Source organism: Staphylococcus sp. FSL K6-0223, assembly GCF_038008285.1.
This window is the reverse complement of the sequence record NZ_JBBOYX010000003.1, coordinates 459,885-690,570: the sequence shown is the minus strand read 5'-3', so window position 1 is coordinate 690,570 and position 230,686 is coordinate 459,885. Positions and strand designations below refer to the sequence as shown.

Below are 230,686 nucleotides of genomic sequence, written 5' to 3'. Positions count from 1 at the left end.
TGCGGTATTCACTAAAGATATTGGTAAAGCACAACGTGTAGCTAACAAATTAAAATTAGGTACCGTTTGGATTAATGATTTCCATCCTTATTTCGCTCAAGCGCCATGGGGTGGTTACAAACAATCAGGTATCGGTAGAGAACTTGGTAAAGAAGGACTTGAAGAATACTTGATTACTAAACACATCTTAACAAACACGAATCCAGAACCAGTGAATTGGTTTAGTAAATAATTCTTGCATTTGAAAAAGTATGCTGATTTAATTTTCGAAATTAAAAAATATTCATTGCGAGTGAGCGCTTAGAAAAACTTAATGGCGCTCACTTCAATATGTAAAACCTTTTAAGAAAGAGATGTTGAAAAACAAAGAAAACTATCAATTTTGGAGGTCGAATTTGATGAGTAGAAAACATGATTCATATGATTACATCATTATTGGTGGCGGAAGCGCAGGTTCAGTACTAGGTGCCCGTCTATCTGAAGATAAAGATAAAAATGTATTAGTATTGGAAGCTGGACGTAGTGACTATTTCTGGGATTTATTTATTCAAATGCCCGCAGCATTAATGTTCCCATCTGGTAACCCATTCTATGACTGGAGATATCAAACTGAAGAAGAACCTCATATGGGACGTAAAGTTGACCATGCTAGAGGTAAAGTGCTTGGTGGATCAAGCTCAATTAACGGTATGATTTATCAAAGAGGTAACCCAATGGACTATGAAGGCTGGGCAGAGCCAGAAGGTATGGATACATGGGACTTCGCTCACTGCTTACCATATTTTAAAAAGTTAGAAACAACTTATGGTGCATCACCTTATGATAAAGTACGTGGACATAACGGACCGGTTAAATTAAAACGTGGACCTGCTACAAATCCACTATTTAAATCATTCTTTAATGCAGGTGTTGAAGCGGGATATCATAAAACACCAGATGTAAATGGCTTTAGACAAGAAGGATTTGGTCCATTCGATAGTCAAGTTCATCATGGTCGTCGTATGTCAGCATCTAGAGCGTATTTACGCCCAGCAATGAGACGTAGAAATCTAGACGTAGAGACACGTGCTTTCGTTACGAAACTTAATTTCGATGATAACAATAGTAAAAAGGTAACAGGCGTCACTTATAAGAAAAATGGTAAAGAACAAACGGTTAAAGCTAACGAAGTCATCTTATCAGGCGGTGCGTTCAACACACCTCAATTATTACAATTATCTGGTATAGGTGATTCAGAGTTCTTAAAATCTAAAGGCATAGAGCCACGTATGCACTTACCAGGTGTGGGTGAAAACTTTGAGGATCACTTAGAAGTATACATTCAACATAAATGTAAACAACCTGTATCATTACAACCAAGTCTTGATGTAAAACGTATGCCGTTTATCGGTTTACAATGGATCTTTGCGCGTAAAGGTGCCGCAGCATCTAACCACTTCGAAGGTGGCGCATTTGTAAGATCAAATGATGAAGTGGATTATCCTAACTTAATGTTCCACTTCTTACCTATAGCTGTACGTTATGATGGTCAAAAAGCACCTGTTGCGCATGGTTATCAAGTTCACGTAGGTCCAATGTATTCAAATTCAAGAGGTAGCTTGAAAATTAAATCTAAAGATCCATTTGAAAAACCAAGTATCGTGTTTAACTACTTATCAACTAAAGAAGATGAACGCGAGTGGGTAGAAGCAATTCGTGTTGCACGTAATATTCTTAAACAAAAAGCTATGGATCCATTTAATGGTGGAGAAATATCACCAGGACCAGAAGTACAAACTGATGAAGAAATTCTAGATTGGGTACGTAAGGATGGCGAAACAGCATTACACCCATCTTGTAGTGCTAAAATGGGCCCTTCTTCAGACCCTATGGCTGTTGTAGATCCATTAACTATGAAAGTTCATGGCATGGAAAACTTACGTGTCGTAGATGCATCAGCAATGCCACGTACAACAAATGGTAATATTCATGCTCCAGTTTTAATGTTAGCTGAAAAAGCAGCAGACATTATTCGTGGTAGACAACCATTAGAACCTCAATATGTAGATTACTATAAACATGGTGTTCATGATGAGAAAGCTGGCGCAATGGAAGACGATCCATTTTATCAATATTAATCGAAATAAGTTCGTCAATTAAATGAACAAAAGCTATTCTATAATTAGCGAAGCCTTTAAGTGAATTGAATTCAAATTCATTTAAAGGCTTTTTATTTATGTTTTGGCAATTCATTTTTCTTCTAATTTTCAAAAAGTGCAATATTGTAGTTGTTAATATCATAAATAAAAAATATAGTAAAAAGACACTGTGCAACATTCCTTGACGATTAAGTTCTATAATTGAATTGAGGAGAGGATATAAATGAATCAAGAATTAATTAAACGTTTACGTGAGAAAGAAAGTAAAATGATTGAAATCAGACGATATCTTCACGAACATCCTGAACTTTCTTTTCATGAAACTGAAACGCCTCAATACATTGCCAATTTTTATAAAGAGAAAGATTGTGACGTTGAAACGAATGTAGGACCCAATGGTGTTAAAGTAACAATTGATAGTGGGAAACCAGGTAAGACGATTGCGATTCGTGCAGATTTTGACGCATTACCTATTGAAGAACAAACTGGACTGTCATTTGCTTCAAAAAATAAAGGCGTTATGCATGCGTGTGGCCATGATGCGCATACAGCATATATGCTTATTCTCGGAGAAACATTGATAGAAATGAAAGAACAATTCAAAGGTAAAGTCGTTATCATTCATCAACCTGCAGAAGAAATGCCGCCAGGTGGGGCCCAAGGAATGATTAAAGATGGTGTGCTTGATGGTGTGGATCATGTATTAGGTGCGCATGTTATGAGTACGATGGAAGCAGGTAAAGTCTTTTACAAAGAAGGCTATGTTCAAACAGGTCGTGCTTATTTTAAATTAGTTGTACAAGGTAAAGGTGGTCATGGTTCATCACCTCACATGGCTAATGATGCAATTGTGGCTGGTTCCAACTTTGTCACTACTGCTCAAACAGTAGTATCAAGACGTCTGAACCCATTTGAAACGGGTGTAGTCACTATAGGTTCGTTTGATGGTAAAGGTCAATTCAATGTGATTAAAGATCAAATTGAAATAGAAGGAGACGTTCGTGCTCTAACTGACCAGACTAGAGATACAATTCAACAAGAATTAACTAGAATTGTTAAAGGTATAGAGGAAACATTTGGAGTAACATGTGAATTCGAGTTCAAAAAGGATTATCCTGCGTTATATAATGATCCAGAATTCACTTCATATGTCGCAGAAACAATCAAAAATGCACAAATTGATGATATTAAAGGTGTTGAGATATGTGAACCTCAGCCACCATCAGAAGATTTTGCATTTTATGCTACTGAATTACCAAGTACATTTATTTATTCAGGTGCTGCACCTGAAGATGGTGATATTTACCCTCACCACCATCCAAAATTTAATATTAATGAATCATCAATGCTTGTTGCTGCTGAAGCAGTGGGCACAGTTGTTTTAGATTATTTAACTTAAAAGGAGATTTTAACATCAATGAATCAGCAACATGAATACATAGGGACTCGTAAACTTTTAATAGGAATCGTATTAGCAGTCATCACATTTTGGTTATTTGCTAATTCTTTAATCAACGTAATTCCCAATTTACAAACGTCATTTGGAAGTTATTTAAGTACAATAAGCATTGCGGTAAGTCTAACAGCTCTATTTTGTGGCATGTTTGTAGTTGGAGCGGGCAGTTTGGCAGATTATTTTGGACGTGTACGTTTAACGATAATTGGACTATGGTTAAATATTTTTGGCTCATTACTTATTATCGTTTCTGACTACATTCCGTTATTATTGATGGGACGTGCAATTCAAGGTCTTTCTGCTGCATTGATTATGCCTGCGACACTATCATTAATTAAAGCATACTATCACGGTGACAAACGTCAGCGTGCGCTCAGTTTCTGGTCTATAGGATCCTGGGGAGGTTCTGGTTTTGCATCTTTATTTGGAGGGATGATAGCTACATTTTTAAGCTGGAGATGGATATTTGTTTTTTCAATTATCGTCTCCCTCATTGCAGTACTTTTAATTAAAGGTACACCAGAATCTAAGAATCGACATGCATCATCAAGACGGTTTGATATTGTAGGTCTTATTTTACTAGTTGTTATGATGCTCAGTCTTAATATTATGATTACACAAGCTGCACATTTAGGTTTATTTTCCGTAGCGATTGTGTCATTATTTGTCGCATTTGTGTTATCTACAATATTATTTATCATCCTTGAAAATAGAAAACGCTATCCACTTATCGATTTTGCTTTATTTCGTAATCGATTCTATACGAGTGCGACATTTGCTAATTTTTTAATTAATACAGTTGCTGGTACGCTTCTCATAACGAATACGTTTGTCCAACAAGGTATAGGTTTAAGTTCATTTGAAACAGGTTTGTTGTCACTCACGTATTTGATTGCAGTATTAACAATGATTCGAGTAGGAGAGAAAATCTTACAAGAGTTTGGTCCTAGAAAACCTATGCTAATTGGTACGATGTCGACAACGGTGGGAATATTCTTAATGTCGATTACGTTTTTACCTATTCCAGTGTATATCACTTTATGCGTGATAGGATTTTTATTATTTGGATTAGGTTTAGGTTTATTTGCAACGCCTTCGACTGATACAGCCATTTCTCATTCTCCAGAGGAAAAGGTAGGCGTCGCCTCAGGTATTTATAAAATGGCTTCTTCAATAGGTGGCGCTTTTGGTGTGGCCATTTCAGGTTCAATTTATAGCATATTTTCAACATTATTTGATCCAAAATTAGGAGCAATGATGGGGCTATGGTTTAATACAATGATTGCTTTCACTGCATACTTTATTGTATGGCTCACACTTCCTAATACTAAAAAGAACTCATAAGAATTGTCTATTTTCTTTAAATTAAACAAACGTTTTAAAGAGTTTTCTTTTTGAAAATGCAAATAAATTTCACTGAATATTCTTTGATATGATGTTTTATGAGTCATTTCGTGATAGTATAAATTTATATTACGAAAAAAGGGGTGTTAGCGTGAGTTTCTATGAATTTATTCAGAACTTTGTGGGAGATCAAACGCCATTGGGAGAGTTAGCGGCGTGGATTAACCAAGATGCTCATTTTCCAATTGAAGAGACTGTAGCTGACAATATACTCAATTATTTCAATGAACTTAAAGATTTCGATCATGAACTCATAGAAATTGTTAAACGCTCATTATCCCTTTATGAACAAAGTAGGATGTAATACTTATAAATTGAAGTGAAATGAAGGAATTATATATGTTAATCAATGATGCATACAAGGCATATATTATAGAAGAAACTGGTCATTCTTTTATGATAGAGAAAAATAATGATAAACAATATTACGAAGTGCTAGAAGCTATAAATACACTATCAAACGACGCATTTTGCGTGTTAAATCATCTTTTTGTTAATGAAGGAAACGAAGAAGCTTTTGAACAAAAGTTTTTACAAAGAAACAAACATTTAGAAAATGTACCAGGATTTAAAGCATTGAGATTTTTAAGACCTAAAACTGTCGGTCGACATTATATTATCGTAACTTTATGGGAAAATCGACAAGCATTTTATGATTGGCAGAATTCTGCTGAGTACGCAGAAACACATAAGAAACGTGGGACATCAAAAGGTGTGGATCATCGCATTGTTAATCGCGATTTATCATATAATGTTAGAATTGAACTTGAAAAACTTCATCATCATATAGATTTTGAAAGCGTCATATAGGTAAATAGGTGGAGAGAAGGGCAGAAATATAATTCTATTGTCCCGCATCCAACTTACATAGCTTGTTGAAATTTTTAAAATAAATTTTTGATTTGGGAGTCCACCAACAAAAATGTCTAAAATTGTAGAAAATTGATGTAAGCACGGTTTTAAAATAGTCATTCATTGCTAATATGTTAATTAAGGCTAAGACAATCATTTGTGTCTTAGCCTTCTTATTTATAGGCATTAGTTTTCAAATTGTATTTACAAGTTTAAATTGTTAAACGTGCCCCTCACTCATAATTAGAATAGAAGGTTTTGAGGTCACTGTATCATTTTGACAATATGACATTTCTCAACTTTAATAGTTTTAAAGTCGATTAACGATTTCCAAATGCGATTAAATATTGAAAAATAGACAAATTTAAATAGTTAGGAGAGCACGAATCTAAAATGAATTTTTTCAAACTCATTACGATAATTTGTTCCTTAATTCCAATAGAGTTTATCGGCCTGAATGTTGATTATCATACGGGATCACTAATAGGTTATATTCCATATGTGATTGTCGCGCTCTTAGTGAGTTTATCTATTTTTAAAACTGGTATAAAAAATAACATAGGCATTGTAATAAGTAGAATCATTGGGATATTTCTCTCTTGGGTATGTGTTCATTTATTTATGAATGTTTATAATTCATCAGGTTATTTCACCCCATTTTCGACAGATGGTTTTGCAATATTTCTAGGAGCCATTCATGTCATAGTCATTATAATTATCTATTTAGTTATCTATAGTTTCTCTTCTCTAAATAAGTGATTGTATCAATATCGAAAAAAAGGTTACTTTAATGCCTAATCGCGTAAGGATTATTTTTAAAAGTGACTTATAAGTAACTGTTTCTGATTCTGATCATCATATTCCTTACGCATATACAGTGCTCTAATAAGTAATACAAGAACAATTATCAATATAATCCAAATAATACTAAAAATTCAGAAAATTACTATAATATAAGTTTAATCCATTTGAATGGACTTTAAGTTCTGATAGTATGAGTATGAATGTGAATTGAAAGGAAGTACAGTTATGAACAAATCAGATTTACTTGCTCCAGAGAAATATAATATTATTTCAGAAATTGAAAAATACGCTTCAGATTCATCTAAAAAAGCGATTATTTATAAAGATAACGAACATGATAATATTTCAGTAAGTTATGAAGAGCTATTGCAAAATGCAAATAAAGTAGGGAATGTCTTTTTAAAACATGGTCTTAAAAAAGGTGACAAAGTATTAATCATGATGCCACGCGCTATCGCCACATATGAATTATATATCGCTGCGTTAAAATTGGGTATCGCGATTATACCAAGCTCAGAAATGTTACGTACTAAAGATTTACAATATCGAATTACACATGGTGAAATTGATGCAGTGATTGCATTTCACACATTAACTAAAGAATTTGAAGGCGTTAAAGAATACGAGGAACTAACTAAATTCATTATTGCTGGTCATCAAGATGGTTGGATTTCTATCGAAGATGAAAAAGCTAACGAAAGTAATGAACTTGAAAGTGCTGAAACGACACGTGATGATTTAGCAATTCTTTCATATACATCGGGAACTACTGGTAATCCTAAAGCTGTTACACATTCTCACGGTTGGGGATATGCGCATTTACAAATGGCACCGAAACATTGGCTATGCATCAAAGAAGATGATCTTGTGTGGGCAACGGCTGCTCCAGGTTGGCAAAAGTGGGTATGGAGTCCGTTCTTATCAATACTAGGTACTGGCGCAACAGCCTTTGTATATAATGGACGTTTCCAACCAGAAACGTATCTTGAATTATTACAAGATTATCAAATTAATGTATTATGTTGTACGCCGACTGAATATCGTATGATGGCAAAACTAAGTAATCTAAATGACTATCATTTAGAACATCTACACAGTGCGGTTTCAGCAGGCGAGCCACTTAATCGTGAAGTTGTAGAGCAATTTAAGAACAACTTTAATCTTACAGTAAGAGATGGTTATGGTCAGACTGAAAGTACATTGCTTATCGGTTTTCTTAAAGATACAGAACCACGTCCGGGGTCTATGGGTAAAGGCATTCCAGGTAGTTTTGTCACAATTATTGATGATGATGGTAATGAAGTTCCACCTCAAACTAAAGGTAATATCGCTGTGCCATTAGATTTGCCTGCATTATTTAAAGGATATTATAAAGATGAGGAACGTACGAAAGCGGCTTCAGCAGGTGATTATTATGTCACAGGAGATTTAGCGCATAAAGATGAAGATGGCTATTTCTGGTTTGAAGGACGTCGTGATGATATTATTATAAGCTCTGGCTATACAATCGGTCCATTTGAAGTAGAGGACGCATTGACGAATCATCCTGCTGTTAAGGAATGTGCAGTGGTTGCCAGCCCTCACGAGATTCGTGGTAATATTGTTAAAGCCTTTATCATTTTACAAAATAACTATGAAGGCAATGATGAACTTGTTAAAGAACTTCAGACATTCTGTAAAAATGAAGTGGCACCTTACAAATATCCTAGAGCAATAGAATTTGTCGATGATTTACCAAAAACAAATTCTGGTAAAATTCGCCGTGTCGAACTGCGTGATGCGGAAATTGCAAAATACAATAACCGAGATTAATCTAATTCGAACTATAAAGTTATTATGATGTATCAAACTGTCGATTCAGTATTAAACTGAGTCGACAGTTTTTTGTGTATAACATATTTATATTTTCGCTAATGTTGTTTTAAAGGCTTTTATTCACGTAATCGTAATATTTATGAAATCCTTTTCATAAAAATAGTTGTAATTATTCTTTTAATATGACATACTCAAAAATGATTAGTATGACATATTAAAAGAAGAGGTGGTCTATGATGACACAATATATTTATGCATTTGATGAAGGACGCATTTCAATGAAAGATTTATTAGGTGGGAAAGGTGCTAACCTGTCTGAGATGAAACGTTTAGGTTTACCGGTACCTGATGGATTTACAATTACAACCGAGGCATGTATTGATTACTTAAAACAAAATGAACAATTGCCAACAGAAGTTAAAACACAATTGATCCATCACTTAACGTCCTTTTCAGAAAGAACAGGAAAATCATTCTCCTCTGACGAAGATTTATTATTAGTTTCAGTGCGTAGTGGCGCAAAAATTTCTATGCCTGGAATGATGGATACTATCCTTAATTTAGGTTTGAATGATGACAACGTGAAGAAACTTGCTGATAAGACAAATGATGCACGTTTCGCCTATGACTGTTATCGACGTTTATTACAAATGTTTGGTGAAGTTGTGTATGGTATTCCTATGCTTGCATTTGATACATATTTCGATGATTTCAAAAATAAACACAATTACAAGAACGATGCGGATATACCTGCTGACGGCTTGCAAACGATATGTGAAAGGTTTAAAGAGATTTACCGAGAAGAGGTATATAAGCCATTTCCTCAAGAACCATTAAAGCAATTAGAGGAAGCGATTGAAGCGGTATTCAAATCTTGGGATAACGATCGAGCGCGTGTATATAGAGAATTAAATGATATTCCGCATGATATTGGAACTGCAGTCAATGTGCAAGAAATGGTATTTGGTAATAGTGGAGAACAGAGTGGTACAGGTGTTGCGTTTACCAGAAACCCAGTTACTGGTGATAACCAATTATTTGGAGAGTACTTACTTAATGCGCAAGGTGAAGACGTTGTAGCAGGAATTAGAACACCACAAGATATTGATACATTAAAGGCGCAAATGCCAGAGGTTCATCAAGAATTTGTTGAAGTGACAAAGCAACTTGAAACACACTATAAAGACATGCAAGATATCGAATTTACGATTGAAAACGGCAAGCTTTATTTACTTCAAACACGTAATGGGAAACGTACGGCAAGAGCTGCCATTGAAATTGCTGTGGATATGGTTAATGAAGGTTTAATCACTCGCAAAGAGGCAGTAGCAAATGTGGATGTAAAATCAATCGATCAATTATTGCATCCTAATTTTAAGGAAGAAGCCTTAGAGCAAGCAACTGTTATTTCGAAATTAGGGTTACCTGCAAGTCCAGGTGCAGCAACAGGCCAAGTCGTCTTCTCAGCTGAAGATGCGAAAGAACAAGCTGAAAAAGGTCATCGTGTAGTTCTGATGCGTCCGGAAACGTCCCCAGAAGATATTGAAGGTATGATTGCTAGTGAAGCTATCGTTACAACTCATGGAGGTATGACATCTCATGCAGCAGTTGTGGCAAGAGGGATGGGTAAATGTTGTGTTACAGGTTGTTCAGATGTTGAAATCGATACTCTAAATAAAACGGTTTATTATTCAGATGGCGAATTGCATGAAGGTGATGTGGTTTCGGTAGATGGTTCCACAGGAGATTTATATGTAGGTGAGATTGAAACGGTCAATGCAGAACACAGTGAAGCATTTGAACAATTTATGGAATGGTCTGAAGAAACTGCGCGCTTACAAGTCAGAATGAATGCCGAAACACCTCAAGATATTAAAGCAGGATATAATTTTAGTGCTAAAGGGATTGGACTTGTAAGAACAGAGCATATGTTCTTTGGAGCTGAGCGTTTAATAGAGATGCGCCGATTTATTTTAGCTTCAGACCATGAAGCACGTATTGGTGCATTAGAGAAGATTAAAACGTATCAAGTAGAGGATTTTGAAGCTATATTTAGACTTTCTCAAGACCGACCTACAATTGTGCGCTTATTAGATCCCCCATTACATGAATTTTTGCCAAGCTCAGATGAAGACATCGCAAGCGTTGCCGAACAACTTGATATTCCTAAAGATGTATTAAGTAAGCGTATCGCTGAACTCAACGAAGTTAATCCTATGTTAGGTCATCGTGGTTGTCGCTTAGCTATAACTTATCCTGAGTTATACGAAATGCAAGTAGAGGCGATTATTGAAAGTGTATTGAAACTTAAGAAAGAGGGCATAGAGTGTCATCCTGAAATTATGATTCCACTTGTTTCTACTGTTGAAGAGTTTATTACTCTAAAAGACCGTTTAGCAGAAACAATTACTCAATTGGAAAATGACGCAAAAACAAATGTGAATTATCTTATTGGTACAATGATCGAAACACCGAGAGCATGTTTAATTGCGCAACAACTTGCACAACATTGTGATTTCTTTAGTTTCGGTACAAATGATTTAACACAATTAACTTATGGTTTTTCAAGAGATGATGCAGGGAAATTTATAAACGTGTATACTGAAAGTAACATTTTACAGATTGATCCATTCCAAACATTAGATAAAGATGGTGTGGGACAATTGATTCAATACGCGGTTGAACAAGCTAAGCAAATAAAACCAGAGATCAAGATAGGCGTATGTGGTGAACTTGGTGGTGATGCTAAATCAATTCATCAATTTAATCAATGGTCTATTGACTATGTATCATGTTCACCATTCAGGGTATCTGGTGCGATATTAGCTACTGCTCAAAGTCAGGCGGAGGAAAGCGAGCGATAAGGTGGAAGAGAAGAACGATCAAGTTTTAAAGTTATTTATTGTTTCGGATTCAATTGGGGAAACGGCACAACGTATGATTCATGCTACATTAACTCAATTTCCAGATTTGACCCAAGTTGAGATTAAGAAATTTCCGTACATTAAAGATGAACAAGAATTTCTTAATGTGCTTCAACTTGCTCGAGAACAAAATGCAATTGTAGCGACAACATTAGTGAGCGAATCATTTAATGCTTTAGGTCATCAATTTGCGAAAGAACATGATATTCCATACGTCGATTATATGTCAGAGTTAATTCGAATAATTGAAACGCATACAGATGCCAAACCTTTAATGGAAAGTGGCGCATTACGTAAACTTAATGATGAATATTTCAAACGTATTGAAGCTATTGAGTACTCAGTCAAATATGATGATGGTAAACATTTTACAGATATTGGTGAAGCGGATGCGTTAATTGTAGGAGTTTCACGTACGTCTAAAACACCATTAAGCATGTATTTAGCCAACAAAGGTTATAAAATAGCAAACATTCCTTTAGTACCGGAAGTTGCCATTCCAGACAATGTATTTCAACAAAAGGGGCTAAAAGTGTTTGGCTTAACTGCAAGTCCGAACTATATTGCAAACATTCGTCGCAATCGTGCTGAAACGTTAGGGTTATCTGCTGAGTCTACATATAATAGTTTGGAACGTATTAAGAAAGAACTCTCTTATGCAGAAGAAGTTTTCAAAAAATTGAATGCTACAGTCATCAATACTGAGTATAAATCTATTGAAGAATCTGCATTTTATATAGAAAAGTTTTTAATGCAACGTTAAATTGCTTATTTTAACAGTACGAGGTTGAAGTAGAAAACTTTAACTTTGTGCTGTTATTTCATGTTGATGTGGGTGTGCATTAAGAGCAATATTGTAGCCGGATTAAAAGAGAAAAATATTTTGTAATTAATATTTTTTAGTATAAAAAAATTATTATTAAACAATTGAATAATCTTAGTTAGAATAATTTACATTTCCTTATTGTTGCTTTAACATAGAAGTGTAGTAACTAGTAAAGAGTTTAAGATGCTCTTTAATTTTTGGAGTTGTGAATTGGGATTTAATAAAAGAACAACTCTAATGTACTGGTGTAATATATTTTAAATTATTTGAGAGGTGAACAACATGGCAAAGTCTGAGAAAAAAGACGTTGTATTAATTGGTGCCGGTGTACTTAGTACAACATTCGGTTCAATGTTAAAAAGCATCGAACCTGAATGGGATATCCATTTATATGAACGTCTAGATCGTCCCGGTATTGAAAGTTCAAATGAACGAAACAATGCGGGTACAGGACACGCTGCGTTATGTGAATTGAACTATACAGTTCAACAACCAGATGGTTCAATTGATATCGAAAAAGCAAAAGAAATCAACGAACAATTTGAGATTTCTAAACAATTCTGGGGTCACTTAGTAAAAAGTGGTCAAATTGAAAATCCTAGAGAGTTTATTCATCCATTACCACACATTAGTTTCGTACGTGGTAAAAATAACGTGAAATTCTTAAAAGATCGTTATGAAGCAATGAAAAACTTCCCTATGTTCGATAATATCGAATATACAGAAGACTTTGAAGAAATGAAAAAATGGATTCCGTTAATGATGGAAGGTCGCGAAAATAACGGTGGCGTTATGGCGGCTAGTAAAATTGATGAAGGTACAGACGTTAACTACGGTGCTCTTACTCGTAAAATGGCTAAAAACCTTCATGACTCTTCAAACGTTGAAGTACAATACAATCATGAAGTTGTAGACTTTGAACGTTTATCTAATGGTAAATGGTTAGTTAAAATTAAAAACCGTAATACTGGTGATGTATTTGAACATCAAACAGATTATGTATTTATTGGTGCCGGCGGTGGAGCGATTCCACTTCTACAAAAAACTGGCATCCCAGAAAGTAAACACTTAGGTGGATTCCCAATTAGTGGTCAGTTCATTGCTTGTACTAACCCTCAAGTTATTGAACAACACGATGCCAAAGTATACGGTAAAGAACCACCTGGCACACCACCTATGACAGTTCCTCACTTAGATACGCGTTATATCGATGGTGAAAGAACATTATTATTTGGACCATTCGCGAATATTGGACCAAAATTCCTTAAATTTGGTTCTAACCTTGATTTATTCAGATCTGTTAAGCCATATAACATCTCAACATTATTAGCTGCAGCAATTAAGAATGTGCCATTAATTAAATATTCAATTGATCAAGTGATTATGACTAAAGAAGGTTGCATGAATCACTTACGTACATTCTATCCTGAAGCACGTGATGAAGATTGGCAATTATACACAGCAGGTAAGCGTGTACAAGTTATTAAAGATACTGAAGAGAATGGTAAAGGCTTCATTCAATTCGGTACTGAAGTTGTGAACTCTGAAGATCATTCAGTTATCGCTTTATTAGGTGAATCACCAGGAGCTTCTACTTCAGTTTCAGTTGCATTAGAAGTATTAGAACGTAATTTCCCTGAATATACTTCTGATTGGAAACCGAAAATTAAAGAAATGATTCCTTCTTATGGAGAATCATTAATTAATGATGAACAATTAATGAGAAAAATCCGTAAACAAACTTCAAAAGACCTAGAACTAGGTTATTATGATAAAGCTAAAAAATAGAATAGATATTTTTAACGTGTGAGATGTAAAGATGTCTCACACGTCTTTTTTATATACAAATATTTCACCTCATGCCTAGAATATTAATTATTTTTAATAAATAAAGGTAAGAGATACAATGGAGTCAAAGTTAGAGTCGAAGGAGTTTGATGATATGACAAATGAAAATATCTTTGATCAACAGTTTTGGAAAGAGGCTTGGGACAATGATCCTAATACACAAGATAAAAGAATGAAACGTGCAGGTTTAGGTCAACCTGATGCTCCAGGCTTTGAAAAATGGGCTGAAAATTTTAATAAAAATTCTTTTACTGAAGAGAGTCAAAAAAGAGTAAATCGAATTATGTCATGGATTCAGAATCAAACAGGAGGATTTGAAAACCTAAGTATACTGGATGTTGGTGCTGCTTCAGGAGTGTTTAGTATACCGTTCTCAAAAGAAAGCGCTAAAGTTACTAGTCTTGAACCCTCATCCATATTGCACGATATGTTAAAAGATAATGCGCAACATTATGGTGTAGAGATTGAAACAATTAATGAATCATTTGAAAATATTGAAACGACAGATATTAAAAAATTCGATTTAGTCTTTGCATCAATGTGTCCTGCAGTAACAACATGGGAAGCCGTGGAAAAAGCTATAGATATAGCTCATCAATATGTTTATGTCAGCTTAATAGCAGGACCTAAAGAAAACTCAATCGTGGATGAGGTCGTTGCTTTTCTTGAATTAGAACCTTCGCCAATGACTGCTGATTTATATTATTTATTGCAGCTACTTTATTGCAATAACTATACGTATGAAACCTTAATTGAACGTCATACACAACATGCTGAAAAAAGTGTAGATGAAGTCATGCGTCAATTACCTTCTTGGTTAAAAGAAGTAGAAATTGAAATGAATGCGCAACAAAAAGAAAGTATTGAACAATATTTACGAGATAAATATGGCAATCATGTACCCGTAGTTACCGGTGGTAAGTTTGGGAAAGTACTTATCACATTACAAGACTAAATGTATTGAAGATACGACTTCTAAATGCCGTTTTAACAGTATTTGTTAAAATGGTATTTATTTTTTGAAAAATTATTACGATATATCGCTTAGGATATTGATATATCGAAATAACAAATAAAGAAAGGTGATTTAAATGTTCAGAAGAAGACCTGAAATGATAAGACAAAGAATGGAGCGATTTGAAGGATTTGATTTTGGCAGAGGATTTGGTGGTCCGAGAGGCGGCGGTCGTGACCGCTTTTTCAAGAAAGGCAATTTACAATTTGTCATTCTTAAAATGTTGAAGGAAGAATCACGTCATGGATATCAAATTATTAAAGATTTAGAAGAACGTTTTAAAGGCTTCTATTCACCTAGTCCTGGATCTGTTTATCCTATCTTACAAATGTTAGAAGATAGAGAATTTGTATCAATCTCTAAAGATGGTAAAAAGAAAGTGTACTCAATCACTGAAGAAGGTGAGAAGTTCTTAGAGGAGAATATTAATAATGATGAATTTACACAACGAATGGAACAATTTCAAAATATAGACTTTGAGCAATTAAAAGCATCAAGAGAACAATTACATGAGGTGTTCCAAGGATTTATGAAAGCGAGTCAGCAAGCACTACAAGATGAAGAATTGAAAAAAGAGTTTGACCAATTTGTAGAAGAAACAAAAGCACGTTTGGAACAATTTTCTAAATAAAAATAGATAGTGGGGGAGTTCAAATGAATATAAAAGATGTTAAAAGCGTAGGTATTATTGGAGGAGGACCTGGTGGATTAATGCTAGGACTTCTTTTGCAACAACAAGGATTTGAAGTGTCAATTTTTGAGAAAGCTGGGTTAGATGTAAATCGAGACCGTGGAGGTTCCTTAGATATTCATGAGGAGAGTGGCCAGTTACCATTAAAAGAAACAGGTATTATTAATCGATTTAGAGAGTTAGCTCGTTTTGAGGGTGAAGATACTCGCGTTTTAGATAAAAATGGTAAGGTTTATTATGAAGAAACAGCCGATCCTGAAGTTGAGGGAGGACGTCCAGAAATTGATCGTGGTGAACTATGTGATATCATCAGTGAACAATTAAGTGAAGGCACAGTAATATATGGTAAAGCGTTCGAATCACTTCGTCGCTTAGACAATGGACAAGTTGAAGTCTCATTTGTTGAGGGAGATACAGCTGAGTTTGACTTTGTAGTTGGGGCTGATGGAGCATTTTCAAAAGTGAGACCTTATTTAGCAAATGTGGACGTAGAATATAATGGTATTTCAATGGTTGAACTAAATGTAGAAGATGCATACAAACAATATCCTGATTTAGCAGCGTTTAATAAAAATGGTAAAATGATGGCATTTGGTGACCATAAAGCAATTCTTGGTCAAGTGAATGGCGATGGAAGAATTAAAGTATATATGTCTTATCAAATGGATTATGAGGAATTTGAAAAATTTAAAGGAATGAGTAAGTCAGAAATTAAAGAACAGTTGTTACAAGATTTCTCGGACTGGGACAAAGATTTAAAAAAATATATTGAATATGCTGGTGATGATGTACTCTTACGTCGAATTTACAAATTGCCTATAGGGTTTAAGTGGGAGAATCAATCTAATCTCACTTTAATCGGAGATGCGGCGCATTTAATGAGTCCATTTGCAGGCGAGGGTGTTAATATGGCATTCTACGATGCATATTTATTAGCGAAAGCACTTAAAGAGAATAATAATTTACAAGATGCGTTGAAAGAATATGAAGCATCTATGTATGAAGCTTCAGAACAGAGTGCAAGTGAGTCTCAAGCTAATTTAGAAGAAATGTTTGGTGATGACGCTGCTCAAAAATTTGGCGATTTCTTTAATCACATTGGTGAATTGTTTGAAGAGCATCAAGCACAAAAATTAGATAATAAATAATAAAAAGTATAAAGAAATGCCGTGTGGTCAAATAGATTACCACACGGCATTTTATATTAGGTTAAGCAAGATAATGTTGCATAACCGGAATGATAGACGGGCTTCAGTGAGCAGGTCAATCGACAATAATACGCTAATCGCTAAAATCATAGATCGATTTTTGCTCATAGCTAGTTATTGCTCATGACCTAAGCGCTCACTTCCGCACCTTTTTTGCACCTTAATTTTTATTTACTGATGCGTCATAGATTGAATCTACTGCGTCGCCTAACGCTTTATCGAATTCTTCTTGAGATTGGCTAGCGCGTAAGTCGCTTGCTAATGCACGTGAGAAGCTTGCGATTAATTCATCGTTGTCTTTTAATAATTTGTTAGCTTCGTCTCTGCTATAACCGCCAGATAATACAACGACACGTACAACGTTAGGATGGTCAGCTAATTCTTTGTATAAGTTAGCTTCAGTAGGAATAGTTAATTTTAACATTACTAATTGATCATCATTTAATGCGTCTAAGCCTTTTTTGATTTCAGCTTTTAATACTTTTTCAATTTCAGCTTTGTCTTTAGCATTAATGTTTACTTCTGGTTCAATGATTGGTACTAAACCTTTAGCAATGATTTTTTTAGCAAATTCGAATTGTTGTTCAACAACGTCTTTGATACCTTGTTCATTTAATTCTAAGATATTAGAACGCATTTTAGTACCAAAGATATGACGTTCATTTGCACGGTCTAATGTTTCGTCTAAGTCATTGATAGGTTTCATTAATTGAACACCATTTTGTTGTTCAGCTAAACCTTTATCGACTTTTAAGAAAGGTACAATACCTTTGTCAGCTAAGTAATCACCAGTATATTTACCTTCTACTTCACGATCCATAGTTTGTTCAAATAGAATTGCACCTAAGATTTTATCAGGTGAAAATGATGGTGAAGTTACTACGCGAGTACGCATATCATGTACAAGTTGGAACATCTCATCTTCATTGCTATATTGGTCTTCATTAATGCCATATTCTTTAAGCGCTTTAGGAGTACTACCGCCACTTTGGTCTAATGCTGCGATAAATCCTTTGCCATTAGTCATTTTTTCTAATTGTTCTTTATTCATACTTTCCACTCCTTAACTTAACTTTCATTTATAGTATGATAAAAAATATTTTTTATCTCAAGCTTTTCAACTCGAAAAATGTGTAAAAGTATTCTGAATATTGTATTAAGTCATAAATTTGACGTAAATTAGAATTATATTGCTAACAATGTAAAAGTATAAGTCTTATTTCTTATCAAGTTGAAGTGAAAATTTCATAGGGGACATAAGGTCTTCATATAGCTCAAATGTTTTTAAGAATATTCCTTACATCACTCTGAAACTTTAAGAAACCTATACTATAAATATAAAAAACTCAGTGCAAAAGTTTTGTGTACTTTTCACACTGAGTATTGATATATGCAACCTAAATCAGTTTAGAATAGCATTTTGTCACTACCGAACGTATCACCGAGCGCTTGTTGAGCAAGCACGTTGAGGTAATTCCATGGGCGATCGTAGTCAGGTTGGAAGAAGAAATCTTGTACGGCTAATTGTTCTAGTGTATATCCTGCTGATATCGCCATAGAAATTGTATTGATAGAAGCTGTAACATCTTCTGTAGACATGACTTGTCCACCTAAAATTTGATGACTATCTTCATCGTAAATGATTTTCATGTGAATTGTAGTTTCGTCTTGCATGAATTTTGGATGAATCAGTTCTTCAACATATTTTTGACCTAAATTACCATCATAACTATCAGCTTCTGTACCGTGTACACCAGTTTGTCCAAATTTATAATCAAATAATTGCAATCCAGATGTTCCGGAGACTCTTGGCATAGTCATATTTTTACCAGTCATATTTTTTGCTGCTACGACACCTTGGCGGCGAGAGTTTGTTGCTAAAGCAATGTAACGATCTTCTTCAACTGGAGCGAATGGTACAAGTGTTGCGTCGCCACCAGCATATACATCTTTAGCAGAAGTTTGTTGTTGATGGTCAATATTGATAATACCTTTTTCGCCTAATTCAATTTTGCCATCTAACCATTCAGTTGCAGGTGTAACACCGACTGCGAATAAAACAGTATCTGCTTCATATTCATTTTTATCGGTTACAACTTTTGTTACGTTTCCATTGTCATCACCAGATAACGATTGAACGGTTTCACCGCCTTTGAAGTAAAGACCATGTTTTTCTGAATTTTGTTGTAAAATGTCAGTGAATTCTTGATCTAAATACGTATTTAAAATTCTATCTGCAATGTCAACTATCGTTGTTTCAATACCTGCTTTAGCGAATGCTTCGGCAGCTTCGATACCAATATAGCCACCACCTACGACAACCGCTTTTTTAGCTTGAGGCATGCGTTGTTTAATTTGATCTGCCCATTCACGACCACGCATAAATAGTACGTTATTATACTGATCAATGCCGTCAATTGGAGGAGTAACTGGTTTACCGCCAGGACTTAAGAACAATTTGTCATACGTTACTTCATTAGATTGTCCATTTTGTTCTACAGTTATCACTTTTTTATCTGTATTTAAGTCAGTAACAGTACTGTTTACATGGATGTTAACGCCTTGTTCTTTATAAGAAGCTTCAGAAGCATAGTGTAATGAATCTAATGACGGTGAAACATCTTCTAAATAGCTTTGAATACCACAAGATAAGAATGAAGGTTTATCTCCACTTTCAAATACATGAATTTCAGCATTTGAATCTTCTTTTAAAAGTGTTTCAATCACTTCATAACCAGCATGTGATGTACCAACGACTACATATTTCATGATTAAATACCTCCTTAAGACTTTGTTTATCTATAGTAAAATGCGTAAGCATTATTAGAATTAATGTTTACATTATTATTATATCCGTTCTAATTATCGATTATTCAATTTATCATTACTATAAGGCTGAATTTCAAAAAATCGTCAAAAAAAGGGCCATACCATAGTGATGAAACACTATCATATGCCCCTCTATCAATAAAATTTAAATTTATTAGATTATGAAGTTTTTTCTCTACGTTTGCGTCCGCCAATTAATAATCCGCCTGCTAGAAGTGACGTACCAGCGATTAAATCCATCCCTACATGTGTGTCATTATGACCTGTTTCAGGAAGTGAAGATTTAGAATGCTTTGGTAAATCAGAAGATTTTACGTCTCCTACATAGAATGAATTAAGTTCTCTAGTAGAATCAACGGCTACTTCTTTTTTGGCCACGTGTTTAGGTTCTTTATAAGGTTTTGTTGTGATATCTTGGCCAGTATAACAATCTTCGCTATTCAAAGTGCTATAATTACCAAAGTTTCCACTTTTATATTGAACCTCACCATCTTTATAAACTTTATAAGTGCCCACACCTGCACCAGATTTATTATTAATACCGATTTCGTAGTAGTCCCCTTTATCTTTTACGGCATTGAAATTCTGTAAGTTGGGATTGCCACCGCTGTTTTTCATAGCTTGTTGTGCTACGTCTTTTGCATTATTTGCAGTTACTTCATCCGCTTTTGCTTCAGAAACATTTGCAGTCGTAAATAATACTGCCCCAGTTATTACAGTTGTTGCAATAAGAGAAATCTTGTTCACAATGATAACCCCATTTCGAATTTGAGAATTTAGAATTTGGAATAATGTTTTCTACGCTTTTAGTGTACCACCTGAATAAAATAATCATACCGGTTTAAAAGAAACATTATTGAAACTTTAAGATAAGTTAAAGAAGTTAATATATCCTCACGATTTGTTCATATTTACTTATTAATTTATTCATAAAAAAAGACTTCGATAGAGTGCACTCAACATTTGATATGTAATTTTAAAATAACTATACACTTTAGTTTACATACATTATATAATTAATTTATATAGTAGTTTGTATGTATTAAGCATCAAGCTATTCATTTTCAAAAAAAGGGGATTAATGATTATGAAAAAAATGGTGAGTGCATGTCTAGTGACATCTTTATTATTAGCAGGTTGTAGTACGGGGCAAAGTAATGACAATAAAGGAAGTTCAAATCTTTCAGACGATAAATCTCAGTCATCTAAAAGTAATAAAAATTCTAAAAATAATAATTCAAATCATGCATTAAGTCAAAGTTCTAATGACAAGAGTCAAGAAGACGCTAATCAAGAGAATACGCATTCAAATACTTATTATGCGAAAGTATGGTTAACGGCATTAGAAAGTTATAGGGGAAACAGTGATATAAAATTTGACGATTTAGATATTAAACATGGGGATGTTTCAGGTAAATTAATTGATCCTTATTTACCTGATGTTTCTGCAAAATTTCCAGAAGGAACTGAAATGTTGACTGCAAGCGTTCATGCTGCTGGGTCAGTCTATTATAAAAATAATGGTGACGGTACGATAACGATTTATCCCGTGCCATCACAATTTAACGGTCCGATTTACGGTGATGAATATGGCAAGAAAGAATCACAACGTGTACTAGACAAAGCTTCAACTGTAAAATTATATAACGCAAGTGATAGTGAAATTAATAAAATAAGTGCTTTAATGTCATCTGAACCTACAAGTTATGGGGATCCAATCGATACTCAATCAAATTCAGATTCAGATGATGATAATAGTTCAGATAGTACTACAGTGACACGAAGTAATGTAATCGATTTGGTTGAAGATTATGAAGGACACAAATTAGATACTGACACATATACTTACAAAGAACCCGAAGAAGACAGTGATGGCAATTGGGGATTCTCATTTACAGATAAAGATGGGGAACTCGCAGGCTCTTACATTATAGATCAAGATGGCATTGTTACTAAGTATGATAAACATGGTGATGAGGAATAATAAATAATAAGAAAGGTCCAGAACAAATAGCTTCTGGGCCTTTTAATTATAAGTGTTTCTTAGCAATCGTAGGTATACTGATAGCCATGAGAATCATGAATAAGATATTAGCTTCCATCCACAATGCATATGCATTCCAACTGAATTTAAACAATGAACGCTGGGCAATCGCAATTAAAAATGGGTACATGACTATAAAAATAATCGTTAAAGGAACAAATGCTAAGTAATATAGGGGCTTGGAGTAATGATAAATAATTAAAAAAACGATATAGATTACGATACCTATACTTAAATGAATCAACCCTTCAACAATCGTAGGCACTTTCTTCGGGTCAATTAAGAAATCAATATTAAGTAATAGCTGGGTTAAATGCGTCTTTTGAAATAGAACGTCCATCACAATAGTAGTGATTAATAATATAGCGCTGATGACAATTGCACTTAATAAATGATAACCATATCTAAGCCACATAAATTTATCCTCCATGATAATTTTACTTTTTATTATTCCCATAATTAAACAATTTAGACATTTCTATTTGAGTGGTTGAATTCATTTTTAAATTAATAAACCCAAACAATATTTTAATAATTCAGAAAATATTTACAAATCAGAAAATTACTAGTATATTGAGTACTATCATATTACTGGGAATTCATTTTAAGACTGATAAAAAGTGACTCAAAAGCGTTTTGTGAGGGAATAATACAGTATAAGAAATGGATGATAAAGCCTAGGGAAGGTGAATTTATCATGAGTAAAGCAAAAAATTTAATTAATGAAGATGAGGAGTATTTCGCTAAGTCAGGACGTATTAAATATTATCCTTTAGCTATTGATTATGGCTATGGTGCGACGCTAGTAGATGTAGATGGAAAGGAATATATAGATTTATTATCAAGTGCAAGTTCGCAAAATGTGGGGCATGCGCCTAAGAAAGTCACAGATGCTATTAAAAAACAAGCAGATAAATTTGTTCATTATACGCCAGCATATATGTATCATGAACCACTTGTACGTTTATCAAAGAAGATTTGTGAAATAGCTCCTGGAGATTTTGAAAAAAGAGTAACGTTTGGTTTAACTGGATCTGATGCTAATGACGGTATTATTAAGTTTGCTCGTGCCTATACCGGACGTCCCTATATGATTAGTTTCACAAACGCATACCACGGTTCAACGTTTGGCGCTTTATCGATGTCAGCTATTAGCTTAAATATGCGAAAACACTATGGACCATTACTTAATGGTTTTTATCATATTCCATTTCCAGACAAATATAGAGGGATGTTTGAACAATCAACATCTAATACAGTGGAAGAATATCTTGCGCCTCTCAAAGAAATGTTTGCGAAATACGTTCCAGCAGAAGAGGTCGCATGCATTGTAGTAGAGACAATACAAGGTGATGGAGGCTTACTTGAACCTGTATCAGGTTATTTTGAAGCCCTACAAGATTTATGTCACCAGCATGGTATTTTAATTGCAGTTGACGATATTCAACAAGGATTAGGACGTACAGGTAGATGGAGTTCTGTGGATCATTTTAACTTTACTCCTGATTTAATTACTTTTGGAAAGTCTCTAGCTGGAGGTTTACCAATGTCAGCTTTGGTAGGTCGTAAAGAAATTATGGAAAGCCTTGAAGCGCCAGCCCATTTATTTACTACAGGTGCCAACCCTGTTAGTTGTGAAGCGGCATTAGCTACATTAGAAATGATAGAAGAGGAAGATTTATTAACCGCTGCCACTGAAAAGGGGAACTACGTACGTCAGCGAATGAATCAATGGATGACACAGTTTGAGAGTGTAGGAGATGTACGAGGTGTTGGATTATCAATAGGTATAGATATTGTGTCTGATAAGGAAATTAAGACACGAGATTCAGAAGCAGCATTGAAAATTTGTAATTATTGCTTTGAGCATGGAGTTGTAATCATTGCAGTCGCAGGAAATGTATTGAGATTTCAACCACCACTAGTAATTACTTATGAACAACTTGATACAGCACTCGATACCATTGAGAATGCACTTAAAGCATTGGAAAAAGGTAACTTAGATCAGTATGAAATTACCGGTCAAGGATGGTAATGAATCAAAAAGATTCTCATTTTATTAAAACTAAATGAGGATCTTTTTTTTTATAAAAAAGGCACAAGTGCTGTAAAAACAACACTTGTGCCACTTAGTATTTATTATTTCGGTGCGTGATATTCTTCTTCATCATTTTTCTTAGAGTGTTTCAGTCCATAAAGTAAGTAAATAACAATACCTACAACGAACCATATTAAAGTATATAATTTAGCTTCAAAGCTTAGTCCCCAGAATACAAGTAATACGAGTACAAATGTTATAGCTGGTAATACTGGATATAATGGTAATTTGAAATCTGGTTTTGGTAAATCCTTACCTTCACGTTTTCTTAAGCGATACATTGCCAGTGATACAAACATAAATGCTACGAGTGTACCTGCAGAAATTAATTGTGCTAAAAAGTTGAATGGGAACATTGAACCTATTACCACACCAATAATTGTTAAAATAAGTAAAGCTCTGTTTGGTAAGTGCTTATGATTTAATTGACTTAACCATGAAGGTAGTAATCCGTCGCGACCAAATGAATACAATAATCGTGATCCGGCTAACATCATACCGATTAAAGCAGTGAACATACCGATAACTGAAATCGCTTGAACCACTGCCGCTATAATTCCATGGCCACTTTTACGTAGAGCCCAACCTACTGGTTCAGCATTGTCTGCATATTGTGAGTAATGGAACATACCAACTAAGACTAATGCCACGGCTACAAATAGTACAATGGCTACTGCAAGAGAACCTAAAATCCCTCTAGGCATTGTTTTTTGAGGGTTAATAGCTTCTGCAGAGTTTGCAGCAATTGAATCAAATCCAATATATGCTAAGAAAATCATTGATACACCAGCATATATACCTTGCCATCCACCAAAATCACCTGATTTTGTAACTTTGTGCTCAGGCACAAATGGTACGAAGTTACTAAAGTTGATTGCTGTTAAACCAACAATGACAAATAAGATAATTGCCAAAACTTTAAGTATAACTAGGATATTTTCCATGCGAGCAGCTTCAGTCACACCGCGAGAAAGTAATAACGCAGTTAATATAATTACGACAGCAGCGATGATGTCTATTACACCGCCTTTATTGCCGAAAGTATTCGACAACGCGTTAGGTAATGTGATACCAATCGGGGCGATAAGACCTCTTAAGTTAGCTGAAAATCCGGAAGCAACAAAGGCTACCGCAATAAAGTACTCAGCAAGTAATGCCCATCCAGCAACCCATCCGAAGAATTCTCCAAATAATACATTAATCCATGAATATGCTGATCCTGCGAAAGGCATGGTCGATGCCATTTCAGCATATGTAAAAGCTACAAGACCAGCCACTATAGCTGCTAATAGGAACGATAAAGCTACTGCTGGACCGGCGTGCTCTGCAGCAACAACTCCTGGTAGAGTGAAAATGGATGTAGAAACAATTGTACCGACACCTAACGCAAGAAAGTCACGAACACGTAATGTGCGTTTAAGGTGTCCATCTTTATTTTGATAAATTGTTGGATTCTCTTTACGAGTAATCCGGTTAAAAAAACTAGACATAATAAACCTCCACTTACTAATAAGACATCTATTTCGAGCAGTCATGGTGTTTATAGAGATTGTTATAGTCCTTATATAAACAACACGAGTGACCAGCTATTTCTAATAATTTATATCATAGCATAGAATTTTCTTATTTTGTCTAAAAATTCTGAAAAATTAAAGCTTTTCTATCTCTTTTTTGATGAATAAATCAAATGTAAGCATTTCACGAAATGATAAACTTGATTATATCAGATATACAAAAAATAAAAATAGAATTTTTAACGAAATTTTTACCAATATTTTACAAATTACATTTAAGGGTTATAAAACGGATAAATTAACATTCTATAGTGGCAAGGTGTAAAATATGATTGAAAAAATAGAAATGAGGTGGTAGCTATTTCATTAGACAAATATCTCACACAAAATATTTATCAATTTAAAGAGATGGCTATTGCATTGACATTTGTTGGTGGATATATAGATGCTTATACCTTTTTAGAACGTGGAGGCACTTTAGCAGCGGGTCAAACTGGTAACCTCATCTTTCTAGCTTCTGAAGTCTCTCATCATAACCTTGATGGTGGATTGTTAAAGATTATTTCAGTTATCTCATTTATGATAGGTGTCATGTTTGTTTCATTAATACATGCGAAAATAGCTACAAGATATTGGCGTCTTATCGCTTTACTACCAATCACAATGAGTAGCATCACAGTGGGTTTTATACCTGCATCAATACCGAACATCTATATTATTCCACCTTTAGCATTTAGTATGGCCATGCTTACTACTGCGTTTGGTAAAATAGAAGGTGAAGGATATGCTAACACATTTTCAACAGGTAATTTAAAAAAAGCTGTGATTGCGCTAAGTGAATTTATTATAAATAAAGACAAAGTACAATTGAGTAAATCATTGCTTTACATTAGAATAGTAATAAGTTTTGTTGTGGGGGCTATTATATCTGCGTTACTTCAAAAATATATGGGAATCTATACAATTTTAATAGCTGCGTTCATTTTAATTAGCGTTTTAATATTTTATAGCTTTCTGATTTATCGCAGAGAACGTAATATTCAGTAATATTAATTTGCATAAGGATGAGTAAAGAAATGGAAATTAAACAGATAAAATATTTCGTAGAAGTCGTTCGCCAAGGGGGGATGACACAAGCGTCAGAACATTTATATATTGCTCAATCAACGATTAGTAAAGCTATAAAAAATATCGAGAATGAATATGATATTACTTTATTCGATCGTTCTCAGAAACAAATTAAATTGACAGATATTGGCCAAACATTTTATGACAATAGTCTAGAATTTTTGGCTCTATTTGAGAAACTATCATTAGAAATGAACGATGTAGTCAATGTTCAAAAGGGCCATATTAAGATAGGACTTTCACCCATGATGAATGTTCAAATGTTTACAAATGCGCTTAATCAATTTCACAAGTTATACCCTAATGTGACATACGAAGTCATTGAAGGTGGAGGGAAAATAGTAGAGAACTTAACTGCTAATGACGATGTAGATATAGGTATAACAACGTTGCCTGTGGACCATTCATTATTCCATTCTGTTTCCTTATACAATGAAGAGTTATTACTAGTAGTCAGTAACGATCATCATCTCTCAGATATGGAAAAGGTAGACCTAGCAGAATTAAAAAATGAAGAATTTGTATTGTTCCACGATGATTATTATCTTAAAGATCAAATTATAGAAAACTGTAAACGTATAGGTTTCTATCCTAAGACAGTCGCTAATATCTCACAAATTAGCTTTATTGCTAACATGATTCAACAAGGTATAGGTATTAGTATTGTACCTGAAAGTTTAGTACGTTTAATGGGAGATAATGTAACGTCCATTCAATTAGAAAATGTAGAACTCTCATGGCATTTAGGTGCCATATGGAGAAAAGATGCTTATTTAAATTATGTAACACGCCAGTGGATAGACTTTATTTCAACACTCCAACCAGTTAAATAAATTTTAAACGCGACTTCTAATTAATTTGTTAGAGGTCGTTTTAGTTTATAAGAGAATATAAAATTAAAGAAAAATGTTTCCATAACGCGTATATTATTTACCACGATTTACGATTAAAAGATCTCATAGCTATTGATATATTATATTTTTCTATATATAAACCATTCCTTTTAAGAATACTTATAATCGTTATTATGTATTTTATTAATACATGTTTTCGTACTATAATTAATTATGTAATAAAGTTAGTCACTAAATAAAACATTTTGAACAAATTGTAACAATTTCGTCACTGAAATAATGATTTTATAACTAAGAACAATTAAAATTCTAGTTATTTTAATGAAAATATTATAAAAATAAAACTAAGCACATTAATTGTGTCACTTTATTGCGAAGGAGTCGTTAAAATGAAAAAATTTAGTAAAAAAGTTGTATTAATTGGTGATGGATCAGTAGGTTCTAGCTATGCATTTGCTATGGTTACTCAAGGGATTGCAGATGAATTTGTCATCATTGACATTGCTAAAGATAAAGTAGAAGCAGACGTGAAAGATTTAAATCACGGCGCACTCTACAGTGCATCACCAGTCGTAGTAAAAGCTGGGGAATATAGCGATTGTAAAGATGCAGACTTAGTTGTCATTACAGCAGGTGCACCACAAAAACCAGGAGAAACACGCTTACAACTTGTTGAGAAAAACACTAAAATTATGAAAAGTATTGTATCAAGTGTAATGGATAGTGGTTTCGATGGTTTCTTCCTAATCGCAGCTAACCCTGTTGATATTTTAACTCGCTATGTTAAAGAAGTCACAGGCTTACCATCTGAACGCGTTATTGGTTCAGGTACTGTTCTAGATAGTGCGAGATTTAGATATTTAATTAGCCAAGAGCTAAATGTTGTGCCATCAAGTGTACATGCAAGCATTATCGGTGAACATGGTGACTCTGAACTTGCAGTTTGGTCTCAAGCAAATGTTGCAGGTATCTCAGTATTTGATACTTTAAAAGAACAAACAGGCAGTGAAGCTAAAGCTGAAGAAATATATGTGAACACTAGAGATGCTGCTTACGATATCATCCAAGCTAAAGGTTCTACTTATTATGGTATAGCTTTAGCGCTTTTACGAATTACTAAAGCATTATTAAATAACGAAAATAGTGTTTTAACTGTATCAAGTCAACTTAATGGGGAATATGGACATAAAGAAGTTTACTTAGGTGTCCCAACATTAATTAACCAAAATGGTGCAGTTAAAATATATGAAACACCTTTAAGCGATAAAGAGAAACAATTATTTAAGCAATCAGTTCAAACACTTGAAGAAACTTACGACTCAATTAAACATTTAGTATAACGCATGCTTAAAATTCAAAAGAAATAAAGAAATTAAATTTTTGAAAGGATATGAAATGAATGGCTGACAAACAATATTCAGCAGCAGATATGGTAATTGACACTTTAAAAAATAATGGAATTGAATATGTATTTGGTATTCCGGGAGCAAAAATTGACTACTTATTCAATGCATTAGAAGATGATGGTCCAGAATTAATTGTTACACGTCATGAGCAAAATGCTGCAATGATGGCACAAGGAATCGGACGCTTAACTGGTAAACCAGGCGTTGCACTTGTAACGAGTGGTCCAGGAGTTAGTAATTTAACAACTGGATTACTTACTGCTACATCTGAAGGTGATCCAGTATTAGCAATCGGTGGTCAAGTTAAACGCAATGACTTATTACGTTTAACACATCAAAGTATTGATAACGCAGCACTATTAAAATCATCTACAAAATATAGTGCTGAAGTACAAGACCCAGAATCTTTATCAGAAGTGATGACTAATGCCATGCGTACAGCAACGTCAGGTAAAAATGGTGCAAGTTTTATTAGTATTCCACAAGACGTTATCTCTTCACCAGTTGAAGCTAAAGCAATTTCACTTTGTCAACAACCTCAACTTGGTGTACCAGCTGAAAAAGATGTTCAAGCAGTCATTGATGCTATTAAAAATGCAAAATTCCCAGTTTTATTAGCTGGTATGAGAAGTTCAAGCCAAGCTGAAACAGAAGCAATTCGTCAGTTAGTTGAAAAAACAAATCTCCCTGTCGTTGAAACATTCCAAGGTGCAGGTGTGATTAGTCGTGAATTAGAAAATCACTTCTTCGGTCGCGTAGGTCTCTTTAGAAACCAAGTTGGTGATGAATTATTAAGAAAAAGTGATTTAGTAGTCACAATTGGTTATGATCCAATCGAATATGAAGCAAGTAACTGGAATAAAGAATTAGACACTAAAATTATTAATATCGATGAAGTTCAAGCAGAAATTACAAACTACATGCAACCAGTCAAAGAATTAATTGGTAATATCGCTGGTACAATTGAACTTATTTCAGAACATGTTGATGAACCATTTATTAATCAAGATCATTTAGATGAACTTGAAAAATTAAGAGCAGAGATTATTGATGCTACTGGTATTAAAGCGACGCATAAAGATGGTGTGATGCACCCAGTTGAAATCATTGAATCTATGCAAAAAGTTTTAACAGATGATACTACAGTAACTGTAGATGTTGGAAGTCACTATATTTGGATGGCACGTAAATTTAGAAGCTATAATCCAAGACATTTATTATTTAGTAACGGTATGCAAACACTTGGAGTGGCACTTCCTTGGGCAATTTCAGCTGCACTTGTCCGTCCTAACACACAAGTTGTCTCTGTAGCTGGTGATGGTGGTTTCCTATTCTCAGCTCAAGATTTAGAAACAGCTGTACGTAAAAACTTAAACATTATTCAATTGATTTGGAATGATGGACGCTATAATATGGTTGAATTCCAAGAAGAAATGAAATATCAACGTTCTTCAGGTGTAGACTTTGGTGCCGTTGATTTTGTTAAATATGCAGAATCTTTTGGAGCAAAAGGTTTACGTGTATCTAACCAAGAAGAGTTAGAAGCAGCTATAAAAGAAGGTTATGAAACAGATGGTCCTGTATTAATCGATATCCCAGTTAACTACGAAGATAATGTTAAATTATCTACAAACATGTTACCGAATGCTTTAAATTAATTTGAAAGCGTATGTGTTTGTTAAATCATTTTCCAGGATATAAAAAAGAACGCATTCTAGAGAGATAGGTCATCTTTAGTTTGCGTTTCTTAAAGTAATAAGAAATGAATATTAATAGGAGTGAAAAGTAATATGACTAATGTATTGTACCAACACGGAACGCTAGGAACTTTGATGGCAGGTTTATTAGAAGGAACTGCTTCAGTTAATGAGTTACTAGAACATGGGGATTTAGGTATTGGGACACTTACAGGTTCAAATGGTGAGGTCATTTTTATAGATGGTAAAGCTTACCATGCAAATGAACATAAAGAATTTATTGAATTAACTGGCGATGAAATGACACCATATGCTACAGTCACTCAGTTTAAGGCAGACAAAAATTTCAGTATTTCAGATAAAAATCAAGACGATGTTTTTGATGAAGTTAAAAAAGAGATGACAAGCGAAAATATGTTTTCTGCTGTGAAAATTTCAGGTACATTTAAAAAAATGCATGTACGTATGATGCCTGGTCAAGAACCACCTTATACACGTCTTATTGATTCAGCACGTAGACAACCTGAAGAAACACGTGAAAATATCAAAGGTTCTATTGTTGGATTCTTCACACCAGAATTGTTCCATGGGGTGGGTTCAGCAGGATTCCACATTCACTTTGCTAATGATGACCGCGACTTTGGTGGTCACATATTAGATTTTGAAGTAGATAATGTTAATGTAGAGATTCAAAACTTTGAAACGTTTGAACAACACTTCCCAGTAGATGCGAAATCATTTACTGACGCTGAAATTGACTATCAAGATATTGAAGATGAAATTAGAGAAGCTGAATAACAAAAGTGAATCCCAAAGGCGATAGATAAATGTCGCTTTTGGGATTTTTTATGAATTAATATTGAATTATAAATCTTTGGTTTCTGTAAATTTAAGATGATAAGCCTTTAAGAAAGTATAAACTGTATCTAGATAAGGCGTGTTAAGTTTATGAAATCTAGCCTTTTGATAGATATACCCCTGAATAGCTTCAACCTCTAAAGGTTGCTGATTTAAAACATCATAATACATACTTGTTCCCATTTCATCAGGATAACCTTGATAAATCTTCATAATGTCATCGATTGTCAGATCTGGAAAATGAATCCCCTCTGATTGAGCAACTTGTAACCCATCGTTAAGAATAGAACGACATATTTCTTTCATGTGTGCTGATTGTAATATTTTAGCGGGTTGATGCCCTATAGCAGTAATTGAATTAATTCCCAAGTTAACAAGAAGTTTATACCAAATTTTATTTTGGATATCACTTTCTAAAATAAGTTCAATCTTAGAAGAAGAAAGCTGCTGTTTTAACTCACGAGTATCTGATGAGTCTTGTAGATGTAAGCGATAATCACGAAAATGAGTGATTTTATCGTTTCTTTTTTGACCACTAATATAGACAACAGCTTGATAAACATGTTGGTAAGGAATATGTTGTGATTGACCATAACCATTTTGGGCTAAGATTATAAGTGAATCTTTATGGGCTATAGTTGGTAATTGCTTAATGACGTTTTGAAGTTGATGTGTTTTAACAGCGATGATTATGACATCGAATGAATGATGCGTGTGATCGTATGAAACAACATCAACGTTTTGTGCTTGAGAAGTATTTTCCGGGAAATAGGTCATTGTTTTATTATGGCGACCAATGAGTTGTGTATCAGGTAAGACAGCTTTTAATTCAGCAGCAATCGTTGTTCCAACAGCCCCTGGACCAATAACGGCAATTGTCATAATATATTTCTTTCCTTTCTTGGTGCAATTCATTATACTATTGCTAATAATAAAGGAAATTGAGGTTGAAATGAATTGAAAACATTAAGTCAATTGATAAAGATGAAAGACGAGCAAACTAAAATTTCTATGGTAACAGCTTATGATTTTCCGAGTGCAAAGCAAGCAGAACAAGCTAGGATTGACATAATCTTAGTTGGAGATTCACTTGGAATGACCGTATTAGGATACGAAAGTACAGTTCAAGTGACCGTTGAAGATATGATTCATCATGGAAAGGCTGTGAGAAGGGGCGCACCTAACACATTTGTAGTTGTTGATATGCCTATAGGGACTGTAGGTGTATGTGATGAAGATGATTTGAAATATGCACTTAAACTTTATCAAGCAACACAGGCGAATGCTTTAAAAGTAGAAGGTGCACATCTTGTTTCATTTATTCAAAAAGCAACACGTATGGGTATTCCCATTGTTTCTCATTTAGGACTTACACCACAAAGTGTTGGTGTGATGGGATATAAATTACAAGGGGGAACGAAGGAAGCGGCAGTACAACTGATTGAAGATGCAAAAGCTATGCAAGAAGCAGGCGCAGTGATTCTAGTATTAGAAGCAATTCCAAGTGATTTAGCTCAAGTCATTAGCCAACAATTAACGATACCAGTGATTGGCATTGGCGCTGGGAAAGAGACTGACGGTCAGGTATTGGTTTACCATGATCTGTTGAATTATGGTATAGATCGACAGGCCAAATTTGTAAAACAATATGCTGACTTTTCAGTTGGTGTGGATGGTTTAAAACAATATGATAATGAAGTGAAGTCAGGTGAATTCCCTTCAGAAGCTCACACTTATAGGAAAAAGATTATGAGCGAGGTCGACATCAATGACTAAAATCGTTACAACTATTAATGATATGCAAGAGATTGTGAAGTCATACCGTTCTCAAGGGAAGACAATAGGCTTTATACCTACAATGGGAGCATTACATGATGGTCACTTGAAAATGATGCGTATGTCAGTTGAGAACAATGATGTAACAGTCATTAGTATATTTGTTAATCCTTTACAATTTGGACCGAACGAAGATTTTGATGCATATCCACGTCAAATTGACCAGGATGTTAAAGCTGTAGAAAGTATTAATGTTGATTACGTCTTTTATCCTAGTGTGGAGGAAATGTACCCTGATCAGTTAGATATTACGCTTAAGGTAGGACGTTTAGCTGAAGTGCTTGAAGGTGCACAACGACCAGGGCACTTCGAAGGAGTAGTCACAGTAGTAAATAAACTATTTAATATCGTTAGTCCTGATTATGCTTATTTTGGGAAAAAGGATGCGCAACAGTTAGCAATAATTGAAAAAATGGTTAAAGATTTTAATCATCCTATTCAAATTGTTGGTGTCGATATTGTACGTGAAGAGGATGGGTTAGCTAAGAGTTCTAGAAATGTATACTTAACTCAAGAAGAACGAAAAGAAGCTATTCATTTAAATAAAAGTTTGCAAATTGCACGTGATTTATATGAAAAAGGTGAGAGGCAAAGTTGTGTCATCATTCAAAGTATTACTTCTTATTTAAACAACAATACTAGTGGACACGTTGATGAAGTAGCTATCTACAGTTATCCAGAATTAGTTGAACAGAAATGGATGAGCGGACAAGTTTTTATTTCATTAGCAGTTAAATTTTCAAAAGCACGTTTGATAGATAATATGATTATTGGAGAGGGCAAATAATGATAAGAACGATGATGAATTCTAAGATTCATAGAGCGAGGGTCACGGAGTCAAACTTAAATTATGTAGGTAGTATTACGATAGATTCGAATATCTTAGATGCGGTGGATATTTTACCTAATGAAAAGGTCGCTAATGTGAATAATAATAATGGTGCCAGATTTGAAACATATGTTATTGCTGGAGAACGTGGAAGCGGTAAAATTTGTCTAAATGGTGCAGCTTCTCGTTTAGTAGAAGTGGGTGATATCGTCATTATAATGACTTATGCACAATTAAATGAAAAAGAAGTTAAAAATCATTCACCCAAAGTAGCAGTTATGAATGAGTACAATGAAATTATAGAAATGATACATGAGAAAGAGAACTCGATTGTGCCATAAAAAAGCAATACCTAAAACTTAAAGATATATGAAAGATTATTGCTGAGTTACTAATGAGTAGCTCGGCAATTTTTATATTAAAAACTAGGATAACACTAATATTATTATATAAATATAAAATTATATAGATAACAATATAAATATGGTATATAATCTAAAATATCTTAATAGTGGAGGTCCAAACATCTATGAATTGTCCTAAATGTGGCCAGAATATTCAACCAGAAGACGTCTTTTGCGGTAACTGTGGTACTAAGCTTCAATCTGTTACTACAGAAACTACTGGGATAACATCATCAGAAACTACAAATAAAGAGACATTAGATAAACGAACTAAAGAAACTAAGGAGCATGTACAATCAACACTTACGGATGTTAATCATCATCAAAATATTAATCAATCTGTAGTCAATCAAAATGATACACATCATCCTGTTAATCAAACATTTGAACAGGCACGTACAAATGAGAAAGATTTTCTTAATGAATTAAAAGAATTTTTTATTAATGCTTTTAAACGACCAGATCAAGTTATTAAAGATAATCAAACATTTAGTTTTAGAATACTGATTACTCTTATTGTTGCAGGACTACTGTTGATAAGTTTATTTACTACTATGCTTATTCCGAGTCAAGTAGGTTTATTTGAAATACAAAAAGAAGATATCTTACTTAGATTTGTTTTAAGTTTAGCTATTATCTTAGCAATTCATATTGGAATTACATATGCGGTGGTAAGATTAACAGTTATTCCTGAAATCAAGTTCAATAAATTATTATCAGATTATGTAATCATCAATACGTTTACAGTAGCTTTATTAATTTTCTCAGGAATAATTTTTGCATTAAATTCATATAAATTTGCGGCACTTATTTTTATTGTTATGTATCTATTTTTTACAATATCACCCGCGTATATCCTCGGGAAATATAGTTCATTGTATGAAACTAGAATTTCAGGTGTTTACGGCGTGATTATTTTGATATTTGCTTTAGCCATCATAGCTTTAATCTTTGGGGAAAACGTGATTGAAAGTGTAGTAATGCAAGACTTAAGTAGATTGTTCGGAAGAGTGATTTAATTGAGATTTTGTAAATATTGTGGAAACCCATTGAATCCCAATCATAAAGTATGTACACGTTGTGGTAAACCTACAGGTTACTCTGAACAGTCTATGTCTAGAAATGATGTACGTCTAGCTTATCCCCCAGGGCGTTATAGTGATGCTTATCAATTTAAGAAACCGAATAAACCATTAATTATTATTTCAATTTTAGTAGCAGTCATCGCCATTACTTTAATAAGTGTGTTCATATTTTTAAAGCATCAACTGTCTCCAGAACAAAGTGTGGATCAAATTTCAGATGCACTTAAGAAAGAAGACCATCGTCAACTTTCTAAATTACTCACTTCTGATGGAAAGAAGCTTAATGATAATCAAGCACATGCATATCTTCGATTTTTAAAAAATGAAGGAAAATTAAATGAACTTTCTCAAGATTTAAAAGATAGTCTGAAAAATTTGAAGACGTCTAAAGCTAAGACGCATACAATAAGTATCAATCAATTAGCAATTATTAAAATAGAGAAAAATGGTAAACGTTTTGGAGTGTTTGACCATTACACGTTTAATATTCCTAAATATTCTATAGCAATGTATTCACATGATGATGGAAAAATTAATTATGATTACAATGGTCAAACTCATACTATCAATTTAAAAAAGGATGAATCCGTTGAAGTAGGCACATTTCCACTTGGTAATTATCAACTCGATGCCAAAAAACAAGTTGGTAATCAAACATTCAAGGGTAATATAACTATTTTAATGACACCAGCACGTTCTATCGTTAAGGAGAATTTTAAAGAAAAACGCTTTATGATTAAGCCTAATCATACTTATAAAGTAAATGATATTAAGTTGTTCATTAATGATAAAGTTGATGAACGTTTCGATGAAAATAAAGTATATGGACCATACAATTCAAATGATAATATTGTGGTTCATTTAGAGGGAAAAATTGGAAAACATACAGTTAAGACAAATAGTGAACGTGTAGGATTGCCGGAAGGAACTGAAGAGTATAAGACAATCGAACTATCTTTTAATAGTGAAGAAATCAATAAATACGAAGATGAATCTAATGAGTCTGATGACTCTAGTGGCTCTGATAAAGATGACAAAGAAAAGAAAGATAGGGACGATGGCGACAAAGGTACATCTGAAGATCATAAAAGTAAAGATGATGAGGATAAAGAAGATAAAGAAGATAATACTGAGAAAAGAGTGAAGGCTGACTTAACGCAAACAGAAGCGATAAATATCATTAAGAAGTATGAAAATGATAAATTTGAAAGTAAAGATTATTCTTTTGAGCTGCAACCCTACCAAAGTAGGGATGAAAATATCGTAAAGGTAAAGAATAATAAAGGGAAACTTGTTTATACATACCGTATTAACACTCCAATTAAATTTATATATAAAACAGACTCTGACAACAACTACATTTCATCAGGAGTCTATGAAGGAATTTAATTACTAAAATAATTTTTAAAAGATGAGCTTTAGGAAGCTTGGGCATAAAATTGTCTTAACTTCCTAAAGCTTTTTTATTTAGTTTTTAGCTTTCAAATCTATTTCTTTAATATAAATTGAATTTGTTAACTAAAGATAATATGAAACCAATGTACTTTGTATGGCTACTAATTAAAAATTAAAAATAAAAGTAATCAATAAAATTTTTGAAATTACTATAGATAACAATATAAATGTAATGGTATAATTTTCAAAGATTTCAAAAATTTGAAAATTGGGAGGGAATTTTATGCATTGTCCAAATTGTGGAAATCCAATTGAAGCGGACGATTTATTCTGTGGGGAATGCGGACATAAAATCGAAAAAAAATCAAAAGCTGTTCATTCTGCAGAATCAGAAATATCCAATGCGGAATCTAAAGATTCGCAAAACGATTCAACAAGAAACTACAATGAAGTATCAAATCTTTCTAAGCAACAAGATAAAACACAAGGTAATCAAAATTCAGAAAGTGATAAACATCAATCAACTACTAATGTTGAAAAGCAGCAAGTTTCATCAACACCACATCATACTACTAATGAACAACAAAGTCCCGAGCAACATCACACACCTACACACGAACACTATTTACACAACTCCAATCAACACACTAGACAACATTCAAGCCAATTTAGTGAACAAGCAAAAGAAGTGACTCAGGAAAGCAAAGGCTTCTTCAAGAGTGCATTTGTATCGCCAGATCAAATGATTAAAAATAATCATACATTTAGTCTTAAATTAATATTTTCTCTTATTATTGCTGGTTTACTCATCATTGCACTTTTATTGGGAGCGGTGATTCCGACTGAAATTATTTATATTGGCACTTCTAAAGGGACAATCATTTTATCAAGTCTTGTCGGAATAGTATTCTTCTTAGCGATTTTGGTAGGTGCAACATATTTAATCACTCGCATTGTAGTGAGACAACCTATTTCATTTAAAAAGGTGTTATCTGACTACGTATTAATTAATAGCGTATCTGTTGCTGTTATGATGATATCAATTATTTTATATATCTTACATTCATATAGATTCGCGTCGTTTATATTGATGTTATCAATCATTTTATTGGTAGTTTCTGGAGTGTATTTAATTGCAAAATATAGTACAACTCATGATACAAGAATATCTAGCTTTTACGGAGTAGTTATATTTATTATTATCACTTTTATAATTGTAAGTATTTTTGGAGAATCATTCTTTAATCAAATATTTGGAAATTTGATTGATCGTTTAAGTGATATATTTGATGGAGGTATGGATTATTAATGAAATATTGTAGCAATTGCGGAAAGCCTCTTCGTGATGGAGTGAAAGTTTGTACGAACTGTGGAACACCGGTTTATCAACAAGGAAGTAATCAATCACATCACCAGTATCAAAATGACAATAACTATAACCACCACTCAAGAAATGATAATAAGAAAACATGGATTATTGCCTCTATTATCATTGTTGTAATCATCGCACTGATAGCGTTATTCTTAATTTTAAAAAGTCAATTTTCACCGGAAAAGCAAGCATCCCATATTTCTCATGCAATTAAAAAAGACGATGCGAAAGCTTTATCAAAAGAAGTTACTTCAGGCGCAAATAGTAGTCATTTAAGCGAAGAAGAAGCTCGTGCGTATTTAAATTTTATTAAAGAGGAAGACGATTTGACGAATGTAGCCAATAACATCGAACAAAATGCTGAAGAGGTTAAAAATAACCATTATAGAAATACAACTGTCGATGCTAATGGAAATAACATATTAAATATTTCTAAAAATGGTAAGAAATTTTTATTTTTTGATGATTATCAATTTAATGTTCCACAGCATTCAGTGAGCTTATTGGCAAGTAATAGTGGGAAGGTAACATATCAATTTGGGGGAGAGAAGCATTCGATATCAGTCGATGAAAATGAAGAAAAAGAACTAGGAACTTTCCCAATAGGTAATTATAATTTGAAAGCTACTAAGAATATTGATGGGAAAAAATTTAAAGGTGCAATCACTATTGATATGAGCGACAATACATCAACTGCTTATGAATCATTTAAGCAAAAGCGTTTTAATGTTTATGTAGATAATGGTTATGCTTTAGATCATATTAAGATATATGCAAATGACAAGGAAATAGGGGATGAATCATCTTCAGAAACATACGGACCTTATGACCCAGATGAAGAAGTTGTGGTGCATGCAGAAGGTACATATGAAGGAAAAACCTTTAAATCTAATTCTGTAAATGTTGCTAGTGCTAGCGATGAAGATGGTGGCGTCACAGATGTTGATTTAAAATTTGATGAAGATGACATAGATAAATACGTAGAAGATGATATTGAAAGTGACTCAGACATGGATTCAGATGAGGACGATTCTGGTTCAGGAGAAGTTACTCGTGATAATGTCATTGATAAAGTTGAATCTTATGAAGGACATAAGTTAGATACAAGTGAGTATACGTATAAAGAACCTGAAAAAACAGATGACGGTAATTGGGGTTTTTCATTTACTGATAAAGATGGGGATTTAGCAGGCTCATATACTGTAGATTCTGAAGATGGAGAAGTTACAGAATATGATGAAAATGGCGATGAAGTTGGATCAGGTTATTAATAGTTAATATAAAGCACTAACATAAGTAAGAAAGCTAAAGATGACGTAAGTTATCGTTTATAGCTTCGCTTGCTTAAGTTAGTGCATTTTATTTATTGAGGTATAATTGGGATAATTAATTGAGAATCATAGTTAGCACCAGTATGAATATAGTGATGTTCTTTATTAACTGTTTCATGATGTTCATAACGTGTACTTAAACCAGGAGAGCTAGTGCCTTTAATTATTTCATTTCCTTTTACAACTACAACAAGCGTTTCACCTTGTTTAAAGTAAGTACTTGAAGGTAAAATTTCTATTTCGATTGGTACAATCTCGCCTTTTTTCAATTTTAATTCTTGTTCGTGTTTATGCCATGGTTGTATAATAGTAGATTTTTCATCATCTAATTCACGGTGAGATACTCTTAACCAACCTGTAGCAACTTGTCCTTGTTCAATATGGTTGAAGTCAGGGAAATTAACTTCATTACCTTGTCTATCTAATTTTTTAATACCTGCGAATATATCCATATCATCTGCTTCGTTAGAAGAAACCCATAGTTTTAAATTGATATTTCCAGTTAACTCTGTATCTTCAGAAAATGTATATGTGAAACGTAGTGACTCATTATCTTTTTCAGAGTGATAGTGTGAAACATGAGTTTGTTTTGGTTTATCTAAATTGAGGGAATGATTCTCTCCGTCTAGATATAGAGCTGTATATTGTGTATTAGGTATAGGGAAATCAGATGCTTCACGATAATGTCCTTGATAGAACTTCTCACGGACTTCATAAGTCACAGTTGGGGTATCTTTCCAATCGTTGTCCTCTTTTTTAAGGTAATAATCAAAGAATAACTTTTGCTTCTCTAAATTTTCACGCGCATAATAGCTTTCCCACTCTTTTCGACCATGAACATATAACCATTTATTAACTGAGCTTGCTTGTTTAAAGCCTTCAAATGTACCACGATTGTGTAAACCTTGTGTAGACCAACTGGCACAAGTAAATAACGGAATTCGAATTTGAGGAAGAGGTACTTGACGTGCTTTCCAATAGCTATCAAAAAGTGTGTGATCTTTTTGAGCTTGGATTAAATCTTCAATATTTGGATTATTTGGCCATCTAGCGAAAATGCCTTGAATCCGAAAACGGTAAAATCCTGTATCAGGAATTCCGCCATGAAAAGCGACCTCTCTATACATATCATTTAATCCTTCCCAAGGAATCATAGCTTTTAAGTGAGGAGGATTGAGGGAGGCTACCCACCATTGAGTCACTGCTAAATAAGAGACTCCATTCGTTCCAACATTACCGTTGGACCATTCTTGTTGTGACGCCCATTCAATGACTTCATAATAATCTTTAGCTTCACGTTTTGACCAAGGTGATAGAACGCCATTTGAACCTGAACTACCTCTCAGTGCTACTTTGACTACTACATAATCATTTGGTACCCAAAATCCAGGATCAGGGGATTCCTCAGGTGTAAAACTAGATGTTGCTATATTACCTAAGGTAGGCCATTTTGCCCCCATGTTAGTGATTTTAGGTTTGTTATCTTTACCATATGTGTCTGCTGACATGACAACTGGAAAACGACCTTCCTTGTTAGGTCTAAAAATATTTAAATATAGAGTTTCACCGTCTTTCATGATAACTTTTACATCTTTTTCCATTATCATCTCTTGATTACCATATTGAACGCTATCTACAACGATATAATTGAGCCCTTTATGAACATCATTAACATCAGTTACATTTAATTCTGGATTACCTAATAAATGATTCATTAATGTGACCTCCTTTTATTGAGAATGGTTTTCAATACACTTTCATCTTACTAAGCGTGTTTATAATTAACAATAATCATTTTCTTAAGTTTGTCTAAAACCCAACAGAATGCTTATAATTGTGGAAAGAGATAAAAAGAAGGTGACAAGATGTCTCAAGATAGAAGAGTAAGAAAAACACAAACTGCAATTAAAGATGCCCTCATTAAATTATTAGAAAAGAAGCGTTTTGAAGAAATTACAATTCAAGAAATATCTGATTTAGCAGACGTAAATAGAAGTACATTTTATACTCACTTTATAGATAAATATGACTTATTAGATAAGATGGAAAATGAGAAAATTGATGAAATTAGAAGTTTTCTCGAGAGTAGTAAGAATGATGACGAACTGAAAATTTCAGAAAGCCAGTTAAGAGAGACAATGGATTTTGTGATTAATAGTATAGGAGAACATCTAAATTTCTATAAACTTATGTTTAACTTAGGTAAAGAGTCCAATTTACATGAAAAATTATACGAACTATTAACTGGGCACTTGAATCATGTAGTTAACGATAATGATAAAATCGGAGATATTCCATTTCCGTATTTTATGAGTTATGTCTCAGGCGCTGGTTTATCTTTAATACGTCATTGGGTTGAGGATGAAAATAGAATTTCAAAAGAGGAATTGATTCAACATTTTTATGAAATCGTTAATAATGGTCCAGCAACACTTATAAGACGAGAAAAGGGAATTTAATATAATATAGATAAAAAGTGACACATCTCTACATTGTGAAGTTTGTAAGAGATGTGCCACTTTTTTAATTTGCATGAATATGATTAATTCATTTGAGAATAATCTTGGCCGTTAAGCATCCAACGCACACCATATTTATCAGTAAAAGTTCCCATTTTACCGCCCCAGAATTGCTCTTCTAATGGCATTTCAATGTTGATAGATTCGTGATCTTTAATTTTATTGTAGAAATTCTCAACACGTTCAGTATCTGTTTTATCATTAGTATCAAAATCAATTAATAAAGAAATACCATTATTTATATTATCTACACGTCCAAAAGAATCAGAACATAAGATTTTAACACCTAAAATCTCAAATTCTGCATGCATCGTTGCTTCTTCACCTTGTTCTTTTGTTAAACCGAAATTTTCAGCTTGTTCTTCGCCTACTGCTAATCTGTTTACATTAGTTGCTCCAAAGACGTCTTCATAGTATTCAAGTGCATCTTTTGCTTTATCAAATGATAAATATGGATGTAATTGTGTCATATATTTTAACCCCTTTTTTATGAAATATCTTTCTAACGCAATCTTACTATATATTTTTAAAAATTCTAATATTATGATTATATGAAAGTGTCGTCTATATTTGACATTTCTAATGTTGTCATATATATTTGACATTAACAAAGGATATTGAGGAGTGAAACGAGATGAGTAATTTTAATGATTTGATGCTTAATTGGATCACAAGTACCTCTACAAAAAAGGATGAAAGAGAAAAGTCAGAACTTAACCAAAAACTAGCAAACATGTTTGCTATTAACTATTTGGTTACAGTTATAACAATTGTATTCTTTACAATTATTGATATGTATCATCATACAATTACAATGCATACGATAGTGTTATTTGCCGTATTCTTTATATTTAATATTATACTTATCATTAACTTTGGTAAGAATAAACATTTTGAGGAAGCCGCATATTCACCCAATGAATATAATAAACTAATAAGAAGATATAGTATCTTGAGTGTTGTATTTATGGTTTATTTTGGTGTTTGCATGACTCTCATCGGTGTGATAATAGATTATTTATGGAATGATCCCATTGATTGGAGCGGCCATTTACTGAATGGGCTTATTTCAGGAGTAATATTTGGTGGCTTAATGTTTTGCGTCTATTTAGTTAAGCTTAAAAAGGAATACTAGTTTGTTAAATAATAAATATGAACACAAGTATAGTTGATTAAAAAAGTAAATTGTTTTAGTAATTATTACTTTGATGATAGACAACCTCTCTTTATACATCATGTTATTATATAATAAAGTTAATATATAATAAAAATGTGTGTTAAAGGGAGGTTTTATTATGATTGAAGCGGATAAAATTTTGGCAAAAATGAAAAACCAGAAGATTAATTACGATAGAGTACTAAGAAAAATGATATCTCAGTGGCAACGTGATGGGGAACGCCCACGTATCTTATTACATAGTTGTTGTGCACCATGTAGCACATATACTCTAGAATTTTTAACTCAATATGCTGATATTGCAATTTACTTTGCGAACCCAAATATTCATCCCAAGAATGAATATCTAAGACGTGCTAAGGTTCAAGAACAATTTGTTAAAGATTTCAATAGTAAAACAAATAGCAATGTCGAATACATTGAAGCAGAATATAAACCACATGAATTTATGAAGATGGCTAAAGAGAAAGGGCTAACTGATGAGCCAGAGGGTGGATTGAGATGTTCAGCATGCTTTGAAATGCGATTAGAAATTGTAGCTCAAGCAGCTGTTGAATATGGTTACGACTATTTTGGAAGTGCCATAACACTCTCTCCAAAGAAAAACGCACAACTTATTAATGAACTAGGAATGGATGTTCAAAATATTTATAATGTTAAATATTTGCCTAGTGATTTTAAAAAGAATAAAGGGTACGAACGTTCAATTGAAATGTGCAAAGACTATCATATATTTAGGCAATGCTATTGTGGTTGCGTCTTTGCTGCAATGAGACAGGGTATTGATTTTAAACAAATTAATAAAGAAGCAAAGGCATTTTTACAACAATTTTAATTAATATAAAATCCCAAATGTACAGATAATATTTAAGACAATACTATCTTATTACATTTGGGATAATTTTTTTGAAACTATATCATTCTGTGTATAAATCTAAAAATCGCTAAGCCTGCTATTGCAATCATTGAGATAAGTGAGAATATCTTAAACTTTCTACTTTCCGTCTTTGTTTCTGATTCTCCTGATTCCATCATTTCACGCAGTTCACGTTCAATATCTAAATCGAGGTCTGTTTTACGGTAACCATTCAAACCTATTCTGTCATCATTAGATTGATGATTGGGCTTTTCAGAAATCGTTTGTTGGTTAGTTTGAGATGTTGTCTCTTTCTTCTCATCACTCATATTGTTGCCTCCTAAATTCTTGAAACATATACTTTTCTTTAGTATAAATCGTAAATATTATAAGTAAAGAAATTTCAGGAGTATTAACTAAACGTTCATTTTTTTGAAATATTTCAAAGTGTTATAATCATTTAAAATTTATGCGTCTAAACCAATAATATCGCTTATGTTTTGATATCCATTTTTAGATAAATATTTAGCAATGTCTCTATTCATTGACTTAGTTAAACCTGGACCTTCAATGACTAAAGAAGAATAAATTTGTAATAAAGAAGCACCATTTCTTAACATTTTAATTGCGTCTTCAGAGCTAAAGATTCCACCAGTTCCGATAATTAAGAATTTACCTTTAGTTTGTTGATACGCGTATTTAACGAGTTTTAAATTACGTTCGAATAAAGGTTTACCACTTAATCCGCCTTCTTCAGTTTTATTCTTAGAAATTAAACCGTCACGTTGACGAGTCGTGTTAGCTAGTATAACGCCATCAAAAGTCTTAGTTATGGAAGGTAAGATGTTTTTGAATCCTTCAAGTTCCATATCTGAAGTTAATTTCAAGAATATAGGTACGTTGATATCATTTTCAGATTTAAAAGTAGTGAGTGCTTCGCAAAGCATCGTGAATTCATCTTTATCATGGAAATTCTGTAAATTCTCAGTGTTAGGTGAGCTGATATTAATTGTGAAGAATGTCACGTCATTCTTAAATGTATCGATAACTTTTATATAATCTTGATAACGGTCTTCGTAAGACGTCTTCTTATTAACACCCACATTTAATCCTACTGGGATCGTATAGGCATGACGACGTAAATGACTAAGTGCTTTATTCATCCCTATATTATTGAAGCCCATACGATTAATTAACGCGTCATCTTCAATTAAGCGATACATACGTGGTTTAGGATTCCCTGGTTGCGGTTTAGGGGTAATACCACCTAATTCTATGGCTCCAAAGCCAACATGCTCTAATGCTTTAGGTACTTCACAAGATTTATCGAATCCTGCAGCGAGACCAATGGGATTATTAAATTTGATGCCATGAATGGTTTGAGAGAGTGATGGGTGATTGTAATTAAAAATTTTGTCCATGATAGGATAAATTTTCGGAACTCTTTGTACCATTTTCAATGCATCAATGGTAAGGCCATGTGCTTTTTCAGGATCTAATTTAAATAATAAAGGTTTAACTAATTTATACATGTTAACGCTCCTATTTCATTATATTTGAGGCTTACTATCCTCAATTTAATATATTTGAAATACATTCCTTTAATAGACTAGCATTTTAATAAAAATTTTCATAGCTAAATTAGTGAAAGTTGAAAATTTGACTTAATTCTAAGGTCAGTTTTATTTCATATATACCGATTACTTTTAAAAGATTAATTATAATGAGAGTTGGCAATATAATAAGGGTATAACGACAAACTTCTTAAGAAGGTGAAAGTATGAAAGCAGAATGGAAAGAGAAACTCCCCCTAGACGGAGTGAAAGACATCTCACCAGTAAGTGGTGGTGATGTTAATGAAGCATTCAAAGTTACAACTACTGAGGATGATATCTCCTTTTTACTTGTTCAGCGTAATCGTCCAGAATCATTCTATGCGGCTGAAATAGCTGGCTTAAATGAATTTGAGAACGCAGGTATCACAGCACCACGTGTGATTGCTAGTGGTGAAATTAACGGAGATGCTTATCTTATTTTGAGCTATTTAGAAGAAGGTGGAAGTGGAAGTCAAAGAGAGCTCGGTCAGCTTGTAGCTAAGTTGCATAGTCAACAACAAGAAGAGGGTAAATTTGGTTTCAGTTTACCACATGAAGGCGGAGATATTTCATTTGATAATTCATGGACTGATAGCTGGACAGAACTTTTCATAGAGAGAAGAATGGATCATTTAAGAGATGAATTGATGCGTAAAGGGTTGTGGAATGAAGAAGATAATAAAGTCTATGAAGAAGTAAGAACTGTGATGGTAAATGAACTTGATAGTCATGAAAGTAAGTCATCTTTATTACATGGTGATTTATGGGGCGGCAACTATATGTTTTTAACTGATGGCAGCCCTGCACTATTTGATCCTGCACCATTATATGGTGACAGAGAATTCGATTTAGGTATTACAACAGTTTTTGGCGGATTTACTCAAGATTTTTATGACGAATATGAAAAGCATTTTCCTTTAGCCAAAGGTGCAAATAAAAGATTAGAATTTTATCGATTATACTTATTGATGGTTCATTTAGTTAAATTCGGCAATATGTACGCAGGTAGTGTTAATCGCTCAATGGATACAATTTTAAAATAAAAAGATTCCCCACACAGGCTCTAATGATGATATATATGAGCGCTTGTGTGGGGTAATTTTATATCTTAATAAATTAAAGTTTCATTTTATCTAATAATGATTTGCCATTGTCATAAAGCATATGAATTTTTGAATCAATTGTAATTAAATCTGTAGATTCAAATTCATTCGTTAACATTGAGACTACTTGGTCCGTTGTGTAAGGTGCATCAGAACCATATACAATTTTATTTTTATCAACCATTTCTAATAGAGTAGGTAATTGATATGGTAAAACCTTACCGGCCAAATCGAAGTAAAGTTCTTTCATTACTTGTTCTAAATCATCAGGTTGCTTCTCTGATCCAAACATCTTGTTGCCCATCGCTACGCGTTGTGCGATTATAGGGAGTAAAGCACCACAATGAGGTACAATCCACTTAATATTTGGATACTTACTAAATACATTCTTTTGACTCATATAAATAATTGTACGAGTTGTATCAAAGATAAATTCCATAAGTGGCGGAGGTACTTCTTCGCTCATCGCTTTAATAGCTGGCTTAGGTTCATTAGGATGAATGGCTACAGTTGCTTGACGTTCATTTAATCTTTCAAATATCGGTGCTAAACGCTCATCACCTAAATATACGCCACGTGCATTCGTTGGTAACGTGAACCCTAACGCATGCTGTTCATCTAATGCTTTATCTATAAATTGAACACTCTGATCGACTAAGGGCAGGGGTAATGTTGCGAAGAAACCAATACGTTCGCTATGTTCCTGCACGATATTTGAAGCATAGGCATTTACTTCTTTAGCAAGTTTTAACATCTCGTCATCAGGTGCAACGCTAATGTGCGGGCTTGAAATCGATAATACGCCATATTCAATATCTTGCTTCTTCATTAATTCTAAATATGATTCTACTGAAAATGGGGGCGTCTTAACGCCGTCACCTTCACCATTAAAATAGTCATCAAGAAATTGACTATAACCAGGTGAAATGTAATGTGCATGTAAATCTATCTTCTTCATTGAGCAAACTTCCTTTATAGAAATAACTGATTTTAAATATTTTGTATAGTGTTGCGACATTTTAAAACTAGGCAACAGTTCTGTATATAAGAGTAAACGTTACTTATTTATTTTGAGTATGGTTTATAACTCTAATGTTTCTCTTCTTCATTATCTTTCTCAGTTAACCATTTATCTAATTGGCGATAGTATTTATTAACTTCATCAGGTCTATCTATACCTGGTAAGTCATGGTTAACATCATACCCTAGTTCGTTGAGCGCATATGATAAACAAGCATAACTTTCTCGGTATTCACTAAATTCTGAGTTAGGTAAATTAATAGTCGTTGGAATGACAGGAGTTAATTTATCTTTTTCATAAATACAACTTAAATTAGAAATATACCAAACGTCATCATTGTCTTTTTCAAGACAGTAGATAATTTTAGTGTCTGAATCCAATTGCATTTCTACGTTTTTAATATCTACTCGAAACTGGATTGTTGCTTGCATAATTGCTACAGCACGATGGTTATTAATCCACATTTGTGTATTATAAATTTGATGTGGCGCGTATCGATTCATTTCTTCAGAGGAGGATACAAATTCTTCTCCAGTACCATTAAACCAAGAAATGCTCACATGTGAGTCTTTAGCGAAACAAGTTCTCATGCTATCCCATAAGGCATTATCGCGACAAAAACGTTCGAATTGAATTAATTCTAAAATATTTTCTTTATCTAACAAAGTTTCTTGAGTATAAGGTTTATTTCTTTCAAATAACATTTAATAAACTCCCTTTAATACTTTAAGCTAAGATTAGTTCCAAATTTTGAGTAATACTTCTGCGAATCCTTCAGGCTTTTGTACATAACCTAAGTGACCACCAGGGATATCTACAATATTAATTCCCGTTTCATCTTTAATATAGAAGTTAACTTCTTGAGGGAAAGAACCTTTGGAATCAGTCCCATTAAGTAATGTGATGATATCTTTATGCTGATTTAAATCTTCTAAAGAGATATCAGATTCTGTATATTGGCGGATTTCATATTTAAACCAACCTAACATTTCTTCAAAACGTTTTTTACTCTCTGCATCATCTTCTGCTTGAGCAGGTTTAGACATTGATTGTGCATCAATAGAACTAATATTTAATGCTTCACCGAAAAGTTTCATAGCTTGAGGCATGCCTTCATTCACAGCAATATCAATAATTTCAGCATTTTTATCTTGCCAATATTTAGCATTAGGTAAGAATGTATTAATCGGTGGTTCATGAAATGCAATTTGCTTCACAACATCAGGATGTTCTTTTAGGACATGCATTGCAACGATAGCACCTGAACTTGAGCCTAAAACATATACGGGTTCGTCACTTAATGACTTAGCTAATTCAGCAATATCTTGTGCATCACGTTTAACGCGATAACGACTCTCTGGGTTAGATACTTCCTCAGGTAATGATTCAGTTAATTCACTTTGTCCATATCCTCGACGATCTACAGCTACAACTGTAAATTTTTCTTGTAATTGTTTAGCTAGTGGCATGTAGATATCACCAGTTCCATTCGCACCAGGGATTAAAATAAGAACTGGTCCATTGCCAACTTTATGATAACGTAATTTTGCGCCTTGCAATTCTAATGTTTCCATCATTGAAACCTCCATTTAAATATTTTTCGTATTAAAGAAAAGACACGCTTATATATTTCGTGTAAGTGTTACTCAAGACCTAATAATTTAGCTCCGTTTTTATAGCTGATTTTTTCTTTTTCCTCTTCAGTTAAATCTAATTCGTCTAAGAATGTACCCAATTTTTCAGGTTCAACATAAAGGTAATCTGCTGAATATAAAATTCTGTCGACGCCAACTTCTGCTTTTACTAGATCAAATTGTGGTTTAGTTAACATTCCACTTGGCGTAATATAGAAGTTATTTTTGAAATAATAACTAATAGGATGTTCTAGATGGTCAGCAAATAAAATATCATCCATACGTTCTAAGAAGAATGGAACAAATTCGCCCCAGTGACCGATGATCATGTTGAGGTTAGGGTGACGGTCAAATACACCTGATAGCACAAGGTGAATGGCATGAATACCTACATCTACGTGCCAACCATAACCGAAGCAAGCAAATGTAGCTGCTGTTACGTCTGAGTAGTTACCTTTGTAATAAGCTTGGTAAACATCGCTTTGAACTGGAGAAGGGTGTAAATAAATAGGAACATTTAACTCTTCAGCTACAGCAAAGATGCCATCATATTCATCTTGGTCTAGGAATCCACTCTTAGGATGTCCCATAATTAATGCGCCTTTAAAACCTAATTCTTTTACACATCGTTTAAATTCTTCTTCTGCTGCTTTAGGTTCATTAATTGGTAATGTAGCAAATCCTACAAATCGATCTGGGTGTTCATTGATATATTGTGCTAACGTATCATTTGCTTGTTTACATAATTCAATTGCGCGTTCGCCTTCAAGATTGGAAGGGGCGCCATTTCCATAAGATAATACTTGCATTTCAACGTCATGTTTATCCATGAATTGAATACGTGCATCGTGATGTTTGATTTCATCTGCATCAGTAAAACCAGATTTTTCTTCAAGGCCTTTTAACATCGTTTGCATAGGTACACCTTTAGGATCAGATGTCATATGTTTCATTGTTTCTTTTTGTATATCCTCAACAACATAATGTTCTTCAAAGTTTATACTTTTCATTGTGTATTCCCTCCCTAAGATAATAAATATCTTAATAACTAATTATATATGTGTAATTTTCATTGAAAATTTTCCCGTTAAACATGAGTCCAAACTTGTTAATGATTTACCACGGCATTGTGCCATTACCATCAATAAATGTTCCTGTAGGACCATTTTTATCAATAGTAGCAAGTTTTACGATAGGTTTTACACCTTCTGAAGCAGGTTTAGAGTTGTTACTGAAATCACCAACTAAATCAGTATTAGTAGAACCTGGATCTGCTGCATTAATTTGAATGTGTGGTAAGCCTTTAGCATACTGTACAGTCATCATTGTGACCGCTGATTTAGAAGAACAATACGCAAGTGAATTAACTTGTGATTCAGCAGTGTCTGGGTTTGTAACCATACCAAATGAACCCAATCCGCTACTCACATTTACAACTACAGGTTGCTCTGATTTCTCTAATAATGGAATAAAGGTATTCATCATGCGTACAATACCAAAAACATTTGTGTTGTATACCTTTTCGACGTCTTTAGCAGTAAAATCAGCGACTTTAGCGAATCCTCCTGAAATACCAGCATTGTTTATAAGTACATCAACACGGCCTTCTTTATTTGAAATAATTTCAAAGGCTTGTTGAACTGATTTATCATCACTTACATCTAGTTGAACATAGTCGACGCCTAATTCTTTTGAAGCTTGTTGACCACGTTCTTCATTTCTAGATCCTATATAAACCTTGTAGCCTTTCGCTTTTAATTCTTTAGCTGTCTCATAACCTAAACCTTTATTTCCACCAGTAATTAACGTAACTTTTTCCATTCATGAACACCTCAATTAATTTAAATATAGTTTTATTAAGTTATCTCTTATTTCATTATTTGAAAGTTGTCTTTTATTTTTTTGAATTTCATAAGCTTTAGTAGAAAGTGATTTTAATAACATATCAGTTTTGAATATGGCCCAAGAATCATCCTCGCCATCTTTAAATAAATCATAGTAAAAATTAAATAAATCAGAGAAAAATTGGCTTTGATGAAATTGAGACTTACTATTACTTTCCTCAATACAGTTTAATAAATCACTATTTTCATATTTAAATGTCAAAAAAACATCTAGGGAGTGTTCCATCTTCTCTTCTTTAGAATTAGATGAAGCAGCTACATCATTCATTTTTTGAATAATTTCATCGAAATCATGCTCGATAATGTGATAACACAAATCGCTTTTATCCTTAAAATGCCGATAAAGTGTTCCCATGCCGATACCAAGTTCTTTAGAAATTCTATTCATACTGATTGTCTCAACGCCGTATTGTTTAAATAGTTCGATCGCTTTATTCTCGATACGTTGACGGTTTAGAAGAGCATCTTTACGCAATGTATTCACCTACTTAATGAGCTAATGTTGACAAACGGATAATTATCCGTTTATTATAAATCTCACTTACTTAGAATTCAAATATAATGCTAATTAAAAAAATAAGATGAAAGTGGGACACTATAATATGTCACTAAATAAAGAGCAAAGACGTATCACTGCTATAGAATTACGAGAACATTTCCATAATTCAACTTTAAATATTGAAGACATAGCAAATAAAATGAGTATTTCGGTTGAAGAAGTGGAAAAGGTATTAAACATGAATGCTCCTAGCGGTTTCTTTGGTAATCAGTTACAAAGATTTATCCATCGCGTTTGGGATGTTCGTGACATTATAAATTCAAATATTAAAGAAAATGGTCAAACACCTGAAGAATATACTTATTTAAAAGGCGAAAAAGAAGATTATTGGTTCTTACAATAGGAGAGATAAACATGAGTAAAAGTATATTAGTCATTGGTTCAACTGGTAAACAAGGAAATGCTGTTGTTAAACAATTATTGGAAGATGGTTGGCATGTGCGTGCGTTTACTAGAAATAAAAATAATGAAAAATTAACATCAATTCATAATGATCAATTAGAGATTTTTGAGGGCGATTTGAGTGATAGAGAAAGCTTGACTCAAGCGATGGCTGACCAATATGGAGTATATAGCGTTCAGCCTATTATTCCAGACCATGTTGAAGAGGAATTAAAGCAAGGTGAACATATTATCGAAACTGCTGAAGAACAAGGAGTTAAGTATGTCGTTTATAGCACAGCGGGTGGTGTTAATCGTGATAGAACAGGTCCTCACTTTGAAGCATTAGCACAATTAGAAAATAAGATAAAAGCATCTCGTTTAGATTTTACAATTATTAAACCATCGTTTTTTATGGATAACTTTTTAAGAATCACTAAAGTTTCAGATGGAGAAATTAAAATCCCAGAATTTATTAATCCTGAAGTGAAATTTTCAATGATTTCTTCTATCGATATTGCTAAAATTGCGTCAGCACTTTTCAAAGATCCTAAAACATATAATCATCAAGATATAGAAATTGCTTCTGATGAGCTGACTCTAAATGAAGTAGTCAAAACTTTTGCAACCGTAACAGGTAAACCAACTGAAATTGAAGGCGAATTTACGAGTGGCACTGCTGAAAGAAGTTGGCTTGAAAATAAAGGTTATGTTATAGATTTTGTACAAATGAAACGTCTTAATCCCACGCGCTTAACACTTGATGAATGGATTACTCAAGCGGCATTTTAAACTTGAAATCGTCTAATTATAAATGAGAGGTGACATGTACGATGCATTCAATGTGGTTTAATCTAAATGTAAAAGATTTAGATCGTAGCGAACAGTTCTTTAAGTCTCTAGGATTTGAAATTAATAAAAATCCAGAAATGTTAGATAAAATGTTAGGTATTACAATTGGACAAACGATTGTGATATTGATAGAAAATAATCACTTCGAGTCTGTATCACATCAAGATGTCGATTCAAGCCCTAATGAAGTGATGGTTTCGTTAGGTGTTAAAGAAAATAAAGACGTTGATGAATTATTAGCGAAAGTAGAACCTGCTGGTGGAACAATTATTGAAAAACCAGGTGTAAGACAAGGGTATTATGGAGCAATGTTTAAAGATCCTGATGGGCATAAGTTTAATTTTCTTGTTTGTTAAATAAGCGTGAAAAATATATAAATAGGCATCGTGTATTCTCATTCAATACATGGTGCCTTTTACTATATCTTTTGGTTAGATTTTAAAAAATGAAAACTTCTCACTATTTGTGAGGAATTGACGTGATTATGAAGAAAAATATCAACTTTCATCAGATACATATTGAAGTTGTTCGATTTACCATAAAACGGTGAATATTAATGAAATTGTTCAATTTGTAATAAATGTTTATAATAAAGGAATTATTAGAGCTATTGGAATAGATAAAAAAGACAAATTATTCTAGTATTTGATTGTTTTTGATTGTTTGGGGTATTATATAACTTATAAGAATAAATGATTTGATTTTGAGAAAAATTGTTTATTAGATTAAAAAGGGGTATCTAATTTTACATATCGATTTCAGTCATAAATATACTCCATGAAATGGAGAAGGAAAGGTTATGGCAGATAAACTGCAAAGAGAATTAAGCAATAGGCATATCCAATTAATTGCAATTGGTGGTGCTATTGGTACAGGTTTATTCCTGGGCGCAGGCGCTTCTATTCATTTAGCAGGACCATCTATATTACTTACTTATATTATAGTAGGTTTTATATTATTTATGTTTATGAGAGCGATGGGAGAGTTGCTCTTATCGAACTTAGGTTTCAAGTCATTTGGTGACATTGCCCATCATCACATAGGTTCAATGGCAGGATTTATGGTTGGTTGGACTTATTGGTTAACTTGGATTATTTCAGGTATGGCGGAAGTTACCGCTGTAGCCAAATACGTCGACTTCTGGTATCCAGACATGCCTAACTGGATTACTGCAGCAGCTACAATATTAGTATTAGTAGCATTGAATTTATTTAGTGCCAAATTATTTGGTGAACTTGAATTTTGGTTATCTATTATAAAAGTTATTACAATTTTAGCTTTAATTATTGTTGGTATTGTAATGGTAATCTTTGCTATGAAGACGGATTACGGTCCAGCGACGGTAACTAATATTTGGAAAGAAGGCGGCTTCTTCCCAAATGGTGCCTCAGGATTCTTTATGTCATTCCAAATGGCAATATTCTCATTTATAGGTATTGAATTGATAGGTATTACAGCAGGGGAAACTAAAAATCCTCATGAAACAATACCTCAAGCAATTAATAACGTACCATTCCGAATTTTAATCTTTTACATAGGTTCATTAGCAGTCATTATGTCAGTAGTTCCTTGGGACAAATTAGATCCTGCAGAAAGTCCTTATGTTAAATTATTCGGATTAATAGGAATTCCTTTTGCTGCTGGCATTATTAACTTTGTTGTATTAACAGCAGCCGCTTCATCATGTAACAGTGGTATATTTGCGAATAGTCGTACAATGTTTGGCTTAGCTGGAAGAAATCAAGGTCCACCGTTTTTACATAAAACAAACAAAAATGGCGTTCCTTACAATGCAATTTTAGTTACTTGTGGATTATTAGGCATTGCAGTAATATTAAATGCCATTTTTAAAGATGCTACTAAAGTATTCGTTCAAATCACTACTTTCTCTACTGTGTTGAATATTTCAATTTGGGCAGTTATTATGGTAGCTTATATTGGATACTTAAAGCATAACCCTGAGCAACATAAAGAAAGTAATTATAGAATGCCTGGTGGTAAATACACGGCTTATGGTATTTTAGTATTCTTTGCTTTCATTTTTGTTATTTTACTTATTAATAGTAGTACGCGATTAGCAGTTCTATTTATTCCAGTTTGGGTTCTAGTATTATTCTTGATGTATCAAAAATACAAAAAAGAATCTCGTAAAGCTGAAATTCCAACAGAAGATGATGCAGAAACTACAGAAGAATAATAGTTAAAAACACTTCCTCTATTACAGAGGGAGTGTTTTTTATACAAAAAAATCCCTAAGAAAGAGTAAAAATAATATCTTTCTTAGGGAATCATTTATCTTAAATAATATTATCTTTAATTTTTCGATTGTCATTGATGATATATCTTAAGTTTTCTCTGAATTGTTTTGCTTCTGGAATATTCTGAATCGCATAGTCATGAAGCATATGACTTCCAATAAGTAAATTATGGCTAATTCCTTCAGAGTTTAATTTACGAGATAACTTAATTACGTCAGGATAAAGTAATTCATGTGTTCCTACTGAAAGAGTGATGTGACCGAGATTGTTAAAGTCTCCATTAATTGGAGATACTTTATAATTGTCTAACTCATCACTTTCAGCCCATATTTTAGCAAATGTTTTAAGTCCTTCTTTACCAATCATACTATCTACCTTTTCGTAATGAGGTATTTCTGGATTAGTAAATGTGGCATCAACCACTGGTGATATAGTGATAATATGACCTGGTTGAGGTAAATTAATTTCATTAAGATACTGCGCGTAGCTTAATGCGATATTACCGCCTGCAGAATCTCCCATAATGATAATTTGATCGGATGAAGACACAGAATCTAAAAGATTACGATAAATATGAGTCATTAAATCAAATGTTGCGCGTTTGCCACTTTGAGGCACTTTAGGGTATATAGGTGCAATAACTTCTGCGTTGTAATCAGTAGCAAGTTGATCCATCATTTGATAATGCTCTTTGAATGGACCTGCGACCCAAGAACCACCATGCATATATAAAATCTTTAACTGATGTGGATCATTTTGATGATTAACATAGTACGTATGTGTACCATAATATTCTCGTATATCTACTCTATGCTTAAATCTATATTTTGTGGCTTTGAAAGGTTTGCTATTTTCGATTTGAGCCATTTTAAGCATTTGATCAATCTTCTTCGGCTTAATAAAGTATTGTTTGCCACGTGAAACATGATTAAATTTTTCTTTTAAAAAGCTCTTATAACTACGTTTTTCAATTAATTTAGTATATAAGTAAGAGCCCACAATAGCTGCACCTGTTGTGGCACCAACAGAACATGCAATTTTTTTCCACATAACGTTACCTCCCTTGTGTCAATGATTGTAGTATATCTTCGTGTAAATATTAAATCATACGGTTTTCGCATAATTTGAAAATTTGTAAGATAATAGCAAAAATAATTATCTAAATTTTCTGAAAACGTTATATACTATTACACATAGTCTTGAGACGCGTGTATGAATATCATTAAATATCCCTCTAAGTTATTGCATCTAAGAATCATTTACTTGAATCATACTTTGCGAATCAAGACTTTGTCTTTATACATAATTATTACTCAGCACATTGGGAGGTTTAAGTCATGTCAGCTATTAGAAATATCGACGGACCAAAGGATTTTATTTTTAGAGTTTTATCAGGGGTAGCAATTGGAATTGTCGCAGGACTCGTTCCAAATGCGATTTTGGGAGAGATTTTTAAATATTTAATGCAATATCAGCCTATTTTTAAAACTTTACTAGGAGTCGTGCAAGCCATCCAATTTACTGTACCGGCCCTTATCGGTGCACTTATTGCTATGAAATTTAATTTAACACCATTGGCAATTGCCGTAGTTGCTAGTGCTTCTTATGTTGGAAGTGGTGCAGCTCAATTTAAAAATGGTGTATGGATCATCGCAGGTATAGGGGACCTTATTAATACGATGATTACAGCTGCAATTGCAGTATTATTCATATTATTAATTGAAGAACGTGTAGGAAGTATGGCCCTTATAGTCTTTCCGACAATTGTAGGCGGCCTATCAGCAACGATAGGTATTTTTACATTACCTTATGTGAGATTAATTACTACAGGTATTGGAAATATGTTGAATAGCTTTACTGAATTACAGCCTGTCCTTATGAGTATGTTGATATCTATGGTATTTAGCTTTATTATTATATCGCCATTATCAACCGTCGCAATTGCAATGGCAATTGGCCTATCAGGTATTGCAGCTGGTTCGGCATCAATAGGTATTGCTGCTACAGAAGCTGTCCTTCTTATTGGTACGAGCCAAGTGAATCGCTTAGGCATTCCTTTATCAATTTTCTTTGGTGGCGTAAAAATGATGATGCCTAATATGGTCAAGTATCCTGTGATTATGGTACCAATACTTATCACAGCAGCATTATCAGGTATCGCATCAGGTATCATTGGTATTGGTGGAACAAAGGAATCAGCGGGCTTCGGATTTATAGGTATGGTAGGACCTATTAATGCTTTTAAATTTATGCATGTTGATTCAGTATGGTTAAGTCTGTTACTGATTATAGTTGCGTTTTTTGTAGTGCCGTTTTTAATTGCTTGGATTTTAGATTTAGTATTACGGAAAGTAATTCATCTATATCGTAATGATATATTTAAATTTATGGGATAGAGTAGAGTCTCTTCGATGTGTGATACATTGAGGAGATTTTTCTGTGCTAAAATAAAAGTGTAAAATTAGATGTTTATTGTAATAAAAATATAGAGGGTGAAAACATGTCGCATCACATCGACACACTACAGTTGAAAGTGGCGCAGTTAAGTAGAAAGACCCATGAGTTAGGTATACCTGTCATGATTATTTTTGAAGGGATACCCGCGTCTGGTAAGACACGTTTATCAAATGATTTATTACTTCAATTAGACGCGAAGTATACAAACTTTATCGCTACGAAATCTCCAGAAACATACGATTTAAGATATCAATTTTTACAAAAATATTGGGATACTCTGCCACAAAAAGGTGACATCAACATTTATTTTAGAAGCTGGTATTCACATTATCTTGATTATAAGGAAAATAAAATCAAACATCATCAATATGTTAATTATGATTCATTACTTAAACAAATTAGTAATTTCGAATCAATGTTAAAGAAAGATAATTATGAAATAATTAAGTTCTTTATAGAAATAAATGAAGAGAAACGTCAAGCTCATATTCAACAAACTAAAAGTAACCCGTTGATGAGATGGAAGGTTCAAGAATATGAGGAGGTAATATCCCAAGATGTTTATTTAAATGAAATGAGACGTATTATACACAATTGTAATGATTGGCAAGTTATTGATTATACGGTTAGAGAACAAGCAATAACAAACATGTATCTACATATAATAGAAAGATTAGAATATGCGCTTGAAAAATACCAAAAACATGAAGAATATATAGATGGAGAATTTAATAGTCATTTCTCAACGTCGTTATTTAATATTGAAGAATCTAAAATTAAGAAAAAAGATTACCAACATCAAATAGTAGAATTACAAACCCGTATGAGAGAAATTCAATTTGCGTTGTACAAACGTAAAATCCCTTTAGTTTTAGTATTCGAAGGTATGGATGCTGTAGGTAAGGGTGGGAATATTAAACGTATCAGAGAAAAGTTAGATCCGACTGGTTATGAAGTTAATGGAATCAGTGCGCCTACAGATGTTGAAAAGAATCATCATTATTTATGGAGATTCGCTAAAAAAATGCCTAAATCAGGACACATCGAAATTTTTGATCGCAGTTGGTATGGAAGAATATTGGTGGAACGAGTCGAAGGATTTGCAGAGTATCATGAATGGAAACGCGCATATGATGAAATTAATCAGTTCGAGAGAATGTGGACGGATGAAGGTACCATAATTATCAAATTCTTTTTATGCTTAGATAAAGAAGAACAATTGCAACGTTTTAAAGATAGAGAACAAAATCCAAATAAGCAATGGAAAATTACAGACGAAGATTGGCGTAATAGAGAAAAATGGGATATGTATTTAGAAGCCAGTCAAGATATGATTAAGTATACGAATACGAAGTTAGCGCCATGGCATGTGATAAAAGCAGATCATAAAAAAACAAGTCGTCTCGAAGTTCTCAAAACGATTATTAAAAGATGCGAAGACGTTTTATAGATAAGAAAAAGTTGTATCAGAGGATGAATTTCAAGAATATTTCTTTGAAATTCATCTTTTTTACTTTTTTGTTGGGTCAAATTAGATTATAGAATTATTACGGTAGTGTAACAAAAATGAAATCTGTAATATTACAGACTATTTGAAAGATGGGTCAAACCAACCTAAAAAGTAATGTAAAACCACAAATACCAATGTAATTTTAAACGATTTTTAAGAAATTATATGTTACAAAGAGAAATGTTTTTGTTTCAAGATTACAAAATTAAACTCCTATTGTAATTTTTTGTAAGGAACGTGTAATATACAAACGAGATTTTTGTGGTATAGTGAATACCGTCAAAAGTTAACAAAAAACATTTTCAATGTAGCACAACGAAATCAAACACTTAGAATATAATTTACAAATTTTAATTTTAAAACATATTTGGAGGATTTTATATTATGAAAAAGACAGTTATCGCTTCATCATTAGCAGTATCTTTAGGAATTGCAGGTTATGCATTAACAGGTAACGAAGCTCACGCTTCTGAAACTACTAACGTAGATCAAGCTCACTTAGCTGATTTAGCTCAACACAACCCAGAACAATTAAACTCTAAACCAGTTCAAGCTGGTGCTTACGATATCCACTTCGTAAACAATGGTTTCCAATACAACTTCACTTCTAATGGCACTAACTGGTCATGGAACTATGCTCAAGTTGGTTCAACTACTCAATCATCAGCTGATTACACTGAATCATACAGCCAAGAAAGTTCAAACCAATCAGTAAGTTCAAACCAACAATCAAGCAATACAAGTGTTAAAGCTGTTTCAGCTCCAACTACTTCAACTCATAATTACAGCACTTCAACAACTTCATACTCAGCACCATCAAGCTCAGCTTCAACTGGTGGTTCTACTAAAGCTCAATTCTTAGCTGCTGGTGGTACTGAAGAATTATGGAACGCTATTGTAATGCCTGAATCAGGTGGTAACGTTAACGCTTCTAACGGTCAATACCATGGTTTAGGTCAAACTAACCAATCTTGGGGTTACGGTTCAGTATCTAACCAAACTAAAGGTATGATTAACTACGCTAAAGAACGTTATGGTTCAATCGGTAACGCAATTTCTTTCCGTGAAGCTAACGGTTGGTGGTAAGATATAGTTTATAACTGGAAAGACAATTCGAGTTATAATCTTTGAGGATGACAATATGTCATCCTCTTTTTTTATGCAATTTTTTAGTAGTGTAGAATAACATGGCATTTGCGTTTCGCATCTGATATGAGAGGGAATATAATCGAATAACTATTTAAGGTTTTACTTGTAAATAGAAAGCTGTGAAAGTATGAAAGCTATTAAATCTATAACTCGCATTATTATTTTGCACAGTCTATTTTGGTTTGTCGTTCAAATGTCTATTGCACATTTAGGTGCACGTATCCCTAAATCATTTTTTGAAAAGTATTCTTGTTTATTTCGATCTTTCCAATGGGAAGAAAATGGTGAACTTTGGGATCGTACTTTAAAGGTAAGTAAGTGGAAAAGATTGATACCTGAAGGTGCTCAAATTAATAAGGATATCTATGATAAAAGCAAGTTATCAGTAAATATTGAAGAGACGCGTCGCTTATTATTGGAAATGAGACGTGCAGAATTGATACATTGGATTTCCATTTTACCTGTGTGGCTATTTGTTAAAGCTCCACGGTACATCAAAATGATTAACATTGCGTACGTATTGTTTAGCCATCTTCCAGTGATTGTAGCACAACGATATAATCGTCCAAGAATCGAACGTTTAATACGTATAATTGAAAAGCGAGGTAAGTAATATGACTCAATCCATCTTAGTTATTGGTGGTGGTTTAGGAGGGATATCCGCTGCTATTCGAATGGCTCAAAGTGGGTATAAAGTAACATTATTTGAGCAAAATAATCATATTGGTGGAAAGGTGAATCGTCTAGAAAAACAGGGTTTTGGCTTTGACTTAGGTCCATCTATTTTAACCATGCCATACATATTTGAGCGTCTTTTTAACTATAGCGGGAAAAATATGGCTGATTATATCGAAATTGAAAGATTGCCGTTACAATGGCGGAGTTTCTTTCCTGATGGTGAAATCATTGATCTATATGAAAATACTGAAGCAACTTTACTTAATAATTTGCAGTTAGGTCAAGAAGATAAGAAGGAACTCGACAATTATTTAAAATATACTAAGCGTATACATCGTTTTACTGAAAAGGGATATTTCAATTTTGGCTTAGATACGTTACGTGAAATTATAAAATATCATGGACCTTTTAAAGCATTGCGAGGTTTTGATTACTTTTCAACAATGCAACAAGCAATTAACCGTTATATTTCGAATCCTAAATTAAGAGATATGCTAGGTTACTTTATTAAGTATGTAGGTTCTTCTTCCTATGATGCACCTGCAGTTCTCTCAATGTTATTTCATATGCAACAAGAACAAGGATTATGGTATGTCAAAGGTGGAATTCATAAATTGGCACTAGCGCTAAAACAATTGGCTATTGAAGAAGGCGTGGACATACAAATGGGGGTTGCTGTTGAAAATATTAAAACGTATCATCAACGCGTTACGGGCGTACGTTTAAGTAGTGGGAAGTATGTTGAAGCGGATTATATAATTTCCAATATGGAGGTCATCCCTACCTATAGAGAGTTATTGCATTTTAATCAACAAAAAATTGACCAACTCGAAAGAACATATGAACCTGCAAGCTCAGGTTATGTATTACATTTAGGGATAGACAAATCCTATTCTCAACTTGCTCATCATAATTTCTTTTTCTCAAAGGACTCTAAGAAAAACTATGATGAAGTATTCCATCAAAAGGTATTACCTCAAGATCCGACAATCTATTTAGTGAATGTTAATAAAACGGATGAACAACAAGCGCCACAAGGATATGAAAATATTAAAGTCTTACCACATATACCCTATATTCAAGATAAACCATTTAAAAAAGAGGAATATGCAGCGTTTAAAGAACGTGTGCTAACGAAATTAGAACGAATGGGACTGACTGATTTAAGAGCGCATATTATATATGAAGATATTTGGACGCCTGAGGATATCCAACATAATTATCGTTCAAATAGAGGGGCCATATATGGTGTAGTCGCAGATAAGAAGAAAAATAAAGGGTTTAAATTTCCTAAGCAAAGTGAGTACTTTGACAATCTCTTCTTTGTGGGAGGCTCTGTAAATCCAGGTGGAGGTATGCCAATGGTAACGTTAAGTGGCATGCAAGTTGCAGACAAAATTAATGCTATTGAAGCGGGAAGGAGTTAGAAAGAATTGAAACTTATACAACTCCTTTTATCATTAGCATCTGTTATTTCATTAATTTGTGGAAAATTTATATATAATAGAAGACATACATTATCTCGCTCGAAACATAGTACTATTCATAGCAATGAATTAACAGTTATTATACCAGCTAGAGATGAAGCTCAAAGGTTACCAAACTTGTTAAGATCTTTGACTAAGCAACGTGGCATCTATGAAATTATAGTTATGGACGATGCGTCTCAAGATGGGACGAGTGAGGTTGCTAAAGCTTATGGAGCAACTGTTTATGAAACTAAAGAAGATAGCCAATGGTATGGTAAATCTCATGCGTGCTATCAAGGAGCCCAACATGTTCAAACGCCATTAATGATGTTTGTTGATGCAGATGTCATCTTTAATAGTCATGCTATTGAGGCGATATTAAATTCATTTGCTCAGCAAGGGAATCAAGGACTATTAAGTATTCAACCTTACCATGAGACTTTTAAATTTTATGAGAGTCTTTCGGCTATCTTTAATTTAATGACGATTGTCGGAATGAATCGATTTTCAAGTTTAGCGGGTAAATCTAATGATTATACGGCTTTTGGGCCTGTCACAATAATGAATAAAGAGGACTACTTTAAAACAGGTGGTCATAAAAATGCGCGCAACACTATTATAGAAGGCTTTGCATTAGGAGAGGCATTTAGTCAATCTGACTTGCCAGTTACTGTATACGAAGGTAGTGAATATGTTAAGTTTCGCATGTATGAAGAAGGACTTCGCTCACTTATACAAGGATGGACAAAGCATTTTTCAGTAGGAGCCAATCAAACTGAACCTAAAGTAATGTTGGCGATTGTAATGTGGTTAATGGGCTCACTCACATCTACAATGGCTTTACTACTTGGATGGATTGCTAAACCGATATCGTTAATATTTTCCGGAATTGTTTATATTTTATATACATGGGAATTTGTAAGTTTACATAGAAGAGTGGGTGCTTTTTCGATAATATTGCTCATTCTTCATCCAATTTTGTTTGTGTTCTTTATTATTATCTTTATAAACTCATGGCGACACGCTCATTTTTCAAAAAAGGTAAAATGGAAGGGTCGTACATTTGATATAAGTTGAATTTTAAACTAGGCCATTAAATTATAGGAGGAATTCCATGACATCGAATGAAAAAAACTTTAAATACTGCCATCAAATTATGAAAGAACATTCTAAAAGTTTTTCTTATGCTTTTGATTATTTACCTGAAAATGAACGCAAAGCAGTATGGGCGATTTATGCAGTATGTCGAATTATAGATGACAGTATTGACGTATATGAAGATCCTCAAATACTTAAAAATATACACGACGATATTATAACTATCGAGAAAAATCATGACGTTGAAAACTACGAATTTAAAAGTAATCAAATGATTATGGAAGCTTTGTATACAGTTTCTCAAAATTTCACAATTGAATATCAATCTTTTTATAATCTCATTCAAACTGTATATGAAGATCAGGATTTTGAGATGTTTGAAACTGATGATGAATTATTAAACTATTGCTATGGCGTAGCAGGTACAGTGGGAGAAGTATTAACTCCTGTACTAGCAGAGCAACCAAATGAAGAAACGTATCGAATCGCGCGTAAACTAGGAGAAGCACTCCAAATAACCAATATTTTAAGAGACGTAGGTGAAGATTTTGAGAATGACAGAATTTACTTCAGTAAGTCGAGTTTGTCTCGATTTGATGTCTCTATTGAAAATGATTTTAACAATGGAGTGTCACAGCAATATGTTGATTTATGGGAGCATCATGCGAAACTAGCTCAAGAAGACTATGATATTGCACTATCAAATCTTGGTGTTTTCAATAAAGAAGCGCAACCAATTATTGAATTAGCTTCAATTATTTACCGTGGCATATTAGATGAAGTGAGAAAAGCTTCCTATACATTACATCGTCGTGTCTACGTTTCTAAATTAGATAAGGTAAAAATGTATAAAACAATAAAAAAGAAATATCATTTATAGGTGGAATGTAGTATGAATATTGCTGTAATAGGAGCGGGCGTCACTGGATTAGCAGCGGCAGCAAGACTTGCTTCGCAAGGTAATAATGTAACAATTTTTGAAAAAATGGGTATCCAGGTGGTCGAATGAGTCAATTCACAAAAGATGGCTTTACCTTTGATAAAGGTCCTTCTATCGTGATGATTCCCGAGGTATACAAGGCAGTATTTGAAGAAAGCGGTAAGAAATTTGAAGACTACGTAGATATGGAACAATTGCGCTATATTTATGATGTTTACTTTGGGAAAAATGACAAAGTAAGAGTACCTACTGATTTAGCCGAACTTCAAGAAACGCTTGAAAGTATTGAACCAGGTACGACACATGGGTTTATGTCATTTTTAACTGATGTTTACAAGCGATATGAAATTGCGCGCTATCATTTTTTAGAGAAAACATATAGAAAGGTTACGGATTTCTATAATGTAGATTCGCTTATTAAAGGTTTGAAATTAAAAACATTAAACAATGCTGATAATTTAATAGAAAATTATATTGATAATGAACGAATACAAAAATTATTAGCATTTCAAATGTTATATATAGGAATTGATCCAAAACGTGGCCCCTCTTTATACTCAATTATTCCTATGGTAGAAATGATGTTTGGTGTTCACTTTATTAAGGGGGGCATGTATGGATTAACACGTGGACTTGTTAAATTAAATAAAGATTTAGATGTGAATATTCAATTAAATTCTAATATAGAAGAAATCATCATCGACCCTAAATATAAGCGTGCTGATGGCGTAAGGGTTAATGGTCTTGTGCAACGATTCGATAAAGTATTATGTACAGCAGATTTTCCTTATGCAGCGGAAAAATTGATGCCTTCACATTCACCCGTAAAAAAATATAAACCTAGTAAAATTGAAAAATTAGATTATTCTTGTTCTGCATTTTTAATGTATATTGGTATTGATAAAGATGTGACTAGCGAGATGTTGCTACATAATGTCATTTTTTCCCAACAATTCCGACAAAACATAGATGAAATATTTAACGGTTCATTATCTGAAGATCCATCTATTTACGTTTATGTGCCTGCAGTTGGAGATCGGAGTATGGCACCTGAAGGTCAAACCGGTATCTATGTTTTAATGCCTACGCCAGAATTAAAAACAGGTCATATTGATTGGAAAGATGGAAATGTGATTAAGAAAGTTAAAGATATTATCTATCGTCAATTAGAGACAATTGACGTATTAGAGGATGTAAAATCACATGTTATATCTGAAACTGTTTATACACCAATCGATTTTGAAAATGATTATAATGCGAAGTTTGGTACAGCATTTGGTTTAATGCCGACATTAGCCCAAAGTAACTACTACAGACCTCCAAATGTTTCGAGAGATTACAAAGATTTATACTTTGCTGGAGCGAGTACACATCCTGGTGCTGGAGTACCTATTGTATTAACTAGCGCTAAAATTACTGTAAATGAAATGTTGAAAGATATAGACAATAATATTTAGTGAAAATTAGGAGTCATTCAATTTGAAAAAGAGTCCATAAATGTTTGAAAATAAATCATTCGTTTATGGATTTTTTATATATTTAGTGGGAATTTTTTGCTGATTCATAATAATTACCGTTATTCTAGAATTAGGGAAAGGGAGATAATTAACTTCACTTATCTGAAAATTGTTAATATTGACATAATTAATCTTGTTGATAAAATTGATAATAATAAGAGGATCGAGATTTAATAAAGGGGGCTTATAATGGTAATTTCAAATAGACTTGCTGCAATCCCTGATAGTTATTTCGGAAAGACAATGGGGCGTAAAGTTGAACATGGACCTCTTCCGCTTATTAATATGGCGGTAGGAATTCCCGATGGAGAAACACCTAAAGGTATTATTGACCATTTTTCTGAAGCGTTACGTATTCCTGAAAATCAAAAGTATGGTGCTTTTCACGGGAAAGAGTCTTTTAAAGAAGCCATTGTAAATTTTTATGAACGACAATATGATGTCACACTTCATAAAGACGAAGAAGTTTGCATTTTATATGGCACTAAAAATGGTTTAGTTGCATTACCAACGTGTGTAGTCAATCCTGGCGAAACGGTGCTTTTACCAGATCCAGGATATACTGATTATTTAGCTGGCGTCATGTTAGCAGATGCTAACCCTGTACCCCTAGAACTAGAGCCACCAGATTATCTACCTGATTGGAATAAAATTGATCCACAAGTATTAAAAGACACTAAATTAACTTATTTAACGTACCCTAATAATCCTACTGGTTCTACAGCTACACAATCCGTATTTGATGAAGCAGTACAACGATTTAAAGATACAGATACTAAAATTGTACATGACTTTGCATATAGTGCCTTTGGGTTTGATGATAAAAACCCAAGTATTCTTGCATCGGAACATGGTAAAGATGTCGCTATCGAAATCTTTTCCTTATCCAAAGGATATAATATGTCAGGATTTAGAGTCGGATTTGCTGTAGGAAATAAAGACATGATTCAAGCTTTGAAAAAGTATCAAACGCATACTAATGCTGGCATGTTTGGAGCATTACAAGATGCCGCCACGTATGCTTTAAATAATTATGATGATTTTTTGATACAACAAAATGAAACATTTAGACGAAGACGTGACACATTTGAAGCAAAACTTAAAGAAGCAAAATTACCATTTGTTCATTCTAAAGGTGGCATCTATTCTTGGTTGCGTACGCCACCAGGGTATAATAGTGAACAATTTGAAACGTTTTTATTGCAAGAGAAATCCATTTTAGTAGCACCAGGTATACCTTTTGGGAAAAACGGCAAGCATTATGTGCGTATTTCTCTTGCATTAGACGATAAGCAACTAGAAGAAGCTACAGAGAGATTAACAGACCTTGCCAACATGTATAATGGCTAAATGTTAATCAGAGGGGATGATTGAGAATGACTAAAATTAAAATTATGAGTGTTAGAGATGAGGATTTACCTTATATTGAAGAATGGTCTAAGCGTAATAATATAGAAGTTGATTTATCAAGAGAGCAACTAACAGAAGATAATGTCGAGACAGTTTCAGGTAGTGACGGTCTCTCATTATCTCAAACTTTACCTATCTCTGAAGAAATTTATAAGAAGTTAGAATCATTTGGGATAAAACAAATCGCTCAAAGAAGTGCTGGATTTGATGATTATGATTTAGACTTAGCGACTAAATATAATCTAATTATTTCCAATGTGCCTTCATATTCACCACGTAGTATTGCTGAATTTGCGGTTACTCAAGCTGTTAATGTCGTACGTCATTCAAATCGTATTCAAAATAAGATGCAAGAGTACGATTTTAGATGGGAACCATCGATTTTATCGCAGTCTGTGAGTGATTTGAAAGTTGCTGTAATTGGTACTGGACGTATAGGTAGTATTGTAGCTCAAATATTTGCCGAAGGATATCGTAGTGAAGTAGTAGCGTATGATCCATTTCCGAATGAAAATGTGGCTAAGTATGTAACTTACAAAGATACTTTGCAAGAAGCGATTGAAGAAGCGGATATTGTGACTGTGCATATTCCAGCTACAAAATATAATCATCATTTGTTTAATGAGGCTTTATTTAGTTACTTCAAAAAGGGCGCGGTATTCGTAAATTGTGCAAGAGGTTCTTTAGTTGATACTCAAGCACTGATATCGGCGTTAGACCAAGGGCGATTAAGGGGAGTTGCCTTAGATACTTATGAACATGAAGTAGGTGTATTTACAACAGACCGACGCGGAGAAGATTTGAACGATGAATTATTAAACTCATTAATACAAAGGGAAGATATTATTATAACACCGCATATTGCTTTCTATACTGAAGCAGCAGTGGAGAATCTTATTGTTGATGCCTTAGATGCTGCTATGGATGTCATAAATACCGGAGATACTCGTCTGAGAGTGAATTAGTTAAAATGAGCTTTTATAAGAATAACACTAACTATGATTCAACAACATATAAAGGATGGAACAACAATGCAAATCACTATACTTGGTTTTAACATATTTGCCAAAGGGGGAACTTCTAGAAGTAATATCAATTTAATTAAAGCTTTTTTGAAAAATGAACATACAGTTAACTATTTTAATTATAAAAAATTCGATCAAGCACAGAAAGATTTACTAATCCAAGAGGAAGACTTAGCGAACAATTCAGTTGATATTTTTTATTTAAACAACTTAAAGCAATTAGCAAAAACTCAATTATTAATTATTACTAGAGAAGCATTTTTTAAGTATTCGAGATTAATTAAAAAATATAACCCCAATATAAAAATTGTTGGAGAAATACATGGACCACTAAAGTATATTACTGAAGATATAGATCTTTCGTTAGATACAATTGACTGTGTGAGAGTAAGTACTAAAAGTATAAAATCGGATTTTATTAAAAGGTTTAATTATAAAAATGTTTTTAACCAATACGTGAATACTGAACACATTCCCATTGATAAAATTACCAAAAATACACATAAACATTTTTTAATTAAATCACGATTTGAGGATGAAGTTAAAGATATTTCGTACGCGATAAAATTATTTAATTACATATTAAAAAATAAAAATACGATAAATATCAGACTCAATATTATTGGTTATGGCCCATCAGAAACATTATATAAAAACTTGGTTAACTACTATAATCTGAGTAAATACGTCTACATTAATGGGTACCAACCTCAGAATTATATTTATATTTCTACATCCCCTTATGAAACGCTTGGTTATTCTATTATTGAATCGATTTTTAAAGGTAACAGAGCTTTGATATATGGTGGAGATGATGGACTTCTAAAAGAAATTTATCAATCATATCATTGTACTGAATTTTTAACTAAAGACATTGAAAAAGATAGTGAGATTTTATTAGCATTTGCACAAAAAAATTATAATGATAAAGAAAGAATAGAAGACTGTGAAATGCTACAAGAAAAATTTAATTACAAAAATTATGCCGAAACTTACTTAAAAAATATAGATATTGCTATTAATTCTAAGGAAGTTAGGTTTAATAGTAATTACAAACTCGCAGTAGCAAGAAAAAGTAAGTTGAAAAAGGATAAAAATGAAGTTACTTTAAAAGAAAGAGCTAGACAATGTTATCAATGTATAAGAAAAGTATTTCATGTTATACATAGACCATTTTATCTTAGAAAATTAAATAAAATTAAACCTAGTAAAAAATATGTATTTATAGAATGTTTTCATGGTAAATCATTTAGTGGTGATCCGAAATATATTGCACATGCAATTCGTCGTCTGTATCCTGAAAAAGAGATTTTCGTAAGTTCTGTCAATGCATTAGTCGACATGGAAATAAGAGAGAATGGGTTTATCCCAACAAGAATCTCAAGTGACGATTATGTTAATAAATTTCGTAGAAGTAAATATATATTTATAAATGGTAATGCGATTGATAAAGTGTATAAACATCGAAATCAGGTTTTTGTAGAAACTTGGCACGGTCTACCTATGAAGAAAATGGTTAATGATCTTAATAACAAGAAAGAACGTATGATTCAGTTGAAAAATTTTCTTCCTAGAATGAAAAAGTGGGACTATTTATTAGTTTCTTCAGATTTAAATAAGAAATTATTTGAGTCTGCTTTCCAAACCTCTAAAAATCCTAAGTTAAACATCCTTAATTATGGTGCGCCTAGAAATACGTATTTATTAAAAAATAATACACTTGAAGAACAAAATAGAATTAAACTTAAATACCTATTTAAGTTATCTGATAAAAAGAAATATATCTTATACTGTCCAACATGGAGAAGAAACGAAAGGGAAACAATTACTAATATAGATATCGAGAAATTAATAGATTATTTGCCTACAGAGTATGATATTATTATTAAACTTCACCCAAATGAAGGGGCTCTACGTAAATGCTACAGTCATATCAATGAACGCGTGCATTGTTTCTTTAATGAATTAGTTGATATCCAAGAGTTATATTTAATCAGTGAATGTATTATAACCGATTATTCGTCAACCATTTTTGATTATGCGCATTTAAATAAACCAATTATATTATTGCAAGAAGATGAAGAGCTATACCAAAAAGAAACTGGCTACTACTTTAATATATTCGATTATGGTAGTTTTACTATAGGCAGTAAGAACGAAGAGATGTTAGCTCAACAAATCGTGGAACATGAAAGTGTTGACTATTCCAGATTGATTAACTTATTAATGACTAACGATTCAACGGATAGTTGCGAAAAGATATTAAAAGAGATTTTTGAAATATAATAAAAAATATAAATGCCTCAGTAAGATTTTATCTATCTTTCTGAGGCATTTATATTAGTAACTATTTTGCATCATAGCCTTGATCTTCAATAGCATCTTTCATTTGTGTGATGTTCACTTTTGAATCATCAAATTCTACACGAACGTTATTTTCTTCTAAATTAACTTCGGCAGATTGTACACCGTTTAAGTTTGCTAATGCTGATTCAACTGAATCTTTGCAATGTTGGCAGCTCATACCTTCTACTTGAATTATTTCTTGAGTCATAAGACTTCACTCCTTTATCGATATCTTCATCTATATTATAATCTTAAAACGCTATTCCGATTAATGAAAGTAATGGTAATCGGGAATTTATAATTTTATCTTTTTAAGACGCAGTGCGTTTGTCACTACGCTAACTGAACTCAATGCCATGGCTGCTCCGGCTATCCAAGGCGCAAGTAAACCTAAAGCGGCTATAGGAATACCTGCAACATTGTATCCAAATGCCCAAAATAAGTTTTGACGTATATTGCGAATTGTTGCTTTACTAGCTTTTATAGCTTTAGGGAGTAGTAGTAAATCACCACCAAGAATTGTAATATCTGCAGCCTCAATAGCTACTTCAGTACCTGTACCTATTGCAATTCCAATGTCAGCTTTAACTAAAGCAGGTGCATCATTGACACCGTCGCCAACCATAGCAACATTTCGTCCTTCTTTTTGTAATAGAGCTATTTGTTCAGCTTTTTCTTCAGGTAACACATCAGAGATAACACGGTCTATACCTACTTCTTTAGCAATTGCTTGTGCCGTTTGTTTGTTGTCTCCAGTGAGCATGACTACTTCAATATTCATATTTTGTAAATGATTAATGGCTTGTTTTGCAGTATCTTTAACAGTATCTGCAACAGCAATAATACCTTTCAGTTCACGTTCAATTGCAATTACCATTGCAGTTTGACCATGTTGTTCATATTGAATTAATTTGTTATTGAGTTCTTGAGTTATATTGATGTCATAGTCATGCATTAACTTTCTGTTTCCAACTAAAATACGATGACCATTTATTGTCGCTTCAATACCCAGGCCAGGTACAGCTTTGAAAGTTTCGTTGCCTAAAAGTGTTAAGTTTTGATCTTTAGCATAATTGACGATGGCTTCAGCTAAAGGATGTTCAGATGCATTTTCAGCACTAGCTAACAGCTGAAGTGTATCTTGATCGCCAACATAATCTGTAACTTTTGGTTTACCATTAGTGATGGTACCTGTTTTATCTAATACTATAGTGTCTATATGGTGAGCTCGTTCTACAAATTCGCCGCCTTTGAATAAAATACCATTTTCAGCTGCGCGACCAGTACCTACCATAATAGATGTAGGCGTTGCTAAACCAAGTGCACAAGGACATGCAATGACTAGTACTGATATCGCAGCAAGCAACGCAGGTTCAAATTGACCAAAATGAATGAAAATAATCCAAATAATAAATGTAATCAATGAAATACCAACAACCACAGGTACGAAATAACCTGAAATGATGTCCGCTAATCTTTGAATTGGTGCTTTAGAACTTTGTGCTTCCTCAACGACTTTAATAATATTTGCTAATGCAGTGTCACTGCCCACTTTAGTAGCTTTTATGATCAAAGAACCATTTTTATTTAGTGTAGAGCCAATTACTGCATCTCCGATTGTCTTTTCAACTGGAATAGATTCACCAGTTAACATGGATTCATCGATGGAGGTGCTTCCTTTGATAATCTCACCGTCTACAGGAACCTTTTCACCAGGTTTAATTACTAAAGTATCTCCCACTATAACTTCATTAAGAGGAACCATCATCTCTTGATTATCTTTTAATACTCGAGCTTCTTTAGCTTGTAAACTTAATAATTCGCCCAATGCATTGGTAGTTTGAGATTTAGCACGTGCCTCTAAATACTTCCCAAATAGAATGAGCGTAATCAAAATAGCACTTGTTTCAAAATATAAGTGAGGTTCATTCACTTTATTTAGTAACCATCGGATCATTTCATAAATACTGTAAAAGTATGCCGCGCTTGTGCCGAGAGACACCAAAACATCCATGTTGGCAGAACCATTGCGTAGGTTCTTATAGGCACCTACATAAAATTGCCAACCTATAATAAATTGCACAGGTGTAGCTAGAATGAGTTGTATCCATGGATTCATTATAGTTTCTAGTAAATGAACAGGAAATACATGAATGAGCATTACAAGTAAAAGTGGTGCAGATAAGATTGCTGAAATCATTAATTTAGTTCGTTTTAATTTTAATTCTTGTTCTTTTCGAGATGACTTTTCTAAATTATTATTTGTGATTGGTTTAGCATCGTAACCTAATTTATGAATTCTTTGAATAAGTTGATCCGTATTCGTTGTACTAGGGTAAAATTCAATTAATGCTTGTTCAGTTGTCAAATTGACTGTTGCATTTTGAACGCCGTCCATTTTGTTAAGAACTTTCTCTATACGATTCGAGCAGGCTGCACATGTCATCCCAGTAATATCTAATTCTTGTTTTTCAGTTGCAACATCATAACCTAATTTCTTGATTTGTTCTACAAATGCTTCTGGTTGATATTCATCGGCATTATATTCAATTGTTGCCTTTTCAGTTGTTAGATTCACTTGAGCTGTAACATCGTCTAATCGATTTAATTTCTTCTCTATTCGGTTAGAGCACGCAGCACATGTCATTCCGGTAATATCCAATGTGGTAGTTTTATTAGACAAAGGTATACCTTCTTTCTGCGTTTTGCTTAATTTCAATATACCCCTTATAGGTATTAAAGTCAATTTAATAGTTTCTAACTTTTAGTAATAAAAAACGCGCACATCATCAAATGTCGATGAGGTACGCGTATATAATCTATATTTAAGAAATTGATATACAATCGTAAATGATAGAGGGATAGTAAAAATAGTTGAATGTTTGCTATATCGTTAGTAAATGTTTATTTGATTGTTATTTCAATTTCGATTTATAAATAATCAATTCATTTCTTAGAAAAAGTCTGATGGGTTCAAGTTTTCTAGATCTAAATTTTTAAAATTATTGAAATCTAAATTTGAGATGTCTTGAACTAGCTCACCACTTTTAGCTTGTTCATAATAATAGCTGGCTTCGTTAAGGATATCGTGGTCTTGAAAAGTTTTAACTATTCCTAAGATGATAAGTACTGAGATAACTCCTTTTAGTAATGTTTTCATAATGGGTGGCTCCTTTGTTTCTTTCTTAATATATAGTATATGTGATTTTTTTCTAAAGTTCATGAGCCTATAGTATTGAAATACTATCGTACTTTAGAACTATTCTGATAAATAAAGTCTCTATGTGATAGTGTAAGTGTTTGCTTGTTGTGCGATATGGGAATGTGTTTTGTAAGTATAGAGGAGGTTGATTTTTAGTGAGTTTATTAGACTTTCATAAAGAAATAAAAGGCTACACTCAAGATAGACAGCCTGGTATAGAAGCGGACATGAATCCTAAGCCAGTAGCTGAATTAGATGAATATAAAGCAGCAGGTAAATTAAAAGGCAAAGTTGCTTTAATTACTGGTGGCGACTCTGGTATCGGTCGTTCCGTAGCAATACTATATGCTAAAGAGGGAGCAAATGTTGCTATAGGTTATTATGATGAACATCAAGATGCTGAAGACACTGTTAAACGTTTAAAAGAATTAGGCGTAGATGCAAAAGCATATGCACATGATTTAAAAGACGAGCAACAATCTAAAAAACTCATTGATGATGTTGTTAAAGATTTTGGTAGTTTAAATATTTTAGTAAATAATGGTGGTGTTCAATTCCCACGAGATAACTTTGAGGATATTACGCCTGATCAAGTCAAAGAGACGTTTATGACAAACATTTTTGGAATGATGTTCTTATCTCAAGCAGCTGTTCCACATCTTTCAAAAGGTGACGCAATTATTAACACTACTAGTGTAACGGCTTATAGAGGTTCAGGTCATCTTATTGATTACTCTGCGACAAAAGGTGCGATAGTGTCATTTACTCGCTCTCTTGCGACAACATTAATGGAAAAAAGTATTCGAGTTAACGCTGTAGCACCAGGACCTATATATACTCCATTAATCCCATCTACATTTGATGAGGAAAAGGTTGAAAATCAAGGTGGAGATACGCCAATGGGTCGCCGAGGCCAACCAGCAGAGCTAGCTCCTTCATATGTGTTCTTAGCAACTCAAGCAGATAGTTCATATATTACAGGACAAGTCATTCATGTTAATGGTGGAGATTATATTACGACATAAATATAAATATGTTTAGAGGCTGAGATATGAATGATTATCTCAGCTTTATTTAGTATATTGTTATTTGAATTGAGGGATAGTCATGACTGAAAAGGAAAAAATGTTAGCACATCAGTGGTACGATGCTAATTTTGATGATGAGTTGAAAGAGGATAGGTTACAGGCAAAAGAGTTATGCTTTGAATATAACCACACACGCCCAAGTAATGTTGAAAAACGCAACGAAATAATGGAGAAATTATTTGGCTATAAACTTGAGAATGTGGGGATTTCAATCCCGTTTGATACAGATTATGGATGGAATATTAAGTTCGGAAAAAATGTATTTATTAATACCAATTGTTATTTAATGGACGGCGGTGGCATCACGTTTGGAGATAATGTATTTATAGGTCCTAACTGTGGATTTTACACTGCTACACATCCACTTAATTTTGAGGAACGTAATAAAGGTCTAGAACTAGCAGAACCCATTGTAGTAGGAAGTAACACTTGGTTTGGGGGACATGTTTCTGTGTTGCCTGGGGTGACGATAGGTGAAGGAACCGTTATTGGTGCAGGAAGTGTAATAACCAAAGATATACCCCCTCATTGCTTAGCAGTAGGTAATCCTTGTAAAGTGATTAGAAAGATTGAGCAGTAATATTAAAAAACAACGAATAGCCCATAAATGTACTATGATTTCATTTATGGGCTATATTGCTTATTCTATTATAAACTCTAATTTTTAAATGTACGTTCTCATGATTTTAGCTTAGTCTTTTAATTTTAAAAATGAGATAAAGCTCTTCATTCTTGATCTTAATCCATAAGATTATTTTTGTAACTTTTATAAACGGCAGTGTAGTTAACTTTTCCTATACCACCTACAATATATTTTCCAAATTTAAATAAATTAAAAACGTATCCAACTGTAATAGCTAGAGATAATGTAACTATAGTATTGAATATTACATTTTTAATTGGGTTATGGCTTAATAATCCTAAATCATGCACAAAAAAATAATGAACTAAGTAGATACAATAGGAGTAATTACTTATAAATACAATAAACTTAGGTACATACTTAATATAGGAAGAAAAGAGGAAAAATAATAGAATAATCATTGTTACATAAATAGGTGTATCTATTCTTTTAGATTCTACCCATGTGCTAATACCAAGTAAATAATTTGAAAACATGAAAAGAATTGATAGAAATGCTCCAATAATTATATGAATAGAGTAATTTTTTATTCTTTCCATAAATACTTCATAGTAAGTGCCTATATAGAAACCGAGTAAAAAATAGCTTAACCAACCTATGAAAATCATCCATCCCTCTCGATCCCAAATAGCTGCTATTATAGGATTATCAGGAGGCGATACAAAGGATCTCATAGCCCAATACATTGTGGTGATAAAAATTGATATAACAATCATCCCAATTGGATTCAAACCAATTAGATATTTAGAAAATAGCCAATGTAGTATATAAAATTGAAAAATAATAACTATAAAATATGTAACAGCCCCTCCATGAAACATTGTTTCTTTAACATGGAATAAATATTCATGTAAATTATTTGGACTAAAGTAAAAATAAGAAATACTTAAATTAATAATAATGTAGGGTATGCCCAAATAAATCAATTTATTTTTGAAGAAGCCCTTTTTTAATTTTGAGCCATAATTTTTTGCTAGTAAAAATTCTGATATAAAAACGAACATTGGCGTACTAAACATTAATAATAATTGGAATAGACGAAGTGATGTACTATGAGGGACGGAATGCATTTTTGAAAAAGTGGTAGTAATAGAGTGAATGATAACTATACTTAAACACGCGATGGCGCGCATCCAAAAAATTACTGATGTATAAGTTTTCATATGTTTATACCTTTCTGAATTTATTTATTTTTTAGAATATAGGGCTCAACCATTAATTCTATACAATAATTTTCTTATTTTCAACAACTTTTTTACTAAACAAAATAATTGAAATGCATAAAATTGTAAATTTAATCATAAAAAGACACATTAACTCCAAATTATTTTTAAGACTTTTCAGATAATATAAATGTAAGCGATTGCAAAACCGGGTGTGAACATAGTAGAATAAGGTAAATGATATGAACTATCATTTGAAATGTATGTCAATGTTTTGTGATTTTAATAATCTTAATAATACATAGGGGGTTAATGATAATGGTAGTACCTTTCAAAAATGAACCTGGGATTGATTTTTCAGTACAAGAAAATGTAGACCGCTTCAACGAAGTATTAAAGAAGGTAAAAGGGGAACTTGGTCAAAATATTCCGTTATTCATCAATGGTGAAAAAATAGATAAGAGTGACAAGTTTGAATCTCTAAACCCTGCAGATACATCTCAATTAATTGCTAAAGTTTCTAAAGCTACAAAAGACGATGTAGAAAATGCGTTTCAAGCAGCGAACGAAGCTTATAAATCATGGAAGAAATGGTCTCATAAAGATCGTGCTGAATTGATGTTACGCGTTGCAGCAATTATTCGTCGTCGCAAAGAAGAAATTTCTGCTGTTATGGTATATGAAGCTGGAAAACCATGGGATGAAGCAGTAGGCGATGCTGCAGAAGGTATCGATTTTATCGAATATTATGCACGTTCAATGATGGATTTAGCAGAAGGTAAACCTGTGTTAGATCGAGAAGGTGAACATAATAGATATTTCTATAAATCCATAGGTACTGGCGTTACAATTCCACCGTGGAACTTCCCATTTGCAATTATGGCGGGTACAACACTAGCTCCAGTGGTGGCTGGTAATACAGTTCTATTAAAACCTGCAGAAGACACTGTACTTACAGCATATAAACTAATTGAAATTTTAGAGGAAGCTGGTTTACCTAAAGGTGTTGTTAACTTTGTACCTGGTGATCCTAAAGAAATTGGAGATTATTTAGTTGACCATAAAGATACACACTTCGTAACATTTACAGGTTCACGTGCAACAGGTACACGTATCTATGAACGTAGTGCTGTAGTTCAAGAAGGACAGAACTTCTTGAAACGTGTTATCGCTGAAATGGGTGGTAAAGATGCTATTGTCGTAGATGAAAACGTTGATACGGATTTAGCAGCAGAGGCAATTGTTACGTCTGCATTTGGTTTTTCAGGACAAAAATGCTCAGCATGTTCACGAGCAATTATCCATAAAGACGTGCATGATGAAATTTTAGAGAAAGCAGTCAATTTAACTAAAGATTTAACTTTAGGTAACACGGAAAACAATACGTTTATGGGACCAGTAATTAATCAGAAACAATTCGATAAAATTAAAAATTATATCGAAATTGGTAAAGAGGAAGGTAAATTAGAACAAGGTGGAGGCACGGATGACTCAACAGGTTACTTCATCGAACCAACCATCTTCTCAGGTCTTAAGTCAGCTGACCGTATTATGCAAGAAGAAATTTTTGGACCAGTTGTCGGATTTATTAAAGTCAATAGCTTTGATGAAGCAATTGATGTTGCAAATGATACTGATTATGGTTTGACTGGTGCGGTTATCACAAATAATCGTGAGCACTGGATTAAAGCTGTAAATGAATATGATGTAGGTAACCTTTACCTTAACCGTGGTTGTACTGCTGCTGTAGTTGGATATCATCCATTTGGTGGTTTCAAAATGTCAGGTACAGACGCTAAAACAGGTAGTCCGGACTACTTACTTAATTTCTTAGAACAAAAAGTTGTTTCAGAAATGTTCTAATAAAATAAATAAAGCCGTTGATAGGAAGGTAAAATGAGTGTTGACTCAAAGGCTTCTTATTGACGGCTTTTTCTAATCAATTTTAGAGTATAAGAATCTATTCTGTAATGCTAATGTTGATTGCTTTATGGAAAACTTTATCAATTTCTGAAGCGGGCCATTGAATGTTTTCTTGTTTAATCCACTCCATAAATCCATCTAATGTAGAACCATAGATATAAAATACTAAATCTTCTGGGATTGTTTTATCAACAGAGATACGATGAATATTTTCTTTAATATCTGCCTTCATAATATCTACACAAACTTCTTTAAATATTTTACCGAATGATACATCATCTTTTTGTACCTTTTCGATTTTTTCCAATTCTTCTTTATTCGTAAATGTAGCTTCAATTGTTTGGAAAGGATTATTTAACCGATCTTTTAAGTCGGTTGAAAAGTAATCTTTAGTGAGTAACTTGAATAGATAAACTAACAAATCATATTTGTCATAGAAATGTTTATAAAAAGTCGTCCGGTGAACCATTCCAGATTCGCAAATTTCATTAACAGAAAGAGATTCGAAACTTCTTTTCTCTAACAATTGATAAAGACTTGATGATAACGCCTTTTTAGTTTTCACTACTCTTAAGTCTTGTTCATTCATTAATATAACCTCGCTAATCTACACTGTATAGTTAAACTATATCGTCGCATTAACCATTACGCAATAACTTAGATTTATGTATAGATAATTATTTCTAAAAATAGACACATTTATCTTTTTGTAGATATTGTAAATCATAGGTAATAGGCATATGATTTTCTTATTGATAATGATTATTAATTAAGGTTAGAAAGCGTGAGTATGATGTTGAATTTAATGACTGGGATGAAAAATAAACAATATAAAGTTAAAAGTATCAATCTGAATAATAAAAGCATGTTATATCGTTTGGGAGCACTTGGTTTAAAGAAGGGCAGTCTAGTGAGTATTAAGCGTAAATGCTTATTTAATGGACCAAGTGTAATTGAAATCAATGGTCAATATCTTAGTATTAGACAATCAGATGCTCGTCAAATTGCATTAGAGGAGTAGATGATATGAATGAAAGTTATTGCATTTTAGGTAATCCTAATGTAGGTAAAACATCTCTATTCAATGCATTGACAGGATCTTATGAGTACGTTGGGAATTGGAGCGGTGTGACGGTCGAGAAAAAAGTAGGTAAATTAAAAGAAAATCTAGGACAATTAATAGATTTACCTGGTGTATACGATCTTTCACCAATCACTAAAGATGAAACAGTTGTTACAGAATTTCTGATGGAAACATCATTTACTGGAATGATTAATATTATTGATACTAGTCAAATTAAAAGAAATCTGCAATTAACTGTTCAATTGCTAGAACTCAATGTTCCTATAATTATTGGTTTAAACATGATGGATGTAGCTATTCAACATGGTTTAAAGATTAATTATGACACTCTAATGAGAAAGTTAAAAGTACCTATTTTTCCTATAGTAGCAAGAAAAGCTAAAGGTACAAACACTTTATTGCATGAACTTCAATTCTTGAAATCTGATCAAAGACAACACTTCAAAATTGATTATGGCAATGAGATTGAAGAAGCTATCGAACGACTTAGCTCAATTATCAAGAGAGAAACGTCGTATCCAAATGAACGAATACGTTTTATAGCAATTCAATATTTGCTTGATAATGTCAAAATTAACGAAGAATTAGGGGCTGAGTTGATTAATCTTCTAGAGCCCATAAAAAAAAAACTTAGATAAACACTCTAATATGTGCGTACGCGAACGTATAGAAGCTATAAGAGAAGCATTTATAGATAATATCTTAAAAAATGTTGTTGAATATCCGGAAGAAGAAAAACAATTTTTCACAGCTAAATTAGATAAAATTATTATGAATAAATATTTAGGAATTCCAATATTCTTAGGTATTATATGGCTAATATTTCAAACCACTTTCACATGGGTGGGCACGCCTTTATCTGATAAAATGGAAGATTTCATCGGTGGTCAATTAACCGATTGGATAAAACTACTGATGCAACAATTGCATCTATTACCGTTTCTTCAAGACTTAATTACTGATGGTATTATTGCTGGAGTAGGTTCAGTATTAGTATTTATTCCTCAAATCGTAGTTTTATTCTTCTTTATTTCATTGCTCGAAGATTCAGGTTATATGGCTAGGATTGCCGTATTGATGGATAAGACTATGGAATCCATTGGTTTAAGTGGAAAGTCGTTTATTCCTATGATTATTGGCTTTGGATGTAATGTTCCAAGTATTATGGCTGCGCGTAGTATTGAAAATGAAAAAGAGCGACTTATTACTATTTTAATCGCGCCATTTATGTCGTGTTCAGCACGGTTACCCGTCTATGCTTTGTTCGTAGGTGTATTCTTTAAAGAATACCAATCACTTATCGTACTTAGTTTATATTTAATTGGCATTCTGATTGCTCTTTTAGTGAGTACTTTTATGAATAAATTTATTTTGAAAAATGAAGACTCGGTTTTTATCGTGGAATTACCAACATATCGTGTACCTTCAATTAGAACGTTATGGCGTAGTACATGGGAAAAGGCAAAAGGCTTTGTGAAAAAAGCAGGTACATTTATTTTCGGTGGTTCAGTAGTGATTTGGGCTTTAACTTATATGGGCCCTAATGGATTTAATGTGAAAATTAATCAAAGTTTTATGCACATACTTGGAGAAGTTTTTGCTCCTATTATTGCTCCTTTAGGTTTTGGAACTTGGCAGGCAGGAGCAACATTGATACCAGGCTTTTTAGCAAAAGAGGTTATTATTAGTTCAATGGCTATACTTTATTCATCCAATGAGAATGGTTTAGTCAATGTGATTCAACACCAATTCACTCCAATTTCAGCATATGCGTTTATGATATTTATACTATTATATGTACCTTGTATCTCTACGGTCGCCACTATTAGAAAAGAAACATGCTCTTGGAAATGGACACTTATTGCTGTCATCTATCCAGTATTAACAGCCTACATTTTAACATTAATGTTTTATCAAGTTAGCCATTTATTTACGTAAGGAAGTGATTCTATGTATGTATTATTAAACATTTTAATTATCGCAGTTATTGTAAGCTATACGGTGTATACATTATTTAAGTTCTTTAAACGATCTAAAGCAGGTCAATGTGGAAGTTGTAAATCGCAATGTCATTGCAATACCTCTTCTTCTAAAAAGTCTTCGCCATCATAGAACTAAAAAAATCCTCCTCAAATAAGAACTTCTCTACTCATTTTAATAAATAAGAGTAGGGAAGTTTTTTATATTAAGTAAATATTGAGTTATTATTAATTTACTTTTCTAATGATTAAACTTTTTAAAAAGTGATATATTATATGTAACTATTTTTTTAGAATGTAAATTTTTATTAATATGGAGGATTTAATAAATGAAAGGTAGCAAGAAACTAGATAGCTTACTAGAGGATAATAAGAAGAAATTAAAAAAGTTATTTAAATATGATAAAAAAGAAGCTTTGGCTTTCACAAAAGAAGATCGTGAGAAAGTCAAAGATAAGTATGGGGTTTATGTTATTTTTGATCAAAAGAAACCAGTTTACGTAGGACAAACTGGTGGGTACTCAACGACTTATAAACCTATAAATAAAGACTTATACACTAAATTAGGACAATATAACTCTCATTCAGATAGTGGTACAACAAAGTTTAGAAAAGGGTTTGCCCAAAGTAAAAACTTAGATCAATCTGATTTAAAAAGTATCACTGCTCAAGAACATAGTTTAACTTTCCAATATATTAAAGTTAAAGATGAACCTGCCTTTATAAATATTTTAGAACTTGTCGCTTTAGAGTATGCGAAAGATAAAGGTTATGAACTATATAATTTTGAATAATTAATTTTTATGATATGTGAAAAGCTGAGGCATTTATTTATTGCCTCAGCTTTTAAAGTATTCAACTTATGTTTATTAAAATTATTACGATTCACTAGTATATTAAAACAAACTTAAGAATGCTATCACCACACAACCTTCATTCAGATTGATTTTTTAATTCATCTTTATATAGGCGTCTATAATAATTAGATAATTTGAGATCATGTATAAATGAGATAATTGGTCGTGCTGTCATTTGAAGACTACCGATAACAAAGAGGACTGTGCCGGCTATCATTGTTTTATCGCTAAAGAAGAGAAAGCTTCCAACCAGAAATATTAAACCTAACATGATATCATTAATTTGATACAGTGCTTTGTAAAAAGTAGTAATTTCATTGGCATGGTTTTGACTTTTAGGACTTAAGTTATTTTTATTAAAATGAAGATCTACATCGTTTTTATGCTGAATCATATTATTACCTCCACTATGTTTATTGAGTTAAAAATTCCCATTCAATAATAGAGTTAAACTTAGCAATCGTATTATATGATAAAGGAGTTATTGAAATGCAATATCAAACGAAATTTCAATCCCCACTAGGTGAACTGCAATTAATTAGTGATGGTTCTGCACTTACGCATCTTTTATATCCGAACCAACATATAGAAAATGTTAAAACAAAAGGGGACTTACCACTATTTCAAAAAGTGACTCAGTGGCTAGAAAAATATTTTGAAGGTAATCATCCAGTTATAGATTTTACATTAGCACCACATGGAAGCGACTTTCAGCGTGAGGTCTGGGATGAGTTAATAAAAATAGCATATGGAGACTTAGAAACATATGGAAACATTGCAAAAAGTGTTGGTCAAAAGTTAGGTAAGCCAAAAATGTCTGCTCAAGCTGTAGGAGGGGCAGTAGGTCGTAATCCGATTTCTATCATCATACCTTGTCATCGTGTGGTAGGTAAGGATGGAAGTTTAACAGGTTACGGTGGCACGATAGATAATAAAATTAAATTGCTAGAAATTGAAAATGTTGATATGTCTCAGCTTTATAGACCGAAATATAGTACAAAGCCATAAAGAAAGCTTGGGAGTCTTAGGTAAGACTTCCAAGCTTTTAATATTTGTCCATGATTTATTCTGCAATATGATATTCACGAATATCGTCATTAATGTCTTTTAAGTAGAAGAGATTATTGTCTTTATCTGATTGTTCAATGTCGTGATTGAATTCTAAATCATCAAAACGTTTAAAGAATGATTCGTATTCTTCGACGGAAACTTCTGTACGATTGTTTAACAATGCTTTGTGTCCTTCAATGTCTAGATGTTTTTCGAAACCGTCTACAAGTGTTGCACTGAAGAATTCGCCAACAGAACCTGAGCCATAACTAAATAAACCAATTGTTTGACCACCTTTAAGGTCACGTGTTTCTAGTAATGAAATTAAACTTAAGTATAATGAACCAGTATAGATGTTGCCAACATAACGGTTATAATATACTGCATCTTCATATCCTGATTTTAAGCGTTCTTGTGTAGTTTCATCAGCATTATCAATGATAGAATCTAAAGCTTTTTTACCCATTTTGGTGAAAGGTACATGGAAGCAAAGTGATTCGAAATCAGATAGTGTTTTACCTTGACGACGTGCATATTCATTCCAGCTTTCTTGGAATGATTTAATGTAAGCGTCTTTAGATAGTGCACCTGCAACGAGTGGGTATTTGTGACCTGTAGGACGCCAGAAGTCGTAAACATCTTCGGTATAAGCAACTGCATCATCGTTTAATGTTAATATGCTAGGCTCATGAGAAATCATCATTGCTACAGCACCAGCCCCTTGAGTAGGTTCTCCGCCTGAGTTAATACCATAACGTGCAGTATCACTTGCGATAACTAGAACTTTCTCGTTGGGACGTTGTGCAAGATAGTCTTTAGCAAGTTGGATTGCAGGAGTTGCAGCATAACATGCTTCTTTCATTTCAAAGCAACGTGCGAAGGGGTGAATACCTAATAAATTATGGATTTGAACTGCTGCAGCTTTGGCATTATCAATAGCAGATTCAGTTGCTACAATTACCATTCCAATATTCTTTTTATCTTCGTTTGTTATAATATCTTTAGCAGCATTAGCACCCATCGATACGATATCTTGGTTGACAGGACTTACTGCCATTTCAGTTTGTCCGATTCCTATTAAGAATTTATTTGGATCAACTTGGCGTGCTTCTGCAAGCTTTGCCATGTCTACATAATATTTTGGTACATAAAAGTTTATTTTATCGATACCTATGTTCATAAGGCGAATCATCCTTTCAGTTTTAAAGTAGCATTAGTATCATATCAAACCAATACAATGTTATACAATGAAATATAACAGAATATTTCATCAAAGTATAATAGAAATGTAAGCGTTTTACACGATGAATTGTTATCATTAAATTAATCGTCTATATGGTATGATTGGAAATTTAATTTTCCGGAAAATAAATATTTAAAAGTTTAAAATAACTTGAAAGATACATATAAAAGGAGTTTACTCATGAAAAGTTTAGAAAAAGGATTTAGACATTTATCTCGAGAGGATAAATTAAAGCAATTAGTCGAGTATGGATGGCTCAGTACTGATAATTATGATTCATTACTTAGTCATCCTCTTATTAATGAAGAAGTGGCAAATAGTTTGATTGAGAATGTAATTGGTCAAGGCACTCTACCAGTTGGACTATTACCTAAAATTATTGTTGATGATAAAGAATATGTGGTGCCAATGATGGTTGAAGAGCCTTCAGTAGTGGCTGCCGCAAGTTATGGAGCGAAACTTGTTAACCAAAGTGGTGGCTTTAAAACAATCTCAAGTCAAAGATTAATGATCGGTCAAATTGTGTTTGACGATATTGAAGATACAGAACAATTATCTAAAGATATCCAAGCACTTGAACCACAAATACATCAAATTGCTGATGAGGCTTATCCATCTATTAAAGAACGTGGGGGCGGTTACCAACGTATTGAAATAGATACGTTCCCTGAGCAACATTTACTATCATTGAAAGTATATGTTGATACTAAAGATGCGATGGGCGCTAATATGTTAAATACAATTCTTGAAGCAATCACTGCTCATCTTAAAAACGAATTCCCTGAAAAAGATGTTTTAATGAGTATTTTATCTAATCACGCGACGGCTTCAGTAGTTAAAGTGCAAGGCGAAATAGATGTTAACGATTTAAATAGAGGTGAGAGAAGTGGCGAAGAGGTAGCACACCGTATGGAACGTGCCTCAGTATTAGCTCAAGTTGATATTCATCGTGCAGCTACTCACAACAAAGGTGTAATGAATGGTATTCACGCAGTAGTTCTTGCTACAGGTAACGATACAAGAGGTGCTGAAGCGAGTGCACACGCATATGCTAGTCGTGATGGTCAATATAGAGGAATTGCGACATGGAAATATGATAAAGAACGTGGAAAATTAATCGGTACAATTGAAGTACCTATGACCTTGGCGATTGTGGGTGGTGGCACGAAGGTATTACCTATTGCAAAAGCTTCGCTCGATTTACTCAATGTAGCGTCAGCCCAAGAGTTAGGTCATGTTGTAGCTGCAGTCGGTTTAGCTCAAAACTTTTCAGCTTGTCGTGCGCTTGTATCAGAAGGTATACAGCAAGGACATATGAGCTTACAATATAAATCATTAGCAATTGTTGTTGGAGCACAAGGAGAAGAAATTGCTAAAGTTGCGGAAGCATTGAAACATGAAACACGCGCTAATACAGCTAAATCTAAAGAAATTTTAGAAGAATTACGTCAATCATAATTAAAAAGCCATCAAACGGGTAATGAATTCCATAAGTAAATGTTGATATGGTTTCATACTTGTTTGATGGCTTATTTTATATTAATAAATATAATTATAATGACGTGCTGATGATTTACTAATAATACGTGTTCCGTAACCTAAAGGAACATTATAATTATACTCTGAGATTTTAATGCTTCCACTATTGTATACTTTCTCTACAATTGCCACGTGCCCATAATAACCTGCAGTAGATTGCATAACAGCGTATTTTTTTGGTTTGTGTCCCGTTGAGTAACCTGAACGGCGTGCGTTATAGTACCAGTTCCTAGCATTTCCCCATCTATTAGAAACAGGTTTACCTAATTGAACTCGACGTTTATAGGCCCACCAAGTGCATTGATGTTTGCTGTAATAATTATATGAAGCAGCGTGTGATACGTGCGTATGTTCTATAGTTTGATATGTTAAAGTTCCAGTGAACATGATTCCAGTAGCGATAATAATACGTGATAATAATTTTTTAAGTTTCATTGCTTCTCCCCAAAAAATGTATTTATTTTTTAACCGTATATATAATAATCTTTAAAAATACGTAATACAATATAAGAAATGAATTGTACAAGCAAATGTAATGTTCTTGAAATATTGTATTTCATTTTGTAATAAAGTTAATATTGTATGCAATTTACAATGAAAAAGACGCCCCGTAGGACGTCTTGCGAGATGATTAACTCCATGCATTCATGTATAAAGAATATGTTAAACGTAATGTATTAACGGTCATTATACATTTTGGGTGAATTGGTTGAAAACAGCAAGTGCGCGTTTGATCACTGTCACAGGTATGTTTTCAGGACATGGATTATTTCGAAAATATGTCAATATTTCACTATGGCTCTTCACTTCTTTAGGAAAATTGATATCTTGATTAATCCAATCAACCAATTCACCTAACGGTGTGTCATCACCATGGAAACTTTGCATAAATTCGTAAAAGCTCAATTCCTCACCTCAAAAAATGTAATATGAGCCACAGACATTGTAACATATTTTAATTATTTAAAAATACTTGTTAATTAAGAATTTTGACTATGCAATTCTTTTAGGAAAATTATTAATCGCTAAAAAGGTCAATCATATTGTATAATTAATATATTATTTATAAAAAAGGGGGATATGCGTGGACATTAAACACATGAAATATTTCGTCGAAGTCGTAAAACAAGGTGGAATGACAAACGCATCTAAATCTTTATACATCGCTCAGCCTACAATAAGTAAAGCAATTAAAGATATCGAAGCAGAAATGGCTGTCCCCTTATTCGATAGAAGTAAAAGAAATTTAGTACTTACAGATGCTGGGAAAATTTTCTTCAATAAATGTAAAGAAATTATTTCTTTATATGATAACTTGCCTACAGAAATTAATAGTCTGTATGGGTTAGAAACAGGGCATATTAACATTAGTATGTCTGCAGTTATGAGTATGCGTAAATTTATAGGGATTTTGGGTGATTTTCATCAATTATATCCAAATATTACTTATAATCTTATCGAAAGTGGAGGGAAAACCACAGAGAACCTCATCTTAAATGATGAAGTGGATATCGGTGTAACGACTTTACCGGTCGATCATCATTTATTTGAATCTATTTCACTCAATAAAGAAGATTTAAGAGTAGTATTACATAGGGAACATCCATTAGCTTATAAAACTAAAATTAAGATGGAAGAACTCGCTGAAGAGAATTTTATACTATTTAATGAAGATTTTTATTTGAATGATAAAATTATCGAAAATGCTAAAAACGCTGGGTTCGTTCCTAATATGGCTTCTCAAATTTCACAATGGAACGTTATCGAGAATCTCATCATCAATAAGTTAGGAATTACAATATTACCCGCAACTATCTCAGAGTTATTAAATGATGATGTGAAAATGATTCAACTCGAAAATGCTAATACAGAATGGGAACTTGGGGTAGTGTGGAAAAAAGATAAGCGTTTAAGTCATGCGACAAATAAATGGATAGAGTTCTTAAAAGAAAAATTGACTGAACAAAAGTAGAGTAATATGTTCGCCTCAATTGTAATTGATTATTAAGACTACAATAGCCAGTTCATATCTTTTATTTATGAGTTGGCTATTGAGTCATCATAAATTTGTGTTTTTACGTTTCAAACCAATGCTAATAACAGTTGGTGATTAAGAACTTAAGAATTGAGTATGATATGTAAACGGTTTCATAGATTAGAGGAATAGAAAACATTCTTAAAATGTATTTTTACTATAGAAGAGTCAGTATTATAATAGTAAATAACACTGAAAAAAGTTAGTAACAATTTAGACACAATTTGATAGAAAGGGATGTTAACTATGTATAGGGCTAAATTTTTGGTTAAGTTAGTACTTCAACTTGCACTGATATTACTGATTACCTATATAGGAACAGAAGTGCAGAAATTATTACACATCCCCCTAGCAGGTAGTATAGTTGGTTTAATATTGTTCTTCTTACTTTTACAGTTTAAGATTATTCCAGAAAGTTGGATTGATGTAGGGGCTAATTTCTTACTCAAGACAATGGTATTTTTCTTTATCCCATCAGTGGTAGGTATTATGGATGTAGCTTCTGATATAACGTTAAATTATGTATTATTCTTTATCGTAATTATTATAGGTACATGTGTAGTTGCTTTATCTTCAGGCTTTATAGCTGAAAAAATGGTAGGAAAAGACAAAATAACTAAAGGGACAGATCAGTCATGAATGATTATTTACAAGCCGTTCTCATGATATTATTAACAGTCATTTTGTACTATGGTTCTAAGCGACTCCAAGATAAATATAAAAATCCATTATTAAACCCTGCGCTGATAGCATCAATTGGGATAATAATTATACTATTAGTTTTCGGAGTAAGTTACAAAGGGTATATGAAAGGTGGTACATGGATTAACCATGTATTAAATGCAACAGTCGTCTGTCTTGCTTATCCACTATATGAAAACAGACACAAAATAAAGAAATATCTGTCTATCATTTTTGCAAGCGTACTGACTGGTGTACTTCTTAATTTTGTGTTAGTATTTACAACGTTGAAAATCTTTGGTTATTCTAAAGACACGATTGTCACCCTGTTACCAAGATCAATCACTGCAGCAGTTGGTATTGAAGTTTCCCAAGAATTGGGAGGCACAGATACAATGACTGTACTCTTTATTATAACTACAGGTTTAATCGGCAGTATTTTAGGTTCAATGTTATTGCGTATGGGAGGTTTCAAATCCTCTATTGCTAGAGGATTAACTTATGGAAATGCTTCACACGCCTTCGGTACTGCAAAAGCATTGGAATTAGATATAGAATCAGGAGCATTTAGTTCTATTGGTATGATTCTCACGGCTGTCATAAGTTCAGTCTTAATACCAATACTGATTTTAGTGTTTTACTAAAGGGAAAGATGTACTCGTATACTAGAAAGGGAGGCTATTTGTAAAAATGGCAAAAATTAAAGCAAATGAAGCATTAGTTAAAGCATTACAAGCTTGGGATATTGACCACTTATATGGTATTCCAGGTGACTCAATTGACGCAGTAGTAGATAGCTTACGTACAGTAAGAGATCAATTTAAATTCTACCACGTTCGTCACGAAGAAGTAGCAAGTTTAGCTGCTGGTAGTTACACAAAAATGACAGGTAAAATTGGTGTTGCATTAAGTATCGGTGGACCTGGTTTAGTTCACTTATTAAACGGTATGTATGATGCTAAAATGGACAACGTTCCTCAATTAATTTTATCAGGTCAAACTAATAGTACTTTATTAGGTACTAAAGCATTCCAAGAAACTAATCTTTCTAAATTATGTGAAGACGTTGCTGTATACAACCACCAAATCCAAAAAGGTGACAATGTATTTGAAATCGTTAATGAAGCAATCCGTACAGCTTATGAGAAAAAAGGTGTAGCGGTAGTTATTTGTCCTAACGACTTATTAACTCAAAAAATTAAAGATACTACAAACCGTGCAGTAGATACTACTAAACCTAAACCAGTATCTCCTAAATTCAAGAGCATTAAAAAAGCTGCTAAATTAATTGATAAAGCTAAAAAACCAGTAATGATTATTGGTATGGGTACTCAACACGCTAAAGATGAATTACGCGAATTTATCGAAGCTGCTAAAATCCCAGTAATTCACACATTACCAGCTAAAACAATCTTACCTGATGATCATCCATACAGCATTGGTAACTTAGGTAAAATTGGTACTAAAACATCTTACCAAACAATCCAAGATGCTGATTTATTAATCATGGCTGGTACAAACTATCCTTACGTAGACTATCTACCTAAGAAAAACATCAAAGCTATCCAAATTGATACAAACGAAGCTAACTTAGGTCATCGTTTCAACATCAATGTTGGTATTTTAGGCGACAGTAAAGTTGCTTTCCATCAACTAACTGAAAATATTAAACACGTTGCTAAACGTCAATTCTTAGATAAAACATTAGAACGTAAAGCTGTTTGGGATAAATGGATGGAACAAGATAAAAATAATAACAAATCACCATTACGTCCAGAACGCTTAATGAAAGCAATCAATGCTAACTTAAAAGATGATGCTATTATCTCAGCAGACGTTGGTACTGCTACAGTTTGGTCAACTCGTTACCTAAACTTATCAGTTAATAACAAATTCATCATCTCAAGTTGGTTAGGTACTATGGGTTGCGGTCTTCCAGGTGCTATGGCAGCTAAAATTGCTTACCCTAACCGTCAAGCTGTTGCTATCGCTGGTGACGGTGCATTCCAAATGGTAATGCAAGACTTCGCAACTGCAGTTCAATATGATTTACCAATGACTGTATTCGTATTAAACAATAAACAATTATCATTCATTAAATATGAACAACAAGCTGCTGGTGAATTAGAATATGCGATTGATTTCTCTGATATGGATCACGCTAAATTCGCTGAAGCTGCTGGTGGTAAAGGTTATGTTGTTAGAGATGCTAGTCGTTTAGACGATATCGTTGAAGAAGCTATGGCTCAAGACGTTCCAACTATCGTAGACGTACACGTTGATCCTAACGCTGCACCATTACCAGGTAAAATCGTTAACGAAGAAGCATTAGGTTATAGTAGATGGGCTTACAGATCAATCACTGAAGATAAAAACTTAGACTTTGATCAAATCCCACCAATCTCTGTAGCAGCTAAACGTTTCTTATAATAGATGATTTACAGAACTCGACTTATTAAGTCGGGTTCTTTTTATATAAAAAATAAAAAAATTGTCTTGTAAACGCTTTATTAACTGTGTATACTTAGTGTAAATAAATATTAAATATTGCGTGTTACTGGTTATGCAGGCATGAGCAAATGAGGTTTACCATCTTTTTGAGTTATTAAAGAAAATGATGGTCTTGTTTGTTCATGTCTTTTTTTATGCCATTACATGTATCAACTATAGATGGAGAGGAATGTTTAATATGTTTAAAAAGCTATTTGGGCAGTTACAACGTATTGGTAAAGCATTAATGCTACCAGTAGCAATATTACCTGCTGCCGGAATCTTGCTTGCATTTGGTAATGCAATGCATAATGAACAACTTGTTCACCTTGCACCGTGGTTAAACCATCCTGTGTTTGTAGCAATTTCTTCAGTTATGGAAGCTTCAGGACAAGTGGTTTTTGACAATTTACCATTATTATTTGCAATCGGAACAGCACTTGGTTTAGCAGGAGGAGACGGTGTAGCAGCACTTGCAGCACTAGTAGGTTACCTTATTATGAATGCGACAATGGGTAAAGTTCTACATATCACTATTGATGATATATTCTCATACGCAAATGGTGCTAAGGAATTAAGCCAAGCAGCTAAAGATCCTGCTAATGCATTAATTCTTGGAATTCCGACACTTCAAACAGGTGTATTCGGTGGTATTATCATGGGGGCCTTAGCTGCATGGTGTTATAACAAATTTTATAACATTACATTACCAGCATTCTTAGGTTTCTTTGCAGGGAAGCGTTTTGTACCTATCGTGACATCAGTTGTCGCAATTGCGACAGGTATCATATTAAGTTTTGTTTGGCCGCCTATTCAAGATGGTTTAAATGGTCTTTCAAACTTCTTATTGAATAAGAATTTAACTTTAACTACGTTTATTTTTGGGATTATTGAGCGATCACTTATTCCATTCGGTCTGCATCACATTTTCTATGCACCATTTTGGTTTGAATTTGGCCATTATACAAATCACGCTGGAGATTTAGTACGTGGGGACCAAAGAATTTGGATGGCACAATTGAAAGATGGCGTGCCATTTACAGCTGGCGCATTTACTACAGGTAAATATCCATTCATGATGTTTGGTTTACCAGCGGCAGCATTCGCCATTTATAAAAATGCTCGCCCAGAACGTAAGAAAGTTGTTGGAGGTTTAATGTTATCAGCAGCTTTAACTTCTTTCTTAACAGGTATTACTGAACCATTAGAGTTCTCATTCTTATTTGTGGCACCCATTTTATATGTGATTCATGTGTTTTTAGCAGGTACTTCTTTCTTGGTCATGCACTTGTTAGGTGTAAAAATAGGTATGACTTTCTCAGGAGGGTTTATTGATTATATTTTATACGGTTTACTTAACTGGCATCGCACAAACGCGCTTTGGGTTATTCCAGTAGGTATTGTGTATGCGATTGTGTATTATTTCTTATTTGATTTTGCAATTAGAAAATTTAAATTAAAAACACCTGGTCGTGAAGATAAAGAACAAGAGATACGCAATTCAAGTGTTGCTAAATTACCATTTGATGTATTAGATGCTATGGGCGGTAAAGAAAATATTAAACATCTAGATGCTTGTATTACACGTCTTAGAGTTGAAGTCGCAGATAAATCGAAGGTAGACGTTCAAGGATTGAAAGCGTTAGGTGCCTCTGGAGTTCTAGAAGTAGGAAATAACATGCAAGCTATATTTGGCCCAAAATCAGATCAAATTAAGCATGACATGGCAAAGATTATGAGTGGAGAAATTACTAAACCTAGTGAGACAACAGTAACTGAAGAGATTTCTGATGAACCAGTTCATGTAGAAGACGTCATTGAAACTGAAATTTATTCACCTGGACATGGTCAAATGATTCCATTAACGGATGTTCCGGATAAAGTTTTCTCTGAAAAAATGATGGGCGATGGCGTAGGTTTCATTCCTGAAAAAGGCGAAATTGTAGCACCATTTGATGGTACAGTGAAAACCATCTTCCCAACGAAACATGCGATTGGTTTAGAATCAGATACAGGTGTAGAAGTCTTAATTCACATTGGTATCGATACAGTTAAATTGAATGGACAGGGCTTTGAAAGCTTTGTTCAAGCTGATGAAACTGTAACACAAGGTCAACCTTTAATGAAAATTGATTTAGCTTATCTAAAAGATAACGCACCAAGTATTGTTACGCCGGTAATTATCACAAATTTAGGTGATAAAACATTAACAATTGAAGATGTTAAATCTGTAGATCCAGGAAAAGTTATAATGAAAATTTAATAACACATAATTGGTAGTGCATATTTTTGAGATTTCAAAGATGTGCACTTTTTTTGTATAACATTGACAACGGTAACAATAAATAGCAATGTAGTAATGTAAGTTACATAAATGTTATCACTAAAGCTGGAGGTCAAGAGTATGTGTGATTCTAAAATAAACAAGAATTCTAGAGTTAGACATCAAGGGAACAAGATAATCAATGTTCTCATTTACGTAATAATGATAGTCGTAATACAAGTTCCTGTGGGTTTATCACTTGTTGCACTTCCATTATCTTTAAGACTGAATGATTGGTATACAATAGCGATGAGTATGTTTATTCTAGGAATTACACTTTTAATCATTTAGGGGATAAGATCCTATTATTTATATCGTACTTATGAATATCAAGATTTTAAGATGAGTATTAAAGATATCTTTATCAATATTGGTTTTTTCTTTCTCGTAATTCTCTGTAGTATTAGTGCGAATGCTTTAATGTTTATTTTTACAGGTAATTCAAACACACAAAATCAGGAAACAATAGATGACAGTTTAAGTTCACTTATGGATAAAAGCCATTTACCTCATCCCACTATTGTATTAGTAACCGTATTGTGTCTTTGTATCATAGGACCATATTTAGAAGAATTGGTATTTAGAGGAATCTTTAAGGAAACTTTATTTATGAAATGCCGCTTTTGGCTACCCTTAATTTTCTCATCATTGATATTCAGCTCTCAACACCTATCATCAAATATATTTTCTTATGCAATTTATTTTTTAATGGGAATTATTCTCTATATTGCTTATGATAGAAGGCGAAACTTGAAGGACAGTATGATGGTACATATATTTAACAATTCTTTAACAACGCTACCTTTTTTAATTATTTACTTATATTTCTATTTTAAATAATAATGAAAGTTTTGATTTAGCAAAAAGCATTTAATTCAAACTTGGTCATCTGTCACATAATGATTAAGTAAGAATTAAATGCTTATTTTTTTAGTGTATAAAAATTAGTGTATAAAAAAGGGTATATTATACTGGAGTAATATCATTCTCTATAAGTAACTTAATTGCTTTATGGTCAGTTGCATTTCTAAATAATTCGTAGGCATTTTCAATATCACTTAATTTACTATAATGTGTAACTAATTGTTCAGGCTGAATAATTTTACTTTTTAAAGCTTCTAACAATTCTTCAGTTGTATTACCAGAAACTAATCCTGTGGTTACATTGATATTTTTAATCCAAAGTTTGTCTATATCAAATTGAACAGGTAGACCATGAACGCCGACGTTCGCAATCGTACCATCGACACCAATGAGTTTTTGACATAAGTCAAATGTTTGTGGGATACCTACTGCCTCAATGGCTACATCTACACCGCGAGGATTTAATTCTTTCACTTTTTGTATAGCCTCTTCGACATTTTTAGAATTAATTAAATGCGTTGCACCAAGAGAGCGGGCTGTTTGTAATCGGTTATCGTCTAAATCAATCATGATTATTTTAGAAGGAGAGAAGAATTGTGCAGTTAACAGTGTAGCTAAACCAACTGGACCAGCACCTACTATTGCAACAGTGCTTCCTGGTTTGACCTTTCCTTTTAATACACCAATTTCATAACCTGTTGGTAAAATGTCTGATAGCATTACAAGTGCTTCATCAGGTAAAGAAGCGGGTGCATGATATAAAGAGTTATCTGCGAAAGGAACTTTAACATACTCAGCTTGAGTACCATTGATTAAGTGCCCAAGAATCCATCCGCCATCATTTTCACAATGAGCGTATATACCTTTTTTACAGTAGTAACACTTACCACATGAAGAAACAGCAGATACGATAACTTTATCACCGACTCTAAAGTTATTAACGTTGCTACCAACAGATTCTACAATACCAATACCTTCATGACCTAAAGTTGTATTTTCAGTAACTTCAGGAGTATCTCCTTTAATAATATGTAAATCAGTTCCACAAATTGTTGTTTTAACCATTCTTATAATAGCATCAGTACTTTCAGTAATTTCTGGTTTTTCTTTATCAATGAGTTCAGCCACTCCGGGTTTAACATAGTTGTATGCTTTCATTAGCAAAACCTCCTAATATTGTGAATATTTTCACAATAATTATACCATGCTTCTTGTAAGCGGTTTAAGTCATCTTTATGACAAATAGTAAATTTACTCATATTAATCTTAATCAGTTTATCTAAATGAAAATCTGTAAATAACGTTGTAAAATAAAATTGAATATAGTAAAGGAGAATGAGTTATGAATCATGAAGGTAAATTAGTAGCTGAGAAACAGATAGAAGTGAATAATTACGATATTGATGCTATGGGTATTGTTAGTAATATTGTTTATGTCAGATGGTTTGAAGACTTACGAACAGTATTTATTAATCAATATATGAATTACTCAGAGATGATTAAGAATCACATTTCACCAATCCTTATGAAAACTGAAATTGAATATAAAGTGCCTATAACGATTCACGATCGCCCAGTGGGTAGATGTTGGCTTGTTCAAGCTAGTAAATTGAAATGGGTTTTTAAATTTGAAATCGCGTCTGGTGATAAAGTGCATTGCGTAGGGTCTCAAATGGGTGGATTTTATGATTTAGATAGAGAAAAAATCACAAAAATGCCACAAGTATTTCAAGATATTCTTAAAAATTAAATAAAAACTTTGCTAAAAGAAAAGTTTTAATTAATAATAATAGAAAATAAAAGGAAGGTGATGACCATGACTCAAACATTACAAAGTATTTATGCATTTAACCAGTTTATTCAATCTAATGAACTATCAGTTATCCATGTTATGAGAGATCATTGTAGCGTTTGTCATGCTGTCCTTCCACAACTTCAAGACTTATTACAAGAATATCCTTTTGCAAAATTAGGTGTCGTCAATCAATCTCATGTAGAGGAGATTGCTGGAGAATTATCAATTTTTACAGTACCGGTAGATTTAATTTTCTTAAATGGTAAGGAAATGCATAGACAAGGACGTTTTATCGATATGCAATCGTTTGAACATCAACTTAAGTTAATGCATGATTCTCTTAAATAAAGAAATGGGACAATTTTTGTTTCATTTCTTTTTTTATTTAAACTTCATTGATTGGGTAGACTAAAACTTAGTGTTATTATTAGAGACGTGTGACTTTTTCAAGAATAAGAAAAATCAAACATATAAAAAATGAAAACACTTGGAGGAGGCTCAAATGGAGAAAAAACGTCGTCAAGAACACTTTAAAAACGTTATTTTTTGTTTACTAGGGACGTTAATTATTGCATTAGGAGTCAATTGCTTTGTTATTCCTGGTAATTTAGGTGAAGGTGGAGCAATTGGTCTATCGCTTATTTTGAACTATACATTAGGTATTTCACCGGCGCTAAGTTCATTTATTATTAACGCTATTTTAATTGTTGTAGGATGGAAATTTTTAAGCCGAACGACTGCTATATACACTGCAATAACTATTACAGCGAGTTCTATTTTCCTAGATTTAACAGAGCATTTTGGATTAGGTATTCATGAAAACTTTATCAATTCTGTTTTCGCTGGTTTACTCATCGGTATTGGCACAGGACTTGTTATTGCTGCTCAAAGTACATTAGGCGGAACATCAGTTATTGCTAGAATTATAAGTAAATATTCAGAAGTAAAAACCTCTCAAGCATTATTAATTTTAGATGCTTTAGTCGTGCTATCCTTCCTTCTTGTCTTACCGGTTTCAAATGTACTTTATACAATTGTTATGCTATTCATAGTGGAGAAAGCAATGGCTTTTGTAGTAGAAGGTTTTAATCCTAAGAAGGCTGTGACAGTGATTTCTGAATACAATAGACAAATAAGCTCTGACATATACCAAGCAACTGGCAGAGGGTCAACATTATTAAGTGGTAAAGGCGCTTATCAGCAAAACAATACAGATGTATTATACGCTGTTGTTTCACAAAGTCAGATTGGTACTGTGAAGAAGATTGTTAATTCTTATGACGAAAGTGCCTTCCTCGTTATACACGATGTGCGTGATGTCTTAGGTAATGGTTTTATTAATACTAAATAATTAATCTTCTTATTTAATTAGGGACTGTTGAAGTCATTTACTCAAAGTTTTTCTATTTTTGATTTAAAATGGTATTAAATAGAAAATGAGGAGGTCGACTTTCAGATGTTGAGAAAATTAGCAACCATTATAGGATCCACTATTGTCGGCACAATTTTATATGCAAGAGTCAAAGAAAAGAGAAGTTATAAGAGCTTTTTACTAGAAAAAATGATTCGCATGTCTGGAATGAAAAAAACGTTTGAAAATGTACAAGATGCAGAAAAAGCTCTAGAGGAAACGAAATACGAAACAGCGGGTAAATATAGTGGAACAGATTATGAATTTAGTCATGGAGTTCAAATTAAAGACTACGATGGTTCCTTAGTTTATATCGTCAATGATGAAGGACAACGCGATCAACGTACTATTTTGTATATACACGGTGGAGCATGGTTTCAGGACCCATTAGATTATCATTTTGAATACATGGATTTATTGGCTGATTCGCTAAATGCGAAGGTTGTTATGCCAATTTATCCAAAAATTCCACATAGGGATTATCGTACTACATTTGAATTACTGACAAAGCTGTATCATCATTTGCTAAATAAAATAGATGATTCAAAACAAATGATAATAATGGGGGATTCTGCTGGTGGACAAATTGCATTAGCGTTTGCTCAACAGCTTAAAAAAGATAGTGAACCACAACCAAGCCATATTGTATTAATTTCACCTGTTTTAGATGCAACATTTAGTAATCCAGAAGCTCGAAAATATGAAAAAGAAGATCCAATGTTGGGTATTGAAGGTAGTAAATATTTAGTCAATTTATGGGCTGGCGATGCACCTTTAGATCATTACAAATTATCACCAATGTATGGAGATTTAGAGGGTTTGGGGCATATTACTATAACAACGGGTACGAAAGAAACATTGTATCCAGATGCTGTTAAATTCTCAACTATGTTGAATGAAAAGGGTGTTAATCACGAATTTATACCAGGTTATAGCTTGTTCCATATTTATCCTATTTTTCCTATTCCAGAACGAGAACGCTTCTTAGAACAATTAAAGCGTATTATCCTAAAATAATTTCGATAAGTTAAAAGCTCACATGAGAAAAATCACTCATTATGGTATTTCCTCATGTGAGTTTTTTAAATTTTAGTGGCTGGTAATCATTTTAGTTGTCGATATTGGGTTGCTTTTTCAAAGAAAGAACTAAAATAAGAACGACTATGATAATAATTCCTAATATTTGAAAAGCCTTAAATGATACACCTAGAAATAAACCACTTGCTACAACTGCAACTACAGGTTCTATCGTACCAAATAACGTTGTTTCTTTAGCTGATAGATATTTCAAGCTATCAATAAATAGATAATATGCTAGAGCAGTGCCTCCAATAATTCCAAATATTAAATAAAGAAACGTGGACACATGCCATTGAGTCATACTGACGTTCCAAATAGGATGACGTAAAGTCATAATTATACCGGAAATAATCATTGCCCAACCAACGACTAAAATGGAGGCATATTTATTCAATAATTTTTCCGCATAGATAGTGTAAAATGCTAGAGCTAATCCGGCCAAGATTCCCCAAAATAAGCTTGAAGGGGCAACAATTAATTTAGAAAGTGAACCATTTGTTAAGAGCAGAAATGTACCGATAAGTGTCAAGAGTACAACAACTATATCAAATGCCCTTAGCTTTTCTTTACCTCTGAATGCAAACCATAGAATGATATATACAGGCGCAATATATTGTAATAAAGTAGCGACTGCTGCATTACCTTCATTAATTGATGCCATGTAAGCATATTGAACGATTAACATGCCAAAGAGACTATAAATTATCAAAGTAATCACGTGAGATACACGAGTAAAAATGACAAATATGGATTGTCTAGAATTCATTATTTTAAACATGACTAATAAAAATAAACCGCTAATTATTAATCTTGTAGTTACATACCAGTCTACATTGATTCCTGCATGCTTAAATAGAAAATCTGAAACAGTTCCCCCTAATCCCCATAAGCTTGCCCCTATAATAGCGAATAAGATACCTTTTAATCTCGATTGTTTATAACCTTTCAATTCGCCACCTCCATAATGATGATTAATCTCATGATATATAGTATATAATTAGAAATATATCTTTTTACTTTAAAAAAGTATCAATATATTGAGGTTGATATCCATGACAATAAATATCCGATTGAAAGAAAATTTAGAAGAAATTATTCATTACCCAGATTCCTTATGGCAACATATCATGTTACATACTCAACTTGACCAAACGATTCTAGGTTATATCCCTTTGCATTGGCACAATGATTTACAGCTGATGGTGGTCACTTGTGGGACTATTCAAATTGAAATTGCTAATCAAACCGTTGTATTAAAAAAGGATCAAGCTTTGTTTATTAATACAAATGTAGTTCATAAAATAGAAGGGCTTGAAGCGGATACTTCCTTTTACTGTTGGAATATTGGTTTACCTGATGCGACAGACTATGTAAATTATAAATATGTAAATCAAATTATTAATACGCTTGATAAGCATCCTTATATGAAAATAAATGGTGTCAATGTAGAAGAAAAGATATTAATTGAAAAAATAAAAAATGTAGGAGAATTATTTGAAGCAAAAGATAAGCATTATCAACTTAATATATTAAGTGAGTATTATATTTGTTTGAAATATCTCGTCATGCTGATTGATCAAACTCATCATTCCAAACAATATTATTACTTTGATCAAAGAATAAAAGAGTGCATAAACTTTATTCAGAGGAATTACACATATAAAATAAAAATGCATGACTTATGTAAGATATCCTGCATTAGCAGTTCAGAGACGATTAAGCTCTTTAAAAGGTATGTAGGTATGACGCCTTTTCAATATTTATTGCATTATCGATTGGAAAAGGGCGCAAAGCAACTTAAATTAACTCATAATAATGTAACGGAAGTAGCTATGGATTGCGGTTTTTCTACAACGAGTTATTTCATACAGATGTTTAAAGATAAATACAAAGTTACACCTAAACAATTTCAATTATCACATTAATAAAAATGCGAATTCTGTTATCAATATACCTGATAACTGGAATTCGCATTTTTTGGTGTTTGATGGTAATTATTTTGAGTGTTATTCGAATCTACATTTTTGTAGTTAGAAGTTGTGAAAGAATGTGAATGAGATGAATCTGAATGACTTGATGTTGAACTTACGTCCTCATCACTATTTCTAGATGTGTTGTTGATACGAGAATGATCACTATCTAAAACTGAATTACTCATATCTTTACCTTGTAAACTACCGATAAGTATAAAAGCAAGATAACAACTACAAACAACTAGTATGATTGCAAGATAGACGCCAACAGCGAGTTTTACTGGTTTATCCATCCATATCCTCCTAAGGTCGTAGTAACTTTCATATTTAAGGTAACATGTGTTTTTTAAGCTAATGTAAATTCAAAGTAAAATTCTCATTACTTTACTAAAGATATGAAATGAATTAAAAAATTCTACAATATAAAAATAAAATTTATCATTTTTTCTAAAAAATGCATAGTGTATATGCAATAACTTTACATTTATTTACATTATCTTAATGTTGGGTTAAAAGATTTAAAACTGAGTCAACACGCACATGATAGTCTACTACTAGTTAGAGAATAAAAAAATTTGTAATGAATTATGATGAATTATATAGATTATATTGACTTTTGATTAATTTTTTATTTAGACTTTACTATGATGGAAACGTTTTAAATTTTTGTAAAAATTGTGAGTTAATTAATTTAAATTAGTGTTTATCATTTTCCATTAACAATTTAATATTACATAGAAAAGCGAGGTAAGACGGATTGATTCTCATTATAGTGTGTGTCCTGTTGATTCTATGGCTAGGAATTAAAGAAAAAAGACGTCATGCGAATCGACTAAAGAAAATCCCTTTACGAATTAATATCAATGGGATTCGTGGGAAATCTACAATCACTCGAATGGCTTACAGTGTGCTTCGAGAAGACCATTACAGAGTAATCGGTAAAACGACTGGAACAGATGCAAGAATGATGTACTGGTTCACACAGAAAGAATACGATGTAATTAGAAAACCTCAAGGTGCAAATATTGGTGAACAGCGTGATATTATTCGTAAGGTTGTAAAGCAAAAAGCAAACGCACTTGTTAATGAGTGTATGGCTGTTAACCCTGACTACCAAATTACATTCCAAAAAGATTTAGTAAAGGCAAACATTGGCGTTATTGTAAACGTGATGGAAGATCACATGGATGTATTGGGTCCAACTCTTAAAGATGTAGCTCAAGCCTTTACAGCAACTATTCCATATAATGGTAAATTAGTTGTAATGAAAGATGAATATACTGATTTCTTCGCGAAAGAAGCTAAAAAGCGAAATTCGGAAATCATCGTTGTAGATAAAGACGAAATACCTGAATCATACTTAAGAAAATTTGACTACTTAGTCTTCCCGGATAATGTTGCCATTGTCTTAGGTATAGCAGAGGCTGTTGGTGTAGATTATGAAACAGCACTTCAAGGTATGTTAAATGCCCCAGCCGATCCAGGTGCGGTGCGTATTAAATATTTCCATGCAAATAACACGCAAAATGTCTTTGTTAATGCTTTTGCTGCAAATGAACCAAAATCTACAAAGGCAATTTTGAATAAAGTTGAATCATATAATTATCCATACAAAAAGAAAATTATCATTTTAAATTGTCGTTCAGATAGAATTGATAGAACACAATTATTCGTTGAAAATTTCTTAGAAGATGTTGATTATGATGTTTTAATTTGTACTGGTAAGAGTACGCAAATGGTTTCAAACCTAATGCAAAAAATGCCAGATAAGAAATATTTAAATTACGAAGGGCAAGAATTCTCTGAAATTGAAAAAGGAATTATGCATGAGTCAGAAAATGCACTTGTCTTTTGTGTAGGAAACATCCACGGCCCGGGTGGAAGAATAGCGGAATTCATAGAAGGGATAGAATAAAAAAATGATAGGTTCAGAGTTATATTTCTCCTTATTCGTAGGTGTTATTCTCAGTTTAATATTTGCTGAGAAATTCGGGATCAACCCGGCAGGACTTGTTGTTCCTGGTTACTTAGCTTTAATTTTTGATCAACCCATAATGTTATTATCAGTATTGATTATTAGTTGTTTAACTTACTTTATTGTTAATAACGGTATTAGTAAATGGGTGATTTTATATGGTAGAAGAAAATTCGCTGCTATGATTTTAACTGGTATGGTACTCAAGTTTATATTTGACTTAATTTATCCTCTCACGCCATTTGAGATGGTTGAAGTTTCAGGTATTGGTGTTGTCATTCCAGGAATCATTGCAAATACGGTTCAAAAGCAAGGTGTCGTAATTACATTATCAACTACAATGTTATTAACTTGTATTACTTATGTCATCTTGTTCTTATATAGCTTTATCAACTAATCACGAACAAGGAGCGCGTATTAATGAAAAAGAAAAAACGATTATCGCCCAGTGAGTGGTTACTTAAACAGTCTAAAAGACATAAAAGAAGAAACACGCTTTACACGGCGATTGTCCTTTTATTAGCTTTAATTCTATTAGTATTTGCGATCAGAGCAATACATGTCGATCCTGTCAAAAGTGATGCTAAAAGTGGAAATAGCCTTCGATTTACATACTTAGGCAACATTACTTTAAATAAACACATTCGCCAAAATAATTTGAATGATGTATTTGCAGGAATTCAAGACACGTTAAAGAATAGTGATTTTTCTTCGGCTTCTTTATTGGTTAATGAATTTTCAAAAAATCAAAAAGATGATCTTAATAAAAACATAGAAAATATCATGTTCTTACGTAAACAAAATATTAAAAGTGTAAATCTCATCAACAAGTCTATTGATAATATTCAAGCGACAGAGTTAATGAGAAAAGTTGAATCTCAAGCAGGTTATAACTTTTTAACAGGAAATGGTTCAAATCCTATAAATAGTAAAACTGTTCAACAAGAAATTAAAGGTAAGAAAGTCGCAAATGTATCATTTACAGATGTTGAATCAAATTATACTAAACCTTTAAAAAATACGACTTCAATCAGTTTAGATCCGAAGATTTTTTATCCACTTATTAAGAAGTTAAAAGAAAACAATGATTACGTAGTAGTTAATGTTGACTGGGGTATTCCTAATGAAAGAAATGTAACTGATAGACAAAAAGAATATGCGCACGCATTATCAGATGCAGGTGCTGACATTATTGTTGGTCATAATTCAGTTGTACAGAAAATAGAAAAATATAAAAATACACCTATTTTCTATAGTTTAGGTAATACAACTTCAGATGACTTCTTATCGAAAAATCAAAAAGGCATGGTCGTACAACAAGATTGGAACGGAAAACATAATAAATTCCATATCACACCAATTCAGTCAAAAGACGGTAAAATCTCTAAAGATGATATGAATAAATTGGATCATGTAAGATTCCATAACAATATCAAAGATAAAACAGTTAATTTAAAATCAGATAATAGTGGAGGTTATACTTTTGAATATTAAAAAACATTGGTTGCCAATCGTCGTTGTCATCTTAGTTATTGTCATTTTCTTATTAGTGACATTTGCCAAAGCAAATGAAGGTTTAGATCATTATGAACAAAATGAATTGAAAAATGGAGAACAGCAATATCTTTCAAAAGGGGCAAGCTAAATATGAATATATATAATAAAGTGACCTTGAGTGTCATTTTAGTTATAACAATTGTGATTTCGTTCCTCTTTTATTTCTTAACAACAGAGAAGAAAGTGGACAAAGACACGTTATATGAAAATAAGATAGCGAACCATAAACAATCTGGTAACCAAAAAAATTATGGTGTTGCCTCTAATAATGCAATTGCAACTAAAGTAGGTAATAAAATAATTGAGGATGGCGGTAATGCAACAGATGCAGCTGAAGGTGTTGCTTATGCTCTAGCTGTAACTGAACCTCATTCGTCTGGTTTAGGCGGTGGGGGCGCAACGCTAACGTACAATGGTAAAGATGGAGAAGTCCCTAAAATGTATGAATATAAGACAATGTCTTCATACAATTATAAACAAGGCGACAAAATCGGTGTACCTGGCTTCGTTAGAGGTATGCATGATATGCATGAAAAAGAAGGTAAAATGGATGAGAAGAAAATCTTTAACTACGTCATTCCTTTAGCAGAAGATGGCTTCGAAGTAGATTCAGAACTTGAACGTAGTTTGAAAATTTACGGCTCTAAGATTGACCGTAATTCACCTTTCTTCAAAGGAAGTAAAACAGTACGTGAAGGTGACGTTGTTAAGCAAAGTAAACTTGCTGACACGTTAAAGAAAATCCGTGATAAAGGCCCAGATTACTTCTACAAAGACGTAGGTAAAAGTATTTCTAAACAGTTAAAAAATAAATTGACTGAAAAGGACTTCACAACCTTCAAAACTGAATCAAAAGAACCAGTAAGCACAACTTATAAAAATAACAAAATTTATTCAGCTTCTAACCCATTAGGTGGTACGCTAACTTTACAAGGTTTAAAAGTTGATGAACAAGAAAACCAAAATAATGCTGACCGTACTAGCTTTATTACTGCGATGATTAAATCACGTGATTTAATGTACCAAAACCGTGATATCGTTAATGGTTCAGAAGCAAGTAACGACCAACAATTATCGGATGATTACTTACTTGGTCAATTAAATAAAGTTAATGTTGGAAGCAACACAGAAAATGGTAGTGACTTTAACCAAATAAGAACTGATAATACAAGTACAACGCACTTTGTAGTTATTGATAAAGATGGTAAATTAGCAAGCACGACTAATACACTTTCAAGTTACTTTGGATCTGGTGATTTCATGAAAGAAGGATTCTATATGAACAACTCATTAGGAGACTTCTCTAAAGAATCAACGAGTCCTAACTATGGGGAACCTCATAAAGCACCAAGATCATTCATTTCACCATCAGTAGTGGTAGGTCCTAACTTCTACATGGGTATTGGTACTCCTGGAGGTAACAAAATTCCTACTATCTTAGATGAGGTTATCGTAGATTATTTAAATGGTAACGGTACGTTGCAAGAATCTGTTGATAAACCACGTTTTTATAATGATGGTGGTACAGTTTATTATGAAAATGCTACAAGCGATGAAGATATTAACATCTTCAAAAGTTTAGGTTATGGCGTTCAAGAAAAACGTAATGACCCTAACTTCGGTAGTGTTCAAGGTGCCGTGTATGATAAAAATAAAAAATCAGTAGACGTCGGTTCAGATGTTGGTAACCGTTAAAAATTAAATACAAATAATAGTACACCTTCAAAGTTGAAATCATATCACTTTGAAGGTGTTTTTATGTATTTAGTGGAATCATGTGATTAAAATATTTAATTTTAAAATGACTGATTTATGATTGCAATATTAATTTTCCCTCACGGTAAAAAAATTTATGCATATCCGACAGTTTTATGACATTGGGTGTAAGCGTATACAGGTCAATTCATAAATAGTATGATGATTGAGTAAAAGTTTTACATATAATTTAAGACTTCGAGGTGGCTTATGGATATTATAGCTTTATTAATAGGATTAGGACCGTTATTAGGTTGGGGATTGTTCCCAACGATTGCATCTAAATTTGGTGGACGACCTGTGAACCAAATCTTTGGTGCAACAGTCGGGACATTAATCTTTGCAATTATATTAGCCGTGGTAAAAGGTATTGGAATACCCGGAGGTATGGCACTCATATTTTCAATTATTTCAGGTGCCGGATGGGCATTTGGTCAAATTATTACATTTAAAGCGTTTGGGTTAGTAGGATCATCTAGAGCTATGCCTATTACAACAGCTTTTCAATTATTAGGTGCTTCGTTATGGGGCGTATTCGCTTTAGGTAACTGGCCTGGTATAGCAAACAAAATGATTGGATTCGTAGCACTCATAGTAATTTTAGTTGGTGCACGAATGACAGTTTGGTCAGAGAAAAGTGAACAAGAGTATAGTCAAAATCTTAGAAAAGCAGTGGTTTTATTACTTATTGGTGAAATTGGATATTGGGTTTATTCAGCTGCTCCACAAGCTACAGATATAGGTGGATTAAAAGCATTTTTACCACAAGCTATTGGTATGGTAATTGTAGCAGTCATCTATGCTCTAATGAATATGAACAAAGGGAATGTCTTTAAAGAAGCAGTCAGTTGGAAACAAATTATTTCTGGTTTCTTCTTCGCCTTTGCCGCGTTAACATATTTAATTTCAGCCCAACCCAATATGAATGGACTAGCTACTGGTTTCGTTCTTTCCCAAACTTCAGTCGTTTTAGCAACTTTAACAGGTATTTTCTTTTTAAATCAGAAGAAAACGCCAAAAGAATTAATGATTACTATTGTCGGATTGGTTTTAATTCTTATAGCTGCTTCCGTAACTGTATTTATTAAATAACTTAGTGAGGGATTGATATTTATGAAAAAGACAGCAGTATTAAATAGTCATGTTTCACAAGCTATCTCAACTTTAGGACATTATGATTTAATTACCATCAACGACGCAGGAATGCCTATACCTAATGATGAAAGACGTATTGATTTAGCAGTAACAAAAGGCTTACCAAGTTTTATAGATGTACTTGAAAATGTTTTAACAGAAGTGGAGATTCAAAAAATTTACTTAGCAGAAGAGATAAAAACAAATAATTCAACTCAGCTTAAAGTAATTAAACACTTAATCGAGGAACATGTAGAGATTGAATTTATTTCTCATAGTAAAATGAAAGAGATGCTTCAATCACCACATAATAAAGGGAACATTAGAACAGGAGAGACCACACCATTCTCTAATATCGTATTAGAATCTAATGTCACTTTTTGATAGAAAGCACGATTGAAGAATTATATATCTAAAAAGGGGGCTATTTCAATGAGTAGAAACAAGGTAGTTATAGTAGGTTCAACCAATGTTGATAAATTGATTAACGTGACGCGTTTTCCTAAACCAGGAGAGACATTACACATTGATCAAGCGCAACGAGAATTTGGTGGAGGAAAGGGTGCTAATCAAGCGATTGCAGCTGGTCGTCTAGAAGCTGAAACAACTTTTGTTACTAAAGTAGGTAAAGAAGGGAATGCCGATTTTATCATCGAAGATTTCAAAGAGGCGTCTATTAATACGGAATATATTTTAACCGCTGATAATGAAGAAACAGGACAAGCTTTCATAACAGTATCAGAAGACGGTCAGAATACAATTTTAGTATATGGTGGAGCAAATATGACTTTAAGTGCTAAAGATGTCATGGCAGCAGAACAACCAATTACTGAAGCGGACTTTGTTGTAGCACAATTAGAAGTACCAATTGAAGCTATAGAACAAGCCTTTAAAATTGCTAAAGCAAATGGTGTAACAACTGTACTCAATCCTGCCCCTGCGATTGATTTACCTAAATCTTTATTAGCATTAACAGATATTATTATTCCTAATGAAACTGAAGCTGAACTACTATCAGGTATCTCTATCACTAATCAAGATAACATGCAAGAAACCGTAGAATATTTCTTCAAATTAGGAATTTCAACAGTACTTATTACGCTTGGGGAACAAGGTACGTATTATGCAACTGAGAATGAATCCAACATTGTTCCAGCTTATAAAGTAGAAGCTATTGATACTACTGCTGCAGGTGATACATTTATTGGAGCTTTTGTGAGTCAATTAAACAAAGATTTGAGTAATTTGGAACAAGCTATCCAATTCGCTAACCAAGCATCATCTATAACTGTTCAACGACAAGGAGCTCAAGCTGCTATTCCTACTAGAGATGAAGTAATCAATGTCTACAAATAATTAGTGAAAGGTATTTCATTACGTATTAATAATTAAAAAAATGCTCTAAGAAGTTGTGTTAAAACAATCATCTTAGAGCTAATATTTTTTCTAAAATACTATTAACTCTAAACTTTAAGTTTTAATATAGTATGTAAGCATATATGATATAAATATACAGAGATAACTTAATACATATTTGACATAAACGAAGGGTGATCAAAAGATGGAAGCAGTTGTTTTAGGTATTGATTTAGGAACGAGCGCAATTAAAATTATCGCAGTCAATCGCCAAGGCGAAGTATTGGAGACTGTAAGTGAACCATTGAAATTATTTCAAGAGCAACCTGGATATAGTGAACAAGACCCTAATGAATGGTTTCAAGCTACTAAGCGTGGCGTTAAGCGCATCATCTCTTCAAATGCTTTAAAGAATAAAGCTGTGAAAGGTCTTTCGTTCTCAGGACAGATGCACGGTCTAGTCGTCTTAAATAAAGAAGGACAGCCCTTACGCAATGCAATACTCTGGAATGATACTAGAAATTCGGAACAGTGTCGTCAAATTAAAGAAGTGTATGGTGAGAGACTCAACTATAATCCAATATTAGAAGGATTTACATTGCCTAAAATGTTATGGGTTCAACAACATGAGCCTGAAATTTGGGAACAAGTGAATGTATTTATGTTGCCTAAAGATTATTTACGATATTGTCTAACGAATCAAATTAATATGGAATATAGTGATGCGGCTAGCACATTATTATTAAATCCTAAAACAAATTTATGGACAAAAGATGTGGGCTCAATTTTCAATATCCCTGATATTTATCCATCATTAGTCAATTCACATGAATGTGTTGGGTACGTTAGCGAATTACTGGCAGATGAACTAGGTTTAAAGCATCAGGTTGCTGTATTTGCCGGAGGTGGGGATAATGCCTGCGGAGCTATAGGAGCTGGCGTTATTAATGATAAGGAAGCATTATGTAGTATCGGAACATCTGGCGTAGTATTAAACGTTGAACATAATCATGTTACAGAGTATGATCAGAATTTACATTTTTTCAATCACAGTATTCCTAATACGTATTATGCGATGGGAGTTACATTAGCTGCAGGTTATAGTTTGAATTGGTTGAAGACCACATTCTTTGAAAATGACTCCTTCGCCAAAATTTTAGATTCTGCTGAAAGTGCCAAACTAGGAGCAAATGGCTTATTATTTGCTCCTTACTTAGCTGGTGAACGCACGCCACATGGGGATGCTTACATTAGAGGTAGCTTTATTGGTATTAGTGGACAACACAAAAAAGCAGATTTTGCACGTGCAGTTATAGAAGGTATTACTTATTCTTTATATGATTCAATCAAAATAATGCGAGAAGCAGGACACGAAATCAATTCAATTACTTCAATTGGTGGAGGGGCTAAAAGTAAGTTCTGGCTACAACTTCAAGCAGATGTTTTTAATATGAAAGTGAAAAAATTAAAACATGAAGAAGGTCCAAGTATGGGAGCAGCTATGCTTGCAGCATACGGACTAGGTTGGTTTGAAAGTGTAGCTGATTGTGTTGAGACATTTATTAAAGTTGAAGAAGTTTTTAAACCTAATGCCGAAAACCATAAACGATACGAACAATTCCATAATGTTTATCAACGAGTTTATAAGCAAACGAAAGAACTAACAAAGGAACTGCTAGCGATTACAAAGTAAAGTACGAACTCTCGGACAATTCATGTGCGAGAGTTTTTTTATATTGATAACTCTAAATGCAAAACCTAGACTTTATATAGAAATTTATTGAAAAAAGTGAATTATTGAAAAGATGGGAAACAATAATTGATTTTTAGTTTGAGCGACAAAAAAGAAAAATTATTTTCAAGGAAATGAATATTGACATTAAACTAAATAGAACGTTTAATAAAATTATATTTTAACAATTAATATATAAGCACAATTAAAAATAAGACACCGAGAGGATGATAATATGTTAATTTTGAAACAAGAATTGTGTGAGTTTCTAGGCCGTATGTCGCCACGAACGTTTGCGTATATGAATGAACTCGACTATCCTAATTTATTACTTGAACTTGAACGTCAAGATATTACACTACCCACTACATACCAACTTCAAAGGTCAATTCAATTCCCTCAATATCAACCACCTTCGCATCAAGTAAATAATCAGTTTATCAATCTAAGAGATGAAGCTGAAAGTGATATTAATGATGAAAAGTTACGTTTTTTACAATTCTATCCTGTCAACCAGCACAGTGAAATGTTGAGTGCATACTCTAGAATGACCCAATTAAAAATCAAAACAACTGTTAAACCACTTAAATTATCATTCCCATTAGATCCAGATACATTAACTGATAAACTCAACCTTCCACCTGCTCATGAAAATCGCGACATTCCTTTACTCCTATATATGCTTCAAAAACTACTTTCAGAACTCAAAAAATGCAATTTAAAATTCTCTATTCAAGATAATATTATAGAAATCATCTATCCCAGTCATATTGTTAAAGTCTTCATTAATTTATATAAAAACAATCAAAGCATCTATCCTCTACAAATATTTGTTAGTGCTTACTGTAGGTACGCACCATTTATTGAGCAAATGGAATCAATATCTATGTCTACATCTAAAGAAGTGTTAACAAATGTAGACAAACTTTTCTTACTTATACTTGAATTACCAGAAAGACTTACAAGACAAGAATTTTCATTGAGTCAAAAGAATTATGACTTAGCTGAAAAATTATTTTTCATTAAAGGGTAACTTTTACTTATTGAAAAGATATAGAGGTAGAAGTCCGCCTAATTAATTAAACTGATATAGGTAAGAGTAGAAAATGATAAAATTCACCCGTGAATCTGAAAATAGGTTTAAGGGTAAAAATACAATTTTAAATTAAACATTCATATTTAAGGGCTGGTTGCACTAGAAATTTGCAATAAGCCCTTAAAAATTGTGAGCAATTTGTTACATTTTGAGATAATAAGCGTTAGAATATATAAGTCGCCTAAATGATATGTACTAGTTATCTTGTACATCATATGAAGACGATTTTGAGGTAAGGGTAAATTAATGTTGATGATAGCGTTTACATTTGTCAGGGTTAAGTGTAAAATGTTTCAAATAAAATCAAAATAACAAAATAATTTCTCTTTTCTACTTTTTGCAACAATAAAAATATAAATTAGTGAATTATTTCACAATATCTACTAATTTATTTGTTGTAAATTATTGAAATCGCTTTCTTAAGGGTGTACGATAGCTATGGCCTAAAAAAACAGAAAGAAGGTTATGGGGAAATGAATATAATCTTAGGAGTAGGGACACTAGTAATTGTACTTATCATCATGACGCTGTTCTTAAACTTTGCGCCATATGGTAAACAAGGTTTACAAGCTTTATCAGGGGCAGCTTGTGCCACATACTTACCACAAGCATTCTTAAGTTATGCTATCGGTGGCGTGTTCCACATTAAATTTTTTCAAGAAATTGGTGACTTAGCAGGGAGTTTAAGCGGAATTGCAGTTGGTATTTTAACATGTTTAAACTTGGGTGTATCTCCAGTTTTTGCTGTTATCGTTGGTTTAGTTTTACATGACTCAAAATTATTGCCAGCATTTATAGCAGCATATATTATTGCTTTTGGGATTAAATTGATAGAGAAAAAAGTTCCAGAAGGACTAGATTTAATTGTTGTAATTTTATTGGCTCCAGCAATTACATTTGGTTTAGCAAATTTAATTTCACCAGGGGTTATCGCTGTACTTAAACAAATTGGTTCAGCTATCTCATCTGTAGGTAATGATAATCCTTATGCTTTAGCAGTTATATTAGGACTAGTTATACCTGTAACAGGCATGACGCCTTTAAGTTCAATGGTCTTAACAAGCTTATTAGGGCTTACAGGTATTCCAATGGCAATCGGTGCATTAACATGTACTGGTGCTTCATTCGTTAACGCAGTACTATTCAGTAGACTGCATATTGGTAAGAAAACCAATGCGTTCGCAGTATTTATCGAACCATTGACACAAATAGATTTAATTGCAAAATATCCACTACAACTTTATGGTACGAATGCCATCATCGGTGTTGTAAATGCTTGTATCGTTACATTCAGTGGACTAGTAATCAATGTAAAAGGTATGGCTACACCGATCGCAGGTGCGATTGTATTATTTGGATTTAATAATGCAGTGACTTCTATCATAACTATCATCACAGTGGGTATAGTAAGTGTAGTACTAGCATTCGTTATGAGTTCAATTATCAAGAAATTTAACTTAATGAATATTAGTTTCAAATTACCAGGGAAAAAGAATCGAGTTAAGGAGAGTGTTTAATAATGGCTAAAAGCTATGATTACCAAAGTGCTTTTGACATTATTGGACCAGTTATGATGGGACCATCAAGTTCTCATACTGCTGGTGCAGTTAAAATAGGTAACTCAGCACGTGCTGTTTTAGGAGACATGCCTAAAACTTTAGAGATTCATTATTATGAATCTTTTGCTAAGACGCACCAAGGACATGGTACAGACGTAGCTGTAGTTGGTGGTGCTATGGGCTATAGCACCTTCGATAGCCGAATTAAATCAGCATTAGATATAGCTAAGGATGAAAATATCGATGTTGATATCATCGAAGAAGATGGAGAAAGTATCGGTCAACATCCTAACTGTGCTTATATTAAGGCGAACTCTGAAAGTGGACGTCACATTGAAGTCATTGGTATTTCAATTGGTGGCGGTACAATTAAACTTAAAGGCATTAACGTCAATGGCTTAGAAGTTGAAATTAACAATGGGCTTCCAATGTTAGAAATAGACGGCGAAATGGATAAAGCTCAGGTGAATCACTTAATCAACGACATGACAGATATGGAAATTGATTTTGGTGATGAAACTGTCAAGACGAGCGACAATAATGGTCTAGTTGTATTACCTTTAAATAAAGCAATCTCAGAATCAACATTAAACAAAATTAGAGAAAAATACAGTGACTTAAACGTTTCCTATATCAATTAGAGGGGGATTATAAATGTTTGATTCAATTAGAGAGACAATAGATTATTCTGTTGAACATGACATTTCCTTCGCTGATATCTTGATCAACGAAGAAATGGAAAAAGAAGGTATATCACGCGACGAAGTACGTGAACGTATGAAACAAAATCTTGAAGTGATGCGTGATGCAGTAGAAAAAGGTACTACTGGAGATGGTGTAGAAAGTGTTACAGGTTATACAGGCCATGATGCGGCAAAACTTCGTGATTACAACGAAAACAATCATGCTTTATCAGGGAAAGAAATGATTGAAGCCGTTAAAGGCGCAGTTGCAACAAACGAAGTGAATGCAGCAATGGGTATCATCTGTGCTACACCTACAGCTGGTTCCTCGGGAACTATTCCCGGAGTTCTTTTCAAATTAGAGAAAACGCATGATTTAACTGAAGATCAAATGATAGATTTCCTATTTACTTCAGCATTATTTGGACGTGTAGTTGCAAACAACGCAAGTGTTGCTGGTGCTACAGGCGGTTGCCAAGCAGAAGTTGGTTCTGCGTCAGCAATGGCTGCGGCAGCTTCTGTAGCTATCTTTAACGGTACGCCAGAGCAATCTGGTCATGCGATGGCACTTGCGATAAGTAACTTATTAGGTTTAGTTTGTGACCCTGTAGCAGGACTCGTTGAAATTCCTTGTGTAATGAGAAATGCTATTGGTTCAGGTAACGCATTAATTTCAGCAGACCTTGCATTAGCTGGCGTTGAAAGTCGTATTCCAGTTGATGAAGTTATCGGTGCGATGGACAGAGTTGGTCGTAATTTACCTGCATCTCTTCGTGAAACAGGTTTAGGTGGTCTAGCTGGTACACCAACTGGTGAAGAAATTAAACGTAAAATTTTCGGTGAAGCTGAAAATATGGTAAATAATAAATAACTTATAAATATAATGATTAAGCACTTTAGTTTTGTGTATAGCAAGACTAAAGTGCTTTTTTCTAAGGTTATAAAGATTAACTGTTTTAGTAAGTACATAGTTGAATGATTAAAAAGGAAACCAATAGACTATGGTCTATTGCATTAAGAACACCGTCGAATTAGAATTCGCATATTAGATGAACACAATAGTCAAGAAACTATTATGTAAGAAGCACTAAAGAATTATTACTATCATAAGTGCTTCTTTAATATTGCAAAATGTGGGTCCCCAATCTAAAATAGCTTAAAAGGGGTTGATGCAATGCTAAGATTATTCCTTATCTTTCTAGCATTCATCATTAACACAACGATAACTTATTTATGGACTACAGAGGGGACATGGGTCAACTTATTATTTAAATCATTATCATTAAGTATGATTCTCGTTTTTATGTTCTACTATATTCGTTTTGTTATTGAAAATAAAAGCAAAGAATGAAATTTAACCAAAGACATTCCTTAGTTAAATTTCATTCTTTTTTATTGATGTAAATCAAGCTGATAAAATGCTAAATCGAGCCATCTTTCAAATTTATATCCTACATTTTTAATTGTTCCAGCGTGAGTGAAATTAAATTTTTTATGTAGCTCAATACTTCCTACATTAGAAGCATCTATCCCCGCTACAATTGTTCGATAATTTTTGGCCTTTGCGTCTTGAATGAGTGTTTCTAATAACTTTGAAGCTATACCTTGACCACGATAGTCGGGATCAACATAAATCGAATGTTCAATAGAATAAAGATAGGCTGGCCAATTTCTAAAAGAGCCATATGTTGCATAACCTACAACATGATGGTCTTTAACATATACCCATATAGGTTCTTCGGCTATTGATTTTGTTTCAAACCACTGTAGTCGTTCTTCTAATTCCTTGGGATCATATGTATATACTGCAGTAGTATTAATTATGGCGTCATTATAAATTTCAAGAATATCTGGCAGGTCTTCTTTTCTAGCATGTCTAATCATTGGGCACCCCTCTTTTTACATTCCATTAAATACCTTTATTTCTAATAAATCAATTATTTGTTAAGTAATTTCACATGCGATATTTATAAAAAATTTTATAAGCTTCTTTTATATTAGTGTTGTCGTGTCAAAATAATGCTATACTTATCTCAAACTACGATAAATCTTTAAAAACATTTAAAGGAGTTACAGTAATGAAAAAATGGACGAGTCGATTAACGACGTTCATTGGTGTCTTATTAATATTATTAGCAATATATTTATTTGCAAAGCCACATATTGATAATTATCTTCATGAAAAAGATAACGACAATAAGATTGAGAAATATGACAACGATGAAAAAAAGGATACCTCGACGAAACAAAAGACACCTACAATTCCAAAGGATAAATCCAAAATGGCTGGTTATATTGAAGTACCAGATGCTGAAATTAAGGAGCCGGTTTATCCAGGGCCTGCGACACTAGAGCAACTTAATAGAGGTGTGAGTTTCGCTGAGGGAGATGAATCATTAGATCAACAAAATATTTCTATCGCTGGTCACACATTTACTGACCGTCCGCACTATCAATTTACTAATCTAAAAGCAGCTAAAAAAGGAAGTAAAGTATATTTTAAAGTAGGTAATCAAACACGTAAGTATAAAATGACAAAAATTCATGACGTTAATCCATCAGATGTTGAAGTTTTAGATGAACAAAAAGGTAAAAAAAATCAATTAACGTTGATTACTTGTGATGATTATAATGAGAAAACAGGTGTCTGGGAGAAACGAAAAATATTCATCGCAACACAAGTGAATTAAGAACAATCAGGTAGGAGTATATACAAGATACTTCTACCTTTTACTATAGTAATAAATCATAAAGTTTAATAGACATTTAACAAACATTCACATGAGTTAAGTATTTTTAAGTGATGAAATCAATTTCTAAATGTGAATATAGTTTCATAGACTTATCTTTAACTTCATTCCATTCACACACACAGATATAATGAGATTAAAGTTGGTCAATTAAAGGGGATATTAAAATGATACGCGCAATTGCAGTAGATATGGATGGCACTTTTTTAGATTCAAATAAACAATTTGATGAGGCACGGTTTGAAACAATTTTTAAGAAATTAAAGAAGCATAACATACAATTTATAGCTGCAAGTGGAAATCAATATGCGAAATTGAAGTCTATCTTTGGCGTTAGAGATATGTTCTTTATTTCTGAAAATGGGGCAGTCATATATAATGGGAATAAGCTGTACAACTATCGAAGTTTCAATAGACAAGATTTTCAAGACGTTGTTGATTATTTAAACATTGACCACAAGATGGATGAACTCATTATATGTGGTGTGAAAAGTGCGTATATTTTAAAAAGTACCCAAGCAACTTTTAAAGAGGACGCGCATTTTTATTATCATCAATTAGAAGAAATTGATTCACTACAACATTTACCTGAAGACGATTATGTTAAAATTGCTTTCAATATCAATCGAGATACTCATCCTCACTTGGATGATGAGTTAGAGAGAGCTTTTAAAGATACAATTAAGCTAGTCTCAAGTGGGCACGATAGTATAGATGTCATTATGCCTAATATGACAAAGGGTCAAGCATTAAGACGATTACTTACTGAATGGGGGATGTCGTCTACTGAATTAATGGCATTTGGAGATGCTAATAATGATAAAGATATGCTAGAACTCGCACAATATAGTTATGTTATGGAAAATAGTAACGACGCATCATTATTTGAATTAGCGAGTGGTGTGGCGCCATCTAATGATAAACAAGGTGTATTAACTATTATTGAAGAAGTAGTACTAAGTAACATCTGAGCATAAATAAAGGTGAGAAGAAGTGGATATACCCATTTTTCTCACCTTTTTAAATAGATTAGTTTAGACGTGTTTCACAAGTTCCAGTTTGAATTACTGATAACGCTGCATTTAAGCCGCCTTCAACTAAGTTTTGTACTGCTTCATCTGAGAAGAAAGCAATGTGAGGTGTTACTAAAATCTTTTCGTTTCTAATAAGCTCTAAAAGCGTTTGATCTTCGATCGTTTTGTTAGTCCAATCAAATGTAAAGTAGTCGGCTTCATTTTCATAAGTATCGATTGCAGCACCATATAATGTGCCATCGTTAACTGCATCAATAAGATCAGGCGTGTTAATAACAGCCCCACGAGCAGCGTTAACTAAAATAGCACCTTTCTTAACTTTCGCAAACATTTCTTTATCAAATAAGTGGAAGCTTTCTTTGTTTGCAGGTACGTGTAATGAAATGATGTCTGCATCTTTAATAGCTTCTTCAACAGAATCCTTATACTCTAAGAAGTCTAAAGAATGATTAGGATAAGCATCGTAACCAACAACCTTTGCACCAAATCCTGCGTAAATTTTAGCAGTGGCAGCTCCAATACGTCCTGTACCAATGATAGCGACTGTCATATTCTTAACTGGACGTGACATAATCGGTGCCGCCCAAGTAAAGTTGTGATCTTGTACGCGTCTTTCGATTGCAGGGAATCTTCGTACAAGTTGTAATGCGATAGAAACAGAATATTCTGCGATAGTCTCAGGTGAATAACTAGGAATGTTAGAAATAACAATACCATGTTTTTTAGCAAGATCTAAATCGTACATATCGAATCCCGCAGTACGTTGAGCGATTTGTTTGATGCCGTATGCTTCGAGTTTAGGGTAAACTTCATCTTCTAATTTACCGAATTGCATGGTAGTTACACCATCATAATCCTTAAGTTGGTCGACAGTATCTTTACTTAAAAGTTCAGTAGAAGTAGTTACTTCAATGTTATTCTTTTTACCCCAGTTTAATGCCATTTCTTTCTCATATTCGCGTGTACCGAAAAACATAATTCTTGTCATTAAAAAATAACCCCATTTCTAAAATGTAAAAAATCGTACTAAATAATAAGTTATAAGAATAAAAATAAATAAGTAAGACTAAAACTTACAAGCTCATTATATTGTGAAAGTTTTCACAAATCAAGTACGAAATGACCTTTGGAAAAGAAAAATGTGAAAAATCTCTCATTTTAAAATAAAAAATCCTCTTTTTTATGAAATTCATTTACTTTTATCGTGTACAAAAGTCATTTATACTTTTGATGTAATGAAAAAAGATATTGTTAACAATGTATTTTAGGAAGGATGAAACACTGGTATGAGTAATATGAATCAAACAATCATTGATGCGTTTAAATTTAGACACGCTACAAAACAATTTGATCCGTCTAAAAAAGTGAGTGATGAAGATTTTGAAACAATTTTAGAGGCAGGGAGATTATCTCCAAGTTCTCTAGGTTTGGAACCGTGGCATTTTGTTGTAGTCCAAAGTGAAACATTAAGAGATAAACTTAAACCATACAGTTGGGGTGCTCAGAAGCAGTTAGATACAGCGAGTCACTTTGTATTGATATTTGCACGTAAAAATGTAACTTCTCAATCTGAATACGTTCAAAACTTAATTCGTGGTGTTAAACAGTACGAAGAAAGCACAATTCCAGCAGTTAATGAAAAGTTTGATAATTTCCAAACCAATTTCCACATTAATGATAATGAACGTACATTGTATGATTGGGCTAGCAAACAAACCTATATTGCATTAGGTAATATGATGACGACTGCAGCACTCTTAGGCGTTGATTCATGCCCAATGGAAGGATTTGACTTAGATAAAGTGACTGAGATATTAGCTGAGGAAGGTATCCTAGATACTGAACATTTCGGTATTTCAGTAATGGTTGGTTTCGGTTATAGAGCTGAAGAACCTGCTCATGGTAAAGTTCGTCAAAATAAAGATGACGTCATTAGCTGGGTATAATAATTTAAAATATTCAAGAACAGATTCTATAATTTTAGATTATAGAGTCTGTTTTTTTGAAAATTTTTAAATTTTTCAGAAGTGAATAAGTCTTTATATATGCGGGTAATTCAAGACTAGGACTACTTTTTGAGTATGCTCATAAACACATTGTTTTGAATCATATAGAAAAGAAGGTAAAATAAAAGCTACAAAAGTAAACGTTTACATTTTTAAATATATTTAATTTAAGCAAGGTAGTTTCAACAATTCAAATATCACTATAAAGGATGGGTTAAAATGGCAAATATTAACGTAAGAGATTATATCGACGAAAGTTATGGCTTATTTATCAATAACGAATTCCAATCAAGTGGTAGTGGAGAAACATTAACAGTAACTAACCCAGCTAATGGCGAAGACTTAGCTAAAGTTGCAAGAGCTGGCAAAGAAGATGTCGATAAAGCAGTGCAAGCTGCACACGATGCTTTTGATAGCTGGAGTAAAATTTCAAAAGCTGAACGCGCTGATTACTTATTAGAAATTAGTCGTCGCATTCATGAAAAGGCTGAACATTTAGCTACAGTTGAATCATTACAAAATGGTAAACCATATCGTGAAACTTCTACAATTGATGTACCTCAGGCAGCAAATCAGTTTAAATATTTCGCAAGTGTTTTAACTACTGATGAAGGTACAGTCAATGAAATAGACGAAAACACTATGAGTTTAGTTGTCAATGAACCTGTAGGTGTTGTAGGTGCAGTGGTTGCATGGAACTTCCCAATTCTATTAGCTTCATGGAAATTAGGACCAGCATTAGCTGCAGGTAACACAGTGGTTATTCAACCATCTTCTTCAACACCTTTATCATTAATTGAACTTGCTAAAATTTTCCAAGAAGTTTTACCTAAAGGTGTAGTGAACGTTTTAACTGGTAAAGGTTCTGAATCAGGTGACGCTATCTTTAACCATGAAGGTGTAGATAAGTTATCATTCACTGGTTCAACAGATGTAGGTTACGGCGTAGCAAAAGCAGGAGCTGAACGCATTGTACCTACAACATTAGAACTTGGTGGTAAGAGTGCCAACATCATCTTTGATGACGCGAATTTAGAACAAGTTGTTGAAGGCGTTCAGTTAGGAATTCTATTTAACCAAGGTGAGGTTTGTAGTGCAGGTTCAAGATTGCTAGTACAATCTTCAATTTATGACGAATTATTACCTAAACTAAAAGAAGCTTTTGAAAATATCACAGTTGGCGATCCATTTGATGAAAACGTAAAAATGAGTGCGCAAACTGGTCCAGATCAATTAGAAAAAATTCAAAGTTACGTAAAAATTGCAGAAGATGATGATAAAGCTAATATCTTAACTGGTGGTCATCGTATTACAGACAATGGATTAGATAAAGGTTATTATTTCGAGCCGACTATTATTGAGTTAAAAGATAATAAACACAAATTAGCTCAAGAGGAAATCTTTGGTCCAGTTTTAGTAGTTGAAAAATTTGATGATGAACAACAAGCGATTGATATCGCGAATGACTCAGAATATGGTTTAGCTGGTGGTATTTTCACAACTAATATCAACCGTGCATTAAATGTTTCTAAAGCAATGAGAACTGGTCGTATTTGGATTAATACGTATAACCAAATTCCAGCAGGCGCACCATTCGGCGGCTATAAGAAATCTGGTATTGGTCGTGAAGTTTATAAAGACGCAATTAAAAACTATCAACAAGTTAAAAATATCTTTATTGATACAAGTAACCAACCAAATGGTATGTATTAATATAAATAAAAAATTAAAAGAGGGCGAAAGCCCTCTTTTTTTATGTGTTTAACACTAAGTTTTTATCACCATGAATCTTAATGTCAAAGCCTTCTGGTGATGTTAAATGTTTAATCTCTGCATTAGGTTGATATATATCTACATGAGTTAACCCATATGATAGTTGATTATGTGTTCTTGCTATATTTGACTGCCAAGTATTCACCGCAATGTGGTGATGATATTTTTGCGTGGACATGAAGAGTGCTTGGGGGAAATTAGAAATTTGTTCTAACCCTAGATCATCAATATAAAATGCGCGTGCTTGTCCTAGATCATGTGTTTTAAGATGTAAATGTCCAATTATCCCATCTTCTGGCCAACCTTGCCATCCTTCTTTAGAACGTTGAGCAATTAAATCATTGGCATCAACTTGTAGTGTATCCATTTTGACAAATCCATCATTCCATTGCCATCCTTCATCAGGACGGTCTTGATAGACCTCAATGCCGTTACCTTCTGGATCATTAAAATATAAAGCCTCACTTACAAGATGATCGCCACCACCAACCGCGATATTGAGTTGGCTAGCATGATAAAGGAAGTTTGCTAAGTCAACACGCGAAGGGAGAAGGTAGGCGATATGGAATAATCCAGATTCTCTCAATCCAGGTTGACGACCATCAATCAATCTATTCAAAGTTAATGTATGTCCATGTTTACCGATATAAAAAATGGTTTGTTGCTCAGTTTGTTTATTGATTGTAAAACCTAAAACATTAGAGTAAAAGTCAGTCATTGTATTTAAATCTTTGACGTTCAGAATGATATTTGTAACTTGCGTTGCTTCTGATGAGTGAAAGGTATGCAAAGTGTAGTCCTCCTCAAATGAAAAAGTCATCTTCATTTAATATTTATACTAAGTATAATAAATATACTACTAGGAGGTAAAAAGAGCAAGTTTGAATCAAAAAAATTCCAAGAAGAAAGTATCTCCTTGGAATGATTAAATATCAATGTATTAACCTAAATAAACATCTTGCGCGTGGTCATCTTTTTCTAAAACATCTTTAGCAAATGGGCAAGAAGCAATGATTTTTAAATTATTATTACGCGCATATTCTACAACGCTGTTCACTAATTTTTTCCCTAAACCTTGTCCACCTAGTTCATCAGATACACCAGTATGGTCAATATCGATTTCATTATTATCTACTTCTTTGAAAGTAATTACTGCTTGTGGATTATTCTCATCTTCCCCAACATAAAATTTATGATCGCCTTGTTTAATTTCTTCAGCCATTAACGTTCACTCCTTTAAAATGTTTATACATATATTTATCACTCATCTCAAATTTTAAAACATGATTAATGTTTTAAAGGCTTAGCTATTGCTTTTTTAGAAGGTTACCGATATAGTGATAAACGAAATAATTACGCTTTGTGGAGGGCTCATTTTGAAAAGAAAGGCAATTATCTTTATTACGTTATCATTAATTTTAATATTAAGTGGATGTAGTAAGAGTATAAATTCTAGCAAAAAAGACAATGTCAATAGTCACAACAAAATGAAAATACATACAACCGTCTTTGCATTTCAAAGTTTTACAGAACAAATTGGCGGTAAATACGTCGATGTAGAATCTATTTATCCTCCAGGTGCTGATTTACATTCTTATGAGCCTACACAAAAAGATATGATCAATATTGCGAAAAGTGATTTATTCATCTACTCTAGCGATGACTTAGATCCGGTTTCAGCTAAAATAACTCAATCAATGGAAAATAAAAATATGAAATTAGCCCTTGCAAGCGATTTAAATCAAAAAGAATTAATCCATTCCGATGATCACGATGAAGATGAAGGTCATAATCATGCTGAAACTGAAAACGACCCACATGTTTGGCTAGACCCAGTATTAGATCGCATTTTCGCTGAGAAAATCAAAGATAAGCTTATTCAAAAAGATCCTAAACATAAGTCATACTATGAAAAAAACTATAAAAAGTTAGATAAAGATATCGCAAATATCGATAAAAAGATGCAAAAAATCACTAAAAGCCCTAAACGTGAAAAAATTATTATTTCTCACGATTCTCTAGGCTATCTTACTCATCGTTATCATTTTAAACAAGAGGGCGTTAATGGAATGAATGATGAAGAACCAAGTCAAAAGAAGATATTGAGTATCGTAAAGAACATCAAAAATTCCAAGTCTCCTTATGTATTATATGAACAAAATATTACTTCTAAAATTACAGATGTGATAAAAAGAGAAACAGATACCCAACCTTTAAGTTTCCATAATTTAGCAGTACTTACTAAAAAAGAAAAAGACAATCAGTCAATCACTTATCAATCACTTATGAAAAAAGATATTGAATCGTTAGACAAAGCTTTAAATCAATAATTAAAAACCCTTTTAGAATGACATGTTCACTCTAAAAGGGTCTTTTCATATACTACTGATATCTTAAATAACTTACTGTAGTGTTATAGTATTCTTCAAAGCCGTGAATACCATCAGCGCCTCCTAAACCAGATTCGCGCCATCCTGCGTGATAACCGTTCACTACTTCTTCTGCTTCACAATTGGCGTAAACTTCACCAAATTTTAAACGTTCTGAAGCGGTCATCACTTCTTTAAAGTTTTCAGAGAAAATATATGAAGATAAACCAGCATTTGTATCATTAGCGTCATCAATCACTTGATCGAAGTCGTTATACGTTGTAACCGCTAGGACTGGTCCGAATATTTCTTCTTTAAATACACTATCTTCAGGATTTACATGATCTAATACAGTTGGTTCGTAGAAGAAACCATCACGTTCTAATTTTTGTCCGCCCAATACTAATTTGGCACCGTTTGTCACTGCAGTTTCGACTTTTTCATGAATACTATTGAGTTGAGTTTGGTTAATAATAGCTCCGTAATCTGAATTCTCATCGAGTGGGTCTCCTACAGTTAATTGACTCATTTTGTTAGAAACCTTTTCAATAAATTCGTCATGAACATCTTCGTGAACAAAGATACGTTCAGGGCATGTGCACACTTGACCAGCGTTATTAATACGAGCTGTGACAATATAGTCTACAGCTTTGTCGATATCCGCATGAGATGTAACGATAACAGGTGCGTTACCACCTAACTCAAGGTTTACCTTCTTAACTGTTTGTGCTGCATGTTCATATACTGATTTACCAGCACGCATACTACCTGTAAGTGAGATGAGTTGAATATCTTTATGCGTTGCAAGTTGTGTTCCAACCGTTTCGCCAGTGCCTGGAACAATTTGAATTAATCCAGCTGGTATTGTTGAAGCACGGAATAGTTCAGCTAATTTTAATGTTAAAAGTGTCGTTTCTTCACTTGGTTTAATAACGACTGAGCATCCCGTAACAACAGCGGGAATAACTTTTCGCATTAAAACCATAATAGGGGCATTCCAAGGAACGATGCCCGCTGTGACACCAATAGGTTTCTTCGTAATTTGGATAATTTCGTTTTCTACGCTATTTTGAAGTACTTCGCCTTTATTACTCATACTTAAACTAGTCATATAATCAATAAATGCGATAGACTTATCAATTTCACCATAAGCTTCAGCTAACGTTTTTCCTTGCTCTTTCACATATAATTGTGCTATTTCATCGCGATTTTGTTCTAATAATGGAATGAGTAATTTCACATGTTCAGCACGTGTAGGTTGAGGAACACGTTCCCATTCACGTTGAGCATGTTTAGATTTTTCAATTGCGTTATTGACTTCTTCTTTAGTCGCAAATGTAATTGTATCGAATTTTTCCCCTGTAGCAGGATTAATCACATCCATCGTTTCATTCGATTGACTCTCGATAAATTCATTATTAATAAATAGTTGATTTGTCATTTAAGACACCTCCACAATTTATATTCCCGAAATTTTTTATCCTAATTTTGAAAATGAAAAATATATGGAGAGTAATAATCTTTGAGAAATATGAAGGGGAAGTAAGATACATTTAACAAAAAAGCCAGACGAGCATTAACAGCTCGCCTGACTCATATTTAGTGTCTAAGAAAACCTTTATATATGACAGGGATAAGCAAGATAAAACCAAATAGTCCCATAATTGGGAATACCTTACCAATCAGTGAGATAAATCCAATAAATGTACAAATGAAAGTAATGATAGCCATCATAATAATTAAACTAAAATAACGTTTTGTAAAGGGTTGGCTAAAACGTGTAGCAAATGCATACATTAGACCTACAACAGTATTATATATTACTAACACCATAATCACAGACATAATTGTGCCGATAGAAGGTGAAATCTGTTTTGCTAAGAGTAGCGATGGTAATGCCACATGTTTTATTTTATCGAACTCAGTAATTAATCCTAGATTAATCATTAGCAATAGGAAAGTAATGATGAGACCACCAATTAAGCCACCATAAACAGTCGATTTCTGAAACTTCAACTTACCACCCATAACTGTTAGAAAACTGAAAGCAGCGGCAATTTGTAAACTGGCGTAGTTGATTGCATCGAACCACCAACCTGGAGAAATTGATTTATTGTTATTAGAATATTGATTCGCGGCAGTAAAATCAATGTGACCAGTAACAAAATAATACACAGCAATCATTACTACTACAGCGACTAGGAAAGGTGTAACCCCACCAAGTACAGCAATTAATCGATCAAACTGTAAAAACAACGTGAGTAATATTAGCACTACTAAGATTAAAGAACTTAACCAAAAAGGTATGCCAAAGCTCTCATTAATTGTTGATGCACCACCTGCCGTCATAATAATAGCAAGTGAAAATAAAAATATAGTCAGTATGATATCGAAAACTTTTGCAATAAAAGGATGTAAATAGAAATTGATTGATTCAGAATGATTTTGAGATTTAAGACGGAAGCCAGTGTTTAAAACAAATATTCCACCTAAAATAACGATAAGACCAGTAATGATAATTCCAGCGATACCATAGATACCATTACTTGTGAAAAATTGAAATATTTCCTGACCTGTCGCAAATCCAGCGCCAACGACCACGCCAACGAAAGCGAAGGCAACGATGATGGATTCTTTAACAGTATTCATTTAACATGCATATCCCTTCAAATTTATATATTTTAAAGATGTTGTATGTATTCATTTATTTTAAAAAATTGAAAAATCACATCTATCTATTGTAGATGATATAGACGAAAAAATAAACAGTAAAGTTCATCACATATGTACTATTGTATAAATGTGACGTACGATAATTTGACTTTAGTGTATAATTAATATGTATCATAAACTTAAGGTACTCAGTAATTGTAAGTTTAATTTTAATCAATTTAATTATTTTTATACATTTACAAAAGTTTTAAGCAAATAATAATGCATTTATACATCATTTTTGATAGTATTAGGCAATATTGAATATATTAGGCAAGTAAATATATTAAGAAGGTGTTCATATGTCATTGGACTTACCCATTATGCTGATGATAGTTCTATTTCTAGCATTAGGGATTTTTAGTCAATGGTTAGCAGATAGAATTAAATGGCCATCTATAGTAGTTATGGCGATTGTTGGTTTACTCGTTGGCCCGATATTAGGTATCACTAATCCTAAAGAAGCGTTAGGATCTGAAGTGTTTAGTCCAATCGTTTCCTTAGCTGTTGCAATTATTTTATTTGAAGGTAGCAGTAATTTAGATTTTAGGGAACTTAAAGGAATTTCTAAAGCGGTTATTCGAATCATAACAGTCGGCGCAGTTATTGCATGGATTTTAGGTGCGATAGCCTTACATACAATCCTAAACTTTCCAATCTCCGTATCCTTTGTCATGGGAGGACTCTTTTTAATTACAGGTCCAACTGTGATTCAACCATTATTGAAACAAGCGAAAGTAAAGAGGAATGTTGACTCTATATTAAGATGGGAAAGTATTATTCTCGACCCAATTGGTCCGATGCTTGCATTGACAGCATTTTATATCTTCCAAATTATTGAACAAGGTATAAGTTTCATTGTTATTCTCATATTCGTACTGAAAATATTAGCCGTTGTCGTAATCGGCTTTGGTGCGTCGTATTTATTTAATTGGTTCATACGCCAAGATATGATTCCACAAAATTTAATGCCACCTATCCAATTCGTTTTTATTCTCTTAACATTTAGTGTTTGTGATGCAATATTATCGGAATCTGGATTATTAGCGGTGACAATTTTTGGTTTAATAATGGCACGTAAAAAACGTCATGATTTAATCTTTAAAGAATCAGATCATTTCATCGATAATGCATCTTCTATATTAGTAAGTACAGTCTTTATTTTAATCACGTCATCACTTACGAAAGATGTATTACTTAATGTAGTATCATGGCAACTCTTTATTTTCTGTATTGTCATGATTGTCTTAGTTCGACCTATTTCAGTGCTTTTCTCAACATTTAAAACTGAAATTTCTAAGAAAGAACGAGCGATTGTTGCAATGATGGCGCCAAGAGGGATTGTCGTATTAACAGTGGCCCAATTCTTCTCAGGATTATTTATGGATGACAAAGTAGCTATGGCGAAGTATATCACGCCCGTGACATTCGGCTTAGTATTTATTACCGTGGTCATTTATGGCTTTAGCTTTACACCATTAAGTAAATTATTCGGTGTCGCTAGTAATGAACCGCCAGGTGTAATTATAGTAGGTGAGAGTGAGTTCTCATTCCACCTAGGCGTGAATTTACGAGATCATGGGATTCCAGTTATGATGTTCAATTTATTTGAAAATACATCTGAGAAAGCACATGAAGCGGGATTTGAAGTCTTCAAAGGTAATTTATTATCAAGTAATGATCGTATTTACTCCGACTTACTTCGATATAATAAATGTATCTTAATGACACAGTCATTTATTTTCAATAGTTTGGCATTTAATGAATTAGTACCAGAATTCGGATTAAATAATGTAGATATGATGCCTGTTTCTTTCAATGATGAACAGGCGAGAAATAATTTAAGTGGCCCGATTCGTAATCATATATTATTTGATGAAAATCACAGTCCACGCTGGTTTAATAACTACATTACACAACACAATATCGTAGAAGTGCCGGCAGAAGAGTACTATGAACTTACTGATAAAGACATGTTGATTTACTATATTAGTGAAGATAAAGAAGTCACATTCAAACGTAGTAATAGAGAATTACCAGAACATGACACAGGGGTTTATGGTATTTTAAGAGATGCCCATGCATGATAATAACTGAGGTCATTTTAATGTAAACTAATAACCCGTAGATGAAGTTGAGTCATCTACGGGTTTATTTGTGATTCATTGATATGGTTAGGGCATAATGACCCATTAATAAGTAAACAACTCATCAACTGTAACTGAGAACTGTTTAGCTAATTTAAACGCTAATACTAATGATGGGTCATATTTGTTATTTTCAATAGCATTGATAGTTTGTCTAGAAACCCCAAGATTCTTACTTAATGTTTCTTGAGATATTTTCATCTTTTTACGATAGTACAAAATATTATTTTTCACTTTATTACCTTCAAGCTGAATATTTTTTCTTAGTATGATAATAGAATATTATTAAAAATCCTGATATTAAAATTAAATAATGTAACTCTGGATAATTGCTAAAAAATCTGGTGAAAACATTTTTTTGTGAGTCAGTAAAATCACAGACTTTTAATAGTATAGCAACAATCAAACTAAATACCGTCCATAATAATGTTTTGGCGAATATTTCAACGACCATTTGAGATTGTCTTTCGTCATATTTTTTATTTTTCACATCGGTTAAAATAGTTGGCAAATATTTGTTTATGATTATATTCCATAATACTCCAAAGACTAAGAATACTACTAATAAAAGAATAATTTTCATTAATTCCACTCCGTAATGTAAAAAGTTTTTGACATTATTATGATAACGTACTGATATAAAATGTCAAAAGAATTTTACATTTTGAAATGACTAAGATATAAAAAGGTCATCCGGCTTCTGTGGGAATAGGGCGAGTTAAAAACTTGCTGAGCAAGATTGAGACCGTCCCCACGGAAAGCAAGATGACCTTTAAATAGAATTCACTTTATTTATGACAAGAAACTAAGGATTTTATGCTTAGTATTCTTATTTATTTTAAATATCTATCATGCATTAGAATTTTTAAGATATCAATTTGGTCTTGTAACTCTTTACCAACATTGGTATCTTTTATTTTTTTACGTTGCAATTCTTCATCTACAACACGCTTCACTGATAGCTCATCAGAACCATCTGATAATACTTTTTCTTTAGTATTGAACTCTTGATGAGCCACCAATTGCATACCGAATGAGTTATAAAGCAGTGTATACCCAGCAATACCCGTCGTTGATTGATAGGCTTTAGAGAAGCCGCCATCGATAACGAGCATCTTACCATCAGCTTTGATTGGATCTTCACCGTCGATTTCTTTAACAGGAGTGTGACCATTAATAATACGACCTTCATCTGGATTTAATCCAAAGTCTTTCAACATCTTGCGAATCATATCAACATCTTCACGTAAGTGATAATATGGATTCTTTTCCTCTTTATGAGAAGCTTTGTCTTCTATAAAGTAGCGTTCAAATGTTGTCATTGCACGCTTACCAAATAGAGATGAATACTTACCAGTCCATAAATACCATACTAAGTCAGTAGATATATCATCAGTGATTTCTTTATGGTCGAAAGCTTTGCGTACATGATATTCAAAGACATCTAATAACTCACGTCCACTTAACTGCTCGCCCTCGATTTCGAACGATTCCATTTCTCCATTTTCATCAACGGGGATACATCCGTGAATCAGAAGATTGCCGTTGTATGGAAGATAAAGTTTACCTTCGCGCATCAAGAATGACATATGACGACGTAATTTCTCAGATTGTTGGAATGAAAGAAGTAATTTATCTACAACTTCCTCTTCTTCAGGCAGTAATTTCGCCGGATCGTTTCGGTCTACAGTTTGGAAACAAGTATCTTTAAGGGGATAAGTTTTGCCATAAACTGTAATTTCATTGTTGTCATAATCAATTTTTTCTAATACTAAACGTTCTTCCATTTCGAAAGAAGGGCGACGCTTAATAATAGGCATTTCGAGTTTAAATTGAATCATAGCAATCGCTTGATGTATTTTAGTGATTTGGCTTTCTTCACGTTTAGTTAGACTTACATCTTTATCAGGACGTTTCTTAGGCTTGAAAGCAGGGTTCTCAGCGTCGTAATACTTTTCAGCTAAAGTAAGTAAAGGACGTAAGTTAATGCCATAAGCATCTTCAATAATATCTAAGTTATCATAGCGTGCACAGATACGAAGTAAGTTAGCTAAACATACTTTAGATCCTGCATAAGCGCCTATCCACAACACATCATGGTTACCCCATTGAATATCAACTGAATGATAGTTTATGAGTGTATCCATAATCTTGTCTGGTTTAGGTCCACGGTCATAAATATCACCAACTACGTGAAGATGATCGACTACAAGACGTTGGACGGTATATGATAAACCGATAATAAGATCGTCAGATTGCTCTAATTCAATAATTTGATTAACTAAAGTTTCATAATAGGGCTTCTTATTATGAAATTCATTACTTTTATATAGTAACTCTTCAATAATATAAACAAATTGTTCAGGCAAAGCTTTACGTAGTTTAGATCTTGTATATTTTGATGAACAATATGTAATAAGTTCTATCAGACGTTCAATAGTAGTGATATACCATACGTTGAGTTTACCTATGGAATCAAAATTATTTTTTACTAATTTTAATTTTTCTTCTGGATAATACACTAAGGCTGCTAAGTCATCAATCTCTTGTTGAGATAATTTATTTTCGAATATATCATTGATTTTTGCGCGAACGTTTCCTGAACCATTACGTAATACGTGCTGGAAAGATTCATATTCACCGTGTAAATCACTCACAAAGTGTTCTGTGCCTTTAGGTAATTCTAAGATAGATTCTAAATTAATGATCTCTGTTGCTAATTTCTCAGCACTATCAAATTTTTGAGAGAGTAAATCTAAATATTTTTGTTTCATTTCACTTTCAGTAATAGGAGTCATGCTTAGTCACCTCTGTTAAATATTTCCATCACATATGCATTATTTTAAAAAGTAATGCGCTTACATAAATTATCTTTAAAATGTAGTGTTTTTTCAATGATAGCGTACTAAAAATTTTAATTTGTATGAAAAAAGCTGAGTAAACCCTAAATAAGGCTTTCTCAGCTAAACTTATTTAACATTTTTGCGTCTTTTCATGAAGTAACGGATAACGAAGTAAATAATAGCGATAATGATGATGACATACATGATACGTGAGTACGTATGAATGCCATTCATTAGAGCACCGAAACTATCACTTAATAAGCGTCCAAGTAAAATAAGTGCGAAATTCCAAATTGTTGTTCCTAATAAGGAAAGGATAGTAAATTGAACTACATTCATACGGTTAATGCCAGCTGGTATAGTTATTAGCACACGTAATACTGGTACGAAACGGCATAAGAAGACAGCCCATGCACCATATTTTTTAAACCAATCATTGGCTCGTTTTAAATCTTTGCTTTTTAATTTCATCCATTTACCATGACGGTCCACAAATCGATATAATTTTTCCTCAGATATAAGTCTACAAATATAGTACAAAATGAGTAGACCAATAAACGAAGCTATAGTAGCAATAATTAATAGTGTCCATATAGATAAGTGGGATTTCACTGATAGTAAACCAGCAAAGGTAAGAATAATCTCTGAAGGAACTACAGGTAAGACGTTCTCTAATAAGATTAAAATAAATATTGCGGTATAGCCCCACTTACTAATAAACTCTGTAATAATCTGTTCCATTAATAACTCGTTTCTCCTTTAAATTAAGCAATGTTAATACATTGTATGTTAATTATAATAGATAATAACAATAATTGCTTAAAATTGATAATAAAGGCAAACCTAATTTGTACGAAATTATCGAATAGATTTGATTAAAGTATGATATAAACCACTAGCTTCTTCATCACTATGAACCCCGTAAGCATTCATACGTCCATCTTTAAATAGAGTAAATTCATAATTTTCATATTTGATAAGTTTAGCGAATGAAGTAGCTTTTACAATATTTCCAGGGAAATGATTTGAGTAATCAAATGCATGTTTAGGCATTCTAAATAGGTACGTATGACCACACATCTGCTCAATAGTATTTTCTTGTTTTGTTTCTAATAAGTCATATTGATGGTTTTCACACACTGGGCATTCATCATTCTTCAATATATCTACGTTCATCGCTTTATAACTAAGATCAAACGCATCGATGGTAATCATTTGCTTTGAAAATCCATTTCCACTTAAGTAGCGAATCACTTCAGCCACTTCATAACTTGCTACAATTGAGACAATAGGTGGGAGAACACCATTAATAGCACAACTTTCTCCTGTCTCAGGTATGGTTTGCATGAGACATTTTAAACAAGGACCTTGGTAATCAATGCCGTAAACAGTTCCTTTACTACCAACAGCTGCTCCATAGACCCACGGTATTTCATACTTATGACACACTTCATTTATGAGAAATCTCACTTTAAAATTATCCATTCCATCAATAATGATGTCTGGATTAATCTCACTTACGATATCCTCAATATTTGAAGAAGTGACTTCAACATCATAAGCAGTAAGAGTGACTTCTGAGTTGATTTGACTCACCTTATTTTTTACAGCTTCAACTTTAGCAACAAGATGATAGGCATCTTCTTCGTCATAAAGCGTCTGACGATGTAAATTTGATGTTTCAACGATGTCCATGTCTATAACTGTAAGATGATTAGCACCCATGCGAGCAAGCTGGTCTATGATATGGCTCCCTAAAGCTCCAGCACCAAAGACAAGTATTTGTGATGTAGAGAGTTGATGTTGTCCGTCTTCGCCAAAAGGGTGAAATCTCGTTTGTCTATCGTAGCGTGACATTATAGAAAACCTAAACCTTCAGTAGGGCTTGATGCTTGTGCAGTATATTTTACTGGTATTCGTCCAGCTTCGTATGAAAGTCTACCCGCATTAATTCCAAGCTTCATTGCTTCAGCCATTTTCACAGGATCTTTAGCTGCAGAAATCGCTGTGTTGAGTAATATACCGTCAGCGCCTAGCTCCATTGCGTGACATGCATCTTTCGGTGAACCGATACCTGCATCAACAATAACCGGTACATTTGCATTTTCAATAATATAACTTAAATTAAGCGGATTATTAATACCACGACCAGTTCCAATAGGGGACGCAAGTGGCATGACTGCATGTACACCTAGTTCTTCCAAACGTTTCGCCAAGACGAGGTCATTTGAGATGTATGGACATACGATATATCCTTTTTCTAAAAGTACTTTACAAGCTTCATATGTTTCAAATGGATCAGGAAGTAACGTTTCGTCATCGCCAATAACTTCAACCTTTATCATGTCACATACACCTGCATGGTTAGCAATTTCAGCAATTCTAATTGCTTCTTCAGCTGTTTTAGCACCTGCTGTATTTGGAAAAGTTATAAAGTCTTTTAAGTTAACGTTAGCTAAAGGATTGGGTAAATCACGATCATATAAATTCATACGACGAACAGCAAAGGTTAAAACATTGGTTTCTGAAGCTGCAATCGCTTGTGATTGAATATCTTCATTGTCAAATTTACCAGTACCTAATAATAAACGAGATTGTAATTCTAAATTTCCAATTTTAAACATTTTATCCGCCTCCAACAATTTCTAATAATTCTAATCGATCATCTTCTCTAACAGTATGTTCATGATACTTATCTTGTTTAATTAATTCTTTATTGAATTCAACGATAACGCGCTTAGGATCTAATTCTAGTGCTGTTAAAACATCATAAATTGATTGTTCTTGGTCAAAGCTGAATGAGTCTCCGTTAATAATACACTTCATAATTGTTCCTCCTTTTCACACTAAAGCTTGAGTAACGAGGTGGTTTAATGCCAGAAATTAACCAATTTGCTATATCGCGTCCAATTACGGGAGATAATAAAATCCCATTACGATAGTGTCCTGTAATAACGAACAAGCCATCATCAATTTGATCCATCATTGGCATTTCATTATTCGTGTAAGGACGAACACCTGACCATTCTTTTAGAACACGACTATTCTTAAGTTCTGGAACACGAGCGCTTGCATGATCTAAAAGCCAATTTAAACCGCCTTCTGATGTGCCTACAGAGTAATTGTTAAATTCACTTGTTGCTCCTATTAAGAAACGATTGGGTTGTTTTGGAACGATATAACATCCATTAGTCATAAATAATGTCTCTTTAAGATCTAGTTCATCATTTTCCAGTAATAGAACTTCGCCTTTAACTCCAATGACTTCTCTAGGAAGAGAGTAGTTTTTTAATAATTGAGAGGACCAAGCACCACTTGCAACGATCACTTTATGTGCTTCAATAGGTGACATTTGGTCAGTACACACAGCGTAGTAGCCATTTCTTCTATCAATCGATTGAACCTCTTGGTGATAATATCGTGTGATGTGATGTTGTTGTAACGATTTAAACAAAGCTTTCGTGTATTTATTAGCATTGATTTGACCATCATTTGGTATATGAATTGCGCCATAAGCTGGTTCAACATTCCCATTGGTAAGCTGTATAAGTTCATCATTGGATAGTAGTTTGACACTAGAATCCATTTGTCTAAGGAACTCATATTGACGTGTGAGTGATTCGAGGTCATCTTCTTGGTTAGCAATCTTAATAAGTCCTGAATCTTTGAACTGTATGTCGATTCCAGTCTCATTTAATAAAGATTCGCTTAATTTAGGAAACATCCCACGCGATTCAATGGCTAATTTATATAAATCGTTATCTTCAGTAAATTCATTTTGTGCTCCTAACATGCCTCCAGCTTTATATGAAGCATGTTTACCTGGAACATCTCGGTCGATGATCGCGATGTCATAATTTGTTGCGCTTAACTGTCTAGCAATTGACATACCTATGACACCAGAGCCAATAATAAGTACATCATGCATGTTGCAACCACTTCCTTCTTAATTCCTTAATTTCTTTTAAAGACGCATTCATAAAAAATGAAATAGCACAAATACCATCAAATCCATATTCCAACTTTAAAATCGTATGTTCAGAAATTCCTCCTATAGCATAAATAGGTATAGGTAGATTTAATGCTTCTACGATTTCATCATGTGAACGTGGCGCGTCATGCGGATGTGAGGGAGTAGGGAAAATATGACCGTAAAAAACATAATCAAGTCCTTCATCTATACATGTATAAATAGTATCTATGCTATGTGTGGACATACCCACTTGGATTTCTGGATGTGATTTTTTATATGCAAAAGCTGTTTTAACATTTTCTTTAAAATGAATACGACTAAGGTTTAATTCTTCTAATAATGCCGTGTCACTATGAATAATCATTTTATCCTTAGGAAAACCTTGGTTAATGAGTTGAATCAAAATCTTCTTTAATTCATTTTTTGGCATAGACGTTCGAAATAATAGGGCATCAATGCCTTCCTCGATATTTAAGAAGTGTTCTAAGTCTTGTGTTGTAAGTGTCTTATCGTAAGTTATTGCGATAAATATGTGCATCACCTCAAATTTATAAATAAAAAAACGCTACCTCCCTGAATGGGAAATAGCGCTTAAATCATCTATATAAGTCCTAAAACTCTCTTGTCGCCACTTCCCTACGCCAGTATGAACTGGATCAGGTTCTAGGAATTATAAAGTCACTTCTTTACTCTCAGCCCTAAACAAAGGCACTTCCAGTGGATTGATATGAAATTGTATCAAAAAAATTTCAAACGTTTTCTTTGAATTCAGTTTACTATTTTTAGGAATATTCTTCAAACTTCTTTAGCTTTTATTAATCATATTCAATTTATGCATAAAATTACATATATGCTTCATATAATGAATAAAAAATAATTACTTTAATGTTTTAAGCTACTCAATTTTATAAAAAATATGGTTTTAGACACCATTATATAAGTGAATCTAAATCACATGCTTAAAACTGGAGATTCCAGTAAAATATACGAAAAATATACATTTTTTAAAGAAATTTCGTCTAAACTATTGTAACCGTTTTCACAACGTGCTATATTATATAAAAATTGTAGTGCTACAACTTAAAAAAGTTGTTCTAAAAAGGGTAGTTTTAACAGTCATCGCAGGGAATTTCTGAAACTTAACGACATCTTATATAGAAACAACATAATTTAAATGGAAGTAGGAAACAAATATGAATGAAAAACGCAGTAATGTACGCTGGTATTTTGCAATTGGGTTCTTCCTCATCGGCGTAATTGCATATATGGATAGGTCTAATATTTCATATATTGCAGCTCCAATGATGAAAGATTTAGGTATGACAAAAACACAATTTGGTTTATTAGCCTCATTTTTCTCACTAGGTTATGCATTTATGCAAGTGCCTTCTGGAATGTTAGCTGAGAAATTTGGTCCTCGTAAAATGATTACTATAGCGCTCGTATGGTGGAGTGCATTCACAATTTTGACAGGTATGATTAAACATCACGGTTTATTATATTTTGTAAGATTTTTATTCGGAGTGGGTGAAGCCCCAATGTACCCATCGAATGCCGTATTTAACTCATTTTGGTTTGCTAAAAATGAAAAAGGAAGAGCTTCAAGTGCTCTTTTAGCTGGGTCTTATTTTGGACCAGTACTAGCACCGATTATCACAATTGCAATTGTTAATGCCTTTAACTGGCAAGCAGTATTTTATATCTTTGGTGCAGTTGGTATTGTTATGGCTATCTTATGGGCAATCATTGCTAAAGATTTACCTGAGCATCACAAAATGGTAAGTGAAGCGGAGAAGAAATATATCACTGAGCATCGTGATATTGTTGCAACTGAAAAGTCTTTACCACCCTGGAAACGTTTCTTAAGTCACTTTAGTTTCTATGCAATTGCACTACAATATTTTGTAGTACAATTTGTTATCGCATTATTCTTAATTTGGTTACCAACATATTTGGCTGAGCAATATCATGTGGATTTCAAAGATATGGCAATCAGTTCATTACCATGGTTGTTTATGTTCTTCTTAATACTCTCAGCTGGAGCAATCTCAGACAAAATTTTAAATTCTGGGCAGTCACGATTTGTAGCGCGTGGTGCGATAGCCATCGCTGGATTTGTAGTGTTCTCTGTATCAATCTTTTTAGCAGTTCATACTGATAACTTATACATGACAATTGTTTGGTTATCCTTATGTTTAGGTGGCGTAGGTATTTCAATGGGTATGAGCTGGGCAGCAGCGACTGACCTTGGTCGTAACTTCTCAGGTACAGTGTCTGGTTGGATGAACTTATGGGGGAACATCGGCGCACTAATTAGCCCATTACTTGCCGGTATAGTAGTAGATCAACTAGGTTGGTCAATGACATTACAATTATTAATTGTTCCTGCAGTTATAGCTGCTATTCTATGGTTCTTCGTTAAACCAGATCAACCACTTGTTGTAGATGAAGAACAATCAAATTAATATTTTTTATCTCGAACATACTAAGATTCCCAAACCACTCATCTTAGTATGTTTTTTTATTTTCTTCTGAATTTACAAGAGTTTAAAGCATGATGTTTCAGGTTATCTATGTATTAAACTGTTAAGAAGTTGAGGAGATGATTCAAATGATTATCATTAATGCTAAGATTAAAGTTGATGAAAATAAACGCGAAGATTACTTACAATTAATGGCTGACTTAGTGGAACATTCTAGACAAGAAAAAGGAAATTTATTCTATCATCACTATGAAGATGTAAGCGAAGCGAATACATTTGTGGTCGTTGAAAATTATAAAGATGAAAATGCTGTTGAAGAACACAATCAATCTGAACACTTCCAAACATTTAGCCAAAATATTAGTAAATTTATTACTGAGGAACCTAAGATAGATGTAAGTCGAACAGTAGAAAAATAATTCAATTCGCACGTTCAACATAAATGAATAATCAGTGTTATAATTGGTAAGTAAATGCAACACTTATGAACATCATAGATTATAAAAAATGAACGAGACAATGTTATTCAACTCATAAAATTAAATTGTCTCGTTCTTTCTTATGTTCTTATTTGGGGATGTAAATTAGAAAGGAAGATTAAAGTGAATCACGTACTTAATTCACTGACCCGTGTTGATAAATCTAAAATTGATTATTATAAAGGGTTAAGACAAGGATTATTACTTATTATACCTGCTTTAATAGGCTATTTTTTTGGATTTTTCAATTTTGGCTTATTAATATCAACAGGTACACTTGCACATGTCTATGTGTTTAAAGGCTCAACGCAATCTATGTTAAGAACAGTTATTATCTGCTCACTGTCGTTCTCACTTTGTATGATGTTAGGTACGTTAACGATTATACAGCCGATAGTATTTGGTCTTATCTTACTTGTTGTAGTTGCGGTACCGTATTATATTTTTAATGCACTCAAAGTAGCTGGACCGTCTTCTACCTTCTTCTTAGTAACATATTGTTTGCCTATTAATTTACCTCATGCGCCAGAAGAAGCATTACTACGTGGGTTAGGCATTCTTATTGGTGGTATATTAGCGACAATAACTGTAATGTTAACCATCTTATTTACCAAAGTTAAAGCAGAAGATAGAGCGATTAACGCGGATTTTGCTACAATTCATAACTTGTTACATCATTATAATGACCCTGAAGCGTTTAAAACATACGCGAGAAATGCTGTAACTGAATTTAGAACATCGGAAAAGCTCCTTATCACTTCTACATCAGGTGGTAATGGAAAGTTAAGTTCACGTTTCCAAAAGTTAATACTCCTACATACTGCAGCACAAGGTATCTATTCAGAGTTACTCGAATTAAATGAGAAAAATGTTCGTCCTATTCCACAAGATCTTATTGAAATGATGGATCATATTTATAATGGAATACAACAACCTCGAACTTCAAGACCATGGACAAAGCCTGTGGACGTACCTTCAGAATTTGAAAATTTATTGAATCATATATTGAAAATCGATGAAATGGTACATGCGAACGACAATCAAATTGAACATGAAGCTGATATTCGCAAACCACTCTATAGTAAACGTATTTATCAAAACTTAACTTTTGATTCAATCGTCTTCAGAAATGCGCTACAATATACGGTTATCATGGCTATAGCAATATTTATTGCGCTAGGATTTAATATTCAAAAGGCTTATTGGGTACCACTTTCAGCACATACTGTATTACTCTCAAATATGACGACAATCCGTTCACTTGACCGTGCATTAGCAAGAGGAATAGGTACAATTATTGGCGCCCTTATTTTGTCAGGCATATTAGCCTTAAACATTAATCCGTTAATTGCAATATTAATCATGGGTGTTTCAGCAGTGATGACTGAAGCATTTGTTGCGGCAAACTATGCATTTGCTGTTATTTTCATTACTACGCAAGTAATTATGCTGAATGGTCTAGCTTCGCATAATTTAAGTATAGAAATTGCTTATACACGTATCATCGACGTTATATTGGGTATTGTCATAACTGTTATAGGGATATTCTTAGTTGCCAGAAATACGGCCTCCTCAATGTTACCAGGAGCGATTGCAGAACTAGTTCGTAAAGAAGCCACGCTATTTCATTATTTATTTTCTAAAAATAAATACGAAACGAATGAAGTAGATAAGGGAGAACGTTTAAATTTAAACGTAAAAATCAGCAACGTCACTCAAATGTATAATTCTGCCAACGGAGAATTGTTCAGTAATAAAGAGGTTGTGCGATATTATTATCCAAGTATCTTTGCGTTAGAGGAAATTATTTTTATGTTAGAAAGAGCGATGAATAACAAACATCGTATAACTATTGATGATGAGCAAATGGGCGAGTATCTCTTAGCGTTTGAAAATATTGCCAAGCATTTCCAACTACAAGGTAGTTTAGAGGAAAGAGAGTTAAGTCATTTACCTCAATATAATTATATTCGATCAGCATTAATTAATATTCAGCGTAACAGTGTTCACGCACGTAAAGATATCACAGAAAATGAAGAAGAACATCATACTTCAAATGCCTCTCAATCAAAAGGTTAGTAAGTGTACCTTTCGTTTAATAACTCACGATAGTGGTAAATATTATTAAAAGTTTTTTTATTGGGAGGTAAACTTATGCCTTGGACAATGGACGATTACCCACAAAGTTGGAAAAATTTCGATGAACTTGAACGTAAGAAGGCAATAGACATCGGAAATGCTATGCTAAAAGATGGCTATAAAGAAGGCGACGTGATTCCTATTGCTACACAACAAGCTGAAAAATGGTATAAAGACGCGTCTAAAGAAGAATTAGATGAATTAAAGAATAAACATATCACACAACACCAGAAAGATCAGTCAGCTAATCCAAAATTAAATGATGAAAATATACATGTTTATTACGAAGACAATGAATGGAAAGTTAAAACTGAAGATGCTAAACAAGCTTCAGATACATTTGATCAAAAGCAAGACGCCGTGAAACGTGCGAACGAGATTGCTGACAATAGAGGAACTAAAGTCATCGAACATAAAAAAGATGAATAGATTAAATTGAACCGCGTAAGTGCTCATACTTATGCGGTTTTAGTTTGCTTACTTAAATGAGGCGAAAGTATGATGGGCTAACGTTTCTCTATCGATTTCAATTCCGATATAATGGAGGTGTATAGAAAACGGAGGTCGAGATATATGTACGTAGAAAGAAAGCCTTCATTATATGTCGAAGACTTAAGAAATGAATTCAAAAATAGTTTAAACAACTTTCAGGATAGCGAGGCAGCATTTGATACACTATTAGGTTTTGTTGAACTAGACCATGTGTATTCTTCCGCACTTAAAGAAATTAGTACGAAGTTAAGTATTTTAGATGAAAACTTTAATTATCAATTTAAACATAATCCCATACATCATATGGAAAGACGAGTTAAAGAAATGCACAGCTTAGTTAAGAAACTAAGTCGTAAAGGTCTTGAAGTGAGTGCACAAAGCGCCAAAGAGAATATCATGGATATTGCAGGTATTCGAGTGGTTTGTAATTATTTAGATGATATTTATGTGATTGAACAAATGCTACTCAAACAAGAAGACGTTAAATTGTTGAAACGAAAAGATTATATTGAACATCCCAAAGAAAATGGCTATCGTAGTTTGCATATTGTGGTATCCATTCCTGTCTTTTTAGCTGATGCTGTAGAAGTGACCCCAGTAGAAATTCAAATTCGTACAATTGGTATGGATATGTGGGCAAGTTTAGAACATAAGATTCGATATAAGAATGACGCAGACACTGAAAAGTATAAAGGATTACTTGAACAATGTGCGACTGATATTACAAATGTTGAAAGTAAGATGCAACAAATACATTCAGAGATATCGAGTAATTAAAGTGTATTATAGAATGAATTTTATTAACCATCTGGTCACACAGATGGTTTTAATTATGTTAAATTCAATAACCACTTTATTTTGGCTATATTTATATAAAAATTATTTATATGTTATTATTATTTTAATTGATATATTAGAAATACGAGGTTATTTATGATTAAGCAGAATTTTACAACTAAGGTTTATCCACTGAAACGATTCAAAGATGAATATAGCGAAGTCGCATACGCAGGAGATATGAATTCTAATAAAGTGATTGTCTTTATCCATGGAGCATTATTAACTTATAAAATAATGACAATGTTCGAACCCTATTTTAGAGAATATAAAATGATCTTTGTGAATTGTCCTAGTAGAGGAAAGAGTTCTGATTTAGACAGGGATACACACACGCTTGATGATTACTCTGAACGTATTTATGATGTCTTAACGCAAGTGGTTGAGGAACAACAAATTCACGAATTAAGTATCGTCGGTTATTCAATGGGAGGTATGATTGCAACGCGTCTACTTAAATACAATACTCTCCCCATTACTCACCTTATTTATTTACATAGCGCAGCTAAAATTACCCCAGATGCTAGTATGCTCGCGCGTCTATTTACAAATAATAGTAAGAGGGATATTTTGAAGGACGAAGTGAAAGCAGTTAAAAATCTTCCTCAATACATCTTGAACAAAACCATTTATGCTCATAAAGAGAATGCGTTAGATTTAATACAATTTGTCGCCCCAATAAAAACCATCATTACCGACATACTCTATACTATTAAGACAGATTACTTACCTGATATAGATGAAATAAAGCAGTTCCCTAAAATCATGTTCATGTCTGGTAAAGAAGATCAAATTATTCCATACACAGATTCGCAAGCCACACTTGAAAAGTTTAAACAACTGGGTGGTGAAACAAAAGAAATATTATATCCAGGAATAGGTCATATCGATTTTCCTAGTGTGTTGGAAACAACTTCTAAAGATCAAATAGGCGTAGTAGACCACATTAAAAATTGGATTTCGAATTAAATGAAAAAGTAAGACGGAAGGGCGTCTTAAACACATTTCTGTGTTGAAGTTTCCAAAACTTAAATAGAAAACAGATACTAACCTTGACGTAATATTACGTTAAGGTTTTTTATTTTGAGAAATAATAACAACTAAAGAAAGCGCTTGCAAAATAAAAACGTGTATATTACCATACTTGTATACAAGTTAAGATGTTCAAGTTTGGAGGGTGGAGACAATGACTTATGGCTATCCTAAAAAGTGGATGGAAGGTTTAACAACCGGAGAGTCAATTGCAGCTGAAATACGTTTAGGAATCGTAAGCGGAGAAATCTTAGCTGACACATTATTAACAGAGAATCAAATAGCCAAGCAATTTAATGTTAGTCGCTCTCCAGTTAGAGATGCTTTCAAATCGTTACAAACTGACCAATTAATACATCTTGAACGTATGGGAGCTCAAGTTTTATCTTTTGGAGATCAAAAGAAAAGAGAAATGTATGATTTACGTCTCATGCTTGAATCTTTCGCATTTTCAAGATTAAAAGATCATGACACACAAGCGATAGCTAAAGAAATGAAGAAACAATTAGAAATGATGAAAGTGGCGGTTCAGTTTGAGGATGCAGAGGCATTTACAAAACATGATTTCGAATTTCACGAAGTCATCATTTATGCTGCGAATCATCAATATCTTAAAACATTTTGGAATCACTTGAAGCCAGTAATGGAGTCGCTCATATTACTATCTATGAGACATCGAATGGCTACAGACAAACAAGATTTTGAAAGAATTCATCGCAACCACCAAGTATTTATAGAAGCAATTGAACATTATGATGCTGAGAAATTAAGAGAAGCGTTTCACTTAAACTTTGATGACGTTGGAAAAAATATAGAAAGTTTTTGGTTACGGTAAAGATTTGGAAGAGAGGGACCCTATAATGAAATATATGATTGGCGTTGATATCGGAACTACAAGTACTAAATCTGTACTTTACGATGAAAATGGTCAATTTATAATGAAACATAATATTGGTTATGACTTACATACACCCAATGTAGACGTATCAGAAGAAAATCCAGATGAATTATTTGATGCAGTGTTAATGACGGTGAAGTACATCGTTCGAGAATCTGGTATTTCGAAGAAAGATATTAAGTTAATTTCATTTAGTGCTCAAATGCACAGCTTAGTGGCAATGGACGCTCAAAATAAACGTTTAACTGAGAATATTACTTGGGCTGACAATCGCTCAAGTCGCTATGCTGATTTAATTGAAAATGAATATAATGGCTTTGAAATTTATAAGCGAACAGGTACACCGTTACATCCAATGTCACCACTATCTAAAATTTTCTGGATGAAACATGAACAGCCTGACATATATAATCAAACAGCTAAATTTGCTGATATTAAGACTTACATTTTCTATCAATTATTTGATAAGTATGTCATCGATTATTCAATGGCGTCAGCAACTGGGATGTTCAACTTAGAACAATTAGACTGGGATGAAAAAGCGCTAAAACTACTAGGTATTAGTAGAGATCAATTACCAGAGCTTGTACCAACAACTCATATATTAACTGGCATGAAGAAACGTTTTGCTGATCTCATGGATATTGATGAAAATACTCCAGTAGTTGTGGGAGCAAGTGATGGTGTACTTTCGAATTTAGGTGTTAATAGCTATAAAAAAGGTGAAGTTGCAGTGACTATCGGTACATCCGGTGCCATTAGAACAGTTATAAATAAACCACGTACAGATTATAAAGGTCGTATATTTTGTTACGTTTTAGATGATGAACACTACGTCATTGGTGGTCCAGTGAATAATGGTGGAGTTATTCTACGATGGTTACGTGATGAGATCCTTGCAAGCGAAGTAGAAACTGCTAAGCGTTTAGGTGTTGATCCCTACGATGTGTTAACGCAAATTGCTAGTCGAGTAAAACCAGGTGCAGAAGGTCTTATCTTTCATCCATATCTTGCTGGTGAACGTGCCCCACTATGGAATGCTGACGCTAGAGGTTCATTCTTTGGTTTAACGCTCTCTCATAAAAAGGAACACATGATACGTGCAGCATTAGAAGGTGTACTCTACAATTTATACACTGTATATCTTGCGTTAATTGAAGTCATGAATGAGACACCAAATACAATTAAAGCGACAGGCGGTTTCGCTAAAAGTGAGATTTGGAGACAAATGATGGCAGATATTTTTGATACTGATCTTATTGTGCCAGAAAGTTACGAAAGTTCATGCTTAGGTGCATGTGTACTAGGACTGAAAGCAATAGGGGAAATTGATGACTTCTCTATTATTGAAAAAATGGTAGGAACAACGAACGCTCATCAACCAAATGAAGATACTGTAGCAATTTATCAAGAGCTTGTTAAAATCTTTATTAATATAAGTCGTTCTATAACTGAAAGCTATAGTGAAATAGCAAACTTCCAACGTAAACATATAAGCAATTAAGCACTAAGAGGGTTAACTATAAACTTGCAACTCAGACATTTAAAAGAGAAAGAAGGGGAATGTTATGTTTGGAGAAATTTGGCCACTCATAAGTGTCGTACTAGGGATTGTTATCTTACTTACTTTAATTATATTCTTGAAATTGAATACATTTATTTCATTAATCATTACCTCAATTATTACGGCACTATTACTAGGAATGCCTTTAAATAAAATTATGGAAACGATTGAAAATGGAATGGGTAGTACCTTAGGTCATATTGCGCTCATCTTCGGATTAGGAGCAATTCTAGGTAAACTACTAGCTGATGGTGGAGGTGCTACTCGAATTGCAGATACGCTCATCGCTAAATTTGGTCAGAAACATGTTCAGTGGGCTATGCTTATCGCTGCTTTCATCGTAGGTATAGCATTATTCTTTGAAGTTGGTTTGGTACTATTAATACCACTCGTATTCACTGTAGCTAAGCGTGCAAATGTTTCAATCTTAAAATTAGGACTACCAATGGTTACAGCATTATCAGTAACTCATGGTTTCTTACCACCACATCCGGGTCCTGTCGTGATAGCAAAAGAGCTTAAAGCTAATATTGGTGAAGTATTATTATACGGTATCATCATTGCAATTCCAGTGACACTTATCGCTGGCCCATTCTTTAATCATATGGCTCAAAAAATAATTCCTAGTGCTTATAGACGCGAAGGGGATATTACTTCATTAGGTACTCAAAAAGAATTCAAAGAGGAAGAAATGCCAAGTTTTGGTATTAGCTTACTTACAGCAACATTACCGGTTATTTTAATGTTAATTTCCACAATTGTGCAATTAGTGACAGGACATGAAAATCCAACAAACTGGTTTGAACAAATCATTTACCTTATAGGAACAGCTGGTACAGCAATGTTAATTGCGGTTATCTTTGCAATTTTCTCCATGGGTGTAATGAGGCAACGTAAGATGGAGAATATTATGGAATCCGTTACAAATGCAATTTATCCTATAGGTATGATGTTACTCATCATTGGCGGTGGCGGTACATTTAAACAAGTGTTAATTGATGGAGGCGTTGGAGACACCATCGCTAAAATGTTTGAAGGTTCCAACATGTCACCTATATTGCTCGCATGGATTGTCGCAGCTGTATTACGTATCGCGCTTGGATCAGCTACAGTTGCTGCGGTCTCAACAACAGGTATCGTGATACCTTTATTACATCATTCAGATACGAACGTTGCATTAGTTGTGCTCGCAATTGGTGCAGGAAGTGTTATCCTATCCCACGTCAATGATGCAGGTTTCTGGATGTTCAGAGAATACTTTGGTCTCACGATTAAAGAAACATTCTTAACGTGGTCATTACTAGAGACAATCATCTCTGTTTCTGGAATTATTTTCATACTATTTATCAGTTTATTTGTTTAATTAAATATAACCGAATGATTATCGATATGAACAACAGTCCCTTCACTAAGTAAATTGGTGAAGGGATTAACTCTACTATGAAAGCATTTTAAATAATGATACACTTTAAAATGAATACGATAAACAATATAAATAAAGGGGTTTACATATTGAGACAAATTAAAAAAGCAATTATACCTGCAGCTGGCTTAGGTACGAGATTCTTACCGGCTACAAAAGCTATGCCTAAAGAAATGTTACCAATATTGGATAAACCAACAATACAATACATAGTAGAAGAAGCCTCACGCGCAGGCATCGAAGATATTATCATCGTTACCGGAAAACACAAACGAGCAATTGAAGATCATTTCGATAATCAAAAAGAACTTGAAATGGTGTTAGAAGATAAAGGTAAAACTGAATTATTAGAAAAAGTTCAATATTCTACTGAATTAGCTAATATTTTCTATGTACGACAAAAAGAGCAAAAAGGTTTAGGACATGCAATTTATTCTGCTCGTCAATTTATAGGTGATGAACCGTTTGCTGTGCTTTTAGGTGATGATATTGTTGAATCTGATACACCAGCTATTAAACAATTAATGGAAGTATATGAAGAAACTGGTAATTCAGTGATAGGTGTTCAAGAGGTGCCAGAGTCAGAAACGCATCGCTATGGTATTATTGATCCTTTATCTAAAAAAGAACGTCGTTACGAAGTTCAAAAGTTTGTTGAGAAACCTGAACAAGGTACAGCACCTTCTAATTTAGCAATTATGGGACGTTATGTCCTAACTCCAGAGATCTTTGATTATTTAAAAACACAGAAAAAAGGTGCAGGTAATGAAATTCAACTCACTGATGCTATCGAAAGAATGAATAGTGAACATCAAGTATTTGCATATGACTTTATCGGTAACCGCTACGATGTTGGTGAAAAGTTAGGTTTCGTAAAAACTACTATCGAATACGCACTAAAAGACGAAAGTATGAAAGATGAACTTAAGCAATTCATAAAAAAACTTAATATTGATTAATATGAAAAGGCACACAGAAATTTTATTTCTGCGTGCCTTCTTAATGTATTAATGTAATACCTCTACAAACTTAACGTTAGCAGTAATGTAATAGCCATCAACGGTTTTTAATCTTGGAGTAAAATTATTTGTATAATCGATATCGATAATATTTAATTCATCTTTAGGTTGCATCGTTTGAATTGGTTCGTTTTTGAAAGTAACGTCAGTGTAAAGTTTACACTTCTTCAATACTCTAATTCTTTTAGGAATAGTAGAAACGTAGCCATCTTTCTTTTTCAATTCAGTAGGTTTAACAAAATTTACATTAGCAGTAATGAATCGCTTATCTTTAGTAATTAATCTCATTGTTCCCTTAGATGATTGACTCATATCAGATATGGGAATTAAACTACCTTTTTTTATAGTATTAAATTCTTCTTTAAAGTCTGCATCAATATAACTTTTAATAGTTTTTTTAGTAATTATAAAATTGGGTTTTTCGCTTAAATACTTAGTATCATTTACTTTATTTGTTGGGGCATCCTCAATTTTAGATTGTTTATTTATAAATTCTAACTTAAAGTTTTGACGGTTTAGACTAACATCATCATTGAAATTAGGATAAGTAGCGAATACAAGTGCTGTTTTGTAAAGATTAAATTTAATAGCAATATTAAAATCAAATTCATCAAAGATTAAATCATCAGTTTTAATATATATGAAGTTATCTTTATGTTCATAATTCAAAGATTTAGAAAATCTTTCGTCTCGAATTTTAATTAATTCTACGTTATTGATTTCTACACTTGGTTTAGTAAATAATTCAATTACCTCATAAAATGTATCATCTATCATCTCTGTACCTTTATACACAGGCATACACGCTTCTTGTAGAGGTATTAAATGGTTATATTTATCAGGATATTTTAAATAAACACTTGTATTTTTAATAAACTTTTGTTTGTTAGAATCAAAAATTTTGTAATAAATGTATTCTTGCATAGCTTCTTTATCTGAGTGAAAAAGACTATAAACATTTTTATACTCATCTATAGTAAGTAAGTCTTCCACATTGTATCCAGTTTCTTTAATAATGGATTCTACTTTAGAAAATTGATTGAAAAAGAATTCTTTATTATCAGATTTTAAAAATGTTTTAGTCACTAAGAAGCGTTGCATGTAATCCACTTCTACTATACGACTCAAAATACTTTCCATAGCTATTTTAGGAATATCTAAATTAACAATTTGACGTAAAACTTCTAAATTGATTTTTGATTTTTCAATAACATCAGTAGATTTAACTAATGAGACATTATCTGTAAAGCGATTAACGTGATAGGTAGCTTCAGTTGTCATTGATGCACTTGAACACTTACTAATTAATTCCGCAAAGAATAATTTATCTTCACCAAATTTCATATGTTGAAATTTTATTTGATTATCTATTACTGTTGAACGCTTAAAGATTTTACCTGGTGGACCCACAGCACGAAAAATTTCATTAATTTCATATGGAATTAAACCATTGGCTTCCTTATATGAAGCGAAACGAGCCATTTTAGAAACATTTTTATCTTTATGCCTAAAGCTTTGTCCAAAGCCAATATCTGAATGATGTTCAGACATTTGAAATACTAATTTCGGAAAGCCCTTTTTATCTAACCAATCGTCAGCATCCAATAAAGCAATGTATTCACCATTTGCCACCTCGATACCTACATTACGAGGTTCAGCTGGACTTCCAGAGTTTTGTTCTAATTGAATACATTTTATAAAATCGTACTTATCATCATAGTACTGAAGAATTTCATAAGATCTATCCGAAGAAACATCATCTACAAATATAGCTTCAATTAATGAATGGTCCATTTCTAAATCCACTAAAGATTGTACACATCTCTCAATAAAAGGTTCCTTATTATAAACAGGAACAACAATTGAAATTAACTTACTAATTTTAAACTCCCCCAAAACAAAAATATTACTCACTATATTTTTGTATAATAAAATAGTTATACTACAAGAATAGCGTTTTTACAAGAAACAGAATAGATATATTACCTAATACTTTTTAAAGAACTATCACAAGGTTATTATAAATTATGTTGATTCTTAAATATTATCGAGAATTTACATAAAAAATAAGAAGTGATGATTTTGTGAAAAGTATCACAAAATGCTTTTATTTTACATGAAAAGGTGTAGTATATGAATTGTAAGGAGTAAGTAATAAATTATGGAGTGATTGACTATGAGAAATGTAATTGAGAATTTAATTAACTCTGATGTAAGTAGTTACGAAATTTATGTACACACTGGCGTAAATCAAGGTCTTATAGGTGATCTTAAAGATGGATATTTAACAATTGACTCAATCCCTTATATTGATGCCGAGAGATTATATTATTATAGTCTAGAACGTAAATCCCTTGTTACAAGTTAACCAAACCAATAACGCTATTGATAACTCCCGAAAATGATGAAATGAACTTGCTCTCAAAGAGTAATTGAGAGCAACAAACACTCTATATACCCCTAAAATCTAGAATAATGTGTTAGAAGACCACATCCTACGCCCCAGTAAGATGTGGTCTTCACTATGTTTATTCATCTTATTGATTATTTAATAAAAAATGTAAATCCTAAAATTACTCTCTATGTATTTAATATTTTTTGAAGGGTGAACGAAAAATAAGGTCATCCGACTCCTCTGGGAATAGGACGAGTTGAAAACTTGCATAGCAAGGTTGAGACTGTCTCCAAGGAAAGCGTGATGACCAAAATATATTTTTCCTCTATTGAATCATTCTTGACTAATCTATTGAGTAATTCGACCTCTTGGGTTTTCTTTTTTATCATTTTGTTTAAAGTTCTTTTTAATACCATTATATGCATAAGTGATATTGAATAACTTATTCTTTGCTGCATCTCTACTGGCAAATGGTAATCTCACGTCTTCCATTTTCTCAACTTCATGTCTAAAAGCTTTTTCTTCTTTTTGACGTTCTTTTATAGACATATTTAACCATTCTTCTTCAGTAAATAAATCTTCGAAATGAAATTCAAATGCAGTACGGTGCTTTTCTTCTCTTAATTTTAGAACGCGATCATGATAAGACATATCTCTCACTACCTCCTTCTAGTATATACTCATAATTATATATTACTACTTTATATTAATTATTAAGTACCCACACTGAAATTATAACATTTTTTAATTTTTGCAATCACTACAATTTTATAGAGTATTGAAAAACGTTAAGATAGATATAACTTATATTGAAATTCATTTTCCAAAAAGGAGACTAAAGATATGTCAGAGTTAAACAATAAAGTAGCAGTAATTACAGGAGCAGGTAGTGGGATTGGAGAAGCTATCGCTAAAGCACTAAGCCAACACGGGGTTAACATCGCCCTAGCAGGAAGAAATGAAGAAAAACTACAAACCGTGGCACAACAACTTGAAACTGAAACTAAAGTCATCCCTACCGATGTCACTCAAAAAGATAGTGTTGACCAAATGCTACAAGTCGTTAAAGGACACTATGGCAAAGTCGACATCGTTGTTAATAGTGCTGGACAAAGTTTATCCTCTAAAATCACAGATTATGACGTTGAACAATGGGACACAATGATTGATGTGAATTTAAAAGGGACGCTTTATGTATTACAAGCAGCATTACCACATTTATTAAATCAATCAAGTGGCCATATAATAAATATTGCTTCTATTTCTGGATTTGAAGTTACGAAAACAAATGCTGTATACAGCGCCACTAAAACTGCAATCCATACTATTACACAAGCCCTTGAAAAAGAACTCGCACGTACCGGGGTAAAAGTGACAAGTGTATCACCAGGCATGGTTGAAACACCAATGACTGAAGGTAATGACTTTGGCGGACGTAAAAAGTTAGATACACGCGACATCGCCGATGCAGTTGTATATGCGTTAACACAACCAAGCCATGTAAATGTTAATGAAGTGACAGTCAGACCTGTATAGAAGTATTAAAGAGCATACCTTGAAGTGACAAGCACTTATAGAATGTTAAACTTGAATTGTAAACTATTTGATACTTTTAATTTACATAAAGGAAGGGATATCAAATGAATCAACGTCAATTCGAGATTTTAAACATGCTTGTTGAATTTAACACGGAGAGTCCTCCAGGAAGAAATACAGACCCATTACAAAATGAAATTGAATTATTATTAAGAGATTTAGGTTTCTCTATTCAGCGGGAACACCTTTATGACAATGATAGTATCATTGTGGCCACTTTAAAGGGTGAAGACCCTGAAGCACCCAAGTTAATATTAAATGGCCATGTTGATGTCGCGTCTGTAGATGATGATCAATATTGGCAATATCCTCCATTCAAGTTAACAGAAGTGGACGGATGGTTATACGGCCGAGGTGTCAGTGATATGAAAGGCGGCATGTCATCCTTATTTTATGTTTTGGAAAGGTTAAAACATGAAGGACGTCGTCCTAAAGGTGACATTATCGTACAATCAGTTGTAGGTGAAGAAGTTGGAGAGGCAGGTACGAAACGTGCATGTGAGATAGGTCCTAGAGGGGATTTAGCCTTGGTATTAGATACGAGTGAAAATCAAGCTTTAGGACAAGGTGGCGTTATCACAGGTTGGATTATTGTTAAAAGTAAAAATACGATACATGATGGCGCCCGTAGCCAGATGATTCATGCGGGCGGTGGTTTATTTGGTGCAAGTGCGATTGAAAAGATGACAAAGGTCATTCAAGCATTAAATGAACTTGAATCTCATTGGGCAGTGATGAAAAAGAGTCCAGGCATGCCACCAGGTGCGAATACCATTAATCCAGCAGTGATAGAAGGCGGTCGTCATCCAGCTTTTATTGCAGATGAATGCCGATTATGGATTACCGTACATTATTTACCTAATGAGCGATATGAAGATGTTGTTGAAGAAATTGAAGATTACATAAATCGCGTGGCTGAAGCGGATATTTGGATGAGAGAGAATCCACTTGAGTTTGAGTGGGGTGGAGCATCTATGATTGAAGACAAGGGAGAAATTTTCCCAAGTTTTACAGTGCCAATAGAACATCCTGGATTTAAACAACTAGAAGATGCGCATCAACATGTACATGGCAGTGCGTTAAGACATGGCATGAGTACGACTGTAACAGATGGTGGTTGGATTGCGCATTTCGATATTCCAACTATATTATATGGTCCAGGTAGTCTAGAAGAGGCACATAGTGTTGATGAAAAGGTTGAGAAACGTGAATTAGAGCAGTATAGCGAAGTGTTATATGAGTTTCTGAAACATTGGTATGAGCACCCTGAGAAGTAATATAAAATGTGAATTAAATCCAAAATTGTAAGGGTTAAAGTGGATAAAAAACCCCTCACTATTTCGTATAGTGAGGGGTTGCTTCATATCAAGCAGAAAGACTTGTTACTATAAGTAAAGTTTAAGATTTTATCTTCTAAACGATTCTTTCAATCTACTCATCCAACTACCACCACGTTTTGAACGAACGGGTTGACCTGTTGGCTGTGCAGTTTGTTTCTTGAGCTCTTGTCCATACTTGATTGCTTTTTGCATTAAGTATACTTGAGAATTTAATGGTGACAAGTTGTTTTTAACATAGTGATATACACCATTTTCATCTTGGTAACGTCCTTTTTCATTATCTGAAAGTTGTAAGTTCATGTAATCGACTAAACGCTTACCTATGGTTTTATTTTCAACAGGGAACAGGATTTCAACACGTTTAATCATGTTACGTGTCATAACATCTGCTGAAGATAAGTAAATACGTTCGTCGCCATTATTATGGAAGTAGTAAATACGAGAGTGTTCAAGTAAACGTCCAACAATACTTACTACTTCAATATTTTCGCTAATTCCAGGAACACCAGGTTTGAGACAACAGATACCTCTTATAATAAGCTGAATTTTAACACCAGCTTGAGAGGCTTCAAAGAGCTTTTCGATAATAGCTTTATCGGTAAGAGAATTCATCTTCATCATAATCTTACCGTTTCCATATTCTAAGTGATTACTGATTTCTTTATCTATGCGATCGATAAAGACATCACGAATATCAAATGGCGCTACAATTAGTTTGTTATATTCTGGTTTGATGGAGTAACCACTTAAATAATTAAAGAAGTTAATCGCATCCTCTGCAATTTCTTGATTTGTAGTAATAATTCCCATATCTGTATAAAGTTTGGCTGTTTTGTCATTATAGTTACCAGTACCAAGGTGTACAAACGATGTTAATTCGCCACCAATACGTTTAACTACCAGTGCGATTTTACTGTGTGTCTTAAGGTGCGTCATACCATAAATCACGTGACAACCTGCATCTTCAAGCATACGTGCCCAATGAACGTTATTCTCTTCATCGAAACGAGCTTTTAGTTCCACAAGCACTGTAACTTGCTTACCATTTTCAGCGGCTTCTTTCAGACTATTGATGATTGGCGAGTCTTTACTCACACGGTAAAGCGTTTGTTTAATCGCGATGGTATTTGGATCGTCAGCTGCTTCACGAATAAAATCAACGATAGGCTCAAATGATTCATAAGGATGATGGAAGAAAATATCTCTTTCTAAAGCTAATTTATAAATATTATTGTTCCCTAATGATCTAGGTACTTGTGGCGTGTATTTCTCATAAGTAAGATATTTAAGTTTATTCGAAAGATGGTCAACTAAGCCGAATAAAAATGTTAAATCTAAGGGACCATTTAAGAAGTATACGTCATTTTCTTCTACTTCTAATTGTTCATTAAGCCATTCGATATTCTCTCTTTGAGCTGTACGTCCATCGACTTCTAAACGCACGGCTGAACCACTTTTACGTTCTTTTAAAAAGCGTTCAATTTCAATCAGTAAGTCTTCAGCACCGTCTTCATGAATCGTTAAATCGGCATTTCTGGTAATTCTAAAAGTAAATGTATTTAAAACCTCATATCCTGTAAATAGGTAGTTGATAAAGTATGTAATGACATCTTCAACCATTACAACATATTGTTTAGTACCTTCGTTAAGTGTTAAAAAGCGAGGAATTAAAGATGGAATTTGTACAATTGCAGAATTAATAGCATCTTCAGTATCGATATCTACAAAAATATTTAAACTTTTGTTATTTAATTTTGGAAATGGGTGATACGCGTCAATACCTAGTGGCGTCAGAGTAGGTAGAATACGCATTTTGAATTCTTTTTCAAGTTTCTCTAAGAGCGTTTCTGATAAACAATCAGGTTTAACCATTTCAATATCATAATTACGTAACTCTTCAATAAGTTCGTTGTAGCGTTGATATTGCATATGAACATACTCTGTATTCTTTATCTTAATCGCATCAAGTTGTTCTTGAGGCGTCATTTGAGCTTTATTTTCAGGTTTGTCATAACCCATTTTCACTTGGTCTTTTAAACCAGCGACACGAACCATGAAAAATTCATCTAAATTTGAACTGAAAATAGATACAAAATTAAGCATTTCGAGTAATGGATTATTCTTATCATAAGCTTCCTGTAAGACTCTATAGTTAAAATCTAACCAACTTAACTCCCTGTTATTATAGTACTGTGGTAAATTAATATCCTTTTCTCCCAATTGAGTTTGCATAACTCTCAATACACCTCATTATTTAGTCTTTATAGTTGTGTAGTCTAAAAATATCATATGAATTTTAAGATTTTGTAAAGACGATTGAAACTTTCCCCTTTAAAATCTTTTCGATATGTTTCTTCTGTCTATTAGCTTGATATTCTTCTGCAATAGGCTCTCCTTTGTAGTAAACATAGAGTTCATATTTATCGTCCTTTTTCTCTTTAAGTTTAACTTCTTCTACAAAGCTGGTATGTGAAATATTTAACGAATTCACAAATTTAATGATGCCACCTAAAGCCTGAATGGTATCAACTTCCTTACCGCTAAACCATTCTGTTTCTTTAACATAGAACTTAAGTAATGATTTATTTTTAAAACTTGCAAGTAATGCTAGCTTCACGCGGTCTTTATGAGAAAACCCATTAATCATAGAATTCGCAATTAAGTAATAGGTATGTGGTGAACTTGAATCTGAATCTATGAAGCTACCAAGGTAATAAATGTAAGCACCTTCGACGAATAAAGCTTTTTCTTGATCTGAAATTTTCAAATTACCGTGTTTTAATAGTTGATCCAGTAAAGATTGAGCTAATTTTAATCGACGATTCGCACTATCTTCTTCAATGTTATACTCATTCGCAAGATGTCTTAATGCATCTTGACGTACGTTATCTTTTTTAAACTCATTAGGGTGACGTTGACGTATCAAGTTCATAACATAGCCTTCACGAATACCGTTTCTTGAGAAAGTGAATTGTGTAGCATCAATTTTCTTGAAAAGTGTTTTAAACACTGAGACGGCAGGTAGGATAATATCTACGCGATCTCGACTTAAGCCATCAAGGTTAGTTAAATCATCTCGTGAGCTTTTACGGATGATATCATATACTTCATCGATGTCTTTAAGTGACATGGTATAGTTATGAACGCCACCAATAGGGTAGGAATGTTCTGATTGATGGATTCGCGCAACGTTACGTGCAGAGCCACCTACACCAACGAGTGCAATCTCTTGATCTTTTAACCAATCAAGTTGATTAAACTGTTCGGATAAAAACTTTTCCATACTTTTAATGGCTGGTTTATCGTTATGGTCTTTGTCGCCAAAGAATTGACGTTTTAATGTTACTACTCCAAATGGAAAACTATGTGCCTCTTTAAGTTTCTTGTCTTTGAAGAGCGTCACTTCTGTAGATCCGCCACCAATATCTACAGAAATACCATTTTCAATATCTGTCGTATGTGAAATGGCATAGTATCCATAGAAAGCTTCATCTTCTTCAGGCACAATTTGAATTTCAATATTCAAATCTTTTTTGATTTGCTTAATGGTGTCATCTCTATTTTTCGATTGACGTATTGCTGCTGTCGCAATAGGATGTAATTCTTGAACATCAAACTTGTCAGCAACTTTCTTGAAACTACGAAGCGCTTCTTTTAACACTTCAATACCTTCATCGTTCATTTTTGTGTCTTCTGTTAAATATTGACTAAGACGTGCAGGTGTCTTAATGTTGAGGATTTCATTTAGTCCTGTTTCTGTAGTGAAACCAAAAATAACGAGTCGAATCGTATTTGAGCCAATGTCTATTAAACCTATTCTTTCTTCCATCTCTGCCTCCTGTGATTCTTACGGGAAGTTTGAAATTACCCCTGTTTAATTTTATTTTACATGATATAGATAAATTGAAAAGATTTTTAAGAAACTTTTTGTTAAAGTTTTATAGTAATTTGGGAAAACTATAATATTTTAGGCAATATGTATTTAATTACGCAGATAAAAGGGTGTCTGTAATAAAATTTTGAATTTAAAAGTTGAAAAAGCTAGTACATCTAGAGGGAAGACATACTAGCGATTATTTTTATTGTAAGTGAGTTTAAAATGCCAGGAATGATAGACGGGTTACGAAAAGCAGGTCAATCGACAATAATACGCAATTCGCAAAAATTTGAGGAACAATTTTAGCTCATTGCTAGTTATTGCTCATGATCTAAGCGCTCACTTCCGCACCTTGATAGACGGGCTTCAGTGAGCAGATTGCTCAACAATTATACGCATCGCGCAAAAACTAAAGAACAGTTTTCGCTTGATGCTAGTAATTGCTCGCAACCTAAGCGCTCACTTCCGCACCTTGATAGACGGGCTTCAGTGAGCAGGTTTCTCGGCAGAAACTCTCAAAGTCTCGTCAAAACTACAAAAACAGTTTTGCTCGCTTTTCGGTTCTGCTCAAAACCTAACCGCTCACTTCCGCACCTTTTTTACACCTTAATTGGACCTCCGGGGCCTACTGGTATACCAAGTAGGAACCATATTAATGTAAAGGCTATCCATACAATAGTGAGGGCGATAGAGTAAGGCATCAAACTTGATAGTAGTGTACCGAGTTTCATATTTTTATCATACTTTTGTGCATATGAAAGTAATAATGGTAGATATGGCATCATCGGTGTGATAGGGTTTGTAATTGAATCGCCTACACGATAAATTGCTTGTGTGAATGCTGGATGGAATCCAACTAAGATGAGCATTGGTACAAAGATAGGTGCTAGAATACCCCATTTGGCAGAAGCGCTACCGACCAACATATTGACTAAAGCACTTAGTAAAATAATTCCTATAATTAAAACTATTCCATTTTGATGTTGTAATAATTTAGCACCTTTAACGGCTGCAATGACTCCTAAGTTACTCCATTCTAAAAAGGCAAGTAATTGTGATGCGAAGAATACGATGACAATAAATGAACCCATTGAACCTAAAGATTCCGCGATCATACTGCCTAAGTCTTTAGTATTTTTAATTTCTCCACTTAATATCCCATAAATTGTGCCTGGTACTAAGAACACAACTAAAATAATTAATCCGACACCATTAATTAACGGTGCATCGTCGAGTAGACTTCCAGTCTTCGCATTTCTTAAGAAACTATGTTCTGGTATTGCGCATATAATGAGTAAAACGATGAGTACTACAAAGCTTATGTTTGCCCAAAAGAGTGCATTATTCTCTTGTGGTGTGATATGAGAAGATGTTTCTTCTGTGTCTTCATGGGCCTGGCTTTCATCATAGCGTCCTAATCTAGGAATAATGAGTTTTGTCGTAACCAAATGGATTGTTGGTAATAAGACAACAACACTTGCTGCGATAAAGTACCAGTTCATAGCCACGTTTGTCTTAATGTCTTTAGAAACAATACGTGCTGCTGGGTCTGTGAAAGAATAGACGAGTGCATCTTGCATCCCTACTACTAAATTTGCAGCAAAACCTCCAACTGCTGAAGCGTAAGCCATGGCTAAACCAGCGATAGGATGATAGCCAATCTTAATAAATAACATTGCTGCAAGTGGTGGTAAGATAATTGTTGCCGCGTCTCCAGCAGTACTTCCTAATATGCCAATTAATATAATCGTTGGAACAATTAACTTTTTTGGTGCTTTGTTCACGACTGAAATCATTAATTTGTCGAAGTAGCCAGACTTTTCAGCAGCGCCAATCCCAATCATCACGCCTAATACTAAACCTAGTGCGGGAAATTCTGAAAAGTTCTTAATCGCGTTATTCATGATATAAGCGAAGCCGTCATGGCTTAATATACTCTTAATATGTATGACTTTCCCATCACCAGGATGTTTTACGGATACGTTGAATAATGATACAAACCAAGTAATGATTGCGAGTCCTACACACATAAAGAAGAAGAGTACCGCAGGATCTGGTAATTTATTCCCCACAAACTCGACTCCGTTTAAAAATTTACTTACGAAAGACTTTTTCTCCTTTGCATTTGCCCCCATTAGTCATTTGCCCCCTTTGATTCATTATTGAATCTATACCCATCAATACCATCTTTAGGTAAGAATTTTCTGAAATTTAAAGCTAAGCTTACATGATAAATACATATATGTAAACGCTATCTATAATATTAAAGTTCATTTTCCGGAAAATAAATATCATAAACTAAAGCGATATCATTGATATAACAGCGTTTAAGAAGAATTTAAAAGTGGAAGATATATATTGTAAATAATGAAGAAAGTTTTATGAAGGAATTAAAAAATCGGGAGAGTGACGAGCGATGAAACGTTTAGAAAACAAAATTGTAGTAGTAACCGGCGCAAGTACAGGTATAGGCCAAGGTTCTGCAAAGGTCTTAGCCAATGAAGGTGCACATGTCTTAGCATTAGACATTTCTGATAAGTTAGATGACACAGTGAAGGAAATTAATGAGACTGGTGGTCAAGCTACAGCCTATAAAGTAGATATTTCCGATGAACATCAAGTAGAACAATTTGCCGAAGAAGCTAAAGATAAATATGGTCGTATCGACGTGATATTTAATAATGCAGGTGTAGATCATGGTGCGGGTCGTATTCATGAATATCCAGTAGAGGTCTTCGATAAAATTATGGCTGTAGATATGAGAGGAACTTTCTTAGTAACTAAGTTCTTATTACCTTTAATGATGGATCATGGTGGCTCTATCATTAATACGGCATCATTCTCAGGTCAAGCAGCTGACTTGTATCGTTCTGGTTACAACGCTGCTAAAGGTGGCGTGATTAACTTTACAAAATCTATTGCCATTGAATATGGTCGTGAAAATATTCGCGCAAACGCGATAGCACCTGGTACAATCGAAACACCATTAGTTGATAATTTAGCAGGTACCTCAGAAGATGAAGCGGGTAAAACATTCCGTGAAAATCAAAAATGGGTTACACCTTTAGGTCGTTTGGGTACGACTGATGAAGTAGGTAAACTAGTGACATTCCTTGCTTCTGATGACAGTTCATTTATTACAGGTGAAACGATTCGTATCGATGGTGGTGTGATGGCATATACATGGCCTGGTGAAATGTTAAGTGACGATAGTTGGAAGAAATCAACGAAATAATGATGACCATATCATATTTGATATAATCTCAAACCCCCAGTTTCCATAAATGAGGAACTGGGGTTTTATGCGTTTAAGATTTAGGCATTTATTCTATTGTTGGGCGCAGTTTTCACATAATTTATATTGCGAATCAGCCCAATTTGCTAGATGGGTATAACCTTTTAAGTCTTTCGCTTTAACTTGTATTGTAAGATTTTCATCTTTACTGATTTCTTTGCCACAATTAGAACATTTCATTGCTCCAAAAATAGTTGTCTTTTTATCATCATTTTTAGAAAACATGATTTGCCTCCTTGTCTTTTTGTTACCACATTAATGATTGATAGCTGTCGTCATTTAACGAGCGTACGATCTCAGTAATCAGTTGAACAGAATTTTCATAATCATCTGTGTGCATGACTGAAACATTAGAATGCATATATCTTAATGCTACACCAATAGTGATTGTCGGAATTCCTTCATTGGCTACATGAATGCTACCAGCATCAGTACCGCCTCCAGGAGTTGTAGCCCATTGAACAGGAATATGATGAGCTTCTGCAACCTCTTTAATATGTTTACGGAAACCATCATGTGCAATACTTGTAGCATCCATCATGATAACAAGAGGGCCATCACCTAAGTTGCCTTGATTCTTCTCACTAGTCATACCTGGAACATCATATGCCACGCCGACATCTACTGCAATTGCAAGATCTGGTTTGATAAGATTAGCTGCGACTTTAGCACCACGTAAACCGACTTCTTCTTGAACTGTGGCACCAGCGAATAAGTTGATATCAATACTGTCATCTTTTAAACGGTTGAGGACATCAATAGCTAATGCGCAACCATACCGATTATCAAACGCCTTCGCAGTTAAATATTTATCATTTGCAAGTGTTTCAAATTCACTATAAGGTGTAATCATATTTCCAAGCTCTACTCCCGCAGCTTCAGCTTCTTCTTTATTTGCTACACCTATATCAATATACATATGCTTAATTTCAACTGGTTTCTTACGTTCTTCCTGTGAGAGTGCATGAGGAGGTTTTGAACCGATAATACCTCTAATTTCTTTACCATTTTCAGTAGTGATTGTTACTTTCTGAGATAACATCACTTGGTTCCACCAGCCCCCGATAGGTGTGAAATAAATATAGCCGTCTTTATCGATTTGAGTCACGATAAATCCGATTTCATCAAGATGACCTGAAATCATTAATGATTTTGAACCATTTTGGGCACGCTTTTTCCCGAAAATGCCTCCCAAATTATCTTCGACGATATCATCACTTACAGGGGTTAAGTAATCTTTCATTAGTGATTTAACATTTTTTTCATGTCCAGCAATGCCGTTAACGTCTGTTAATGATTTAAGTAGTTCCTTTGAGTCAGACATAGCTATCTCCTCCAATAATAAGTTTTCAATTTTAGTATAACATTTATGTGACATTCTTTATGGTGTAGCAGTAGCTTTTGAGTTCATTTTCAAGAAATAAAATCAAATAGTGGAAAGTAATATGAGTAACATATTTGTATCGATGGTGGTATAATTTATTTGAAAAAAAGACGAGAGAAGGCGACAACAATGAAAAAAGTGATTTCTCTTATAGCAGTGTTAGTTCTAAGTGTGGTTGCACTTTCTGCGTGTAGTAAGGAACAAACGAAGACATATGAGGGAGACGTTAACGGTAAGAATGTCATTACGTCATTAACATATAAGGATGACGAAGTACTTAAGCAATCTACCATTGGAACGGTTAAATATGATGATTTAGGAATTGATCAATCACAAGCTAAAGAAATGTTAAAAAAAGATGAGAAAGCTTTTAAAGGCGTTAAAGGTGTAACGTATAAAGTCGATTACAAAGGTCAAAAAGCTGTCGAGCATATAGATGTCGATTATAAAGAAGTAGACGTAGATAAATTGAAAAAGAATTTAGGTTTCGAGTCTGCTAAAGCTAAGAAAAAAGATTATGTAAGTATGAAGAAATTAGTTAAACAATTGAAACGTAACGGTTTGAAAGAGAAAAGCAAAATGAATGATGAATAATTGTTGAAGTTGATTGAACAAGTATTTTAGAAGATGAAGAGTGCGGGACGTGAATCTCGCACTCTTTTTTTAGTTATGAAATTAATTTAAGTTTATAATCTTTAATTTTTTGAGTAGCTCCATCAAGCTCTCTATAAATAATATGTTCTGATGTGATTTCAGTCGGGCTATTCACACCAACAGCTGCTGCGATATTAAATAGACCTTCATGTAAACTAGTTACATAATTTGTCACACGGTATTGTTTCTCATCAACGATGAGCGCTTTTTCTTTTTTAGGATCAGTTGTAGCGACACCAACTGGACATGTATTTAAGTGACATTGTTGACTCATGATGCAACCAACACTAATCATCATACCTCTAGCAATATTTACTAAATCAGCACCTAAACCTAACGCAATGGCAATTTTATCGGGTGTGATGAGTTTACCAGATGCAAATATTTTAATTTTATCTCTGACACCATATTTTTCTAACATACCTGAGACGATGGGTAGTGCGGTAAGTAATGGTAATCCGACGCCATCTTCAAGTTCTTGGAAAGTAGCCCCCGTGCCACCTTCACCGCCATCGACAGTGATAAAACTTGGATAAGTATCGAGTTGAACCATTGTTTTTACTAGTTTTTCGATTTCATCAACTTTACTTACTACGATTTTAAATCCTACAGGTTTTTGACCTAGATTCTTAATTTTATTAACAAATTTGAGTAAGTCTTCTGGATTTTTAATAAAGTCAAAACGGTTTGGTGAATTAATTGTTTCATGGGGTTTAACATTACGAATTTTAGCAATTTCTTCTGTAACTTTATTGCCTTCCATATGACCACCACGTGTTTTAGCGCCTTGAGCTAACTTTAATTCAAATGCGCGAATATTTTCACGATCAGCTAATTGTAAAAACATGTCTTTATTAAAGTGTCCTTCTTTATCTCTTACGCCAAAAAGTCCTGGGCCAATTTGGAAAATGATATCACCATCACCCTTAAGATGGTAATCTGATAGCCCACCTTCACCTGTATTCATCCAAGTGCCTGCTTTAGATAACCCTTTTGATAAAGCAGTTATAGCATTTCTACCGAGAGCACCATAACTCATACCTGATTGTCCTACTAAACGTTTTACTTTATATGGATGTTTAAGTTCAGGTCCTAAGACAACTGCATGTTCATCTGATAAGAAGAAAGGATCGATTTGAGATCTTTTTCTATGTTCATCACGACTAAATAATCGTTCGTTTTCAATTTGATATAAAAATGTTGAGATTAAATCTGAATTATCGACATGTAATTCTGAGGCTTGTAATGGAAACATTGTGTTTTGTATGTAAAACCCATCTTTATATTCTCTTTGAGTACCGTAACTCGTCATGCGAGAGTTATATTTACCTGCAAGAACAATATGTTTATAATCATTTCTTGAAAATGGTTTACCTTCATTATCATCAGCGAAGAAGTACTGACGAAGTTCGGGTCCTATTTTTTCAGAGATATAACGGATACGTCCTAAAACTGGAAAATTTCTAAGTACACTATGTTGATCTTGACCTTTATCTTTAAATAGCCAAATTAAACTCATGATAACAATACCTAATAGCACAATCATTATGATGATATTGACTATAAATTGCATCGTTGTCAATATAGACATAAACATTCCCCCTAAACTAGTTTCTTCATTATTATGATACATTAATGTATGCGTTTTACAATGAAAGCGTATAAAATTAATTTTAAAATTTCAATTAAATTATTACATTTACGTACTTTAGTGATAATGTTTAAGTGATAGGTAATAAGAGGTGAGCTATGAATAGAGAGACACAATCAATAGAGAGAAAACGACATATTCCTTTATGGAACACTAAAAAGGTTGTTAAAAAAGACATTCTACTTATACCAGCATACATATTTTTTCAAAGTATAATACCTATCATCGTTGTTTTTGGAACACTAGGTATTACTGCAATGATTACACAGCATGCACCACCTGACTGGTTTTACAACCTTTCATTAAGTATAAGCTTTGTTCTGGCACAAGGTTTAGTGCTCATGCTGTTTTTTGCCTTACATAAGTTTTATATTGCCAGTGTCGCAAGGAGACAGTTTAAAAACGCTAAAAAGTATGTACGTCAAATACTTATTGTAGTTATGATTACATTTGTGCTAATGTTACTTATTGAGTGGCTTGTTCAGTGGCTACCTGCCTCATTAAGATTTGGTGTAACACAATATGAACGGCGAGTGGAAGGATTATTTCTACACCCAATCGCCTTATGCTTTACGTTTATATCAATGGTTGTTTTACGCCCTATGATTGAACAACTTATCTATAGACACATCATTATTCATGAATTAGGTAAGAAATGGAACAAGAAAATAATGATTGTGATATCAATTGTTATCGAAGCTCTAGTACATACGTATGACATGGCTTCTATTTTCGAAATAATTCCGTATTTACTTATTGCGAGTGGTGCAACTTATTTATACATTAGAACAGGTCAAAATTTAGCAGTAGCCTATCTTTACCAATTAGGTGTGCAATGCTTCATATTTTTAGAGATATTGAGTAAAGTGTATATCTTTTAAAGTTATTAAATAAAGGAGTATTAAATGAGCAACGAATCACATGAAATACATCAACAAACAAATACACCAGTTATGAACGAATTTGATTCGAAGAAAATAGTGAAGAGAGACTTCTGGTTAATTCCAATTTATATATTAAACTTAACAGCGATACCTATTATATGTGGAATTATTGGTGCCTTCATTGGTTATGCAATAGTAGGTAACATGTCAAAGAAAATATTTGAAGATTATTATATGAATGCTGCAACCATTGGAAGTGTAATTGGAGCATTCATTTTACTAATTGTGTTTTATCTCATGCATAAAAACAACATTAAACCTATAGCTATATCGCGATTCAAAGCACTTAAGAAGCATATTATATTAATTATAGGATCTATCGTCATGATTTATGTATTTGAATCTTTTTATCAGATTTTAATGCAGTTTTTACCGGAAAAGTTTCAATTTAATGATACTGAAAATAATAAAGATATAGCGAAAATGTTTACACATGGATGGTTAGTGCCATTTCTTTTTCTAGATATTGTTATACTCACACCTTTTGTTGAAGAGTTAATATTTAGACATTTGATTATTCATGAATTAGGTAAAAAATTAACTTACGGGCTCATGTATATAGTCTCGATACTTATATTTGCTAGCTTACATTGTGTGGGCGCTAAATCGCCATTTGAAATAGGCCCCTATATTATCATCGCGTCCATGATCGTTTTTGTTTATCACAAAACTGGTAGAAATTTAGCAGCTACCATTACGATGCATACTATAAACAATGCTGTTTCATTTCTAATAATGGTAATGGGTTTATAATGTAAATGAGTACACATTTGTGAGTGTGTACTCATTTTTTGTTTAATGATAAATATAATATTCAGAAAATATAAATATTTATTTAATGTTAATATAAAACTTAAAATAGGGAATATAAACAACAATAGTTTCATAGAAAGGAGCGTTAGTCTTGCTATTAAAAGTTGAGAATCTTACATATGAAGCGGATAAACGTACAATATTAAACAACATCAATTTAAATATTGAAAAAGGGGATACCATAGCAGTTATAGGTCCATCTGGAAGCGGAAAGAGCACCTTATTTAAGCAACTTAATAATTTAATTAGTCCTACTGAAGGTGAGCTATATCTAGATGGCAAAAATTACAATGACTATTCGCCAGAAGAATTAAGATCACGTGTAAGTTATCTTATGCAACAAAGTGGCTTAATAGGTTCAACGATTGAACATAATATGAAATTCCCTTGTGAGGCAAGAGGGGATAAGTTTGATAGGGAAAAAGCAAAACAACTTATTAAACAAGTCGGATTAGGAGATTATGACTTAGATGCTGAAATTGAACATATGTCTGGTGGGGAACGTCAAAGAATTACGATTGCACGTCAATTAATGTATGAGCCAGAAGTGTTACTATTGGATGAATCGACAAGTGCACTAGATACTAAGAACAAAGAAAATATTGAAAATATTATCTTTGATTTTGCTAAAAAAGGCGTAGCCATTCTTTGGATTACTCATAGTGATGATCAGAGTATGAGACATTTTAAAAGAAGAATCACCATTACTGACGGTAAAATCACTAAGGACGAGGAGTTGAATAGTGATGAGTAATACAGCATTATGTTTAACAGCACTACTATTATTGATTCCAATCTTTATTTCATATAAAGAAGGTTTACATATCATTAAAGATTTAGTAGTGGCAACGATACGAGCTGCAATACAATTACTTATTTTAGGATTCTTGCTACATTACATTTTTAAAATTAATGAAAAATGGCTACTCATGCTATGTGTGCTAGTGATAATTATTAATGCATCATGGAATACTATAAGTCGTGCTTCACCAGTGATGCATCATGTATTCTGGATTTCATTCGTAGCTATATTTATCGGTACAGCATTACCATTAGCAGGCACTTTAGCTACAGGAGCGATTAAATTTACTGCGAATGAAGTTATTCCAATTGGCGGGATGTTGGCGAATAATGGCTTGATTGCTATTAACTTAGCTTATCAAAACTTAGATCGGTCATTTGTTCAAGACATTTCAGGTATTGAATCTAAATTAACGCTATCAGCAACTCCGAAGATGGCATCAAAGTCTTCTATTAGAGAGAGTATCCGTTTGGCCATTGTACCGACTATTGACTCTGTGAAAACGTATGGACTTGTATCTATTCCAGGGATGATGACTGGCTTAATTATTGGTGGGGTGCCTCCATTACAAGCCATTAAATTCCAATTATTAGTAGTCTTTATTCATACGACAGCAACGATTATGTCTGCATTAATTGCAACTTACATGAGTTATGGCCAATTCTTTAACGCTAGACATCAGTTGATAGCGCGAAACTCAGATGTAGTAGGGGACGAATAATATCTAAATCCATTCTACACAAAACATAATTTCTTATTATATAATGAAACAGTTATGAACATTACAGCGTTTGTAGCTGTTTTATTTTTGCTACAAACCTTTGCAATACAATTTAGTTTTAAAAGAAAGGAGTTTATTTATGTCTATCGTGCGTATTGCCACTTTTATATTGAGTGTGTTTATCGTGGGAATGGTGGAGATGATGGTAGCTGGTATTATGAATTTAATGAGCCATGATCTTAATGTTTCCGAAGCGGTTATAGGTCAGCTGGTTACAATGTACGCATTAACATTTGCAATTTGTGGTCCGATTTTAGTTAAATTAACGAATCGATTTGCTGTACGACCTGTTTTATTATGGACGTTATTCACCTTTATCATTGGTAACGGAATCATCGCAATTGCACCGAATTTCACTATTTTAGTTATAGGACGTATACTATCGTCAGCTGCAGCATCATTAATCATTGTTAAGGTCTTAGCCCTAACTGCAATGTTAACGAAACCGAAGAATAGAGGTAAGATGATAGGTGTTGTGTATACAGGATTTAGTGGTGCTAACGTATTTGGTGTCCCTATTGGAACAATGATAGGTGATTGGGTTGGTTGGCGCTTTACATTTCTATTTATTATGGCAGTTAGTGTTTTAGTAGGTATATTGATGATTATCTATCTTCCTAAAGAAAGCGAATTAGCACATGCCAATCGTTCTAATCATTCATCGGACAATGATTCCGAAATACCTTCACGTATCATACGTCCTATGGAAATCGTAAAATACTTGATCATCACTTTCTTAGTTTTAGTAGCAAACTCAGTCACTTTTGTGTATATTAACCCATTAATTTTATCTAAGGGACACGAGTTATCTTTTGTATCTCTAGCATTGTTAGTCAACGGTGTTGCTGGAGTAATCGGAACATCACTTGGGGGAGTTTTTGCAGATAAAATTACAAGTAAGCGTTGGTTGATGATATCAGTATCAATCTTCATTATCATGATGCTTGTGTTAAACCAATTACTTGCAGGAACTGTTATTCTACTCATTGGATTGTTTGTATGGAATATTATGCAGTGGAGTACGAACCCTGCGATTCAAAGTGGGATTATTGAACACGTTGAAGGTGATACAAGCCAAGTAATGAGTTGGAATATGTCATGTCTGAACGCCGGTATTGGTTTTGGTGGCATCGTTGGAGGATTAGTGATATCTCATATTAATGTTCAAGCCATAACCTATACAAGTGCTATAATTGGCTTACTCGGACTTATTGTTGTTTTAACTTTAAAGAATATTCATTACGCTAAAAATTAAAACCTGAATCGCTCATGTTAGTGGATGAGCGTTTCAGGTTTATTTATATATATATGAAAGTATTCAGTATCTTTATGGTATTTAGACCAAGGCATTCTATTGTATCTTACAAAGTGACCTAAATCTGCCATCATGTCATGACTTAATTGAATATCTGATTGCGTATATTTATAGTTATTTGCTGATAAAATATTTAAGTTGCCAAACCAAAATATCATATCGAGAATATGGTAAGCAGATTTAAAATGAATGCTTTTAGGTTTACACCAGTCGAAACGTGCTAACCATTTATGTTGAGAATGTGTAGATTGTAGAAAGTTCAATGCCATATTTTTAAAATAAGATCTCGTTATTACTTCTCTTTGTTGTTGTGCATTTTGAACTTCTTCTAAAATGGGAATATCGAATAAGCGCATGATTTCTTTAAAGCGCAATGGTGACAGTTTCCGTGAATCATTCTCTATATAAATATCTCCCTCAGAATTCGTGAAACCAACGAATACTGGTTTTGAAAATGCAGTTACAGATCGTGTCATTTCAGGGCTTTGGATAGGTTGATAAATCAAATCAAGACTTCTCGATGGCCCTCGTTCTACTTTATGTAATCTCATTAAATCTAAAATTTCATTACTAGTTAATGATTCAATTGATTTATCAGGATAATGCTTGTGAACTAAAGATTCAAATTGTTGCGCCTTCTTATTTGCAGTTAGAGGAGAATCACTGTGTAATGTGCCACTGAGCAACATCACTTTGTGATAATACTGGTCTAAGTCTGGTATTTGCATGAGTGCCATTATGCTCATACTTCCCGCAGATTGACCCATCAACGTTATGTTTTGAGGATTACCACCAAAGTAGGCAATATGATGGTGTACCCATTTTAAAAGGTTGATTTGATCAGACATACCATTATTGTAATCATAATGATTATTGAAATAAGACCAGTCTAAATAACCTAAAGCACCTAAACGATAATTGAAGGTAATAACAATAATATCTTCTTGTTCTACGAGATGATAGGGATTGTATAAATCTGCTGTTCCGTGCCCTTGAGTAAATCCTCCTCCATAGAAATAAATAACCACTGGTTTTAAATTTTGGGTATTACTTGCTCGCCAAATATTAAGATGAAGACAATTCTCATCTTGTTTAAAAGTTTCAAACGTCTGAAGACCATTTGAGAAGAAATCTTCAAGTGAATTATAAAGTTGGGGAGGGATAGGTTTAGCTTTCTTGGCATCAATCATTTCATAGACAATGTTGTATAACTGTGAATGTTGAAAACGTGTCTTAGAATTAAATGATTGGGCATAAGGTATACCTAGAAATGTATCGATATGACCGTCACTTGTTCCAATAACCGTTCCTTCATTGATATTTACTTTAACCATATTCCCATCTCCTTATCAATCTCTTAATTTAAACTATACCATTAAAAAAACGCTCGAGATATTTATCTCGAGCGCTATAAGTTATGCGTTAGTTATTTTGTTCTTGACGATCTCTTTCTTTCCAGTCTTTACGTCTTGCTTTTCTGCGACGTTTTCTTAATTTATCGCCCATCTTCTTGTTTAATTTATTGGCACGTTTGAAGTAAATACTTTCGAAGTAACTTGTTGTACCTAATTGATAGAAGATTAAAGCTACAATTGCGATAACTAAGAAATCCCATGGGTAATGAATCCAGTTCATACCTTTGAATTCTTTACTTCCGATGAATGATAAGAATGCGAGTACGACTAAGTAAATAATAATCCATAAACTACCGCCGATTTGTTTTTTAGTGTTTTTCCAATTCATCTTATATTCATAGAAGAAATAAATTGGTAAACCTAAAATGATAATGAAAATAACTTCTGCAGTCGTAGGCCACATAGCCCAATAAATTGCTAGTGACGCAAGTACGAATGATAATGGCGCCATAAATTTTAATATATTTGCTTTAAATGGACGTGTCATTTTTGGTGCCATTTTACGTAATGAAATAACTGTTGTTGGGCCTGTTAAATATGCTACTAATGTTGCTGTAGAAATAACCGCTGCTAATGTACCCCAGTCACGGAAAAGTGTAACCATAATCATACTGATGATTGCGTTAAATGCAATTGCTACACGTGGAATATTATATTGTTCATTCATTTTACCTAAGAATTTAGGAATATGACCATTCTTTTCCATAGCGCGTAACACACGGCCAGTAACAGCTACGAATGATACACCTGTACCGAATGGTGAAACAACAGCCTCAACATAAAGTAAAATAGCTAACCAATTGATACCTAATAAAATTGCCATATCTGCGAAAGGTGAATTGAAATTAATTCCATTCCAACCATGTTCATGAATCATTGAACTTGGCATTGATGTAATGAACGTACTTTGAAGTACAATGTATAAGATTGCACTTAATGTAAGTGAAATCGCAATACCTCGAGCGATATTTTTCTCGGGATTTTTAATCTCAGATCCCATATTAATGATAGTTTGGAATGCGTTGAATGAGAAAATGATACCTGATGTAGTCGTTGCAGCGAAGATTGGTGCACTACCATATGGCATAAATGCACTTGCTGAGTGACCATAGTTATTTGTATCAAATCCAGAAATCATTAACATAATAATAGTTAATAAAGGTACTCCTAATTTAAATACTGAAATTAAACTAGTGAAAGAAGTTAATAGTTTGACAGACCAGTAGTTTAAAAGGGAGAATATTGCGATAATAACGTAAACGGCGAATAAACCAATTGTACTGATTGAGCCGTCTTTCATTAAAGCTCCCATTGGTTTAGCCCATTCCCAAGGCCACGAACTCATATATTGTACAGCTGAAACAGCTTCAATTGGAATAATTGTTACGAGTGAAACCCAGTTAGCCCATGCCGCTATGAATCCAAGTAGTGATCCATGTGTGTATTGAGCATAATTACTCATGCCACCTGATTGTGGGAACATTGTCCCAATTTCAATATAGTTATAAGCTATCGTTCCAATAACTATGAAACCGATGATCCATGAAATAATGGCGGCTGGACCAGCGATAGAAGAGGCCTCCCATGCACCGAATAACCAACCAGAACCGATTAATGAACCAAGCCCTAGTAAGACGAGTTGCGAGAGGTTAATCTTACTACTTTTTGATTTATTTTTATTTTCCATATTTACTCCTTCTTATGTGCTGAAAGATTTTTCAACAAATTACTGGTACAATTATACGCGAGTTTAATTAATAGTCAAATTGTGTTTTTGTAAAATTTTAATTAACGTTACATAATTAGATTTTTCTGAAAATTAATTATACAATAGCTAATAATATTTAATAAAAGGATTGAAGGGGGGTAGCTAATGATGAATAAACAAAAAAATGAAAAGGTTGAACAATTTTTACAAAAAGATAGTCAATGGCAGGCGTGTTATAAATATTTGAGAAAGTTAATTTTTGAAGAAACTGAACTTGAAGAAACATATAAATGGATGCACCCATGTTACACATTAAATAATAAGAATGTAGTGCTTATTCATGGTTTTAAACATTATGTAGCACTACTATTTCATAAAGGGGCTATCTTAGAGGATAAATATCATACGTTAGTGCAACAAACTGAGAAAGTTCAAGCAGCCCGTCAATTGCGTTTTGAAAGTTTAGACGAAATTAAAGAACGAAAAGATGAGATTTTATTCTATATAAATGAAGCCATTCAAACTGAAAAAGCAGGTAAGAAAGTTGAAATGAAGAAAACCGAAGATTATGAAGTGCCTGAAGAGTTAGAGGAAAAATTCTCAGAAAATCCACAATTTAAAGAGGCGTTTGATAATCTGACTCCAGGTCGTCAGCGTCAGTATTTATATCACATTTCACAAGCGAAACGTAGTCAAACTAGAATTAATCGCATTGAGAAGTATTATGAGCATATTTTAAATGGAAAAGGCATGCAAGATAAGTGATGAAAAGAAAGAGCAGGCGCATGATTTTATTCTCTAAGCATAAATAAAAAAACTGTCGACATCGTCAGAGACCATGCCGACAGCTTTAAAGCGAACAGATTCCACCCTGTTCGCTTATTTATTTCACTCTAATTGTTGAATTATTTTTGATCACCATTTAAACGGACTAAAATTTTAGCTTGCGATTTATCATTAACAAGTTGATTGAAACCACTTTCGACTATATTTTCTAATTCAATTTCATCAGTAACTACATCTTTAACATTTAAACTGCCATTAGCGATTAAATCGATTGTTTGTTGGAAAGTTGTTGGTGTATAGGCAATTGTAGTAGTTAATTTAACCCCTCTATTCATTTGAAGAAGAGGATTAAATTCTACTGGATGACCGAAAATAGCTACGATAACTGAAGTACCACGTGGACGTGTCACTTCAATAGATTGTTGTAATGTAATACCAACACCAGCTACTTCGAATGAAACATCTACACCATTTTCAGTGTTATCATATACAGCTTTTACTGGGTCTACATTTCCAGAGTTAAAGGTATGAGTTGCTCCAACGCTTCTTGCTTTTTCTAAGCGTTCTTCAGATAGATCGAAGACAAAGATTTTACTTGCACCAGCTGCTTTAGCTGCTATAACAGTTAGTAAACCAATAGGGCCAGCTCCAAATACCGCAACTGTGTCACCGAATAATAATTCGCCTTCCTTAACAGCTTGAACAGCTACAGCTGTAGGTTCAACAAGTGCGCCTTCACGTGCTGATACATTGTCAGGTAAATGATACACGTTTGTTTCAGGTGCGTTAGTAAACTCTGCAAACCCTCCATCTGAACCTAAACCTATAAATGAATAACCATCATATAAATCAACATTTTCTTCTTTTTCACGTTTAGAAACAGTTGGGTTTACGACAACTCGGTCACCTTTTTTGAAACGTGTGACATCTTTACCAACATTTTCAACTACGCCAGAAAACTCATGACCCAATGTTACAGGTGCTTTTTGACCTAACAATGGATCAGGTTTGTCTGTTGAAATGAAAATAGGTCCTTCTAAATATTCATGTAAATCTGTACCACAAATACCTGTCCATGAGACTTTCACTTGAACTTCATCATCTTTTAATACTTTTGGATCGCGGTCCTCTACACGAACATCTTTTTGTCCATACCAGACTGCTGCTTTCATAATTTAACAACCCCTCAATTGTTTATTTGACATCGAAACTACATCTTTAGTCTTTCATTTGGTGTAATAATTCTTATCACACTTTGAGAATAATACTATTATGGTAGGTTTTCAATAGGTTAAAGCAAATTTATGTGAAAAAAATCACGAATTTTTGCGGTTTGATTTATTTTTTCATCGAAATTTAACTTTTAGATGGTAAATATTTATTTAGGCTCTATTTTATAAAAAAGTTAACATAGAAAAATATGACTTTGTAAGTTGACTGATGTTTAATAAATTAATATAGGGTATAGACTTATATAACTGCCGAAGTTCACGTGTGCACATATTAGTGTTAGTATGATATTCAGATTGCTAACATAATTATGTGAAATATTACATATTCAAAATTTTAAAAGCAAAGGCCTCTGTGCTCTTGTTTAACTTATGAACCTATTTGTTTAACAACTGCTCTTGAGGCCTTTTATTTTTTGAAATTTGAGGAAACTTCGTCACTTTAACAATTGGAAAGGGGAACAAAACTATGTTAAGTATTAAAAACTTAACCAAAATTTATTCAGGGAATAAAAAAGCAGTTGATAATATTTCCTTGGATATTGAATCTGGTGAATTTATCGCCTTTATTGGGACAAGTGGTAGTGGTAAAACGACCGCATTACGTATGATCAATCGTATGATTGAAGCGACTGACGGTCAGATTACGATGAATGGTAAGGATGTACGTAATATGAATCCAGTAGAATTACGCCGTAGCATTGGTTACGTCATTCAACAAATCGGTTTAATGCCACATATGACCATTCGAGAGAACATTGTTTTAGTACCTAAACTTTTAAAATGGTCTAAAGAGAAGAAAGATAGTAAGGCAAAAGAATTAATTAAATTAGTCGATTTACCTGAAGAATACTTAGATCGCTATCCAGCTGAATTGTCAGGTGGACAGCAACAACGTATTGGAGTAGTGCGTGCACTTGCTGCTGAACAGGATATCATTTTAATGGATGAACCATTTGGTGCACTTGATCCTATAACTCGAGATACGTTACAAGACTTAGTTAAAGAGTTACAACAAAAGCTTGGTAAAACATTTATTTTCGTTACGCATGATATGGATGAGGCGATTAAGCTGGCAGATAAAATTTGTATCATGTCTAAAGGGCAAGTTGTTCAGTATGATACACCTGATAATATATTAAGAAATCCTGCGAATGACTTCGTTAAAGACTTTATCGGTCAAAATCGTTTAATACAAGATCGTCCGAATATGAAGACGGTAGAAGGTGCGATGATTAAACCTGTAACAGTACAGGCGGATGATTCATTAAATGATGCAGTTAATATTATGAGAGAACGTCGAGTGGATACCATCTTTGTCGTGAATAATCATAATAAATTATTAGGTTTCTTAGATATTGAAGATATCAATCAAGGTTTAAGAGCAAAAAAAGAATTAATTGATACGATGCAACGTGATATTTATAAGGTACATATTGATTCAAAATTACAAGATTCAGTGCGTACGATTCTTAAACGTAATGTAAGAAACGTACCGGTAGTGGGTGATGATAATGAATTAATTGGTTTAATTACTCGTGCAAACTTAGTGGACATTGTTTACGATTCAATTTGGGGTGAGAGTGATGAGGGCTTAAGGAATGACTCATCTCATTTAAATAATCATCCTACCCACAACCGTGTTCAAGAGGAGCAAGAGGCTAACGTAGCTCAAGAGTCTGACTCACATAAAGGAGCTAATGAGCCTGATGATACTCAGAAAACGGGAGTTGATCAATAATGAGAGCATTCTTTCAAGAATACGGCGGTCAACTCATATCGAAAACAATTGAGCATTTCTATATTTCAATTATTGCTTTACTAATAGCAATTGTTGTAGCGGTGCCACTGGGTATTTTACTTTCTAAAACGACTCGCACAGCTAATGTTGTATTAACCATTGCAGGTGTACTCCAAACAATACCAACACTTGCAGTATTAGCAATTATGATTCCTATCTTTGGTGTAGGTAAGACACCGGCTATTGTAGCTTTATTTATCTATGTTTTACTACCGATTTTGAATAATACAGTATTAGGTGTAAAAAATATTGATAAAAATGTTATTCAAGCAGGTCAAAGTATGGGGATGACGAAGATGCAATTAATGAAAGATGTTGAATTACCACTTGCATTACCTCTTATCATTAGTGGTATCCGACTTTCAAGTGTGTATGTTATTAGTTGGGCAACTCTTGCAAGTTATGTCGGAGCTGGCGGATTAGGTGACTTGGTATTTAACGGTTTAAATCTTTATCAACCACCTATGATTATAAGTGCAGCTATTTTAGTAACACTTTTAGCGTTAATTGTTGACTTCTTACTTTCATTAGTTGAAAAGTGGGCAGTGCCTAAAGGTCTCAAAGTATCTAGATAATTAAAAAGGGAGGAAACGTCTTTGAAGAAACATATGAAATATACAGTCATTCTCATTGCATTGTCCCTCTTAGTATTATCTGGGTGTAGTTTGCCAGGCCTTGGTGATGGCAATGCAAAAGATGATGTAAAAATTACGACGACTGAAACAAGTGAAACAAAAATTATTGGTAATATGGAAAAATTAATGATTGAGCATGAAACAAATGGCAAAATCAAACCAACTTTAATTGGTAACTTAGGATCAAGTATTATTCAGCATAATGCGTTACAACGCGGAGATGTAAATATGTCGTCAGTTCGATACACAGGTACGGAACTAACAAGTGTACTTGATGCTAAACCGACGAAGGACCCTAAAAAGGCGATGTCAGAAACGCAACGCTTATTTAAAAAGAAATATGATCAAAAATATTATGATTCTCTAGGGTTTGCTAACACATACGCTTTTATGGTTACTAAAGAAACAGCCAAGAAATATCATTTAGAAAAAGTATCAGATCTTAAAAAGTATAAAGATAAATTGCGTTTAGGTATGGATACGCAATGGATGAATCGTGCAGGAGATGGCTATCCTGCATTCGTTAAGGATTATGGCTTTAAATTTGATAGTGCTCGTCCAATGCAAATTGGTTTAGTTTATGATGCACTTAAAAATAAAAAATTAGATGTGGCAGTAGGATATTCTACAGATGGACGTATTGCAGCCTATGATTTAAAAATCTTAAAAGATGATCGTAAATTCTTCCCACCATATGATGGCAGTCCTCTAGCTACGGAGAAATTAATTAAAGATAATCCTAAAATTGATAAAGCATTGAAAAAACTACAAGGTAAAATTAATACTAAAGAAATGCAAAAATTAAATTATGAAGCGGATGGTAAAGGCAAAGAACCTGCCGTGATTGCGGAAGAGTACTTGAAGAAACATCATTATTTTGATGATGAGAAAGGAGGGCAAAAATAATGAAAGGCAATTTATTGCATTCAATCCTAGAGTATTATTCACTCAACTGGGCCTTCCTTTTAGAACTTTTCTTTAAACACTTACTTATGTCTGTTTATGGTGTGTTATTCGCTTGTATCATTGGTATACCCATTGGGATTTTTATAGCGAAATATAAACGCTTATCATGGCCAATCATCACGATTGCTAACATTATCCAAACAGTACCTGCCATTGCGATGCTAGCGATTCTAATGTTAGCTATGGGTCTAGGACCAACTACTGTTGTTGTGACCGTGTTCTTATATTCTTTACTACCAATTATTAAAAATACGTACACAGGTATCGTAGAAGTTGATGATAACATTAAAGATGCGGGTAAAGGTATGGGCATGACGGGCAACCAAATTTTAAGAATGATTGAGCTTCCTTTATCATTATCTGTGATTATTGGAGGTATTAGAATCGCACTTGTAGTAGCAATTGGTATTGTAGCGATTGGTTCATTTATAGGTGCGCCAACACTTGGGGATATTATCATTCGTGGTACAAATTCTACAGATGGAACAACATTCATATTAGCTGGTGCCATTCCTATTGCATTAATCGCTATAATTATTGACATTGGATTACGCTTTTTAGAGAAGCGTTTAGATCCAACTCATAAAAATAAAAAAACTCAGTCACAAGAAGACCAAGTTCAAAAATTAGGATAATATTCAGTGATTTGTAATTGTTAATAATAAAGAGCTACATTTCCTATTAAAAGTATAAGGAAATGTAGCTCTATTTTTATATTATAAAGTTTAAAAATTTATAATAAGATTGGTGCGAGAATAGGTACAACAGCTACGACAATTACGCCTACAATAACAACGGCGATACTTCCCATAGATTCTTCTGTTTCACCTAAATCTTTAGCAGCAGCTACACCCAGAGTGTGGCCACTAGTACCTAAAGCTAATCCTCTCGCAATGGGGTTTGAAATTCTAAACATTTTAACTATTTTAGCACCTAGTGCAGAAATAACTACTGCATTTAAAATAACAGCCAAGGAAGTTAATTCTTTTACTCCGCCAATGCCTTCAGATACAGGTAAAGCGATTGCTGTTGTTGCTGCTTGAGGTAGCATTGATGCTGTAATCTGAGAACCAAATTGGAATAATCTAGCAACTAGGTATATTAAAATAAGTGCTACGACTGTACCTATGGCAATTCCACCAAATATTTGAATCCAGTATTTTTTTAATACATCACGTTTTTTATATAAAGGTATCGCAAAACTAATAGTAGCCGGTTCTAAGAAGAAGTTAATGATATTACCACCAATTTTGTAATCTTGATAGCTAATGCCAGTTACCTTTAAAAACACTATTCCTACAACCATACTGACAAATAATGGTGCCAATAAGAAGAAACCATTTGTTTTTTTATATAGGTATGTAGCAATTACGAAAGGAATTAATGAAAGTAATATTCCGAAGTATGGTGTGTGAATTCCTAAATGATCAAGCATTGTTTAACCTCCGATTTGACTAGTTTCTTCATTTTTTTCTTTAGATGGGAAAAGTGATTTCGTAACTAAAAGTTGTGAAGCAAAACCAGTGCTAATAAGTAATAAAATAGTTGAAATAATAATTAATAAAATAATTAAAACAGGACTCTTACTTAAGATTGGTAATGAGTTAATAACTGAAATACCAGCTGGAACGAAAAGAAAACTAATATTATTTGTTAAAGCAGTTCCTACAGATTCAACTTGTCCTAACTTGACTATGCCAGTGCATAGAGCGATGAATAATAATACTAAACCAATAACTGAAGCTGGCATAGGAATCGGGATAAATGATTCGATTATTTTAGAAATTAATAAAATAACTGCCAGTGTTAAGGCTTGTTGAAAAACATTATATGTTTTCTCTTGGGGGTTTTTATTATCTTCCTTATTTGAATTAGAGTTTGACAACTTTAATTCCTCCTTTGCTTTCTATAAAACACATTGTAATATGTATTTATTTTTTAAGGGTAATTCTATTGAAATAATACTAAAAACGTAAATAAATTGTCATGGAAATTATATTTTTTTGACTTATTTTTGTGAGTTCCAAGAATTCAATCAATAAATTAAGCCCTTACATATCTTAAACCTATAAGTTCAAACATTATAGTATGGAAATATTAAAGTAAATAGTGTAGAATAAGTTTCTATATTTACAAATTTTCTAAAAATTATAAGAAGTCATTTCTTGATAGAAGGTACTATACATAATAAGACTTAATTTAAAAATTTTACCATATTTGTTGGTATCATTTAAAAAGTAAATTTAAATGTGATAAAGTTTCTTAATGTAAAATTACGAAAAAATAATCAGGGGTATTTTCGTTAATTAAGATAAATAAATATTTTTAAAGTGAGTTAGTCTTTCAGATTTAGGGTTTCTAATTCAAGTAGGAGGAATAAATGATAGATGAATACTTCAAAAGAATTTAGGGGAGATAACCGCCTTTTACTAGGGATTATATTAGGAGTTATCACGTTTTGGTTATTTGCACAGTCACTGGTTAACTTGGTTGTCCCGTTACAATCATCATATAACAGTGATATCGGTACGATAAATATTGCTGTGAGTTTATCTGCATTATTTTCTGGCTTATTTATTGTTGGTGCCGGTGATATCGCGGATAAATTTGGACGCGTTAAACTTACATATATTGGATTAGCATTAAATATCATTGGTTCAATTCTTATCATTATTACACCATTACCGAGTCTATTAATTATTGGTCGTGCAGTTCAAGGACTTTCTGCTGCATGTATAATGCCCGCGACGTTAGCGATTATTAATGAATATTACATCGGCACAGCTAGACAACGCGCGCTCAGTTATTGGTCTATTGGCTCATGGGGTGGTAGTGGCGTCTGTACATTATTTGGTGGATTAATGGCGACAAATTTTGGCTGGCGTTCTATTTTTATTATCTCTATTATTTTGACGATATTAGCAATGTTTTTAATGAAACATACTCCCGAGACGAAAGCTGAACCTATCGGCAATAAACCTCTGGAACCTAAGAAATTTGATGTTATTGGATTAATCATTTTAGTGATTTGTATGTTAAGTATTAATGTTATTATTACTCAAACATCTAATTATGGCTTGATGTCTCCACTTATATTAGGTTTAATTGCCGTTTTCGTTATCTCACTCATCGTATTCGTTATGTATGAGAATAGAATCAAACATCCTCTTGTTGACTTTGATTTATTTAAAAATAAAGGCTATACCGGTGCAACAGTTTCAAACTTTATGTTAAATGGTGTTGCAGGTGGTACGTTAATTGTGGTTAACACTTATTATCAACAGCAATTAGATTTTAATTCTCAACAAACAGGCTATATTTCACTTACATATTTAGTAGCGGTATTAATTATGATTCGTGTAGGTGAAAAGATTTTACAAGCATTAGGACCTAAACGACCACTACTTATGGGAAGTGGTTTTACAGTTATAGGTTTAATTCTACTTTCTTTAACATTTTTACCTGACGCATGGTACATCGCAGCGAGTGTTGTAGGGTATTTATTATTTGGTACTGGTTTAGGTATCTATGCGACGCCTTCAACAGATACAGCTGTTGCTCAAGCACCAGACGAAAAAGTAGGTGTAGCTTCAGGTGTATACAAAATGGCTTCTTCTTTAGGGAATGCCTTTGGTGTCGCTATTTCAAGTACAGTTTATAGTGTGCTTGCTGCGCAATTAAATTTATCACTCGGTGGTTTTATGGGTGTGATATTTAACGCAATTGTAGCACTCCTCGCTCTAATAGCTATCTTGTTTTTAGTTCCTAAAAAACAATCAAATTTATAAATATCATGGATGGCGTATTGGCCATCCATTTTCTAAAATAAAAATTAACAGAAAATTTAGAAAAAAGAGCGAATGTGCATTGACGCTTTATCTTTTAAGTAGTAGTTTAAAAATAATATCACTTAATAAAGGGGATGTAAGGAATGAAAATAGCAATTGCGGGTTCTGGCGCACTTGGAAGTGGGTTTGGAGCCAAACTGTTTCAAAATGGTTATGACGTATCTCTTATAGATGGTTGGGAACCCCAAGTCACATCTATTCAACAGGAAGGCTTACATATTGATATTAATGGTGAGGGATATCATTTTGACATTCCTATGCATTGTCTCTCACAAATTCCGTCTAATGAACTTTACGATGTTATATTTTTATTTCCTAAATCTATGCAATTAGAGTCAGTGTTAGATGCAATCAAACCTCATATTCATAAAGAAACCATTGTGGTTTGTACGATGAATGGGTTAAAACATGAACGACTCATTCGCAATTATGTAGAAGATGCCCGTATTGTTCGTGGTGTCACTACATGGACAGCGGGTATAGACGTTCCGGGTCATACTCACCTTATGGGAAGCGGTCCCGTAGAAGTTGGTTGTCTTGTTCCAGAGGGGATCGATAACGTAAAAATTATCGTAGATATCCTCAATCAAAGTGAATTAAATGGAGTCGTAAGCGAAGTTTTACATCAATCAATTTGGAAGAAGATTTGTGTTAACGGCACAGCGAATGCATTGTGCAGTATCTTGGAGTGTAACTTAGCCACTTTAAATGAAAGTAGCTATGCCAAAAATTTAATTTATAAATTAACACAAGAAATTGTTCATGTTGCAACATCTGATCATGTTCACCTTAATGTTGATGAAGTTTTTGAATATCTAATAGACTTGAATGAAAAGGTAGGTCCGCACTATCCTTCTATGTATCAAGATTTAATCAAAGATCATCGTAAAACTGAAATTGACTATATTAATGGTGCAGTTGCACGATTAGGCAAAGAAAATCATATACCCGCTCCAGTGAATGAATTTGTGACAAATCTGATTCATTCAAAGGAAAGTCAGTTAAACGCACAATAAATAATGAAGTAGGACATTTGTTTTAACTTTTTTATAAGATGATAAAGAAGTTATTCAATGTGCTACTTCTTTTTTACAATATGCTTTAGCTTTTTTGAAAAGGGTAAACACAAAAGTGAGTATAAAAGGAGATGTTATGATGTCTAGTACATGTAAAAGAATCATGGTTACAGGCCTTGTTGGAGGCTTCATTGGAGGAGCTATTAAAATGGGATGGGAAGCGTTAGTACCGCCGAGAACTCCTGAACGTGAAGAAGAGCCGCCACCTATGACATTATTAAATCAATTAGGCTTACCTGAGAAGATTAAACATGCTACTTATAACTACAATCAAAATGAAATACCAATAGCTGTGATGGGCATTCATTATGGCTTTTCAATTGCACATGCGTTCGCATATGCGATTCTTGCTGAAAGATATTCCAAAGTAACTGTTTTAAGAGGGAGTTTATTTGGCATAGCTATAAATATTGCATTTCATGAATACTTGTTACCTCGTGTAGGTTTAACTCCTGAAATTGATGAGTTACCTAAAGAAGAACGTATTTCTGAATTACTAGGTCATATTGTTTGGATGAATGCTATTGATTACGTTAGATCAGCTTTAAAATAAAGTTAAAGTTATTGAGGAAATTCATTTTAAAAAATAGAAAGAAAAGGTGAATAAAATGACTAAAATATTTGTAACAGGAGCAACAGGTTTAATTGGCACGAAATTAGTAAAACGTCTTAAAGAAGAGGGACATGAAGTCGCAGGTTTTACTACATCAGAACATGGTAAACAGAAATTGGAAAATGCAGGTGTGCAACCTTATGTCGGTGATATTCTTAGAGCCGACACAATTGATGCAGCTATAGAAGCTTTTAAACCTGAAATCATTATCAATCAAATTACTGATTTAAAAAATGTAGATATGAGTGCGAATACTAAAGTGAGAATTGATGGTTCTAAAAATTTAATGGATGCTGCAATTAAGCATAACGTTAGAAAAGTAATCGCGCAGAGCATTGCTTTTACCTATGAAGCTGGTGAAGGATTAGCTACAGAAGAAACGCCTTTAGACTATAATTCTACCGGAGATAGAAAAGTCACAGTCGATGGCGTAGAAGGTCTTGAAAATGAAACTAAACGTCTAGGAGAATATGTTGTTTTACGTTTTGGTTGGTTATATGGACCAGGAACTTGGTATGGCAAAGATGGCATGATTTATAACCAATTTATCGACGGCGATGTTACATTAAGCGATGGTGTTACATCATTTGTGCATCTTGATGATGCTGTAGAAACGTCTATTCAAGCGATTGATTTTGACAATGGTATTTACAATGTAGCAGACGATGAACCTGTTAAAGGTTCTGATTTTGCTGAATGGTATAAGAATCAATTACAGGTTAATCCAAAAATAACAATACAACCCGCACAACCATTTGAACGAGGTGTGACGAATGACAAATTCAAAGCACAAGGTGGTAAACTCATCTATTCAACATGGAAAGATGGTATGAATCCTATAGAATAAAAGAAATGCACTATTTAGAGTGTTTAGTTCATCTTCTATATAGATGTCTTCACGCTCTAAATAGTGCTATTTATATGGTCTATTAATTCAAATTATTACTCTGTTTTATTAGCTTGGTTTAGTTCTAATTGATCTTTAAGTTTGGCTGCTTCTTTTTTAGCTTGTTTCCCATAATAAGAGTGTGCAAGATGCATTTGAACTATTAGGAATGCTGCACTGATACTCCAGTATAGACCAAGTGCTGAAGCGGAAGTTAAAGAAGCATATGTAATGAATATCGGCGAAACTACCATAATTACATAATATGTTTTTCTTTGATCTTTAGGGTAATGAATTGAATTGACTAATGGTTGAATAAAGTACATACTAGCTGCGATAATTGTCATAATTAAATTTGGTTCAGTTAAGTTAAACCACAAGAAATGAGGATACTTAGTGATTCCATCACTTGTTGGATATTTCAAACTCATGTATAACCCCATTAGTATTGGTATTTGAATAATTACCGGAAAGCATCCAATCATGTTTTTAAAAGGGTTAATTCCATATGATTTATATTTCTTCATTAATAATTGATTAGCCGCATTACGTTCTTCTTGAGTGTCAGCCTTTTTGATTTTCTCTCTAATCGCATCTAATTCTGGTTTTACCACATTCGTTTTCTCACGCATCATATGCATATTTTTCACTTGAATTACCATTAAAGGTAGTAATATAAATCGTACAATAAGAACAATAACAATAATAGCTAAACCATAATTGTCATTAAATAATCTACCTAAAAAGTGAAGTAAGCTGTCCATTGGTTTAACAAATAAATTATAGAAAAAGCCTGTTTGATTCTCTTTTTTCGAGTAATCACAGCCGGCTAAAAATATTATTAAACTTAACAATATTAAAGCAAGTCGTTTGTGCATAGTCATCTTCCTTTTTATCTCTATCTCTAACAATATAATTGAATTTTAACAAAAAATTACGTACAAAGTATTTATAGATATAAAAAATTGCACACTCTAAAAGTATCAAAATTGAAACTTTAGAATGTGCAATCATTCTTAAATGTAAAGATTCATTGCTTAAGTGTTAAAATCTGATATTTAACTTTTGGGATGACGTGTCAAAACATTAATGGCTAACCATATCATCATCATTAACAAGAAAAGGTAAACACTCGTTAACAGCCACTTCGCATGTGCAGGTAACCATGATAATACAAATGTCCAACTTACATTTCCTAATATAAACAAAGGAAGTAAATAAATAGCAATACTCAATATGACAAATAATGTGATGATCAGGAGGAATGTTATAAATGGAACTTTCCTTTTATCATAGATTACACGTTGGTGTTTTAAGTGATTAAGTCGTATTAAACTCAGAAGTAAAAACATGAATGCCCCAAGACCGGTTATAATAGTTATCGTATGATTAAAACTTTTAGACTCATCAATTTTTTGTTCAATAGTTGTATAGTGATCATTATTTAAAATTTGTGAACTTAAGTTTTCAGCTAGATTTGCTACTTGAGATGAATTCATATTTCCTAACACGACAATTCCGTAAGATTTCGTAGGATTAAGTAAAATTTCTGACGAGAAATTATTAAGAGTACCTGGATGAGAAATAATGTGGCTGCTCGAATTAATAAACCAACCTGCAGCATAACCATCATCGTCTGATTGATTTTCAGTTTCTGAAATCTTTTGATGTGATTGTTTGATTATAGAATTCATTTTAGATGAAGGTTTTAATTGTTGTTTAACCCAATTTTCTAAGTCTTTGGTGCTCGTCATCATAAAAGCTGATGGGGTATCACCAATATTAAATTCAGGTGTAGTCTTTATAGCTTCACCACTTACTAATTCATAGCCAGTAGCTTCGTTTTTACCTTTTTTACTTGTAGTTTTGAAACTAGTATGTCGCATGTGTAACGGCTCTAATATATGTTCTTTAATATATGATTGATAAGATTGATGTGAGACGTTTTGAATAATTAAACCTAGGATATCATAATTCATATTTGAATATTCGAAGCTGTCACCAGGCGCATTATTCAATTCTTTCCCTTTAGCATATTCAACGATATGTTTCAGACTATTATAATCTTCCGAATAATGATCCTCTTCAGTAATATCACTCGGTATGCCACTTGTATGTCCTAGCAATTGTTTAATAGTGATATCTTTTTTCTCATCGTTATATGTCATATAAAAGTCTGGAATGTACTTTGATACTTTATCATTTAAATTTAATTTACCTTCTTCAGCAAGTTGAAGAATCCCATATCCAGTAAAAGCTTTCGTATTTGAAGCAATTTCAAATTTTGTTTGAGGGGTCACTTTCATTTTTTGATCCACATTGGCATAACCATAACCTTTGTTTAAAAAGACTTTATTATCTTTAACAATAAGCACGGAGACACCAGGTATCTTACCATTATTCATTGCTGAGTGAACGATATGATCGATTTGTTTCTGTGAATGATGGGTAAGCATACTCTCCGTTTTACTATGAGCGGTATAATGTTTTGTTAATATACCACTTAATATAAGAATCATCATGGCTACAATAGTGATGATAAAATGTTTCTTTTTCATTGCGCTTTCCTCAATTAATCTTGGTATTTACATTCGATTGTGTACAACCCAAATGCGATAAGTGTTTATTATTATACCAGCTTTCTTGAAAAATACTTCATAAAAAGACTCGTTACATTGCTATCAATCTTTTGTATAGTTAAAAATTTTGTAAAACGCAACTAAAAATAAGTGTACTTTAACACTAATGGAGTAAATGATATATTAAAAGATGACTTGAAAACCTATACATTTTATAGAGATGGGAGTATAGTTTAGCCATTGATAAAGAGTTAAAGAGGTAAGCGTTATGTTTAATCAATTTAAAAGACTTTTAATCGGGCGTCCAAAGAAAAATAGAGACTTAAAGGATGAAAAAATTACTAAATTTAAAGGTTTAGCAATCCTGTCTTCCGATGCTTTATCATCTGTTGCCTATGGACCAGAGCAAATATTGATCACTTTATCAGTAATTGGTGCTGTTGCTTCATGGTATACTTTACCAATCGCTGGTGCAGTTCTTATCTTACTTGCAGCTTTAATCATGTCATACAGACAAGTTATATACGCATATCCTAAAGGTGGAGGTGCGTATATGGTTTCTAAAACGAACCTCGGTGAGAAATGGGGATTGCTCGCAGGTGGTTCACTATTAGTAGACTATATTCTAACCGTTGCAGTTAGTATTTCATCAGGTGCAGATGCGTTTGTCGCTGCTTTTCCAAGCTTATACCATTTTAAAGTGTTAATTGCTTGTTTATTAGTTTTGTTCATTTTAATTATGAATTTAAGAGGGCTTACAGAATCAGCCACTGTACTTTCTTATCCAGTCTATTTATTCATAATAGGATTAATTGTATTAATTATTGTAGGAACATATCGTGTTGCTATAGGAGACGTGCAACCACATATGCATTCAACTGTTGGCACTGCAGTACCGGGGGTAACATTATTCTTACTGTTAAAGGCTTTCTCTTCTGGAGCTTCTTCTTTAACAGGTGTGGAAGCTATTTCTAATGCTGTCACCAACTTTAAGGATCCTGCTCCGAAAAATGCAGTCAAAACATTAGTAACTATGGGGACTATTCTAGCAGTTTTACTTGTAGGAATCGTGGGGCTCTCTTACGTTTATGGTGTAATGCCTCAAACAGAGACTACTGTGTTATCTCAACTGGCCTCAAAAATATTTGGTAATAACGTTGCATTCTATTTCGTTCAAGCAACAACAGTAATGATATTAGTATTAGCTGCCAATACTGGATTTACTGCATTTCCAATGTTGGCTGCATCAATGTCTAAGGATAAGTATATGCCACGTATGTTCATAGTTCGTGGTGATCGTTTAGGATATTCAAATTCAATTATTGTTTTAGGTGTCTTGGCGATTATATTAATTATTGTGTTTAACGGAATGACTGAAAATCTAATTCCATTATACGCTGTAGGTGTGTTTATTCCATTTACATTAGCACAATTTGGTATGGTCTTGAAGTGGGTAAAAGAACGTCCTAAAGGTTGGGGTATTAAACTATCATTTAACTTAGTGGGTGGAACAATTACTTTTATCGTATTTATGATTCTTCTAATCACTAAATTTACTCAAGTATGGCCAATATTATTCTTCTTACCATTTGTAGTATCTGTATTTATGAGAATTAATACGCATTATAAAAATATAGCTCAACAATTACGCTCAGATATCGATGTACATGACATTCCTGTTGTAGATCGTAATTTAGCTATTGTGCCAATACCTAGTATTACGACGGCGGTTGATAAGTCAATTTATTATGCTCAAATGTTAGCTGATAACGATGTTATCGCAGTCCATGTCACTTTTGGAGATGAAGATGATAAAGCATTAATGGAGAAATGGAAACGACACTTCCCAGATGTAAGATTAGTTATTTTACATTCAGAATATAGAAGTATCATTCGTCCAATCTCAAGATTTATCGACAAAATTCGTAAAAAAGCGAATGATCAAAACTATTTAATCACAGTAGTTGTGCCTGAATTCATTCCCAAAAAACCATGGCACAATCTACTTCACAATCAAACAAGCTTCAGATTGAAAATGCATTTGATCTATCAAAAAAACGTTATATTATGTACCATTCCATTTAAATTAACTAAATAATGTGAGACAGTATGAGAGAACAAGTAACCATACTAAATAAGGCTCAGAAAGATTGATCACAATCTTCTTTCTGAGCCTTTTTATATACATAGCTATTTAAAAGTCATATTTTTGAAATGATAAGCCTTATTCTTTTGATTCCTGAGATAAAACAATTTCATTGTAATTAATATTTTCACGAATTTGTGTTGCAACATCATTCGTTATTTTATTACGTTGGATTAACTTATCCAGAATAGTTCTTTGTTTATATAAACCTTCTAATTTTAACTTTCTTAAATTTTCAGGAACAAGGTCATTTTTACTTTGTGTTTGGGATTTAGTGGATTTAAAGTCTTTGCGTGAATGACTACGTAACATACGTAATAATGAATAATATTGATTGATTACTAAACTTACCTCTAAAACATTCGAGCTATCTTGTTCCTCTCGTAATCTCAACACGATATGGTGGTTGACGATGCGCAAGATTTTTTGAACTTGTTTGTAACTATCATGGAACTGCTGTTTTCTCAATTTACGTTCTTCTTTTAATTCTTGTCTTGAATTTTTATATGCTTCACGCTGCTCACGAATTCTAGTTTTATTGTCACTTGTTGATTGATGTGATGCTCTAAGTCTCGCATGCTCTTGTTTATGAACTAAACGTTCTTCTTTTTTACGATTTTTTCTAGCTTTAAAACGCAAGTAAATCATTTTAAAGAGTCGAGTAAATTTCTCTACAAACGTTTTCTCATTATAAGCTTGAGTAGCATCCATGACATTACGATAGTCTCGAACATTTGTAGCATCAATTTTCCCATTATCGATAAGCTTTTGTAACGTATTTGTTTCCACATCTTCTGCAATATCTTCTAAACGTCGCAACTCTTTTGTATTTTTACTATCAGGTTCAATATTTAATAGAAATCCTAATTCTTGAAAGTATTGGTTCATCACTTGTCTATAATCTATGGAAGGATTGTTTTTAGATTCATTTTTAAAATGATCTATCACATTCTGAACGATAAATATTTTCGCTTCTTGGTAACTCATGCCTTTGAAATGTGATACTTCTTCAGAAGGCGTGATGAGCGGTAAAATGACTTGAGCTAATATTAAGCTGATTAATACCATCAATGATGCAATGAATAATAAATCGTTGCGATATTCAAAACGATGTCCATTACTAATTACATACGGCAAGGTCAATGCCATAGATAGTGAAATCGTTCCGTGAATTCCACACATTGTCATTATAAAAGCATAGTGTGCTCGATTGGGAGGTGTTTCTTCTTCATCTGAGTTATCCATGTAATATTGAATATTTTTCGGGAAATAAAAGTCTTTATACCATACAAATACCCAAATAAAACGAAATACATAAATAGCGAGCGCAATGAGTAGGGTAAACATTATTAAGAATTTAATATTTTCAGGTTCATCTTTAACAATTTCCATAACAACCTCAGGTACGATGAATCCAAGTACAACAAAGACAAAGCCATTCAGTGCATAACTAAACGTATTCCAAATTTGTGTAAAGTTCATTTGTAATTCTGTTTGTGCACGGATTAATCTATCACGTTCTAAACCATGAATTAAACCTGCTACTACTACAGCTATAATACCTGATGCATGCAATGTTTCAGCTATATAGTAAATAGCGAAGGGTGTCAATAATTGGATAAATGTTAATGTGTTATTATCTTTTAATCCTTTGTTCGCTGTAAGGTAGATACGTATTCTCACGACAATAATACCGAAGATGGCACCGACTAATATTCCGATGATTGTCGAAATAATAAATTGTTCGATAGCGTTAATTGCTGAAAAAGCACCAGTGACAAGCGCAGTGACCGCAATTTTAAATGAAATGATACCTGCTGCGTCATTCAGCAATGATTCCCCTTCTAGAATAGACATTGATCCTTTAGGTAAAACTTTCCCATTTGTAATGGCTGATACGGCCACAGCATCAGTAGGACATAAAATCGCAGCTATCGCGAAAGCAGCTGGCATTGGTAAATCGGTCCAAATCCAATGTATAAAGTAACCGACGCCAATAACCGTTGTAAAAACTAAGGCCATTGCCATTAAAATGACGGGTTTACGGTATTCCAATAATTTAGAACGAGACACATGCGTTCCTTCAACAAATAATAATGGGGCAATAACGGCCATCATAAATACTTCTGAATCAAATTCGAAATGCATTGGAATAGGTAGAGTAAAGATGACAACACCTAAACCAATCTGAATAAATGCAGTTGGAATTTTAGGAAACATATTATGTAAGACAGAACTTACAATGACTGCAAATATAAAAATTAAAAAAGCTTCTAATAATTCCATATGATTCTCCTCTATAAATCAATAACATATATTTTACCATTTAAAAATGTAAATCACATATACACAACTTTTAGCAGAATTTAACTTTAATTTGTATTAATTATTACCCCAAAAAAAGAAAGCGGAACAAAAAGAATTGTTTATAATTCTTTCATAGTTCCGCCACTCAAAGAGTAATAATTGAAGACATCTTATATAAGCGCAAGAATAACAAATTATATTCTTTAAGATGTTTTTAAAGAGAACATTTATATGTTTTTAGTTTGCTTTTGATTGCTTAAATGTTGTTTTTCAGCTAACGCTTTGGCATTTGATTTATATTTTTTATAGTAGAAGAATAAGAATATGAACCAGATTGGCGAAATAAAGATTGCTGCACGTGTATCAGCACTAAAGAATAATAATATAAATACAAAGAAGAAGAAAGCTAATACGACAAACGCGACGCCTTGACCACCGAATAATTTAAATTTACTATTTCTATGTGCTTCAGGGTCCTTTCTAACATAAACTATATATGACACGATAATCATTGCCCAAACTACTAAAAAGAGTACAGTTGATAAAGTCGTAACATATATAAATAGTTTAATTGCATCTGGGAAGATAAAATTTAACAACGCTGCTACAAGTAAAGTGATCGATGATACGAACATTGAAAGGTAGGGCACGCCGTTAGAATTTGTTTTAGTTAATACTTTAGGTCCCAAACCTTGTTTAGCTAAACCAAACAAGATACGACTATTTGAGTAAATACCGCTATTTGTAGCTGAAGCGGCTGCAGTTAGGACAACAAAGTTCACTATACCAGCCGCAAAAGGTATGCCAATAATACTAAATAGCTTTACGAAAGGACTACTATCTGGGTCAATGTTATCCCATGGAATGACTGACATGATGACTAATAAACCACCGATGTAGAAGAGTAAAATTCTAATAGGAACATTATTAATGGCTTTAGGGATAGTCTTTTCAGGATCTTTCGTTTCACCAGCTGTTACACCGATAAGCTCAATACCAATAAAGGAATAGACTGCTATTTGAAATGACATTAAGAATCCGAAAGGACCATGTGGGAACATGCCTCCGTGCTTAACTAAATTGGTAAATGAAGCATGACCATAATGCGTTTTAAATGATAGGAAAATTAAAACCAATCCAACAATTACCATCGCTACGATAGTTACAACTTTAATGATTGAGAACCAAAATTCAAGTTCTCCAAATAAACGAGCACCTAATAAATTAAATGAAATTAAAATCAGTACAATAAATAACACAGTTAACCAATGAGGGACCTGAGGATACCAAAATGCGAAATATTGCCCCATGGCTGTTAAATCTGACATACTCGAAACGACCCAACAAATCCAATAAGTCCAACCTATTACGAATCCTCCAAAAGGCCCTAAATATTCATTTGCGATATCTACAAATGAATTAAATTTAGAGTTACTTAATAACAATTCTCCCAAAGCACGCATAAATGCGAATAAAATAATCCCAATAATCATATAAGTAAATAATAGTGACGGTCCAGTTAAAGAAATAGTTTGCCCAGAACCTAGAAATAATCCAGTTCCAATAGCACCACCAATAGCAATTAATTGGATATGCCTATTATTTAACTCCCTATGCAATTGTCTAGCCATAGACTTCCTCCTCAGAAAAACAAATGTTTATGAAAGCGTTTTCTTTCGTCTAATATTATAGAAACAATTTTGATAAAGCAATGATTTACAGAAATATAAGTAAATACATTTATAAGAGTGTTTATGATAATAAATACTTATGATTTTTTAGAATAATCAAAAAATTAGATTGATATTATTTGTATCTATAAAAATTCAGTAAAGCTAAAAAATATACTTAATTATAATCTTATTTTTGTAAATAGCAAGTAATATTACTAAACTGATTAATTAACTTTAATTTCTGGATATGTAATAATAAAAATTATTGTAATCTAATGTAAGAAGGGTCAAATCATGAAAATAGGTACAATTTCAGATTTACATATTGATCGCCACCCAAAACTCAAACCGGAAAGCTATCTCAATATTTTGGCAGAGGTAGTTAATGAGAGGAAATTGGATATATTATTGATTGCCGGAGATATTTCTAATGATTATAAAATGAGTTATCAGTTTATTGTCCATTTAAAAGCCATGATACAAATTCCAACTTATTTTATACCTGGGAATCACGATTTGTGGTCCGATGGCTCGGATAAATCATCAACTGAGATCTTAGAATTTTATAAAACAAAAGAAGAATGTTTAATAGGACGTCCATTGATTGTTAATGATGAGTGGGCCATTGTTGGTCATACAGGTTGGTATGATTATAGTTATGCAGATAAGCGGTTTTCATTAGACAAAATTAAAAAAGGCAAACATTACGGGGCGACATGGCAAGATAAAGTAAGAATTGACTGGACTACGTCAGACCAACAGTTGTCAAAAGTGGCTGCCCAAATGGTAGATGAAGATATCAAGAACGTTGATGACCGTAATATTATTTTAATGACACATGTGGTTACACATCCACAATTTGTTGTACCTACACCACATCGAATTTTTGATTTTTTTAATGCATTTATTGGGACGCAAGATTTTGATTATATTTATGAGAAATATCCTATTAAATATAGTATTATGGGGCATGTTCATTTTCGAAAAGAACTAAGAGATAGTGATACAACTTACATGTGCCCGTGTCTAGGTTATCAAAGACAATGGAGAACGTCTGATTTAGCTAAAGAAATCAATCATGCGTTAATAGATTTCCATATTTAAAATTTAATTGTAATTAAAAAATATCTCGAGACAACAACGCTTTGTCTCGAGATTTCACTTTCTATTATGGTTGAACGAATACACACATTTGGCCTGGGGCGTTATAACTACGTTCTAATTTTTGTTTTTTAATTCTGATTATCTGTTTATGATTTGGAATGATTGAAGGTATTACAATTCCTTTAGTTAGTTGTGTCCACAAAGGATCAATATAATAGTAATAAGTATCATCATAACCTATTAATAATGTGACATGAATGTTCGATACAAGTCTAGTAGGTTTATTATCAAGACGGAACACGCGGTGAAAGGGTCTAGCACCTAAACTTGTATGATATATAATGACAGGTTGTCCTTGATCAATTACGCGTTCAAGTTGTTTTAAGCTAGAACCTGAACCATCTTTAACACGATTGTCATATTGCTTGAGGAAAGGAACGAATGCAGCAGGAAAGATGGTTTGGTGGTAACCTAACTTCACTAACAGTGGGTGGCCTACGTAACCTTTATATGGATTGTTAGGATGTTTAGGCCATTTGCTCATAATTTCCGTTGCTTTAATTGAATGATGATTAAATTGTAGTAACATTGCTGCAGATACGCCTTCACATCCCATAACCATAGGGATTGGAAATAATTGACTTATAGGTTTAACTGGTAAAATGGTTTTCTTCATAATTTCTTCCTCAACAAACTGGTATTCATTTAATATTTAATATTATATAACGTGCCATTCATTTAGTATATTAAAATGTTTGTTCTATTTGATGAGGTTATTATTTTGAAAATGGGTTATAAGATAATTGAGTAAAATTAAAATGGGGGAGATGAACATGGACTATAGAATAGAAAATATTGAGAGCACAAAAGTCATAGGCGCTTATAGACATTATAAAAGCGGAGGACACGCTCAAAGTAATATTCCGGATTTCTGGGAAGATGTGCATACTATGAAATTAGATGAACGATTATTGCAAAAAAGCGATAACCAATTGAACGGTTTGTTAGGTGTTTGTCTGCCTAAAGAAGATAGAACAATGGATTACGCTATAGGTGTGACAAGTACAGAAGATCCTCATGATGGTTTAGAGACATTCAACTTAGAAGGTGGAAAGTATTTAGTTGTCGAAGCTAAAGGACCTGTCCCTAAAAGTGTTCAGCAAACAATGAATGATATACATCATGAACTTATTCCTAGAGAAAATATTGAAATAAAACAAGCCCCATTCTTTGAGCTATACGGACCAGGTGATACACAAAGTGAATCTTACGTCACTGAGATATGGATGCCAATTCAATAATAATAATGAAACCTCACTTCCACATGTTGAAGTGAGGCTTTACTTTTTAATGAGATATAGTGTTTTTTGAATAAAGCTTAAAATAAATGAATTGTAGTAAAACTAGTAAGATAGCAGTAACACTAATTATAAGTAAGTAGGGAGTCATATCATGTTCACCATTTAAACCAACTAATGGAGAGATAATCCCTCCTAATATAAACTGGAACAAACCTAGCAAGCTAGAGGCATTACCACTACCTCCTGTTCGCTCTTCCATTGCCATTGAAAAGCCTAATGGCGCAATTGAAGTAACTGGCGAAATATTAATGAAAAATGCGATGAGTAATACATATAAAGGAAGATGTAAAGCTAACGTCGCAATAAGTAATATTACACCTACAATTTGCATAATCGTTAAATAAATTAATAATTTTTGACGACTAATTTTTTCTACTAGTAGTGCAACAATTTGGCTAACTATGATTAATCCTACACCGTTAATAGCAAGCATCACGCTGAATTGAGGTGCACTCATGTGATAAATTTTTTGAGTAATAAAAGGAGATGCTGATGAATAACTAAATAACATCACATAGGTTAAACCTTGTAGCAACATAGGAATAACGAATGTCGGTTTTTTAAGTAAATACAAGAAATCTTTAAGTATATCTTTAAATTGAAGACGTGTTTGCATTGTTTGAGTATGGGCTGGCATTTTTAAGAAAATACCAATTAAAACTATAAAAGCGATAAGCGTTAAAAATGCAAATATCATTCTCCAGTTAGATATAGATAATACAAAACCGCCTAGCAATGGTGCTAATATGGAAATAATCCCGTTAACTACCATTAATGAGGCTAAAAATTTAGCTAATTCATTACCATGATATTTATCTCCAACAGACGCTTTAGCGATGACGATAGCACCGCCACTTGTTAAACCTTGTATCAATCGTAGAATTAAAAATACCGTTAAGTGACCGGTAAATATAGATAAAAAAGTGGCTACTAAATATATCATCATCAATATCGTGGCAATTCGTTTACGACCAAAGACATCTGAAATAGGTCCAAATAAGAATTGCCCAAGTGCGAGTCCTATCATTGCAAAGGATAGTGTCAATTGGATTTCTGAAGTTGTAGTTCCAAAATCATGTTGTACTTTAGGTAAAGAAGGTGTATATGTATCGATCGTAAGTGGACCGAATGCTGTCATGACACCTAAGATAATGATTAATATCATTGAAAAGTGCTTGGCACTTGAATGAGTCATAAATAATCTCCTTTGAACAAATTACAACATCAATTATATACGTTTTACATGTGTTTGTAAGTACTAAACTTAAATACTAATTTGTGTATACATAAAAAAACTAGCAAGGTCGTTACCCTAAACGACCTTGCTAGGTTAGTGTGATTAATTACTTTGTCCATCAGAGCTTGAACCGTTTAATATACTTTCTAATTTTGATTTAATGCTATCAAATTTAGTGTTGATATCTTCAAGCATACTATTAATTTTACTTTGATTTTCATTGTTTTGTTGTGCGTTGTTAGCATTTTTTAGTTTATCAAGTTGTTTTTGATAAAATTGTGTGAATTTAGAATCAGCATTATTTTCTTCTTTTTGTTTTAATTTATCAATTTCATTTTGTAATTTGCTAATTTGAGATTCACTATTTTTATTATTTTTAATATCACTTTTCGCCGAGTCAACTTGTTTGTTGATATCATCATTTTGACTTTCAACTTGTTTTTTATAATTTTGAGACACATTAGGATCATTATTTACTTTATCATCATTGTGATTCATGATGGCACGGGTAACAAAAATGGCTACTATAATAAGTAAAATAACTATGATAGCAATAAGCCATTTTTTAGTTCGACCTGATTTTTCATTTTCCTCTTCAAGTTGTTGTTCACGACGATAATCACGACCATTATAGTAACGTTCTGGTTCATCCTCAAATTCTCGTTGATTAGAACGTTGACCGTTCATTTTATTTGGAGATTGAGCTCGATTTCGAAATTCGTCTTCTTCAGCTCGACGTCGGTGGTTTTGATATTGATTATCGTATTTGTATGAATCTCTATACTTATCTGTTCTTTTCATAATGTCACCTCATTGTAATGGTAAACTTCAATTTTATGGTTTTAATTTCAAATTCAATTTGATGAGACGGGCGATATTTGTTGCAGTTCTTTGCATGAATTGTGGTCCATTTTCAAGGGTGGTCTTTAAATCAGAAGGATACTCAGTAATGCTAAAGACAGTGTCAATGCCGTGGCGATAAACTTCTTGATACTGATCACCGAGGCTACCACAAATTGCAATAACTGGGATGTCATATGCCTTTGCAACTTTCGCAACGCCTATGGGTGTTTTACCATAAATCGTTTGCTTATCCATTTTACCTTCCCCTGTAATAACAATTTGAGCATCTTTCACTCTCTCTTGAAAACGTGTTTCATCTAGAACTACATCTATACCTGCTTGCAAATTAGCATCAAGAAAAGCTAGTAAAGCAGTACCCATGCCACCAGCTGCGCCTGCACCCGGTATATCTTTGACAGACTTTTGTAATTCTTCTTTAATTTTATCATGATAGTGACTTAATGCGGAATCCAACTTTGGTATCATCTTTTCAGTAGCGCCTTTTTGAGGTCCATATATTACAGTAGCGCCTTGGTCACCCAATAATGGGTTTGTAACGTCACAAGCTACTTTAATTTCAACGTTTTGTAGCAAAGGATTGAGATGAGAGGTGTCAATCCTATCAATTGTGTTTAACGCTGCTCCACCAGGTTTAATTTCATTATGCTCAACATCTTTAAAAGAAACTCCTAATGCTTGCAACATCCCCACGCCACCGTCATTGGTCGCGCTTCCTCCTATCCCTAAAATGATTTTCTTTACACCATGTTTAAGTGCTTCATTAATGAGTTGTCCAGTTCCATAGGAGGAAGTTTGAAGTGGATTTCTCTCCTCATGGGTTAATAAATGAAGGCCAGATGCCTCAGCCATTTCTATAATAGCTGTTTCATATTGATCACTTCTTGCATAACTTGCATCAATATTTCTAAAGAGAGGGTCTTTAACTTGAACGGTATAGGAAGTCGCCTTTAAAGCTTCTTTCAAAGCTTCAGTTGTTCCTTCGCCACCATCCGCCATAGGTATAAGGTCGTAAGTAACTTGATCATTAAACACTTCTTGAAAGCCATTTTGAATTGCAGTAGCTGCCTCTTTCGCTGTCATACTCTCTTTAAACGAATCTGGGGCAATAACTATTTTAAATTGTGACACGCAATCACTTCCTATTATTATGTTTTATTGCTATTTTTTTAAAAATAAACTTCAACTAAAGTCACATTCATCATTATCTTTTGGAAAGGGATAGTCATTTATATGTTTTTAAGTCTATAATAAAATTAAATAAATTAAGCTTACGATAAAACATCATGAACATGCAGAGAGGACATCTTATGAAACAACTTAAACAACACGAACAATTATGTTGGTATATAGGTATTATATTATTTTATTTCATTATGGCTATTCTAACACCATTATCTTTTGTTGACTGGCATTGGTATTTAAATTCACACATAAGTTCACTTGGGCAAGATTTAATGAGAACGAATGGAAGATATCTCGGGAATTTTTTAGAGATTCTCGCGATGCATAGCGCTATTTTCAAATATTTAAGTTATACTGCTTTATCGTGTTTAATGATTTACTTTTGTTCAATGATAGTAAATGTAAATAAGAAGTTTATATATATTTTGATATGTTTTACATTTTTAATAATGATTCCAAGTGGAGTTTATAGTGAAACTTATGGATGGATAGCAGGATTCTACAATTATATTCCTTCATCAATAATCTCATTATTCATCTTATATACTATCATTTATATTCTTTATGGAGATGAAGAGGCTAGTATTAATCATCTTTGGCTGTTTCTCACAGCTTGTTTGTTTGGGCAGTTATTTATTGAAAATATCACTATATATAATAGTCTTATCATTTTAATTGGTGCTAGTATATATGGCATCCAACATAAAAAGCTAAACTACTATTTAATTGTGGGCTTTATGCTAAGTTGCATTGGCGCAATCATTATGTTTTTAAATCCTATTTACTTTAAAATCATCGATGGTAAAACAATCTACCATTCTATTTCAGATAAAGTAGGCATTATACATAAAATAGGAACGACTTTATTAATGGACTTTCCTAAATATATATTTCTTAATCAATATTTAATACTCGTAGTTATTTCGGTTATCATTACAATACTTTTAATTCGTAATACAATTTTTGTAAAACAACATGTGGTTATCAAATTTGCAATTATGTATGGTTTGTACAGTTTACCGTTTTATAAATTACTCATCTATGATCAATTCCATTTTGAAATATATACAAAATCATTTTCAATAGCTTTATTAAACTTCTTGATTTGTGCAGTTTTCTTTGCGGTCTTGATATATAGTACAGTCATATTAATATCAGAAAAATATTTAAGAGCCATCGCTTTAGGATGTTTAATTTCAATCGTGTTATCGACGCTACCATTATTGGTTGTGGCTCCAATAGGAAATAGAAACTTTTATTTCATATACGTGCTGTGGTTAATATTATTACTTAGTTTTGTAAAGCAATTTGATGGAAATATCAATAAAGTAACGACTATCGTTAAGGCAATTGCATGTGTTTATAGTTTGATAATCGTTATAGGATTTAGATTGATTTATCAAAGTAGTGTCAATAGAATTGAAAATGTTGAAGAACAATTAAAAAATGGTAAGCGTCATCAAAGTATTATATTAGAGAGATTACCTTTCGAAAAATATACGCATTTAACAACACCGTCAACGAAGACGGATTTCAATGACTTTAAAGCATATTATGATTTGCCAAAAGATCTAAAGTTTAAAGTAGTACCATTTGGTTATGATGGAGAATAATTAAAGGAGATAGAGAATGAGATTAACCCAGACACATTTTGAAATTATCAAATTTGTAATAGTGGGTGGAATCAATACTTTAAATTACTATATTGTATATTTATTACTTCTAAAGTTATTAGGTGTTAATTACTTGGTCAGTCATATCACAGGATTTATTGTGAGTTTCATCATTTCTTATTACTTAAATTGTTATTTTGTTTATAGGGTAAAACCAACGCTAAAAAAGTTTTTAAGTTTTCCACTTACACAGGTGGTTAATATGGGAATGCAAACATTACTTTTATACATATTTGTGCAGTGGTTTCATTTCCCTTCAGAGATAGCCCCATTTGTAGGATTAATTATTACGATACCGGTAACATTTATTTTGTCTAAGTGGATCTTACGAGATTAATTGAGTTTAGATAAAGCAATCGACTAAGTACGTTGTACTGAGTGGGTTGCTTTTTTTAAAAAGAGATTTGAGATTGTGATTAAATTTGAATAAATATAAATTATAAATTAGGCAAATCTAAAAATTTCATTAGTTTATTTTCATAAAAAATATAGAAATAAAAAAACGTTGTAATACCTCAGTTATTGTTTCATACTAAAGTTATTAAAGCATATTAAGGTGGTAAATAAGCATGTCTCAAAGTGAAAATTTGAAGATTGCTCAACGTGGTGCCTATCTTAGTTTAGTCGTGTATATTATTCTTTCAATAGCCAAATATGTTACCGGATATATATACCAATCTGCAGCGGTTCGTGCAGATGCGTTAAATAATATGACAGATATTATCGTTTCAATTGCAGTTATTGTCGGACTAAAAATTTCTATTAAACCTGCAGATAAAAATCATCCTTACGGTCATTTAAAATCTGAGAATATTTCGACATTACTTGTATCTTTTATTATTATGTTCGTCGGGATACAGGTTGTAACGGAAAATGCACCAAGACTTATTACACAAGATAGACATGTACCTAATGTAATTACAATTATTGTCAGTGTAGTCAGTGGTGTGATTATGTTAGGTGTATTTTATGTTAATCATAGACTCGCTAAAAAAACTAATAGCAGTTCGTTACGATCTGCAGCAAAAGATAACTTATCCGATAGTTTAGTCAGTATCGGTACAGCTATAGGTCTTATATTCACGCAAATTGGATTTCCAATTGTAGATATTATTTTAGCGACACTTCTAGGTTTATTAATTATTTATACCGGGTTTGGAATTTTTAAAGAGTCAATCTTTACTTTAAGTGACGGATTTAATGAAAGAGATCTAGAAGACTATCGTAATGATATATTAGAAGTGAAAGATGTTATCGACGTGAATAATATTAAAGGGCGTTATCATGGAAGTAGTATTTTTCTTGATGTAACTATCGTCGTGAAACCGAATCTGTCATTGTATGAAGCTCATCAAATTTGTGATAGAGTAGAGCATCATTTACATGAAAAAGGTATTTCTTCAGTATATGTTCATCCCGAACCTTATAATCAAAAAGAAAATGGTAAAACGATTAAAGAGTAAAAACATAATTAGAGTGAGAAAATAATTTAAAATAAACCCCTAAATGAATTGATTTTAAAAAGTTCATTTAGGGGTTTTGGCTATATTAATACGTAGAGAGATGTTGAATTATTAAGATAATAGTTGAAATATAGCTTTAGTTAATAGTAGATCGTATCTTAAACAATCATTATATTTTTATAGGTTTAACCTAATTATAAATTACCAATACCCGTTAGCTTCGCGGAAAGAAATAGCATCATCTATAGAACCATAACGTTCTTTGGCATAATTAATCATACCTTTAGTTTGAGTAGCGACTGAACCATATCCCCATGATTGATTAGTTTGACCTAATCCATGATATTGTCCATTAGATGCATTTGGGTCTCCGCCTGATTCAGGAAGTACGATTTTTTCCCAAAGTGCTTTTGTACCTCCAGCTTTTATGAATTCTTGATATACTTCGCTTGTTGACTCACTACTTGCATTTGAGCTATGGCTAGATGATGTTTGAGTAGCTGTAGAATTATAATTTTGATTAGTATTTTCAGCAGCATGTGCATTACCGGCTTCTAAACCTGTAGCGCCTATTGAAACTGTAGCTAGAATTGCTAGTATTGATTTTTTCATAATTAATAACTCCTTTAACTAGAATCTGTCTGAAAATGCAGTTCATGATGCAGGTATCACAGATCTATTTTAATTTGTGTCTTTCTCAAGTTGTAAATACACTATATCATCGCAATTGTTTTCATAGGTTACATCAAAGTAAAAATACAAAGTCAGATATTTTATTCATAAAACAAACATTTCAATATATCAATGTCTTGTGACAATATATTACGAAAATAGCCATACAATTACTTGGGAAAATAAGTTTTAACGGTCTATAATAATAGTAGTGAGAGAGAAAAATGAGGTCAGTTATTCATGTAATCATTAAGTCATGTTAGCAATCTCATTGTTATATTTACGCTCATGTTTTGAGATTGTGTAGTGGTTGATTACGTAATTTTAAATTAGGAAGGTGTTTTTTTATGCCAAAATTAATATTATGTCGTCACGGACAAAGTGAATGGAATGCTAAAAACTTATTTACCGGTTGGGCAGATGTGAAGTTGTCTGAACAAGGAATTGAAGAAGCTAAAACTGCAGGTGAAAAAGTAGCAGATAATAAATTAGAAATTGATGTTGCCTATACATCGTTATTAACTAGAGCTTTAGAAACAACACAATATATTTTAGCAGGTTCTAATCAACAGTGGATTCCAGTGCATAAAAGTTGGCGATTAAATGAACGTCACTATGGTGGATTACAAGGTTTAAATAAAGATGATGCACGTGAAAAATGGGGAGAAGAACAAGTTCATCAATGGAGACGTTCTTATGATGTGCAACCACCAGCAGAAAGTGAAGAACAACGTGAAGAATATTTAAACAATCGTAGATATAGACATTTAGATAAAAGAATGATGCCATATTCTGAAAGTTTAAAGGATACATTAGATCGCGTTGTGCCTATTTGGACTGATCGAATTTCACAACATCTATTAGATGGTGAAACTGTACTTGTGTCTGCACATGGTAACTCCATTAGAGCATTAATTAAATACCTTGAAAATTTATCTAGTGAAGAGATTGTTGGTTATGAAATAAAAACAGGTGCGCCACTTGTTTATGAATTAACTGATGATTTGGAAGTGAAAGATAAATACTATTTATAATAGACCAGAATAGAGTAAGCCATTAAATGATAAGTTTAAATCATTTAATGGCTTTTATTATGTGAAGTTATAAGTTGAAAGAATAATAAGGAAATTGTCTGGGAAATATGTCTTACTCATTTCGGGTAAATGATTAACATATCAAATTTAGATGATTAAATATAAGTGTTAGAATTTAAAAGATTTTATTTCGCTCTTTTATGTTGTTTTATTATTTTCAGAGCACGTTTTCTTGTTTTTATATTTGGACTATTCAAATTGCGTCTAGCAGTTTGTAAATCTAATTTCATTTTATCTTCCTCCTTGTGTATCTATATTATGGAAGAAAATAATGCTTTTGTAAATAGTAATTATTACGATTTAACAGAAATACATAAGTCGTAGTATTTTTTTAGAAACAAAAATGAGCCAACTAAATGATTAACTTATTCAAAATATGTATAATAGGCAAATATCTGTTTGATGTTATAAAAGGGGGGAAGGTCATGTCTTTAAAAACAAAGTTAGTCATGATTATCACTATGTTACTTGGTGGATTTTTTGGTTTGTTAAATGAGACATTATTAACAACAGCTTTACCAAGTATAATGAAAGATTTTCACATTCAGTATTCTCAAGTTCAATGGTTAACAACAGCGTTTTTACTTACCAATGGAGTGGTTATTCCATTATCAGCATTAGTTATACAACGATTTACTACAAGACAAGTTTTCCTAACAGGAATTTTAATCTTCTTTGTAGGTACAATTGTTGGAGGTTTTAGTCCCAATTTTACTACGTTATTATTTGCAAGAATTGTTCAAGCTTTAGGTTCAGGTATTATGATGCCTTTAATGATGACATCTATTCTAGATATCTTTGAACCTCATGAACGTGGTAAATATATGGGATTCTTCGGACTTGTAATCGGCTTAGCACCTGCGATTGGTCCGACATTATCTGGTTATTTAGTTGAATATTTTAATTGGAGATCTTTATTCCATGTTGTTGCACCGATAGCAGCAATCACGTTTATTATCGCCTTATTCACTGTTAAGAATGTAGGACAAAATATTAAAGTTCCTATTGATGTAATCTCAATTATATTATCTATATTAGGATTCGGTGGTTTACTTTATGGTACGAGCTCCATTTCACATGATGGTTGGGACGATCCAATAGTCTTGTCTACGATTATCGGCGGTATTATTTTAGTGGTGTTATTCATTTGGAGACAATCACGCTTGGATACGCCTTTACTCAATTTTGGTGTCTTTAAAAATAAACAATTTGCAATTGGTTTACTTATTATGGCAGTAACAATGATTTCAATGATCGGTTCAGAAACAGTATTACCAATGTTTGTTCAAAATTTATTAAATAAGCCCGCTTTAGACTCAGGACTCATTTTATTACCTGGCGCAATCGTGATGGCTATCATGTCAATGACTTCAGGAGCAATGTATGAGAAGTTTGGTGCTAAGCCGTTAGCTATCATCGGAATGTTAATTGTAATCATAACAACTTCATATTTTGTGGTGATGGATGAACATACCTCAACAGTAATGTTAGCTACAGTTTACGCGATTCGTATGATAGGTATAGCATTAGGATTAATGCCAGTAATGACACATACCATGAACCAACTAACTCCTGAAATGAATGCGCATGGCTCGTCTATGACGAACACCGTACAACAAGTGGCAGGTTCAATTGGAACAGCTGGATTAATTACTATTTTAAGTCAAGCGAGTCAACATTTTTCACCTAAAATGAGTGATTATAAAGGTATGAATAAACAAGAAATGGTTAGTCAAATTAAAATAGATACGATGTTGCATGGCTATCATGCAGGATTTCTATTTGCAGTGATAATTACGGTGATCAGTTTCTTATGCACATTTATGCTTAAAAAACGTACTAAAAAAGAAAAAGAACAAACATCATGAACGGTATAAAAAATATATTAGAACTTTCTGAACACTTGATATAAGGGAACTTCTTATTGACTATTACACTCTAAAGGGATAAAATATTTTTATTCCGATTAGAATAATAAGATTAAGGAGTTTAACTAAATGAAGAGACTTTTATTTTGCATTATCGCTTTAGTATTTGTATTGGCAGCATGTGGTAATAACGATTCATCAAGTGATAAAGATAGCAAATCAAGTAGTAAAGATGATAATACATTACGAGTAGGTACTGAAGGTACTTACGCACCATTCACTTTCCACAATAAACAAGATAAATTAACTGGTTACGATATTGATGTTATTAAAGCTGTAGCGAAAGCAGAAAACCTCAAATTAAAATTCAATGAAACATCATGGGATTCTATGTTTGCAGGTTTAGATGCAGGGCGCTTTGATGTCATTGCAAACCAAGTTGGTATCAATAAAGATAGAGAGAAGAAATATAAATTCTCTAATCCTTACACTTATTCAAGCGCAGTATTAGTTGTACGTGATAATGAGAAAAATATTAAATCATTCAATGATGTCAAAGGTAAAAAGTTAGCACAAACATTTACTTCTAACTACGGTAAATTAGCTAAAGATAAAGGTGCCGACATCACTAAAGTTGATGGTTTCAACCAATCAATGGATTTATTACTTTCTAAACGTGTGGATGCTACGTTTAATGATAGTTTATCTTATTTAGATTATAAGAAACAAAAACCTAATGCTAAGATCAAAGCTATTAAAGGTAACGCTGAACAAAATAAATCAGCTTTCGCATTTTCTAAGAAAGTAGATGATAAAACAATTAAAAAATTCAATGATGGTCTTAAGAAAATCAGAGATAATGGTGAATTAGCTAAAATAGGTAAGAAATGGTTTGGTCAAGATGTTTCTAAGTCTAAATAATGAACAGCAACACGCTTTAGATGCGGCTAAGCAAGCATTTGGTCCAATGTTAGAGGGATTGGTGAAATATTCAATCCCTATTACTATAGTTACATTTATTCTAGGCCTTGTTATTGCTTTGTTTACTGCATTAATGCGTATTTCAACAAGTAAAATTTTAAGAGGCATTGCACGCGTATATGTATCAATTATTCGTGGAACACCGATGATTGTTCAATTATTTATTATATTTTATGGTATTCCAGAATTAGGAAGACTCATTACGAATGATGCGGATAATCAATGGACTTTAGCACCGGTTGTAGCTGCTATTATAGGTTTATCATTCAACGTGGGAGCGTATGCATCTGAAATTATTCGTGGTGGTATTATTTCAATTCCTAAAGGGCAAACTGAAGCGGCGTATTCAATCGGAATGAATTATCGCCAAACAGTTCAACGAATTATATTACCTCAAGCAATACGTGTTTCCATACCAGCATTAGGTAATACATTTTTAGGATTAATTAAAGATACTTCACTATTAGGTTTCATTCTTGTGGCTGAAATGTTCAGAAAAGCACAAGAAGTTGCGTCTACTTCATACGAATATTTAACTATTTATATTTTAGTAGCAATTATGTACTGGGTTGTATGCTTTATCATCTCAATTATTCAAGGATGGTATGAATCACGCATTGAAAGAGGGTATCGCTCATGATTGAATTAAAAAATATCCATAAGTCTTTTAATGAAACCGAAGTGATTAAAGGTATTGATTTAACTGTAGATAAAGGTGAAGTTGTAACTTTAATAGGACGTTCAGGTTCTGGTAAGACAACGTTACTTCGTATGATGAATGCTTTAGAGATCCCATCAGATGGTACAGTCTATGTTAATGGTAAAACTTATACTGAAAAGGATAAAAAATCTCAAATCGAAGTACGCAAACAGTCTGGAATGGTCTTCCAAAATTATAATTTATTCCCACATAAATCTGCTTTAGAAAATGTGATGGAAGGACTTGTTACGGTTAAGAAAATGAAAAAGTCTGAAGCTGAACATAAATCAATGGAATTATTAGAAAAAGTTGGACTTGATCACGTGAAAGACCAACGTCCTCATGCTTTATCAGGTGGACAACAACAACGTGTTGCCATTGCTCGAGCATTAGCAATGAATCCTAAGGTCATGCTATTTGATGAACCTACATCAGCACTTGATCCAGAATTAGTTAATGATGTTTTGAAGGTAATCAAAGAACTCGCTGATGAAGGTATGACGATGGTCATTGTGACGCATGAAATGCGATTTGCTAGGGAAGTCTCAAATCATACAGTTTTTATTCATGAAGGTAAAATTGCTGAGCAAGGCTCGCCAGACGAAATGTTTAATCAACCTCAAACTGAGGAATTAAAACGCTTTTTAAATGTAATTAAATAAGTTTGATACATGCTATGCTGACGGTTATTTGACGTTTGCATAGCTTTTTTATGTTAAAATAATTATAAATTAATTTTCACAAAGAAGATTTGAGGAGTGAAATAATGGAACACTCGATGAAGTTAAATGTGGAGCCATTCGAAGCCATTCGTAATCATAGGAAAACGGTAGAAATTAGACTTAATGATGAGAAAAGACAAAAAGTTAAAATTGGTGACACGATTGTCTTTACAAATATAGACGACTCGGAGAAAAAAATGAGAGTCAAAGTAACTGAAAAGCGAGTTTTTGATACATTTCAGAAGTTATTTAACTACTATGATAATGCTGAAATAGGTTATGAGACAGACGCGACCTTGGCGCGAAAAGTAGCAAGTATTTATTCCATCTATAACCAAACTGATGAATTAAATTATGGTGTAGTTGCTTTAAAAATAGAGCTTGTATAATATAAAAGGATCACATCTAAAGGGGAGTTTAGATGTGATCCTTTTTAATTTATGATTTGCGATTTTCTAAGGTTTCTTTTAGTTTGTAGAATATAGGTTTTATTGGTTTAACAAAATCACCAATATATTCATAAACGTCAGCATTGAACCCTTCTTTGAATTTTTGTACACCTGCGTCTTCAGCATCTTCACTAAAGTCTCCAGTGATACCATAGAAATTATAACGATTAATATCATGCTCTTTAGCAAATTTAATCATTTCCCACTGTAAACGGTAAGCACCCATATAAGCATTATATTTAGGGTTTGAACCACTAGAGAGATAATATACTTCATGGTCATTATAAATATATAACGCAGCGGCTAGATTAAGTACTTGTCCTTCTTCAGCAATCTTATCTTTAGTTTGATTAATTTTACGTTCATTACTATCATATTGCTGTTTTACTTGCGTGTGTTTAGTTTTATTTTTCTTAGAATTTGGATTTTCTTCTAATGTTTTTTCAACTTCTTTTAGTTGTTTTTCTAAGTTATCATGTTTTTCTTGTAATGTATTTAGGTAGTCTTGTAAGTCTATATAAGCAAGTTTCAGCATTGCATGATCTTCATACGTTTTTTGCATATCTTCGAAGTAAGGTTTTTCACGGAATTTGAAACCATGTTTTTCCTCAGCCATTTGGAACAATTCAAAGAATGTGTCTGTTTCTTCTATAGGAAGTGTTTTAACTTGAACACCCATCTCATAAGTTTTCTTAATATTACGACGTGTTTGGTAATCCATTTCTTTTAATAGTTGATCTTCAGTCTTGTCTTTAAGATCTAATACTGATAGCCAACGAATTTGGCTCATTGTATCATAGCCGACTGTATAACCTTGATGTTTATAACCTAAATCTTCCATTGTTTTGATGAATGGTCGATTGTCGAATGATTCGATAATCTCACCATCAGCGTTTCTCAAGTTTTCTAGTAGGTAAGGATCAACAAGAACGTATAAGCAGTTACGTTTTTTCAAGTAATCTGTAAGAGATTTAAAGAAGAAACGAACTAATGATTGATTATTATAATCCATTACTGGACCTCTATGTGTGTAGAAATATTTAAAGAATTTAAGCGAGCGTGCCTCTGTTAAGAGGCAACCAGCAATGACTTTGTCATCTTCATCTTTAACTCCTACAAGATGAACATCGCCTTTCATTTTATTACGGTTATCAAAATGTATACTTGATTGTGTATAATGTGAAAAATTTTCTGAAGTAAATTGATCGAATTCTTCAGAAGATAAGTTAACAAATTTCATCATTAATCTTCCCCTCTAAATCTATTTAGTTATCTAAATTGTCATGATTTATCTATTTTACCAAACCCAAGTCATCATTACACATAATAACACAAAACATTGCATCATACTTTTGTATGAGATAAATTTACCCCAACTTAAATTTAATTAATAGAAAAATCACAAAAAATAAAAACAACTAGCTTCGTCGTAACACTCATTATGTGATAATATTTATAATGAAAGAATGGAATCTAACATGGGACAATAAATGAAGAATGTATAGATTTTCAAGGTAATTTATTTTTTCTATAGATAAAATAGGTTGAAAAGGTAGGAGTGAGTAGTTTGAAGAAATTAGCAGTTGCTTTATCAGTAGTAGCACTTATATTGGCGGGATGTAGTAGTGGTAAATATACTGATAAAATTGATAAAGCTGTAAAAATGCAAGACAAAAAACAAGAAAAAATAGCTAAGCACGATACAGGAGATGAAGTAAAACACTTTGATAAGAAAGATGCGAATATTTATGTATTTAAAAAAGGGAAATACGTTATTCTTGCATATAAACCATTGAGTGATGATGCTGAAGTGCATTATTACACATATGAGTTTAAAGGCAAAAAAGCGCATTACAAAGAAAACTTTAACTCCAAAGGTTATTATGAAGAACATGAACCTGATTACAAGGAAGAAAACATGAATTAATCGTTGTATAGCTACAAAGGGAGTACTAATGAAAAAATTAATTGGAATTATAGCCATTTTAACCATCATTTTTATATATGGGTGTTCAAAACAACCAAGTTCTATTAAAGCTAAACAAGATGGCAAGCCATTAATAGTTATGTATGGAGATTTTAAATGTCCATATTGTAAAAAAGTAGAAGATAAAGTGATGCCAAAGTTGAGAAATAAATATATTGATAAAAATAAAGTTAAGTTTCAATATGTGAACCTAGCCTTTATAGGAAAGGACTCAATTATTGGTTCAAGAGCACAACAAGCAGTAAATCATTATGCACCAAAGTATTCACTCCAATTTCAAAAGTTAATGTTTGAACATCAAAAAGACGAAGATAAGAAATGGATTACACATACATTAATAGATAAACAAATTGATAAATTAAACATTAGTAATAAAACTAAAGATAAGATTAAAACAAATTATAAAACTAAAAATTCTACATCATGGAAAGCTGCTGAAAAAGATAAAAAACTAGGTAAGGAACATCATATAAAACAAACTCCTACAGTATTCATTGAAGGTAAAAAAGTTAAAGATCCATATGATTTTAGTAGTTATCACAAACTTTTAGAAGAGTAATTTTCTTTAATGAAGAGTAGGGCATAAATAATTTTAAAGAATATAATATGTCAATCTTCTTTGCAAATGTCGACAAGGCTTAAGCTTTTGTCGGCATTTTTAATTTTTAAAAGTTACTTGCAGATGATGCACTACAAAACTACCAATAGTTCTATTTTCCAAATGATTGTGAGAAATATTTTTAAAAGCCCTTGTCAATTAAGAAATAAAAGTATATACTTTTAAATCGTAATAATTACTATTTAGGAGGTTGTTTATGAAAAGATTATTGAGTTTATTAGTCATTCTCCCTTTATTTGCCCTCATTTTAACGGCGTGTGGAAATGATGATAATAAAAAAGAAGATGGTAAGATTACTATCAATACTACAGTTTATCCACTTAAATCTTTTGCAGAACAAATTGGTGGTAAACATGTAAACGTTAAATCAATTTATCCAGCAGGTACTGATTTACATAGCTATGAGCCAACACAAAAGGATATCTTAAATGCGAGTAAGGCAGATTTATTTATCTATACAGGTGATGATTTAGATCCAGTTGCTAAAAAAGTAGCAGGAACAATCAAAGATAAAGATAAGAAATTATCTTTACAAGATAAATTAAGTAAAAGTAGTTTACTTCCTGATCATCACCATCATGGAGAAGAGCATGAGGAACACGAACATCACCATCATGGTGAATATGACCCGCACATTTGGCTAGACCCAAAAATGGATCAAACATTCGCTAAAGAAATCAAAGATGCTTTAATTAAGAAAGATCCAAAACATAAGAAAGAATATGAAAAGAATTACAAAAAACTTAACAAAGAACTTGCTAATTTAGATAAAGAAATGAAGAAAGTAACTAAAGACAAGAAAGATAATGTTGTATTTATCTCTCATGAGTCAATCGGTTATCTAGCTCATAGATACGGATTTAAGCAAGAAGGTATTCAAAATATGAATGCAGAGGATCCATCGCAAAAAGAATTAACTCAAATTGTTAAAGAGATAAGAGCTAGTAAAGCGAAATATATTCTTTATGAGGATAATGTAGCAAATAAAGTTACAGATACAATTCGTAAAGAAACAGATGCTAAACCGCTTAAGTTTTACAACATGGAATCTTTAAATAAAGATCAACAAGAAGAAAAAGACTTGTCTTATCAAAAATTAATGAAAGAAAATATTAAAAACTTAGATAAGTCATTATCAAGTAATGTGAAAGAACAATAATTAATTCTTAACCACCGAAGCATGATTTTTTATTACGTTGGTTAAATTGAGAGCCTCCATTCATAAGAGTGGGGGCATTTTATTATTTATTATTTGACGAATTTTGTTACTATATAATCATTAAAATAAAAGATAAAGTGTGAGGGTTCGTTATGTCAATTAAAAAAGAAAAAAATAGAATTATTTTTTCTAGAACATTTCAAGCATCTATTGAAAAAGTATTTGATGCTTATACTAAGAAAGAATTATTTGAACAGTGGTTTCATCCTAAAGGCGCTTCAATAGAGGTATATCATTTTAACGCTGTTGAGGGTGGAGAGGCGTTTTTCGCGATTCAAGCGCCTAACATGACAAGTTATACTGTTACTGAATATCAAAAAGTAGACAAACCTAATCATATTGAATATCTAGATTACTTTGCTAATTCTAAAGGTGAGAAAGATACTTCAATGTCTGGTATGCAAATTTTCATGAATTTTGAAGAGCAAAATGGCCAAACAACAGTTACCTCAACATCAGTATTTCCAACTCAAGAAGCAGCTCAACAAGCATTAGATATGGGCGTTGAGCAAGGGATGGACTCAACTTTAGATCAATTAGATAAGTTACTTAAATCTTAGTTGTCAAAAATCTGTCAGAGTCAGTCGCTTCTTTTTCAATTATAATTGGTATAGAAATCAATTATTTGTTAAAGAGGTATTATTATGAAAAAAAGATATTTAAAAGTATTGGGATTGTACACATTTACTACAGGCATCTCGTCTATCGTAATTAACTCAAATTGTGTATCTAATAAAATGCTAAGATTTATTTTAAGAACTGCATTGGGTTATGGCATTTTCGCGTATAGTTTACATTTTTTAGCACAACGTAAACATTAACTATAACTAAAGGTGAATAGCTTTATATCGCCCTAGGTACAGGGCGATATTTTTATTAGAAATTTTATTATAGAGATACACAATACATAGATGAATTAATATAATGTATTATTATAAATGTTGAGTTTAATTAAGGAGAGGATCGCATGATACATAATAATAAAAATGTTCAAGATACACATGCAACAAAGACAATTGTTCAAAATATTGCCGGTCAAGTACAAATGAAAGAGGTTATGGCTGATAAAACTCCGAGTCGATATGCTTTAAAATCAATGATGGCCGGTTTTTTACTTTCAATTGTTACAGTGTTTATGTTAGCAATCAAAACCCAATTTGCTTCAACACATATTGACGGCTTAATCAATTTGATGGGTGCAATTTCATTTAGTTTAGGGCTAGTGCTTGTTGTATTAACTCATTCTGAATTACTTACAAGTAATTTCATGTATTTAACCGTCGGCTGGTATTATAAAGTTATAAGTATGAAGAAAGTGACGTGGATATTCATCTTTTGTTTCATAGGAAATATTGTTGGTGGATTTATACTATTCTTCTTACTTAAATTTTCTCATGTAATGACACCAGAGATGACCAATAGTTTAACGACATTGGTACATAAGAAAACAGTTGAATCTACATGGTTGAGTATATTAATTAAAGGTATATTTTGTAATTTCTTTATCAATATTGGCATCTTCATTTCTCTACAATTTAAAGAGGGCTTAGCAAAAGCGTTTTTCATCGCTTGTGGTGTGATTGTCTTTGTATTTATGGGTTATGAACACGTAGTATTTAACGCAGGTCTTTATGCAGGAATGATATTCTTTAATATCGAGGCATTGTCTTGGTTAGACGTGTTAAAGAATATTGTTTTTGCATTTATTGGTAACTATATCGGTGGCGGTATATTTGTTGGTTTAGTTTACGCGTATCTTAATGGGAAACGTGATAGTTTAACTGAATAATTGGTTAAGCAGGTTCATATAGATGGATCTGCTTATTTTTTTAAAAGATGGTTAAAATTGAAAATAACTTTAAATATAGTCTGAGCTTCTTAAGCTTAATCAATGGACGTTCGTTTGATTAAAAGTTAGCCTATTATTCAAGTAGAATGTTAGATTTGGGGAGTGAAATTATGCCAGAGACAAATATAAGAATTGCTAACTTGGGAGATGCAGAGGAGCTACATCAATTAATGTATGATGCTTTCACACCATTAAGAGAGCTAGGAATTGATTGGCCTTCAGTCAATGCAGATTTAGAAATGGTTAAAAATAATTTAGAAAACAATACTACCTTTGTTATGGTAAAGGATAATGAAATTATTTCCACAATTACTGTACGTTATCCTTGGGGCAGTGTGAGAAGTATTTCTGGATATCCTTTTATATGGTGGTTTGCGACTAAACCATCTTATGATGGTCAGGGCTATGGTAGTCAATTGCTACGTTATGTTGAAGAGGATTTTTTAAGAGATACATTAAAAGCGGCAGCTGTAACTTTAGGTACCTCTGCAAGACTCCATCCTTGGTTACTTAAAATTTATGAAAAAAGAGGCTATGAAGTATATGCTGAACATGAAAATGATGATGGTGATTTAGGAGTCATAATGCGTAAAATTTTAATCCCTGAACGTTTTGAAGAACAAATATTAGGGCAACCACCATTTTAAGACAACTATGAGTATCATCGTCTAAGTATTAAAAGTCTTTATTATTAAAATAAAAAACTCCTTATAAAGTAGACATTTCAAAGTGAATACTTTATAGGGAGTTTTTTATATAGTTATTCTTTTTTACTTACTTTGTAATCAATAAGGTAAATTGATTCAGGAGTGACATTGAAATTTTTAACTTTACTACTTACGCCATCAATTTGATCATTGTACGTAATATAACTATTTGGAATGTCTCCTTTAGACTTTTCTAAAATTTCATTGGTAACTGATGCACGTTGTTTTTCACCAAAAGAGGTGTTAAATTTTTTAATAAGTTGAGTGACTTCTTTATTATTATAATGTCCTTTATTGAGTGCACCGTTAGGCAAATATGCAGTATTGAAGAAATAGCCAGTATCTCCTCGAGGTATAGTTAAATAACTATACATAGACACATCCCAAGCTTTTGGATCTTTAAGGTAACCATCTATATCATCTACATTACGTAACTGAATATCAATATTAGCTTTTTTAGCTTCTGATTGGATCACTTGGCCAATTTTAGGTAATTCTGGACGACCATCGTATGTGACCATGTTAATTTTAAGTGGATGTGACTTACTAAATCCTTCTTGTGCTAATAATTTTTTAGCCTTTTCAATATCTTGGGGTTGAACTTTATCGTTTTCCACATTTTTTAATCGATCATTAAATGGAGTTGAGGCAGGCTTAGCATAATTTTTAGAAATGTTTTTAGCGATTTCTTTACGATTAATAACCATGTCTAATGCTTCTCGAACATTTTTATTAATCTTTTTACTTTGATGATTGTATAACAGTAGATGTGTTCGGAAACCTGACGTACTTTGGATATTAGCTTTCTTAGAATTTTTTACATCACTTATACGATCGATAGGAACATCTGTGGTTAAATCCGATTTACCAGATAATAAGTTATCAACGCGTGTATTACCATCTTCATGATAAGTGACATTTACTTTATTGAGTTTTGGTTTTCCTTGCCAATAATCTTTGAACTTTGTGAGTTCAAGCTTCTGTGCGCGTTTATAGTTATCTATTTGGTATGGACCTGTTCCGACTGGTTTGTCGGTAACTTTACTTTTGGCTTTAGTATCATAAATTGCCGCAAACGGACTAGCTAGTTCTGATTTTAATTCTGGATAAGGTTCTTCTGTAGTAATCGTCACTTTTTGACCTTTAGCAGAAATTGATTTAATAGGTAATGACCCCTTTAATAAATCACTTTTTTCATTCCCTCTTCTAAACTTGATTTCACAGCATTCCCAGTCAATTTATGACCATTTTGGAATTTAATATTATCTTTTAATGTCAATTCGAGGGTGTTATCAGATTTTTGATGTGTGCTTTTAACTAGTAATGGTTTAACTTTACCGTCTTTTGACATTTTGAAAAGTGATTCCAAAGCACCTACTTTAACAGGAATATCGGTTTCATAGGGGGCGATTGATTTTGTTTTCAAGGGAATTTCAACATTTAATGTATTTTTATCAGAGTTTGATTTCCCTCCACAACTTGCTAAAATAAAAGATACTAATATGGTAAGGATTAAAATTTTCTTCATGAAACAAGTCCTTTCTTAACATGAACATTGAATTTATTGAAGCAACTTATATCTAACATTAAAAGTAACATTTATTAAGTATTTATGTTTGAAGTGATTGCGTTATGATGTTAAACCTTATTATTTTTAATTTTAGACATATTTGTTAACTACCAATATATTGATTATATAACTTATAAAGAAAAATTTAAAATTTTCGTCAGATTTAATGACATGACATTTATTATGAGGAATTCCCCTCATGTTTGAGATAAGGGTATTCCCTACTTTTCAAAAATAATGTGAATAAAATCACAATTAATCAAAAAATTATTATACAATGCAGATGAAAGGATTGGTAATAGTGATAGGTAATATCTTAGTGGCACACGGTATGAGGAAAGGTCAACAAAATGAGGCACTTGAGGAGTTTATTACTACACTTTTAAAAGATGAAGATTATCATTATGAGCTTGCATTTTTAGAAAGTGATACGCAAAATCTTGAATTGACTATGGAAAAAATGATTAAGCAAGGTGTGACACGATTTAGAATTGTACCCTTACTTATATTCAGAGCGATGCACTATATAGGCGACATACCTGAGATTTTAAAAAGCATGAAAGAGAAATATCCTCATATTAATAGTGAAATGAGTGAGCCACTTGGTACGCATCCTTATATGAAGGATTTAGTTGAAAGAAGAATGGCAGATGTAGACTTACCAGCTAATGCGAATGTAGCAACAGTCATCATTGCACACGGTAACGGTAGTGGTCGTTTCACAAAAGCCCATGAAGAATTAAAAGAATTTGTGAAAAGTATTGATTCAAATAAACCAGTATACGCGAGAGCACTATATGGTGTAATGACTTTTAAAAATGATTTGGATGAAATATCTAAAAAATACGATGATTTAATCATCGTACCGCTATTTTTATTTGATGGCCGTTTAGTTAATAAAGTTAAGCGTTTAATATCAGAAATGGATATTCATTGTAATCTTCATATTACACCATCTATTAATTTTGACCACATTTTAAAATTAATTATTCGCGCACGTATAGAACAATTAGCTGTATAAATAATCACTAAATACTTAGCTTCCTTAGTTTAGACTCTTTTACCAATCCTTTAGTAATAAATTATAGATTAATTTTTACATTAGAGGAGCATATATATGTCTAAACAAAAATTAGTAATGATTGGTAACGGTATGGCAGGTATACGAACTATAGAAGAACTGATTAGTCGAGATGCGAATCGCTATGATATCACAGTAGTAGGTAAAGAACCTTATCCAAACTATAATCGAATTATGTTATCCAATATTTTACAAAATAAAATGACTGTCGAAGAGACGATTATGAACAGTTATGAATGGTATGAAGAAAATCATATTACACTTATCAATAATGACCCAGTTGAAAAGGTAGATCGACAATCTAAAAAAATTATTACACAAAAAGGTATAGAACTAGAATATGATATTTGTATTTTCGCAACAGGTTCTAAAGCTTTTGTGTTACCCATTGAGGGGGCTAACTTACCGAGTGTTATCGGGTGGAGAACGATACAAGATACAGAACAAATCATCGATATCGCTAGTAAAAAGAAAAAAGCTATTGTCATCGGTGGTGGGCTACTTGGATTAGAGTGCGCACGTGGTTTATTAGACCAAGGTATGGATGTCACAGTACTTCATCTTGCTGAATGGTTAATGGAGATGCAACTGGATAGAAAAGCTGGCGATATGTTGAGGGCGGATCTTGAAAAGCAAGGCATGAAATTTGAATTGCAAGCCAACTCAAAACGCATTATAGGTCATGAGGATGTTGAAGCTGTTGAATTAGCGGACGGACGTGTGATTGAGACAGATTTAGTCGTTATGGCTGTAGGAATTAGACCTTATACAGAGGTGGCTAAAGATGCTGGATTAGATGTTCAAAGAGGTATTGTAGTCAATGATTTTCTTCAAACGTCCGATTCAAATATCTATGCAATTGGAGAATGTGCTGAACACAATGGTAAAGTTTATGGTTTAGTTGCACCACTTTATGAACAGGGGAAAGTTCTTGCTGACTATTTAACTGGAAATGAAACAGAAGGTTACAAAGGTTCAACAACTTTCACTTCTTTAAAGGTTTCTGGTTGTGATTTATACAGTGCTGGTCAGATTGTTGAAAATGATGACATACACGGTATCGAGATTTTTAATAGCATCGACAATATTTATAAAAAGGTATATTTAAATCAAGGACAAGTTGTAGGAGCAGTACTTTATGGAGATACAGATGATGGATCTCGATTTTATAATATGATGAAGAAACATGAATCCCTCGAAGATTATACGCTTGTCTCATTATTACACAAAGGTGATGATACAGGTTCAGTTTCAATTGCTGATATGGCAGATGATGAAACAATTTGTGGATGTAATGGTGTCAATAAAGGTACGATAGTGAATGCTATTACTAAAGAAGGTTTTACATCTGTCAATGAAGTAACTCAATCTACTAAAGCAGGTAATTCATGTGGTAAATGTAAAAAACAAATAGGAGAAATACTTCAATATACCCTCGGGGATGACTTTGTAGCTGCAAAACCTTCAGGAATATGTAGTTGTACAGAACTTACTAGAGATCAAATTGTGACTCAAATCAGAGCTAAAGGTCTTAAAACATCCAAGGAAGTAAGACATGTGTTGAATTTTAAAGATAAAAATGGATGCCCTAAATGTCGTCCTGCAATTAATTATTATCTAAATATGGTATATCCATTTGAGCATCAAGATGAACAAGACTCTCGATTTGCAAATGAGCGTTATCATGCCAATATACAAAATGATGGTACATTTTCTGTCATACCTCAAATGAGAGGAGGCGTAACAGATCCAGACCAGCTTATTAAACTTGGAGAAGTTGCTAAGAAATACAATGTGCCACTCGTAAAAGTAACAGGATCACAACGTATTGGATTATATGGCTTAAACAAAGAAGAATTACCTAATGTATGGAAGGATTTAGGGATGCGTTCAGCTTCCGCTTATGGTAAAAAAACGCGTTCTGTAAAAAGTTGTGTCGGAAAAGAATTTTGCCGTTTTGGTACACAATACACAACTCGTCTAGGTATTCGTCTCGAAAAAACTTTCGAATATATTGATACACCTCATAAGTTTAAAATGGGCGTCTCCGGTTGTCCTAGAAGTTGTGTAGAATCTGGTGTGAAAGACTTCGGTGTCATCTCAGTTGAAAATGGATACCAAATATATATTGGTGGCAATGGAGGTACTGATGTTACAGTCGGACAATTATTAACAACAGTAGAAACTGAAGATGAAGTCATTCAATTATGCGGTGCTTTAATGCAATATTATAGAGAAACTGGTATTTATGCCGAGAGAACTGCACCGTGGATTCGTCGATTAGGTTTTGAAAATGTGAAAGAAGTTTTATTAGATAAAGAAAGACAAGAAGAATTATTTAATAGAATTATGGAAGCGAAAAAAGCTATAGAAAATGAACCATGGCAAGCCATTGTAGAAAATAAAAATGCACAAAAAATCTTTGAAGTTGAGAAGGTGTAAGAGATGAAAGCAATGGAAAAGGTGAAAGTTACAACATTAGATGCGTTAACACCACTTATAGGTAAAAAAGTCATTGTAGATAATAAAGAAATTGGAATATTTCTTACTGAAAAGGGAGATGTTTACGCTGTAAGTAATATCTGTCCGCATAAAAAAGGTCCATTGTCTGAAGGGACTGTAAGTGGAAATTATGTTTACTGTCCTTTACATGACCAAAAAATAGATTTGTTATCTGGAAAAGTACAAGAGCCAGATTCAGGTTGTGTCCAAACCTATACTGTTGAGGTTATCGATAATGAGGTTTATATATGTCTTTAAAATCAATGGGAAAGGTATATTTAATTGGGGCAGGACCTGGTAACCCTAATTTATTAACTAAAAAAGCAGAACGTATCATTAGAAATGCAGATGTCATTCTCTATGATCGTTTAGTCAATCCTCTTATTCTACAGTATTCAAGTTTTCAAACTGAACTGATTGATGTAGGGAAAAAACCTTACTGCAAACACATTCAACAAGAGGATATCAATCAAAAAATAGTTCAAATGGCTGAAAAATACCAATGTGTTGTACGCTTAAAAGGTGGAGATCCTGCTATATTTGGCAGGGTTACTGAAGAAATTAATACTTTAAAATCATATGGCATTGAACATGAAATTATACCAGGCGTGACATCAGCAAGTGCTGCAGTGGCTTCTCTCAATATAGGATTAACTATGAGAGGAATAGCGCCTAGTGTAACTTTTTCAACTGGACATTTTAAAGAGTCTACTAATAAAGATATTGATATAAGAAATTTAATGAATGGTGGAACTTTGGCCATTTACATGGGAATTAAACGACTAGGTGCAATCATCGAACAAATTAAAAATTATACTAGTGAAGATTATCCAATAGCTATCGTTTTTAATGCTACTTGCTATAATCAAAAAGTGATTACCGGGAAGTTAAGTACGATTGAACAACTATTAAGTGAAGATAATTTAGAGGGACAACCGGGAATTTGTATATTAGGTCCATTAGTGAATGAAATAGATAAAATGGTGTTGGATAGCACCATGGAAGATATCAATCATATTTTGTACGTGATTAATGGAGATAAAGAAACTGCTATGTTAAAAGCTGAAGCATTGTATGAAGAAGGGAAGAATTGTTTACTCAATTTTGATAATAGTTACCATCATACTCAACAAGTATTATACAAAAATATAATGGACCAACACGATATTAGTTATATTCAAGCATAAATAGAATTAATTTTGATACTCCTCGGAAGCGTGGGGCGACAAATTGGATTCACTCGAATTCAATATTGTCGTCCCTTTTTTTAGGGATTAAAACTATTCAATTAGGTATTTCCCTAATATTAAAACTTTGTGAAAAAATGTACAATCATTGTGAACACGAATACTACGATATAAATGCGAAATGATAAAAGCATTCAAAGTGGAAGGATGTCATTAATGGGAAAATTTGGATTAAATTTCTTTAAGCCTACTGAAAAGTTTAATGGAAATTGGTCAGTTTTAGAGCAAAAGAGTAGAGAATGGGAGAAAATGTATCGTGAAAGATGGAGCCATGATAAGGTAGTTAGAACGACTCACGGCGTCAATTGTACTGGTTCATGCTCGTGGAAAGTATTTGTTAAAAATGGAGTGATTACTTGGGAAAATCAACAAACTGACTACCCAAGTTGCGGACCTGATATGCCGGAATTTGAACCTCGTGGATGTCCAAGGGGCGCTTCATTTTCATGGTATGAGTACAGTCCTCTAAGAGTAAAATATCCATACATTAGAGGGAAATTATTAGATTTATGGACTCAAGCATTAGAGGAAAATAACGGCAATCGAATCGCAGCATGGGCCTCTATAGTAGAAGATGAAAATAAAGCTAAAGCATATAAAGAAGCTCGAGGAAAAGGTGGTCATGTTAGAGCAAACTGGAGAGACGTAACAGATATTATTGCAGCACAAATTTTATATACGATTAAAAAAGATGGTCCTGACCGAATTGCAGGATTCACTCCTATACCTGCAATGTCTATGATTAGTTATGCCTCAGGAGCAAGATTTATTAATCTATTGGGCGGAGAAATGCTTAGCTTCTATGACTGGTACGCTGACTTACCTCCTGCTTCACCTCAAATATGGGGAGAACAAACAGACGTACCTGAATCGAGTGATTGGTATAACGCTGCTTACATTATCATGTGGGGATCCAATGTACCATTAACACGAACACCAGACGCACATTTTATGACTGAAGTAAGATATAAAGGGACTAAAGTCATTTCAGTTGCACCAGATTATGCAGAAAACGTGAAATTTGCTGACAATTGGTTAGCGCCTCATCCAGGTACAGATGCTGCAGTAGCGCAAGCTATGACGCACGTTATTTTACAGGAATTTTATGAAAATGAACCTAACGATATGTTTATCAATTATGCGAAGCAATATACTGATATGCCGTTCGTGATTATGTTAGATCAAGATGAAAATGGTTATAAAGCAGGTCGATTTTTACGAGCAAGTGATTTAGGTATTGATAGTGAGAATAGTGAATGGAAGCCAGTAATTTTTGATTGTGAAAGTCAACAATTAGTAGTACCAAATGGAACGATGGGCCAGCGTTGGGAAGAAGGTAAGAAATGGAATTTAAAATTAGAGAATGAAGATGGAACAAAAATTAATCCGGCTTTATCTATGGTTGAAGAAGATTATGAATTACAAACTATCCAGTTCCCATACTTTGATAGTAAGGGTGACGGCGTGTTTAAGAGACCTATTCCATCTCGCAAGATTAGATTGTCTAATGATCAAGAAGTATATATATCAACTGTTTATGACCTTATGGCGAGTCAATATGGTATTCAACGTTTTAACCATGAACTTGAAGCTCAATCCTATGATGACGTTAAATCCAAATATACACCAGCATGGCAAGAATCTATTACTGGTATCAATAGAGGATTAGTCATTCAAGTTGCTAAAGAATTCGCTCAAAATGCAATTGATACGGATGGACGGTCTATGATTATTATGGGCGCAGGCATTAATCATTGGTTTAATTCAGATACGATTTACCGTTCGATTTTAAATTTAGTAATACTTTGTGGATGTCAAGGAGTCAATGGAGGCGGTTGGGCACATTATGTAGGTCAAGAAAAGTGTCGACCTATTGAAGGATGGAATACTGTTGCCTTTGCTAAGGATTGGCAAGGACCGCCACGTTTACAAAATGGTACAAGTTGGTTCTATTTTGCAACAGATCAATGGAAATATGAGGAGTCAAATGTTGATCAATTTAAATCACCATTAGCTGAGAATATTAAGCTTCAACATCCAGCAGATTACAATGTGACAGCTGCTCGATTAGGTTGGCTACCTTCATATCCTCAATTTAATAAAAATAGTCTGTTGTTCGGAGAAGAAGCCAAAGAGGAAGGAAACGACTCTAATGAGGCTATTCTTAAAAAAGCAATTGACTCAATAAAAAATAAAGAGACTCAATTTGCAATTGAAGATCCAGATTTAAGAAAGAACCATCCTAAAACACTATTTGTTTGGAGATCAAACTTAATATCCAGTTCCGCTAAAGGCCAAGAATATTTCATGAAACATTTATTAGGCACACGGTCAGGTTTAATGGCTGAACCTAATGAAGATGATAAACCTTCAGAAATTAAATGGAGAGAAGATACTGTTGGTAAATTAGACTTAATAGTGTCATTAGATTTTAGAATGACTGCGACGCCTTTATATTCCGATATAGTTCTACCAGCTGCAACTTGGTATGAAAAACACGATTTATCTTCAACAGATATGCATCCATTTATACATCCTTTCAATCCTGCGATAGATCCTTTATGGGAATCACGCTCAGATTGGGATATTTATAAAACTTTAAGTAAAGCAATTTCAGAAATGGCAAAGGATTATTTACCAGGAACATTCAAAGATGTTGTAACAACACCTCTAGGTCATGATTCTAAACAAGAATTAGGTTCTGAATTTGGAATTGTTAAAGATTGGTCGAAAGGTGAAATTGAAGGTATTCCAGGAAAAACAATGCCCAACTTTGCCATTGTAGAACGTGATTACACTAAAATTTACGATAAATTTGTCACGCTTGGTCCTTTACTTGAAAAAGCCAACGTAGGCGCTCATGGAGTAAGTTTCAGTGTAAAAGATGAATATGAAGAACTGAAAAGCATGCTCGGTACATGGAATGATAATGATAAAAACTCGGTAAGAAATCATCGACCTCGAATTGACACTGCACGTAAAGTCGCAGATGCAATATTAAATATTTCCTCTGCGACTAATGGGAAATTATCACAACTATCTTATGAAGATTTAGAACATCAAACTGGAATGCCATTGAAGGATATCTCTCAAGCTCGTGCTTCAGAGAAGATTTCATTTTTGAATATAACATCACAACCACGAGAAGTAATTCCAACGGCGGTATTTCCAGGTTCTAATAAAAATGGTCGAAGATACTCTCCTTTCACAACTAATATTGAGAGACTCGTACCATTTAGAACATTAACAGGTAGACAAAGCTATTATATCGATCATGAAATATTTCAACAGTTTGGAGAAAGCTTACCCGTTTATAAACCAACATTACCACCAATGGTATTTGGAACACGAGATAAGAAAGTTAAAGGTGGGCAAGATGCTTTAGTACTTAGATATTTAACCCCACATGGTAAATGGAATATTCATTCAACTTATCAGGACAATGAACGTATGCTGACGCTATTTAGAGGTGGGCCTGTAGTATGGCTATCAAACGAAGATGCAGAAGAACATGACATTAAAGACAATGATTGGTTAGAAGTGTACAACCGAAATGGTGTTGTAACCGCGAGAGCTGTAACATCACATCGTATGCCTAAAGGAACAATGTTTATGTATCATGCACAAGATAAACATATTGAAACACCTGGTTCAGAAATCACAGATACTCGTGGAGGCTCTCATAATGCACCTACTAGAATTCACCTAAAGCCTACACAATTAGTTGGAGGTTACGCTCAAATTAGTTATCACTTTAATTACTATGGTCCGATTGGAAACCAAAGAGATGTATATGTTGCGGTAAGAAAAATGAAAGAGGTGAATTGGCTTGAAGATTAAAGCGCAGATAGCAATGGTGCTGAACTTAGACAAATGTATTGGTTGTCATACATGTAGTGTGACATGCAAAAACACTTGGACTAACAGACCTGGTGCTGAATATATGTGGTTTAATAATGTAGAAACAAAGCCAGGTGTTGGCTATCCTAAGCGTTGGGAGGATCAAAGCCATTATAAAGGTGGTTGGGTGTTAAATAAGAAAGGTCAACTTGAATTAAAATCTGGAAATAGATGGTCAAAAATTGCTTTAGGTAAAATCTTTTACAATCCAGATATGCCTTTGATTAAAGATTATTATGAACCCTGGACATATAATTACGAGCATTTAACTACTGCTAAGGAGGGGAAACATTCTCCTGTTGCTAAGGCACACTCTCTCATTTCTGGTGACAAGCTTGACTTAGAGTGGGGGCCTAACTGGGAAGATGATTTAGCCGGTGGCCACGTTACAGGTCCTAAAGACCCTAACATTCAACAAATTGAAGAAGATATCAAATTTCAATTTGATGAAACATTTATGATGTATTTACCACGTTTGTGTGAACATTGTCTTAATCCAAGTTGTGTTGCTTCTTGTCCCTCAGGCGCAATGTATAAAAGAGATGAAGATGGGATTGTATTAGTTGACCAAGACGCTTGTCGAGGCTGGCGTTATTGTATGACAGGATGTCCTTATAAAAAAGTATATTTTAATTGGAAAACGAATAAAGCAGAAAAATGTACGTTTTGTTTTCCTAGAATCGAAGCGGGCATGCCAACAGTGTGTTCTGAAACATGTACAGGTAGAATGAGATACCTAGGTGTGATGTTATATGATGCAGATCGAGTGCAAGAAGCGGCTTCTGCAACTAATGAAGAGGATTTATATGAAAAACAACTAGACTTATTTTTAGACCCATTTGATGAAGAGGTGATTGCCGAAGCCGAAAGAGAAGGTATCAGTCATGAATGGATTACTGCAGCTCAAAATTCTCCAGTGTATAAATTAGCAGTGGAATATAAGATGGCTTTTCCATTACATCCAGAATTTAGAACGATGCCGATGGTATGGTACTGTCCACCGTTAAGTCCAATTATGAGCTATTTTGAAGGGCAAAATGCTGGAAATAACTCAGATATGATATTCCCAGCAATAGAAGAGATGCGATTACCTATTGAATATTTAGCTAATTTATTAACTGCTGGTGATGTAGCACCAATAAAATTAGGGTTACAAAAAATGGCGATGATGCGAAGCTATATGAGAGCGAAAGTGACTCAACAACCATTCGATGTGTCTAAGCTTGAACGATTGAATTTAACAGAAAGTCAATTAAATGACATGTATCGTTTATTAGGAATTGCCAAATATGAAGATCGTTTTGTTGTTCCAACTTCGCACAAAGAAACATATTTAGATACCTATAGAGCACAAGGTAGTCAAGGTTATGGTGGAGAATACTTTGGTGCAAATTGTGAAGGTTGTGGTGTAGCAGTTGGCTCAGGTAAATCAGGACAAGAGATATACAATGATAACTTCTATGGAGGGATTTTCCGTGATTAATCTTCAGAAATTAGCTCAATATCAAGAAAGTTTAGGTTACTTGGGCCAACAAATTAACTTTCCAGAAAAGTTAACCTTTCACCCTAATGTGTTTCAAGAAACAATTGAAGCATCTCACCCAGCATACGAAGATTTATGTGCATTTAGAGAAATAATAATGAATTATTCTTTGTCCGAAATTAAAGCAATTTATACAGACACATTTGATTTCAGTAAAAACTATCCTCTATACATGACATATAATCGATTTGATACTCAAAAAGAACGTGGGCAAATGTTAGCTAAACTTAAAGTGTTATATGAAATGTTTGGTCTTAAAATGATAGACAATGAATTATCGGATTACTTACCATTAATGCTTCAATTTTTGCAAGTAGCTCGGTGGGAAAATGATGTTCGTGCAGAAGACAATTTAAAATTAATTATCATGATTATTGAGGATGGGACTTATGAGATGGCTAATCATCTTGCTAAAAATAACAACCCTTATGCGTATGTCATCAAAGCGTTAAGACAAACTTTAAAAGCATGTATTGTTTCTAATAAAGTGGTGGGAAATCATGCTTAATCAATTTACATGGGTCATTTATCCTTATTTATGTTTAAGTATTTTTGTTATTGGACATATTGCTCGTTATAAATATGATCAATTTTCTTGGACGGCTAAATCAAGTGAATTAATTGAAAAGAAACAGTTAAAATGGGGAAGTTTAATGTTTCATCTTGGCGTGATTCCAGTATTCTTTGGTCATGTTGTAGGTTTGTTGATTCCAGCAAATTGGCTTGAATCTATAGGTGTTAATAATCACATCTATCACATAGGAGCAGTATATATTGGTAGTATTTTTGGTATAATAACATTGTTAGGAATGATACTTCTTACTTCAAGAAGATTAACTATTAAAAATGTTAGGAAACTTAGTTCAACTTCTGATATTGTCGTTAATATTTTATTAGTGATTATATTAATTATGGGTTGTTATTCAACAATTTTCACCAACGCAGTTCAACCTGATTTTGATTATCGTCAAACTATAGCGATATGGTTTAGACATCTGTTTATGTTTACACCTAATGCTGATTTTATGATTTACGTCCCTTGGTCTTTTAAATTGCACATTTTACTAGGATTTACAATATTTGCTTGTTGGCCATTTACAAGATTAGTCCACGTATGGAGTGTACCTATTTCATATATGAATAGAAGATATATTATTTATCGCAAGAATAAAGTTTGATGACGAGAGGATGGGAAAATTGAGACCAGAATCCTTATTAAACAATCAAAGTTTACAGAATAATTTAGACCGATTGAGAATAGATGGTGGTTATGATTTTGGGGGGATTGCGATGTATGAACGTTCGCTTAGATCATCGCCAATCAAATGGAAATATGTTTCAGGTAATACGAACGAACGATATAAGTTAATTATATTAAGAAAAGGAAGAGGTTTAGCTGGGACTGTAATGAAAACGGGAAAACGCATGGTAATTGCTGATGTAGATACAGCACTAACTCAAGCAGAGAAAATTGCCTTTCCAATTATTTTGAATGAATCGTTAACAGCTGTTGTAGCAGTTCCACTATGGCTTGAACATCAAATGTATGGAGTATTATTGTTAGGTCAAAGAAATCATCATCCTCTGCCACAGTCTTTAGAACAACTTGATATTCAAAGTCAAATAGGGTTTTTTACAGAAACGAATTAGGTGAATATGATGCTAAATAAATTTGAATTAAATGTAGAAGACTTGTTGCATAAATATTATGATAGTACGACTGAAAAGATTGTCTTTGTCGATCGTCTTGGCAAAATTATTGCAATGAACGGAGCTGCTAGAGATATATTATCTGAAGAAGATAATTATAAAGCAATGACGCATGCCATTTGCAATCGCTGTGAAGGATATTCTAATGAATATGATTTACAGTCATGTGAAGAATGCTTTTTAGAAGCGAATCATTTGCAGAAATCAAACTTCCAAGTATTTATGAAGACAAAGGACAATAAAATAGAACCTTATACAGCTACTTATCAAACTATTGATGATGAAAGAGGAATTAGTGCTTTTACTTTGCAAAATGTTTCTCCACAAATTGAAAGACAGGAGAAAATGTATCAACAGAAAATGCTTCACAAATCTATACAAGCCCAAGAGAATGAAAGAAAGCGCATTTCTCGTGAGTTACATGATAGCGTGATTCAAGAAATGTTAAATATTGATGTTGAACTACGACTTTTAAAATACAAGTTTCAAGATGAAACAGTTGTTGAAAGTACGCAACAAATAGAAGGTTTAGTGTCGCAACTCATCGATGACATTCGTAATCTATCAGTGGAACTACGTCCTTCGTCATTAGATGATTTAGGCATAGAAGCCGCTTTTAATTCCTACTTTAAGCAATTTGAAGAAAATTATGGTATTCAAATTAATTACCATTCCAATATTAAAGGATTACGGTTTGATAATGAAGTTGAAACTGTTGTCTATCGTGTGATTCAAGAAGCGGTTCTAAATGCGTTAAAGTACGCAGAAGTAAATGAAATAGAGGTTCATATTAGTAAAAGTGAACATCGCTTGTTAGCGGAAGTAGTAGATAGAGGTAAAGGTTTTAATTTGGATGACAAGCCCAGAGGATCAGGACTAGGCTTTTACGGTATGAGAGAGCGTGCGGAATTAGTAAATGGAAATATTAATATTGAATCACACCTCAATAAAGGAACCATAGTCACACTAGACATACCTATTTAAAATAGTGGGGGAATGAATGTGAAGATCGTTATAGCAGATGACCACGCTGTAGTAAGAACAGGATTTTCGATGATATTAAACTATCAAGAAGATATGGAAGTTGTCGCAACAGCAGCTGATGGTGTTGAAGCATATCAAAAGGTTTTAGAGTATAAACCGGATGTTTTAATTTTAGATTTGAGCATGCCACCTGGTGAATCAGGGTTAGTCGCTACAAGTAAAATTTCAGAAAGTTTTCCAGAAACTAAGATTCTTATTTTAACGATGTATGATGATGAGGAATACCTATTTCACGTTTTAAAAAGTGGAGCGAAAGGATATATTTTAAAAAATGCACCTGATGAGCAATTAATTTTAGCTGTAAGAACAGTATATAAAGGAGAAACATATGTAGATATGAAGATGACCACTTCTTTAGTAAATGAGTTTATTAATCAATCTCATCAGGAAGAAGTAAGTTATTCTTCAGATCCCTTTAAGATATTATCAAAAAGAGAACTTGAAATACTACCGCTTATTGCAAAAGGTTATGGTAATAAAGATATAGCTGAAAAGTTATTTGTTTCAGTGAAAACAGTTGAAGCACATAAAACACATATCATGAATAAACTCAACCTTAAGAGTAAACCTGAACTAGTTGAATATGCACTAAAAAAGAAATTACTCGAGTTTTAAAAACATATTGTTGATTAATCAAGTCCTAAAAGATGATAAGCTCATCATTTTTTAGGATTTTTTTGTGCTTTAAAATTAGCAGGTATCATACGATGTTAATTTTTAGAGTTACACTTTTAATTATTTTTATAGGGAAAAAGCTGAGTATATTAAGGGTAAATCCTTATGTTCATTTTTTCACAATAAAACTAAAATAAAGTTGTAATTAGTACTATGTCTATTCCCGTATGTATTATTTATAGATTTCATTATTTTGACCTCTCTTAAACATAGACATGGTACTAATCATTATTCTATCAACTTAATGAAGGTGAAAAAGAAATGAAAAAAGGAGTTTACCAGCTTACATTACAAACGTTTAGTTTGATAGTAGGTTTTATGGCGTGGAGTATTATATCTCCGTTAATGCCATTTATCACTCAAGATATTAAAATTTCTGCTAGTCAAATTTCTATTATTTTAGCTATACCTGTTATTTTAGGATCAGTTTTAAGAGTTCCTTTTGGGTACCTTACAAATATTATAGGTGCCAAATGGGTATTCTTTAGTAGTTTTATAGTGTTGCTATTCCCAATATTTTTCTTAGGACAAGCCCAAAGTACGACGATGCTTATAATTTGTGGCTTCTTTCTAGGAGTCGGTGGGGCGATATTCTCAGTAGGAGTAACTGCGCTACCTAAATATTTTACAAAAGATAAAGTTGGATTAGCTAACGGAATTTATGGAATGGGCAATATAGGAACAGCAATTTCATCTTTTTGTGCACCTGTTTTGGCAGGATTAATAGGGTGGCAAAATACCGTAAGAAGTTATTTAATCATTATCAGCTTGTTTGCAGTATTAATG

At 33.2% G+C, this 230,686-nt stretch carries 211 protein-coding genes, 5 pseudogenes and 1 riboswitch (2 of these 217 only partly in view); of the genes and pseudogenes, 147 read left to right on the top strand and 69 right to left on the bottom strand.

What is annotated here, in order from left to right; genetic code table 11:
• The 14 genes from betB to MHI13_RS20585 form a co-directional block, all read left to right on the top strand.
• On the top strand, positions 1–232 hold the end of the coding sequence (gene betB, locus MHI13_RS20650; RefSeq protein WP_002432685.1) for a betaine-aldehyde dehydrogenase. The gene continues 1,259 nt to the left of window position 1, outside the view; the window shows 232 of its 1,491 coding nt (coding positions 1,260–1,491); its start codon lies beyond the left edge, outside the window; the stop codon is at positions 230–232.
• A 166-nt stretch (positions 233–398) separates the two neighbouring features.
• The gene (betA, locus tag MHI13_RS20645; RefSeq protein ID WP_002432573.1) at positions 399–2,117 is read left to right on the top strand and encodes a choline dehydrogenase; all 1,719 of its coding nucleotides are present in this window, start codon (positions 399–401) and stop codon (positions 2,115–2,117) included.
• 244 nt (positions 2,118–2,361) lie between these two features.
• Positions 2,362–3,537, top strand: a complete 1,176-nt coding sequence (locus MHI13_RS20640; protein WP_002432669.1) for a M20 family metallopeptidase — start codon at positions 2,362–2,364, stop codon at positions 3,535–3,537.
• An 18-nt stretch (positions 3,538–3,555) separates the two neighbouring features.
• Positions 3,556–4,938, top strand: coding sequence for an MFS transporter (locus MHI13_RS20635; protein WP_002432500.1), 1,383 nt, complete (start codon positions 3,556–3,558; stop codon positions 4,936–4,938).
• A 151-nt stretch (positions 4,939–5,089) separates the two neighbouring features.
• Positions 5,090–5,302: a sterile alpha motif-like domain-containing protein gene (locus MHI13_RS20630; protein ID WP_023351057.1), complete on the top strand. Its 213-nt coding sequence runs from the start codon at positions 5,090–5,092 to the stop codon at positions 5,300–5,302.
• Positions 5,303–5,337: 35 nt separating this feature from the next.
• The gene (locus tag MHI13_RS20625) at positions 5,338–5,808 is read left to right on the top strand and encodes an antibiotic biosynthesis monooxygenase family protein (RefSeq protein ID WP_064210753.1); all 471 of its coding nucleotides are present in this window, start codon (positions 5,338–5,340) and stop codon (positions 5,806–5,808) included.
• Between the two features lie 435 nt (positions 5,809–6,243).
• Positions 6,244–6,609 (top strand): hypothetical protein, encoded by a 366-nt coding sequence (locus tag MHI13_RS20620; protein WP_037579319.1) that lies wholly within the window; start codon positions 6,244–6,246, stop codon positions 6,607–6,609.
• Positions 6,610–6,879: 270 nt separating this feature from the next.
• On the top strand, positions 6,880–8,466 hold the full coding sequence (mbcS, locus tag MHI13_RS20615) for an acyl-CoA synthetase MbcS (protein ID WP_002432480.1): 1,587 nt from the start codon (positions 6,880–6,882) through the stop codon (positions 8,464–8,466).
• A gap of 239 nt (positions 8,467–8,705) precedes the next feature.
• Positions 8,706–11,333, top strand: coding sequence for a pyruvate, phosphate dikinase (ppdK, locus tag MHI13_RS20610; protein WP_002432591.1), 2,628 nt, complete (start codon positions 8,706–8,708; stop codon positions 11,331–11,333).
• A 1-nt stretch (position 11,334) separates the two neighbouring features.
• Positions 11,335–12,156 (top strand): pyruvate, water dikinase regulatory protein, encoded by an 822-nt coding sequence (locus tag MHI13_RS20605; protein ID WP_002432738.1) that lies wholly within the window; start codon positions 11,335–11,337, stop codon positions 12,154–12,156.
• A 345-nt stretch (positions 12,157–12,501) separates the two neighbouring features.
• Positions 12,502–14,007: an L-lactate dehydrogenase (quinone) gene (gene lqo / locus MHI13_RS20600; RefSeq protein WP_002432748.1), complete on the top strand. Its 1,506-nt coding sequence runs from the start codon at positions 12,502–12,504 to the stop codon at positions 14,005–14,007.
• A gap of 154 nt (positions 14,008–14,161) precedes the next feature.
• Complete coding sequence (locus MHI13_RS20595) at positions 14,162–15,022, top strand: class I SAM-dependent methyltransferase (protein ID WP_002432203.1); 861 nt, start codon at positions 14,162–14,164, stop codon at positions 15,020–15,022.
• Positions 15,023–15,158: 136 nt separating this feature from the next.
• Positions 15,159–15,713, top strand: a complete 555-nt coding sequence (locus MHI13_RS20590) for a PadR family transcriptional regulator (RefSeq protein WP_002432898.1) — start codon at positions 15,159–15,161, stop codon at positions 15,711–15,713.
• 23 nt (positions 15,714–15,736) lie between these two features.
• The gene (locus MHI13_RS20585) at positions 15,737–16,921 is read left to right on the top strand and encodes an FAD-dependent oxidoreductase (protein WP_064210752.1); all 1,185 of its coding nucleotides are present in this window, start codon (positions 15,737–15,739) and stop codon (positions 16,919–16,921) included.
• Positions 16,922–17,141: 220 nt separating this feature from the next.
• Here MHI13_RS20585 and MHI13_RS20580 read toward each other — a convergent pair whose 3' ends face one another.
• The 3 genes from MHI13_RS20580 to MHI13_RS20570 all read right to left on the bottom strand — a co-directional run bounded on the left by MHI13_RS20580 (position 17,142) and on the right by MHI13_RS20570 (position 20,557).
• Positions 17,142–18,032: a fructose bisphosphate aldolase gene (locus MHI13_RS20580; RefSeq protein ID WP_002432552.1), complete on the bottom strand. Its 891-nt coding sequence runs from the start codon at positions 18,030–18,032 to the stop codon at positions 17,142–17,144.
• A 356-nt stretch (positions 18,033–18,388) separates the two neighbouring features.
• Positions 18,389–19,750, bottom strand: a complete 1,362-nt coding sequence (locus MHI13_RS20575) for an FAD-dependent oxidoreductase (RefSeq protein ID WP_002432726.1) — start codon at positions 19,748–19,750, stop codon at positions 18,389–18,391.
• Between the two features lie 219 nt (positions 19,751–19,969).
• Complete coding sequence (locus tag MHI13_RS20570) at positions 19,970–20,557, bottom strand: hypothetical protein (protein WP_002432755.1); 588 nt, start codon at positions 20,555–20,557, stop codon at positions 19,970–19,972.
• Between the two features lie 340 nt (positions 20,558–20,897).
• Here MHI13_RS20570 and MHI13_RS20565 point away from each other — a divergent pair, with 340 nt between their 5' ends.
• Positions 20,898–21,794 (top strand): hypothetical protein, encoded by an 897-nt coding sequence (locus tag MHI13_RS20565; RefSeq protein ID WP_002432618.1) that lies wholly within the window; start codon positions 20,898–20,900, stop codon positions 21,792–21,794.
• A 46-nt stretch (positions 21,795–21,840) separates the two neighbouring features.
• Here the strand turns inward: MHI13_RS20565 and MHI13_RS20560 are convergent, their stop codons facing one another.
• Positions 21,841–22,269 carry a hypothetical protein gene (locus MHI13_RS20560; protein ID WP_340761912.1) on the bottom strand — a complete coding sequence of 143 codons (429 nt, stop codon included), beginning with the start codon at positions 22,267–22,269 and terminating at the stop codon, positions 21,841–21,843.
• Positions 22,270–22,551: 282 nt separating this feature from the next.
• Here MHI13_RS20560 and MHI13_RS20555 point away from each other — a divergent pair, with 282 nt between their 5' ends.
• Positions 22,552–23,889, top strand: a complete 1,338-nt coding sequence (locus tag MHI13_RS20555) for an aspartate aminotransferase family protein (RefSeq protein WP_002432561.1) — start codon at positions 22,552–22,554, stop codon at positions 23,887–23,889.
• A gap of 104 nt (positions 23,890–23,993) precedes the next feature.
• Here MHI13_RS20555 and MHI13_RS20550 read toward each other — a convergent pair whose 3' ends face one another.
• Positions 23,994–25,442: an APC family permease gene (locus tag MHI13_RS20550; protein ID WP_030059074.1), complete on the bottom strand. Its 1,449-nt coding sequence runs from the start codon at positions 25,440–25,442 to the stop codon at positions 23,994–23,996.
• A gap of 375 nt (positions 25,443–25,817) precedes the next feature.
• On the opposite strand from MHI13_RS20550, the gene MHI13_RS20545 reads away from it, so the two are divergent.
• The 5 genes from MHI13_RS20545 to budA all read left to right on the top strand — a co-directional run bounded on the left by MHI13_RS20545 (position 25,818) and on the right by budA (position 31,349).
• Positions 25,818–26,513: a YoaK family protein gene (locus tag MHI13_RS20545; protein ID WP_002432493.1), complete on the top strand. Its 696-nt coding sequence runs from the start codon at positions 25,818–25,820 to the stop codon at positions 26,511–26,513.
• A gap of 29 nt (positions 26,514–26,542) precedes the next feature.
• Positions 26,543–27,427 carry a cidABC operon transcriptional activator CidR gene (gene cidR / locus MHI13_RS20540; protein WP_002432944.1) on the top strand — a complete coding sequence of 295 codons (885 nt, stop codon included), beginning with the start codon at positions 26,543–26,545 and terminating at the stop codon, positions 27,425–27,427.
• 410 nt (positions 27,428–27,837) lie between these two features.
• Positions 27,838–28,788, top strand: coding sequence for an L-lactate dehydrogenase (locus MHI13_RS20535; protein WP_064210751.1), 951 nt, complete (start codon positions 27,838–27,840; stop codon positions 28,786–28,788).
• A gap of 59 nt (positions 28,789–28,847) precedes the next feature.
• Positions 28,848–30,512: an acetolactate synthase AlsS gene (gene alsS, locus MHI13_RS20530; protein WP_002432635.1), complete on the top strand. Its 1,665-nt coding sequence runs from the start codon at positions 28,848–28,850 to the stop codon at positions 30,510–30,512.
• Between the two features lie 132 nt (positions 30,513–30,644).
• Complete coding sequence (gene budA / locus MHI13_RS20525) at positions 30,645–31,349, top strand: acetolactate decarboxylase (protein WP_002432571.1); 705 nt, start codon at positions 30,645–30,647, stop codon at positions 31,347–31,349.
• A 66-nt stretch (positions 31,350–31,415) separates the two neighbouring features.
• On the opposite strand, the gene MHI13_RS20520 is transcribed toward budA, so the two are convergent.
• On the bottom strand, positions 31,416–32,291 hold the full coding sequence (locus MHI13_RS20520) for an oxidoreductase (RefSeq protein ID WP_002469895.1): 876 nt from the start codon (positions 32,289–32,291) through the stop codon (positions 31,416–31,418).
• 75 nt (positions 32,292–32,366) lie between these two features.
• Between MHI13_RS20520 and panB the strand changes: the two genes are divergently transcribed.
• From panB to MHI13_RS20485, 7 genes are all read left to right on the top strand, one after another.
• Positions 32,367–33,185, top strand: coding sequence for a 3-methyl-2-oxobutanoate hydroxymethyltransferase (panB, locus tag MHI13_RS20515; RefSeq protein ID WP_064210750.1), 819 nt, complete (start codon positions 32,367–32,369; stop codon positions 33,183–33,185).
• Positions 33,178–34,032, top strand: a complete 855-nt coding sequence (panC, locus tag MHI13_RS20510) for a pantoate--beta-alanine ligase (RefSeq protein ID WP_002432476.1) — start codon at positions 33,178–33,180, stop codon at positions 34,030–34,032. The genes panB and panC overlap by 8 nt, the downstream gene beginning before the upstream one ends.
• Complete coding sequence (gene panD, locus MHI13_RS20505) at positions 34,032–34,415, top strand: aspartate 1-decarboxylase (RefSeq protein ID WP_002432724.1); 384 nt, start codon at positions 34,032–34,034, stop codon at positions 34,413–34,415. Before panC ends, panD begins: the two co-directional genes overlap by 1 nt.
• A gap of 188 nt (positions 34,416–34,603) precedes the next feature.
• Positions 34,604–35,497 (top strand): zinc ribbon domain-containing protein, encoded by an 894-nt coding sequence (locus tag MHI13_RS20500; RefSeq protein ID WP_002432610.1) that lies wholly within the window; start codon positions 34,604–34,606, stop codon positions 35,495–35,497.
• Positions 35,498–36,952 carry a TcaA second domain-containing protein gene (locus tag MHI13_RS20495; protein WP_064210749.1) on the top strand — a complete coding sequence of 485 codons (1,455 nt, stop codon included), beginning with the start codon at positions 35,498–35,500 and terminating at the stop codon, positions 36,950–36,952.
• 289 nt (positions 36,953–37,241) lie between these two features.
• The gene (locus tag MHI13_RS20490; RefSeq protein WP_064210146.1) at positions 37,242–38,267 is read left to right on the top strand and encodes a zinc-ribbon domain-containing protein; all 1,026 of its coding nucleotides are present in this window, start codon (positions 37,242–37,244) and stop codon (positions 38,265–38,267) included.
• Complete coding sequence (locus MHI13_RS20485) at positions 38,267–39,601, top strand: zinc ribbon domain-containing protein (RefSeq protein WP_002432671.1); 1,335 nt, start codon at positions 38,267–38,269, stop codon at positions 39,599–39,601. The genes MHI13_RS20490 and MHI13_RS20485 overlap by 1 nt, the downstream gene beginning before the upstream one ends.
• A 92-nt stretch (positions 39,602–39,693) precedes the next feature.
• On the opposite strand, the gene MHI13_RS20480 is transcribed toward MHI13_RS20485, so the two are convergent.
• Positions 39,694–41,376 carry a CocE/NonD family hydrolase gene (locus MHI13_RS20480; RefSeq protein WP_064210147.1) on the bottom strand — a complete coding sequence of 561 codons (1,683 nt, stop codon included), beginning with the start codon at positions 41,374–41,376 and terminating at the stop codon, positions 39,694–39,696.
• A gap of 150 nt (positions 41,377–41,526) precedes the next feature.
• Between MHI13_RS20480 and MHI13_RS20475 the strand changes: the two genes are divergently transcribed.
• A complete protein-coding gene (locus MHI13_RS20475) occupies positions 41,527–42,120 on the top strand; it encodes a TetR/AcrR family transcriptional regulator (RefSeq protein WP_002432797.1) in 594 nt (197 codons plus the stop codon).
• 83 nt (positions 42,121–42,203) lie between these two features.
• Here MHI13_RS20475 and MHI13_RS20470 read toward each other — a convergent pair whose 3' ends face one another.
• Positions 42,204–42,650 carry a VOC family protein gene (locus MHI13_RS20470; RefSeq protein WP_002432211.1) on the bottom strand — a complete coding sequence of 149 codons (447 nt, stop codon included), beginning with the start codon at positions 42,648–42,650 and terminating at the stop codon, positions 42,204–42,206.
• A gap of 164 nt (positions 42,651–42,814) precedes the next feature.
• On the opposite strand from MHI13_RS20470, the gene MHI13_RS20465 reads away from it, so the two are divergent.
• Both MHI13_RS20465 and MHI13_RS20460 read left to right on the top strand, forming a co-directional pair.
• On the top strand, positions 42,815–43,315 hold the full coding sequence (locus tag MHI13_RS20465; protein WP_002432547.1) for a hypothetical protein: 501 nt from the start codon (positions 42,815–42,817) through the stop codon (positions 43,313–43,315).
• 160 nt (positions 43,316–43,475) lie between these two features.
• Entirely contained in the window at positions 43,476–44,192 is a 717-nt protein-coding gene (locus MHI13_RS20460) for an epoxyqueuosine reductase QueH (protein ID WP_002432766.1), read from the top strand.
• Between the two features lie 77 nt (positions 44,193–44,269).
• Here MHI13_RS20460 and MHI13_RS20455 read toward each other — a convergent pair whose 3' ends face one another.
• Positions 44,270–44,542, bottom strand: a complete 273-nt coding sequence (locus tag MHI13_RS20455) for a hypothetical protein (RefSeq protein WP_002432954.1) — start codon at positions 44,540–44,542, stop codon at positions 44,270–44,272.
• Between the two features lie 138 nt (positions 44,543–44,680).
• Positions 44,681–45,745, bottom strand: a complete 1,065-nt coding sequence (locus tag MHI13_RS20450; protein ID WP_002432787.1) for a quinone-dependent dihydroorotate dehydrogenase — start codon at positions 45,743–45,745, stop codon at positions 44,681–44,683.
• Between the two features lie 248 nt (positions 45,746–45,993).
• Here MHI13_RS20450 and MHI13_RS20445 point away from each other — a divergent pair, with 248 nt between their 5' ends.
• The gene (locus tag MHI13_RS20445) at positions 45,994–46,851 is read left to right on the top strand and encodes a fructosamine kinase family protein (protein ID WP_064210148.1); all 858 of its coding nucleotides are present in this window, start codon (positions 45,994–45,996) and stop codon (positions 46,849–46,851) included.
• Between the two features lie 73 nt (positions 46,852–46,924).
• Here MHI13_RS20445 and MHI13_RS20440 read toward each other — a convergent pair whose 3' ends face one another.
• From MHI13_RS20440 to MHI13_RS20415, 6 genes are all read right to left on the bottom strand, one after another.
• Complete coding sequence (locus tag MHI13_RS20440; protein WP_064210149.1) at positions 46,925–47,869, bottom strand: amidohydrolase family protein; 945 nt, start codon at positions 47,867–47,869, stop codon at positions 46,925–46,927.
• Between the two features lie 131 nt (positions 47,870–48,000).
• Complete coding sequence (locus MHI13_RS20435; protein WP_002432572.1) at positions 48,001–48,636, bottom strand: nuclear transport factor 2 family protein; 636 nt, start codon at positions 48,634–48,636, stop codon at positions 48,001–48,003.
• Between the two features lie 33 nt (positions 48,637–48,669).
• A complete protein-coding gene (locus MHI13_RS20430; protein WP_047796738.1) occupies positions 48,670–49,506 on the bottom strand; it encodes an alpha/beta fold hydrolase in 837 nt (278 codons plus the stop codon).
• A gap of 68 nt (positions 49,507–49,574) precedes the next feature.
• Positions 49,575–50,576: an amidohydrolase family protein gene (locus tag MHI13_RS20425; RefSeq protein WP_340761903.1), complete on the bottom strand. Its 1,002-nt coding sequence runs from the start codon at positions 50,574–50,576 to the stop codon at positions 49,575–49,577.
• Positions 50,577–50,682: 106 nt separating this feature from the next.
• Positions 50,683–51,387 carry an SDR family NAD(P)-dependent oxidoreductase gene (locus MHI13_RS20420; protein WP_002432624.1) on the bottom strand — a complete coding sequence of 235 codons (705 nt, stop codon included), beginning with the start codon at positions 51,385–51,387 and terminating at the stop codon, positions 50,683–50,685.
• 15 nt (positions 51,388–51,402) lie between these two features.
• Positions 51,403–51,945: a TetR/AcrR family transcriptional regulator gene (locus MHI13_RS20415; RefSeq protein WP_002432343.1), complete on the bottom strand. Its 543-nt coding sequence runs from the start codon at positions 51,943–51,945 to the stop codon at positions 51,403–51,405.
• Between the two features lie 127 nt (positions 51,946–52,072).
• Here MHI13_RS20415 and MHI13_RS20410 point away from each other — a divergent pair, with 127 nt between their 5' ends.
• The 4 genes from MHI13_RS20410 (at position 52,073) to MHI13_RS20395 (ending at position 55,459) form a co-directional block, all read left to right on the top strand.
• Entirely contained in the window at positions 52,073–52,372 is a 300-nt protein-coding gene (locus tag MHI13_RS20410; protein ID WP_002432863.1) for a DUF2316 family protein, read from the top strand.
• 11 nt (positions 52,373–52,383) lie between these two features.
• Positions 52,384–53,202 carry an NmrA/HSCARG family protein gene (locus tag MHI13_RS20405; protein ID WP_002432708.1) on the top strand — a complete coding sequence of 273 codons (819 nt, stop codon included), beginning with the start codon at positions 52,384–52,386 and terminating at the stop codon, positions 53,200–53,202.
• 41 nt (positions 53,203–53,243) lie between these two features.
• Entirely contained in the window at positions 53,244–53,618 is a 375-nt protein-coding gene (locus MHI13_RS20400; RefSeq protein WP_002432575.1) for a VOC family protein, read from the top strand.
• 443 nt (positions 53,619–54,061) lie between these two features.
• Positions 54,062–55,459, top strand: coding sequence for an amino acid permease (locus MHI13_RS20395; RefSeq protein WP_002432730.1), 1,398 nt, complete (start codon positions 54,062–54,064; stop codon positions 55,457–55,459).
• A 100-nt stretch (positions 55,460–55,559) separates the two neighbouring features.
• Here MHI13_RS20395 and MHI13_RS20390 read toward each other — a convergent pair whose 3' ends face one another.
• Positions 55,560–56,570, bottom strand: coding sequence for an alpha/beta hydrolase (locus tag MHI13_RS20390; RefSeq protein WP_002432494.1), 1,011 nt, complete (start codon positions 56,568–56,570; stop codon positions 55,560–55,562).
• A 287-nt stretch (positions 56,571–56,857) separates the two neighbouring features.
• Here MHI13_RS20390 and MHI13_RS20385 point away from each other — a divergent pair, with 287 nt between their 5' ends.
• The 11 genes and pseudogenes from MHI13_RS20385 (at position 56,858) to MHI13_RS20335 (ending at position 71,059) form a co-directional block, all read left to right on the top strand.
• A complete protein-coding gene (locus MHI13_RS20385; RefSeq protein WP_064210150.1) occupies positions 56,858–57,916 on the top strand; it encodes a PTS transporter subunit IIC in 1,059 nt (352 codons plus the stop codon).
• Between the two features lie 104 nt (positions 57,917–58,020).
• Entirely contained in the window at positions 58,021–59,427 is a 1,407-nt protein-coding gene (locus MHI13_RS20380; RefSeq protein ID WP_340761899.1) for a phosphate--AMP phosphotransferase, read from the top strand.
• Between the two features lie 444 nt (positions 59,428–59,871).
• The gene (locus tag MHI13_RS20375; RefSeq protein WP_002432753.1) at positions 59,872–60,573 is read left to right on the top strand and encodes a hypothetical protein; all 702 of its coding nucleotides are present in this window, start codon (positions 59,872–59,874) and stop codon (positions 60,571–60,573) included.
• A 190-nt stretch (positions 60,574–60,763) separates the two neighbouring features.
• Positions 60,764–61,249: a glycosyl-4,4'-diaponeurosporenoate acyltransferase CrtO family protein gene (locus tag MHI13_RS20370; RefSeq protein WP_002432875.1), complete on the top strand. Its 486-nt coding sequence runs from the start codon at positions 60,764–60,766 to the stop codon at positions 61,247–61,249.
• Between the two features lies 1 nt (position 61,250).
• Complete coding sequence (locus MHI13_RS20365; protein WP_002432709.1) at positions 61,251–62,741, top strand: phytoene desaturase family protein; 1,491 nt, start codon at positions 61,251–61,253, stop codon at positions 62,739–62,741.
• Between the two features lie 6 nt (positions 62,742–62,747).
• Positions 62,748–63,860, top strand: coding sequence for a glycosyltransferase (locus MHI13_RS20360; protein WP_002432634.1), 1,113 nt, complete (start codon positions 62,748–62,750; stop codon positions 63,858–63,860).
• Positions 63,861–63,897: 37 nt separating this feature from the next.
• Entirely contained in the window at positions 63,898–64,761 is an 864-nt protein-coding gene (locus MHI13_RS20355) for a phytoene/squalene synthase family protein (RefSeq protein ID WP_002432329.1), read from the top strand.
• Positions 64,762–64,773: 12 nt separating this feature from the next.
• A pseudogene (locus tag MHI13_RS20350) lies at positions 64,774–66,278 on the top strand (phytoene desaturase family protein).
• Positions 66,279–66,527: 249 nt separating this feature from the next.
• Positions 66,528–67,688 carry an aminotransferase class I/II-fold pyridoxal phosphate-dependent enzyme gene (locus tag MHI13_RS20345; RefSeq protein WP_002432355.1) on the top strand — a complete coding sequence of 387 codons (1,161 nt, stop codon included), beginning with the start codon at positions 66,528–66,530 and terminating at the stop codon, positions 67,686–67,688.
• A 26-nt stretch (positions 67,689–67,714) separates the two neighbouring features.
• Positions 67,715–68,713 carry a D-lactate dehydrogenase gene (locus tag MHI13_RS20340; RefSeq protein ID WP_064210152.1) on the top strand — a complete coding sequence of 333 codons (999 nt, stop codon included), beginning with the start codon at positions 67,715–67,717 and terminating at the stop codon, positions 68,711–68,713.
• Between the two features lie 66 nt (positions 68,714–68,779).
• The gene (locus tag MHI13_RS20335) at positions 68,780–71,059 is read left to right on the top strand and encodes a CDP-glycerol glycerophosphotransferase family protein (RefSeq protein ID WP_064210153.1); all 2,280 of its coding nucleotides are present in this window, start codon (positions 68,780–68,782) and stop codon (positions 71,057–71,059) included.
• A 61-nt stretch (positions 71,060–71,120) separates the two neighbouring features.
• On the opposite strand, the gene copZ is transcribed toward MHI13_RS20335, so the two are convergent.
• The 3 genes from copZ to MHI13_RS20320 all read right to left on the bottom strand — a co-directional run bounded on the left by copZ (position 71,121) and on the right by MHI13_RS20320 (position 74,279).
• On the bottom strand, positions 71,121–71,327 hold the full coding sequence (gene copZ, locus MHI13_RS20330; RefSeq protein WP_002432699.1) for a copper chaperone CopZ: 207 nt from the start codon (positions 71,325–71,327) through the stop codon (positions 71,121–71,123).
• An 87-nt stretch (positions 71,328–71,414) separates the two neighbouring features.
• Entirely contained in the window at positions 71,415–73,766 is a 2,352-nt protein-coding gene (locus MHI13_RS20325) for a heavy metal translocating P-type ATPase (protein ID WP_241497401.1), read from the bottom strand.
• Positions 73,767–74,072: 306 nt separating this feature from the next.
• Positions 74,073–74,279 (bottom strand): hypothetical protein, encoded by a 207-nt coding sequence (locus MHI13_RS20320; protein WP_002432535.1) that lies wholly within the window; start codon positions 74,277–74,279, stop codon positions 74,073–74,075.
• 197 nt (positions 74,280–74,476) lie between these two features.
• On the opposite strand from MHI13_RS20320, the gene MHI13_RS20315 reads away from it, so the two are divergent.
• A complete protein-coding gene (locus tag MHI13_RS20315; protein WP_002432492.1) occupies positions 74,477–75,346 on the top strand; it encodes an SDR family oxidoreductase in 870 nt (289 codons plus the stop codon).
• An 82-nt stretch (positions 75,347–75,428) separates the two neighbouring features.
• A complete protein-coding gene (locus tag MHI13_RS20310; protein ID WP_002432862.1) occupies positions 75,429–75,989 on the top strand; it encodes a sugar O-acetyltransferase in 561 nt (186 codons plus the stop codon).
• Positions 75,990–76,147: 158 nt separating this feature from the next.
• Here MHI13_RS20310 and MHI13_RS20305 read toward each other — a convergent pair whose 3' ends face one another.
• Positions 76,148–77,215 (bottom strand): acyltransferase family protein, encoded by a 1,068-nt coding sequence (locus tag MHI13_RS20305; RefSeq protein WP_002432700.1) that lies wholly within the window; start codon positions 77,213–77,215, stop codon positions 76,148–76,150.
• A gap of 318 nt (positions 77,216–77,533) precedes the next feature.
• Between MHI13_RS20305 and pruA the strand changes: the two genes are divergently transcribed.
• Positions 77,534–79,078 carry an L-glutamate gamma-semialdehyde dehydrogenase gene (pruA, locus tag MHI13_RS20300; protein WP_002432540.1) on the top strand — a complete coding sequence of 515 codons (1,545 nt, stop codon included), beginning with the start codon at positions 77,534–77,536 and terminating at the stop codon, positions 79,076–79,078.
• A gap of 97 nt (positions 79,079–79,175) precedes the next feature.
• Here the strand turns inward: pruA and MHI13_RS20295 are convergent, their stop codons facing one another.
• A complete protein-coding gene (locus MHI13_RS20295) occupies positions 79,176–79,727 on the bottom strand; it encodes a TetR/AcrR family transcriptional regulator (RefSeq protein WP_002432688.1) in 552 nt (183 codons plus the stop codon).
• Between the two features lie 204 nt (positions 79,728–79,931).
• Between MHI13_RS20295 and MHI13_RS20290 the strand changes: the two genes are divergently transcribed.
• The 4 genes and pseudogenes from MHI13_RS20290 (at position 79,932) to MHI13_RS20275 (ending at position 82,995) form a co-directional block, all read left to right on the top strand.
• Positions 79,932–80,159: a FeoA family protein gene (locus MHI13_RS20290; RefSeq protein ID WP_002432860.1), complete on the top strand. Its 228-nt coding sequence runs from the start codon at positions 79,932–79,934 to the stop codon at positions 80,157–80,159.
• 5 nt (positions 80,160–80,164) lie between these two features.
• Positions 80,165–82,160, top strand: a pseudogene (gene feoB, locus MHI13_RS20285) (ferrous iron transport protein B).
• Between the two features lie 12 nt (positions 82,161–82,172).
• Entirely contained in the window at positions 82,173–82,334 is a 162-nt protein-coding gene (locus MHI13_RS20280) for a FeoB-associated Cys-rich membrane protein (RefSeq protein WP_023351110.1), read from the top strand.
• 196 nt (positions 82,335–82,530) lie between these two features.
• Positions 82,531–82,995 carry a hypothetical protein gene (locus MHI13_RS20275; RefSeq protein ID WP_002469886.1) on the top strand — a complete coding sequence of 155 codons (465 nt, stop codon included), beginning with the start codon at positions 82,531–82,533 and terminating at the stop codon, positions 82,993–82,995.
• A 139-nt stretch (positions 82,996–83,134) separates the two neighbouring features.
• On the opposite strand, the gene MHI13_RS20270 is transcribed toward MHI13_RS20275, so the two are convergent.
• Positions 83,135–83,452 carry a YrhK family protein gene (locus tag MHI13_RS20270; protein ID WP_064210155.1) on the bottom strand — a complete coding sequence of 106 codons (318 nt, stop codon included), beginning with the start codon at positions 83,450–83,452 and terminating at the stop codon, positions 83,135–83,137.
• Positions 83,453–83,547: 95 nt separating this feature from the next.
• Here MHI13_RS20270 and MHI13_RS20265 point away from each other — a divergent pair, with 95 nt between their 5' ends.
• Positions 83,548–84,066: a methylated-DNA--[protein]-cysteine S-methyltransferase gene (locus tag MHI13_RS20265; RefSeq protein WP_002432684.1), complete on the top strand. Its 519-nt coding sequence runs from the start codon at positions 83,548–83,550 to the stop codon at positions 84,064–84,066.
• Between the two features lie 55 nt (positions 84,067–84,121).
• Here the strand turns inward: MHI13_RS20265 and MHI13_RS20260 are convergent, their stop codons facing one another.
• A complete protein-coding gene (locus tag MHI13_RS20260; RefSeq protein ID WP_064210156.1) occupies positions 84,122–85,288 on the bottom strand; it encodes a hydroxymethylglutaryl-CoA synthase in 1,167 nt (388 codons plus the stop codon).
• Positions 85,289–85,501: 213 nt separating this feature from the next.
• Between MHI13_RS20260 and MHI13_RS20255 the strand changes: the two genes are divergently transcribed.
• Positions 85,502–86,809: a hydroxymethylglutaryl-CoA reductase, degradative gene (locus tag MHI13_RS20255; RefSeq protein WP_275477990.1), complete on the top strand. Its 1,308-nt coding sequence runs from the start codon at positions 85,502–85,504 to the stop codon at positions 86,807–86,809.
• A gap of 81 nt (positions 86,810–86,890) precedes the next feature.
• Here MHI13_RS20255 and MHI13_RS20250 read toward each other — a convergent pair whose 3' ends face one another.
• Together MHI13_RS20250 and MHI13_RS20245 are read right to left on the bottom strand one after the other, a co-directional pair.
• The gene (locus MHI13_RS20250) at positions 86,891–87,325 is read right to left on the bottom strand and encodes a CHAP domain-containing protein (protein WP_002432351.1); all 435 of its coding nucleotides are present in this window, start codon (positions 87,323–87,325) and stop codon (positions 86,891–86,893) included.
• Positions 87,326–87,577: 252 nt separating this feature from the next.
• Positions 87,578–87,796: a sterile alpha motif-like domain-containing protein gene (locus MHI13_RS20245; protein WP_002432484.1), complete on the bottom strand. Its 219-nt coding sequence runs from the start codon at positions 87,794–87,796 to the stop codon at positions 87,578–87,580.
• Positions 87,797–87,974: 178 nt separating this feature from the next.
• Between MHI13_RS20245 and cidR (MHI13_RS20240) the strand changes: the two genes are divergently transcribed.
• The 6 genes and pseudogenes from cidR (MHI13_RS20240) (at position 87,975) to MHI13_RS20215 (ending at position 95,259) form a co-directional block, all read left to right on the top strand.
• Positions 87,975–88,862 carry a cidABC operon transcriptional activator CidR gene (gene cidR, locus MHI13_RS20240; RefSeq protein WP_002432609.1) on the top strand — a complete coding sequence of 296 codons (888 nt, stop codon included), beginning with the start codon at positions 87,975–87,977 and terminating at the stop codon, positions 88,860–88,862.
• Between the two features lie 309 nt (positions 88,863–89,171).
• Positions 89,172–89,564, top strand: a complete 393-nt coding sequence (locus tag MHI13_RS20235) for a CidA/LrgA family protein (RefSeq protein ID WP_016898577.1) — start codon at positions 89,172–89,174, stop codon at positions 89,562–89,564.
• Positions 89,561–90,250: an LrgB family protein gene (locus tag MHI13_RS20230; RefSeq protein ID WP_002432680.1), complete on the top strand. Its 690-nt coding sequence runs from the start codon at positions 89,561–89,563 to the stop codon at positions 90,248–90,250. Before MHI13_RS20235 ends, MHI13_RS20230 begins: the two co-directional genes overlap by 4 nt.
• Positions 90,251–90,296: 46 nt before the next feature.
• Entirely contained in the window at positions 90,297–92,036 is a 1,740-nt protein-coding gene (locus MHI13_RS20225; protein ID WP_002432716.1) for a pyruvate oxidase, read from the top strand.
• A gap of 259 nt (positions 92,037–92,295) precedes the next feature.
• A complete protein-coding gene (ptsG, locus tag MHI13_RS20220; RefSeq protein WP_037579311.1) occupies positions 92,296–94,359 on the top strand; it encodes a glucose-specific PTS transporter subunit IIBC in 2,064 nt (687 codons plus the stop codon).
• A 141-nt stretch (positions 94,360–94,500) separates the two neighbouring features.
• Positions 94,501–95,259: pseudogene (locus tag MHI13_RS20215) on the top strand (lysostaphin resistance A-like protein).
• Positions 95,260–95,385: 126 nt separating this feature from the next.
• On the opposite strand, the gene MHI13_RS20210 reads toward MHI13_RS20215, so the two are convergent.
• Positions 95,386–96,441, bottom strand: a complete 1,056-nt coding sequence (locus MHI13_RS20210) for a zinc-dependent alcohol dehydrogenase family protein (protein ID WP_002432333.1) — start codon at positions 96,439–96,441, stop codon at positions 95,386–95,388.
• A gap of 184 nt (positions 96,442–96,625) precedes the next feature.
• Between MHI13_RS20210 and MHI13_RS20205 the strand changes: the two genes are divergently transcribed.
• The 4 genes from MHI13_RS20205 (at position 96,626) to MHI13_RS20190 (ending at position 99,506) form a co-directional block, all read left to right on the top strand.
• Complete coding sequence (locus MHI13_RS20205) at positions 96,626–97,033, top strand: acyl-CoA thioesterase (protein ID WP_002432935.1); 408 nt, start codon at positions 96,626–96,628, stop codon at positions 97,031–97,033.
• A 66-nt stretch (positions 97,034–97,099) separates the two neighbouring features.
• Positions 97,100–97,426, top strand: a complete 327-nt coding sequence (locus MHI13_RS20200) for a thioredoxin family protein (protein ID WP_002432490.1) — start codon at positions 97,100–97,102, stop codon at positions 97,424–97,426.
• Positions 97,427–97,580: 154 nt separating this feature from the next.
• Entirely contained in the window at positions 97,581–98,429 is an 849-nt protein-coding gene (locus MHI13_RS20195) for a YitT family protein (RefSeq protein ID WP_002432918.1), read from the top strand.
• A gap of 105 nt (positions 98,430–98,534) precedes the next feature.
• On the top strand, positions 98,535–99,506 hold the full coding sequence (locus MHI13_RS20190; RefSeq protein WP_002432780.1) for an alpha/beta hydrolase fold domain-containing protein: 972 nt from the start codon (positions 98,535–98,537) through the stop codon (positions 99,504–99,506).
• Positions 99,507–99,597: 91 nt separating this feature from the next.
• On the opposite strand, the gene MHI13_RS20185 is transcribed toward MHI13_RS20190, so the two are convergent.
• Positions 99,598–100,518, bottom strand: a complete 921-nt coding sequence (locus MHI13_RS20185; protein WP_002432287.1) for a DMT family transporter — start codon at positions 100,516–100,518, stop codon at positions 99,598–99,600.
• Positions 100,519–100,639: 121 nt separating this feature from the next.
• On the opposite strand from MHI13_RS20185, the gene MHI13_RS20180 reads away from it, so the two are divergent.
• Positions 100,640–101,494, top strand: coding sequence for an AraC family transcriptional regulator (locus MHI13_RS20180; protein WP_241158830.1), 855 nt, complete (start codon positions 100,640–100,642; stop codon positions 101,492–101,494).
• A gap of 20 nt (positions 101,495–101,514) precedes the next feature.
• Here MHI13_RS20180 and MHI13_RS20175 read toward each other — a convergent pair whose 3' ends face one another.
• Positions 101,515–101,835 (bottom strand): hypothetical protein, encoded by a 321-nt coding sequence (locus tag MHI13_RS20175; protein WP_002469876.1) that lies wholly within the window; start codon positions 101,833–101,835, stop codon positions 101,515–101,517.
• Between the two features lie 464 nt (positions 101,836–102,299).
• Between MHI13_RS20175 and pgsB the strand changes: the two genes are divergently transcribed.
• The 14 genes from pgsB to MHI13_RS20105 all read left to right on the top strand — a co-directional run bounded on the left by pgsB (position 102,300) and on the right by MHI13_RS20105 (position 115,740).
• The gene (gene pgsB / locus MHI13_RS20170) at positions 102,300–103,457 is read left to right on the top strand and encodes a poly-gamma-glutamate synthase PgsB (RefSeq protein ID WP_002432337.1); all 1,158 of its coding nucleotides are present in this window, start codon (positions 102,300–102,302) and stop codon (positions 103,455–103,457) included.
• A gap of 4 nt (positions 103,458–103,461) precedes the next feature.
• Entirely contained in the window at positions 103,462–103,914 is a 453-nt protein-coding gene (gene pgsC, locus MHI13_RS20165; protein WP_002432315.1) for a poly-gamma-glutamate biosynthesis protein PgsC, read from the top strand.
• A 23-nt stretch (positions 103,915–103,937) separates the two neighbouring features.
• Positions 103,938–105,011 carry a CapA family protein gene (locus MHI13_RS20160; protein WP_002432536.1) on the top strand — a complete coding sequence of 358 codons (1,074 nt, stop codon included), beginning with the start codon at positions 103,938–103,940 and terminating at the stop codon, positions 105,009–105,011.
• Positions 105,001–105,162 carry a hypothetical protein gene (locus MHI13_RS20155; RefSeq protein ID WP_002432774.1) on the top strand — a complete coding sequence of 54 codons (162 nt, stop codon included), beginning with the start codon at positions 105,001–105,003 and terminating at the stop codon, positions 105,160–105,162. Before MHI13_RS20160 ends, MHI13_RS20155 begins: the two co-directional genes overlap by 11 nt.
• A 2-nt stretch (positions 105,163–105,164) precedes the next feature.
• Positions 105,165–106,769 carry a gamma-glutamyltransferase gene (locus MHI13_RS20150; protein ID WP_002432872.1) on the top strand — a complete coding sequence of 535 codons (1,605 nt, stop codon included), beginning with the start codon at positions 105,165–105,167 and terminating at the stop codon, positions 106,767–106,769.
• A 270-nt stretch (positions 106,770–107,039) separates the two neighbouring features.
• Positions 107,040–107,921, top strand: coding sequence for a ribose/proton symporter RbsU (gene rbsU / locus MHI13_RS20145; protein ID WP_002432319.1), 882 nt, complete (start codon positions 107,040–107,042; stop codon positions 107,919–107,921).
• Between the two features lie 21 nt (positions 107,922–107,942).
• A complete protein-coding gene (gene rbsD, locus MHI13_RS20140) occupies positions 107,943–108,347 on the top strand; it encodes a D-ribose pyranase (protein WP_002432474.1) in 405 nt (134 codons plus the stop codon).
• 48 nt (positions 108,348–108,395) lie between these two features.
• On the top strand, positions 108,396–109,319 hold the full coding sequence (gene rbsK / locus MHI13_RS20135) for a ribokinase (protein ID WP_064210158.1): 924 nt from the start codon (positions 108,396–108,398) through the stop codon (positions 109,317–109,319).
• 205 nt (positions 109,320–109,524) lie between these two features.
• A complete protein-coding gene (xylB, locus tag MHI13_RS20130; protein WP_002432858.1) occupies positions 109,525–111,012 on the top strand; it encodes a xylulokinase in 1,488 nt (495 codons plus the stop codon).
• Between the two features lie 274 nt (positions 111,013–111,286).
• Positions 111,287–112,084 carry a hypothetical protein gene (locus MHI13_RS20125; protein ID WP_002432798.1) on the top strand — a complete coding sequence of 266 codons (798 nt, stop codon included), beginning with the start codon at positions 111,287–111,289 and terminating at the stop codon, positions 112,082–112,084.
• 536 nt (positions 112,085–112,620) lie between these two features.
• Positions 112,621–113,664 (top strand): PTS sugar transporter subunit IIC, encoded by a 1,044-nt coding sequence (locus tag MHI13_RS20120; RefSeq protein ID WP_002432706.1) that lies wholly within the window; start codon positions 112,621–112,623, stop codon positions 113,662–113,664.
• Between the two features lie 2 nt (positions 113,665–113,666).
• Positions 113,667–114,347 (top strand): L-serine ammonia-lyase, iron-sulfur-dependent subunit beta, encoded by a 681-nt coding sequence (gene sdaAB / locus MHI13_RS20115; protein ID WP_002432599.1) that lies wholly within the window; start codon positions 113,667–113,669, stop codon positions 114,345–114,347.
• A 13-nt stretch (positions 114,348–114,360) separates the two neighbouring features.
• Positions 114,361–115,260: an L-serine ammonia-lyase, iron-sulfur-dependent, subunit alpha gene (gene sdaAA / locus MHI13_RS20110; protein ID WP_064210159.1), complete on the top strand. Its 900-nt coding sequence runs from the start codon at positions 114,361–114,363 to the stop codon at positions 115,258–115,260.
• A 303-nt stretch (positions 115,261–115,563) separates the two neighbouring features.
• On the top strand, positions 115,564–115,740 hold the full coding sequence (locus MHI13_RS20105; RefSeq protein ID WP_002469888.1) for a hypothetical protein: 177 nt from the start codon (positions 115,564–115,566) through the stop codon (positions 115,738–115,740).
• Positions 115,741–115,781: 41 nt separating this feature from the next.
• Here MHI13_RS20105 and MHI13_RS20100 read toward each other — a convergent pair whose 3' ends face one another.
• Entirely contained in the window at positions 115,782–116,273 is a 492-nt protein-coding gene (locus MHI13_RS20100) for a GNAT family N-acetyltransferase (RefSeq protein WP_002432796.1), read from the bottom strand.
• 194 nt (positions 116,274–116,467) lie between these two features.
• Here MHI13_RS20100 and srtA point away from each other — a divergent pair, with 194 nt between their 5' ends.
• Together srtA and MHI13_RS20090 are read left to right on the top strand one after the other, a co-directional pair.
• Entirely contained in the window at positions 116,468–117,079 is a 612-nt protein-coding gene (gene srtA, locus MHI13_RS20095) for a class A sortase SrtA (RefSeq protein ID WP_002432701.1), read from the top strand.
• Between the two features lie 227 nt (positions 117,080–117,306).
• Positions 117,307–118,110, top strand: coding sequence for a Cof-type HAD-IIB family hydrolase (locus tag MHI13_RS20090; protein WP_002432645.1), 804 nt, complete (start codon positions 117,307–117,309; stop codon positions 118,108–118,110).
• Between the two features lie 58 nt (positions 118,111–118,168).
• Here MHI13_RS20090 and MHI13_RS20085 read toward each other — a convergent pair whose 3' ends face one another.
• Entirely contained in the window at positions 118,169–119,161 is a 993-nt protein-coding gene (locus MHI13_RS20085) for a D-lactate dehydrogenase (protein WP_002432762.1), read from the bottom strand.
• 298 nt (positions 119,162–119,459) lie between these two features.
• Here MHI13_RS20085 and MHI13_RS20080 point away from each other — a divergent pair, with 298 nt between their 5' ends.
• The gene (locus MHI13_RS20080) at positions 119,460–120,119 is read left to right on the top strand and encodes an NAD(P)H-dependent oxidoreductase (protein WP_002432692.1); all 660 of its coding nucleotides are present in this window, start codon (positions 119,460–119,462) and stop codon (positions 120,117–120,119) included.
• Between the two features lie 279 nt (positions 120,120–120,398).
• A complete protein-coding gene (locus tag MHI13_RS20075; RefSeq protein ID WP_002432802.1) occupies positions 120,399–121,892 on the top strand; it encodes an aldehyde dehydrogenase family protein in 1,494 nt (497 codons plus the stop codon).
• A 40-nt stretch (positions 121,893–121,932) separates the two neighbouring features.
• Here the strand turns inward: MHI13_RS20075 and MHI13_RS20070 are convergent, their stop codons facing one another.
• Both MHI13_RS20070 and MHI13_RS20065 read right to left on the bottom strand, forming a co-directional pair.
• Positions 121,933–122,742, bottom strand: coding sequence for a VOC family protein (locus MHI13_RS20070; protein ID WP_002432489.1), 810 nt, complete (start codon positions 122,740–122,742; stop codon positions 121,933–121,935).
• A 150-nt stretch (positions 122,743–122,892) separates the two neighbouring features.
• Positions 122,893–123,174, bottom strand: coding sequence for a GNAT family N-acetyltransferase (locus MHI13_RS20065; RefSeq protein WP_002432606.1), 282 nt, complete (start codon positions 123,172–123,174; stop codon positions 122,893–122,895).
• A 154-nt stretch (positions 123,175–123,328) separates the two neighbouring features.
• On the opposite strand from MHI13_RS20065, the gene MHI13_RS20060 reads away from it, so the two are divergent.
• Positions 123,329–124,282 carry a metal ABC transporter solute-binding protein, Zn/Mn family gene (locus tag MHI13_RS20060; protein WP_002432681.1) on the top strand — a complete coding sequence of 318 codons (954 nt, stop codon included), beginning with the start codon at positions 123,329–123,331 and terminating at the stop codon, positions 124,280–124,282.
• 52 nt (positions 124,283–124,334) lie between these two features.
• Here MHI13_RS20060 and aldA read toward each other — a convergent pair whose 3' ends face one another.
• Positions 124,335–125,762 carry an aldehyde dehydrogenase gene (gene aldA, locus MHI13_RS20055; RefSeq protein WP_002432850.1) on the bottom strand — a complete coding sequence of 476 codons (1,428 nt, stop codon included), beginning with the start codon at positions 125,760–125,762 and terminating at the stop codon, positions 124,335–124,337.
• Positions 125,763–125,920: 158 nt separating this feature from the next.
• Positions 125,921–126,970 (bottom strand): YkvI family membrane protein, encoded by a 1,050-nt coding sequence (locus MHI13_RS20050; protein ID WP_064210160.1) that lies wholly within the window; start codon positions 126,968–126,970, stop codon positions 125,921–125,923.
• A gap of 365 nt (positions 126,971–127,335) precedes the next feature.
• On the opposite strand from MHI13_RS20050, the gene MHI13_RS20045 reads away from it, so the two are divergent.
• A complete protein-coding gene (locus MHI13_RS20045; RefSeq protein ID WP_002432349.1) occupies positions 127,336–129,120 on the top strand; it encodes a cation:proton antiporter in 1,785 nt (594 codons plus the stop codon).
• 105 nt (positions 129,121–129,225) lie between these two features.
• Here the strand turns inward: MHI13_RS20045 and MHI13_RS20040 are convergent, their stop codons facing one another.
• From MHI13_RS20040 to MHI13_RS20000, 9 genes are all read right to left on the bottom strand, one after another.
• The gene (locus MHI13_RS20040; protein ID WP_002432924.1) at positions 129,226–129,414 is read right to left on the bottom strand and encodes a helix-turn-helix transcriptional regulator; all 189 of its coding nucleotides are present in this window, start codon (positions 129,412–129,414) and stop codon (positions 129,226–129,228) included.
• 10 nt (positions 129,415–129,424) lie between these two features.
• Positions 129,425–129,763 carry a hypothetical protein gene (locus tag MHI13_RS20035; protein WP_002432312.1) on the bottom strand — a complete coding sequence of 113 codons (339 nt, stop codon included), beginning with the start codon at positions 129,761–129,763 and terminating at the stop codon, positions 129,425–129,427.
• 250 nt (positions 129,764–130,013) lie between these two features.
• Positions 130,014–131,978, bottom strand: coding sequence for a fructose-bisphosphatase class III (locus tag MHI13_RS20030; protein WP_002432626.1), 1,965 nt, complete (start codon positions 131,976–131,978; stop codon positions 130,014–130,016).
• Between the two features lie 171 nt (positions 131,979–132,149).
• Positions 132,150–132,764: a DedA family protein gene (locus MHI13_RS20025; RefSeq protein WP_002432789.1), complete on the bottom strand. Its 615-nt coding sequence runs from the start codon at positions 132,762–132,764 to the stop codon at positions 132,150–132,152.
• Positions 132,765–132,881: 117 nt separating this feature from the next.
• Positions 132,882–133,880, bottom strand: coding sequence for a HesA/MoeB/ThiF family protein (locus MHI13_RS20020; RefSeq protein ID WP_002432342.1), 999 nt, complete (start codon positions 133,878–133,880; stop codon positions 132,882–132,884).
• Positions 133,880–134,647, bottom strand: a complete 768-nt coding sequence (locus tag MHI13_RS20015) for a thiazole synthase (protein WP_002469896.1) — start codon at positions 134,645–134,647, stop codon at positions 133,880–133,882. The genes MHI13_RS20020 and MHI13_RS20015 overlap by 1 nt, the downstream gene beginning before the upstream one ends.
• Before the next feature lies 1 nt (position 134,648).
• Complete coding sequence (thiS, locus tag MHI13_RS20010) at positions 134,649–134,849, bottom strand: sulfur carrier protein ThiS (protein WP_002469878.1); 201 nt, start codon at positions 134,847–134,849, stop codon at positions 134,649–134,651.
• On the bottom strand, positions 134,833–135,951 hold the full coding sequence (gene thiO, locus MHI13_RS20005) for a glycine oxidase ThiO (protein ID WP_002432603.1): 1,119 nt from the start codon (positions 135,949–135,951) through the stop codon (positions 134,833–134,835). The genes thiS and thiO overlap by 17 nt, the downstream gene beginning before the upstream one ends.
• The gene (locus MHI13_RS20000; RefSeq protein WP_002432320.1) at positions 135,944–136,534 is read right to left on the bottom strand and encodes a thiamine phosphate synthase; all 591 of its coding nucleotides are present in this window, start codon (positions 136,532–136,534) and stop codon (positions 135,944–135,946) included. Before MHI13_RS20000 ends, thiO begins: the two co-directional genes overlap by 8 nt.
• Before the next feature lie 78 nt (positions 136,535–136,612).
• A riboswitch (TPP riboswitch) is annotated at positions 136,613–136,722 on the bottom strand.
• A 467-nt stretch (positions 136,723–137,189) separates the two neighbouring features.
• Here MHI13_RS20000 and MHI13_RS19995 point away from each other — a divergent pair.
• The 10 genes from MHI13_RS19995 (at position 137,190) to galU (ending at position 148,302) form a co-directional block, all read left to right on the top strand.
• Positions 137,190–138,461 carry an MFS transporter gene (locus tag MHI13_RS19995; protein ID WP_002432812.1) on the top strand — a complete coding sequence of 424 codons (1,272 nt, stop codon included), beginning with the start codon at positions 137,190–137,192 and terminating at the stop codon, positions 138,459–138,461.
• Between the two features lie 146 nt (positions 138,462–138,607).
• The gene (locus tag MHI13_RS19990; RefSeq protein ID WP_002432496.1) at positions 138,608–138,898 is read left to right on the top strand and encodes a putative quinol monooxygenase; all 291 of its coding nucleotides are present in this window, start codon (positions 138,608–138,610) and stop codon (positions 138,896–138,898) included.
• A gap of 183 nt (positions 138,899–139,081) precedes the next feature.
• Entirely contained in the window at positions 139,082–141,037 is a 1,956-nt protein-coding gene (locus MHI13_RS19985) for an FUSC family protein (RefSeq protein ID WP_002432911.1), read from the top strand.
• A gap of 75 nt (positions 141,038–141,112) precedes the next feature.
• Positions 141,113–141,526, top strand: a complete 414-nt coding sequence (locus MHI13_RS19980; protein ID WP_002432769.1) for a DUF2188 domain-containing protein — start codon at positions 141,113–141,115, stop codon at positions 141,524–141,526.
• A 144-nt stretch (positions 141,527–141,670) separates the two neighbouring features.
• Entirely contained in the window at positions 141,671–142,366 is a 696-nt protein-coding gene (locus MHI13_RS19975; protein ID WP_002432589.1) for a GTP pyrophosphokinase, read from the top strand.
• A 156-nt stretch (positions 142,367–142,522) separates the two neighbouring features.
• A complete protein-coding gene (locus MHI13_RS19970) occupies positions 142,523–143,395 on the top strand; it encodes an alpha/beta fold hydrolase (protein WP_002432488.1) in 873 nt (290 codons plus the stop codon).
• Between the two features lie 217 nt (positions 143,396–143,612).
• Positions 143,613–144,293 carry a GntR family transcriptional regulator gene (locus MHI13_RS19965; RefSeq protein ID WP_002432759.1) on the top strand — a complete coding sequence of 227 codons (681 nt, stop codon included), beginning with the start codon at positions 143,613–143,615 and terminating at the stop codon, positions 144,291–144,293.
• Positions 144,294–144,318: 25 nt separating this feature from the next.
• Positions 144,319–145,860, top strand: coding sequence for a gluconokinase (gene gntK, locus MHI13_RS19960; RefSeq protein WP_002432580.1), 1,542 nt, complete (start codon positions 144,319–144,321; stop codon positions 145,858–145,860).
• A gap of 64 nt (positions 145,861–145,924) precedes the next feature.
• Positions 145,925–147,283, top strand: a complete 1,359-nt coding sequence (locus MHI13_RS19955) for a gluconate:H+ symporter (protein WP_002432278.1) — start codon at positions 145,925–145,927, stop codon at positions 147,281–147,283.
• Between the two features lie 149 nt (positions 147,284–147,432).
• Positions 147,433–148,302 carry a UTP--glucose-1-phosphate uridylyltransferase GalU gene (galU, locus tag MHI13_RS19950; protein ID WP_002469897.1) on the top strand — a complete coding sequence of 290 codons (870 nt, stop codon included), beginning with the start codon at positions 147,433–147,435 and terminating at the stop codon, positions 148,300–148,302.
• 48 nt (positions 148,303–148,350) lie between these two features.
• Here galU and MHI13_RS19945 read toward each other — a convergent pair whose 3' ends face one another.
• Entirely contained in the window at positions 148,351–150,258 is a 1,908-nt protein-coding gene (locus tag MHI13_RS19945; protein WP_037579306.1) for a glycosyltransferase family 2 protein, read from the bottom strand.
• 280 nt (positions 150,259–150,538) lie between these two features.
• Here MHI13_RS19945 and MHI13_RS19940 point away from each other — a divergent pair, with 280 nt between their 5' ends.
• Positions 150,539–150,730, top strand: a complete 192-nt coding sequence (locus MHI13_RS19940) for a hypothetical protein (protein ID WP_002432938.1) — start codon at positions 150,539–150,541, stop codon at positions 150,728–150,730.
• 375 nt (positions 150,731–151,105) lie between these two features.
• On the opposite strand, the gene MHI13_RS19935 is transcribed toward MHI13_RS19940, so the two are convergent.
• The gene (locus MHI13_RS19935; protein ID WP_002432209.1) at positions 151,106–151,408 is read right to left on the bottom strand and encodes a DUF1413 domain-containing protein; all 303 of its coding nucleotides are present in this window, start codon (positions 151,406–151,408) and stop codon (positions 151,106–151,108) included.
• Positions 151,409–151,600: 192 nt separating this feature from the next.
• Between MHI13_RS19935 and MHI13_RS19930 the strand changes: the two genes are divergently transcribed.
• Both MHI13_RS19930 and MHI13_RS19925 read left to right on the top strand, forming a co-directional pair.
• Positions 151,601–152,293, top strand: a complete 693-nt coding sequence (locus MHI13_RS19930) for an SDR family oxidoreductase (protein ID WP_002432631.1) — start codon at positions 151,601–151,603, stop codon at positions 152,291–152,293.
• 104 nt (positions 152,294–152,397) lie between these two features.
• On the top strand, positions 152,398–153,630 hold the full coding sequence (locus tag MHI13_RS19925) for an acetylornithine deacetylase (RefSeq protein WP_064210161.1): 1,233 nt from the start codon (positions 152,398–152,400) through the stop codon (positions 153,628–153,630).
• A 129-nt stretch (positions 153,631–153,759) separates the two neighbouring features.
• On the opposite strand, the gene MHI13_RS19920 is transcribed toward MHI13_RS19925, so the two are convergent.
• From MHI13_RS19920 to MHI13_RS19910, 3 genes are all read right to left on the bottom strand, one after another.
• Entirely contained in the window at positions 153,760–155,925 is a 2,166-nt protein-coding gene (locus MHI13_RS19920) for an RNA degradosome polyphosphate kinase (RefSeq protein WP_002432937.1), read from the bottom strand.
• A 64-nt stretch (positions 155,926–155,989) separates the two neighbouring features.
• Positions 155,990–157,522: an exopolyphosphatase gene (ppx, locus tag MHI13_RS19915; RefSeq protein WP_064210162.1), complete on the bottom strand. Its 1,533-nt coding sequence runs from the start codon at positions 157,520–157,522 to the stop codon at positions 155,990–155,992.
• Positions 157,523–158,169: 647 nt separating this feature from the next.
• Positions 158,170–159,705, bottom strand: a complete 1,536-nt coding sequence (locus MHI13_RS19910; RefSeq protein ID WP_064210163.1) for an AbgT family transporter — start codon at positions 159,703–159,705, stop codon at positions 158,170–158,172.
• A gap of 281 nt (positions 159,706–159,986) precedes the next feature.
• Between MHI13_RS19910 and MHI13_RS19905 the strand changes: the two genes are divergently transcribed.
• Entirely contained in the window at positions 159,987–160,805 is an 819-nt protein-coding gene (locus tag MHI13_RS19905; protein ID WP_064210164.1) for an SDR family oxidoreductase, read from the top strand.
• Between the two features lie 93 nt (positions 160,806–160,898).
• Here MHI13_RS19905 and MHI13_RS19900 read toward each other — a convergent pair whose 3' ends face one another.
• Both MHI13_RS19900 and MHI13_RS19895 read right to left on the bottom strand, forming a co-directional pair.
• Complete coding sequence (locus MHI13_RS19900) at positions 160,899–161,090, bottom strand: hypothetical protein (RefSeq protein WP_047796683.1); 192 nt, start codon at positions 161,088–161,090, stop codon at positions 160,899–160,901.
• A 22-nt stretch (positions 161,091–161,112) separates the two neighbouring features.
• On the bottom strand, positions 161,113–162,189 hold the full coding sequence (locus MHI13_RS19895) for a M42 family metallopeptidase (protein ID WP_002432637.1): 1,077 nt from the start codon (positions 162,187–162,189) through the stop codon (positions 161,113–161,115).
• A 189-nt stretch (positions 162,190–162,378) separates the two neighbouring features.
• On the opposite strand from MHI13_RS19895, the gene MHI13_RS19890 reads away from it, so the two are divergent.
• Positions 162,379–162,843 (top strand): YehR family lipoprotein, encoded by a 465-nt coding sequence (locus MHI13_RS19890; protein ID WP_002432483.1) that lies wholly within the window; start codon positions 162,379–162,381, stop codon positions 162,841–162,843.
• 73 nt (positions 162,844–162,916) lie between these two features.
• Here the strand turns inward: MHI13_RS19890 and MHI13_RS19885 are convergent, their stop codons facing one another.
• Entirely contained in the window at positions 162,917–164,494 is a 1,578-nt protein-coding gene (locus tag MHI13_RS19885) for an FMN-binding glutamate synthase family protein (protein WP_002432810.1), read from the bottom strand.
• Between the two features lie 158 nt (positions 164,495–164,652).
• Between MHI13_RS19885 and lnsB the strand changes: the two genes are divergently transcribed.
• The 5 genes from lnsB to MHI13_RS19860 all read left to right on the top strand — a co-directional run bounded on the left by lnsB (position 164,653) and on the right by MHI13_RS19860 (position 169,149).
• A complete protein-coding gene (gene lnsB, locus MHI13_RS19880; RefSeq protein WP_064210165.1) occupies positions 164,653–165,435 on the top strand; it encodes a CPBP family lipoprotein N-acylation protein LnsB in 783 nt (260 codons plus the stop codon).
• Positions 165,436–165,459: 24 nt separating this feature from the next.
• Complete coding sequence (locus tag MHI13_RS19875; protein ID WP_002432923.1) at positions 165,460–166,251, top strand: CPBP family intramembrane glutamic endopeptidase; 792 nt, start codon at positions 165,460–165,462, stop codon at positions 166,249–166,251.
• Positions 166,252–166,402: 151 nt separating this feature from the next.
• Positions 166,403–167,065: an ABC transporter ATP-binding protein gene (locus MHI13_RS19870; protein ID WP_023351170.1), complete on the top strand. Its 663-nt coding sequence runs from the start codon at positions 166,403–166,405 to the stop codon at positions 167,063–167,065.
• Positions 167,058–167,834 carry an ABC transporter permease gene (locus tag MHI13_RS19865; RefSeq protein ID WP_002432324.1) on the top strand — a complete coding sequence of 259 codons (777 nt, stop codon included), beginning with the start codon at positions 167,058–167,060 and terminating at the stop codon, positions 167,832–167,834. Before MHI13_RS19870 ends, MHI13_RS19865 begins: the two co-directional genes overlap by 8 nt.
• A gap of 139 nt (positions 167,835–167,973) precedes the next feature.
• Complete coding sequence (locus MHI13_RS19860; RefSeq protein ID WP_064210166.1) at positions 167,974–169,149, top strand: MFS transporter; 1,176 nt, start codon at positions 167,974–167,976, stop codon at positions 169,147–169,149.
• 17 nt (positions 169,150–169,166) lie between these two features.
• On the opposite strand, the gene MHI13_RS19855 is transcribed toward MHI13_RS19860, so the two are convergent.
• A complete protein-coding gene (locus tag MHI13_RS19855; protein WP_064210167.1) occupies positions 169,167–170,543 on the bottom strand; it encodes a carboxylesterase family protein in 1,377 nt (458 codons plus the stop codon).
• Between the two features lie 88 nt (positions 170,544–170,631).
• Positions 170,632–172,311: an APC family permease gene (locus MHI13_RS19850; RefSeq protein ID WP_002469890.1), complete on the bottom strand. Its 1,680-nt coding sequence runs from the start codon at positions 172,309–172,311 to the stop codon at positions 170,632–170,634.
• 186 nt (positions 172,312–172,497) lie between these two features.
• Between MHI13_RS19850 and MHI13_RS19845 the strand changes: the two genes are divergently transcribed.
• Positions 172,498–173,097 carry a YdeI/OmpD-associated family protein gene (locus MHI13_RS19845; RefSeq protein ID WP_002453956.1) on the top strand — a complete coding sequence of 200 codons (600 nt, stop codon included), beginning with the start codon at positions 172,498–172,500 and terminating at the stop codon, positions 173,095–173,097.
• A 140-nt stretch (positions 173,098–173,237) separates the two neighbouring features.
• Here MHI13_RS19845 and MHI13_RS19840 read toward each other — a convergent pair whose 3' ends face one another.
• Positions 173,238–174,290, bottom strand: coding sequence for a 2,3-butanediol dehydrogenase (locus MHI13_RS19840; protein ID WP_002432347.1), 1,053 nt, complete (start codon positions 174,288–174,290; stop codon positions 173,238–173,240).
• A 526-nt stretch (positions 174,291–174,816) separates the two neighbouring features.
• On the opposite strand from MHI13_RS19840, the gene MHI13_RS19835 reads away from it, so the two are divergent.
• Genes MHI13_RS19835 through MHI13_RS19820 form a run of 4 tightly spaced genes read left to right on the top strand, consistent with a single transcriptional unit; the run spans position 174,817 to position 178,384 of the window.
• Positions 174,817–176,088 carry a betaine/proline/choline family ABC transporter ATP-binding protein gene (locus tag MHI13_RS19835; protein ID WP_002432604.1) on the top strand — a complete coding sequence of 424 codons (1,272 nt, stop codon included), beginning with the start codon at positions 174,817–174,819 and terminating at the stop codon, positions 176,086–176,088.
• Complete coding sequence (locus MHI13_RS19830) at positions 176,088–176,723, top strand: ABC transporter permease (protein ID WP_002432732.1); 636 nt, start codon at positions 176,088–176,090, stop codon at positions 176,721–176,723. The genes MHI13_RS19835 and MHI13_RS19830 overlap by 1 nt, the downstream gene beginning before the upstream one ends.
• A gap of 21 nt (positions 176,724–176,744) precedes the next feature.
• Positions 176,745–177,689 (top strand): osmoprotectant ABC transporter substrate-binding protein, encoded by a 945-nt coding sequence (locus tag MHI13_RS19825; protein ID WP_002432629.1) that lies wholly within the window; start codon positions 176,745–176,747, stop codon positions 177,687–177,689.
• The gene (locus MHI13_RS19820; RefSeq protein ID WP_047796673.1) at positions 177,689–178,384 is read left to right on the top strand and encodes an ABC transporter permease; all 696 of its coding nucleotides are present in this window, start codon (positions 177,689–177,691) and stop codon (positions 178,382–178,384) included. Before MHI13_RS19825 ends, MHI13_RS19820 begins: the two co-directional genes overlap by 1 nt.
• Positions 178,385–178,482: 98 nt before the next feature.
• Here the strand turns inward: MHI13_RS19820 and lrgB are convergent, their stop codons facing one another.
• Positions 178,483–179,184 carry an antiholin-like protein LrgB gene (gene lrgB, locus MHI13_RS19815; RefSeq protein ID WP_002453952.1) on the bottom strand — a complete coding sequence of 234 codons (702 nt, stop codon included), beginning with the start codon at positions 179,182–179,184 and terminating at the stop codon, positions 178,483–178,485.
• Between the two features lie 3 nt (positions 179,185–179,187).
• Positions 179,188–179,634: an antiholin-like murein hydrolase modulator LrgA gene (gene lrgA, locus MHI13_RS19810; protein ID WP_002432718.1), complete on the bottom strand. Its 447-nt coding sequence runs from the start codon at positions 179,632–179,634 to the stop codon at positions 179,188–179,190.
• Between the two features lie 502 nt (positions 179,635–180,136).
• On the opposite strand from lrgA, the gene MHI13_RS19805 reads away from it, so the two are divergent.
• The 4 genes from MHI13_RS19805 to MHI13_RS19790 all read left to right on the top strand — a co-directional run bounded on the left by MHI13_RS19805 (position 180,137) and on the right by MHI13_RS19790 (position 184,133).
• Positions 180,137–181,537 carry an MFS transporter gene (locus tag MHI13_RS19805; protein ID WP_002432852.1) on the top strand — a complete coding sequence of 467 codons (1,401 nt, stop codon included), beginning with the start codon at positions 180,137–180,139 and terminating at the stop codon, positions 181,535–181,537.
• A 143-nt stretch (positions 181,538–181,680) separates the two neighbouring features.
• The gene (locus MHI13_RS19800; protein ID WP_002432930.1) at positions 181,681–182,613 is read left to right on the top strand and encodes a 2-dehydropantoate 2-reductase; all 933 of its coding nucleotides are present in this window, start codon (positions 181,681–181,683) and stop codon (positions 182,611–182,613) included.
• A gap of 139 nt (positions 182,614–182,752) precedes the next feature.
• Positions 182,753–183,226, top strand: coding sequence for a DUF1440 domain-containing protein (locus MHI13_RS19795; RefSeq protein WP_016898595.1), 474 nt, complete (start codon positions 182,753–182,755; stop codon positions 183,224–183,226).
• 55 nt (positions 183,227–183,281) lie between these two features.
• A complete protein-coding gene (locus MHI13_RS19790; RefSeq protein WP_064210168.1) occupies positions 183,282–184,133 on the top strand; it encodes an NAD-dependent epimerase/dehydratase family protein in 852 nt (283 codons plus the stop codon).
• A 95-nt stretch (positions 184,134–184,228) separates the two neighbouring features.
• Here the strand turns inward: MHI13_RS19790 and yidC are convergent, their stop codons facing one another.
• Together yidC and MHI13_RS19780 are read right to left on the bottom strand one after the other, a co-directional pair.
• Complete coding sequence (gene yidC / locus MHI13_RS19785) at positions 184,229–185,050, bottom strand: membrane protein insertase YidC (protein WP_002432847.1); 822 nt, start codon at positions 185,048–185,050, stop codon at positions 184,229–184,231.
• 180 nt (positions 185,051–185,230) lie between these two features.
• Entirely contained in the window at positions 185,231–186,730 is a 1,500-nt protein-coding gene (locus MHI13_RS19780) for a serine hydrolase domain-containing protein (protein ID WP_002432549.1), read from the bottom strand.
• 289 nt (positions 186,731–187,019) lie between these two features.
• Here MHI13_RS19780 and MHI13_RS19775 point away from each other — a divergent pair, with 289 nt between their 5' ends.
• A complete protein-coding gene (locus tag MHI13_RS19775) occupies positions 187,020–188,849 on the top strand; it encodes an APC family permease (protein ID WP_002432693.1) in 1,830 nt (609 codons plus the stop codon).
• 126 nt (positions 188,850–188,975) lie between these two features.
• Here MHI13_RS19775 and MHI13_RS19770 read toward each other — a convergent pair whose 3' ends face one another.
• Positions 188,976–191,183 carry a cation:proton antiporter gene (locus MHI13_RS19770; RefSeq protein WP_002432893.1) on the bottom strand — a complete coding sequence of 736 codons (2,208 nt, stop codon included), beginning with the start codon at positions 191,181–191,183 and terminating at the stop codon, positions 188,976–188,978.
• 248 nt (positions 191,184–191,431) lie between these two features.
• A complete protein-coding gene (locus MHI13_RS19765) occupies positions 191,432–192,835 on the bottom strand; it encodes an amino acid permease (RefSeq protein ID WP_002432511.1) in 1,404 nt (467 codons plus the stop codon).
• Positions 192,836–193,171: 336 nt separating this feature from the next.
• Between MHI13_RS19765 and MHI13_RS19760 the strand changes: the two genes are divergently transcribed.
• Positions 193,172–193,981, top strand: a complete 810-nt coding sequence (locus tag MHI13_RS19760) for a metallophosphoesterase (RefSeq protein ID WP_002432317.1) — start codon at positions 193,172–193,174, stop codon at positions 193,979–193,981.
• Between the two features lie 64 nt (positions 193,982–194,045).
• On the opposite strand, the gene MHI13_RS19755 is transcribed toward MHI13_RS19760, so the two are convergent.
• Positions 194,046–194,657: a C39 family peptidase gene (locus MHI13_RS19755; RefSeq protein WP_002432648.1), complete on the bottom strand. Its 612-nt coding sequence runs from the start codon at positions 194,655–194,657 to the stop codon at positions 194,046–194,048.
• Positions 194,658–194,814: 157 nt separating this feature from the next.
• Here MHI13_RS19755 and MHI13_RS19750 point away from each other — a divergent pair, with 157 nt between their 5' ends.
• Positions 194,815–195,282: a GyrI-like domain-containing protein gene (locus MHI13_RS19750; protein ID WP_037579301.1), complete on the top strand. Its 468-nt coding sequence runs from the start codon at positions 194,815–194,817 to the stop codon at positions 195,280–195,282.
• A gap of 46 nt (positions 195,283–195,328) precedes the next feature.
• On the opposite strand, the gene MHI13_RS19745 is transcribed toward MHI13_RS19750, so the two are convergent.
• The 3 genes from MHI13_RS19745 to MHI13_RS19735 form a co-directional block, all read right to left on the bottom strand.
• The gene (locus MHI13_RS19745; RefSeq protein ID WP_002432579.1) at positions 195,329–196,537 is read right to left on the bottom strand and encodes a multidrug effflux MFS transporter; all 1,209 of its coding nucleotides are present in this window, start codon (positions 196,535–196,537) and stop codon (positions 195,329–195,331) included.
• Between the two features lie 144 nt (positions 196,538–196,681).
• On the bottom strand, positions 196,682–197,380 hold the full coding sequence (locus MHI13_RS19740) for a hypothetical protein (protein ID WP_002432309.1): 699 nt from the start codon (positions 197,378–197,380) through the stop codon (positions 196,682–196,684).
• A gap of 33 nt (positions 197,381–197,413) precedes the next feature.
• Positions 197,414–198,571 (bottom strand): glycerate kinase, encoded by a 1,158-nt coding sequence (locus MHI13_RS19735; protein WP_002432758.1) that lies wholly within the window; start codon positions 198,569–198,571, stop codon positions 197,414–197,416.
• A gap of 179 nt (positions 198,572–198,750) precedes the next feature.
• On the opposite strand from MHI13_RS19735, the gene MHI13_RS19730 reads away from it, so the two are divergent.
• The 3 genes from MHI13_RS19730 (at position 198,751) to MHI13_RS19720 (ending at position 201,761) form a co-directional block, all read left to right on the top strand.
• Positions 198,751–200,238: a DUF6056 family protein gene (locus MHI13_RS19730; protein WP_064210169.1), complete on the top strand. Its 1,488-nt coding sequence runs from the start codon at positions 198,751–198,753 to the stop codon at positions 200,236–200,238.
• Between the two features lie 16 nt (positions 200,239–200,254).
• Positions 200,255–200,635, top strand: a complete 381-nt coding sequence (locus MHI13_RS19725) for a GtrA family protein (RefSeq protein ID WP_023351191.1) — start codon at positions 200,255–200,257, stop codon at positions 200,633–200,635.
• 232 nt (positions 200,636–200,867) lie between these two features.
• Entirely contained in the window at positions 200,868–201,761 is an 894-nt protein-coding gene (locus MHI13_RS19720) for a cation diffusion facilitator family transporter (protein ID WP_002432628.1), read from the top strand.
• Positions 201,762–201,962: 201 nt separating this feature from the next.
• Here MHI13_RS19720 and MHI13_RS19715 read toward each other — a convergent pair whose 3' ends face one another.
• A complete protein-coding gene (locus MHI13_RS19715) occupies positions 201,963–202,373 on the bottom strand; it encodes a hypothetical protein (RefSeq protein ID WP_002432800.1) in 411 nt (136 codons plus the stop codon).
• 407 nt (positions 202,374–202,780) lie between these two features.
• On the opposite strand from MHI13_RS19715, the gene MHI13_RS19710 reads away from it, so the two are divergent.
• Complete coding sequence (locus MHI13_RS19710; RefSeq protein WP_002432310.1) at positions 202,781–203,467, top strand: 2,3-diphosphoglycerate-dependent phosphoglycerate mutase; 687 nt, start codon at positions 202,781–202,783, stop codon at positions 203,465–203,467.
• Positions 203,468–203,652: 185 nt separating this feature from the next.
• Here MHI13_RS19710 and MHI13_RS19705 read toward each other — a convergent pair whose 3' ends face one another.
• Positions 203,653–203,757: a putative metal homeostasis protein gene (locus tag MHI13_RS19705; RefSeq protein ID WP_000762708.1), complete on the bottom strand. Its 105-nt coding sequence runs from the start codon at positions 203,755–203,757 to the stop codon at positions 203,653–203,655.
• A 195-nt stretch (positions 203,758–203,952) separates the two neighbouring features.
• Here MHI13_RS19705 and MHI13_RS19700 point away from each other — a divergent pair, with 195 nt between their 5' ends.
• From MHI13_RS19700 to MHI13_RS19680, 5 genes are all read left to right on the top strand, one after another.
• Complete coding sequence (locus MHI13_RS19700) at positions 203,953–205,395, top strand: MDR family MFS transporter (protein WP_002432632.1); 1,443 nt, start codon at positions 203,953–203,955, stop codon at positions 205,393–205,395.
• A 129-nt stretch (positions 205,396–205,524) separates the two neighbouring features.
• Positions 205,525–206,316 (top strand): transporter substrate-binding domain-containing protein, encoded by a 792-nt coding sequence (locus tag MHI13_RS19695; protein WP_002432534.1) that lies wholly within the window; start codon positions 205,525–205,527, stop codon positions 206,314–206,316.
• Positions 206,297–207,016, top strand: coding sequence for an amino acid ABC transporter permease (locus tag MHI13_RS19690; protein ID WP_002432695.1), 720 nt, complete (start codon positions 206,297–206,299; stop codon positions 207,014–207,016). Before MHI13_RS19695 ends, MHI13_RS19690 begins: the two co-directional genes overlap by 20 nt.
• Positions 207,013–207,738, top strand: a complete 726-nt coding sequence (locus tag MHI13_RS19685) for an amino acid ABC transporter ATP-binding protein (RefSeq protein WP_002432756.1) — start codon at positions 207,013–207,015, stop codon at positions 207,736–207,738. Before MHI13_RS19690 ends, MHI13_RS19685 begins: the two co-directional genes overlap by 4 nt.
• A gap of 104 nt (positions 207,739–207,842) precedes the next feature.
• On the top strand, positions 207,843–208,187 hold the full coding sequence (locus MHI13_RS19680) for an ASCH domain-containing protein (RefSeq protein ID WP_002432894.1): 345 nt from the start codon (positions 207,843–207,845) through the stop codon (positions 208,185–208,187).
• Between the two features lie 49 nt (positions 208,188–208,236).
• Here the strand turns inward: MHI13_RS19680 and MHI13_RS19675 are convergent, their stop codons facing one another.
• Positions 208,237–209,487, bottom strand: coding sequence for an aminoacyltransferase (locus tag MHI13_RS19675; protein ID WP_030063338.1), 1,251 nt, complete (start codon positions 209,485–209,487; stop codon positions 208,237–208,239).
• Between the two features lie 327 nt (positions 209,488–209,814).
• Between MHI13_RS19675 and MHI13_RS19670 the strand changes: the two genes are divergently transcribed.
• The 7 genes and pseudogenes from MHI13_RS19670 to MHI13_RS19640 all read left to right on the top strand — a co-directional run bounded on the left by MHI13_RS19670 (position 209,815) and on the right by MHI13_RS19640 (position 214,568).
• A complete protein-coding gene (locus tag MHI13_RS19670; protein WP_002432307.1) occupies positions 209,815–210,174 on the top strand; it encodes a DUF4467 domain-containing protein in 360 nt (119 codons plus the stop codon).
• A 28-nt stretch (positions 210,175–210,202) separates the two neighbouring features.
• Complete coding sequence (locus MHI13_RS19665) at positions 210,203–210,793, top strand: DsbA family protein (protein WP_002432527.1); 591 nt, start codon at positions 210,203–210,205, stop codon at positions 210,791–210,793.
• 256 nt (positions 210,794–211,049) lie between these two features.
• Positions 211,050–212,003 (top strand): annotated as a pseudogene (locus MHI13_RS19660) (metal ABC transporter solute-binding protein, Zn/Mn family); the annotation flags it as partial.
• Between the two features lie 161 nt (positions 212,004–212,164).
• Positions 212,165–212,632, top strand: coding sequence for an SRPBCC family protein (locus tag MHI13_RS19655; protein ID WP_064210170.1), 468 nt, complete (start codon positions 212,165–212,167; stop codon positions 212,630–212,632).
• Positions 212,633–212,716: 84 nt separating this feature from the next.
• Entirely contained in the window at positions 212,717–212,893 is a 177-nt protein-coding gene (locus tag MHI13_RS19650) for a hypothetical protein (protein ID WP_030063344.1), read from the top strand.
• A gap of 146 nt (positions 212,894–213,039) precedes the next feature.
• Entirely contained in the window at positions 213,040–213,861 is an 822-nt protein-coding gene (locus MHI13_RS19645; protein ID WP_002432200.1) for a formate/nitrite transporter family protein, read from the top strand.
• 170 nt (positions 213,862–214,031) lie between these two features.
• Complete coding sequence (locus MHI13_RS19640; protein ID WP_002432533.1) at positions 214,032–214,568, top strand: GNAT family N-acetyltransferase; 537 nt, start codon at positions 214,032–214,034, stop codon at positions 214,566–214,568.
• Positions 214,569–214,681: 113 nt separating this feature from the next.
• Here the strand turns inward: MHI13_RS19640 and nikA are convergent.
• Positions 214,682–216,156, bottom strand: a pseudogene (nikA, locus tag MHI13_RS19635) (nickel ABC transporter substrate-binding protein).
• A 343-nt stretch (positions 216,157–216,499) separates the two neighbouring features.
• On the opposite strand from nikA, the gene MHI13_RS19630 reads away from it, so the two are divergent.
• The 12 genes from MHI13_RS19630 to MHI13_RS19575 all read left to right on the top strand — a co-directional run.
• Complete coding sequence (locus MHI13_RS19630; protein WP_002432663.1) at positions 216,500–217,219, top strand: sirohydrochlorin chelatase; 720 nt, start codon at positions 216,500–216,502, stop codon at positions 217,217–217,219.
• A 96-nt stretch (positions 217,220–217,315) separates the two neighbouring features.
• Positions 217,316–219,721 (top strand): nitrite reductase large subunit NirB, encoded by a 2,406-nt coding sequence (gene nirB, locus MHI13_RS19625; protein ID WP_064210171.1) that lies wholly within the window; start codon positions 217,316–217,318, stop codon positions 219,719–219,721.
• A 3-nt stretch (positions 219,722–219,724) separates the two neighbouring features.
• Positions 219,725–220,039, top strand: a complete 315-nt coding sequence (nirD, locus tag MHI13_RS19620; protein WP_002432729.1) for a nitrite reductase small subunit NirD — start codon at positions 219,725–219,727, stop codon at positions 220,037–220,039.
• Positions 220,030–220,968, top strand: coding sequence for a uroporphyrinogen-III C-methyltransferase (gene cobA / locus MHI13_RS19615; RefSeq protein WP_002432927.1), 939 nt, complete (start codon positions 220,030–220,032; stop codon positions 220,966–220,968). Before nirD ends, cobA begins: the two co-directional genes overlap by 10 nt.
• Before the next feature lie 216 nt (positions 220,969–221,184).
• Positions 221,185–224,868 (top strand): nitrate reductase subunit alpha, encoded by a 3,684-nt coding sequence (locus MHI13_RS19610; RefSeq protein WP_340761854.1) that lies wholly within the window; start codon positions 221,185–221,187, stop codon positions 224,866–224,868.
• Positions 224,858–226,411: a nitrate reductase subunit beta gene (narH, locus tag MHI13_RS19605; RefSeq protein ID WP_002432673.1), complete on the top strand. Its 1,554-nt coding sequence runs from the start codon at positions 224,858–224,860 to the stop codon at positions 226,409–226,411. The genes MHI13_RS19610 and narH overlap by 11 nt, the downstream gene beginning before the upstream one ends.
• Entirely contained in the window at positions 226,404–226,979 is a 576-nt protein-coding gene (narJ, locus tag MHI13_RS19600; protein WP_002432808.1) for a nitrate reductase molybdenum cofactor assembly chaperone, read from the top strand. Before narH ends, narJ begins: the two co-directional genes overlap by 8 nt.
• Positions 226,972–227,649 (top strand): respiratory nitrate reductase subunit gamma, encoded by a 678-nt coding sequence (gene narI / locus MHI13_RS19595; protein WP_002432285.1) that lies wholly within the window; start codon positions 226,972–226,974, stop codon positions 227,647–227,649. The genes narJ and narI overlap by 8 nt, the downstream gene beginning before the upstream one ends.
• A gap of 19 nt (positions 227,650–227,668) precedes the next feature.
• Positions 227,669–228,121 (top strand): nitrate respiration regulation accessory nitrate sensor NreA, encoded by a 453-nt coding sequence (gene nreA / locus MHI13_RS19590; protein WP_002432590.1) that lies wholly within the window; start codon positions 227,669–227,671, stop codon positions 228,119–228,121.
• 9 nt (positions 228,122–228,130) lie between these two features.
• Positions 228,131–229,165: a sensor histidine kinase gene (locus MHI13_RS19585; RefSeq protein WP_002432760.1), complete on the top strand. Its 1,035-nt coding sequence runs from the start codon at positions 228,131–228,133 to the stop codon at positions 229,163–229,165.
• Between the two features lie 18 nt (positions 229,166–229,183).
• Entirely contained in the window at positions 229,184–229,840 is a 657-nt protein-coding gene (gene nreC, locus MHI13_RS19580) for a nitrate respiration regulation response regulator NreC (protein ID WP_002432902.1), read from the top strand.
• Between the two features lie 321 nt (positions 229,841–230,161).
• A protein-coding gene (locus MHI13_RS19575) for a nitrate/nitrite transporter (RefSeq protein WP_002432809.1) crosses the window boundary here: on the top strand, positions 230,162–230,686 show its beginning. 648 nt of this gene lie beyond the right edge of the window; only the first 525 of its 1,173 coding nucleotides appear in the window; it begins with the start codon at positions 230,162–230,164; the stop codon falls past the right edge of the window.

Coding starts and splice junctions, on each gene's coding strand:
- betA (WP_002432573.1), top strand. CDS start 399: ATGAGTAGAAAACATGATTCATATGATTACATCATTATTGGTGGCGGA.
- MHI13_RS20640 (WP_002432669.1), top strand. CDS start 2,362: ATGAATCAAGAATTAATTAAACGTTTACGTGAGAAAGAAAGTAAAATG.
- MHI13_RS20635 (WP_002432500.1), top strand. CDS start 3,556: ATGAATCAGCAACATGAATACATAGGGACTCGTAAACTTTTAATAGGA.
- MHI13_RS20625 (WP_064210753.1), top strand. CDS start 5,338: ATGTTAATCAATGATGCATACAAGGCATATATTATAGAAGAAACTGGT.
- MHI13_RS20620 (WP_037579319.1), top strand. CDS start 6,244: ATGAATTTTTTCAAACTCATTACGATAATTTGTTCCTTAATTCCAATA.
- mbcS (WP_002432480.1), top strand. CDS start 6,880: ATGAACAAATCAGATTTACTTGCTCCAGAGAAATATAATATTATTTCA.
- ppdK (WP_002432591.1), top strand. CDS start 8,706: ATGACACAATATATTTATGCATTTGATGAAGGACGCATTTCAATGAAA.
- lqo (WP_002432748.1), top strand. CDS start 12,502: ATGGCAAAGTCTGAGAAAAAAGACGTTGTATTAATTGGTGCCGGTGTA.
- MHI13_RS20595 (WP_002432203.1), top strand. CDS start 14,162: ATGACAAATGAAAATATCTTTGATCAACAGTTTTGGAAAGAGGCTTGG.
- MHI13_RS20590 (WP_002432898.1), top strand. CDS start 15,159: ATGTTCAGAAGAAGACCTGAAATGATAAGACAAAGAATGGAGCGATTT.
- MHI13_RS20585 (WP_064210752.1), top strand. CDS start 15,737: ATGAATATAAAAGATGTTAAAAGCGTAGGTATTATTGGAGGAGGACCT.
- MHI13_RS20580 (WP_002432552.1), bottom strand. CDS start 18,032: ATGAATAAAGAACAATTAGAAAAAATGACTAATGGCAAAGGATTTATC.
- MHI13_RS20575 (WP_002432726.1), bottom strand. CDS start 19,750: ATGAAATATGTAGTCGTTGGTACATCACATGCTGGTTATGAAGTGATT.
- MHI13_RS20565 (WP_002432618.1), top strand. CDS start 20,898: ATGAAAAAAATGGTGAGTGCATGTCTAGTGACATCTTTATTATTAGCA.
- MHI13_RS20560 (WP_340761912.1), bottom strand. CDS start 22,269: ATGTGGCTTAGATATGGTTATCATTTATTAAGTGCAATTGTCATCAGC.
- MHI13_RS20555 (WP_002432561.1), top strand. CDS start 22,552: ATGAGTAAAGCAAAAAATTTAATTAATGAAGATGAGGAGTATTTCGCT.
- MHI13_RS20550 (WP_030059074.1), bottom strand. CDS start 25,442: ATGTCTAGTTTTTTTAACCGGATTACTCGTAAAGAGAATCCAACAATT.
- cidR (WP_002432944.1), top strand. CDS start 26,543: ATGGAAATTAAACAGATAAAATATTTCGTAGAAGTCGTTCGCCAAGGG.
- MHI13_RS20535 (WP_064210751.1), top strand. CDS start 27,838: ATGAAAAAATTTAGTAAAAAAGTTGTATTAATTGGTGATGGATCAGTA.
- alsS (WP_002432635.1), top strand. CDS start 28,848: ATGGCTGACAAACAATATTCAGCAGCAGATATGGTAATTGACACTTTA.
- budA (WP_002432571.1), top strand. CDS start 30,645: ATGACTAATGTATTGTACCAACACGGAACGCTAGGAACTTTGATGGCA.
- MHI13_RS20520 (WP_002469895.1), bottom strand. CDS start 32,291: ATGACAATTGCCGTTATTGGTCCAGGGGCTGTTGGAACAACGATTGCT.
- panC (WP_002432476.1), top strand. CDS start 33,178: ATGACTAAAATCGTTACAACTATTAATGATATGCAAGAGATTGTGAAG.
- panD (WP_002432724.1), top strand. CDS start 34,032: ATGATAAGAACGATGATGAATTCTAAGATTCATAGAGCGAGGGTCACG.
- MHI13_RS20500 (WP_002432610.1), top strand. CDS start 34,604: ATGAATTGTCCTAAATGTGGCCAGAATATTCAACCAGAAGACGTCTTT.
- MHI13_RS20490 (WP_064210146.1), top strand. CDS start 37,242: ATGCATTGTCCAAATTGTGGAAATCCAATTGAAGCGGACGATTTATTC.
- MHI13_RS20485 (WP_002432671.1), top strand. CDS start 38,267: ATGAAATATTGTAGCAATTGCGGAAAGCCTCTTCGTGATGGAGTGAAA.
- MHI13_RS20480 (WP_064210147.1), bottom strand. CDS start 41,376: ATGAATCATTTATTAGGTAATCCAGAATTAAATGTAACTGATGTTAAT.
- MHI13_RS20475 (WP_002432797.1), top strand. CDS start 41,527: ATGTCTCAAGATAGAAGAGTAAGAAAAACACAAACTGCAATTAAAGAT.
- MHI13_RS20470 (WP_002432211.1), bottom strand. CDS start 42,650: ATGACACAATTACATCCATATTTATCATTTGATAAAGCAAAAGATGCA.
- MHI13_RS20465 (WP_002432547.1), top strand. CDS start 42,815: ATGAGTAATTTTAATGATTTGATGCTTAATTGGATCACAAGTACCTCT.
- MHI13_RS20460 (WP_002432766.1), top strand. CDS start 43,476: ATGATTGAAGCGGATAAAATTTTGGCAAAAATGAAAAACCAGAAGATT.
- MHI13_RS20455 (WP_002432954.1), bottom strand. CDS start 44,542: ATGAGTGATGAGAAGAAAGAGACAACATCTCAAACTAACCAACAAACG.
- MHI13_RS20450 (WP_002432787.1), bottom strand. CDS start 45,745: ATGTATAAATTAGTTAAACCTTTATTATTTAAATTAGATCCTGAAAAA.
- MHI13_RS20445 (WP_064210148.1), top strand. CDS start 45,994: ATGAAAGCAGAATGGAAAGAGAAACTCCCCCTAGACGGAGTGAAAGAC.
- MHI13_RS20440 (WP_064210149.1), bottom strand. CDS start 47,869: ATGAAGAAGATAGATTTACATGCACATTACATTTCACCTGGTTATAGT.
- MHI13_RS20435 (WP_002432572.1), bottom strand. CDS start 48,636: ATGTTATTTGAAAGAAATAAACCTTATACTCAAGAAACTTTGTTAGAT.
- MHI13_RS20430 (WP_047796738.1), bottom strand. CDS start 49,506: ATGGAAACATTAGAATTGCAAGGCGCAAAATTACGTTATCATAAAGTT.
- MHI13_RS20425 (WP_340761903.1), bottom strand. CDS start 50,576: ATGAAAAGTATAAACTTTGAAGAACATTATGTTGTTGAGGATATACAA.
- MHI13_RS20420 (WP_002432624.1), bottom strand. CDS start 51,387: ATGGAAAAAGTTACGTTAATTACTGGTGGAAATAAAGGTTTAGGTTAT.
- MHI13_RS20410 (WP_002432863.1), top strand. CDS start 52,073: ATGTCACTAAATAAAGAGCAAAGACGTATCACTGCTATAGAATTACGA.
- MHI13_RS20405 (WP_002432708.1), top strand. CDS start 52,384: ATGAGTAAAAGTATATTAGTCATTGGTTCAACTGGTAAACAAGGAAAT.
- MHI13_RS20400 (WP_002432575.1), top strand. CDS start 53,244: ATGCATTCAATGTGGTTTAATCTAAATGTAAAAGATTTAGATCGTAGC.
- MHI13_RS20395 (WP_002432730.1), top strand. CDS start 54,062: ATGGCAGATAAACTGCAAAGAGAATTAAGCAATAGGCATATCCAATTA.
- MHI13_RS20390 (WP_002432494.1), bottom strand. CDS start 56,570: ATGTGGAAAAAAATTGCATGTTCTGTTGGTGCCACAACAGGTGCAGCT.
- MHI13_RS20385 (WP_064210150.1), top strand. CDS start 56,858: ATGTCAGCTATTAGAAATATCGACGGACCAAAGGATTTTATTTTTAGA.
- MHI13_RS20380 (WP_340761899.1), top strand. CDS start 58,021: ATGTCGCATCACATCGACACACTACAGTTGAAAGTGGCGCAGTTAAGT.
- MHI13_RS20375 (WP_002432753.1), top strand. CDS start 59,872: ATGAAAAAGACAGTTATCGCTTCATCATTAGCAGTATCTTTAGGAATT.
- MHI13_RS20370 (WP_002432875.1), top strand. CDS start 60,764: ATGAAAGCTATTAAATCTATAACTCGCATTATTATTTTGCACAGTCTA.
- MHI13_RS20365 (WP_002432709.1), top strand. CDS start 61,251: ATGACTCAATCCATCTTAGTTATTGGTGGTGGTTTAGGAGGGATATCC.
- MHI13_RS20355 (WP_002432329.1), top strand. CDS start 63,898: ATGACATCGAATGAAAAAAACTTTAAATACTGCCATCAAATTATGAAA.
- MHI13_RS20345 (WP_002432355.1), top strand. CDS start 66,528: ATGGTAATTTCAAATAGACTTGCTGCAATCCCTGATAGTTATTTCGGA.
- MHI13_RS20340 (WP_064210152.1), top strand. CDS start 67,715: ATGACTAAAATTAAAATTATGAGTGTTAGAGATGAGGATTTACCTTAT.
- MHI13_RS20335 (WP_064210153.1), top strand. CDS start 68,780: ATGCAAATCACTATACTTGGTTTTAACATATTTGCCAAAGGGGGAACT.
- copZ (WP_002432699.1), bottom strand. CDS start 71,327: ATGACTCAAGAAATAATTCAAGTAGAAGGTATGAGCTGCCAACATTGC.
- MHI13_RS20325 (WP_241497401.1), bottom strand. CDS start 73,766: ATGACATGTGCTGCGTGCTCTAACCGAATAGAGAAGAAATTAAATCGA.
- MHI13_RS20320 (WP_002432535.1), bottom strand. CDS start 74,279: ATGAAAACATTACTAAAAGGAGTTATCTCAGTACTTATCATCTTAGGA.
- MHI13_RS20310 (WP_002432862.1), top strand. CDS start 75,429: ATGACTGAAAAGGAAAAAATGTTAGCACATCAGTGGTACGATGCTAAT.
- MHI13_RS20305 (WP_002432700.1), bottom strand. CDS start 77,215: ATGAAAACTTATACATCAGTAATTTTTTGGATGCGCGCCATCGCGTGT.
- pruA (WP_002432540.1), top strand. CDS start 77,534: ATGGTAGTACCTTTCAAAAATGAACCTGGGATTGATTTTTCAGTACAA.
- MHI13_RS20295 (WP_002432688.1), bottom strand. CDS start 79,727: ATGAATGAACAAGACTTAAGAGTAGTGAAAACTAAAAAGGCGTTATCA.
- MHI13_RS20290 (WP_002432860.1), top strand. CDS start 79,932: ATGTTGAATTTAATGACTGGGATGAAAAATAAACAATATAAAGTTAAA.
- MHI13_RS20280 (WP_023351110.1), top strand. CDS start 82,173: ATGTATGTATTATTAAACATTTTAATTATCGCAGTTATTGTAAGCTAT.
- MHI13_RS20275 (WP_002469886.1), top strand. CDS start 82,531: ATGAAAGGTAGCAAGAAACTAGATAGCTTACTAGAGGATAATAAGAAG.
- MHI13_RS20270 (WP_064210155.1), bottom strand. CDS start 83,452: ATGATTCAGCATAAAAACGATGTAGATCTTCATTTTAATAAAAATAAC.
- MHI13_RS20265 (WP_002432684.1), top strand. CDS start 83,548: ATGCAATATCAAACGAAATTTCAATCCCCACTAGGTGAACTGCAATTA.
- MHI13_RS20260 (WP_064210156.1), bottom strand. CDS start 85,288: ATGAACATAGGTATCGATAAAATAAACTTTTATGTACCAAAATATTAT.
- MHI13_RS20250 (WP_002432351.1), bottom strand. CDS start 87,325: ATGAAACTTAAAAAATTATTATCACGTATTATTATCGCTACTGGAATC.
- MHI13_RS20235 (WP_016898577.1), top strand. CDS start 89,172: ATGTATAGGGCTAAATTTTTGGTTAAGTTAGTACTTCAACTTGCACTG.
- MHI13_RS20230 (WP_002432680.1), top strand. CDS start 89,561: ATGAATGATTATTTACAAGCCGTTCTCATGATATTATTAACAGTCATT.
- MHI13_RS20225 (WP_002432716.1), top strand. CDS start 90,297: ATGGCAAAAATTAAAGCAAATGAAGCATTAGTTAAAGCATTACAAGCT.
- ptsG (WP_037579311.1), top strand. CDS start 92,296: ATGTTTAAAAAGCTATTTGGGCAGTTACAACGTATTGGTAAAGCATTA.
- MHI13_RS20210 (WP_002432333.1), bottom strand. CDS start 96,441: ATGAAAGCATACAACTATGTTAAACCCGGAGTGGCTGAACTCATTGAT.
- MHI13_RS20205 (WP_002432935.1), top strand. CDS start 96,626: ATGAATCATGAAGGTAAATTAGTAGCTGAGAAACAGATAGAAGTGAAT.
- MHI13_RS20200 (WP_002432490.1), top strand. CDS start 97,100: ATGACTCAAACATTACAAAGTATTTATGCATTTAACCAGTTTATTCAA.
- MHI13_RS20195 (WP_002432918.1), top strand. CDS start 97,581: ATGGAGAAAAAACGTCGTCAAGAACACTTTAAAAACGTTATTTTTTGT.
- MHI13_RS20190 (WP_002432780.1), top strand. CDS start 98,535: ATGTTGAGAAAATTAGCAACCATTATAGGATCCACTATTGTCGGCACA.
- MHI13_RS20175 (WP_002469876.1), bottom strand. CDS start 101,835: ATGGATAAACCAGTAAAACTCGCTGTTGGCGTCTATCTTGCAATCATA.
- pgsC (WP_002432315.1), top strand. CDS start 103,462: ATGATAGGTTCAGAGTTATATTTCTCCTTATTCGTAGGTGTTATTCTC.
- MHI13_RS20160 (WP_002432536.1), top strand. CDS start 103,938: ATGAAAAAGAAAAAACGATTATCGCCCAGTGAGTGGTTACTTAAACAG.
- MHI13_RS20150 (WP_002432872.1), top strand. CDS start 105,165: ATGAATATATATAATAAAGTGACCTTGAGTGTCATTTTAGTTATAACA.
- rbsU (WP_002432319.1), top strand. CDS start 107,040: ATGGATATTATAGCTTTATTAATAGGATTAGGACCGTTATTAGGTTGG.
- rbsD (WP_002432474.1), top strand. CDS start 107,943: ATGAAAAAGACAGCAGTATTAAATAGTCATGTTTCACAAGCTATCTCA.
- rbsK (WP_064210158.1), top strand. CDS start 108,396: ATGAGTAGAAACAAGGTAGTTATAGTAGGTTCAACCAATGTTGATAAA.
- xylB (WP_002432858.1), top strand. CDS start 109,525: ATGGAAGCAGTTGTTTTAGGTATTGATTTAGGAACGAGCGCAATTAAA.
- MHI13_RS20125 (WP_002432798.1), top strand. CDS start 111,287: ATGTTAATTTTGAAACAAGAATTGTGTGAGTTTCTAGGCCGTATGTCG.
- MHI13_RS20120 (WP_002432706.1), top strand. CDS start 112,621: ATGAATATAATCTTAGGAGTAGGGACACTAGTAATTGTACTTATCATC.
- sdaAB (WP_002432599.1), top strand. CDS start 113,667: ATGGCTAAAAGCTATGATTACCAAAGTGCTTTTGACATTATTGGACCA.
- sdaAA (WP_064210159.1), top strand. CDS start 114,361: ATGTTTGATTCAATTAGAGAGACAATAGATTATTCTGTTGAACATGAC.
- MHI13_RS20105 (WP_002469888.1), top strand. CDS start 115,564: ATGCTAAGATTATTCCTTATCTTTCTAGCATTCATCATTAACACAACG.
- MHI13_RS20100 (WP_002432796.1), bottom strand. CDS start 116,273: ATGATTAGACATGCTAGAAAAGAAGACCTGCCAGATATTCTTGAAATT.
- srtA (WP_002432701.1), top strand. CDS start 116,468: ATGAAAAAATGGACGAGTCGATTAACGACGTTCATTGGTGTCTTATTA.
- MHI13_RS20090 (WP_002432645.1), top strand. CDS start 117,307: ATGATACGCGCAATTGCAGTAGATATGGATGGCACTTTTTTAGATTCA.
- MHI13_RS20085 (WP_002432762.1), bottom strand. CDS start 119,161: ATGACAAGAATTATGTTTTTCGGTACACGCGAATATGAGAAAGAAATG.
- MHI13_RS20080 (WP_002432692.1), top strand. CDS start 119,460: ATGAGTAATATGAATCAAACAATCATTGATGCGTTTAAATTTAGACAC.
- MHI13_RS20075 (WP_002432802.1), top strand. CDS start 120,399: ATGGCAAATATTAACGTAAGAGATTATATCGACGAAAGTTATGGCTTA.
- MHI13_RS20065 (WP_002432606.1), bottom strand. CDS start 123,174: ATGGCTGAAGAAATTAAACAAGGCGATCATAAATTTTATGTTGGGGAA.
- aldA (WP_002432850.1), bottom strand. CDS start 125,762: ATGACAAATCAACTATTTATTAATAATGAATTTATCGAGAGTCAATCG.
- MHI13_RS20050 (WP_064210160.1), bottom strand. CDS start 126,970: ATGAATACTGTTAAAGAATCCATCATCGTTGCCTTCGCTTTCGTTGGC.
- MHI13_RS20045 (WP_002432349.1), top strand. CDS start 127,336: ATGTCATTGGACTTACCCATTATGCTGATGATAGTTCTATTTCTAGCA.
- MHI13_RS20035 (WP_002432312.1), bottom strand. CDS start 129,763: ATGAAAATTATTCTTTTATTAGTAGTATTCTTAGTCTTTGGAGTATTA.
- MHI13_RS20030 (WP_002432626.1), bottom strand. CDS start 131,978: ATGACTCCTATTACTGAAAGTGAAATGAAACAAAAATATTTAGATTTA.
- MHI13_RS20025 (WP_002432789.1), bottom strand. CDS start 132,764: ATGGAACAGATTATTACAGAGTTTATTAGTAAGTGGGGCTATACCGCA.
- MHI13_RS20020 (WP_002432342.1), bottom strand. CDS start 133,880: ATGTCACGCTACGATAGACAAACGAGATTTCACCCTTTTGGCGAAGAC.
- MHI13_RS20015 (WP_002469896.1), bottom strand. CDS start 134,647: ATGTTTAAAATTGGAAATTTAGAATTACAATCTCGTTTATTATTAGGT.
- thiS (WP_002469878.1), bottom strand. CDS start 134,849: ATGAAGTGTATTATTAACGGAGACTCATTCAGCTTTGACCAAGAACAA.
- thiO (WP_002432603.1), bottom strand. CDS start 135,951: ATGCATGATGTACTTATTATTGGCTCTGGTGTCATAGGTATGTCAATT.
- MHI13_RS20000 (WP_002432320.1), bottom strand. CDS start 136,534: ATGCACATATTTATCGCAATAACTTACGATAAGACACTTACAACACAA.
- MHI13_RS19995 (WP_002432812.1), top strand. CDS start 137,190: ATGAATGAAAAACGCAGTAATGTACGCTGGTATTTTGCAATTGGGTTC.
- MHI13_RS19990 (WP_002432496.1), top strand. CDS start 138,608: ATGATTATCATTAATGCTAAGATTAAAGTTGATGAAAATAAACGCGAA.
- MHI13_RS19980 (WP_002432769.1), top strand. CDS start 141,113: ATGCCTTGGACAATGGACGATTACCCACAAAGTTGGAAAAATTTCGAT.
- MHI13_RS19975 (WP_002432589.1), top strand. CDS start 141,671: ATGTACGTAGAAAGAAAGCCTTCATTATATGTCGAAGACTTAAGAAAT.
- MHI13_RS19970 (WP_002432488.1), top strand. CDS start 142,523: ATGATTAAGCAGAATTTTACAACTAAGGTTTATCCACTGAAACGATTC.
- MHI13_RS19965 (WP_002432759.1), top strand. CDS start 143,613: ATGACTTATGGCTATCCTAAAAAGTGGATGGAAGGTTTAACAACCGGA.
- gntK (WP_002432580.1), top strand. CDS start 144,319: ATGAAATATATGATTGGCGTTGATATCGGAACTACAAGTACTAAATCT.
- MHI13_RS19955 (WP_002432278.1), top strand. CDS start 145,925: ATGTTTGGAGAAATTTGGCCACTCATAAGTGTCGTACTAGGGATTGTT.
- MHI13_RS19940 (WP_002432938.1), top strand. CDS start 150,539: ATGAGAAATGTAATTGAGAATTTAATTAACTCTGATGTAAGTAGTTAC.
- MHI13_RS19935 (WP_002432209.1), bottom strand. CDS start 151,408: ATGTCTTATCATGATCGCGTTCTAAAATTAAGAGAAGAAAAGCACCGT.
- MHI13_RS19930 (WP_002432631.1), top strand. CDS start 151,601: ATGTCAGAGTTAAACAATAAAGTAGCAGTAATTACAGGAGCAGGTAGT.
- MHI13_RS19925 (WP_064210161.1), top strand. CDS start 152,398: ATGAATCAACGTCAATTCGAGATTTTAAACATGCTTGTTGAATTTAAC.
- MHI13_RS19920 (WP_002432937.1), bottom strand. CDS start 155,925: ATGCAAACTCAATTGGGAGAAAAGGATATTAATTTACCACAGTACTAT.
- ppx (WP_064210162.1), bottom strand. CDS start 157,522: ATGGAAGAAAGAATAGGTTTAATAGACATTGGCTCAAATACGATTCGA.
- MHI13_RS19910 (WP_064210163.1), bottom strand. CDS start 159,705: ATGGGGGCAAATGCAAAGGAGAAAAAGTCTTTCGTAAGTAAATTTTTA.
- MHI13_RS19905 (WP_064210164.1), top strand. CDS start 159,987: ATGAAACGTTTAGAAAACAAAATTGTAGTAGTAACCGGCGCAAGTACA.
- MHI13_RS19900 (WP_047796683.1), bottom strand. CDS start 161,090: ATGTTTTCTAAAAATGATGATAAAAAGACAACTATTTTTGGAGCAATG.
- MHI13_RS19895 (WP_002432637.1), bottom strand. CDS start 162,189: ATGTCTGACTCAAAGGAACTACTTAAATCATTAACAGACGTTAACGGC.
- MHI13_RS19890 (WP_002432483.1), top strand. CDS start 162,379: ATGAAAAAAGTGATTTCTCTTATAGCAGTGTTAGTTCTAAGTGTGGTT.
- MHI13_RS19885 (WP_002432810.1), bottom strand. CDS start 164,494: ATGTCTATATTGACAACGATGCAATTTATAGTCAATATCATCATAATG.
- lnsB (WP_064210165.1), top strand. CDS start 164,653: ATGAATAGAGAGACACAATCAATAGAGAGAAAACGACATATTCCTTTA.
- MHI13_RS19875 (WP_002432923.1), top strand. CDS start 165,460: ATGAGCAACGAATCACATGAAATACATCAACAAACAAATACACCAGTT.
- MHI13_RS19865 (WP_002432324.1), top strand. CDS start 167,058: ATGAGTAATACAGCATTATGTTTAACAGCACTACTATTATTGATTCCA.
- MHI13_RS19860 (WP_064210166.1), top strand. CDS start 167,974: ATGTCTATCGTGCGTATTGCCACTTTTATATTGAGTGTGTTTATCGTG.
- MHI13_RS19855 (WP_064210167.1), bottom strand. CDS start 170,543: ATGGTTAAAGTAAATATCAATGAAGGAACGGTTATTGGAACAAGTGAC.
- MHI13_RS19850 (WP_002469890.1), bottom strand. CDS start 172,311: ATGGAAAATAAAAATAAATCAAAAAGTAGTAAGATTAACCTCTCGCAA.
- MHI13_RS19845 (WP_002453956.1), top strand. CDS start 172,498: ATGATGAATAAACAAAAAAATGAAAAGGTTGAACAATTTTTACAAAAA.
- MHI13_RS19840 (WP_002432347.1), bottom strand. CDS start 174,290: ATGAAAGCAGCAGTCTGGTATGGACAAAAAGATGTTCGTGTAGAGGAC.
- MHI13_RS19835 (WP_002432604.1), top strand. CDS start 174,817: ATGTTAAGTATTAAAAACTTAACCAAAATTTATTCAGGGAATAAAAAA.
- MHI13_RS19830 (WP_002432732.1), top strand. CDS start 176,088: ATGAGAGCATTCTTTCAAGAATACGGCGGTCAACTCATATCGAAAACA.
- MHI13_RS19820 (WP_047796673.1), top strand. CDS start 177,689: ATGAAAGGCAATTTATTGCATTCAATCCTAGAGTATTATTCACTCAAC.
- lrgB (WP_002453952.1), bottom strand. CDS start 179,184: ATGCTTGATCATTTAGGAATTCACACACCATACTTCGGAATATTACTT.
- MHI13_RS19805 (WP_002432852.1), top strand. CDS start 180,137: ATGAATACTTCAAAAGAATTTAGGGGAGATAACCGCCTTTTACTAGGG.
- MHI13_RS19800 (WP_002432930.1), top strand. CDS start 181,681: ATGAAAATAGCAATTGCGGGTTCTGGCGCACTTGGAAGTGGGTTTGGA.
- MHI13_RS19795 (WP_016898595.1), top strand. CDS start 182,753: ATGTCTAGTACATGTAAAAGAATCATGGTTACAGGCCTTGTTGGAGGC.
- MHI13_RS19790 (WP_064210168.1), top strand. CDS start 183,282: ATGACTAAAATATTTGTAACAGGAGCAACAGGTTTAATTGGCACGAAA.
- yidC (WP_002432847.1), bottom strand. CDS start 185,050: ATGCACAAACGACTTGCTTTAATATTGTTAAGTTTAATAATATTTTTA.
- MHI13_RS19780 (WP_002432549.1), bottom strand. CDS start 186,730: ATGAAAAAGAAACATTTTATCATCACTATTGTAGCCATGATGATTCTT.
- MHI13_RS19775 (WP_002432693.1), top strand. CDS start 187,020: ATGTTTAATCAATTTAAAAGACTTTTAATCGGGCGTCCAAAGAAAAAT.
- MHI13_RS19770 (WP_002432893.1), bottom strand. CDS start 191,183: ATGGAATTATTAGAAGCTTTTTTAATTTTTATATTTGCAGTCATTGTA.
- MHI13_RS19765 (WP_002432511.1), bottom strand. CDS start 192,835: ATGGCTAGACAATTGCATAGGGAGTTAAATAATAGGCATATCCAATTA.
- MHI13_RS19760 (WP_002432317.1), top strand. CDS start 193,172: ATGAAAATAGGTACAATTTCAGATTTACATATTGATCGCCACCCAAAA.
- MHI13_RS19755 (WP_002432648.1), bottom strand. CDS start 194,657: ATGAAGAAAACCATTTTACCAGTTAAACCTATAAGTCAATTATTTCCA.
- MHI13_RS19750 (WP_037579301.1), top strand. CDS start 194,815: ATGGACTATAGAATAGAAAATATTGAGAGCACAAAAGTCATAGGCGCT.
- MHI13_RS19745 (WP_002432579.1), bottom strand. CDS start 196,537: ATGACTCATTCAAGTGCCAAGCACTTTTCAATGATATTAATCATTATC.
- MHI13_RS19740 (WP_002432309.1), bottom strand. CDS start 197,380: ATGAAAAGAACAGATAAGTATAGAGATTCATACAAATACGATAATCAA.
- MHI13_RS19730 (WP_064210169.1), top strand. CDS start 198,751: ATGAAACAACTTAAACAACACGAACAATTATGTTGGTATATAGGTATT.
- MHI13_RS19725 (WP_023351191.1), top strand. CDS start 200,255: ATGAGATTAACCCAGACACATTTTGAAATTATCAAATTTGTAATAGTG.
- MHI13_RS19720 (WP_002432628.1), top strand. CDS start 200,868: ATGTCTCAAAGTGAAAATTTGAAGATTGCTCAACGTGGTGCCTATCTT.
- MHI13_RS19715 (WP_002432800.1), bottom strand. CDS start 202,373: ATGAAAAAATCAATACTAGCAATTCTAGCTACAGTTTCAATAGGCGCT.
- MHI13_RS19710 (WP_002432310.1), top strand. CDS start 202,781: ATGCCAAAATTAATATTATGTCGTCACGGACAAAGTGAATGGAATGCT.
- MHI13_RS19705 (WP_000762708.1), bottom strand. CDS start 203,757: ATGAAATTAGATTTACAAACTGCTAGACGCAATTTGAATAGTCCAAAT.
- MHI13_RS19700 (WP_002432632.1), top strand. CDS start 203,953: ATGTCTTTAAAAACAAAGTTAGTCATGATTATCACTATGTTACTTGGT.
- MHI13_RS19695 (WP_002432534.1), top strand. CDS start 205,525: ATGAAGAGACTTTTATTTTGCATTATCGCTTTAGTATTTGTATTGGCA.
- MHI13_RS19690 (WP_002432695.1), top strand. CDS start 206,297: ATGTTTCTAAGTCTAAATAATGAACAGCAACACGCTTTAGATGCGGCT.
- MHI13_RS19685 (WP_002432756.1), top strand. CDS start 207,013: ATGATTGAATTAAAAAATATCCATAAGTCTTTTAATGAAACCGAAGTG.
- MHI13_RS19680 (WP_002432894.1), top strand. CDS start 207,843: ATGGAACACTCGATGAAGTTAAATGTGGAGCCATTCGAAGCCATTCGT.
- MHI13_RS19675 (WP_030063338.1), bottom strand. CDS start 209,487: ATGAAATTTGTTAACTTATCTTCTGAAGAATTCGATCAATTTACTTCA.
- MHI13_RS19665 (WP_002432527.1), top strand. CDS start 210,203: ATGAAAAAATTAATTGGAATTATAGCCATTTTAACCATCATTTTTATA.
- MHI13_RS19655 (WP_064210170.1), top strand. CDS start 212,165: ATGTCAATTAAAAAAGAAAAAAATAGAATTATTTTTTCTAGAACATTT.
- MHI13_RS19650 (WP_030063344.1), top strand. CDS start 212,717: ATGAAAAAAAGATATTTAAAAGTATTGGGATTGTACACATTTACTACA.
- MHI13_RS19645 (WP_002432200.1), top strand. CDS start 213,040: ATGATACATAATAATAAAAATGTTCAAGATACACATGCAACAAAGACA.
- MHI13_RS19640 (WP_002432533.1), top strand. CDS start 214,032: ATGCCAGAGACAAATATAAGAATTGCTAACTTGGGAGATGCAGAGGAG.
- nirB (WP_064210171.1), top strand. CDS start 217,316: ATGTCTAAACAAAAATTAGTAATGATTGGTAACGGTATGGCAGGTATA.
- nirD (WP_002432729.1), top strand. CDS start 219,725: ATGAAAGCAATGGAAAAGGTGAAAGTTACAACATTAGATGCGTTAACA.
- cobA (WP_002432927.1), top strand. CDS start 220,030: ATGTCTTTAAAATCAATGGGAAAGGTATATTTAATTGGGGCAGGACCT.
- MHI13_RS19610 (WP_340761854.1), top strand. CDS start 221,185: ATGGGAAAATTTGGATTAAATTTCTTTAAGCCTACTGAAAAGTTTAAT.
- narI (WP_002432285.1), top strand. CDS start 226,972: ATGCTTAATCAATTTACATGGGTCATTTATCCTTATTTATGTTTAAGT.
- MHI13_RS19585 (WP_002432760.1), top strand. CDS start 228,131: ATGCTAAATAAATTTGAATTAAATGTAGAAGACTTGTTGCATAAATAT.